220 protein-coding genes, 12 tRNA genes, 2 rRNA genes, 1 other RNA gene and 7 pseudogenes (2 of these 242 cut by a window edge) are annotated in these 230,686 nt (G+C 22.6%); 132 read left to right on the top strand and 110 right to left on the bottom strand.

Going from position 1 to position 230,686, the window contains the following annotated elements:
* The 14 genes from pgi to dut all read left to right on the top strand — a co-directional run.
* Positions 1-1,207 carry the 3' portion of a glucose-6-phosphate isomerase gene (gene pgi, locus AB4W67_RS02820; protein ID WP_367682513.1) on the top strand. It extends 455 nt beyond the left edge of the window, so only the last 1,207 of its 1,662 coding nucleotides appear in the window; its start codon lies beyond the left edge, outside the window; it ends in the stop codon at positions 1,205-1,207.
* Between the two features lie 129 nt (positions 1,208-1,336).
* On the top strand, positions 1,337-3,217 hold the full coding sequence (locus AB4W67_RS02815; protein ID WP_367682512.1) for a PTS mannitol transporter subunit IICBA: 1,881 nt from the start codon (positions 1,337-1,339) through the stop codon (positions 3,215-3,217).
* A 12-nt stretch (positions 3,218-3,229) separates the two neighbouring features.
* Complete coding sequence (locus AB4W67_RS02810; RefSeq protein ID WP_367682511.1) at positions 3,230-4,408, top strand: mannitol-1-phosphate 5-dehydrogenase; 1,179 nt, start codon at positions 3,230-3,232, stop codon at positions 4,406-4,408.
* 628 nt (positions 4,409-5,036) lie between these two features.
* A complete protein-coding gene (locus tag AB4W67_RS02805) occupies positions 5,037-5,330 on the top strand; it encodes a hypothetical protein (protein ID WP_367682811.1) in 294 nt (97 codons plus the stop codon).
* Positions 5,331-6,025: 695 nt separating this feature from the next.
* Complete coding sequence (gene miaA / locus AB4W67_RS02800) at positions 6,026-6,949, top strand: tRNA (adenosine(37)-N6)-dimethylallyltransferase MiaA (RefSeq protein ID WP_367682810.1); 924 nt, start codon at positions 6,026-6,028, stop codon at positions 6,947-6,949.
* A 152-nt stretch (positions 6,950-7,101) separates the two neighbouring features.
* A complete protein-coding gene (hflK, locus tag AB4W67_RS02795) occupies positions 7,102-8,334 on the top strand; it encodes an FtsH protease activity modulator HflK (RefSeq protein WP_367682510.1) in 1,233 nt (410 codons plus the stop codon).
* A 2-nt stretch (positions 8,335-8,336) separates the two neighbouring features.
* On the top strand, positions 8,337-9,260 hold the full coding sequence (gene hflC, locus AB4W67_RS02790) for a protease modulator HflC (RefSeq protein WP_367682509.1): 924 nt from the start codon (positions 8,337-8,339) through the stop codon (positions 9,258-9,260).
* A 28-nt stretch (positions 9,261-9,288) separates the two neighbouring features.
* Entirely contained in the window at positions 9,289-10,587 is a 1,299-nt protein-coding gene (locus AB4W67_RS02785) for an adenylosuccinate synthase (protein ID WP_367682508.1), read from the top strand.
* A gap of 58 nt (positions 10,588-10,645) precedes the next feature.
* Positions 10,646-12,847 (top strand): ribonuclease R, encoded by a 2,202-nt coding sequence (gene rnr, locus AB4W67_RS02780; protein WP_367682507.1) that lies wholly within the window; start codon positions 10,646-10,648, stop codon positions 12,845-12,847.
* A gap of 178 nt (positions 12,848-13,025) precedes the next feature.
* Entirely contained in the window at positions 13,026-13,370 is a 345-nt protein-coding gene (gene rpsF / locus AB4W67_RS02775; protein ID WP_367682506.1) for a 30S ribosomal protein S6, read from the top strand.
* Between the two features lie 89 nt (positions 13,371-13,459).
* On the top strand, positions 13,460-13,687 hold the full coding sequence (gene rpsR / locus AB4W67_RS02770; protein ID WP_367682505.1) for a 30S ribosomal protein S18: 228 nt from the start codon (positions 13,460-13,462) through the stop codon (positions 13,685-13,687).
* Positions 13,688-13,746: 59 nt separating this feature from the next.
* The gene (rplI, locus tag AB4W67_RS02765) at positions 13,747-14,199 is read left to right on the top strand and encodes a 50S ribosomal protein L9 (RefSeq protein WP_367682504.1); all 453 of its coding nucleotides are present in this window, start codon (positions 13,747-13,749) and stop codon (positions 14,197-14,199) included.
* 19 nt (positions 14,200-14,218) lie between these two features.
* On the top strand, positions 14,219-14,962 hold the full coding sequence (gene cysQ / locus AB4W67_RS02760; protein ID WP_367682503.1) for a 3'(2'),5'-bisphosphate nucleotidase CysQ: 744 nt from the start codon (positions 14,219-14,221) through the stop codon (positions 14,960-14,962).
* Positions 14,963-14,994: 32 nt separating this feature from the next.
* Positions 14,995-15,456: a dUTP diphosphatase gene (gene dut / locus AB4W67_RS02755; RefSeq protein WP_367682502.1), complete on the top strand. Its 462-nt coding sequence runs from the start codon at positions 14,995-14,997 to the stop codon at positions 15,454-15,456.
* Positions 15,457-15,471: 15 nt separating this feature from the next.
* Here the strand turns inward: dut and pyrE are convergent.
* Together pyrE and AB4W67_RS02745 are read right to left on the bottom strand one after the other, a co-directional pair.
* A pseudogene (pyrE, locus tag AB4W67_RS02750) lies at positions 15,472-16,115 on the bottom strand (orotate phosphoribosyltransferase).
* Positions 16,116-16,163: 48 nt separating this feature from the next.
* Positions 16,164-16,236 (bottom strand) — tRNA-Ile (locus AB4W67_RS02745).
* A gap of 137 nt (positions 16,237-16,373) precedes the next feature.
* Between AB4W67_RS02745 and AB4W67_RS02740 the strand changes: the two genes are divergently transcribed.
* Positions 16,374-16,446, top strand: a tRNA-Asn gene (locus AB4W67_RS02740).
* On the top strand, positions 16,417-17,946 hold the full coding sequence (gene sbcB, locus AB4W67_RS02735; RefSeq protein WP_367682501.1) for an exodeoxyribonuclease I: 1,530 nt from the start codon (positions 16,417-16,419) through the stop codon (positions 17,944-17,946). The genes AB4W67_RS02740 and sbcB overlap by 30 nt, the downstream gene beginning before the upstream one ends.
* On the opposite strand, the gene murI is transcribed toward sbcB, so the two are convergent.
* The 3 genes from murI to mutY all read right to left on the bottom strand — a co-directional run bounded on the left by murI (position 17,933) and on the right by mutY (position 20,075).
* Positions 17,933-18,715: a glutamate racemase gene (gene murI / locus AB4W67_RS02730; RefSeq protein ID WP_367682500.1), complete on the bottom strand. Its 783-nt coding sequence runs from the start codon at positions 18,713-18,715 to the stop codon at positions 17,933-17,935. The genes sbcB and murI overlap by 14 nt on opposite strands.
* A 61-nt stretch (positions 18,716-18,776) precedes the next feature.
* Complete coding sequence (locus AB4W67_RS02725; RefSeq protein ID WP_367682499.1) at positions 18,777-19,010, bottom strand: oxidative damage protection protein; 234 nt, start codon at positions 19,008-19,010, stop codon at positions 18,777-18,779.
* Between the two features lie 24 nt (positions 19,011-19,034).
* A complete protein-coding gene (gene mutY / locus AB4W67_RS02720; protein WP_367682498.1) occupies positions 19,035-20,075 on the bottom strand; it encodes an A/G-specific adenine glycosylase in 1,041 nt (346 codons plus the stop codon).
* Positions 20,076-20,185: 110 nt separating this feature from the next.
* Between mutY and trmB the strand changes: the two genes are divergently transcribed.
* Positions 20,186-20,902 carry a tRNA (guanosine(46)-N7)-methyltransferase TrmB gene (gene trmB / locus AB4W67_RS02715; RefSeq protein WP_367682497.1) on the top strand — a complete coding sequence of 239 codons (717 nt, stop codon included), beginning with the start codon at positions 20,186-20,188 and terminating at the stop codon, positions 20,900-20,902.
* Positions 20,903-20,910: 8 nt separating this feature from the next.
* On the opposite strand, the gene hemW is transcribed toward trmB, so the two are convergent.
* From hemW to dnaB, 5 genes are all read right to left on the bottom strand, one after another.
* Entirely contained in the window at positions 20,911-22,041 is a 1,131-nt protein-coding gene (gene hemW / locus AB4W67_RS02710; RefSeq protein ID WP_367682496.1) for a radical SAM family heme chaperone HemW, read from the bottom strand.
* Between the two features lie 44 nt (positions 22,042-22,085).
* The gene (locus AB4W67_RS02705; protein ID WP_367682495.1) at positions 22,086-22,757 is read right to left on the bottom strand and encodes a YggS family pyridoxal phosphate-dependent enzyme; all 672 of its coding nucleotides are present in this window, start codon (positions 22,755-22,757) and stop codon (positions 22,086-22,088) included.
* Positions 22,758-22,773: 16 nt separating this feature from the next.
* The gene (gene ruvX, locus AB4W67_RS02700) at positions 22,774-23,196 is read right to left on the bottom strand and encodes a Holliday junction resolvase RuvX (RefSeq protein ID WP_367682494.1); all 423 of its coding nucleotides are present in this window, start codon (positions 23,194-23,196) and stop codon (positions 22,774-22,776) included.
* A 4-nt stretch (positions 23,197-23,200) separates the two neighbouring features.
* Positions 23,201-24,157: a glutathione synthase gene (gshB, locus tag AB4W67_RS02695; RefSeq protein ID WP_367682493.1), complete on the bottom strand. Its 957-nt coding sequence runs from the start codon at positions 24,155-24,157 to the stop codon at positions 23,201-23,203.
* 102 nt (positions 24,158-24,259) lie between these two features.
* Positions 24,260-25,657 (bottom strand): replicative DNA helicase, encoded by a 1,398-nt coding sequence (gene dnaB, locus AB4W67_RS02690; protein ID WP_367682492.1) that lies wholly within the window; start codon positions 25,655-25,657, stop codon positions 24,260-24,262.
* 649 nt (positions 25,658-26,306) lie between these two features.
* Between dnaB and ssb the strand changes: the two genes are divergently transcribed.
* A complete protein-coding gene (gene ssb / locus AB4W67_RS02685) occupies positions 26,307-26,813 on the top strand; it encodes a single-stranded DNA-binding protein (protein ID WP_367682491.1) in 507 nt (168 codons plus the stop codon).
* Positions 26,814-26,867: 54 nt separating this feature from the next.
* Here ssb and bioH read toward each other — a convergent pair whose 3' ends face one another.
* On the bottom strand, positions 26,868-27,644 hold the full coding sequence (gene bioH / locus AB4W67_RS02680; RefSeq protein WP_367682490.1) for a pimeloyl-ACP methyl ester esterase BioH: 777 nt from the start codon (positions 27,642-27,644) through the stop codon (positions 26,868-26,870).
* A 104-nt stretch (positions 27,645-27,748) separates the two neighbouring features.
* On the opposite strand from bioH, the gene AB4W67_RS02675 reads away from it, so the two are divergent.
* The 4 genes from AB4W67_RS02675 (at position 27,749) to deoD (ending at position 32,403) form a co-directional block, all read left to right on the top strand.
* Positions 27,749-28,324 carry an NfuA family Fe-S biogenesis protein gene (locus tag AB4W67_RS02675; protein WP_367682809.1) on the top strand — a complete coding sequence of 192 codons (576 nt, stop codon included), beginning with the start codon at positions 27,749-27,751 and terminating at the stop codon, positions 28,322-28,324.
* A 480-nt stretch (positions 28,325-28,804) separates the two neighbouring features.
* Complete coding sequence (locus AB4W67_RS02670; protein ID WP_367682489.1) at positions 28,805-30,391, top strand: peptide chain release factor 3; 1,587 nt, start codon at positions 28,805-28,807, stop codon at positions 30,389-30,391.
* A 35-nt stretch (positions 30,392-30,426) separates the two neighbouring features.
* Positions 30,427-31,659: a phosphopentomutase gene (locus tag AB4W67_RS02665; protein ID WP_367682488.1), complete on the top strand. Its 1,233-nt coding sequence runs from the start codon at positions 30,427-30,429 to the stop codon at positions 31,657-31,659.
* A gap of 36 nt (positions 31,660-31,695) precedes the next feature.
* A complete protein-coding gene (gene deoD, locus AB4W67_RS02660; protein WP_367682487.1) occupies positions 31,696-32,403 on the top strand; it encodes a purine-nucleoside phosphorylase in 708 nt (235 codons plus the stop codon).
* Between the two features lie 7 nt (positions 32,404-32,410).
* Here the strand turns inward: deoD and AB4W67_RS02655 are convergent.
* A tRNA-Ser gene (locus AB4W67_RS02655) sits at positions 32,411-32,495 on the bottom strand.
* Between the two features lie 419 nt (positions 32,496-32,914).
* Here AB4W67_RS02655 and aroK point away from each other — a divergent pair.
* From aroK to trpS, 4 genes are all read left to right on the top strand, one after another.
* On the top strand, positions 32,915-33,436 hold the full coding sequence (gene aroK / locus AB4W67_RS02650; protein ID WP_367682486.1) for a shikimate kinase AroK: 522 nt from the start codon (positions 32,915-32,917) through the stop codon (positions 33,434-33,436).
* 36 nt (positions 33,437-33,472) lie between these two features.
* Positions 33,473-34,555, top strand: coding sequence for a 3-dehydroquinate synthase (aroB, locus tag AB4W67_RS02645; protein WP_367682485.1), 1,083 nt, complete (start codon positions 33,473-33,475; stop codon positions 34,553-34,555).
* A 201-nt stretch (positions 34,556-34,756) separates the two neighbouring features.
* Complete coding sequence (gene rpe / locus AB4W67_RS02640) at positions 34,757-35,443, top strand: ribulose-phosphate 3-epimerase (protein WP_367682484.1); 687 nt, start codon at positions 34,757-34,759, stop codon at positions 35,441-35,443.
* Between the two features lie 23 nt (positions 35,444-35,466).
* Positions 35,467-36,471 (top strand): tryptophan--tRNA ligase, encoded by a 1,005-nt coding sequence (gene trpS / locus AB4W67_RS02635; RefSeq protein ID WP_367682483.1) that lies wholly within the window; start codon positions 35,467-35,469, stop codon positions 36,469-36,471.
* A 113-nt stretch (positions 36,472-36,584) separates the two neighbouring features.
* Here trpS and tsgA read toward each other — a convergent pair whose 3' ends face one another.
* Positions 36,585-37,745, bottom strand: a complete 1,161-nt coding sequence (tsgA, locus tag AB4W67_RS02630; protein WP_367682482.1) for an MFS transporter TsgA — start codon at positions 37,743-37,745, stop codon at positions 36,585-36,587.
* Positions 37,746-38,362: 617 nt separating this feature from the next.
* On the opposite strand from tsgA, the gene fkpA reads away from it, so the two are divergent.
* The 36 genes from fkpA to rplQ all read left to right on the top strand — a co-directional run bounded on the left by fkpA (position 38,363) and on the right by rplQ (position 58,508).
* Entirely contained in the window at positions 38,363-39,121 is a 759-nt protein-coding gene (gene fkpA, locus AB4W67_RS02625) for an FKBP-type peptidyl-prolyl cis-trans isomerase (RefSeq protein WP_367682481.1), read from the top strand.
* A 7-nt stretch (positions 39,122-39,128) separates the two neighbouring features.
* The gene (gene tusD / locus AB4W67_RS02620; protein ID WP_367682808.1) at positions 39,129-39,512 is read left to right on the top strand and encodes a sulfurtransferase complex subunit TusD; all 384 of its coding nucleotides are present in this window, start codon (positions 39,129-39,131) and stop codon (positions 39,510-39,512) included.
* An 8-nt stretch (positions 39,513-39,520) separates the two neighbouring features.
* Complete coding sequence (gene tusC, locus AB4W67_RS02615) at positions 39,521-39,880, top strand: sulfurtransferase complex subunit TusC (protein ID WP_367682480.1); 360 nt, start codon at positions 39,521-39,523, stop codon at positions 39,878-39,880.
* A gap of 11 nt (positions 39,881-39,891) precedes the next feature.
* Positions 39,892-40,179 carry a sulfurtransferase complex subunit TusB gene (gene tusB / locus AB4W67_RS02610; protein ID WP_367682479.1) on the top strand — a complete coding sequence of 96 codons (288 nt, stop codon included), beginning with the start codon at positions 39,892-39,894 and terminating at the stop codon, positions 40,177-40,179.
* A gap of 112 nt (positions 40,180-40,291) precedes the next feature.
* A complete protein-coding gene (gene rpsL, locus AB4W67_RS02605; protein ID WP_367682478.1) occupies positions 40,292-40,666 on the top strand; it encodes a 30S ribosomal protein S12 in 375 nt (124 codons plus the stop codon).
* A 28-nt stretch (positions 40,667-40,694) separates the two neighbouring features.
* Positions 40,695-41,165 (top strand): 30S ribosomal protein S7, encoded by a 471-nt coding sequence (gene rpsG, locus AB4W67_RS02600; RefSeq protein WP_367682477.1) that lies wholly within the window; start codon positions 40,695-40,697, stop codon positions 41,163-41,165.
* A gap of 91 nt (positions 41,166-41,256) precedes the next feature.
* Entirely contained in the window at positions 41,257-43,365 is a 2,109-nt protein-coding gene (gene fusA / locus AB4W67_RS02595) for an elongation factor G (RefSeq protein ID WP_367682476.1), read from the top strand.
* A gap of 67 nt (positions 43,366-43,432) precedes the next feature.
* Positions 43,433-44,617 carry an elongation factor Tu gene (gene tuf / locus AB4W67_RS02590; protein ID WP_367682475.1) on the top strand — a complete coding sequence of 395 codons (1,185 nt, stop codon included), beginning with the start codon at positions 43,433-43,435 and terminating at the stop codon, positions 44,615-44,617.
* A 258-nt stretch (positions 44,618-44,875) separates the two neighbouring features.
* A complete protein-coding gene (gene rpsJ / locus AB4W67_RS02585; protein ID WP_053940444.1) occupies positions 44,876-45,187 on the top strand; it encodes a 30S ribosomal protein S10 in 312 nt (103 codons plus the stop codon).
* A 32-nt stretch (positions 45,188-45,219) separates the two neighbouring features.
* The gene (gene rplC / locus AB4W67_RS02580; RefSeq protein ID WP_367682807.1) at positions 45,220-45,849 is read left to right on the top strand and encodes a 50S ribosomal protein L3; all 630 of its coding nucleotides are present in this window, start codon (positions 45,220-45,222) and stop codon (positions 45,847-45,849) included.
* A 17-nt stretch (positions 45,850-45,866) separates the two neighbouring features.
* Positions 45,867-46,472: a 50S ribosomal protein L4 gene (gene rplD, locus AB4W67_RS02575; RefSeq protein ID WP_367682474.1), complete on the top strand. Its 606-nt coding sequence runs from the start codon at positions 45,867-45,869 to the stop codon at positions 46,470-46,472.
* Positions 46,469-46,771: a 50S ribosomal protein L23 gene (gene rplW, locus AB4W67_RS02570; protein WP_367682473.1), complete on the top strand. Its 303-nt coding sequence runs from the start codon at positions 46,469-46,471 to the stop codon at positions 46,769-46,771. The genes rplD and rplW overlap by 4 nt, the downstream gene beginning before the upstream one ends.
* Before the next feature lie 19 nt (positions 46,772-46,790).
* Positions 46,791-47,612, top strand: coding sequence for a 50S ribosomal protein L2 (gene rplB / locus AB4W67_RS02565; RefSeq protein ID WP_367682472.1), 822 nt, complete (start codon positions 46,791-46,793; stop codon positions 47,610-47,612).
* Between the two features lie 17 nt (positions 47,613-47,629).
* Positions 47,630-47,908 carry a 30S ribosomal protein S19 gene (rpsS, locus tag AB4W67_RS02560; RefSeq protein ID WP_367682471.1) on the top strand — a complete coding sequence of 93 codons (279 nt, stop codon included), beginning with the start codon at positions 47,630-47,632 and terminating at the stop codon, positions 47,906-47,908.
* A 16-nt stretch (positions 47,909-47,924) separates the two neighbouring features.
* A complete protein-coding gene (rplV, locus tag AB4W67_RS02555) occupies positions 47,925-48,257 on the top strand; it encodes a 50S ribosomal protein L22 (RefSeq protein WP_367682470.1) in 333 nt (110 codons plus the stop codon).
* 18 nt (positions 48,258-48,275) lie between these two features.
* Positions 48,276-48,980 (top strand): 30S ribosomal protein S3, encoded by a 705-nt coding sequence (gene rpsC, locus AB4W67_RS02550; protein WP_367682469.1) that lies wholly within the window; start codon positions 48,276-48,278, stop codon positions 48,978-48,980.
* A 12-nt stretch (positions 48,981-48,992) separates the two neighbouring features.
* Positions 48,993-49,403: a 50S ribosomal protein L16 gene (gene rplP / locus AB4W67_RS02545; RefSeq protein WP_367682468.1), complete on the top strand. Its 411-nt coding sequence runs from the start codon at positions 48,993-48,995 to the stop codon at positions 49,401-49,403.
* On the top strand, positions 49,403-49,600 hold the full coding sequence (gene rpmC / locus AB4W67_RS02540) for a 50S ribosomal protein L29 (protein ID WP_367682467.1): 198 nt from the start codon (positions 49,403-49,405) through the stop codon (positions 49,598-49,600). The genes rplP and rpmC overlap by 1 nt, the downstream gene beginning before the upstream one ends.
* Complete coding sequence (rpsQ, locus tag AB4W67_RS02535) at positions 49,600-49,851, top strand: 30S ribosomal protein S17 (RefSeq protein ID WP_367682466.1); 252 nt, start codon at positions 49,600-49,602, stop codon at positions 49,849-49,851. The genes rpmC and rpsQ overlap by 1 nt, the downstream gene beginning before the upstream one ends.
* A 131-nt stretch (positions 49,852-49,982) precedes the next feature.
* Complete coding sequence (rplN, locus tag AB4W67_RS02530) at positions 49,983-50,351, top strand: 50S ribosomal protein L14 (protein ID WP_367682465.1); 369 nt, start codon at positions 49,983-49,985, stop codon at positions 50,349-50,351.
* 39 nt (positions 50,352-50,390) lie between these two features.
* Complete coding sequence (gene rplX, locus AB4W67_RS02525) at positions 50,391-50,702, top strand: 50S ribosomal protein L24 (RefSeq protein WP_367682464.1); 312 nt, start codon at positions 50,391-50,393, stop codon at positions 50,700-50,702.
* A 28-nt stretch (positions 50,703-50,730) separates the two neighbouring features.
* Positions 50,731-51,270, top strand: coding sequence for a 50S ribosomal protein L5 (rplE, locus tag AB4W67_RS02520; protein WP_367682463.1), 540 nt, complete (start codon positions 50,731-50,733; stop codon positions 51,268-51,270).
* Positions 51,271-51,288: 18 nt separating this feature from the next.
* Complete coding sequence (gene rpsN / locus AB4W67_RS02515) at positions 51,289-51,594, top strand: 30S ribosomal protein S14 (protein WP_367682462.1); 306 nt, start codon at positions 51,289-51,291, stop codon at positions 51,592-51,594.
* A gap of 22 nt (positions 51,595-51,616) precedes the next feature.
* Entirely contained in the window at positions 51,617-52,006 is a 390-nt protein-coding gene (gene rpsH / locus AB4W67_RS02510) for a 30S ribosomal protein S8 (protein WP_367682461.1), read from the top strand.
* A 10-nt stretch (positions 52,007-52,016) separates the two neighbouring features.
* Positions 52,017-52,553 carry a 50S ribosomal protein L6 gene (gene rplF, locus AB4W67_RS02505; RefSeq protein WP_367682460.1) on the top strand — a complete coding sequence of 179 codons (537 nt, stop codon included), beginning with the start codon at positions 52,017-52,019 and terminating at the stop codon, positions 52,551-52,553.
* A gap of 1 nt (position 52,554) precedes the next feature.
* The gene (rplR, locus tag AB4W67_RS02500; RefSeq protein ID WP_367682459.1) at positions 52,555-52,920 is read left to right on the top strand and encodes a 50S ribosomal protein L18; all 366 of its coding nucleotides are present in this window, start codon (positions 52,555-52,557) and stop codon (positions 52,918-52,920) included.
* Positions 52,921-52,931: 11 nt separating this feature from the next.
* Entirely contained in the window at positions 52,932-53,435 is a 504-nt protein-coding gene (gene rpsE, locus AB4W67_RS02495; protein ID WP_367682458.1) for a 30S ribosomal protein S5, read from the top strand.
* Positions 53,436-53,450: 15 nt separating this feature from the next.
* Entirely contained in the window at positions 53,451-53,627 is a 177-nt protein-coding gene (gene rpmD / locus AB4W67_RS02490) for a 50S ribosomal protein L30 (protein ID WP_367682457.1), read from the top strand.
* A 6-nt stretch (positions 53,628-53,633) separates the two neighbouring features.
* Entirely contained in the window at positions 53,634-54,068 is a 435-nt protein-coding gene (rplO, locus tag AB4W67_RS02485; RefSeq protein WP_367682456.1) for a 50S ribosomal protein L15, read from the top strand.
* Positions 54,069-54,078: 10 nt separating this feature from the next.
* A complete protein-coding gene (secY, locus tag AB4W67_RS02480; protein ID WP_367682455.1) occupies positions 54,079-55,398 on the top strand; it encodes a preprotein translocase subunit SecY in 1,320 nt (439 codons plus the stop codon).
* A gap of 28 nt (positions 55,399-55,426) precedes the next feature.
* Positions 55,427-55,543, top strand: coding sequence for a 50S ribosomal protein L36 (gene rpmJ / locus AB4W67_RS02475; RefSeq protein WP_367682454.1), 117 nt, complete (start codon positions 55,427-55,429; stop codon positions 55,541-55,543).
* Positions 55,544-55,634: 91 nt separating this feature from the next.
* Positions 55,635-55,991, top strand: coding sequence for a 30S ribosomal protein S13 (gene rpsM / locus AB4W67_RS02470; RefSeq protein ID WP_367682453.1), 357 nt, complete (start codon positions 55,635-55,637; stop codon positions 55,989-55,991).
* A gap of 17 nt (positions 55,992-56,008) precedes the next feature.
* Positions 56,009-56,401, top strand: coding sequence for a 30S ribosomal protein S11 (gene rpsK / locus AB4W67_RS02465; protein WP_367682452.1), 393 nt, complete (start codon positions 56,009-56,011; stop codon positions 56,399-56,401).
* 29 nt (positions 56,402-56,430) lie between these two features.
* Positions 56,431-57,051, top strand: a complete 621-nt coding sequence (gene rpsD / locus AB4W67_RS02460) for a 30S ribosomal protein S4 (protein ID WP_367682451.1) — start codon at positions 56,431-56,433, stop codon at positions 57,049-57,051.
* A 31-nt stretch (positions 57,052-57,082) separates the two neighbouring features.
* Positions 57,083-58,072 (top strand): DNA-directed RNA polymerase subunit alpha, encoded by a 990-nt coding sequence (gene rpoA / locus AB4W67_RS02455; RefSeq protein WP_367682450.1) that lies wholly within the window; start codon positions 57,083-57,085, stop codon positions 58,070-58,072.
* 43 nt (positions 58,073-58,115) lie between these two features.
* The gene (gene rplQ, locus AB4W67_RS02450) at positions 58,116-58,508 is read left to right on the top strand and encodes a 50S ribosomal protein L17 (RefSeq protein ID WP_367682449.1); all 393 of its coding nucleotides are present in this window, start codon (positions 58,116-58,118) and stop codon (positions 58,506-58,508) included.
* Positions 58,509-58,580: 72 nt separating this feature from the next.
* Here the strand turns inward: rplQ and fmt are convergent, their stop codons facing one another.
* Positions 58,581-59,528 carry a methionyl-tRNA formyltransferase gene (fmt, locus tag AB4W67_RS02445; protein ID WP_367682448.1) on the bottom strand — a complete coding sequence of 316 codons (948 nt, stop codon included), beginning with the start codon at positions 59,526-59,528 and terminating at the stop codon, positions 58,581-58,583.
* A 1-nt stretch (position 59,529) separates the two neighbouring features.
* Complete coding sequence (gene def, locus AB4W67_RS02440) at positions 59,530-60,051, bottom strand: peptide deformylase (RefSeq protein WP_367682447.1); 522 nt, start codon at positions 60,049-60,051, stop codon at positions 59,530-59,532.
* 211 nt (positions 60,052-60,262) lie between these two features.
* Between def and AB4W67_RS02435 the strand changes: the two genes are divergently transcribed.
* The 7 genes from AB4W67_RS02435 (at position 60,263) to cspE (ending at position 66,113) form a co-directional block, all read left to right on the top strand.
* A complete protein-coding gene (locus tag AB4W67_RS02435; RefSeq protein WP_367682446.1) occupies positions 60,263-60,736 on the top strand; it encodes a DUF494 family protein in 474 nt (157 codons plus the stop codon).
* A 50-nt stretch (positions 60,737-60,786) separates the two neighbouring features.
* Entirely contained in the window at positions 60,787-61,359 is a 573-nt protein-coding gene (locus AB4W67_RS02430; RefSeq protein WP_367682445.1) for a Sua5/YciO/YrdC/YwlC family protein, read from the top strand.
* Positions 61,352-62,179, top strand: coding sequence for a shikimate dehydrogenase (gene aroE, locus AB4W67_RS02425; protein WP_367682444.1), 828 nt, complete (start codon positions 61,352-61,354; stop codon positions 62,177-62,179). The genes AB4W67_RS02430 and aroE overlap by 8 nt, the downstream gene beginning before the upstream one ends.
* Before the next feature lie 96 nt (positions 62,180-62,275).
* Positions 62,276-62,347, top strand: a tRNA-Glu gene (locus tag AB4W67_RS02420).
* Between the two features lie 152 nt (positions 62,348-62,499).
* Positions 62,500-65,418 (top strand): 23S ribosomal RNA (locus tag AB4W67_RS02415).
* Between the two features lie 105 nt (positions 65,419-65,523).
* Positions 65,524-65,639: ribosomal RNA gene (rrf, locus tag AB4W67_RS02410) — 5S ribosomal RNA — on the top strand.
* A 264-nt stretch (positions 65,640-65,903) separates the two neighbouring features.
* On the top strand, positions 65,904-66,113 hold the full coding sequence (gene cspE / locus AB4W67_RS02405; RefSeq protein ID WP_009874442.1) for a transcription antiterminator/RNA stability regulator CspE: 210 nt from the start codon (positions 65,904-65,906) through the stop codon (positions 66,111-66,113).
* Between the two features lie 95 nt (positions 66,114-66,208).
* On the opposite strand, the gene ybeD is transcribed toward cspE, so the two are convergent.
* Positions 66,209-66,472, bottom strand: a complete 264-nt coding sequence (ybeD, locus tag AB4W67_RS02400; RefSeq protein ID WP_367682443.1) for a DUF493 family protein YbeD — start codon at positions 66,470-66,472, stop codon at positions 66,209-66,211.
* Between the two features lie 182 nt (positions 66,473-66,654).
* Between ybeD and cysS the strand changes: the two genes are divergently transcribed.
* The gene (gene cysS / locus AB4W67_RS02395) at positions 66,655-68,046 is read left to right on the top strand and encodes a cysteine--tRNA ligase (RefSeq protein ID WP_367682442.1); all 1,392 of its coding nucleotides are present in this window, start codon (positions 66,655-66,657) and stop codon (positions 68,044-68,046) included.
* Between the two features lie 7 nt (positions 68,047-68,053).
* On the opposite strand, the gene folD is transcribed toward cysS, so the two are convergent.
* Entirely contained in the window at positions 68,054-68,914 is an 861-nt protein-coding gene (folD, locus tag AB4W67_RS02390; protein WP_367682441.1) for a bifunctional methylenetetrahydrofolate dehydrogenase/methenyltetrahydrofolate cyclohydrolase FolD, read from the bottom strand.
* Positions 68,915-69,049: 135 nt separating this feature from the next.
* Here folD and AB4W67_RS02385 point away from each other — a divergent pair.
* Positions 69,050-69,123 (top strand) — tRNA-Arg (locus AB4W67_RS02385).
* A 4-nt stretch (positions 69,124-69,127) separates the two neighbouring features.
* Here the strand turns inward: AB4W67_RS02385 and adk are convergent.
* The 4 genes from adk to dnaX form a co-directional block, all read right to left on the bottom strand.
* Positions 69,128-69,784 (bottom strand): adenylate kinase, encoded by a 657-nt coding sequence (gene adk, locus AB4W67_RS02380; protein ID WP_367682440.1) that lies wholly within the window; start codon positions 69,782-69,784, stop codon positions 69,128-69,130.
* Positions 69,785-69,862: 78 nt separating this feature from the next.
* A complete protein-coding gene (htpG, locus tag AB4W67_RS02375) occupies positions 69,863-71,743 on the bottom strand; it encodes a molecular chaperone HtpG (RefSeq protein ID WP_367682439.1) in 1,881 nt (626 codons plus the stop codon).
* A gap of 86 nt (positions 71,744-71,829) precedes the next feature.
* Complete coding sequence (locus tag AB4W67_RS02370) at positions 71,830-72,162, bottom strand: YbaB/EbfC family nucleoid-associated protein (RefSeq protein ID WP_367682438.1); 333 nt, start codon at positions 72,160-72,162, stop codon at positions 71,830-71,832.
* A gap of 42 nt (positions 72,163-72,204) precedes the next feature.
* Entirely contained in the window at positions 72,205-73,320 is a 1,116-nt protein-coding gene (gene dnaX / locus AB4W67_RS02365) for a DNA polymerase III subunit gamma/tau (RefSeq protein ID WP_367682437.1), read from the bottom strand.
* A gap of 125 nt (positions 73,321-73,445) precedes the next feature.
* On the opposite strand from dnaX, the gene ffs reads away from it, so the two are divergent.
* Positions 73,446-73,541: signal recognition particle sRNA small type (ffs, locus tag AB4W67_RS02360), an RNA gene on the top strand.
* Positions 73,542-73,554: 13 nt separating this feature from the next.
* Here ffs and AB4W67_RS02355 read toward each other — a convergent pair.
* Together AB4W67_RS02355 and AB4W67_RS02350 are read right to left on the bottom strand one after the other, a co-directional pair.
* Positions 73,555-75,297 (bottom strand): SmdB family multidrug efflux ABC transporter permease/ATP-binding protein, encoded by a 1,743-nt coding sequence (locus AB4W67_RS02355; protein WP_367682436.1) that lies wholly within the window; start codon positions 75,295-75,297, stop codon positions 73,555-73,557.
* Positions 75,298-75,318: 21 nt separating this feature from the next.
* On the bottom strand, positions 75,319-77,061 hold the full coding sequence (locus AB4W67_RS02350) for a SmdA family multidrug ABC transporter permease/ATP-binding protein (RefSeq protein WP_367682435.1): 1,743 nt from the start codon (positions 77,059-77,061) through the stop codon (positions 75,319-75,321).
* Positions 77,062-77,224: 163 nt separating this feature from the next.
* Here AB4W67_RS02350 and queC point away from each other — a divergent pair, with 163 nt between their 5' ends.
* The gene (queC, locus tag AB4W67_RS02345) at positions 77,225-77,935 is read left to right on the top strand and encodes a 7-cyano-7-deazaguanine synthase QueC (protein ID WP_367682434.1); all 711 of its coding nucleotides are present in this window, start codon (positions 77,225-77,227) and stop codon (positions 77,933-77,935) included.
* A gap of 72 nt (positions 77,936-78,007) precedes the next feature.
* Here the strand turns inward: queC and AB4W67_RS02340 are convergent, their stop codons facing one another.
* The 6 genes from AB4W67_RS02340 to AB4W67_RS02315 all read right to left on the bottom strand — a co-directional run bounded on the left by AB4W67_RS02340 (position 78,008) and on the right by AB4W67_RS02315 (position 86,428).
* Positions 78,008-79,843, bottom strand: a complete 1,836-nt coding sequence (locus AB4W67_RS02340; protein ID WP_367682433.1) for a SurA N-terminal domain-containing protein — start codon at positions 79,841-79,843, stop codon at positions 78,008-78,010.
* A 111-nt stretch (positions 79,844-79,954) separates the two neighbouring features.
* Positions 79,955-82,288 carry an endopeptidase La gene (gene lon / locus AB4W67_RS02335; protein ID WP_367682432.1) on the bottom strand — a complete coding sequence of 778 codons (2,334 nt, stop codon included), beginning with the start codon at positions 82,286-82,288 and terminating at the stop codon, positions 79,955-79,957.
* 156 nt (positions 82,289-82,444) lie between these two features.
* A complete protein-coding gene (gene clpX, locus AB4W67_RS02330) occupies positions 82,445-83,722 on the bottom strand; it encodes an ATP-dependent Clp protease ATP-binding subunit ClpX (protein WP_367682431.1) in 1,278 nt (425 codons plus the stop codon).
* A gap of 91 nt (positions 83,723-83,813) precedes the next feature.
* Positions 83,814-84,407 carry an ATP-dependent Clp endopeptidase proteolytic subunit ClpP gene (gene clpP / locus AB4W67_RS02325; protein WP_367682430.1) on the bottom strand — a complete coding sequence of 198 codons (594 nt, stop codon included), beginning with the start codon at positions 84,405-84,407 and terminating at the stop codon, positions 83,814-83,816.
* 132 nt (positions 84,408-84,539) lie between these two features.
* Complete coding sequence (gene tig / locus AB4W67_RS02320; RefSeq protein WP_367682429.1) at positions 84,540-85,847, bottom strand: trigger factor; 1,308 nt, start codon at positions 85,845-85,847, stop codon at positions 84,540-84,542.
* A 266-nt stretch (positions 85,848-86,113) separates the two neighbouring features.
* Positions 86,114-86,428, bottom strand: a complete 315-nt coding sequence (locus AB4W67_RS02315) for a BolA/IbaG family iron-sulfur metabolism protein (RefSeq protein ID WP_367682428.1) — start codon at positions 86,426-86,428, stop codon at positions 86,114-86,116.
* A gap of 267 nt (positions 86,429-86,695) precedes the next feature.
* On the opposite strand from AB4W67_RS02315, the gene cyoA reads away from it, so the two are divergent.
* From cyoA to cyoE, 5 genes are all read left to right on the top strand, one after another.
* A complete protein-coding gene (cyoA, locus tag AB4W67_RS02310) occupies positions 86,696-87,535 on the top strand; it encodes a ubiquinol oxidase subunit II (protein WP_367682427.1) in 840 nt (279 codons plus the stop codon).
* A 67-nt stretch (positions 87,536-87,602) separates the two neighbouring features.
* Positions 87,603-89,582: a cytochrome o ubiquinol oxidase subunit I gene (gene cyoB, locus AB4W67_RS02305; RefSeq protein WP_367682426.1), complete on the top strand. Its 1,980-nt coding sequence runs from the start codon at positions 87,603-87,605 to the stop codon at positions 89,580-89,582.
* On the top strand, positions 89,579-90,193 hold the full coding sequence (gene cyoC / locus AB4W67_RS02300; protein ID WP_367682425.1) for a cytochrome o ubiquinol oxidase subunit III: 615 nt from the start codon (positions 89,579-89,581) through the stop codon (positions 90,191-90,193). The genes cyoB and cyoC overlap by 4 nt, the downstream gene beginning before the upstream one ends.
* Positions 90,193-90,522, top strand: a complete 330-nt coding sequence (gene cyoD, locus AB4W67_RS02295) for a cytochrome o ubiquinol oxidase subunit IV (RefSeq protein WP_367682424.1) — start codon at positions 90,193-90,195, stop codon at positions 90,520-90,522. Before cyoC ends, cyoD begins: the two co-directional genes overlap by 1 nt.
* Before the next feature lie 12 nt (positions 90,523-90,534).
* Positions 90,535-91,389, top strand: a complete 855-nt coding sequence (gene cyoE / locus AB4W67_RS02290) for a heme o synthase (protein WP_367682423.1) — start codon at positions 90,535-90,537, stop codon at positions 91,387-91,389.
* Between the two features lie 5 nt (positions 91,390-91,394).
* On the opposite strand, the gene AB4W67_RS02285 is transcribed toward cyoE, so the two are convergent.
* Positions 91,395-91,742: a TusE/DsrC/DsvC family sulfur relay protein gene (locus AB4W67_RS02285; protein WP_367682422.1), complete on the bottom strand. Its 348-nt coding sequence runs from the start codon at positions 91,740-91,742 to the stop codon at positions 91,395-91,397.
* A gap of 40 nt (positions 91,743-91,782) precedes the next feature.
* On the opposite strand from AB4W67_RS02285, the gene AB4W67_RS02280 reads away from it, so the two are divergent.
* From AB4W67_RS02280 to dxs, 3 genes are all read left to right on the top strand, one after another.
* A complete protein-coding gene (locus AB4W67_RS02280) occupies positions 91,783-92,958 on the top strand; it encodes an MFS transporter (RefSeq protein ID WP_367682421.1) in 1,176 nt (391 codons plus the stop codon).
* Positions 92,959-93,021: 63 nt separating this feature from the next.
* Complete coding sequence (locus AB4W67_RS02275) at positions 93,022-93,918, top strand: polyprenyl synthetase family protein (protein WP_367682420.1); 897 nt, start codon at positions 93,022-93,024, stop codon at positions 93,916-93,918.
* 13 nt (positions 93,919-93,931) lie between these two features.
* Positions 93,932-95,692 carry a 1-deoxy-D-xylulose-5-phosphate synthase gene (dxs, locus tag AB4W67_RS02270; protein ID WP_367682419.1) on the top strand — a complete coding sequence of 587 codons (1,761 nt, stop codon included), beginning with the start codon at positions 93,932-93,934 and terminating at the stop codon, positions 95,690-95,692.
* A 12-nt stretch (positions 95,693-95,704) separates the two neighbouring features.
* Here dxs and nusB read toward each other — a convergent pair whose 3' ends face one another.
* The 5 genes and pseudogenes from nusB to ribE all read right to left on the bottom strand — a co-directional run bounded on the left by nusB (position 95,705) and on the right by ribE (position 98,717).
* Positions 95,705-96,118 carry a transcription antitermination factor NusB gene (gene nusB, locus AB4W67_RS02265; RefSeq protein WP_367682806.1) on the bottom strand — a complete coding sequence of 138 codons (414 nt, stop codon included), beginning with the start codon at positions 96,116-96,118 and terminating at the stop codon, positions 95,705-95,707.
* A 33-nt stretch (positions 96,119-96,151) separates the two neighbouring features.
* Positions 96,152-97,234 (bottom strand): annotated as a pseudogene (ribD, locus tag AB4W67_RS02260) (bifunctional diaminohydroxyphosphoribosylaminopyrimidine deaminase/5-amino-6-(5-phosphoribosylamino)uracil reductase RibD).
* Between the two features lie 31 nt (positions 97,235-97,265).
* The gene (locus AB4W67_RS02255; protein ID WP_367682805.1) at positions 97,266-97,586 is read right to left on the bottom strand and encodes a hypothetical protein; all 321 of its coding nucleotides are present in this window, start codon (positions 97,584-97,586) and stop codon (positions 97,266-97,268) included.
* A 119-nt stretch (positions 97,587-97,705) separates the two neighbouring features.
* On the bottom strand, positions 97,706-98,236 hold the full coding sequence (gene thiL / locus AB4W67_RS02250; RefSeq protein WP_367682418.1) for a thiamine-phosphate kinase: 531 nt from the start codon (positions 98,234-98,236) through the stop codon (positions 97,706-97,708).
* 10 nt (positions 98,237-98,246) lie between these two features.
* Positions 98,247-98,717: a 6,7-dimethyl-8-ribityllumazine synthase gene (gene ribE / locus AB4W67_RS02245; protein WP_367682417.1), complete on the bottom strand. Its 471-nt coding sequence runs from the start codon at positions 98,715-98,717 to the stop codon at positions 98,247-98,249.
* 403 nt (positions 98,718-99,120) lie between these two features.
* Here ribE and AB4W67_RS02240 point away from each other — a divergent pair.
* A tRNA-Met gene (locus AB4W67_RS02240) sits at positions 99,121-99,197 on the top strand.
* Between the two features lie 175 nt (positions 99,198-99,372).
* Here AB4W67_RS02240 and recD read toward each other — a convergent pair.
* From recD to AB4W67_RS02205, 7 genes are all read right to left on the bottom strand, one after another.
* Positions 99,373-101,181 carry an exodeoxyribonuclease V subunit alpha gene (recD, locus tag AB4W67_RS02235; RefSeq protein ID WP_367682804.1) on the bottom strand — a complete coding sequence of 603 codons (1,809 nt, stop codon included), beginning with the start codon at positions 101,179-101,181 and terminating at the stop codon, positions 99,373-99,375.
* 21 nt (positions 101,182-101,202) lie between these two features.
* The gene (gene recB, locus AB4W67_RS02230) at positions 101,203-104,703 is read right to left on the bottom strand and encodes an exodeoxyribonuclease V subunit beta (protein WP_367682416.1); all 3,501 of its coding nucleotides are present in this window, start codon (positions 104,701-104,703) and stop codon (positions 101,203-101,205) included.
* Positions 104,700-107,894, bottom strand: a complete 3,195-nt coding sequence (locus tag AB4W67_RS02225; RefSeq protein WP_367682415.1) for an exodeoxyribonuclease V subunit gamma — start codon at positions 107,892-107,894, stop codon at positions 104,700-104,702. The genes recB and AB4W67_RS02225 overlap by 4 nt, the downstream gene beginning before the upstream one ends.
* Before the next feature lie 48 nt (positions 107,895-107,942).
* Entirely contained in the window at positions 107,943-108,788 is an 846-nt protein-coding gene (mscS, locus tag AB4W67_RS02220; RefSeq protein WP_367682414.1) for a small-conductance mechanosensitive channel MscS, read from the bottom strand.
* A gap of 123 nt (positions 108,789-108,911) precedes the next feature.
* The gene (fbaA, locus tag AB4W67_RS02215) at positions 108,912-109,997 is read right to left on the bottom strand and encodes a class II fructose-bisphosphate aldolase (RefSeq protein ID WP_367682413.1); all 1,086 of its coding nucleotides are present in this window, start codon (positions 109,995-109,997) and stop codon (positions 108,912-108,914) included.
* A 48-nt stretch (positions 109,998-110,045) separates the two neighbouring features.
* Positions 110,046-111,218, bottom strand: coding sequence for a phosphoglycerate kinase (locus tag AB4W67_RS02210; RefSeq protein WP_367682412.1), 1,173 nt, complete (start codon positions 111,216-111,218; stop codon positions 110,046-110,048).
* A 130-nt stretch (positions 111,219-111,348) separates the two neighbouring features.
* Positions 111,349-111,936: a YhgN family NAAT transporter gene (locus AB4W67_RS02205; RefSeq protein ID WP_367682411.1), complete on the bottom strand. Its 588-nt coding sequence runs from the start codon at positions 111,934-111,936 to the stop codon at positions 111,349-111,351.
* Between the two features lie 305 nt (positions 111,937-112,241).
* Between AB4W67_RS02205 and asd the strand changes: the two genes are divergently transcribed.
* Complete coding sequence (gene asd, locus AB4W67_RS02200) at positions 112,242-113,357, top strand: aspartate-semialdehyde dehydrogenase (RefSeq protein ID WP_367682410.1); 1,116 nt, start codon at positions 112,242-112,244, stop codon at positions 113,355-113,357.
* A 132-nt stretch (positions 113,358-113,489) separates the two neighbouring features.
* On the opposite strand, the gene tusA is transcribed toward asd, so the two are convergent.
* From tusA to prfB, 12 genes and pseudogenes are all read right to left on the bottom strand, one after another.
* Positions 113,490-113,732: a sulfurtransferase TusA gene (gene tusA, locus AB4W67_RS02195; RefSeq protein ID WP_367682409.1), complete on the bottom strand. Its 243-nt coding sequence runs from the start codon at positions 113,730-113,732 to the stop codon at positions 113,490-113,492.
* 32 nt (positions 113,733-113,764) lie between these two features.
* A pseudogene (gene nadD / locus AB4W67_RS02190) lies at positions 113,765-114,392 on the bottom strand (nicotinate (nicotinamide) nucleotide adenylyltransferase).
* Positions 114,389-115,396: a DNA polymerase III subunit delta gene (gene holA, locus AB4W67_RS02185; RefSeq protein WP_367682408.1), complete on the bottom strand. Its 1,008-nt coding sequence runs from the start codon at positions 115,394-115,396 to the stop codon at positions 114,389-114,391. The pseudogene nadD and the gene holA overlap by 4 nt, the downstream one beginning before the upstream one ends.
* A 39-nt stretch (positions 115,397-115,435) precedes the next feature.
* Positions 115,436-118,015: a leucine--tRNA ligase gene (leuS, locus tag AB4W67_RS02180; RefSeq protein ID WP_367682407.1), complete on the bottom strand. Its 2,580-nt coding sequence runs from the start codon at positions 118,013-118,015 to the stop codon at positions 115,436-115,438.
* A gap of 167 nt (positions 118,016-118,182) precedes the next feature.
* The gene (gene corC / locus AB4W67_RS02175) at positions 118,183-119,058 is read right to left on the bottom strand and encodes a CNNM family magnesium/cobalt transport protein CorC (protein WP_367682406.1); all 876 of its coding nucleotides are present in this window, start codon (positions 119,056-119,058) and stop codon (positions 118,183-118,185) included.
* A gap of 80 nt (positions 119,059-119,138) precedes the next feature.
* A complete protein-coding gene (gene ybeY / locus AB4W67_RS02170; protein ID WP_367682803.1) occupies positions 119,139-119,429 on the bottom strand; it encodes an rRNA maturation RNase YbeY in 291 nt (96 codons plus the stop codon).
* 181 nt (positions 119,430-119,610) lie between these two features.
* Positions 119,611-120,930 carry a tRNA (N6-isopentenyl adenosine(37)-C2)-methylthiotransferase MiaB gene (gene miaB, locus AB4W67_RS02165; protein ID WP_367682405.1) on the bottom strand — a complete coding sequence of 440 codons (1,320 nt, stop codon included), beginning with the start codon at positions 120,928-120,930 and terminating at the stop codon, positions 119,611-119,613.
* 71 nt (positions 120,931-121,001) lie between these two features.
* Complete coding sequence (gene thyA / locus AB4W67_RS02160) at positions 121,002-121,796, bottom strand: thymidylate synthase (protein ID WP_367682404.1); 795 nt, start codon at positions 121,794-121,796, stop codon at positions 121,002-121,004.
* 3 nt (positions 121,797-121,799) lie between these two features.
* Positions 121,800-122,634: pseudogene (gene lgt, locus AB4W67_RS02155) on the bottom strand (prolipoprotein diacylglyceryl transferase).
* A 54-nt stretch (positions 122,635-122,688) separates the two neighbouring features.
* Entirely contained in the window at positions 122,689-123,939 is a 1,251-nt protein-coding gene (gene lysA, locus AB4W67_RS02150) for a diaminopimelate decarboxylase (RefSeq protein WP_367682403.1), read from the bottom strand.
* Between the two features lie 53 nt (positions 123,940-123,992).
* Positions 123,993-125,498: a lysine--tRNA ligase gene (lysS, locus tag AB4W67_RS02145; protein ID WP_367682402.1), complete on the bottom strand. Its 1,506-nt coding sequence runs from the start codon at positions 125,496-125,498 to the stop codon at positions 123,993-123,995.
* A gap of 8 nt (positions 125,499-125,506) precedes the next feature.
* A protein-coding gene (prfB, locus tag AB4W67_RS02140) for a peptide chain release factor 2 (RefSeq protein WP_367682401.1) occupies positions 125,507-126,608 on the bottom strand; the annotation gives its coding sequence in 2 pieces (ribosomal slippage) (positions 125,507-126,532 and positions 126,534-126,608; 1,101 coding nt in all).
* Positions 126,609-126,728: 120 nt separating this feature from the next.
* Here prfB and ygfZ point away from each other — a divergent pair.
* Together ygfZ and gmk are read left to right on the top strand one after the other, a co-directional pair.
* On the top strand, positions 126,729-127,688 hold the full coding sequence (ygfZ, locus tag AB4W67_RS02135; RefSeq protein WP_367682400.1) for a tRNA-modifying protein YgfZ: 960 nt from the start codon (positions 126,729-126,731) through the stop codon (positions 127,686-127,688).
* 93 nt (positions 127,689-127,781) lie between these two features.
* Entirely contained in the window at positions 127,782-128,405 is a 624-nt protein-coding gene (gene gmk / locus AB4W67_RS02130) for a guanylate kinase (protein ID WP_367682399.1), read from the top strand.
* 70 nt (positions 128,406-128,475) lie between these two features.
* On the opposite strand, the gene typA is transcribed toward gmk, so the two are convergent.
* Positions 128,476-130,299: a translational GTPase TypA gene (gene typA, locus AB4W67_RS02125; protein ID WP_367682398.1), complete on the bottom strand. Its 1,824-nt coding sequence runs from the start codon at positions 130,297-130,299 to the stop codon at positions 128,476-128,478.
* A gap of 164 nt (positions 130,300-130,463) precedes the next feature.
* Between typA and yihA the strand changes: the two genes are divergently transcribed.
* Positions 130,464-131,075 carry a ribosome biogenesis GTP-binding protein YihA/YsxC gene (gene yihA, locus AB4W67_RS02120; protein WP_367682397.1) on the top strand — a complete coding sequence of 204 codons (612 nt, stop codon included), beginning with the start codon at positions 130,464-130,466 and terminating at the stop codon, positions 131,073-131,075.
* Between the two features lies 1 nt (position 131,076).
* On the opposite strand, the gene AB4W67_RS02115 is transcribed toward yihA, so the two are convergent.
* The 3 genes from AB4W67_RS02115 to AB4W67_RS02105 all read right to left on the bottom strand — a co-directional run bounded on the left by AB4W67_RS02115 (position 131,077) and on the right by AB4W67_RS02105 (position 133,256).
* Entirely contained in the window at positions 131,077-131,946 is an 870-nt protein-coding gene (locus tag AB4W67_RS02115; RefSeq protein ID WP_367682396.1) for a 5'-3' exonuclease, read from the bottom strand.
* Positions 131,947-131,985: 39 nt separating this feature from the next.
* Positions 131,986-132,615, bottom strand: coding sequence for a DsbA family protein (locus AB4W67_RS02110; protein WP_367682395.1), 630 nt, complete (start codon positions 132,613-132,615; stop codon positions 131,986-131,988).
* A 419-nt stretch (positions 132,616-133,034) separates the two neighbouring features.
* The gene (locus AB4W67_RS02105) at positions 133,035-133,256 is read right to left on the bottom strand and encodes a hypothetical protein (RefSeq protein WP_367682394.1); all 222 of its coding nucleotides are present in this window, start codon (positions 133,254-133,256) and stop codon (positions 133,035-133,037) included.
* A 1,413-nt stretch (positions 133,257-134,669) separates the two neighbouring features.
* Between AB4W67_RS02105 and AB4W67_RS02100 the strand changes: the two are divergent.
* The 13 genes and pseudogenes from AB4W67_RS02100 to queD all read left to right on the top strand — a co-directional run bounded on the left by AB4W67_RS02100 (position 134,670) and on the right by queD (position 146,873).
* A pseudogene (locus AB4W67_RS02100) lies at positions 134,670-134,945 on the top strand (hypothetical protein).
* Positions 134,946-135,227: 282 nt separating this feature from the next.
* Positions 135,228-137,039 carry an assimilatory sulfite reductase (NADPH) flavoprotein subunit gene (locus AB4W67_RS02095; RefSeq protein WP_367682393.1) on the top strand — a complete coding sequence of 604 codons (1,812 nt, stop codon included), beginning with the start codon at positions 135,228-135,230 and terminating at the stop codon, positions 137,037-137,039.
* On the top strand, positions 137,039-138,745 hold the full coding sequence (gene cysI, locus AB4W67_RS02090; RefSeq protein WP_367682392.1) for an assimilatory sulfite reductase (NADPH) hemoprotein subunit: 1,707 nt from the start codon (positions 137,039-137,041) through the stop codon (positions 138,743-138,745). The genes AB4W67_RS02095 and cysI overlap by 1 nt, the downstream gene beginning before the upstream one ends.
* A gap of 12 nt (positions 138,746-138,757) precedes the next feature.
* A complete protein-coding gene (locus AB4W67_RS02085; protein WP_367682391.1) occupies positions 138,758-139,495 on the top strand; it encodes a phosphoadenylyl-sulfate reductase in 738 nt (245 codons plus the stop codon).
* Positions 139,496-139,572: 77 nt separating this feature from the next.
* Entirely contained in the window at positions 139,573-140,955 is a 1,383-nt protein-coding gene (cysG, locus tag AB4W67_RS02080; RefSeq protein WP_367682390.1) for a siroheme synthase CysG, read from the top strand.
* A 47-nt stretch (positions 140,956-141,002) separates the two neighbouring features.
* Entirely contained in the window at positions 141,003-141,911 is a 909-nt protein-coding gene (cysD, locus tag AB4W67_RS02075) for a sulfate adenylyltransferase subunit CysD (protein WP_367682389.1), read from the top strand.
* A gap of 33 nt (positions 141,912-141,944) precedes the next feature.
* Entirely contained in the window at positions 141,945-143,369 is a 1,425-nt protein-coding gene (gene cysN / locus AB4W67_RS02070) for a sulfate adenylyltransferase subunit CysN (protein ID WP_367682388.1), read from the top strand.
* A 12-nt stretch (positions 143,370-143,381) separates the two neighbouring features.
* The gene (cysC, locus tag AB4W67_RS02065) at positions 143,382-144,005 is read left to right on the top strand and encodes an adenylyl-sulfate kinase (RefSeq protein ID WP_367682387.1); all 624 of its coding nucleotides are present in this window, start codon (positions 143,382-143,384) and stop codon (positions 144,003-144,005) included.
* A 24-nt stretch (positions 144,006-144,029) separates the two neighbouring features.
* Positions 144,030-144,230: a septum formation initiator family protein gene (locus tag AB4W67_RS02060; RefSeq protein ID WP_367682386.1), complete on the top strand. Its 201-nt coding sequence runs from the start codon at positions 144,030-144,032 to the stop codon at positions 144,228-144,230.
* 58 nt (positions 144,231-144,288) lie between these two features.
* Positions 144,289-144,999, top strand: a complete 711-nt coding sequence (gene ispD / locus AB4W67_RS02055; protein WP_367682802.1) for a 2-C-methyl-D-erythritol 4-phosphate cytidylyltransferase — start codon at positions 144,289-144,291, stop codon at positions 144,997-144,999.
* Positions 145,000-145,015: 16 nt separating this feature from the next.
* Complete coding sequence (gene ispF, locus AB4W67_RS02050; RefSeq protein ID WP_367682385.1) at positions 145,016-145,495, top strand: 2-C-methyl-D-erythritol 2,4-cyclodiphosphate synthase; 480 nt, start codon at positions 145,016-145,018, stop codon at positions 145,493-145,495.
* A 118-nt stretch (positions 145,496-145,613) separates the two neighbouring features.
* Positions 145,614-146,498, top strand: coding sequence for a peptidoglycan DD-metalloendopeptidase family protein (locus AB4W67_RS02045; protein ID WP_367682384.1), 885 nt, complete (start codon positions 145,614-145,616; stop codon positions 146,496-146,498).
* Positions 146,499-146,507: 9 nt separating this feature from the next.
* Positions 146,508-146,873: a 6-carboxytetrahydropterin synthase QueD gene (gene queD, locus AB4W67_RS02040; protein ID WP_367682383.1), complete on the top strand. Its 366-nt coding sequence runs from the start codon at positions 146,508-146,510 to the stop codon at positions 146,871-146,873.
* 20 nt (positions 146,874-146,893) lie between these two features.
* Here the strand turns inward: queD and AB4W67_RS02035 are convergent, their stop codons facing one another.
* The 5 genes from AB4W67_RS02035 to glnS all read right to left on the bottom strand — a co-directional run bounded on the left by AB4W67_RS02035 (position 146,894) and on the right by glnS (position 152,402).
* Complete coding sequence (locus AB4W67_RS02035; RefSeq protein WP_367682382.1) at positions 146,894-147,286, bottom strand: hypothetical protein; 393 nt, start codon at positions 147,284-147,286, stop codon at positions 146,894-146,896.
* Positions 147,287-147,336: 50 nt separating this feature from the next.
* Positions 147,337-147,546, bottom strand: a complete 210-nt coding sequence (locus AB4W67_RS02030) for a hypothetical protein (RefSeq protein ID WP_367682381.1) — start codon at positions 147,544-147,546, stop codon at positions 147,337-147,339.
* A 111-nt stretch (positions 147,547-147,657) separates the two neighbouring features.
* Positions 147,658-148,947, bottom strand: a complete 1,290-nt coding sequence (eno, locus tag AB4W67_RS02025; protein ID WP_367682380.1) for a phosphopyruvate hydratase — start codon at positions 148,945-148,947, stop codon at positions 147,658-147,660.
* On the bottom strand, positions 148,940-150,601 hold the full coding sequence (locus AB4W67_RS02020) for a CTP synthase (RefSeq protein ID WP_367682379.1): 1,662 nt from the start codon (positions 150,599-150,601) through the stop codon (positions 148,940-148,942). The genes eno and AB4W67_RS02020 overlap by 8 nt, the downstream gene beginning before the upstream one ends.
* Before the next feature lie 121 nt (positions 150,602-150,722).
* Positions 150,723-152,402 carry a glutamine--tRNA ligase gene (gene glnS / locus AB4W67_RS02015; protein ID WP_367682378.1) on the bottom strand — a complete coding sequence of 560 codons (1,680 nt, stop codon included), beginning with the start codon at positions 152,400-152,402 and terminating at the stop codon, positions 150,723-150,725.
* A 158-nt stretch (positions 152,403-152,560) separates the two neighbouring features.
* Between glnS and AB4W67_RS02010 the strand changes: the two genes are divergently transcribed.
* The 4 genes from AB4W67_RS02010 to rpiA all read left to right on the top strand — a co-directional run bounded on the left by AB4W67_RS02010 (position 152,561) and on the right by rpiA (position 153,632).
* A tRNA-Met gene (locus tag AB4W67_RS02010) sits at positions 152,561-152,634 on the top strand.
* Positions 152,635-152,648: 14 nt separating this feature from the next.
* A tRNA-Leu gene (locus tag AB4W67_RS02005) sits at positions 152,649-152,730 on the top strand.
* A 24-nt stretch (positions 152,731-152,754) separates the two neighbouring features.
* Positions 152,755-152,829 (top strand) — tRNA-Gln (locus tag AB4W67_RS02000).
* Positions 152,830-152,969: 140 nt separating this feature from the next.
* Positions 152,970-153,632: a ribose-5-phosphate isomerase RpiA gene (rpiA, locus tag AB4W67_RS01995; protein WP_367682377.1), complete on the top strand. Its 663-nt coding sequence runs from the start codon at positions 152,970-152,972 to the stop codon at positions 153,630-153,632.
* 29 nt (positions 153,633-153,661) lie between these two features.
* Here the strand turns inward: rpiA and AB4W67_RS01990 are convergent, their stop codons facing one another.
* Both AB4W67_RS01990 and AB4W67_RS01985 read right to left on the bottom strand, forming a co-directional pair.
* Positions 153,662-154,399 carry a 16S rRNA (uracil(1498)-N(3))-methyltransferase gene (locus AB4W67_RS01990; protein ID WP_367682376.1) on the bottom strand — a complete coding sequence of 246 codons (738 nt, stop codon included), beginning with the start codon at positions 154,397-154,399 and terminating at the stop codon, positions 153,662-153,664.
* A 22-nt stretch (positions 154,400-154,421) separates the two neighbouring features.
* Positions 154,422-155,129 (bottom strand): endonuclease, encoded by a 708-nt coding sequence (locus tag AB4W67_RS01985; RefSeq protein WP_367682375.1) that lies wholly within the window; start codon positions 155,127-155,129, stop codon positions 154,422-154,424.
* A gap of 195 nt (positions 155,130-155,324) precedes the next feature.
* Here AB4W67_RS01985 and metK point away from each other — a divergent pair, with 195 nt between their 5' ends.
* Complete coding sequence (gene metK / locus AB4W67_RS01980; protein WP_367682374.1) at positions 155,325-156,464, top strand: methionine adenosyltransferase; 1,140 nt, start codon at positions 155,325-155,327, stop codon at positions 156,462-156,464.
* A gap of 85 nt (positions 156,465-156,549) precedes the next feature.
* On the opposite strand, the gene gshA is transcribed toward metK, so the two are convergent.
* The 6 genes from gshA to AB4W67_RS01950 all read right to left on the bottom strand — a co-directional run bounded on the left by gshA (position 156,550) and on the right by AB4W67_RS01950 (position 162,324).
* Positions 156,550-158,088, bottom strand: coding sequence for a glutamate--cysteine ligase (gene gshA / locus AB4W67_RS01975; RefSeq protein WP_367682373.1), 1,539 nt, complete (start codon positions 158,086-158,088; stop codon positions 156,550-156,552).
* 72 nt (positions 158,089-158,160) lie between these two features.
* A tRNA-Arg gene (locus AB4W67_RS01970) sits at positions 158,161-158,234 on the bottom strand.
* A gap of 13 nt (positions 158,235-158,247) precedes the next feature.
* A tRNA-Ser gene (locus AB4W67_RS01965) sits at positions 158,248-158,337 on the bottom strand.
* A 121-nt stretch (positions 158,338-158,458) separates the two neighbouring features.
* Positions 158,459-158,641, bottom strand: coding sequence for a carbon storage regulator CsrA (gene csrA, locus AB4W67_RS01960; RefSeq protein ID WP_367682372.1), 183 nt, complete (start codon positions 158,639-158,641; stop codon positions 158,459-158,461).
* Positions 158,642-158,822: 181 nt separating this feature from the next.
* Positions 158,823-161,474, bottom strand: coding sequence for an alanine--tRNA ligase (gene alaS / locus AB4W67_RS01955; protein WP_367682371.1), 2,652 nt, complete (start codon positions 161,472-161,474; stop codon positions 158,823-158,825).
* Between the two features lie 118 nt (positions 161,475-161,592).
* Entirely contained in the window at positions 161,593-162,324 is a 732-nt protein-coding gene (locus AB4W67_RS01950) for an outer membrane protein assembly factor BamD (RefSeq protein WP_367682370.1), read from the bottom strand.
* 122 nt (positions 162,325-162,446) lie between these two features.
* Here AB4W67_RS01950 and rluD point away from each other — a divergent pair, with 122 nt between their 5' ends.
* Both rluD and fis read left to right on the top strand, forming a co-directional pair.
* Positions 162,447-163,397: a 23S rRNA pseudouridine(1911/1915/1917) synthase RluD gene (gene rluD / locus AB4W67_RS01945; protein WP_367682369.1), complete on the top strand. Its 951-nt coding sequence runs from the start codon at positions 162,447-162,449 to the stop codon at positions 163,395-163,397.
* A 57-nt stretch (positions 163,398-163,454) separates the two neighbouring features.
* A complete protein-coding gene (gene fis / locus AB4W67_RS01940; RefSeq protein ID WP_367682368.1) occupies positions 163,455-163,754 on the top strand; it encodes a DNA-binding transcriptional regulator Fis in 300 nt (99 codons plus the stop codon).
* A gap of 67 nt (positions 163,755-163,821) precedes the next feature.
* On the opposite strand, the gene aroQ is transcribed toward fis, so the two are convergent.
* The gene (gene aroQ / locus AB4W67_RS01935) at positions 163,822-164,265 is read right to left on the bottom strand and encodes a type II 3-dehydroquinate dehydratase (RefSeq protein WP_367682367.1); all 444 of its coding nucleotides are present in this window, start codon (positions 164,263-164,265) and stop codon (positions 163,822-163,824) included.
* A 165-nt stretch (positions 164,266-164,430) separates the two neighbouring features.
* Between aroQ and tldD the strand changes: the two genes are divergently transcribed.
* On the top strand, positions 164,431-165,888 hold the full coding sequence (tldD, locus tag AB4W67_RS01930; RefSeq protein ID WP_367682366.1) for a metalloprotease TldD: 1,458 nt from the start codon (positions 164,431-164,433) through the stop codon (positions 165,886-165,888).
* A 74-nt stretch (positions 165,889-165,962) separates the two neighbouring features.
* On the opposite strand, the gene rplS is transcribed toward tldD, so the two are convergent.
* From rplS to AB4W67_RS01900, 6 genes and pseudogenes are all read right to left on the bottom strand, one after another.
* On the bottom strand, positions 165,963-166,310 hold the full coding sequence (gene rplS, locus AB4W67_RS01925) for a 50S ribosomal protein L19 (protein ID WP_367682365.1): 348 nt from the start codon (positions 166,308-166,310) through the stop codon (positions 165,963-165,965).
* 41 nt (positions 166,311-166,351) lie between these two features.
* Positions 166,352-167,109 (bottom strand): annotated as a pseudogene (trmD, locus tag AB4W67_RS01920) (tRNA (guanosine(37)-N1)-methyltransferase TrmD).
* Positions 167,110-167,598 (bottom strand): ribosome maturation factor RimM, encoded by a 489-nt coding sequence (rimM, locus tag AB4W67_RS01915; RefSeq protein WP_367682801.1) that lies wholly within the window; start codon positions 167,596-167,598, stop codon positions 167,110-167,112.
* 44 nt (positions 167,599-167,642) lie between these two features.
* A complete protein-coding gene (gene rpsP / locus AB4W67_RS01910; RefSeq protein ID WP_367682364.1) occupies positions 167,643-167,900 on the bottom strand; it encodes a 30S ribosomal protein S16 in 258 nt (85 codons plus the stop codon).
* A gap of 77 nt (positions 167,901-167,977) precedes the next feature.
* On the bottom strand, positions 167,978-169,324 hold the full coding sequence (ffh, locus tag AB4W67_RS01905) for a signal recognition particle protein (protein WP_367682363.1): 1,347 nt from the start codon (positions 169,322-169,324) through the stop codon (positions 167,978-167,980).
* Positions 169,325-169,421: 97 nt separating this feature from the next.
* Positions 169,422-170,549 carry a chorismate mutase gene (locus AB4W67_RS01900; protein ID WP_367682362.1) on the bottom strand — a complete coding sequence of 376 codons (1,128 nt, stop codon included), beginning with the start codon at positions 170,547-170,549 and terminating at the stop codon, positions 169,422-169,424.
* 328 nt (positions 170,550-170,877) lie between these two features.
* Here AB4W67_RS01900 and rplM point away from each other — a divergent pair, with 328 nt between their 5' ends.
* Positions 170,878-171,306 carry a 50S ribosomal protein L13 gene (gene rplM, locus AB4W67_RS01895; RefSeq protein ID WP_367682361.1) on the top strand — a complete coding sequence of 143 codons (429 nt, stop codon included), beginning with the start codon at positions 170,878-170,880 and terminating at the stop codon, positions 171,304-171,306.
* 21 nt (positions 171,307-171,327) lie between these two features.
* Positions 171,328-171,720: a 30S ribosomal protein S9 gene (rpsI, locus tag AB4W67_RS01890; RefSeq protein ID WP_367682800.1), complete on the top strand. Its 393-nt coding sequence runs from the start codon at positions 171,328-171,330 to the stop codon at positions 171,718-171,720.
* A 98-nt stretch (positions 171,721-171,818) separates the two neighbouring features.
* On the opposite strand, the gene cgtA is transcribed toward rpsI, so the two are convergent.
* The 5 genes from cgtA to AB4W67_RS01865 all read right to left on the bottom strand — a co-directional run bounded on the left by cgtA (position 171,819) and on the right by AB4W67_RS01865 (position 175,140).
* Entirely contained in the window at positions 171,819-172,832 is a 1,014-nt protein-coding gene (gene cgtA / locus AB4W67_RS01885) for an Obg family GTPase CgtA (protein ID WP_367682360.1), read from the bottom strand.
* 98 nt (positions 172,833-172,930) lie between these two features.
* Positions 172,931-173,185: a 50S ribosomal protein L27 gene (rpmA, locus tag AB4W67_RS01880; protein WP_367682359.1), complete on the bottom strand. Its 255-nt coding sequence runs from the start codon at positions 173,183-173,185 to the stop codon at positions 172,931-172,933.
* A gap of 2 nt (positions 173,186-173,187) precedes the next feature.
* On the bottom strand, positions 173,188-173,511 hold the full coding sequence (gene rplU / locus AB4W67_RS01875) for a 50S ribosomal protein L21 (protein WP_367682358.1): 324 nt from the start codon (positions 173,509-173,511) through the stop codon (positions 173,188-173,190).
* An 87-nt stretch (positions 173,512-173,598) separates the two neighbouring features.
* Positions 173,599-174,852 (bottom strand): UDP-N-acetylglucosamine 1-carboxyvinyltransferase, encoded by a 1,254-nt coding sequence (murA, locus tag AB4W67_RS01870; RefSeq protein ID WP_367682357.1) that lies wholly within the window; start codon positions 174,850-174,852, stop codon positions 173,599-173,601.
* 45 nt (positions 174,853-174,897) lie between these two features.
* The gene (locus AB4W67_RS01865) at positions 174,898-175,140 is read right to left on the bottom strand and encodes a BolA family protein (protein WP_367682356.1); all 243 of its coding nucleotides are present in this window, start codon (positions 175,138-175,140) and stop codon (positions 174,898-174,900) included.
* A gap of 447 nt (positions 175,141-175,587) precedes the next feature.
* On the opposite strand from AB4W67_RS01865, the gene greA reads away from it, so the two are divergent.
* From greA to AB4W67_RS01800, 13 genes and pseudogenes are all read left to right on the top strand, one after another.
* Entirely contained in the window at positions 175,588-176,067 is a 480-nt protein-coding gene (greA, locus tag AB4W67_RS01860; RefSeq protein ID WP_367682355.1) for a transcription elongation factor GreA, read from the top strand.
* Positions 176,068-176,134: 67 nt separating this feature from the next.
* Positions 176,135-176,755, top strand: a complete 621-nt coding sequence (gene rlmE, locus AB4W67_RS01855; RefSeq protein ID WP_367682354.1) for a 23S rRNA (uridine(2552)-2'-O)-methyltransferase RlmE — start codon at positions 176,135-176,137, stop codon at positions 176,753-176,755.
* A 73-nt stretch (positions 176,756-176,828) separates the two neighbouring features.
* Positions 176,829-178,670: an ATP-dependent zinc metalloprotease FtsH gene (gene ftsH / locus AB4W67_RS01850; RefSeq protein ID WP_367682353.1), complete on the top strand. Its 1,842-nt coding sequence runs from the start codon at positions 176,829-176,831 to the stop codon at positions 178,668-178,670.
* Positions 178,671-178,908: 238 nt separating this feature from the next.
* Positions 178,909-180,248: pseudogene (glmM, locus tag AB4W67_RS01845) on the top strand (phosphoglucosamine mutase).
* Between the two features lie 103 nt (positions 180,249-180,351).
* A complete protein-coding gene (secG, locus tag AB4W67_RS01840) occupies positions 180,352-180,633 on the top strand; it encodes a preprotein translocase subunit SecG (RefSeq protein WP_367682352.1) in 282 nt (93 codons plus the stop codon).
* Positions 180,634-180,727: 94 nt separating this feature from the next.
* Positions 180,728-180,809, top strand: a tRNA-Leu gene (locus AB4W67_RS01835).
* A gap of 140 nt (positions 180,810-180,949) precedes the next feature.
* Positions 180,950-182,437, top strand: a complete 1,488-nt coding sequence (gene nusA / locus AB4W67_RS01830) for a transcription termination factor NusA (protein WP_367682351.1) — start codon at positions 180,950-180,952, stop codon at positions 182,435-182,437.
* Between the two features lie 16 nt (positions 182,438-182,453).
* Positions 182,454-185,051 (top strand): translation initiation factor IF-2, encoded by a 2,598-nt coding sequence (gene infB, locus AB4W67_RS01825; protein ID WP_367682350.1) that lies wholly within the window; start codon positions 182,454-182,456, stop codon positions 185,049-185,051.
* 45 nt (positions 185,052-185,096) lie between these two features.
* Complete coding sequence (gene rbfA / locus AB4W67_RS01820; RefSeq protein ID WP_367682349.1) at positions 185,097-185,468, top strand: 30S ribosome-binding factor RbfA; 372 nt, start codon at positions 185,097-185,099, stop codon at positions 185,466-185,468.
* Between the two features lie 14 nt (positions 185,469-185,482).
* On the top strand, positions 185,483-186,421 hold the full coding sequence (gene truB / locus AB4W67_RS01815) for a tRNA pseudouridine(55) synthase TruB (protein ID WP_367682348.1): 939 nt from the start codon (positions 185,483-185,485) through the stop codon (positions 186,419-186,421).
* A gap of 99 nt (positions 186,422-186,520) precedes the next feature.
* A complete protein-coding gene (gene rpsO / locus AB4W67_RS01810) occupies positions 186,521-186,790 on the top strand; it encodes a 30S ribosomal protein S15 (RefSeq protein ID WP_367682347.1) in 270 nt (89 codons plus the stop codon).
* A 259-nt stretch (positions 186,791-187,049) separates the two neighbouring features.
* Positions 187,050-189,146, top strand: a complete 2,097-nt coding sequence (gene pnp, locus AB4W67_RS01805) for a polyribonucleotide nucleotidyltransferase (protein ID WP_367682346.1) — start codon at positions 187,050-187,052, stop codon at positions 189,144-189,146.
* 391 nt (positions 189,147-189,537) lie between these two features.
* Positions 189,538-191,334, top strand: a complete 1,797-nt coding sequence (locus tag AB4W67_RS01800; RefSeq protein WP_367682345.1) for a DEAD/DEAH box helicase — start codon at positions 189,538-189,540, stop codon at positions 191,332-191,334.
* A gap of 33 nt (positions 191,335-191,367) precedes the next feature.
* Here the strand turns inward: AB4W67_RS01800 and AB4W67_RS01795 are convergent, their stop codons facing one another.
* The 4 genes from AB4W67_RS01795 to argF all read right to left on the bottom strand — a co-directional run bounded on the left by AB4W67_RS01795 (position 191,368) and on the right by argF (position 194,379).
* Positions 191,368-191,772: a Rid family detoxifying hydrolase gene (locus AB4W67_RS01795; RefSeq protein ID WP_367682344.1), complete on the bottom strand. Its 405-nt coding sequence runs from the start codon at positions 191,770-191,772 to the stop codon at positions 191,368-191,370.
* 28 nt (positions 191,773-191,800) lie between these two features.
* Positions 191,801-192,262 (bottom strand): aspartate carbamoyltransferase regulatory subunit, encoded by a 462-nt coding sequence (pyrI, locus tag AB4W67_RS01790; RefSeq protein WP_367682343.1) that lies wholly within the window; start codon positions 192,260-192,262, stop codon positions 191,801-191,803.
* A gap of 8 nt (positions 192,263-192,270) precedes the next feature.
* A complete protein-coding gene (pyrB, locus tag AB4W67_RS01785; protein WP_367682342.1) occupies positions 192,271-193,206 on the bottom strand; it encodes an aspartate carbamoyltransferase in 936 nt (311 codons plus the stop codon).
* Positions 193,207-193,362: 156 nt separating this feature from the next.
* A complete protein-coding gene (gene argF, locus AB4W67_RS01780) occupies positions 193,363-194,379 on the bottom strand; it encodes an ornithine carbamoyltransferase (RefSeq protein WP_367682341.1) in 1,017 nt (338 codons plus the stop codon).
* A gap of 183 nt (positions 194,380-194,562) precedes the next feature.
* Between argF and AB4W67_RS01775 the strand changes: the two genes are divergently transcribed.
* Genes AB4W67_RS01775 through AB4W67_RS01765 form a run of 3 tightly spaced genes read left to right on the top strand, consistent with a single transcriptional unit; the run spans position 194,563 to position 199,948 of the window.
* Positions 194,563-196,056 (top strand): leucyl aminopeptidase, encoded by a 1,494-nt coding sequence (locus AB4W67_RS01775; protein WP_367682340.1) that lies wholly within the window; start codon positions 194,563-194,565, stop codon positions 196,054-196,056.
* Between the two features lie 50 nt (positions 196,057-196,106).
* The gene (locus AB4W67_RS01770; protein ID WP_367682339.1) at positions 196,107-198,971 is read left to right on the top strand and encodes a valine--tRNA ligase; all 2,865 of its coding nucleotides are present in this window, start codon (positions 196,107-196,109) and stop codon (positions 198,969-198,971) included.
* Between the two features lie 41 nt (positions 198,972-199,012).
* On the top strand, positions 199,013-199,948 hold the full coding sequence (locus AB4W67_RS01765) for a rhodanese-related sulfurtransferase (RefSeq protein ID WP_367682338.1): 936 nt from the start codon (positions 199,013-199,015) through the stop codon (positions 199,946-199,948).
* Positions 199,949-199,953: 5 nt separating this feature from the next.
* Here AB4W67_RS01765 and AB4W67_RS01760 read toward each other — a convergent pair whose 3' ends face one another.
* Entirely contained in the window at positions 199,954-201,750 is a 1,797-nt protein-coding gene (locus AB4W67_RS01760) for an ATP-binding cassette domain-containing protein (RefSeq protein WP_367682337.1), read from the bottom strand.
* A gap of 396 nt (positions 201,751-202,146) precedes the next feature.
* A complete protein-coding gene (pyrD, locus tag AB4W67_RS01755) occupies positions 202,147-203,157 on the bottom strand; it encodes a quinone-dependent dihydroorotate dehydrogenase (protein WP_367682336.1) in 1,011 nt (336 codons plus the stop codon).
* A gap of 255 nt (positions 203,158-203,412) precedes the next feature.
* On the opposite strand from pyrD, the gene pncB reads away from it, so the two are divergent.
* From pncB to AB4W67_RS01740, 3 genes are all read left to right on the top strand, one after another.
* Positions 203,413-204,621, top strand: coding sequence for a nicotinate phosphoribosyltransferase (pncB, locus tag AB4W67_RS01750; protein ID WP_367682335.1), 1,209 nt, complete (start codon positions 203,413-203,415; stop codon positions 204,619-204,621).
* 60 nt (positions 204,622-204,681) lie between these two features.
* Positions 204,682-206,082, top strand: coding sequence for an asparagine--tRNA ligase (gene asnS, locus AB4W67_RS01745; RefSeq protein WP_367682334.1), 1,401 nt, complete (start codon positions 204,682-204,684; stop codon positions 206,080-206,082).
* 71 nt (positions 206,083-206,153) lie between these two features.
* Complete coding sequence (locus AB4W67_RS01740; RefSeq protein ID WP_367682333.1) at positions 206,154-207,263, top strand: porin; 1,110 nt, start codon at positions 206,154-206,156, stop codon at positions 207,261-207,263.
* Positions 207,264-207,693: 430 nt separating this feature from the next.
* On the opposite strand, the gene AB4W67_RS01735 is transcribed toward AB4W67_RS01740, so the two are convergent.
* From AB4W67_RS01735 to rluC, 10 genes are all read right to left on the bottom strand, one after another.
* Positions 207,694-208,038, bottom strand: coding sequence for a histidine triad nucleotide-binding protein (locus AB4W67_RS01735; protein WP_367682332.1), 345 nt, complete (start codon positions 208,036-208,038; stop codon positions 207,694-207,696).
* Between the two features lie 74 nt (positions 208,039-208,112).
* The gene (gene ptsG, locus AB4W67_RS01730) at positions 208,113-209,546 is read right to left on the bottom strand and encodes a PTS glucose transporter subunit IIBC (RefSeq protein WP_367682331.1); all 1,434 of its coding nucleotides are present in this window, start codon (positions 209,544-209,546) and stop codon (positions 208,113-208,115) included.
* Between the two features lie 55 nt (positions 209,547-209,601).
* On the bottom strand, positions 209,602-210,375 hold the full coding sequence (locus AB4W67_RS01725; RefSeq protein ID WP_367682330.1) for a TatD family hydrolase: 774 nt from the start codon (positions 210,373-210,375) through the stop codon (positions 209,602-209,604).
* A gap of 42 nt (positions 210,376-210,417) precedes the next feature.
* Entirely contained in the window at positions 210,418-211,401 is a 984-nt protein-coding gene (locus AB4W67_RS01720) for a DNA polymerase III subunit delta' C-terminal domain-containing protein (RefSeq protein WP_367682329.1), read from the bottom strand.
* Positions 211,398-212,033, bottom strand: coding sequence for a dTMP kinase (tmk, locus tag AB4W67_RS01715; protein ID WP_367682328.1), 636 nt, complete (start codon positions 212,031-212,033; stop codon positions 211,398-211,400). The genes AB4W67_RS01720 and tmk overlap by 4 nt, the downstream gene beginning before the upstream one ends.
* Positions 212,034-212,083: 50 nt before the next feature.
* Positions 212,084-212,323, bottom strand: a complete 240-nt coding sequence (gene acpP / locus AB4W67_RS01710) for an acyl carrier protein (RefSeq protein ID WP_367682327.1) — start codon at positions 212,321-212,323, stop codon at positions 212,084-212,086.
* Positions 212,324-212,418: 95 nt separating this feature from the next.
* Positions 212,419-213,153 (bottom strand): 3-oxoacyl-[acyl-carrier-protein] reductase, encoded by a 735-nt coding sequence (gene fabG / locus AB4W67_RS01705; protein WP_367682326.1) that lies wholly within the window; start codon positions 213,151-213,153, stop codon positions 212,419-212,421.
* Complete coding sequence (fabD, locus tag AB4W67_RS01700) at positions 213,143-214,069, bottom strand: ACP S-malonyltransferase (RefSeq protein WP_367682325.1); 927 nt, start codon at positions 214,067-214,069, stop codon at positions 213,143-213,145. The genes fabG and fabD overlap by 11 nt, the downstream gene beginning before the upstream one ends.
* A 138-nt stretch (positions 214,070-214,207) precedes the next feature.
* Complete coding sequence (gene rpmF / locus AB4W67_RS01695) at positions 214,208-214,372, bottom strand: 50S ribosomal protein L32 (protein WP_367682324.1); 165 nt, start codon at positions 214,370-214,372, stop codon at positions 214,208-214,210.
* Between the two features lie 60 nt (positions 214,373-214,432).
* Positions 214,433-215,395 carry a 23S rRNA pseudouridine(955/2504/2580) synthase RluC gene (gene rluC / locus AB4W67_RS01690; protein WP_367682323.1) on the bottom strand — a complete coding sequence of 321 codons (963 nt, stop codon included), beginning with the start codon at positions 215,393-215,395 and terminating at the stop codon, positions 214,433-214,435.
* Between the two features lie 296 nt (positions 215,396-215,691).
* Here rluC and rne point away from each other — a divergent pair, with 296 nt between their 5' ends.
* A complete protein-coding gene (gene rne, locus AB4W67_RS01685) occupies positions 215,692-218,382 on the top strand; it encodes a ribonuclease E (RefSeq protein WP_367682322.1) in 2,691 nt (896 codons plus the stop codon).
* A 136-nt stretch (positions 218,383-218,518) separates the two neighbouring features.
* On the opposite strand, the gene AB4W67_RS01680 is transcribed toward rne, so the two are convergent.
* The 10 genes from AB4W67_RS01680 to flgB form a co-directional block, all read right to left on the bottom strand.
* Positions 218,519-220,150 (bottom strand): FlgK family flagellar hook-associated protein, encoded by a 1,632-nt coding sequence (locus tag AB4W67_RS01680; RefSeq protein WP_367682321.1) that lies wholly within the window; start codon positions 220,148-220,150, stop codon positions 218,519-218,521.
* Between the two features lie 25 nt (positions 220,151-220,175).
* A complete protein-coding gene (locus AB4W67_RS01675) occupies positions 220,176-220,493 on the bottom strand; it encodes a rod-binding protein (RefSeq protein WP_367682320.1) in 318 nt (105 codons plus the stop codon).
* Positions 220,493-221,602, bottom strand: coding sequence for a flagellar basal body P-ring protein FlgI (locus tag AB4W67_RS01670; protein ID WP_367682319.1), 1,110 nt, complete (start codon positions 221,600-221,602; stop codon positions 220,493-220,495). Before AB4W67_RS01670 ends, AB4W67_RS01675 begins: the two co-directional genes overlap by 1 nt.
* A 191-nt stretch (positions 221,603-221,793) precedes the next feature.
* Positions 221,794-222,513 (bottom strand): flagellar basal body L-ring protein FlgH, encoded by a 720-nt coding sequence (locus tag AB4W67_RS01665; protein WP_367682318.1) that lies wholly within the window; start codon positions 222,511-222,513, stop codon positions 221,794-221,796.
* Positions 222,514-222,585: 72 nt separating this feature from the next.
* The gene (gene flgG / locus AB4W67_RS01660) at positions 222,586-223,368 is read right to left on the bottom strand and encodes a flagellar basal-body rod protein FlgG (RefSeq protein WP_367682317.1); all 783 of its coding nucleotides are present in this window, start codon (positions 223,366-223,368) and stop codon (positions 222,586-222,588) included.
* Positions 223,369-223,380: 12 nt separating this feature from the next.
* Entirely contained in the window at positions 223,381-224,118 is a 738-nt protein-coding gene (gene flgF, locus AB4W67_RS01655; protein WP_367682316.1) for a flagellar basal-body rod protein FlgF, read from the bottom strand.
* A 26-nt stretch (positions 224,119-224,144) separates the two neighbouring features.
* Positions 224,145-225,347, bottom strand: a complete 1,203-nt coding sequence (locus AB4W67_RS01650; protein ID WP_367682315.1) for a flagellar hook protein FlgE — start codon at positions 225,345-225,347, stop codon at positions 224,145-224,147.
* Positions 225,348-225,404: 57 nt separating this feature from the next.
* Positions 225,405-226,085: a flagellar hook assembly protein FlgD gene (locus AB4W67_RS01645; protein WP_367682314.1), complete on the bottom strand. Its 681-nt coding sequence runs from the start codon at positions 226,083-226,085 to the stop codon at positions 225,405-225,407.
* A gap of 8 nt (positions 226,086-226,093) precedes the next feature.
* Entirely contained in the window at positions 226,094-226,504 is a 411-nt protein-coding gene (flgC, locus tag AB4W67_RS01640) for a flagellar basal body rod protein FlgC (RefSeq protein ID WP_367682313.1), read from the bottom strand.
* Positions 226,505-226,508: 4 nt separating this feature from the next.
* Positions 226,509-226,919, bottom strand: a complete 411-nt coding sequence (gene flgB, locus AB4W67_RS01635) for a flagellar basal body rod protein FlgB (protein ID WP_367682312.1) — start codon at positions 226,917-226,919, stop codon at positions 226,509-226,511.
* Positions 226,920-227,197: 278 nt separating this feature from the next.
* Here flgB and flgA point away from each other — a divergent pair, with 278 nt between their 5' ends.
* Together flgA and AB4W67_RS01625 are read left to right on the top strand one after the other, a co-directional pair.
* Positions 227,198-227,854, top strand: a complete 657-nt coding sequence (gene flgA, locus AB4W67_RS01630) for a flagellar basal body P-ring formation chaperone FlgA (RefSeq protein ID WP_367682311.1) — start codon at positions 227,198-227,200, stop codon at positions 227,852-227,854.
* 79 nt (positions 227,855-227,933) lie between these two features.
* Positions 227,934-228,323: a flagellar biosynthesis protein FlgN gene (locus tag AB4W67_RS01625; RefSeq protein WP_367682310.1), complete on the top strand. Its 390-nt coding sequence runs from the start codon at positions 227,934-227,936 to the stop codon at positions 228,321-228,323.
* A gap of 18 nt (positions 228,324-228,341) precedes the next feature.
* Here the strand turns inward: AB4W67_RS01625 and pyrC are convergent, their stop codons facing one another.
* Positions 228,342-229,388: a dihydroorotase gene (gene pyrC / locus AB4W67_RS01620; protein WP_367682309.1), complete on the bottom strand. Its 1,047-nt coding sequence runs from the start codon at positions 229,386-229,388 to the stop codon at positions 228,342-228,344.
* A 113-nt stretch (positions 229,389-229,501) separates the two neighbouring features.
* Between pyrC and murJ the strand changes: the two genes are divergently transcribed.
* Positions 229,502-230,686, top strand: partial view of a murein biosynthesis integral membrane protein MurJ gene (gene murJ / locus AB4W67_RS01615; RefSeq protein WP_367682308.1) — the 5' portion only. Its footprint extends 366 nt past the window's final position; the window shows 1,185 of its 1,551 coding nt (coding positions 1-1,185); it begins with the start codon at positions 229,502-229,504; the stop codon falls past the right edge of the window.

Raw genomic sequence — 230,686 nt, 5'->3', positions numbered from 1 at the left:
TATCGGTATTGGTGGATCTGATTTAGGGCCATATATGGTTACAGAAGCTTTACGTCCATATAAAAATCATTTAAATATACATTACGTTTCAAATATAGATGGCACTCATCTTGTTGAAGTTCTAAATAAAATAAATCCTGAGACAACAATTTTTTTAATATCTTCTAAAACATTTACTACAGATGAAACAATGACTAATGCATATAGCGCAAAAATGTGGTTTTTAAAGATTTCAAAAGAAAAAAATACTTTAGATCAACATTTTTTTGCATTAACAGTTGATGTTAAAAATGCATTAGAATTCGGTATTAATATTAAAAATATTTTTCAATTTTGGAACTGGGTTGGTGGTCGTTTTTCGTTATGGTCTTCTGTTGGTTTATCTATTATTTTGTCTATTGGATTTGATAATTTTAAAAAATTTTTAAATGGTGCTTGTGCTATGGATAATCATTTTTATCATACAGAACATAAAAAAAATATACCAATAATTTTGGCTTTAATTAGTATCTGGTATACTGTTTTTTTTGGTTCTGAAACAGAAGCTATATTTCCATACGATCAATATATGCATAAATTTCCTTCTTATTTACAACAATTGAATATGGAATCTAATGGTAAATCAATAAGTAAAACAGGTCAAAGAGTATCTTATCAAACTGGACCTATTATTTGGGGGGCTCCAGGAACTAATGGTCAACATGCATTTTTTCAATTAATACATCAAGGTACAAAATTGATACCATGTGATTTTATTGTTCCTATTTATTCACATAATAATCTAACAGATCATCATATTAAATTAATATCTAATTTTCTTGCACAAACTAAAACGCTAGCTTTTGGAACTATGGATGAATTTTATTTTAAAAAAACAATATTTTTTAAAAAAAATATCAAACATTATAAAGATAAAATAAAAACAGATTTTTTATTTAAACAATGTACAGGAAATCAACCAACTAATTCTATTTTAATACAAAAGATTACACCTTATAATTTAGGTCTTTTAATTGCTTTATATGAACATAAAATTTTTGTTCAAGGACATTTATTAAATATTTTTAGTTTTGATCAGTGGGGTGTAGAATTAGGAAAAAAAATAGCTGAAATTATTTATAGAAATTTTAATAATAGAGAAAAAATTAATTCTTTTGATTCTTCTACACAGGGATTAATAAGTTTTTATAAATCTTTTTACAAATAAGTTTTTTGAAATTGACTATAATTCTATATTAATTTTTAATATTAGATTTTAAATAATTAACTAAAATTTTTTACTTTAGGTAATGTTCTTATTTAGTACTAATACATTTTTTTTACATGAGTGATGAGTATGTTTAAATTAATTAAAATAAAAATACAAAATTTTGGTCAATTTTTAAGTAATATTATGATGCCCAATATAAGTATTTTTATAACATGGGGTGTTATGAATGCATTATTTCTTCCATTAGGTTGGCAACCTAATAAATTTTTGTCTCAGTTAATTTCACCTATGATTTTTTATCTTTTACCTATTTCTATTGGGTATACTGGAGGTCGTTTAATTGCAGGAGAAAGGGGTGGTATACTTGGTAGTATTAGTACTATTGGAATGATTTCTAGTACTAAAATACCTATGTTATTAGGTGGTATGATTTCTGGTATATTAAGTGGATGGATTATTAAGCATTTTGATAATTTAATAAAGGATCGAATAAAAAATGGTTTTGAAATGTTAGTTAATAATTTTTCTATTGCAATAATCGGAATATTATTAACAATTATTTCATTTATCTTTTTCGGACCATGTATTGAATGGATTTCAAATTTAATAAGTAATTTATTAAGTATTACTATTCATTATAATTTATTACCATTAATAGCTATTTTTATTGAACCTGCTAAAGTATTTTTTTTAAATAATGCTATTAATCATGGAATTTTTTCTACTTTAGGTCTTCAGGATATATTAGAAAATAAAATTTCTATATTTTTTTTAATAGAATCTAATCCTGGTCCAGGATTGGGAATATTGCTTGCATGTTTTTTTTTCGGAAAAAAAGATTGTTATAAATCAGCTGGAGGAGCTGCTATTGTTCAATTTTTAGGGGGTGTTCATGAAGTTTATTTTCCTTATGTTTTAATGCATTTAAAGTTATTATTACCTCTGATTTTAGGTAGTATGACAGGTATCTTTATTCTTATTTTTTTTAAAAGTGGTTTAATTGGAGCAGTTTCACCTGGATCTATTTTATCAATTTTAGCAATGACAAAAAAGGGTTTTTACTGTATAAATATATTATCTATTTTTTCTTCTTTTTTTGTTTCTTTTTTTACTGCTTATATATTATTTAAATTAATGCAATATAAAAATACAATATGTATTCAATCATCTAAAAATATTATTGACGATAATTTATTTAATGATAATAAATTAGATAATGTTTTTAAAAATGTTAAAAATATTGTAATTGCTTGTGATGCAGGTATGGGATCTAGTGCAATAGGAGCTAGTATTCTTAGAAGAAAAATTAAACAATCAAATTTGATGAATATATCGATATTTAATATTTCTATTCGTTCAATACCTAAAAATGCTGATATAGTCATTACACATAAAAATCTTACTTCTCTTGCTAAAAAATATGCTCCTTATGCTAAGCATATATCATTAGTTAATTTTCTCGATAATATATTTTATGATTCTTTAATTAAAAAATTAATTAAAAATAAAAATATTTCTCAAGATAAAAACATTAATGTAAAAGAAGATTATAAGGAAACAATTAAATTAAACAATTTATTTCAATTAAGTGAAAAAAATATTTTTCTTAATCAATATGCTAATAATAAAGAAGAAGCCATTAGAATAGTCGGTAAATATCTAGTTCAGCAGGGATATGTAAAAGAAGATTATATTCATGCAATGTTAGAAAGAGAAAAAATTACTTCAACTTGGTTAGGTGAACATATTGCTTTACCTCATGGTACCATTCAAGCAAAAGATTCTATTTTAAAAACTGGAATAATTTTTTGTCAATTTCCAAATGGTGTACATTTTGGAGATGATATTAATGATATTGCTTATATTGTGATTGGTGTTGCAGCTAAAAATAATGAACACGTTATGGTAGTTAGCAAAATTACAAGTGCGTTAGATAATAAAGAAGTTATTAATAAATTATCTAAAACAAAAAATATTCAAGAAGTTTTATTATATTTAAAAATTTGATTAGGATTGCATATGAAAGCTGTACATTTTGGATCTGGTAATATTGGTCGTGGTTTTATTGCTAAAATATTACTAAAATCTGGTTTTGATTTTACCTTTGTAGATGTAAATAAAAAAATAATAGATTCTTTAAATTATCATAAAGAATATAATATAAAATTAGTAGGATATAACTTTGAAAAAATTATTAATATAAAAAATTTTCATGCTATTTATATTGATCATCCAAATATTTTAAATGTTATATCTAATAGTAATTTAATAACGACTGCAATTGGTGTTAATTCTTTAAACAAAATTACATCTATTTTAATAGAAGGAATAAAGTTAAAAATTAAGTTAAAATCTAAAATTCCATTAAATATAATTGCTTGTGAAAATAAAATTAAAGCTAGTTCTTATTTAAAAGAAATAATCTTAAAGCATTTTCCTTTAAAATATCATGAATATTTTAATCAATATATTGGATTTGTAGATTGTAGTATTGATACTATTATACCATCTATGATATCTTTTGAAAAAAATAATTTATCTTTAATTGCTGAAAATTTTCAAGAATGGATTGTTGATAAAAGACAATTTAAAGGAATAATACCTAATATCACTAATATGACAATAAGTAATAATTTAAGAGTTTTTATAGATAGAAAATTTTTAACATTAAATACAGGTCATGCAATAGCTGCTTATTTAGGAGCAATAAAAAAATATAAAACTATATATGAAAGTATTAAAGATAATGAAATCGAAGATATTGTAAAAAATTCTATGAAGGAAAGCGGTTTAACACTAATTAAAAAATATCGGTTAAATAAAAAAAATCATTTTTTTTATATTGATAAAATTTTAACTCGTTTTAAAAACCCTTTCTTACTAGATAAAGTTAAACGTATTGCACGAAATCCATTGCAAAAATTAGGTAAAAATGAACGATTGATTACACCTTTATTATTAACGAAAAAATATAATTTACTTAATAGTAATTTAATTAAAGGTATTGCAGCAGCATTGCATTATAAAAATAAAGATGATTTAGAGTCTATAAAAATGTCAAATTTAATAAAAAAATTAGGTATCAAGTTTATATTAAATAAAATTTCTAATTTAGAATTAAATAGTAAAGAAATAGATTTAATTTTTCATGAATATAATAAAATATATAAAATTTTTTTTAAAGAATTATATAGTTAAATTTAATATGATTAAATTATAATTTACAAATTTAGTTTTGAAAGAGAATATACTAATGTCTATTTGTATATTACCAATTAATGTTTCTAGTTAAATTTCAACTAGAAAATCTATTGATCGAGTTTTTGTAATTAAAGAGTTAATAGAAAATAGTATTGGTTCTAAAACTAGAAATATCAATATTTTTTTGTTGAAAGAAGTGGTTTTAAATCAATTATTTTTCAAAATGATTGTTATAGTATTCATAGGAGTGAATTATTGCTTTGTATTTCTTTTGATATAACAAGTAAAATTATTACATGTTTTAATTTAAATAATATTAATACATTTAGTGTTAGAGGTAAGTATTATCAAGTGTTAAAGCGATATCAAAAATGACGTTAATATTTTTCTATGAAAAATAGTGATATTGTATAGGAAATACATTCTGATAGATTTAATTATAATACTATTCAACCTATTTTATATTTACTTGAAATAAGTATTATAGTAGAAAATTTATTCTATAATATTCCTGTTTGTCTTAAATGTTTAAATAAAAAATTAGAATATTTAAAAATTTATAAAATAATTAAAAAAATAGCATTATCTTATTTTAAAATATTTCATTTAAAAAAAATAAAAAAGAATTTTAATATATTATGCTGCATTTAATGCATATAATAATTTTATAAAAATGAAAACTAATCGATCATTTATTTTATATATTAATATACCTTTAAATGAGATTGGTATTAATATTCATCCTACTAAAAATCAAATTAAATTTTATAAACCTAGTGAAATTTATATTTTTGTATATAATACGATTTTAAATTTACTAAATAAAAATAAGTATAGTAAATTTATATATGATATTTCTTTGAAAAATCAAAAAAATATTATTTTAATAAATGTTTTTATAATTTCTTTGTTAAATTGATACAAAAATATTTTTTAAAAATACAACAAATATATTTGTTAAAACAAATTAAAAAAGATACTAATTTAAGAATTAATTTAAATATTTTTTCAAAAAAAATTTTTATTTTTTATAAAATTATTGATAGTTATTAAAAAATTTTATGGATTAATTTATGATTTTAATAATTTTTTTTGATTTCTTTTCTATTTGAAAAAAAATTATTGATCAACATAAGTTAAAATATTATATTGAGAATGATATTAAACCTCAATTTTATTTATTTAATTTTAAAATTTATATTACCGATTTACAATATAAATTTTTGTTTTTAAATAAATCTATATTTTATAAATTTAGATTTATTTTATAAATTCAGATTTTATTTTTAAAAGATAAATAGATTTATTTTAAAAAGCGCCTTTTATTTTAAAAAATATATTAATTTATTAATATTATTTTTTATTTATTTTTGAAAAAAAATAACTTATATATTACTAAAATTTTAAAAATGGTTTGAAATTAATATAATTTTTGAAAAAATTCTTGGAATACTATAGATAGTATTTTATTGTTATTAGAGATAGAATATTTTTGTCCATTCATCTTAGATAAACCTCCGCTACAATATTATATAAAATAAATATTAATAAAACGCTATGTACATTAAAAATATAAAAGACATCCAACTAAAAAAACCAATAGTTTTTTTTTTAATGGGTCCTACTGGATGTGGAAAAAGTAAAATTGCTATATATCTTAGAAAATATTTTCCAATAGAAATTATTAGTGTAGATTCTGCATTAATTTATCGAGGTATGGATATTGGTACTGATAAACCAAGTTATTTAGACTTAAAAACACATCCACATCGTTTATTAAATATTAAAGATCCTAGTGAATCTTATTCAGTTGCAGAATTTATAAAAGATGCTAATAAAGAAATTAAAAATATTTTAAAATCAGGTAATATACCATTACTTGTTGGAGGGACAATGTTTTATTATCATGCATTGTTACATGGATTATCTGAATTACCTGCTGCAAATTTTGAAATTCGACAATATTTATTAAACCAGGTTAAATATAATAAATATTTTTTATATGAAAAGTTAAAATTAATTGATCCTACATCTGCTAATAATATTCATAAAAATGATTCGCAAAGATTATTAAGAGCATTAGAAATATTTTATATTTCTGGAAAAACATTAACTTCTTTAAAGAAAAATACGATGATACAATCAGAATATAATATAATTCAATTTGCTATTTTACCTAAAAATAAAGAATGGTTATATCAAAAAATTGAATTTCGTATAAAAAAAATGTTACTGTTAGGTTTTGAAAAAGAAGTAGAATATCTTTTTTCCAGAGGAGATTTAAATAAATATTTACCATCAATTCGATGTATAGGATATCGACAAATGTGGGAGTATCTTGAAAAAAAAATTAATTATGAAGAAATGATTAAAAAAATAATTTTTGCAACAAGAAAGTTAGCTAAACATCAATTAACTTGGCTTAAGAAATGGAAAGATATTTATTCTTTAACTAGTTCTTCTCCGAATATTATTTTTACAGAAATATTAAATATTCTTAAAAAAAAATATAAGTTTATTTTTTTTAAATATGAGTAATAAATTATATTTTAATTAGAAAAATATTTTTTTATTTTAAAATATTAAAGATATTTTATAAATATATAAAAATATTACTTTTAAAACATAATTTTTTATATAGTTTTATATAATAAATAATGTGGCATCAAAACTAATCGATGAGGCATAAAATGGCCTGGAATAAAACTAATCAAAATGAACCAGAATTAGATCCTTGGAGAAAGAAAAATGATTCAGAAAAGGATGATTTTAAAAATAGAAAACAAAAGAAAAAAAATGAAAAAAAATCTGTAATTAATTTAAAAAAAATTTTTTTTACTATTAATAATATAATTTTTAATACAAATAATACTTTAAATCAATCAAATAAAAAAATTAATCCTATTTTCATTATAATTACTATTCTTTTTTTTATTTGGTGTGCTAGTGGTTTTTATACTATTAAAGAAGCTGAACGAGGAGTAGTTACTAATTTTGGTAAATTTAGTCATTTAGTTGATCCAGGATTAAATTGGAGACCAATTTTTATTAGCGATGTTCAAACTGTTAATGTTGAAACTGTACGGGAATTAGCCACTTCAGGTGTCATGCTTACTTCTGATGAAAATGTAGTACGTGTAGAAATGAATGTTCAATATAAAATTACTAATCCATCTAGTTATCTCTTTTCTGTTGTTTATCCTGATGATAGTTTAAGGCAAGCGACTGATAGTGCTTTACGAGGTATAATTGGACGCTCTACAATGGATAGAATATTAACTGAAGGTAGAACATTAGTAAGATACGATACTCAAAAAGAAATTGAAAAAACTATTAAACCATATAATATGGGAATAACTATATTAGATGTTAATTTTCAAACGGCCAGACCACCAGAAGAAGTAAAATCTGCTTTTGATGATGCTATTGCTGCTCGTGAGAATAAAGAACAATATGTACGTGAAGCAGAAGCTTATGCTAATGAAGTTCAACCTAAAGCTCATGGAAAAGCTCAGCGTATTTTAGAAGAAGCTAAAGCGTATTCTTCACGTATCATTTTAGAGGCACAAGGAGAAGTAATTCGTTTTTTAAAAATTTTACCTGAATATAAAAAAGCAAAACAAATAACTCTTAAAAGAATTTATATAGAATCTATGGAAAGATTATTTAGTAGTACAAATAAAATTTTCATTGATAAAAATAATAATCCAACGTTTTTTTTATCATTAAATAATTTAATTAATAATTCAAAAAAAAATAAAAATTTTTTTTTAAATTCAAAAAAATTACCTAAAAATAAATCTAGTTTTTTAAATAAAAATCAAAAAGTTAATAATTTATCTGATTTATCTCTTGATGATTTTCTAACAACAAGACGTGTTGATTCAATACGTAATAATTTTAAAAATATAGAGAGAAAATAAATATGAATAAATTATTGATTTGTTTATCAAGTATTTTACTTTTTTTAATTTCTTCTTCATTATTTATTGTAAGAGAAGGACAACGTGGTATTATTTTACAATTTGGTAAAGTTTTAAGAAATAAAAATCAAAATACATTAGTTTATGAACCTGGTTTACATTTTAAAATTCCATTTTTAGAAACTGTTAAAATATTAGATTCTCGTATTCATACTATGAATAATCAAGCAGATCGTTTTGTAACTAAAGAAAAAAAAGATCTAATTGTAGATTCTTATATAAAATGGCGTATTAGTGATTTTAGTCGTTATTATTTAGCTACCGGTGGTGGAGATATTTTTCAAGCTGAAGTTTTATTAAAAAGAAAATTTAGCGATAGATTACGTTCTGAAATAGGTTGTTTAAATGTTAAAGAAATCGTCACTGATTCTAGAGGAAGATTAACAATAGATGTACTTCAATCTTTAAATAAAGGAACAGTAAATTTAACAAATTCATCTAAAATTAATGTTAATAGTATGAATGCATTAGGAATTGAAGTAGTAGATGTTCGTATTAAACAAATTAATTTACCTATTGAAGTATCTGAAGCTATATATAATAGAATGAGAGCTGAAAGAGAAGCAGTAGCTAGAAGCCAGCGTTCTCAAGGTCAAGAAAAAGCAGAAAAATTACGAGCAATGGCAGATTATCAAGTATCAATGATTTTATCAGAAGCAAGAAAAAAAGCTTTAATATTAAAAGGAAAAGGAGAAGCTAAAGTAGCAAAATTATTTGCAGATAATTTTCAAAAAGATGCCTCTTTTTATTTGTTTATTAGAACTTTACATGCCTATGAAAAAAGTTTTAAAGGTAATAATAATATTATGTTTATTAATTCAGATAATCATTTTTTTCAATATATGAATGAAATCAATTTAAATTAAAATTTTTAGAATAGGTATTTTAAAATATATGAAAAAAAATATTGTAATTTTAGGAACTCAATGGGGTGATGAAGGAAAAGGAAAAATAGTTGATTATCTTTCTCAGTATAGTTCTTATGTAGTTAGATATCAAGGTGGAAATAATGCGGGTCATACTTTAGTAGTAGATGGTAAAAAAATTGTTCTTCATTTAATTCCATCAGGTGTTCTACATCCTAATGTAATTGGTGTTATTTCAAATGGTGTTGTAATTTCTCTTATTGATTTAGTTAAAGAAATTAAAATGTTAAAAGACTATAATTTTTTTATAAATAATCGTCTTTATATTTCTAATGCATCTTCTTTAATTTTACCATTTCATATAAAAATAGATTTATTACGAGAAAAAAAACTAGGATTAAATGCAATTGGTACAACTGGAAGAGGTATTGGTCCAGCTTATGAAGATAAAATTGCACGTCGATCTATACGTGTTGGAGATTTAAAAAACAAAAAAAATTTATCTAATAAATTAAAAAAAATAGTTAGTTATTATAACGATCAATTAGTATCTATTTATAAAAGTTCACCTTTTGATTATCAAGTGATTTTAGCTGATTTATTGCAAATAAAAAGTATAATTTATGATATGATTAAAGATACTACTTTACTATTACATCAAGCTATTAAAAATAAAAAAACTATTATTTTTGAAGGTGCTCAAGGTAGTTTATTAGATATTGATCATGGAACATATCCCTATGTGACTTCTTCTAATAGTACTATAGGTGGCGTAATTACTGGAACAGGTATTGGTTCAAAAAATTTAGATTATATTTTAGGAGTCACAAAAGCATATTCTACAAGAGTTGGAAATGGGCCTTTTCCTACGGAAGTTTTTAATGATATAGATTGTTATTTTTCTACAATAGGAAAAGAATTTGGTTCTACTACTGGTCGAAAAAGACGTACTGGATGGTTAGATGGTGTTGCTTTAAGATATTCTGTAGAATTAAATTCATTATCTGCTTTATGTATAACAAAACTGGATGTATTAGATAATTTAAAAGAAATAAAAATTTGTATAGCTTATCAAGATGTTTTTACATCAGAAATATATTCAAATTTTTCTTTTTGTATTTTAGAGCATGTAAAACCAATTTATAAAACATTTCCAGGTTGGATGAAAAAAACTTCAGGAATTAGAAACATAAAAGATTTACCTAATCCTGCATATTGTTATATAAAATATATTGAAAAAATTGCTGGTATACCAGTTCACATGATTTCTACTAGTCCAGATCGTAATGATATTATTATGATAAAACATCCTTTTTTAAAATTTTAAATTTATATTTTTTTTATTAATGAATATTTTAATTTAAAATGTTATTGGAGAAGTAAATATGGTAGTCGATACCTACCAAAAAAACAATTATAACAAATATGTACAACTTATTCCTAGTCGTGAATGTATTTTATTATTTTTAAAGAAATATAAAGATTTAATAAATCAAAAAAAAATAGAAAAAAAATTTAGCATTAAGAAACTTAGTGCAAAAAAAGCATTACGTAAAAGATTAAGGGCAATGGAGCGAGATAAGCAAATTATATATACTTATAATCGATATTATATTGCTCCAGAAAATCTTAATACAGTCGAAGGAAAAGTGATAGGACATAGAGATGGTTATGGTTTTTTAAGAAGTGAAAAATTAAAAGAAGATCTTTGGTTATCAACAGAACAAATGAAATTATGTATTCATGGTGACTTTGTTTTAGCACATATTGTTCAATCTAAAAAAAAAGGAAGAAGTTCTGCAAAAATATTAAAAATATTAAGACCAAATAATGTTTTGATCGTAGGAAGATATTATATTGAAAAAAAAATAAAATTTGTTATCCCAGATGATGGTCGATTTAATTTTAAAATATTCATTTTTTCATCAATTTTTACTAAAAGAATTCCAATAGGATCAGTAGTTGTTGTTAAATTAAAAAAAAATTTTTTAAATAAAAAAAGTAAGAATGAAGGAGTAATAGTTGAAGTCCTTGGTGGAAAAAAAATGCGAACTAATCTTGCTATAGATATTGCAATTCGTACACATTCTATTCCTTACTTATGGTCTAAAGAAATTAAAGATCAACTATATAAAATAGATAATAAAATTCATTTAAAAGAATTTAAAAATCGTATAGATTTAAGACATCTTCCATTTTTTACTATTGATGAAGAAGATGCATGTGACTTTGATGACGCCGTTTTTTGTAAAAAAAAAAATAATGAAGAAGGTTGGAATTTATGGGTAGCTATTGCAGATGTTAGCCATTATATTAAACCTAATACTCCTTTAGATCAAGAAGCTTTAAAAAGAGGTAATTCTATATATTTTCCATCATTAGTTGTTCCTATGTTACCAGAAAAAATATCTACAGATTTATGTTCTTTAAATCCTCATGTAGAACGTTTATGTTTAATATGTGAAATGAGTTTATCTAATCAAGGAGAACTAGTTAAATATAAGCATTATGAAGCTATTATATGTTCTCGTGGACGTTTTTCATATAACGAAATATTTAAAATATGGAATGGTGATACAATACTTTCTTTAAAATATAAAAAATTATTAAAAGATATTAATAATTTATTATTTTTACAAAAAATATTTAATAAATATAAAATTTCTAAAAAAGGTATTTATTTTGAAAATATTGAATCTAAATTTGTTTTAGATTCTAATCTTAAAATTAAAAATATTTATCAACATGTTAGAAATGATGCGCATAAATTTATTGAATCATGTATGATTTTAGCAAATATAGCTTCTGCTCAATTTATTAAAAAATACCAATATCCAGTTTTATTTCGTAATCATGATCGTCCAACTAAAGAAAGTATAATTAATTTTAGATCTATTTTAAAAGGATTAGGATTATATTTATTTGGAGGTGAAATACCTGAATCTATACATTATGCAGAATTATTAAAAAGTATTAAGCATCGTTCAGATTATGATATGATCCAAACAATATTATTAAGATCTATGAAACAAGCTGTATATTCTACAGAAAATCGTGGTCATTTTGGTTTATCTTTATCAAGTTACGTTCATTTTACATCTCCTATTAGAAGATATCCTGATCTTTTAGTACATAGAGTCATTAAATATACATTATTTAAGAAAAATGCTAAACAAACATACTTAAAAGAAAATAATGTTTATGAATATAATTTGTATAATGTTAGCAAAATGAGTAAAATAGGATTACATTGTTCTATGACTGAAAGACGTGCAGATGAGGCTACTCGAGATGTTATAGATTGGTTAAAATGTGATTTTATGGAAAAAAAAATTGGTATGATATATACTGGTGTCGTATCAAATGTAACTTCATTTGGTTTATTTGTTCGTTTAAATAAATATTTTATTGATGGTTTAATTCGAATAGAGAATTTATATGGTGACAATTATTATTTTGACTCTATTGGGGTTAAAATTATTGGTAAATCTACTAAAAATACTTTTTGTTTAGGGGATGTACTTAAAGTAAAAGTAGTTTCTGTTAATTTAAATTATAGAAAAATAGAATTATTTTTATGTAACTAATTATTTTTTTATATTTTTTATTAAATGAAATTTAATTGATTTTTTTTTAAAATTCAAATACCATGTATTTTAATAGAAATAGTTTTTATCAGAGTTCCTTGTTTCCTATTTATTATATTTTTTATTTTATTTTGTAATTTTAATTATAAGGAAACTAAAAACCCAAAAGGAGCATGTTATGCGTCATTATGAAGTTGTTTTTATGGTTCACCCGGACTATAGTGATAAAATTAATCAAATAATTGAAAAATATAAAAAAATAATTCTTGATAGTGAAGGTGTCATACACCGTTTAGAAGATTGGGGTAGAAGGCAACTTTCATATCCTATTAATAAGTTACATAAAGCTCATTACGTTTTAATGAATATAGAAGTTCATCCTAAAGTTATCAATATATTAGAAAAAGATTTTCGTTTTAATATAGAAGTTATTAGAAATATTATTATGTTGGTAAATAAAGCAATTCATAAACAATCTCCTATAATTAAATTAAAAGAAGATAAAAAAGAAAAAAATAGATAATTATTAAAAATAATTTTTTAAAAAAATTATTTTTTTAATATTAATTTATATTTTAAAAAAAATATATTTTTATTTTTAAGGATTTTTATATGGCACGTTATTTTCGTCGTCGAAAGTTTTGTCGTTTTACAGCAGAAAATATTGAAGAGATAGATTATAAAGATATTAGTATTTTAAAGAATTATATTACAGAAAATGGGAAAATTGTTCCAAGTCGTATTACAGGTACTCGAGCTAAATATCAACGTCAATTATCCAAAGCGATTAAAAAAGCTAGATATCTTGCTTTAATTCCATATACTGATCAACATCATTAAATATATAATTTAATGTATTTTTTTTAAAGTATTAATAAAAAAGGAGAGTATTAAAGATAATGGAAGTAATTCTTTTATTAAAAATTAATAAATTAGGTGATATTGGTTCAATTATTAAAGTAAAATCTGGTTATGCTAGAAATTATTTAATTCCTCAAGGAAAAGCAATCTTAGCAAATAAAAAAAATATTGAGTCTTTTAAAGCTCAAAAAGTTCAGCTAGAAAAAGAAGATATTAATAAATTACTCATTGCTAAAGATCGCGCAGAAAAAATAAAAAATATAAAATCTATTACAATTTACTCAAAAGTAAAAAAAGAAGGAAAAATATTTGGTTCTGTCGGTATTCGGAATATAATTAATAAACTGTCTCAAATAAATATAAAAATTAATAAAAAAGAGATCAAATTACCTAATGGTTTACTGCGTCATTTAGGAGAGCATACAGTAATTTTTCAACCACATAAAAAAATATGTGAACATTTCCTAGTTAATATAGTTGAAAAAAAGTAATTTTTTTAGATGGTGTTAAATGTTAACAAAAATTTGTAAATTAGCTCGAATTGCTGGTCGTTCTATTATGAAATTTTATTATACTAATAAAAAAATAAATTTTGTATATAAAATTGATCAAAGCCCTATAACAAATGCAGATAAAATATCTCATCAAATTATTAAAAGTGGATTAACCGATATTTCTCCAAATATTCCAATTTTATCTGAAGAAGATTCAAAGACTTATTGCAAAAGCTGGAATATTTATTGGTTAGTTGATCCTTTAGATGGAACGAAAGAGTTTTTAAAAAAAAATGGAGAGTTTACAGTTAATATTAGCTTAATTGAATATGGAAAACCTGTATTAGGTGTTATATATGCTCCATTTTTTAATATTTTATATTATGCATTTAATCAACAAGCTTGGAAAATTGATGAAAAAGGATATAAAAAAGAAATTTCTGTAGTTCATTCTAAACAACCATTATTTGTTATTAGTCGTTCGCATTTAAATTCAAAATTAAATATTTTTTTAGAAAAAATAAAATTTTATAAGCTTAAAGAACTTGGTTCATCTTTAAAGTTTTGTTATGTAGCTGATGGTCAAGCACAATTTTATCCGAGGTTTGGTAATACATATATTTGGGATACAGCAGCTGGGCATGCAATTGTGAATGCAGCTGGTGGTAGTGTAAAAATATACGGTACAAATATAGATTTAGATTATTCTTTATCTACTCGTAAATCTTTAATTAACCCATATTTTTTAGTATCATCATAAGTTTTAAAGTATAATATATATTATAAATAATTATGAAAAAATATAAAATCCAAATAAAATTTTTAAATTCTAAAATTTTAGAAAATAATAATTTTATTCCTAAATATGCTACTCCAGGATCTTCTGGTTTAGATCTTAAAGCTTGTATAAAAAAAAATATACTTTTATCTGCTAAAAATGTTGTTTTAATACCGACTGGTGTTGAAATATATATTGAAGATCCATTTATTACTGCTTTAATTTTGCCACGTTCAGGTTTAGGTCATAAAAATGGTATTGTTTTAGGTAATTTAGTTGGTTTAATTGATTCAGATTATCAAGGTGAATTAATGGTTTCTCTTTGGAATAGAAGTAAAGAAGATTTTTTGATTTATCCAAATGATCGAATTGCTCAAATAGTATTTGTTCCAATTATTCGTCCTGAATTTTATGTAGTAAAAAAATTTGAAAAAACTAGTCGTTTTAATAAAGGTTTTGGTCATTCTGGGGTATAAATAATATTTATTTCATTAAGAATTTCCATATTCTTTATAGTATTTTATTAATTTAAAAGCATATTTTTTTAATTTTTTTTGTTTTAAAAGATAAAAAATTAGATCATCTATTGTTATTATAGAATTTATTTTGTGTGTTTTATATTTTTTTTCATGATGTATGTTATTTAAGTTAATATTTCTTTTTTCTTTACGATCAAGTAAAACAAAAATTGCAGATATTTTTGATTTTTCTTTTTCAATAATTTGAATAGAATGATTTATTGATATTCCTGATGTAATTACGTCATCTAAGATAATAATATTTTTATTTTTTACATTTTTACCAATTAAAGTTCCTTGTTCTCCATATTTTTTTTCTTCTTTTCTATTAAAAGAATATGGAATATTTAAATTGTATTGATTTTTTAATGCAATTGAAGTAGAAACTACAATAGGAATACCTTTATAAGCTGGTCCAAATAACATATCAAATTCAATATTTAAATCCATTATTGCACGAGCATAAAATGATCCAATAATAGCAGTGTCTTGACCTGTGGATAATAATCCTGAATTAAAAAAATAAGGACTAACTCGACCAGATTTTAATATAAATTTTCCAAAATTTAAAACTTTTTTTTTAAAAGAAATTCAATAAATTCTTTTTTCCATTCCATCAAATTAAATCCTAATTAATGGTGAAAAATTCAAGTAAATTTTTTTAATGGCCCTTGCTGGACTTGAACCAGCGACCAAGCGATTATGAGTCGCCTGCTCTAACCACTGAGCTAAAGGGCCTAAATTATTTTTTTCACCTTTTACTATAAATGAATTTTTTATAATAATCTAGAGTTCTTTTAATTTTTTTTGCAGTTAATTTTAAATTAACATATATATTTGACAAATATATAAATTTTTGGTATAAGTATTATGATTCCTCTGTAGTTCAGTTGGTAGAACGGCGGACTGTTAATCCGTATGTCACTGGTTCGAGCCCAGTCGGAGGAGAAAAATATTAAATATTTTTATTTATTATTAAATTTAAATTTTATGATTTTCAAAAAAAAAATTTATCAAGAAAATATATCTACTTTTTTATTTTATGATTATGAAACTTTTGGTGTACATACAGCTTTAGATAAACCAGCTCAATTTGCGTCTATTAGAACAGATGAAAATTTAAATATTATTGAAGAATCAAAATGTTTTTATTGTTTCCCACCAGATGATTATTTACCTGATCCGTATTCTATTTTAATTACTAAAATTACCCCGCAATATACTTTTATACATGGAATGAATGAATATAATTTTTCTAAAAAAATTTATGATATTTTTAAAAAACCTAATACTTGTATTATAGGTTATAATAATATTAGTTTTGATGATGAAATTACTAGAAATTTATTTTATCGAAATTTTTTAGATCCTTATGAATGGAGTTGGAAAAATAACAATTCTCGTTGGGACTTATTAAATATTATGAGAATATGTTATCTTTTAAGACCCCTTGGTATAAAATGGCCAAAAAATAATCTTGGTTTTCCTATTTTTAAACTATCTCATTTAACTCAAGAAAATAATATATTTCATAATAATGTACATGATGCTATATCGGATGTTTATGCAACTATTAGTTTAGCAAAATTGGTACAAAAACATCAGCCTAAATTATTTAATTTTTTCTTCAAATATCGAAAAAAAAATGAATTATATAAATTAATTAATTTAAAAAATTTTCAACCATTACTTTATATTTCTAGTTGTTTTGGTTCTATTCGGAATAATATGAGTTTTGTATTGCCTTTATCATGGGATGAGAATAATCGAAATATTTTAATTACAATTGATTTATTTAAAAATATTGAAAATTTATTTGATTTTTTTAATAAGTATAACTATAACGAAATTAATATCAAGGACTTATTTGATTTAGGAATAATATTAATACATTTTAATCGATGTCCTGTATTTATTCCAATACAATTAATTCGAGAAGAAGATATTAAAAAATTAAAACTAAAAGAATTTTATATTCAAAAAAAAATTAATTTAATTAAAAAAAATTATTTTATAATAAATTATATAAAAAAAATTTTTAAAAAAACAAATATATTTCAAAAATCTTTAAATGTAGATTTGCAAATTTATAATAATTTTTTTAATTTTCATGATAAAAAATTAATAAAAAAAATAAGTAGTAGTAATCCATCAAATTTAATAAATATTCAGTTAAATTTTCAAGATAGTCGTTTGAATGAACTTTTTTTTCGTTATAAAGCTCGAAATTTTTTTTATTTATTAAATACTAATGAAAAAAAAATATGGTTAAATTATTGTCTTAAAGTTTTAAATAAAGATTTTTTAGAAGAATATATAAAAAAAATTGAGAATCTTATAAAGAATTTTTCTAATGATATAGATAAAATAAATTTACTTAATGAATTATTAAAATATACTTTTAAAAAATATAAAGGTTTATTTTATCAAAGATTTAATTTAAGTTAATTTTATGAATATAGTTAAATTTATATTGAGTTAAAATAGAAAGAAGTTGATTAATTTCTTTATTATATTTTGAATATAAAAAAATATTTTTTTTTATATTTTGATTATTTTTATGTTTTAAAAAATGGTGTTTAACGATGTTAATTACTGTATCATGAGAATCTAAAAAATTAATAGGTGTATAAAAAATTTTTTGAATTTCATTTTTTAAAAATAAGAAATGAGTACATCCTAAGTATATAATATTAGGTTGTATTGATAATCTTATCCAAGATTTAAAAATTTTTTTAAATTTTATAATAGAAATTGGTTGTTTTCTAATTTTTTTTTCAGCAAATTTAGCTAATTTATTTGTAGCTATTATATTTATATTTTTTTTGTAGAAATTTTTATATATTATATTCTTAATATATTTGCTATTTATTGTTGCTTTAGTTGCAATAAAACCAATATTACTATTTTTATTAATTTTTATTGATTTCTCTAAAAATGGCAACACTCCAATTATTGGAATATTAAAAGTTTTTTGTAATATTGATAAAGAGGTAGTACTTGCTGTATTACAAGCAATAATTACTATTTTAATTGGATAAATTTTTTGTATTGTATTAATTATTTTTATACTTCTATTTAGAATAAAAGATTCTTTTTTTTCTCCATAAGGAAATGCTGCATTATCTAGCATATATATATAATTAATATTAGGAAGAATTTTTTTAATTTTATTTAATATAGATATTCCACCTATTCCAGAATCAAATATAAGCATTTTTTTATAAAATAAAAATTGAAATGTAATTTAATATAAACTTTTTTAAAAAATATATTTTTTACTTTTTAAATAAAAATAATTTCATGTATTTTTCTATTTTTTTTCGATCTTTTTTATTAATCATATTTAGTTTTTTTTCATTTATTAATTTAGTTTGTTCTATTAACCATTGGTTCCATGCTTTTTTTGAGATTTGATCATATATTTTTTTTCCTAATTTTCCTGGATATGGAGGAGATTGGTGACCCTCAGATTCTTTATTTAAAAATATACAAAAAATTTTACGATCCATTTTTATTGCTTCCTTTAAAAATATTTATATTACGATTTTTAATATTTTTTCTACTAATTTTGGAATTCCTATTTTTTGAGGTTTTTCTAGATTATACCATATTCCTTGTTTTTTAATATTAAGAAAAGTTTCTTCTGAAGATAATTTTATGATAATTGGAGTAGCTTCTAATTTAAAATGACTAAATTCATGATCAAACGCGTTAATTATATTATATTTTTTTACATTTATATTATTTTTTATTAGCCATTTTATTGCTATTATTTTATTTTTAAAAATTGGGAAACAGAATAAATTATTCCAAAATTGTTTAGATGTATTTCTTTTCATCCAAACTTGATTTTTAAAATGAACTACAACAAACCAATATATTTTTTTTAATTTCATTTTTTGATTTTTTTTAAAGATATATTTTATCCAATTTTTTTCTATATAAGCAATACATTTTTTGTTTAATGGGCAAATATTACATTTCGGTGATTTTGGTGTGCAAATTAATGCTCCAATATCAATTATTCCTTGATTAAAATTACCAGTATTATGAATTGGTGTAATAGATTCTATTAGATTCCATAATTTTTTTTCTGTTTTGGTATTTTTTGAACATTCTGTAATTCCATAATATCGTATTAAAATTCTTTTTACATTTCCATCTAAAATAGGAAAGGAATAATTTAAAGTAAAAGATAATATACTGCCTGCTGTTGATTTTCCTATACCAGGTAATTTTATTAAATCTGAAATATTTTTTGGAAATTTTCCATTAAATTTTTTTTGAATAATTTTAGATGTTTCATAAATATTTTTTGCTCTTTTATAGTATCCTAGTCCACTCCATATATATAAAACATCATCTAACGAGCTGCAACTTAAAGAATTTAAATTTGGAAATTTTAATATAAATTTTTTAAAATATGGAATTACAGTTTTTACTTTAGTTTGTTGTAACATTACTTCAGATATCCAAACATTATACAATGTTTTATTTTTTTGCCATGGAAGATTTTTTCTTCCATATAAATGATACCAATTAAGAATAATTTGTGAAAAACTATATATAGTCATTTCTTTTAAATTATTTATTAGTTTTATAAAAATATATATATATTTTTTAACAAAAAATTATTAAAATTTCAATTAATAATTTTTATAATTATAAATTTTTTGCTTAAAATATGAAAAATAATATTATAACACCTAAATATAAAGATGGAGTTTTTTTAAGACAAAATCAAAGTTTTGTATGTCGAAAAGGTCGGATTACTAATTCTCAAATAAAATCAATTAAAAAATATTGGCACTTATTTGGTATTGATTACCAATTAAATTTTTTAAATTTTTTATCAGTTTTTAAATATAATTATCCAGTTATTTTAGATATTGGTTTTGGATCTGGAAATTATTTAGTAGAAATGGCAGTTAATAACACTGATAAAAATTTTTTAGGTATTGAAGTGTATTTATCAGGAATAGGTTCGTGTTTACGACTTGCATATCTTTCTAATATAAAAAATTTAAAAATAATTTATTTTAATGCAGTTGAAGTAATTGATAATATGATTCCAAATTATACAATATCAAAAATACAGATATTTTTTCCTGACCCATGGCCTAAAAAAAGACACCATAAGAGAAGAATGATACAAGATGTTTTTTTAAAAAAGATTAGAAAAAAATTAATTATTGGTGGAATTTTACATATTGCAACTGATTCAAGAGAATATGCATTTTATATATTAAATATAATAAAAAATATTAAATTTTATAAAAATTTATCTATAACAAATACTTTTATATCAAATTCTATGTTTTATATAAAGACAAAATTTGAAAAAAAAGCTAATATTAAAGGAAATAAAATTTTTCATTTAATGTTTACATCTCAATTATAAATATTTTTTTAATTTAAAAAAATTGTTAATAGTTCATTTAAAAAAAATTTTCCTTTTTTTGTAGTTTCCCAAGAATTTACATTTTCTAATATATATTTTTTTTTTATTGCTTTATTAATATTTTTTTTTATACTATCTAGGCTAATATTTGTATATTCTTGAAAATGTTTTTTATAAATAGGTTTATATAATCTAAAAGCATTCATAAAATATTCAAATGGTTTATCTTTTTCTAAAACTAGTTTTTTAGAATGCAAATATTTTCCATTTATAAAATCATTAATATTTTTATTTTTGATAGTTCTAATAATATCACCGTTAGTTTTTGTTATTTTACCATGGGCGCCACAACCTATTCCAATATAATCACCAAAATTCCAATAATTAAGATTATGCTTGCATTGATAGTTTAATTTCATATATGAAGATATTTCATATTTTATATAACCTGATTTTTTTAAGAATTTATCACCTTGATGAAACATTTTAAAGATGATATTTTCATTTTCTAATTTTATTTTTCTTGTATAAAAAGGAGTATTAGGTTCAATAGTAAATTGATACCATGAAATATGTGTTGGATTGTATTTAACAGCATTTTTTAAATCTGATAGAACATGTTTTAATGATTGATTTGGTAATCCATACATAATATCAATATTAAAATTTTTATTAATTTTTTTTATTTCTTTTATTGCTTCAATTGCTTCTTTTTTATTATATGTACGTTCTATTTTTTTTAATAAATATGAATTAAATGTCTGTATCCCTAAAGAGAATCGATTAATTCCATGTTTTTTATATTGTCTAAAACGTTTATATTCTATTGAATTTGGATTAGACTCTATACTAATTTCTGCGTATTTTGATATTTTTGCTCTTTTTTTTATTCCATATATTAAATTTTTAATAGAATTATGATGTAATAAACTAGGAGTTCCACCTCCAATAAAAATATTATTTATTTTTCTTTGATTTGTTAATTTTAAATCTTTTTCTAAATCTTTTAATAAACTTTTAATATATTTTTCTTCTGGAATAATATTTTTATTAACATATGAATAAAAATCACAATATCCACACTTTTTTGTACACCATGGAATGTGAATATATAAATTAATTGGAGGAAGTCTAAACATAATATTATATATTATTATTTTATAAGATTAATTTATTAGAATTTTTAATTATTAAAAATTTTTTTTCCAATTCTAATCATATTACTTTCATTAATAATCGATTCTTTTAGATCAAAACTTGTTCCTAATGATAAAGTGTCAACTGAATCATATTTATCTTTTAATGTATAAAAAATATTTTTAATATTTTCATAATCATAATATTTTGTTCTGTGTTTTTTAGGCATTGCCATGATTCCACGAAAATTTAAATTAGGCATTTGATTAATAAATTGAGCTAAAGATTTATAATTTTTTATATCAACGCCATTTTTATTTGTTTCTTGAGAAATATTAATTTGCATAAGTACATTCATTCGTAACTGTGTATTTTTTCTATTTTTATTTAATAGAAATGCTATTTTTTCTCGATCAATAGTTTGACACCAATCAAAATGTTGAGCAACTAATTTTGTTTTTTTTGATTGTAATTTTCCTATAAAATGCCAAATAATATTTTTATATTTTTTTAGTTTTTTAATTTTTTCTACTCCTTCTTTCACATAATTTTCTCCAAATTCATATATTCCATATGATATTGCTGTTTGAATTTTTTCAGTTGATTGATTTTTACTTGCTGCAATTATTTTAATTATTTTTGAATAAGAAAAATTTATTTTTAGTATTTTTTGTATTTTTTTTTTCAGATTTTTTATATTATTTTCAATATTTTTCATATTTTAAAAGTTAAATTTAATTTATAAAGACTTGATTTAACCAGCTTTCTAATATAAGAACAGCTGAGATAGAGTGTATTTTATCTTTGCTTAGTCCTTTAAATCCATGTTTATTAAATATCAAAGATCTAGCTTCTATTGTGCTTAAACGTTCATCATGTAATTCAACGGATGTGTGAAATTTATGTTTTAGTAAATTAGCAAATTTTTTTGCTTTTTTTGTAATATTTTGATGAGTTCCATCCATATTTAAAGGAAGTCCTACAATTGTATAATTAGGCTCCCATGTTTTAAATAAATATTTTACATCGTTCCAATTTGGATGACCATTATGTGCAGATAATTTTTTTAAAGCTTTTCCTTGTTTTAGGATATTTTCTCCTATAGCAACGCCGATATTTTTTATTCCAAAATCAAATGCTATTATTATATTTTTCATTTTTTTAATATATTTTATTTTCTATATAATTAATTAACATTCCACTAATAGATATATTTATATTAGATTCAATTTCACAAATACATGTTGGACTTGTAATATTAATTTCTGTTAATTTATCACCAATAATATCTATTCCAACAAAAATTAATCCTTTTTCTTTTAACATTGAAGATATATAATTTATTATTTCCCAATCTTTTTTTTCAAGTTTTTTAATTTTTACTGTTCCTCCGGCTGCTATATTTGCTCGATTTTCTTCTTTTTTCGGGATTCTAGCAACGCACCAAGGTACAGCTTCTCCATTAACAATTAATATTCTTTTATCACCATTTTTTATATCTGGTATATATTCTTGAATCATACAGTATTTTTTTTCATAATTAGTCATTTTTTCAATAATAGAGAAAAAATTTGCATCATTTTTTTTAATTCTAAAGATACCTGATCCTCCCATGTTATCTAATGGTTTAACAATAATATCTTTATTATTTTTCCAAAAATGATATATTTGAGAAAGATTTCTAGTTACTAAGGTATTTGGAACAAATTGATCAAACCACAAAGTAAAGATTTTTTCATTACAATCTCTTAGGCTTTTTGGTTTATTAATAACTAGTACACCCTTTTCTTCAGCTCTTTCAAGAATATATGTTGCATATATAAATTCCATATTAAATGGAGGATCTTTACGCATCAAAATAACATCTAATTTATGTAGTGGAATATTTTTTTCTTCAATAAAATTAAAATATTGAGTTTTTTGATTTTTTAATCTTAATATACGTGTTTTTGCATATGCAATTCCTTTTTTTAAGTATAAATCATTCATTTCCATATAATAAATATTATGCTGTCTTTTTTGAATATTTAGTAAAATAGCAAAACTTGAATCTTTTTCTATTTTAATTAGTTGAATTGGATCCATAACAATTCCAATTTTTAAAATTTTTTTATTCATATTTTTATGTTTATTTTTTTAAATATATAAAATATAAGATTTCTTTTTAATAAAATTTAACTATATTTTTTTAAAATAATATATTAATTTTTTATAATTAATTTAATCATATTTAGAATCACAATAATTGTCAAATCTAGACCAATGACCATTAAAAGTTAAACTTACGGTTCCAATTGGTCCATTTCTTTGTTTTCCAATAATAATTTCTGCTATACCTTTAAAGTCACTATTTTCATGGTATATTTCATCTCTATATATAAACATTATTAAATCTGCATCTTGTTCTAAAGAACCAGATTCTCTTAAATCTGAATTTACTGGTCTTTTATCTGCTCTTTGTTCTAACGAACGATTTAATTGAGACAAAGCAATAACTGGAACTTCGAGTTCTTTTGCTAACGCTTTAAGTGTTCTTGATATTTCAGCAATTTCAAGAGTTCGATTTTCCGAAAGAGATGGAACTCGCATTAATTGTAAATAATCTACCATAATTAAAGTTAACCCATTATTTTCTCGATAGATACGACGAGCTCTTGAACGTACTTCACTTGGTGTTAGTGCAGATGAATCATCTATATAAATATTCTTTTTTTTAAGTAATACATTAATAGTTCCAGATATTCTAGACCAATCTTCATTGTTTAACTTTCCTGTCCGAATACGTGCTTGATTAACTCTAGATAATGAGGCTAACATACGCATCATAATTTGTTCTCCAGGCATTTCTAAACTAAAAATTAATACTGGTTTATCGTATAACATAGCAGCATTTTCACATAAATTCATTGCAAAGGTTGTTTTTCCCATAGATGGTCTTGCTGCAATAATAATTAATTCAGAACGTTGTAATCCTGCTGTTTTTTTATTTAAATCTTGATATCCTGTATTTATACCTGTTACTCCATCATTAGGAGATAAAAATAATTTTTCAATACTAGTAATAGTTTCATCTAAAACTTTTTCAACATTTTTAGGTCCTGCATCTTTTTTAAAACGTTTTTCTGCAATTTTAAAAACACTAGATTCAGCATAATCTAAAAGTTCTTCACTTTTTCTACCTTGTGTATCATATCCGGCATTTGCTATTTTATTAGCAACTAATATCATTTCTCTTGTAATTGCACGTTCTCTAACTATATCTGCATATGCAGTAATATTTGCTATACTGGGTGTATTTTTTGATAATTCTGCTAAGTATGAAAATCTACCTACACTTTCTAATTTACCTTTTTGTTCTAAAGATTCAGATAATGTAATTAAATCAATTGGATGTCCTGCATTTAATAATTGTTGCATTTCTTTAAATATTAATTGATGTGGTTTACTAAAAAAATCATCAGCAACTACATGTTCTGAAACTGTATCCCATTGTTCGTTATCTAACATTAAACCACCTAATACTGATTGCTCTGCTTCTATTGAATGTGGAGGAATTTTAAGTTTATTAATTTTATTTAAATATAATTTATTTTTACCCATATATATTGCATGTACCATGATTAAGAAAATTAATTTGAAATTATATTCTAATGTTAAAATAACACACCATTTTCTAACAAATGTATTTGATATTTTTTATTAGTTTATTTTTAACTTATTTTTATAAAATATTAATATTATTTATAATAAAATTATTTTTTAAGTTATACTTTTATTGATGATTTAAAAGATATTTTATATGGGATATTTTATAAATATAAATAATACAAAAATTTTTTATTTTTTAATAAATTTTAAATATTTTATTTTATTTATTTTTTAAAAATTAAAAACTTATATAAGTTTTTTAATTGAAAATAAAATTGATTAAATTTATTTCAATATATTTTTACATATTTATTATTAAATTAATTAGATAAAATTATTTTTTGAAAAATTAAGATTAAATAAAAATAATTTTTTTATTAAAATTTTTATTTAATTTTGATTAAGATATATTTTAATTATAAAAAATTATAAATAAATTTAATTTTTTATAATTTATTTTTATTTCAATAGTATATCTTTAGATTATTAAAATATTTTACTACTAAATACATCTTTTATGTTTAATTTAATAAACTAAACATTTTCTATTTTATTATAAATCATGCAAAATTTTATTTAAAAATATATTTTATTATAATTTAAAAATGGAGTTTGTATTATGGCAAGTAGAGGTGTAAATAAAGTTATTTTAATTGGTCATTTAGGTCAAGATCCAGAAGTCAGATATATGCCAAATGGAAATGCAGTAGTGAATATGACTCTTGCAACTTCGGAAAATTGGAAAGATAAAAATACAGGTGAAAATAAAGAAAAAACAGAATGGCATAGAGTAGTATTATTTGGAAAATTAGCGGAAATAGCTGGAGAATATTTACATAAAGGATCTCAAGTATATATTGAAGGATCATTGCAAACAAGAAGATGGCAAGATCAGAATGGTTTTGAACGATATACTACTGAAGTAATAGTAAATATTGGTGGAACAATGCAAATGTTAGGAAATAGAAATTCTAATTCTAATAAACTTACTACTAATGAAAGTAATCTTTCAAAATCTAAAAAAATAGAGAATACTGATAAATCTCAAAATTTAGAAAAATATAAATTAGACAAAGAACAAGTTGATTCTTCAGAAATTGATTTTGATGATGAGATCCCATTTTAAATTATAAAAATATATTTTTTATAGCCCCATTATTTTTTGGGGCCAGATTAATTTTTATATTATTTTATTAAAATATTTAAATAAAATAGAGAAAAAATTTTTTTTATGTGAGATAAATGGAATATGTCTTGATTTTTCTATAATAATAGATTCACTATTAGGGCATATTATATCAATTAATTTTACAACTTCTTTAGGAACTAAATTATCTAAATCGCCATAAATACGTAAAAATGGTATTTTAATTTGAGATATTTTATGTCTTAAATCAACAGATAAAATCATTTTTAATCCATTTTTTAATATTTCTTGATTAGGTATATTTTTTTTTTGAAATAATATTTTTTTTAATATCGTTAAATCATTTAAATATTTTTCTGAATCTAATGTATGTAAAGATAGAAAATTATTTAATGTACTAAAATAATTATTTTTTAAATCATGGTAAAAATGATATATTTTCTTTTTCTCTATTCCTGGCCAATTATTTTTTTTTATAAAATATGGAGAAGAGCAAATATTGATCAGTCCTAAAATTTTTTTAGGGTATGATAATGCAAATTGAATAGCGATTAATCCTCCTAGAGACCATCCTAAATAAATAGAATTTTTAGGCATATAAAAATTTAATATTTGAATTATTGATTGAATATTAACAGGTCTTAATTTTTTATTTACACCTATCCCAGGAAAATCAATTAAATGTACCTTAAAATACATAGATAATTTTTGACTGATTAATAGCCATATATTAGAATCAAAACCCCATCCATTTAATATAATTAAATTAATATTTCCATGTCCTAAAGTTTTCCAATAAAAATTTTTCATTTATAATTAATATTTTAGAATTATCTTGTGTTTAATTTGATTAATTAGTAAAATTATTATTTTTATATTTAACAATTTTAATAACAAATATTATCTCAATGATTATGATTAAAATTTCTAATGAAGCTCAAAATTATTTATTATCTCTTTTATCTAAAGAACCGATTGGAACTCAAATACGAGTTTTTATTGTTAATCCTGGAATGAAAAATGCAGAGTGTAGATTATCTTATTGTTATTTAGAAGAAGTAGATAAATCTGATATTAAGTTATATTATAATAACTTTTATATTTATGTTAATCAATCTATTATTCATTTTTTAAAAGATTCTGAAATTGATTTATTAATAGATAATTTAGGTTCTCAACTTACTTTTAAAGCACCATATGCAAGAAAAAATATTATTCAAAAAAATCTTACTTTAAAAGATAAAATAAAAAATTTTTTAGACCAAGAAATCAATCCACAATTATTATCACATGGTGGTAAAGTGAATTTAATTAATCTTTCTAAAGATAAAGTAGTATTTATAAAATTTAGTGGTGGTTGTAATGGATGTTCAATGATTGAAGTTACTTTAAAAGAAATGATTGAGAAAAAAATATTATCTTTTTTTCCTGAAGTTAAACAAGTTATTGATAATACTCAACATTTACATGGAAGTCATTCTTTTTATTAATAAAAAATTTTTTAGACAATTTTATTATCATAATATTTTTTTTTTACTATCTATAAAATTTTAGTAATACATAATTTATTAGAAGATTTTTATTTTAATTAGATTGATTATAATAAATAAATTTTTAAAAATTTTTTATAGAATAAATTAGTATTTTATAAATTCATTATGTTAAATTCATAAGATTTTAATGATTTCTTCAATTTTTTATCATTCCTTTATATTTTTAAAAAACATTAATTAATAGATTGTATTTATTAAAAAAACCTAAATTTTAATAATTTTAGAACAATGTATATTTTATAATATTTAATTTAATAGTAAATATTATTTTTATTTTAAATAAACAATTTAAATTTTTACGTATTAAGTTTTTTATATATAAAACTTTTATAAAATATACAATAAATAATTTTTATTTAAAAGATTTCATATTAATTCTTAAAATCAGAATAAATAATTTTTTAATACAGAGTATATATGTCTAATTTAGATAATCAATCAGAAATAACTAAAAGACGTACTTTTGCTATTATTTCTCATCCTGACGCAGGTAAAACAACAATTACAGAAAAAATGTTGATTTTAGGTAAAATTCTTCGTTCTTCTGGTACTATAAAAGCTAGAGGAAGTGGAAAATATGCTAAATCAGATTGGATGAAAATTGAACAAGATCGTGGTATTTCGATTACAACGTCTATTATGCAATTTCAGTATAAAAATATTTTAATTAATTTATTAGATACACCTGGTCATGAAGACTTTTCAGAAGATACATATCGTATTCTTACTGCAGTAGATTGTTGTTTATTAGTGATTGATGCCGCTAAAGGAGTGGAAAAAAGAACAAAAAAATTAATGCATGTAAGTCGTATGCATAATACTCCTATTATTACATTTATTAATAAATTAGATCGTAATAGTCTAGATTCAATAGAAATTTTAGATCAAATTGAAAAAGAATTAAAATTAATTTGTATTCCTATTACATGGCCTATTAGTTGTGGAAGTAGTTTTAAAGGGGTATTTCATTTAGATAAAAAAATAATTTATTTATATAATAAAGATATAAAAAATCAATCGAAAAAAATTTTTTTAAATTGTTTTGATAGAAATATATTAAAAAAATATATTGGTTTAGATTTAACTTCTCAAATTTCTGAAGAATTAAAATTAATTTTACATATATATCCAAAATTTAATAAAAAAGAATTTTTAAAAAATATGATAACACCTGTTTTTTTTGGTAGTGCATTACATAATTTTGGTATTGATCATATATTAGAAAGTTTAATAAAATGGGCGCCTTGTCCTGCTTTTCGAAATACTAATAAACGTATAATAAAACCTGAAGAAAAATATTTTACGGGTTTTGTATTTAAAATTCAAGCTAATATGGATTTAAAACATCATGATCGTATTGCTTTTATTAGAATTGTATCTGGTACATATATTAAAGGAATGAAATTAAGACATGTAAGAATAAAAAAAAATATTATTATTTCTGATGCGTTTTATTTTTTAGCAGGAGATAGATTTTCTATAGAAAAAGCATATCCTGGTGATGTAATAGGAATACATAATCATGGAACAATAAAAATTGGAGATTCTTTCACAGAAGGTGAAGAAATTAGTTTTACTGGAATTCCAAGTTTTGCACCAGAAATATTTCGTCAAATTTTTTTAAAAAATCCTTTAAAGCAAAAACAATTAAAAAAAGGATTAACTCAACTTTCAGAAGAAGGAGCAATACAAGTTTTTTATCCTTTTAATAATAATAATTTAATTTTAGGTGCTATAGGAATATTGCAATTTGATGTTGTTATTCAAAGATTAAAAATTGAATATAAAATAGATGCAACATATAAAAAAATTAATATTATGTTTGCTAGATGGGTCAATTCAAATAATAAAAAAAGTATTTCTATATTCTTAGATCAAAATAAATCTAATTTAGCATTAGATAGTTTTAAAAATTTAATATATTTATCTCCTAGTAGAGCAAATTTAAATATTATAATGTCTCGATATACCAATATAAATTTTAATAAGACAAGAGAACAATAATATAAAATATTTTAGTTTATTTTTAGGTATTTATAATGAAACGTATTTTTTTAATGGTGTTAGATTCTCTTGGAATAGGATCTAGTATTGATTCTTATAAATTTAATGATTTAGGATCTGATACATTTGGACATATAGTTGAAAATTGTTTTCTAGGTAAAGCTAATAAAGGACGTAAAGGTGTTTTAAATATCCCTAATTTAATAAAATTAGGAATAATGGAATCATATAAAGCATCTACAGGAAAATATCCATTGGGTTTTCATCAAGTAAAAAATTTATCTAATATTATTGCTAGTTATGGTTTTGCTAGTGAAATTTCTTCAGGCAAAGACACAACTTCTGGACATTGGGAAATAGCAGGTGTCCCAATTTTAGATGATTGGTATTATTTTAAAAAATCAAACAATACATTTCCTAATATTCTTATTAATGAAATAATAAAAATATGTAAATTACCTGGTATTCTTGGAAATTGTCATGCATCTGGTACAGAAATTATTTCTATATTTGGTGAAGATCATATAAAAACAGGTAAGCCAATTTTATATACTTCATCTGATTCTGTTTTTCAAGTAGCATGTCATGAATTAACATTTGGTTTATCTAATTTATATCAATTATGTAATACTATTCGGTATTTATTAGATAAAAATAAATATAAAGTTGCACGTGTTATTGCTCGACCTTTTATTGGAGATAATAAATTTAATTTTCAAAGAACAGGTAATAGAATAGATTTATCGATAAAACCTTCTTCTATTACTGTTATGGAAAAATTAATACATGAAAAAAAAGGAAAAGTAATAGCTATAGGTAAAGTTTCTGATATTTATGCAGGTGTAGGTATTAGTAAAAGTATAAAATCCTATGGTTTAAAGGAATTATGTAAAACAACAATTAATCAAATGAAATTAGCTGACAATAATACTATATTGTTTACTAATTTTGTAGATTTTGATTCTATTTGGGGGCATCGTCGAGATGTTTCTGGATATGCTTGTGGTTTAGAATTTTTTGATACACAATTATTTAATATGATAAATTTAGTTAAAGAAAGAGATTTGTTAATTATTACTGCGGATCATGGATGCGATCCAACATGGTCAGGAACAGATCATACTAGGGAAAATGTTCCTATTCTTATTTATTCTCCTTTAAAAAAAGGAAATTTTTTAGGTCATAGACAAACTTTTTCTGATATAGGGCAAACAATTGCAAAATATTTTTCATTATCTAAAATGAAATATGGTAGACATATGTTATAAAAAAATATTATATTTTTTAAAATAAGGAAAAAATACGTGCCTACTTTTCATATTAGTAGTAAAAAGGGTGATTTTTCAGATACTATTTTAATGCCTGGAGATCCTATTCGAGCAAAATATATTGCGAAAAATTATTTAGATGATTTTAAAAAAATTAATGAAACACGATTAATGTTAGCTTATACAGGATATTATAAAAATAAAAAAATTTCTGTTATGAGTCATGGTATAGGTATACCATCTTCTGCTCTTTATGTAAAAGAATTAATCAGTTATTATAATGTAAAAAAAATTATTCGAATAGGAACTTGTGGCGCTATACGACATGATATAAAATTACGAGATATAGTTATTAGTTTAGGCGCATCTACAGATTCTAAATTTAATAGAATAAGATTTAATTTTCATGATTATGCTGCTATTGCTGATTTTGAAATGACTTATAATGCATTTTTAACAGCAAAAAAAAACAATATTAAAGTTCATATTGGTAACTTTTTTACTACAGATTCATTTTATACTGATGACTCTATGTTAAATATTTTAAATAAATATAATATTATTGGGATAGATATGGAAACGGCTGGGATATATTCCGTTGCTGCTGAATTTAAGGCGAAAGCATTATCTATTTGCACAGTTTCTGATCATATTTTTAAAAAAGAATTTATTTCTTCAAAAGATAGAGAATCTAGTTTTAATGATATGATTACTTTATCTTTGGAAACTGCTTTATTAGTTTAATTTTTTTTGGTGAGAAAGGGATTCGAACCCTTGATACGTTTCCATATACACGCTTTCCAGGCGTGCTCCTTAAGCCTCTCGGACATCTCACCATTATTTTAAATAATATTTAAAAATATTTTCTATTTAATATTAAAATTTAAATAACGTCAAGTGTTAAAAATTGAATCTTAAATATTTGTAATAAAAATCATAAATAATATAAATAATATAGAAAAAAAAATCTTTACTCTGATAGAATATATTTTATCTAATTTATTTAATAAAAATTTTTATATAAAAATTTTTTAAAAAATTTAAAATAAATAAGGAATAAATTTATGAAATTTTAAATTATTATAATTTTATTTTTTTTGAATACTTTACATACGTTAATATAGAATATTATTAAATATTTTTTATCAATTAAGAAATATTATTTAAATTTAATTATTCTATTTTTGGTGCTTATTTCTTGCTAGCTTAAATTGCAAGCATGATTTGTTTTAACAAATTATTTAATAATAAAAATATGGCAGAAAAACGAAATATTTTTTTAATTGGTCCTATGGGCGCTGGAAAAAGTACAATTGGGCGTCAGTTATCTCAACAACTAAATATGGATTTTTTTGATTCTGATCAAGAAATTGAAAAGCGTACTGGTGCTAGTATTAGCTGGGTTTTTGATGTTGAAGGTGAAAATGGTTTTCGAGAAAGAGAACTAAAAGTAATTAATGAAATTACAAAAAAACAAGGTATTGTTCTTGCTACTGGTGGTGGATCAATTAAATATCAAGAAAATAGAAATATACTATCTGCTCGAGGTATTGTTGTATATTTAGAAACAACAATTGAAAAGCAATTGATACGTACAAAAAGAGATAAAAAGCGACCTTTATTACAATCTAATATATCACATCGTACTATATTAGAAAATTTAGCTATTGAAAGAAATCCATTATATGAAAAAATTGCTGATTTTAAAATAAATACTGATAGTCAAAGTGCAAAATCTGTTGCATATAATATAGTTCGTTTATTAGAAAAATTATAGTATTTATTGAAATTATAATATTAGAGTAAAAACATTATGGAACAGTTAAAAGTTGTTTTAGGGAAACGTAGTTACCCTATTAGTATTGGTTCAGATACTATTGAAAAAGAGAATATTTTTTATCCTTTAAATCCAGGAAATCAAGCTATGTTAGTTACAAATAAAACATTAGCTAATCTTTTAAAAGATAAAGTATTTTTTAATTTAAGAAAATCAGGTATTAAAATAGATCAAGTAATTATTTCAGATGGCGAACAATTTAAAACTTTAAATGAAGTAGAAATGATAATTTCTGCATTATTAGAAAAAAAACATTCTCGTGATACTACATTAATTGCGTTAGGTGGTGGTGTAATTGGAGATTTAACTGGTTTTTCAGCATCTATTTATCAAAGAGGAGTTCCTTTTATTCAAATTCCAACTACTCTTTTATCTCAAGTAGATGCTTCTATTGGTGGTAAAACTGGAGTAAATCATGTCTTAGGAAAAAACATGATAGGCACTTTTTGGCAACCATCTTCAGTTATTATAGATATTAATTTTTTAAAAACATTACCTTATAATGAATTAATTTCAGGAATATCTGAAATTATTAAATATGCTATTATTTTTGATGAATCTTTTTTTAATTGGTTAGAAAGCAATATTGAAAAAATTTTAGTCTTAGATAATGATGCTATATGTTTTTGTATAAAAAAATGTTGTGAATTAAAGTCAAAAATAATTTCACTTGATGAACGAGAAAAAAATTTTAGAGCATTATTAAATTTTGGACATACATATGGACATGCAATTGAAGCACATTCTGGTTATGGAAATTGGTTGCATGGTGAAGCAATATCAGTCGGTATGATTATGGCGTCTAGAACATCAGAATTACTCGGTTATTTAAAAAAATCAGAGTATAATAGAATACTTTATTTATTTAAAAAAGTTGGACTACCTATTAAAGGACCTAAAAATATGTCTGCAGTTTCATATTTACCATATATGATGCGAGATAAAAAAGTCATATCAGGAGAAATGAGATTAGTACTTCCTATTTCTATAGGTAAAGCAAAAGTTTTTTCTGGAATAGATAAAAATATTATTTTAAGTGCTATTAAAGATGCTCAATAAGTTTTTAAAATAGATTTTTTTAAAAGATAAAATATTTTATTATAAGTCAATAATATATAAGTTAATATTTATATTATTACAATATTTTTAAATTTATATATTGTAAAAAATATGTAATATTTAAGTTATTTTATATATATTTTTTATATTTTTTTGTTTTAAAGTATTTTTTATGTCAAAAAATTAAATAGGAAATTTTATATGAAAAATTTTTTATTATCTTCTTCAATTTTATCTGCTGATTTTTCACGTTTAGGAGAAGATGTAAAAAAAGTTATTGACGCAGGTAGTGATTGGATACATTTTGATGTAATGGATAATCATTATGTTCCTAATTTAACTATGGGTCCAATGATTTTAAAGTCTCTTCGAGATTATAATATTAATGTACCTATTGATGTTCATTTAATGGCTAAACCTGTTGATGATTTAATTCCTAAATTTGCTAAAGCAGGAGCTGATTTTATTACATTTCATCCAGAATCTAGTAATCATATTGATCGTACGTTAAAATTAATTAAAGATAATGGATGTAAAGCAGGTTTAGCATTTAATCCGTCTACTTCATTAAATTTTTTAGATTATATTATAGATAAATTAGATTTAATTTTATTAATGTCAGTTAATCCAGGTTTTGGAAATCAATCATTTTTATCATCTACATTTAAAAAAATACGTGAAGTTAGAAAATGGATTAAATTGAATTCATTAGATATTTTATTAGAAGTTGATGGAGGTATTAAATTAGAAAATATTTCTGAAATAGCTTCTTACGGAGCAAACGTATTTGTTATTGGTTCTGGGATTTTTGATCATTCAGATTATTATAAAATTATTAAAGATATTCGTCGAAAATTAAAACTTTCTAGCTCTAAATTTCTTTATTAATATTTTATTTGGAATCTTAATTTATGTTTACTAATAATAAACCAATATTATTTAGCGCTGTACAACCTTCTGGTAATTTAACTATTGGTAATTATATTGGAACTATACGTCATTGGCCTAAAATGCAAGATAAATATGAATGTTTATATTGTATTGCAGATTTACATGCTTTAACTACAATAGATAAAAAAAAAATAAAAAAATCTGTACTAGATACCTTAGCATTATATTTAGCATGTGGTGTAGATCCTAATAAAAGTATTATTTTTGTTCAATCGCATGTTTATCAACATAGTCAATTAAATTGGATTTTAAGTTGTTTTAGTTATTTTGGTGAATTGTCTCGTATGAATCAGTTTAAAGTTAAAAAACATCAAAATTATATTCAATATACCAATGTTGGATTATTTAATTATCCTATTTTAATGGCTTCAGATATTTTATTATATCAAACCAGTTTTGTTCCAATAGGAAGTGATCAAAAGCAACATTTAGAATTAACATGTAATATAGCTAAGCGTTTTAACTCTTTATATACAGATATTTTTACTATACCTAAACCTATTATCAATAAAAATGGTTCGAAAATTATGTCTTTATTAGATCCTAAAAAAAAGATGTCTAAATCTGATATTAATAAAAATAATGTTATTTTTTTATTGGATGATATTTCTTCTATTTTTTTTAAAATAAAAAATGCTATTACAGATTCAGATATGCCTCCAAAAATATATTATGATATTTTTAAAAAATCTGGAATTTCAAATTTATTAGAAATTCTTTCTGCTTGTACTAATAAAGATATCAGTACTTTAGAAAAAGAATTAAATGGTGTTTTTTATGGTGAATTTAAGAATATTGTAGCTGATTATATATCTAAATTTTTATTTAAGTTACAAAAATCTTATATTAAATATCGTAATGATGAGAATTTTTTAAAAAAAATTATTACAAATGGGGCATTTGAAGCACGATTAAGATCTGAACAAACTTTAAAAAAAGTATTTTCTGTTATAGGAATTAATTAATTTTATATTTAGATAAATAAACCAGAAAATAGTTACATTCTAGTTTATTTATTATTATCTATTAATTCTTATAAGTAAATATAATTTTTATTTTTCTAGAAAATAGTTATATTTTAAGCCAGTTTATTTTTGTAGCTTTTTATAATCAATAAAGATAGAAAAAATACTATACTATATAATAAATTTGCACACATAAGAGTTTCATATAGTCCTTTTTTTTCTACAATAGGACTCGTTATAATAAATGTTAGTAATGTTCCTATTGTTCCAAAAAATAAAATAATGTTAATTAGTTTTGCAGATGGTTTTTTTGTCTGTAATGAAGCTAATGTTATAATAATTGTATAAATAGCACTAGAAAAAAATCCTAAGCTAATAATGGTATATTTCATTATTAAATAGTTTGAATTATGTATATATACATACATAAGTATAGTAGAAATTCCAGATAAAAAAATAAATATATGTTTTAAATTAAAAAATTTTATTATAAAGCTAAAGAACCACATGCCAATCATATAAGACATCCAAAAATCACTGACTAATCTTCCTGTTTTTTTTATATTAATATGCATATTTTCTGTAGCGTATTGAGGAACCCATGAAATAAAACTTAATTGTCCTAAAATATATAACAATGCACAAATAGATAATAATATTACATTTACATTCCATTTTTTAATTATACTAGTATGATATAATATTTTATTTGATTCTGGAAATTTTAAATTAATTGATAAAATAAAAATAAAAAAATAAATTATATCTATACATAAATATATCCAATACCATATAAATTTATTTTCTAATAAATATGCTGTAATAACAGGAAATATCATTCCAGACATACTAAAAAAAGAATCTGTGATTAAGAGTTTTGATCCTCTTATTGATCCTGAATACAATGCTGTAATAATAAAAGTACCAATTGACATTGTAATTCCACTAACTAATCCTAATATAAAAATATTAATAGAAAATAATAATATATTTTTAGAAAGAATGATTCCTAAAACAGAAATAATTGAAAGTATAAATCCAAATATTAGTTGTTTTTTTAGAGAGATAATATTAATTAACCAGGAATTAAGTAAAATAGATATTAAAATTCCTGCATTTAAGAAAGTAAATATGTTACTTATCCGAGATATAGATAAATTAAAATAATTTGCAATATCTCCCATAATCATTCCTGTAACAACTATTAATGCACCTGTGAAAGCATATGAAAAAAAACTAATCCATGTAAGTCCGATTTGGTTAATATTTTTCACTTTTTTTACCTATTTATTTTAAAATTTTTAAGATGTGAAAATTATTAAATTTTTTTGTAATATATTTTTGATTATAGTTTTGATTGTATTAAGATGTGTAAAATCTAAAATAATTTTTTAAAACTATATATAAAATTTATTTACTTATAATTTTGTAGTAAAATAAGTTTAAATTTAATTAAATATAATGTATATTTTAAATCTATAAATTTAATTTTTTTATTTATTAAAAGATTTAATATTGTTTCAATATATTATAAAAAAATAATTTTAATAATTTTATTTTAATAATATCTTTTCTTTTTTTTCAAGAGAGTAAAAATGTATTATTTTGATAAAAAAATTTAAAACGATTTTTTTAGTAGAAGAGTTTATTTTAAAATAAAAAAAATGTTTTAGTATATAGGTGTTATTTTTAAAAATAAATTATTTTATGATAAATTAAAAATTAGTTAAATTAATTTTTTTATTTTTTAAATTTTTTATTAAGTATAAATATATTTCAATTAACTTATTAATAAAAAGTATATAGTTAAAAAATTTTTATATTTAATTTTAAGATAAAAAATTATATTATTTATTTTAAAAATAAAATACAAAATAAATTGGGGAAATAAATGATTTTTCTTTTATTTAAAAGAATTATATTATTATATTTATTTTTTTTTGTTTCTATCACTTCATATGCAGAAATAAAATCGCCTTTTTATATGAAATCTAATGTATCAAATAAAATAAAATTCAAAAATGATCAAGAAAAAATAGGTTATGCATTAGGTGTTTCTTTAGGTAATTATGTAAATCAATCATTTGAAAAACAGAAAAAATTAGGTATTCAAATAGATAAATATACTCTTTTATCAGGAATTCAAGATGCACTTTTAAATCGTTTAAAATTATCAAATCAAGAAATTATTTCAATTCTTGAAAAATTAGAGAAAAAAATTAAAAGTGCTAGTAGAATTGAAATAAAAAAAAATGAAAAAGAAAATTTAATTCAAGGCCATTTATATATGCAAAATTTTTCTAAAATTAAAGGAGCACATAAAACTAAAAGTGGTTTGATGTATATTATAAAAAATTTAGGATCAGGTGAAAATATTAAAGAAGATTCAAAAATTACTGTTCATTATAAAGGAACTTTAATAAATGGAGTTGAGTTTGACAATTCATATAATCGAGGAAAACCTATAACATTTATATTAAAAGATGTAATCTTAGGTTGGCAAGAAGGATTAAAATATATAAAAAAAGGTGGTAAAATTATATTAGTTATACCTCCTCATTTAGGTTATGGAAAAAATAGATTTAATGGAATTCCAGGAAATTCTACTTTAATTTTTGATATAGAGTTAATTAATGTAAAACATGATTAATAAAAAAATAAATTATACAATTCTAGTAACAGGTTCAGCTTATGGAACACAAAACTCAAGTACAGCTTTTTTATTTTCTAAATCACTAATTACAATGGGTCATATATTAAACAGTGTATTTTTTTATTTTGATGGGGTATTAAATGCTAACTACATTAGTCAATCACCTATTGATGAATTTGATTTAATTAAAGGTTGGAGAAGTTTAAATAAAAAATATAATGTTCAATTATATGTATGTTCTAGTGCTGCTTTAAGAAGAGGTATAGTGGAGGATGATAATACATCTAATATTTTAAAAAAAGGTAATTTATCTCCTTGTTTTCAATTAAGTGGATTATTAGAGCTAGGTAATTCTATTAATCTTTCAGATCGTTTAATACAATTTTAAATTATTTTATGAAAAAAATTGCATTTATTTTTTCTCATGCACCACATGGAACTACTTTTGGTAAAGAAGGATTAGATGCTGTTTTAAGTACTTCTAGTGTATTAAATAAAATTAGTTTATTTTTTATTGGTGATGGTGTTTTTCAATTATTAAAAAATTATAAGACAGAGAAGATTTTATCTCGTAATTATACTAATCTATTTTCTATATTATCTCTATATGAAATAAAAAATTTTTATTGTTGTAAATTATCTTTAGTAGAAAGAGGATTAAATTTAAATACTAAATTTACATTAAAAGTAGATATATTAAATTTTCATTTGTTACGTTTAAAATTAGAAAATTTTGATGTAATTCTTAATTTTTAAGGTATTTTTTTATGTTACATACTTTAATGCAATCACCTTATCGAGCAAATATGCATTTAATTTTAAATATATTAAAAAAAAAAGATGATTTTTTGGCTTTACAGGATGGTGTTTTAATTGCTTTAAATAATAGTTTTTTTTTAGATAAAATTCTTTATACTTCAGCAAATTTATATTTAATAAAAGAAGATGTTTATGCTCGTGGTATTATAAATAATATATCTAGCGATTTTACATTGATTAGTTATATGCATTTTGTTTCGTTAACACTTAAAAATAAAACACAAATGATTTGGTAAATTATACTTAATTCCTTTGATTTATATTCCCAGTCTGAAAATTCTACATTATAATATAATCTCGATTTTTTATCTTTTAATTAATTATTAAATTAATTGTATAGGAATTTATATGTCCACAGTAAATCAATTGGTTCGAAAACCTCGTGTACGTAAAATAATTAAAACTAATGTACCTGCATTATCAAATAGTCCTCAAAAAAGAGGAGTGTGTACAAGAGTTTATACGACTACTCCTAAAAAACCTAATTCTGCATTACGTAAAGTATGCCGTGTTAGATTAACTAATGGATTTGAAGTAACAGCATATATCGGAGGAGAAGGTCATAATTTACAAGAACATTCTGTTATTTTAATACGTGGAGGTAGAGTAAAAGATTTGCCTGGAGTTCGATATCATGTTGTTAGAGGCGCTCTAGATTGCGCAGGTGTGAAGGATAGAAAAAAAAGTCGTTCTAAATATGGTGTAAAAAAAACTAAAGTTTAATTATTTAAATTATTAAGGAGTATAATCTATGCCTCGTCGTCGTGTGATTACTGCTCGAAAAATTTTACCAGATCCAAAATTTTCTTCAGAATTATTAGCTAAATTTATTAATATTTTAATGGTAGATGGTAAAAAATCTATTGCTGAAGTTATTGTTTATACTGCATTGAAAAACTTATCTAAACGTACAGAAAAAAAAGAGTTAGAAGCATTTGAAAATGCTTTAGAAAATGTTCGACCTGCTATAGAAGTTAAATCGCGTCGAGTAGGAGGTTCCACATATCAAGTTCCTGTTGAAGTACGTCCAGTTCGTAGAAATGCATTAGCTATGAGATGGATTGTAAATTCAGCACGAAAAAGATCGGATAAATCCATGTCATTACGCTTATCAAATGAATTATATGATGCAATAGATAATAAAGGAGCTGCAGTTAAAAAAAGAGAGGAAGTGCATCGTATGGCTGAAGCAAATAAAGCATTTGCTCATTATCGTTGGTAATTTTTTAAATTTTTTTAATTGATAATATATTAAATATTTTAATTTTATTTAATAATAACAACTTTCAAAAAACTAAAAGTAAAAATTTATTATGTCTCGTACAACACCTATTTCTCAATATCGAAACATTGGAATTAGTGCACATATAGATGCTGGAAAAACTACTACTACAGAAAGAATTCTTTTTTATACTGGGATTAATCATAAAATTGGAGAAGTACATGATGGAGCAGCAACAATGGACTGGATGGAACAGGAACAGGAAAGGGGTATTACTATTACATCTGCTGCTACTACTACTTTTTGGAGTGGAATGGGAAAACAATTTAAACCTCATAGAATTAACATTATTGATACCCCAGGACATGTGGATTTCACTATAGAAGTAGAACGTTCTATGCGTGTCTTAGATGGTGCTGTAATGGTATATTGTGCTGTTGGAGGTGTTCAACCTCAATCAGAAACTGTTTGGAGACAAGCAAATAAATATAATGTACCTCGTTTAGCTTTCATAAATAAAATGGATCGTATGGGAGCAAATTTTTTAAAAGTTGTTCAACAAATAAAAACACGTTTAGGAGGGAATCCTGTACCATTGCAATTAGCAATTGGTTCTGAGGAATGTTTTAAAGGAGTAATTGATTTAATTAAAATGAAAGCAATTGAGTGGCAAGATTTAGATCAAGGTATAACTTTTACTTATAAAGATATTCCATTAGATATGTTAAAAATATCAAATAAATGGCGCCAAAATTTAATTGAATCCGCTGTTGAATCTAATGAAGATCTTATGGAAAAATATTTAAATGGTATTGAATTGTCTGAACAAGAAATAAAATCGGCATTACGTCAGCGTTCTTTAAATAATGAAATTACACTTATTACTTGTGGATCTGCTTTTAAAAATAAGGGAGTTCAAGCATTATTGGATGCAATAATTGAATATTTACCTGCTCCTAATGATATTCAGGATGTAAAAGGCATTTTAAATAATTATAAAAATACTCCTGCCATTAGATCTTCTAATGATCATGCACCGTTTTCAGCTTTAGCATTTAAAATTGCAAGTGATCCATTTGTAGGAAATTTAACATTTTTTCGAGTTTATTCGGGGATAGTTCAATCAGGAGATACTGTATTTAATTCTATTAAATCTCAACGTGAGAGAATTGGTAGAATCGTTCAGATGCATGCTAATAAAAGGGAAGAAATTAAAGCAGTATATGCAGGTGATATTGCAGCTGCAATTGGTTTAAAGGATGTAACTACCGGGGATACGTTATGTGATTTAAATGAACCTATTATATTAGAACGTATGGAATTTCCAGAGCCAGTAATATCAATTTCTTTAGAACCTAAAACAAAAGCTGATCAAGAAAAAATGAGTTTAGCATTGAGTAGATTAGCTAAAGAAGATCCTTCTTTTAGAGTTCATACTGATCAAGAATCTAATCAAACAATTATTTCTGGTATGGGTGAGTTGCATTTAGAAATTATAGTTGATCGCATGAGACGAGAATTTAGTATTGAAGCAAATATTGGAAAACCTCAGGTTGCATATCGTGAGACTATTTTAAATAAAGTAAGTGATATTGAAGGAAAACATATTAAACAATCTGGAGGGAGAGGACAGTATGGGCATGTTGTTATTGAGTTATTTCCTTTAGAACCAGGAGGTCCTGGGTATTCTTTTATTAATGATATCAAAGGCGGTGTTATACCAAATGAATATATATCTGCAATTGATAAAGGTATTCAAGAACAATTAAGATACGGTCCATTAGCTGGATATCCAGTTGTAGATATAGGTGTTCGTCTTTATTTTGGATCTTATCATGATGTAGATTCTTCAGAATTAGCATTTAAACTTGCTGCTTCTATAGCGTTTAAAAATGGTTTTAAAAAAGCTCGACCTATCTTATTAGAACCTATTATGAAAGTTGAAGTTGAAACTCCAGATGATTATATGGGTGATGTTATCGGTGATTTAAATCGTCGACGAGGTATAATTGAAGGTATGAAAGATTTATCTGTTGGAAAAGTTATTAATGCTTGTGTTCCTTTGTCTGAAATGTTTGGATATGCTACTGATTTACGTTCTCAAACTCAAGGAAGAGCTTCTTATTCTATGGAGTTTTTAAAATATATAGAAGCACCATCTAGTGTATCTAATCTAATTATTGAAAAAAAAAATAAATAATTTTTAAAATATATTTTTTAAATATTTTTTAAACATTTTTAATTATTAAAATATATGGAATAAAATAATGTCTAAAGAAAAATTTCAGCGGTTAAAACCTCATATCAATGTAGGAACTATTGGTCATGTAGACCACGGAAAAACCACATTAACCGCAGCAATTACAACAGTCCTTTCAAAAAAATATGGGGGATCAGCTCGTGCTTTTGATCAAATAGATAATGCTCCTGAAGAAAAAGCAAGAGGTATTACAATTAATACTTCTCATGTAGAATATGATACTGAAACAAGACATTATGCACATGTTGATTGTCCTGGACATGCAGATTATATTAAAAATATGATTACTGGTGCAGCTCAAATGGATGGAGCGATTTTAGTAGTAGCAGCTACTGATGGACCAATGCCTCAAACACGTGAACATATTTTACTTGGTAGACAAGTAGGTGTTCCTTACATTATTGTTTTTTTAAATAAATGTGATATGGTGGATGATGAAGAACTGTTAGAATTAGTAGAAATGGAAGTTCGTGATTTATTAACTCAATATGATTTTCCTGGTGATGAAACCCCAATTATTCGTGGATCCGCATTAAAAGCATTGGAAGGAGATCCTATATGGGAATCTAAAATATTAGATTTATCTAATTTTTTAGATAGTTATATTCCTGAACCAAAAAGAGCAATTGATCAACCATTTTTATTACCTATAGAAGATGTTTTTTCTATTTCAGGAAGAGGAACAGTAGTTACTGGTAGAGTTGAAAAAGGAATTGTTAAAGTTGGTGAAGAAGTTGAAATTGTTGGGATTAAGAAAACAACTAAAACTACTTGTACTGGTGTAGAAATGTTTAGAAAATTATTAGATGAAGGTCGAGCTGGTGAAAATGTAGGTGTTTTACTTCGTGGTACTAAACGTGATGAAATTGAAAGAGGTCAAGTTTTAGCAAAACCAGGTAGTATTCATCCACATACTACTTTTGAGTCTGAAGTATATGTTTTATCTAAAGAAGAAGGTGGTAGACATACTCCATTTTTTAAAGGATATCGTCCTCAATTTTATTTTAGAACTACTGATGTTACAGGTTCTATTGAATTACCTAAAGATGTAGAAATGGTTATGCCAGGAGACAATATAAAAATGAAAGTTACTTTAATTCATCCTATTGCTATGGCAGATGGATTACGATTTGCTATACGTGAAGGTGGTCGTACTGTTGGAGCAGGTGTAGTATCTAAAGTGTTAGTTTAATTTTTTATCATTTTATAATTTATACTACACTAAGTTGAATTTATTAAGAAAAGAGTATACAATGCTCTTTTCTTGGTAATATTAATTATATACTTTAGGTTGATTTATTTTAGTAAAAAAAATTTTATAAAATTAAAAAAATGATCTTAAAATACTCCTAATATAGGAGTTATATAAATTTTTCATAAATTGCATCTAATCTCTAATTAGAGAGAAGATAAATTTTTTATTTTTTAATAAAATTGGAGTTCTGGTATAATGCAGAACCAAAGAATTCGTATTCGTTTAAAAGCATTTGATCATAGATTAATTGATCAATCTACTACAGAAATTGTTGAAACAGCTAAAAGAACTGGCGCACAAGTACGTGGTCCTATTCCACTTCCTACTCGTAAAGAACGGTTTACTATTTTAATCTCTCCACATGTTAATAAAGATGCACGTGATCAATATGAAATTCGCACGCATAAGCGTTTGATTGATATAGTAGAACCAACTGAAAAAACTGTTGATGCATTAATGCGATTAGATCTTGCTGCTGGTGTCGATGTTCAAATTAGCTTAGGTTAATTACATAGATATATATGATAAGGTTTTTAAACATGATGGGTTTAATTGGTAAAAAACTTGGTATGACTCGTATTTTTACTAAGGAAGGAAGTTCAATTCCTATTACTATAATTGAATTTAAAGAGAATAGAATTACACAAATAAAAAATATACAAACTGATGGATATTATGCTATTCAAATTACAACAGGTATAAAAAAATTAAATAAACTTAAAAAACCACAAGCTGGTCATTTTTTAAAAGCAGGTGTAGTACCTGGTTATGGTTTATGGGAATTTAAAATAGATAAAAATAAAAATTTTCAATTAGGTCAAAATATTGAAATTAATATTTTTAATAATATTAAGAAAGTAGATATTACAGGTATTTCTAAAGGAAAGGGTTTTTCTGGTACTGTTAAACGTTGGAATTTTCGTACTCAAGATGCTACGCATGGGAACTCTTTATCTCATAGAGCTCCAGGATCTATTGGTCAAAATCAAACTCCTGGTAGAGTTTTTAAAGGTAAAAAAATGGCAGGTCAATTAGGAAATAAACGTATTACAATTCAAAATTTAAATATCATGCGTATTGATAATAAGCGTAATTTACTTTTAGTTAAAGGTTCAGTTCCAGGATCTAGAGGTAGTAATTTGATTGTTAAACCAGCTATTAAGATTTGAGAAATAAGGAATTAAGCATGGAACTAGTAGTCAAAGACGTGCAAAACTCTCTTAGTGTTTCTGAAATCATTTTTTCTCGAGATTTTAATGAAGCTCTAATACATCAAGTGGTTGTTGCTTATTCAGCATCCGCTCGTCAAGGTACAAAAGCACAAAAAAGTCGTGCTGATGTTTCTGGTTCAGGTAGAAAACCATGGCGTCAAAAAGGAACAGGACGTGCTCGAGCAGGTTCTTTTAGAAGTCCAATTTGGCGATCTGGAGGAGTAACATTTGCTGAGAAACCTAAAAAATATTCTCAAAAAGTTAATAAAAAAATGTATCGAGGTGCTTTAAAAAGTATTTTTTCTGAATTAATAAGACAAAAAAGATTAATTATTTTTAAAGATTTTTCATTAAGTGCACCTAAAACTAAGTTATTAGTAGAAAAGTTGAAAGAAATAAATATAAATAATGTTTTTATTATTACTGAAAAATTAGATAATAATTTGTTTCTTGCTTCTAGAAATTTACATTTAGTTGATGTAAAAGATGTTTCTTCCATAGATCCAGTTAGTTTAATTGCTTTTGAAAATGTTCTAATTACTGTTGTTGCTTTAAAAAAAATTGAGGAAATACTTTCATGATTTCTGAAGAGCGTGTTTTCAAAATATTACTTGCTCCACATATTTCTGAAAAGTCTTCTATATTAACAGAAAAATTTAACACTGTTATCATAAAGGTTTTAAAGAATTCTACTAAAGGTGAAATTAAATATGCAATGCAAAAATTATTTAATATAGAAGTAGAAAGTATTAAAACAATATATGTAAAAGGCAAAAAGAAACGTCATTCTAATCGTATTATTTTTAAAAATGATTGGAAAAAAGCTTATATTAAAGTAAAAAAAGGTCAAAGTTTAGATTTCATAGGTAGTGTAGAGTAAGTAGTTAGAGGAAATAATAATGGCAATTATAAAATGTAAGCCAACATCTCCTGGTCGACGTCATGTTATTAAAGTTGTCAATAAGACGTTGTACAAGGGCAAACCAAACTCTTCTCTTATTATGAAAAAAAGTAAAACTGGTGGACGGAATAATAACGGAAGAATTACTACTCGTCATATTGGAGGAGGTCATAAAAGAGCATATCGTATTATAGATTTTAAGAGAAATAAAGATAATATAGATGCAGTTGTAGAGAGATTTGAATACGATCCTAATCGTTCTTCTCATATTGCTTTAATATTATACAAAGATGGTAAAAGAAGCTATATTTTAGCACCTAAAGGCTTAAAGGTCGGGGATACTATAAAATCAGGACTGCATGTTCCTATTCAAATAGGAAACACTTTGCCAATTAAAAATATTCCTGTTGGTTCATTTATTCACAATGTAGAAATAAAACCAGGTAAAGGAGGTCAAATTGCTCGTTCAGCAGGTAACTATGTACAATTAGTTGCATGTGATAAAAATTATGCAACTTTAAGATTAAGATCTGGTGAAATGAGAAGAACTGAATCTAATTGTCGTGGGACAATTGGAGAGGTAGGTAATTCTGAGCATATGTTAAAAGTTTTAGGAAAAGCTGGTGCTTCTCGTTGGATTGGAATTCGTCCTACTGTTCGAGGTACAGCTATGAATCCAGTTGACCATCCTCATGGTGGTGGTGAGGGTAGGAATTTTGGTAAACATCCAGTAACTCCCTGGGGTATTCAAACTAAAGGTAAAAAGACTCGAAAAAATAAACGTACTGAAAAATTTATTTTACGTCATCGTCATAAATAACTTTATAGGTGTATTTTATGCCACGTTCTTTAAAAAAAGGTCCTTTTATTGATCTTAGTTTATTTAAAAAAGTAGAGAAAGCAGTTAAATTAAATGATAAAAAACCTCTAAAAACTTGGTCTAGACGTTCAACAATTTTTCCAAATATGGTTGGTTTAACAATATCTGTACATAATGGACGCCAGCATATTCCAATTTTTATTACTGAAGAAATGGTTGGGCATAAACTAGGCGAATTTTCTTTAACACGTACTTATAGAGGACATACTGCAGATAAAAAAGTGAAAAAACGTTAGAAAATAAGAGGCATTCATGGAAATTTTAGCTCGATATCGAAAAGCCCGTTCTTCTGCTCAAAAAGTTCGTTTAATAGCAAATTTAATTCGTGGTAAAAAAGTATCAAAAGCATTAAATATATTAAAATTTAATAACAAAAAAGCATCAATTTTAGTTAAAAAAGTATTAGAATCAGCTATGGCAAATGCAGAACATAACAATGGTATTGATATAGATCAATTAAAAATAAAAAAAATATTTATTGACGAAGGATCAACAATGAAAAGAATGATGCCACGTGCTAAAGGAAGAGCAGATCGTATTCTAAAACGTACTAGTCATATTACTATCATTGTTTCTGATTGTTAATATTTTGGAGAATAAATAATGGGTCAAAAAGTCCATCCCAATGGTATGCGATTAGGAATAATAAAAAAATGGAATTCTGTATGGTTTTCAAATACTAAAGAATTTGCAGATAATTTAGATAGCGATTATAGAGTTCGTAAGTTTTTAATGAAAGAATTAATAAAAGCTTCAGTATCACGTATTACTATTGAAAGACCTGCAAAAAGTATTCGAGTTACTATTTATACAGCTAGACCAGGTATTGTTATAGGAAAAAAAGGAGAAGATGTAGAAAAATTAAGGATGATTATTTCTAAAATAACTGGTGTTCCAGCTCAAATTAATATTTCTGAAATTCGAAGACCAGAATTAGATGCAAAACTTGTCTCAGAAAGCATTACTTCTCAATTAGAACGAAGAGTAATGTTCAGAAGAGCTATGAAAAGATCTGTTCAAAATGCTATGAGACAAGGTGCTAAAGGTATTAAAATCGAAGTAAGTGGTAGATTAGGTGGTGCAGAAATTGCTCGTAGAGAATGGTATAGAGAAGGTAGAGTACCATTGCATACGCTTCGTGCAAATATTGATTATAGTGTTTCAGAAGCTCATACAACTTATGGTGTAATAGGAGTTAAAGTTTGGATTTTTAAAGGTGAAATATTAGGTGGGATGCCAGCTATTGAACAATTAGAAAAAAAATCTTCTATTCAACCAAAGAAGCAGCATCGCAAAAATCGAAAATAGGAGAATTTTCTTATGTTGCAACCAAAACGCACTAAATTTCGAAAAATGCATAAAGGTCGAAATCGTGGGCTCGCAATTGGTAGTAATATTAATTTTGGTATTTTTGGTTTAAAAGCAGTGGATCGAGGACGTTTAACAGCAAGACAAATTGAATCTGCACGTAGAACTATAACACGTTATATAAAAAGACAAGGAAAAGTTTGGATACGTATTTTTCCTGATAAACCCATTACACAAAAACCATTAGAAGTTAGAATGGGAAAAGGAAAAGGTAATGTTGAATATTGGGTCGCTCTAGTTCAACCAGGTAAAGTTCTCTATGAATTAGATGGTATATCTGAAGAGGAATGTCGTATTGCATTTAAATTAGCTTCAGCAAAATTACCTATAAGAACTACTTTTGTAACTAAAATGGTGATGTAATGAAGGTATTATTAAAACTTCGTGAAAAGAATTCAAATGATTTACATATAGAACTTATACAATTATTACGAGAACAATTTAATTTGCGTATGCAATCTGCTTCTGGGAAATTAAAGCAATCGCATTTATTACGACAAGTAAGACGTAATATCGCACAAGTAAAAACAATTTTATCTGAAAAAGGTCGCTTTAAATAATGGAAAAAATTCGTATTTTGCAAGGTCGTGTAATTAGCAATAAAATGCAAAAATCAGCTATTGTTTTAATTGAACGTTTTGTTAAACATAAAATTTATAAAAAATTTATTAAAAAAACAACAAAGTTAAACATTCATGATAAAAATAATGAATGTTCTGTAGGTGATTTAATAGATATTAAAGAATCTAAACCTATTTCTAAAACTAAATCCTGGATTTTATTTCGTATTGTTAAAAAGAATATTTTTTAAAACATGTTAAAACATGATCAAACTTATGTCTGTTCATGTTTTTAATTATTAAAATTATTAATTTTATTTATTTTTTTAGTTAATATTAAAGTTAATATTTAAATATATTTTTTATTTGGAATTTTATAAATATGATTCAAGAACAAACAATTTTAAATGTAGCTGATAATTCTGGTGCACGTTCAGCTATGTGTATAAAAGTATTAGGCGGATCGAGAATTCGTTATGCTAAAATCGGTGATATAATTAAAATTACAGTAAAGGAAGCAATACCTAGAGGAAAGGTAAAAAAAGGAGAAGTATTAAAAGCTGTAATTGTTAGAACTAAAAAAGGAGTAAGAAGATCAGACGGTTCTGTTATTCGATTTGATAATAACTCTTGTGTTATTTTAAATAATAATGAACAACCTATTGGAACACGTATTTTTGGACCTGTAACTCGAGAATTAAGAAATGATAAATTTATGAAAATTATTTCATTAGCGCCTGAAGTATTATGATATTTAGATAAATTAATGATAATACAAGGAATACATATAATGACATTAAAATTTCGTCAAAATGATCAAGTAGTTATTTTAACAGGAAAAGAAAAAGGAAAAAAAGGTATTATTAAAAACTTTGTCTCTCATGATAAAGTGATTATTGAAGGTTTAAATTTAGTGAAAAAACATCAAAAACCTATCCCTTCTCAAAATAAAAGTGGTGGTATTCTAAAAAAAGAAGCTCCTATACATATTTCAAATATTGCTATTTTAAATCCTGAATCTAAAAAATTAGATCGTATTGGTTTTAAATTTGAAAAAGGTAAAAAAGTTCGTTTTTTTAAATCAAATGGAAAAACGGTTTAGATATAGTTAATAGATTTTGGAGTAATTAATGACTGCATTATATAGTTATTATCAAAAAGAAATAGTTAAAAAACTCATGCTTAAATTAAATTATAATTCTGTTATGCAAGTTCCTAGAATTGATAAAATTACTTTAAATATGGGTGTTGGTTCAGCTTCTTCAGATAAAAAAGTTTTAGAAAATGCTGTATTAGATTTAACTTTGATATCTGGGCAAAAACCAATTATTACTAAAGCAAGAAAATCTGTGGCTGGATTTAAAATTAGAAAAGGTTATCCGATTGGTTGCAAGGTAACTTTACGTGGTAAAAGAAAATGGGATTTTTTTGAACGTTTAATTTTTATTTCAATTCCTCGTATTCGAGATTTTAGAGGTTTATCAATTAATTCTTTTGATGGTCAAGGAAATTATAGTTTAGGTATACGTGAACAAATTATTTTCCCTGAAATTGATTATGATAAAATCGATCGTATTCGTGGTTTAGATATTACTATTACCACTACTGCTAAATCTAATGAAGAAGGTTATTTGTTATTATCTTCGTTTAATTTTCCTTTTCGAAAATAGTATAAATAAGGTTATTTAATGGCTAAACAATCTATGAAAGCACGTGAATTAAAACGTATAAAATTATCTAATAAATTTTATGCTCAACGTAAAGCATTAAAAAATATTATAAAAAATATTAATTTATCCGAAGAAGAACGTTGGAATGCTGTACTGAAATTACAGCGATTCCCTCGTGATTCAAGCCCATCTCGACAAAGAAATAGATGTCGTCAAACAGGTCGTCCATATGCTTTTTTACGAAAATTTGGTCTTAGTCGTATTAAAGTTAGAGAAGCTGCAATGAAAGGTGAAATTCCTGGTTTAAAAAAAGCTAGTTGGTAAAAATTATTTAGGAGATATAAAAATGAGTATGCAAGATCCAATATCTGATATGTTAACACGTATTAGAAATGGACAGTCAGCTAATAAATATTCTGTTAAGTTACCTGCTTCTAAATTAAAAAATTCTATAATAAAATTATTAAAAAAAGAAGGTTATATTACTGATTACATAAAAAGTAAAAATAAATTAGAAGTAGAAATTGTTTTAAAATATTTTAAAGGTAAACCTGTAATAGAAATGATTAAAAGAGTTAGTCGACCAAGTTTACGTGTATATAAAAATAAGAATAATTTACCAAAAGTTATGGCTGGATTAGGAATAGCTATAATCTCTACTTCATATGGCATCATGACAGATCAAACTGCTCGAAAACTTGGTTTTGGTGGTGAAGTTATATGTTATATAGCTTAAAGGAGGAAAAATGTCTCGTATTGCTAAGCGTCCAATTTCTATTCCTGAAGATATTCAAATTATATTAAAAGAACAATTAATATCTATTCAAGGAAAATATGGTCATCTTTCACGTATAATTCATCCTTCAGTTGAGATGATACTTTTAAATAAACAAATTACTTTTAAAGCACGTTTAGGATTTTCTGATGGTTGGGCGCAAGCTGGAACATCTAGAGCACTAGTTTATTCAATGATAATAGGGGTTTCGAAGAAATTTAGTAAAAAATTACAATTTTCTGGAGTAGGGTACCGTGTATCAATAAAAAAAGATAATATTATTAGTATGTCAATAGGATATTCTCATTCAGTTATTTATTCTTTGCCTCCTGATATTGAAGCAGAAAACCCATCTTCTACAGAGATTATTATAAAAGGAATAGATAAACAATTAGTTGGTCAAGTTGCATCTAATTTAAGATCTTATCGAAAGCCAGAACCATATAAAGGTAAAGGTATTCGATACTTTAATGAGAATATACGTGTAAAAGAGGCTAAAAAAAAGTAAAATGATTATTTCTAAAAATTTTAAGATAAATGCACGTATACGTCGATTAAAAAAAACACGTTGCAAAATGAAATCATTAGGTGTTACGCGTTTAGTTGTTCATCGTACTTCACGTCATATATATGCTCAAATTATTTCTTCTGAATCAAAAGTTTTAGCTTATGCTTCAACTTTAGAAAGAAAAATTAAATCTAATTTAAAATATACGGGAAATAAAGAAGCTGCAAAAACTATCGGTAAAATTATTGCAAAGCGATCATTATCTTGTGGTATTTCAAATGTTTCTTTTGATCGTTCTGGGTTTAAATATCATGGACGTATAAAAGAATTAGCAGATTCTGCTAGAAATTTTGGATTAACGTTTTAAGGTATAAAAAAATGGTTAATATTGATAAAAAAAATAGTGGTGAATTACAAGAAAAGTTAATTACAGTAAATCGTGTTTCTAAAACAGTTAAAGGCGGTCGGGTTTTTTCGTTTACTGCTTTAACAGTTGTTGGAAATGGAAATGGACGTGTTGGTTTTGGATATGGAAAAGCTCGTGAAGTACCAGCTGCTATTCAAAAAGCAATGGAAAAAGCAAGACGTAATATGATTAGTATACCATTAATTAATAGAACTTTACAGCATCCTCTTAAAGGATCTCATACTGGTTCTAATATATTTATGAAGCCAGCATCAGATGGAACTGGGATTATTGCTGGAGGCGCTATGCGAGCAGTTTTAGAAGTCGCTGGTATACATAATGTATTGGCTAAAACATATGGTTCAACTAATCCTATTAATGTTGTTCGTGCAACTATGCATGGTTTAATTAATATGAAATCTCCTGAAATAGTAGCAGCTAAAAGAAATAAGACTATTAAAGAGATATATAAATAAGGTAGATATGAATTTATGAAAACTATTAAGATTACTCAGATTAAAAGTATAATAGGTAGAATTCCTATTCATAAAAAAACGTTATTTGGATTAGGATTAAGGTATATTGGTCATACTGTTACCCTGCAAGATACTCCATCAATTAGAGGTATGATTAAAAAAATATCTTATATTTTAAAAATACAGGAGTAAAAATGCATGTATTTAAATACTTTATCTCCATCAATTGGATCTAAAAAAATTAAAAAACGATTAGGTCGAGGGATTGGTTCTGGTTTTGGAAAAACTGCAGGTAGAGGGCATAAAGGGCAAAAATCTAGATCTGGTAGTCATATACGTCGTGGTTTTGAAGGTGGTCAAATGCCTTTATATAGAAGACTTCCTAAATTTGGATTTAATTCCAGAAAAAAAAATATCACTAAAGAAGTAAGATTATCTCAAATTTCAAAACTTGATACAAATATAATTGATTTAATAATTTTGAAAGAAAAAAATATTATTAATAAAAATATTAAATTTGTTAAAATTATTCTCTCAGGAGAGGTAAAAAAACCTTTAATATTACGTGGTTTACGTGTTACTCGAGGTGCTCGTTTAATAATTGAAAACAATGGTGGTAAAATTGAAGGATAATTAGTAAATAATGATTAGCAAATTAGGAATAAATTTTAAAAATTCTAAAAATAGTATTATTGAGTTAAAAAATAGAATTATTTTTTTAATAATTGCATTAGTAATTTTTCGTATTGGTTCTTTTATACCTATACCTGGAATTGATACTACAATTTTATCTAAGATATTAAATAATCAAAAAGGTACTATTTTTGAAATGTTTAATATGTTTTCTGGTGGTGCTCTTAATCGTGCATCTATTTTTGCTTTAGGTATTATGCCATATATATCAGCATCTATTATTGTTCAATTATTAACTCTGGTTATTCCTTTTTTATCTGAAATTAAAAAAGAAGGAGAAACAGGTAGATATAAAATTAATCAATACACAAGATATGCAACATTAATTTTATCATTTTTCCAATCATTTGGAATTATTACAAGTTTATCTAGTATATCTAGTGTACGTCCTATTATTATTCATGTAGATTTTTATTTTTATTTTACTTCTATTATAATATTAGTAACTGGCACTATGTTTTTAATGTGGTTAGGAGAATTAATTACAGAATGTGGAATTGGAAATGGAATTTCTATAATAATTTTTACAGGTATAATTGCTGGTCTTCCATCTGCTATTGTACATACAATTGAGCAAACTAGACAAGGGTATTTACATTTATTTTTATTTTTTTGTATTTTAATATTAATTTTTTTAGTTGTTTTTTTAGTTGTTTTTATTGAACGTAGTCAGAGAAAAATTATTGTTCATTATGCTCAACGTCAAAAAGGTCGTCGTATTTATTCTACACAAAGCACTCATTTACCTCTTAAAGTAAACATGTCTGGTGTAATACCTGCAATTTTTGCTTCTAGTATTGTTTTGTTTCCTGCAACTATTATATCCTGGTTTGGAATAGATAAAAAATGTGGTTTTTTAAAAACTATTTCAATTTATTTTCAACCTAATCAACCATTATATTTATTTTTATATATTGTATCTATTATCTTTTTTTGTTTTTTTTATACTGGACTAGTATTTAATCCTCGTGAAACAGCTGATAATTTAAAAAAATCTGGAGCTTTTATTTCTGGAATCAGACCAGGAGAGCAAACAGCTAAATATATTGATAAGATAATGCTGAGATTGACATTATTTGGTTCATTATATATCACATTTATTTGTTTAATACCAGAATTTATGAGAAGTGCGATGAATGTATCATTTTATTTTGGTGGGACTTCATTATTAATTGTAGTTGTTGTAATTATAGATTTTATTGCACAAGTACAGACTTTAATAATGTCTAGTCAATATGAATCTATATTAAAAAAATCTAAATTAAATTAAATTTTTTTAATAAAAAAGGACATGTTTAATGAAAGTTAAAGCTTCTGTTAAAATACTTTGTAGAAATTGTAAAATTATACGACGTAATAATGTTGTAAGAGTTATTTGTAAAAATGATCCTAAACATAAACAACGTCAAGGTTAAATTAAAATAAAATATTTAAAATAAAAAATATTTTATATTTTAAAAATTTTAATATATTAATTAGTTTTATAAAATTAAAGGATTATATAAGATGGCTCGTATTGCTGGTATTAATATTCCTGAGAATAAACATATTTTAATTGCATTAACAAAAATATACGGTATTGGTAAAAAGCGTTCTAAAATTATTTGTATGAATTCAAAGATTTCAGAGACTATAAAAGTTATTGATTTAAAAGAATCAGATATTGAACTTTTAAGAGAAAATATTTCTAAATATATTGTTGAAGGTGACTTAAGAAGAGAAAAAACTTTAAATATTAAACGTTTAATTGATCTTAATTGCTATCGAGGTACACGTCATCGAAAACATCTTCCTGTTCGAGGACAAAGAACTAAAACGAATGCTCGTACTTGCAAAGGCCCTAGAAAGGCAATAAAAAAATAATTCAGGTAATTTAAATTATGGTAAAAAATTCAGTTGTTAAAACAAAAAAACGTATAAAAAAACAAATAAACGATGGAATAGCACATATTCATGCTTCATTTAATAATACAATTGTGACTATTACTGATCGACAAGGAAACTCTCTAGGTTGGGCTACATCTGGAGGTTCTGGATTTAGAGGATCTCGAAAATCCACTCCTTTTGCAGCACAAGTTGCTGCTGAACGTTGTGCAAAAATGGTTAAAGGTTATGGTATAAAAAATTTAGAAGTTATGGTAAAAGGACCTGGTCCTGGAAGAGAATCAACTATTAGAGCATTAAATGCAGCTGGATTTCGTATTACAAATATTACTGATGTTACACCTATACCTCATAATGGTTGTCGTCCGCCTAAAAAACGTCGTGTTTAATTTTTTTTATAGATTATTAGGAGAATAAAATGGCAAAATACTTAGGTCCAAAATTAAAATTAAGTCGACGTGAAGGTACTGATTTATTTTTAAAATCTGGATTTCGTTCAATAGAATCAAAGTGCAAGTTAGAACATCCTCCTGGACAACATGGTACACGTAAACCTAGACTATCCGATTATGCTATTCAATTACGTGAAAAACAAAAAGTACGTCGTCTTTATGGTATTTTAGAGAAGCAATTTAGAATATATTATAAAAAAGCTTCTCGTTTAAAAGGTAATACTGGAGAAAATTTATTAAAAATTTTAGAAAGAAGACTTGATAATGTTGTTTATCGAATTGGTTTTGGATGCACTCGTTCTGAAGCGAGACAACTAATAAGTCATAAATCTGTTAAAGTTAACGATCATATTGTTAACATTGGATCATATCAAGTATCCCCTAACGATCGAATATCTATCAGGGAAAAATCTAAAAATCAATCTCGAATTAAAGCAGCTTTAGAGTTAACTGAACAACGAGAAAAACCAATTTGGATTGAGGTAAATACTGATAAAATGGAAGGTATTTTTAAAAGATTTCCTGAACGTTCAGATTTATCTGCAGAAATTAATGAGCATTTAATTGTAGAACTTTATTCTAAGTAATAAGTTTTTTTACTAGATATATAGGTTGATTATGCAGAATTCTATTATAGATTTTTTAAAACCACGTTTAGTTGATATTGAACAAATCACTCCAACTCATACTAAAGTAACATTAGAGCCTTTAGAACGAGGATTTGGGCACACACTTGGAAATGCATTACGTAGAATTTTGCTATCTTCTATGCCAGGATGTGCAGTTACTGAAGTTGAAATCGATGGTGTTCTACATGAATATAGTACTAAAGAAGGAGTTCAAGAAGATATTTTAGAAATTTTACTAAATTTAAAAGATTTAGCAGTTAAATTACATAAAAAAGATGAAGTTTATATGACTATTAATAAATCAGGTATTAGTTGTGTGACTGCATCAGATATTATACATGATAATGATGTTGAAATTATAAAACCAAACCATGTAATTTGTCATTTAACAGATCATCATGCTTCAATTAAAATGAAAATTAAAGTACAGCGTGGAAGAGGTTATATTCCAGCTTCCGCTCGGGTACATTCAGAAGAAGAATCAAGACCAATTGGTTGTTTATTAGTTGATGCATGTTATAGTCCTATAGATCGTATTGTTTATAATGTTGAAGCTGCAAGGGTGGAACAAAGAACTGATTTAGATAAACTCATTATTGAAATGAAAACTAATGGTACAATTGATCCTGAAGAAGCTATAAGACGTGCAGCTACTATTTTATCAGAACAGTTAGAAGCGTTTGTTGATTTAAGAGATGTAAAAGAGCCTGAAATAAAAGAAGAAAAACCTGAATTTGAACCTATTTTATTACGTCCTGTAGATGATTTAGAACTAACTGTTCGATCAGCTAATTGTTTAAAAGCTGAATCTATACATTATATAGGTGATTTAGTACAAAAAACTGAAGTAGAACTTTTAAAAACTCCTAATTTAGGTAAAAAATCATTAACTGAAATTAAAGATATATTAGCTTCTAGAAATTTATCTCTTGGGATGAAATTAGAAAAATGGCCTCCCTCAAATATTTTAGAAGAATAACTTTATTTAATGAAATAATATATTTTATTACATAGGTAAAATTATGCGACATCGTAAAATAGGCCGTAAATTAAATTGTAATAGTAGTCATCGTAATGCTATATTCAAAAATATGGCGTGTTCTTTTTTTCTTAATGAAATTATAAAAACTACATTATCTAAAGCAAAAGAGCTTCGTCGAATTGTTGAACCTATGATTACATTTTCAAAAATAGATAGTGTTTCAAGAAGAAGAATATTATTTGCAAAAACTAGAAATAATGAAGTTGTAACTAAATTATTTAAAAATTTAGGTCCTATGTTTTATAAAAGATGTGGTGGTTATACACGTATTTTAAAATGTGGTTTTCGTTCTGGTGATAAAGCTCCTATGGCTTATATTGAATTAGTTGATCGTGTTAAAAAAAATACAAAAAAAGATAATATTAGAAATTAATAGTTTTTAGATAAAATAAAATTATTTCATAGCAAACGGATTAGCCGTTTGCTTATAAAAATTATAATATTATTAAAATAATATTTTTCCAATTTTAAAATTATTTTTATTTGAAGTGATTATTTGTTGAATATTTAAAATATTTTTTCCAGGAAATTGTATTTTTTCAATATTTAAAATATCTTGTTTGGTTTCTATTTGAATTCCTTTTTTATTAATAGAAATAATTCTACCTGTTGTATTTTTGCAAGGTCCATTTTTTATTATACTTGCTTGCCAAACTTTAATATGTATATTATTTAAAACAAAATAACATATTGGCCAAGGATTAAACGCACGTATCAATCTTTCTAAAAATTTAGCATTTTTATTTGAATTTAATAATGCTTCTTTTTTTAAAATTTTTTTTGAAAAAGTAGCATATTGTTCATTTTGTTTTTTTGATGAATCTATATTATTATCTATTTTATATAATGCATCTAATAATGTTTGAATACCGAGTTTTGACAATTTATTAGATAATTTTTTTGTTGTATCAGTGATTTTTATTTCACATTCATTTGAAGTTATAATATCACCAGAATCAACTTTATCATTCATCTTAATTACACTAATTCCAGTTTTTTTATCTCCAAATAGAATTGCGGATTGTATTGGTGTTGGACCTCTCCATCTAGGTAGTAAAGAAGCGTGTACATTAATACATCCTTTTTTAAATATAGATAATATTATTTGAGGTATTATTTTTCCATATGCAACAACTATCATAATATCTGCTTGAAAATTTAATATAATTTTGTAAAATTTTTCATTATTTAAATTTAATGGTTGTAAAACTGGAAGATTATTTTTTATAGCTAATTGTTTCACAGGAGAAAAAATGATTTTTTGACCCCTTCCAAATGGTCGATCTGGTTGAGTAATTACAGCTATTATATTATAATTATATTTTATTAATGCAGATAAATGTTTTTCAGAAAAATTTGCTGTTCCGGCAAAAATAATTTTTAATTTTTTCAAATTAGTTTTTATCCTTTAACATAATTTTTTTATTTATTTTTCTAATTTTTTTCTTAATTCTTTCTTGTTTTAATAATGATAAATAATCTATAAATAATTTTCCTTTTAAATGATCGATTTCGTGTTGTATACAAACGGATAATATTGATTTAGCTTCTATTTCTATTAAATTTCCATATAAATTTATAGCTTTTACTTTAATGTATTTTGAACGTGGTATAAATGCACGATATTCTGGAATAGATAGGCATCCTTCTTCAATACTAATATTACCTTTTTTTTCAATGATTTCAGGATTAATAAGTATTAAATATGGTTTTTTATTATTATTATTACTTCTTACAACTATAATTTGTAATGGAATGTTAACTTGTGTAGCAGCTAATCCAATTCCTTCTTTTTTATACATAGTATCTAACATATCATATGATATTTTTTTTATTTCTTTTGTAATTTTATTAATGGGTTTTGCAATAATTTTTAATCTTGAATCTGGATATTGTAATATTTTTAAAACAGACATATATTTGTTATATTATTATAAAATTATTTAATTTTATAGTATAAACTTTTTTAGTATTTTTTAGAAATTTTTTCTTAAAAAAGATTATAGTTTTAATAATTTTAAATAAAAAATATATTGTTCATTTTATATATAGAATTTTTTATATATATAAAGTAAGAAAGAATATATTATTAAATATTTAAATTTATAATGTATAATTGAGGATATAATGTTTGAAATATTAATATATTTATTTGAAACTTATGTTCATAACAAATCAGAAATATCTATTAATTATGAAAGTCTTACAAATGATTTATCAAATATTGGTTTTCAAAAAAAAGATATTTATAATGCTTTACTTTGGCTAAAGAATTTATCTTGTTATAAAAAAAATAGTATTTCTCCTATTAATTTAGCTTCAGATCAAATTTCAACACGAATATATGATCCAGAAGAATTATTAAAATTTAATGTTGATTGTCGTGGTTTTATGCTTTTTCTAGAGCAATTAGAGATATTAACATTAGATATACGTGAAATGTTAATTGAAAAAATTATGGCTTTAGAAGATACTGAATTAAATCTTGAAGATTTAAAATGGATTATTTTAATTATATTATTTAATGTTCCAGGATATGAAGTTGTATATAAAAAACTTGAGAATTTATTATTTAATTTTAAAACAGAAATTATACATTAAAATTATATATTAAATAAAAAAATAAATAATATTTCTTAGGGAATTACTGTATGAGTAAAAATTTTCACTTGAATTCATTAATTTCTTGTATACAACATTTATATTCCAAAAAAGTAATTGCCTATCCTACAGAATCAATGTTTGGATTAGGTTGCGATCCAGATAGTAAAAAAGCTGTTAGAAATTTATTAATTCTAAAAAAAAGAAGCATAGAGAAAGGTTTTATATTAGTATCTTCTAACTACAAACAAATAAAAAAATATATTGATGAAACAAAAATATCAATTAATCAAAAAAAAATTATGTTTAAATTATGGCCAGGTCCAGTTACTTTTTTATTACCATCTAATCCTCTAGTACCGTATTGGTTGACTGGTCGGTTTAATACTATAGCAGTTCGTATTAGTAATCATTTTAGTATTATTAAATTATGTAATATTTTTGGAAAACCATTAATATCTACAAGTGCAAATTTTTCAAATATGCCTCCATGTCGTACAAAAAGGGATGTTTTGAAAAATTTTGGTGAAAAATTTCCATTACTTAATGGAAAAATAGGAAATGAAAAAAATCCTTCTAAGATAATTAATATTATTGATGGAAAATTAATTCGTTATGTATAAAGATCAAATTAAAAATTTTAATTATGCTTTATTTGGAAATCCTGTTAATCATAGTCAATCACCTAAAATTCATGATTATTTTTCAAAACAAACAGAAATTTTTCATATTTATAAGGCAATTAATATTCCATTAAATAAATTTTCTTTAATAGTATCAAATTTTTTTAAAAATAATATTAAAGGGGCCAATGTTACATCTCCATTTAAGAAGGAAGCATATTTTTTTTCTAATAAATTGACTAAGAGAGCTAAAATTGCTCAATCTGTTAATACATTAAAAAAATTAAATGATTCATGTATTTTAGGGGATAATACTGATGGGATTGGTTTGTTATCTGATTTAAATAGATTAAAATTTATAAAAAAAAATTTTTCTGTATTAATATTAGGTGCTGGAGGTGCAGTAAAAGGAGTTTTATTACCAATTTTATCATTAGGATGTAAAGTTTATATTTTAAATAGAACTTTTTCAAATGCTTTAAAATTAGTTAACCAATTTAATCAATATGGTAATATTCAAGTATTTAAAAAAAGTGATTTAAAAGATAGTTTTTTTGATTTAGTTATTAATGGAGTTTCTAGAAATATTCAATTTAATAGTGAGATTCCAATTCATTTATTTTCTTCTAAAACTTTTTTTTACGATATGAATTATAGTTCTAAAAATACATATTTTATTGATTATTGTATAAGGTTAGGAAGTAAATATATTTCTGACGGTACTGGAATGTTAGTTTTTCAAGCTGCTTATTCTTTTTTAAATTGGCATAATATATTACCTAAAACAGATTATATTATTAATATTTTAAATAAAAAATAATTTTTTATATATTTTATTTATATAAAAAATACTTGACTTTTTTTTTGATCTGTATTATTTATTATTATAATAAATATTATTTTTTAAATTAAAAAAGTCCCCTTCGTCTAGAGGTTAGGACATCGCCCTTTCACGGCGGCAACAGGGGTTCAAATCCCCTAGGGGACGAAATAAGATATTTTTTAAAATTAAGTATATACTAATTTAAATTATTATGTTATCCTTATATCCTTAAAAAAATCTTTAAAAAATTTTACATCAAAGCTCTTTAAAAATTCGGAAAACAAGCATTTTTATTAAAAAACACCTGTGGGTTGTAAGGTTAAGCAAATAAGCGTATATGGTGAATGCCTTGGCAGTCAGAGGCGATGAAGGACGTGCTAATCTGCGAAAAGCGTCGGTAAGCTGATATGAAGCGTTATAGCCGTCGGTATCCGAATGGGGAAACCCGATACATTTTTTGTATCATTATTAATTGAATCAAATAAATTAATAAAGCAAACCAAGGGAACTGAAACATCTAAGTACCTTGAGGAAAAGAAATCAACCGAGATTCCCTAAGTAGTGGCGAGCGAAAGGGGAAAAGCCCAGAACTATAATCAATATATTTTATAGTAGAATGATTTTGGAAAAGTCAGCAATATATGGTGATAGCCCAGTATACGAAATGAAATATATTGTGAGTTCGAAAAGTAGAGCGGGACACGAGAAATCCTGTTTGAATATGGGGGGACCATCCTCCAAGGCTAAATACTCCTGACTGACCGATAGTGAACTAGTACCGTAAGGGAAAGGCGAAAAGAACCCCGGCTAGGGGAGTGAAATAGAACCTGAAACCGTATACGTACAAGCAGTGGAAGCATTTGGAAATATTTAAATGTGACTGCGTACCTTTTGTATAATGGGTCAGCGACTTGTGCTCTGTAGCAAGGTTAACTGAATAAGGGAGCCGAAGGGAAACCGAGTCCTAAATAGGCGTTAAGTTGCAGGGTACAGACCCGAAACCCGGTGATCTAGCCATGGGCAGGTTGAAGGTTGGGTAAAACTAACTGGAGGACCGAACCGACTGATGTTGAAAAATCAGCGGATGACCTGTGGTTAGGGGTGAAAGGCCAATCAAACCGGGAGATAGCTGGTTCTCCCCGAAAGCTATTTAGGTAGCGCCTCGTGAATTCATCTTCGGGGGTAGAGCACTGTTTCGGTTAGGGGGTCATCCCGACTTACCAATCCGATGCAAACTCCGAATACCGTAGAATGTTATCACGGGAGACACACAGCGGGTGCTAACGTTCGTTGTGGAGAGGGAAACAACCCAGACCGCCAGCTAAGGTCCCAAAATTATAGTTAAGTGGGAAACGATGTGGGAAGGCATAAACAGCCAGGATGTTGGCTTAGAAGCAGCCATCATTTAAAGAAAGCGTAATAGCTCACTGGTCAAGTCGGCCTGCGCGGAAGATTTAACGGGGCTCAAACTATATACCGAAGCTGCGGCAGCTAAAAATTAATTTTTTTGTTGGGTAGGGGAGCGTTCTGTAAGCTGTAGAAGATATATTGTAAAATATATTGGAGGTATCAGAAGTGCGAATGCTGACATGAGTAACGATAAAGCAGGTGAAAAACCTGCTCGCCGAAAAACCAAGGTTTCCTGTCCAACGTTAATCGGGGCAGGGTGAGCCGACCCCTAAGGCGAGGCTGAAAAGCGTAGTCGATGGGAAACAGGTTAATATTCCTGTGCTTAGTTTTATTGCGAAGGGGGGACGGAGAAGGTTAGGTTATCCAGGTGACGGTTTATCCTGGTTTAAATGTGTAGGTATGATAATTAGGCAAATCCGGTTATCTTTAATCTGAGGCATGATGACGAATCATTACGGTGATGAAGTAACTAATACCATACTTCCAAGAAAAGCCTCTAAGCTTCAGATAAATCTAAATCGTACCCAAAACCGACACAGGTGGTTAGGTAGAGAATACTAAGGCGCTTGAGAGAACCCAGGTGAAGGAACTAGGCAAAATAGTGCCGTAACTTCGGGAGAAGGCACGCTAGTTTAAGTGATGGGATTTTACTTCCTGAGCTAAAGCTAGTCGAAGATACCAGCTGGCTGCAACTGTTTATTAAAAACACAGCACTGTGCAAACACGAAAGTGGAAGTATACGGTGTGACGCCTGCCCGGTGCCGGAAGGTTAATCGAAAGGGTTAAAGGAGACTTGAAGCTCTGGAATGAAGCCCCGGTAAACGGCGGCCGTAACTATAACGGTCCTAAGGTAGCGAAATTCCTTGTCGGGTAAGTTCCGACCTGCACGAATGGCGTAATGATGGCCAGGCTGTCTCCACCTGGGACTCAGTGAAATTGAAATTGCTGTGAAGATGCAGTATACCCGCGGCAAGACGGAAAGACCCCGTGAACCTTTACTATAGCTTGACACTGAATTCTGAATTTTAATGTGTAGGATAGGTGGGAGGCTATGAAGTTAAAACGCTAGTTTTAATGGAGCTGCACTTGAAATACCACCCTTTAGAATTCGGTATTCTAACCTAGTACCGTAATCCGGTATAGAGACAGTGTCTGGTGGGTAGTTTGACTGGGGCGGTCTCCTCCTAAAGAGTAACGGAGGAGTACGAAGATTGGCTAATCACGGTCGGACATCGTGAGTTTAGTGTAAAGGCATAAGCCAGTTTGACTGTGAGCATGATAATGCGAGCAGGTGCGAAAGCAGGTCTTAGTGATCCGGTGGTTCTGTATGGAAGGGCCATCGCTCAACGGATAAAAGGTACTCCGGGGATAACAGGCTGATACCGCCCAAGAGTTCATATCGACGGCGGTGTTTGGCACCTCGATGTCGGCTCATCACATCCTGGGGCTGAAGCAGGTCCCAAGGGTATGGCTGTTCGCCATTTAAAGTGGTACGCGAGCTGGGTTTAGAACGTCGTGAGACAGTTCGGTCCCTATCTGCCGTGGGCGTTGGAAGATTGAGGGGGGCTGCTTCTAGTACGAGAGGACCGAAGTGGACGCATCACTGGTGTTCGGGTTGTCATGCCAATGGCATTGCCCGGTAGCTATATGCGGGAAAGATAAGTGCTGAATGCATATAAGCACGAAACTTGCCCCAAGATTAATCTTCCCTGAAACAGAAATGTTTACTGAAGGGACGTTGAAGACTACAACGTTGATAGGCTAGATGTGTAAGCACAGCAATGTGTTGAGCTAACTAGTACTAATGACCCGAGAGGCTTGACCTTACAACACCAGAGGTGTTTTTTAAATAAATTTAATAAAAAGCTTGTTTTACTGAATTTATTGTTGTATTAATATATATATATATTATAATAATAAAAAATATAATACCTGGTAAAAATAGTGTAATGGTACCACCTGAAACCATCCCGAACTCAGAAGTGAAACGTTATATCGCCGATGGTAGTACGGGGTTTCCCTGTGTGAGAGTAGGTATATTCCAGGTAATAAAAAAAACCCGAAAAATTTTTTCGGGTTTTTTTATATTTGAAGTAAATGATTTTTTTATATAAATTATTAAAGAGTAATAAATATTATAAAAAAATATTTTTTTAATATATACTTTCTGGATAACAATAGATTTACATGTTAATCTATTAAGAATTTTATATTATTTTTGATTTTTTGTTTTTATTATAAAAATCATTTATAATTGTTTTAGTTTAGTTCGTTTTTTAATTTAGTATATTTTTATGTGAAGGTAATATAGATGTCCAAGATTAAAGGTAATGTTAAGTGGTTTAATGAGTCTAAAGGTTTTGGTTTTATTACTCCAGAAGACGGAAGTAAAGATGTTTTTGTTCACTTTTCAGCTATACAAAGTAACGGATTTAAAACTTTAGCAGAAGGTCAAAGTGTTGAGTTTGAAATTACTGAAGGAGCAAAGGGACCATCTGCTGCTAATGTGATTAGTTTATAGATTATTTATTTTTTAGATTTAAAAAATAATAAAATAAATATCTTTTTTAGTACGGCTCTTTATCGAGCTGTACTATATGCAAAAAAATTATTTTTTTATAATACTATTCTTACCATATTTATTTGACTGATATCATAGTATAATTTTTCGATTTGTTTAAAATTTTTAGCACATATTGTAATTGAAATAGAAATATAATTTCCTCTACTGCTAGATTTTATTTGAGGTATATAATCTCCAGGAATTTGAATTTGAATAACTTTTATTATTTGATCAATAAGCTCAGGTTTAGAAAGACCAATAATCTTATAAGTAAAAAAACAAGGGAATTTTAACATTTCTCTTAATTTTGTCTTCATTAATTAATCCTGGTTTATTTTTTATAAAATATTTTTTTTATTAATATCTATTTTTTAAATTAGATTAAATTTATTAGATTTTATTTAAGATATTAAAATTATAACTAATTTAGTTAATTTATTATACTGATATTATAGAAAATAATGTATTTTATTTTAAAAATATTTTTTATAGGAAGATTATGTTAAAAATTTTTAATACTTTAACTAGAAAAAAAGAACAATTTTTTTCTATCAAAGATAAGAAAGTTAATTTATATGTTTGCGGTGTGACTGTATATGATTTTTGTCATATTGGTCATGCTCGTACATTTGTTGTTTTTGATATGATAGTACGTTATTTAAGATTATTAGGTTTTCAAGTAAAGTATATTCGAAATATTACAGATATTGATGATAAAATTATTTCAAAATCATTAGAACAAAAAGTTAATGTTAATTTTTTTTCAAAAAAGATGATTAATATGATGCATGAAGATTTTAACCATTTAGGGATTGAACCTCCTAATAAAGAACCTCGTGTAACTGATTATATTAATGATATTATTTTAATAATAAAAAAATTAATTAAAAGTAAACATGCGTATATTAATTGTGAAGGAGATGTTCTTTTTTCAGTAGATAATGATCGATATTATGGAACTTTATCAAAACAATTATTAAATAGATTAGTATCCGGAACACGTGATACTCAAAATACAATAAAAAAGAATCCATTAGACTTTTTACTTTGGAAAAAATCCAATCAAAAGGATAATTATTATTGGAGTTCACCATGGGGGAATGGTCGTCCAGGATGGCATATTGAATGTACAACTATCACTAATATTTTTTTTAAAGATTCTATAGATATTCATGGAGGAGGATCAGATCTTTTATTTCCTCATCACGAAAATGAAATAGCTCAGTCTAGATGTTTAAATAAGGCATTTAAAATTAATTTTTGGATGCACTCTGGAATGGTGATAATTAATAATCAAAAAATGTCTAAATCTTTAGGTAATGTTTATTTTTTAAAAGATATTTTATTAAATTATCAATCCGAAGTATTGCGATATTTTTTTTTATCTACACATTATCGTCATCCTATTTATTATTCTGAAGGAAATTTAAAAAAATCTGAATCATCATTAAGATATTTATATAATACACTACATGATACAAATCCTATACCTAATTTTAAAATTGGATTAAGTTTAGAAAAATCATTTTATTCTGCTATGAATGATGATTTTAATACGCCTCAAGCATTATCTATTTTAATAAAGATAGCTAAAAAAGTTAATTATTTTAAAAAAAATGATATATATAAATCTAATTTATTTGCTTTTAGATTAAAAAAATTAGCTATGCATTTAAATTTTTTATCAGATGATCCTAAAGAATTTTTACAAAAAAAAGTATTTCTTAATAAAGAAAAAATTAAAAAAATCGAGATATTAGTAAAAAAAAGAAATTATTTAAGAAGTTTAAAACTATGGAAAGCATCTGATCAAGTACGTGATGAATTAATGAAATTGGGTATAATTCTAGAAGATACTTCTAATAAAACATTTTGGAAATATAAAAAATAATATAATTTTATATGTTATCATGGTATTTTTCACAAGCTTCTAATGTATTTTGAAGTAATGTTGCAACTGTCATAGGTCCTACTCCGCCTGGAACAGGAGTAATATATGATGCTTTGAGAAAAGCTGATTCAAAATCTACATCACCTACTATACATCCATTTTTTAATCGATTAATTCCTACATCTATAATAATTGAATTTTTTTTAATCCAGCTACCTTTTAAAAATTTTGGTTTTCCAACAGCAACAATTAATAAATCAGCATTATTTACATGATTTTTTAAATTTTTTGTAAATCTATGTGTAATAGTTGTTGTGCATCCAGCTAGTAATAATTCCATGCTCATAGGTCTTCCTACTATATTTGATGCTCCGACTACAACTGCATTTAATCCATGAGTTTTAATTTTCATATATTTTAACATTGTAATAATTCCTTTTGGAGTGCATGCTCGTAATGTTGGGTTTCTTTGACATAATAAACCTGTATTATATGGATGAAAACCATCTACATCTTTATCTGGTCTAATGCTAGTAAAAATTTTAAAGTAATTTATTTTTTTAGGAATAGGTAATTGAATTAAAATACCATCGATATTAATATCATTATTCAATTTTTCTATAAGGTATAATATTTTTTCTTCATTAATAGAATTAGGGAAATTCCAATATTTAGAAATTAATCCAACGTTTTTACAAGCTGTTATTTTGTTATGCACATAAACCTCAGAAGCAGGATTATTTCCTATTAAAATCATTGCTAATCCTGGAATTCTATTTCCATTTTTTTTTCTAATATTAATTTTTTTAGAAATATTTTTTTTTAAGTATCTTGCTATTTTTTTTCCATCTATGATTATTGCAGACATTATTTATAACTCTATAATTTTTAAAAATTTTATTAAAAAATTATTTAATACTTAATATATTTACAATACATATTATTAATTTAGTTGCATATATATTGTTTTAATGTTAAATTTTATAATATTATATTTTTAAATGCGTTCTTAGCTCAGCTGGATAGAGCAACGGCCTTCTAAGCCGTAGGTCACAGGTTCGAATCCTGTAGAACGCAGAATTTAATTTTTATTATTTTTTAATATAATTTTTATTTTATTTTGAATATTTTTAGGTGTTGTTGTTCCATCTATTTTAAAAAATTTTAAATTTTGATTTTTTTGTTCTTTTAAGTAATATTGATTTAGTTGATTAATTTCTTTTTTGTAATTTTTAAGTCTTTTTTTAACACTTTCAAGTTTATCATCTTCTCTAATAGTTAATTTTTCTTGGGTAATATCATCTACCCCTTGTTTTTTAGGCGGATTAAAATAAACATGATAGGTTCTACCTGATTTTATGTGTATTCTTCTACCTGATATTCTTTTTAATATTAATTCATCTGGTACAATAAATTCTAAAACAAAATTAATTTTAATACCTAAATATGATATATATTTAGCTTGTTGTATTGTTCTTGGAAAACCATCTAGTAAAAAACCTTTTGAGCAATCATCTTGTTTTATTCTTTTATAAACGAGACGGCATACAATATCATCTGAAACTAAATCTCCATTATTTAAAATATTAAATATTTTTTTTCCGATATTATTATTTTTTTTAATATTTTCTCGAAGTATATCTCCTGTTGATATTTGAGGGATTTTATATTTTTTTGTAATAAACTTAGATTGAGTACCTTTTCCAGATCCAGGTGCTCCTAATAAAATAATATACATAATTAATTTTTTTAATATTTTTTTAAAAGTGTTTTTTAAAATTGGGATTACTACTATATGTAAGTAGTAATCATATATTTAAAATTGTATAAATAGTTTGTTCATTCTAGCAATGAATTTATGTGGATTATCTAAATTTCCTTTTTCAGCAAATAGCGCTTGTTCTAATAATAATTTTATCCATTCTTCAAATATTTTTTGCTCATTAATTTTAGATATTTTTTTAATTAACGGATGTTTTGGGTTAATTTCAAATATATATTTTAGTTCTGGAACAGGTTGTCCTGCTGCACTAAAAAGTTTCGCCATTTGTGTACTCATTTCATTTGAGTCACTTAAAACAATGCATGGAGTTTCTGTTAATCTATTTGTTAATCTGACAGATTTAACTTTTTCACCTAATATTTTTTTAACTTTTTTTATAAAATCAGACATATCTGTTTTTATATTATTGTTATTGGTGATTTTTTCTTCTGTTAATTTATTTAATGATTCATCTTCTTTACTAATTGATTGAAATTTTTTACCTTCGAATTCTACAAGATAATTCATCATCCATTCATCAATTCTATCTGATAACAATAAAACATCAATATTTTTTTTATTAAATAATTCAAGATGAGGACTATTTTTTGCAGATATATAACTATCTGAAGTAATATAATATATTTTTTCTTGTTTTTCATTCATTTTAGATATATATTGTTTTAATGATATTGTTTGTTCTGAACTATTATTTTTAATAGATGTAAATCGTAAAAGATTAGCAATTAAATTTAGATTTTCATTATCTTCAGCAGGACCTTCTTTTAAAACTAATCCAAATTGATTCCAAAAAGATTGGTATTTTTTATTATCATTTTTTGATAATGTATCTAACATTTTTAGTGATCTTTTAGTTAATGCTTTTTTTAAATTTTTTGTAATAGAATTATTTTGTAATATTTCTCTAGAAATATTTAAAGGTAAATTATTTGAATCAATTACACCTCTAATAAATCTTAAATAATTTGGTAGAAATTCTTTTGAATTGTCCATAATATAAACACGTTTTACATATAGTTTTAAACCGTTTTTATTTTCTTTATTCCAAATATCCCATTCTGCTTTTTTTGGGATATATAATAAACTAATATATTCATGTGTACCTTCTACATGATTATGACTCCAAGTAATAGGATTATTTTGGTCATTAGTTAAATATTTATAAAATTCTTGATATTCTTTTTCACTAATAGAAGATTTATTTTTTGTCCATAATGCTTTAGCTTGATTTATTTGTTCCCATATATATGTTTTACTTTTTTCTTCATATGTTTGTATTTCTATTGGTGTAGTAATATGATCAGAATATTTACTTACAATATTTTTAATACGCCATGTTTCTAAAAATTCTTCTTCTTCTTTTTTTAAAAATAATATAATTTCAGTTCCCTTTGTTTTTTTTGCAATATTTGTTATATTATATTCACCTGTTCCTTGAGATTCCCATAAAATTCCTTCATTAGATTTGTTTCCAGCAAATTTTGTTCGTACTATAACTTTATCTGAAACTATAAAAGACGAATAAAAACCAACGCCAAATTGGCCAATTAATTCATTTTTTATATCATTTGTTTTATTTTCTAAAGATTTTAAAAATGATTTTGTTCCTGATTTTGCAATAGTACCTAAATTTTCAATAATATCTTTTTTTGTCATTCCAATTCCATTATCATTAATAATCAATGTTTTTTGTGCTTTATTAATAGAAATTTGAATTTTTGGAAGATTATTACTTTGATATAAACTTGGTGATGATATAGATTTAAATCTTAATTTATCTATAGCATCGGATGCATTAGATATTAATTCTCTTAAAAAAATTTCTTTATTTGAATATAAAGAATGTATCATTAAATGTAATAGTTGTTTTACTTCAGATTGAAATTTATATGTTTCTTTATTTTTAATATTCATAAAAAAGAATCCTTTTATTTATTAAAATATTGTATTATTAATTAAAAGTATTTATTAGGAATAATTTTTTAAATTTTTTAATTTATTTAAATTGGCATATTAAATCCTGATGGAAGTTGCATCCCTGTAGATATAGCCGACATTTTTTTCTTTTGCACTTCAGATATTCTTCTAGTAGCATCATTAAATGCAGCAGCTGCTAAATCTTCTAGCATATCTTTATCTTCATCTTTTAATAAACTTGAGTCAATTTCTATTCTTCTGCAGTTATGTGCACCATTAATAGTAACTTTGACCAATCCTGCTCCGGCTTCTCCTGTAACTTCCATTTTAGCTATTTCTTCTTGTATTTGAGCCATTTTTTCTTGCATTTGTTGCGCTTGTTTCATTAAATTTCCTAAACCACCTTTATTAAACATATTTTTCTCACTTATATTGTAAAATATTTTTAAAAAATAAATTTATTTATTATTTTTTTTATTATTTTCATATTTTATTTTTGTCATTGCTGATAATAAAGTCATTTTTACACCTATTTTATGATTCGGTGAAAAAATTAATTCTTTTCTTCCATTTAATAAAATTTTATAACATATTTGAATATTTTTTTTTGTATTTTCATATGCTATTTTTTGTATTTTTTTTTGATATTCTTTAGGAAAAACATTATTCCATTCTAAAGGATATAACTTTATCATAGCAAGATGATATAATATACGTAATATTTCTATTAAAATATTTTCCCATTCAATATTTAGTTTATTTATTTTATTTAATATACACATCATATTTTTATAATCTTGATTTAATAAAAATTTAGTTAATAGATAAATATTTTCTTTATTTGGTATACCTAACATTTTATTGATATTTTTTACATTTATATTATTATTGCTAAAGCTGATAGCATGTTCTAGTAAATTTAATGCGTCTCTCATACTTCCTTTTGAATAATTAGCTATTATTTTTAAAGCATCTTGATGAGCATTAATATTTTCTTTATTTAAAATAGATTCTAAAAAATTAAAAATATTATTTTCAGATAATATATTTAGTTGAAAATATAAACAACGAGATACGATAGTTTTAGGTATTTTTTCAATGTTAGTTGTTGCTAAAATAAATTTAATATGTTTCGGTGGTTCCTCAAGAGTTTTTAAAAGTGCATTAAAACTATGTTTAGAAAGCATATGCACTTCATCAATTAGATATATTTTAAATCTACTTTTAACTGGGGCATAATAAATATTGTCTAAAATTTCTTTTATTTCTTCTACCTTTGTTTTTGAAGCTGCATCTATTTCAATAAAATCTAAAGATATTCCTTTCTCTATTTCTTTACAAATCATACATATTCTGCAAGGCACAGAATTAATTTTAAGATTACAATTTAAACTTTTAGCTAATAATCGTGCAATAGTTGTTTTTCCTACACCTCTTGTACCAGATAATAACCATGCATGATGAATTCTACCAAGATCTATGCTATTACATATAGCAGTTATAATATTCTCTTGACCAATAATTTCTTTAAAAGATTGAGGGCGGTACTTTCTTGCTAGTATTTGGTAGTTCATTTTTTTAAAATTGTTATTTCAAATAAAAAATTAAAAAATTTTTTATATATTAGTTGTAAATTATATATTTCGTGTATAAAATAATGAAATTCCATTTTTTATAAAAAATGGAATTTAAAAGATCCTGTTAGTCCTGAACACTGTTAAGTTGAATAATGAGTCAGATCTGGAAAGAAGCAGCTAAATCAATTCATGCAGGTGTTTTGATACAACTAGCAGGATCTTTTTTTATGTTTAATATTTAGATAATTGATATTTATACATTTTTGAATAATATCCTTTTATGTTAAATAATTCTTTATGAGTACCACATTCAACAACTTTACCTCTTTCTAGAACAACAATTAAATCAGCATCAACTATTGTAGATAATCTATGTGCTATAATAATTAATGTGATATTTTTTTTTATAGAAGTTAAAGTTTTTTGAATTAATTGCTCTGTTCCAGAATCAATATTAGCAGTTGCCTCATCTAATATTAGTATTTTTGGTTTTTTTACGAGTATTCTAGCAATAGATAATAATTGTTTTTGCCCTACTGATAAAGTATTTCCTTCTTCCCCTAAAATTGAATATAAACCTTTTGGCATTGATTTAACTAAATCAAAAAGATTAACAATTTTTAATACTTTCCATACTTGATTTTCTGATATTTTTCTTCCTAAAGTGATGTTAGTAAAAAAAGTATCTGCCAATACGATTGGGTCTTGTTGTACCATTAAAATATTTTTTCTTAATACATCATGACTTATAGAATTAATAGGTTTATCATCAAGATATATTTCTCCATTTTTTATTGGATAATATCCCATTAATAAATTAGCTAAAGTACTTTTTCCACTACCTGTATGTCCTACAAATGCAACAAAACTTTTAGATGGAATTTTTATATTAATATTATCAAGTATATTTTTTTGATTGTTTAAATAATTAAATGTGAGGTTTTTAATATTTACTTTACCAGTTTTAAAAGTTTGTTTATTCCCTCCATATTCTTGTTTTTTTGAATCAACAAGAGAAAATATTCTTTCTCCAGCTACTATTGCTTGTTGCAATATAGATTGTTGAATAGTGATTGAAATTAACGGTTCATTAAGACGTCCAAGATATGTAATAAAAGCATATAATATACCTACTTCAAATATTTTATTTTGAAAATAGCTAAATGAAAAAATAAAACTACATAACATCAATGCTGATATTAAGCTTAATAGTGGTCTTAATAAAAAACCATCTAATTTTAATATTTTCATTCTTGCTAAATAGTGTAATTGACTAGTATTATAAATACTTTTTTGAAATCTTTTTTCTTGTCTAAATTGTTGAATTACATTAATTCCATTAATAATCTCATTAAATTTATTATTAATATTTGCTAAATAATATCTGACATCTCGAAGTAATGGAGTACTGTAATATTGGTATAATGACATAATTATTATAACTAAAGGTATAATAAAAACTGCGATTATCGCCATATGCCAATCGAGAGTAAACATTGCAAATAATATAACAAAAATTAATGTGATGTTGCGAAATAAAGTAGGAGCAACAGTATCATATAGTTCTCTGATTACCTCAGTATCGTTTGTGACTTTAGAAATTATTTGACCAATAGGTTGTGAATCAAATTGGCAAATAGGTTGTTGTATTGCTGAATTCATAACATCATGACGTAATTTATTAATCACTTCTACAGCTATTTTATTAAAATAAATACTTTGAAAATAGTTAAAAAAAACTGCTAATATTTGTAATATAATAAATGTAATTATAATAATAAATATTGATTGAAAATAAAATTGATGTTTAGATAAAATATTATTGATAAAATAACTAATTAAAACTGGACCTAAAACTTCTGAAATAGAACCGCCTATTAGTAAAAAAAATGCTAATATGATTTTTTTTTTCCATAATGCTGCATAATTTAATAAACGTTTTAAAATTGGCCAAAATTCTATTAAATGATCCATATGATAAATTTCTCATTTTTTTTAAATATTTTCAACATTTTTAGATTGTTGATAATTATACATAGATTGATACCAATTTTTTTCTTTAATTAATTTTTTATGGTGTCCTTTTTGAATAATTACACCTTTATTAATAACGAGAATTTTATCTGAAAAAATCAAACTTGATAAACGATGAGAAACAATTATCAATGAATTTTCTTTTTTTTTCCATATTTTTAAATTATTTAAAATATTATTTTCAGTATTGCCATCCACTGCAGATAAAGCATCATCTAAAATTAATATCTCTGTGTTTAATAATAGCGCTCTAGCTATAGAAATACGTTGTTTTTGACCACCAGATAACATTACACCTCGTTCACCTACTTGAGTTTTATAACCATTAGGTAAGTATACAATATCTTTATGTATATCTGCTAATTTTGCTACTCTTTTTATTTCATTAAAAGATGCATTAGGTTTTCCTAAAGCGATATTATTATATATATTATCTGAAAATAAAAATGAAGTTTGATTTACAACAGCAATTTTACTTCTCCAATAATTAATTTTAAATTTTAATAATGAAATTGAATCATAAATTATTTCACCATTAGTAATTTTAAATTGTCGTTGAATTAATTTAAGTAATGTACTTTTTCCGGATCCAGTAGGACCACAAATTCCTAGGATTTGTCCAGGATAAAGATTAAATTTAATATTTTTTAAAGATGGAGTATTATTATTTGGATAAAAAAATGTATTAATATTTACATATATATTTTTTGCAATATTTGATATTTTTTTTTGACCATCTTCTATATATAGTTTTTTATTAACAATAGAATAAATTCTTTCCCATGCAGCACTTCCTCTTTCAACAATATTAAACATCCATGCTAATGCTAACATTGGCCAAATCATTAATCCTAGATACATAATAAAACTTGTTAATTGACCTATAGTAATAATATTATTCCATACTAAATATCCACCTACTGTAATAGATAATAAATTAGAAAATGCTACTGATAAATAAATTACTGGATCAAAACGAGCATCTATTTTAGCAACTTTCATATTATTTTTACCAGCATTTTGAACAATATTGTTAAATTTTTTTAATTGATTCTCTTCAAGTCCAAATGATCGAATCATTCGAATACTAGTTAATATTTCTTGTGTTTGATTATTTAACAAAGAAAATGAATGTTGTGCATTTCTAAATTTGTTATGAAGCTCTTGACCATATTTTTTAATTAAAAAAGCCATAATAGGCATAGGTATGAGTGCAATTATTGTTAATACAAAACTAATTTGAGTAATCATGATTATTAATACAGATAATCCCATAATAGATGAATCTACTAGTGTTAATACACCTTCTCCGGCTGCAAAAACAACACGATCAACATCATTAGTAGCTCTAGCAATTAAATCACCAGTACGATATTTTAAAAAAAATATTTGACTTTGATTGCTTAAATATGAATAAAATTTTACACGTAGTTCAGTTGCAAGATTATAAGAGGCTCCAAATAAAAGAATCCTCCATATACATCTTAAAATATATACAATAACTGCAATTAATAAAATAATCAAAACCCATGGTAATATTCTAATACTATTTGTTTTTTCTTTAATAATTAGATCTATTAAAATTCCAATTATTTTAGGTGGTATTAATTGTAAAATTGCTATTGTTATTAATAAAATAATAGATCCTAAATAGCGTTTCCATTCTTGTATAAAATACCATTTTAATTGATTAAATAATCTCACGGAATAATCCTAAATTTTTTAAAATATTAAAAAAAAGCATATATTTAATATTATATTTTTTTAATATGTTTTATCTTTTTAAAATTATAAATATAAAATATTTTTTATATAATTTAATATATAATATTGATTATAATATTTTCAAAAAAATTAAGTGTAAAAGATGACTAAAAAATCAAAAAAAATATTAATAGTTTTTAGCGGTGGACAAGATTCAACAACTTGTTTAATACATTATTCTAATTTATATAAAAATATTTACTGTCTTACTTTTAATTATAATCAATTACATAAATCTGAATTAAATTCTTCTCGTTTTATATCAAAATATTTTAAAGTAAAAAAACATAAATTTATTGATATTAAATGTTTAAGTAACCTCTTTAAAAGTAGTTTAACAGATAAAAGTATTTCTATACATAATAATCATCCATTAAATTCTTTATTGCCTAGTACTTTTGTTCCAGGAAGAAATATTTTATTTTTAACTTTATCTTCTATCTATGCTTTCAATCATAAAATTAATTCTATTATTTTAGGTATAAATTCAGTTGATTTTTCTGGTTATCCAGATTGTAAAAACGAGTTTATTAATAAGATAAATAATGCTATTAAAATTGGTATGAATTATCAAATTAATTTTAAAACTCCTTTAATGTATTTAAGTAAAGCGGAAATCTGGGCGTTATCAGATTATTGGAATTCTACTAAATTTATTATTGATCATACAGTCACTTGTTATAAAGGTATAAAAGGCAATGGATGCGGAAAATGTAAATCATGTTTTATTCGTTATGAAGGACTAAATAAATGGAAATCTAATCCTTCATATTATATGAAAACATTAAAAGAAAAATTTGATTTTTTTAATTAATTTTTTCATCAAATTTATAATTTATATTTTATACTGATTTTTCAAAAAATATTATAAATATTTATATATTTTTTATTTTTTATATATTATTTTTGATTTTTTATGAAGATTTTTAATAATACAATTTAATATATTTTCAATATTATTTTTTTCTAAGTATTTAATAATAATTTCTTCTTCTTTTTCTGAAAATTTCTCGTGATATACTTTTGATATAAATGCAATAATAAAATCATTATTTTTATCTTGATAGAAAGTGTAAATATTTTTTTGATTTATTCTATATGGTATAGAAAAAATTTTAGATTTAATAGGATTGCTATCATATCGAGATAATATTTCGGAATCATTAAAAAATAAATGTTCTTGATTTATTATTTTTTTATTTCCATTATTTAATTGAAATACAATTTTTTTTGCTTTTTCTGTTGTTTGTTTAAGAGCTTTTTTATATTTTAAAATATTAATAATATTATTTTTTATATCTTGAAGTTTTTTAAATTTTTTATCTTTAAATTTTTTTAAAGTAAAAATAAAGAATTGATGATTATTTAATTCAAAAACGTATATTTTTTTATTATCATAAAATTCTTTATTTAAAATTATTTTTTTTAAAGTAGTATTTTTAAATGCTTCTGGAATAGAATTAATATTAAACCAATCTGTTTCTATAGATTTTATTTTAGATTTTTCCTCAATTAGATCAAAATTATTTTTATATTTTTTAGATAAAAATAAAATTTTATTTTTTAAATTTAGAAATTTAGATATAGCTTTTTTATATTTTATTTCAGATTTAATTATATCAAATACTTCAGAGATTTTTTTTGTTTTTTTTAATAAAATTTTATTTAATTTAATAATTAGGAATTCATTATTAAATTCAATAATATTAGATATTTGATTTTCTTGATTTAAATTTGCTTTTTTTATTTCTTTAGGAAGTAAATTAACTGATATCCATCCAATGTCTCCTCCTTTTTTAGAAGATATTGGTTCTATAGATATTTGTTTTGCTATTTTTTCAAAATTTTCTCCTTTTTGTAATTTAGATAGTATTATATCAGCTTCTTGTTTAGTTTTTACTTGAATAATACTATATCTTCTTTTTTCTTTAGTTGAATATTTATCTATATTTTTTATATACCAATTTTTAATTTCATTATTGTTACATATTACGTTTGATATGTTTGGTTTTATATGAATATAACTAATTTTAAATTCTTCTGGAAAGTAAAATTTATTTTTATTTTTTTTAAAATAATTTAAAATTTCTGTTTGATTTATTTTTTGATCTTTTATAGAATTAATTTTTAAAATCGATTTTTTAATTATTCTTTTTTCTGATAATAATTTTATTATATCTTTTTTTTCATTATCTAATATAAAATTTGTTTCAGCAATAGTTTGAATTAAATTAATTGTATTTATTTTTTTTTTAATAAAATCTACATATTCATTATTTGTTAAATTATTTAATTTTAAATAATTTAAATATTTATTGTAATTAAATTTATTATTTTCTTGAAACATTTCAGAGTTTAATATAATTTTTTTAATTTCATTTTGATCTATATTAAATCCAATTTCTTTCGTATATTGTTCTAATAAAATATTATTTATTAATTGTGATAAAACATAATTATATATATTTTTTTTAAATGTTTTATTCTTACTGACTGTATCAAAATTTTTTCCTAGAATTTTTTTTTGTTTATCTAATTCAATATCGAACATATTTTTTATTGTTTCAAAATTAATTTTTTCTTCATTAACTTTTGCTATGTATTGTGTTGTATCTTTTTGTAAATAATTATTTAAAGTACTTAATATTATTGATATAATAATTATCCCTAAAATACATTTAACTATAATATTTTTTGATCGTAGTTTAGAAAATTTAATCATAATATAAAAATCCTAAATATTTTAAATTTTACATCAAAATTTTATAATATTTTATTATAAAGGCTGACAACCTTTTGCCAGCCTAATTTATTATATAAATATATTGTATATTTATATATATGGTGTTTTTTCTAGTGCTAATTTTAAAACTTCTTTGATATGTTTTACTGGGTATATTTTTAATCCAAAAAGAATATTTTTTGGGATTTCTTCTAAATGACGTTTATTTTCATATGGTATTAAAACTACTTTTATACCTCCTCGATGTGCTGCAAGAAGTTTTTCTTTTAATCCTCCAATAGTTAATATTTTTCCTTGTAATGTAATTTCACCAGTCATAGCAACATTAGATTTCACAGGATTTTTAGTTAAAGAGGAAACTATAGCAGTACACATTGCAATTCCTGCGCTAGGTCCGTCTTTTGGAGTAGCACCTTCTGGAACATGAACATGAATATCATGTTTTTCATAAAAATCTTTTTCAATTCCTAGTTTATTTGCTTGAGAACGTACTACTGTTAATGCTGCTTGAATAGATTCCTGCATAACTTCACCTAAAGAACCAGTATAAGTAAGTTTTCCTTTACCTGAAACACATGCAGTTTCAATTGTTAATAATTCCCCACCAACTTCTGTCCAAGCTAATCCTATTACTTGTCCAATTTGATTTAAATGATTTGTTCTACCATAATCAAATCTTTTTACACCTAAGAAATTATTTATATTATTTTTATTTACTTCAATATGTTTTAAAGATTTATTTAAAATTAATTTTTTAACTACTTTTCTACATATTTTAGATATTTCACGTTCTAAACTACGAACTCCGGCTTCTCTTGTATAGTAGTGAATAATATGCATAATAGCACAATCAGTGATCTTAAGTTCTGTTAATTTTAAAGAATTTCGTTCAAGTTGTTTAGGATACAAATAACGTTTAGCTATATTTAATTTTTCATTTTCTGTATATCCAGATAAACGAATAATTTCCATTCTATCAAGCAGTGGATAAGGTATATTCATAGAATTTGAAGTTGCTACAAACATAACGTTAGAAAGATCATAATCTACTTCTAAATAATGATCATTAAAATTAACATTTTGCTCTGGATCAAGCACTTCTAATAACGCAGATGCTGGATCAGCTCTAACGTCAAAAAACATTTTATCAATTTCGTCTAATAAAAATAATGGATTTTTTACTTTTGCTTTAATCATTTTTTGAATTAACTTTCCAGGCATTGATCCTATATATGTTCGACGATGACCTCTAATTTCTGCTTCATCTCTAATGCCTCCTAATGACATTCTTACATATTTTCTACCTGTTGACTTTGCAATAGATTTTCCTAGTGATGTTTTACCTACTCCAGGTGGCCCAATTAAACATAAAATAGGACCTTTAACTTTGTTTGTCCTGCTTTGTACTGCTAAGTATTCTAATATTCTTTCTTTAACTTTTTCTAATCCAAAGTGATCAATATCAAGAATTTTTTTTGCTGTTTTAATGTCTTTTTTAATTTTTGTTTTTGCATTCCATGGAACTTGTATCATCCAATCAATATAACTTCTTACTACTGTTGCTTCTGCAGACATTGGTGACATCATTTTTAATTTTTGTAATTCTGATTCTGTTTTTTCTTTAGCTTCTTTAGGCATTTTTAAAGATTTAATTTTACGTTGTAACATTTTATTTTCATCAGGTGTTTCATCCATATCGCCTAGTTCTTTTTGAATAGCTTTTATTTGCTCATTTAAATAATATTCTCTTTGGCTTTTTTCCATTTGTTTTTTAACACGATTTCTAATTCTTTTTTCTATTTGTAATAAATCTATTTCTGATTCCATCATTACCATTAAAAATTCTAATTTTTTATTTATATCATTGATTTCAAGTATCGATTGTTTATCAGCTAATTTTAATGGCATATGTGCTGCAATTGTATTAGCTAATTTTTCAGAATTTTTTATATTATTGAGAGTATTTAATATTTCTGTTGGTATTTTTTTATTAAGTTGAATATATGATTCAAATTGATTAATTGTTGTTCTAATTAATACTTTTTGTTCTTTATTTAAAGTATTATCAGTATTAATTAATTCTATTTCAGCAATATAATGTTCTCCATTATTAATTAAATTTTTAATATAGGCGCGTTGTAAACCTTCAACTAGTACTTTTACAGTACCATCTGGAAGCTTTAACATTTGTAAAATTGAACTAATAGTTCCTACATTAAATAAATCATTTATATTTGGTTCATCTTTTGATGCTTCTTTTTGCGCAATTAACATAATTTTTTTATCATTATTCATAGATGTTTCGATACATTTAATTGATTTTTTTCGACCTACAAATAATGGAATAACCATGTTAGGATATACTACAACATCTCTTAATGGTAAAACGGGAATTTTAATGCGTTCAGAACGCTCAGAATTCATAGAGCTCTCTCTTAGTTGAATTTCCGCTATATAAATTTGAAAACTGCAAGATAAAAAATATACAGTTATATTTATGATTGATCTAATTTATATTAGAATGGTTTTTGCTTTATATTTGATATTTATCATTTTAAAAAAAATTTTTAGTTAATTTTTCTATTTAGATGCTTTTTTTGATTTATTATTTTCATATATTATTTTAGGTGGTGATTTTAAATAAATAACTGATTCAGTAATTAATACTTTTTTTACATTTTTCATTGATGGTAATTCATACATAGTATTTAATAAAATTTTCTCAAGAATAGATCTTAATCCTCTTGCTCCTGTTTTTTTTAAAATAGCTTTTTTTGCAATAGCTTTAATGGCTTTTTTATCAAATTCTAATTTTACTTTTTCTAAATAAAATAGTTTTTGATATTGTTTAATTAGAGCATTTTTAGGTTTATATAATATTCTTGAAAGCGCGCTTTCTGTTAATTCATTAACTATTGTAATTATAGGTAAACGTCCAATAAATTCTGGAATTAATCCAAATTTTATTAAATCTTTTGATTCAACTTGTTTTAATAAATTTTCATCTGATTTTTTTTTACTTTCTTTATTTAATTGAGCATTAAAACCAATTTCTGTTCTTATATTTATTCTTTTTGAAATAATATTAGGTAATTCTGAAAATGCACCAGCACATATAAATAAAATATTAGAAGTATTAATTTGTAAAAATTCTTGTTGTGGATGTTTTCTCCCACCTTGAGGTGGAATAGATGCTAAAGTACCTTCTATTAATTTTAGTAATGCTTGTTGAACTCCTTCTCCTGATACATCTCTAGTAATGGAGGGATTATCAGATTTTCTTGAAATTTTATCAATTTCATCTATATATATAATCCCTAATTCTGCTTGTTTAATATTATATTTACATTTTTGTAGTAATTTTTGTATTATATTTTCTACATCTTCTCCTACATATCCTGCTTCAGTTAATGTAGTTGCATCTGCAATACTAAATGGAACATTTAGTAGTTTAGCTAATGTTTCTGCTAATAAAGTTTTTCCACTTCCAGTAGGTCCAATAAGTAATATATTGCTTTTTCCAATTTTAGTAGAATCTGAATTTTTATCAATATTTCGAATTCTTTGATAATGATTATATACAGCTACAGATAAAACTTTTTTTGTATGATCTTGACCAATAACATAAGTATCAAGATATTTTTTTATTTCATATGGTTTAGGTAAATTTTTCAATTCAGTATTTTGAATATCTTCTGATTTTTTTGTTTCATTAATAATATTATTACATAATTTTATACATTCATTACATATATAAACTTCTGGACCAGCAATTAATTTTTGAACTTCTTTTTGATTTTTCCCACAAAAGGAACAATTAAGTAATGTTTTAGAATCATCTTTACTCTTATCTGTCATATTTTTAACCTTTTTTTAATATTTATTGATTTTTTGAGTAAATAGATTCTATTTTATCTTTAACTTAAAATAGAATATTTTTTAAAATATTTTATTTTCGATTAGTTAAAATTAAATCAATTAAACCATATTGGATTGATTCATTTGCAGATAAAAAACAATCTCTTTCTGTATCTTTATTAATTTTTTTTACAGTTTGACCAGTATGTAAAGAAAATAATGTATTTATTTTCTTTTTCATTTTAATAATTTCTTTTGCATGAATTTCAATATCTGAAGCTTGTCCTTGAACTCCACCTAATGGTTGATGAATCATAATTCTTGAATTTGATAAAGAAGATCTTTTTCCCTTAGCTCCAGATGCTAATAAAAAAGCAGCCATAGAACATGCTTGTCCTATACAAATTGTTCTAATATCTGGAGATATAAATTGCATAGTATCATAAATAGACATACCTGATGTAATAACACCGCCTGGTGAATTAATATATAAAAATATATCTTTTTCTGGATTTTCAGATTCTAAAAAAAGCATTTGAGCAATAATATTATTAGCCATTTTATCTTCAATAGTTCCACTCATGAAAATAATACGTTCTTTTAATAATCTTGAATATATATCATATGATCGTTCTCCTCTTGCATGTTGTTCAATAACCATTGGAATCAATATTGAATTAGACATTGTATAATATTCTCTTAATAAAAGTTAAATTTAAAAAAGAAATGTTAAAGATTTTTATAATTTTATAGTTTTATTGATTCATTAGAAAAAATATAAAGTATTTTTTTTAAAATTAAAGTTTTCTAAAAATTTTTATATTAAATTTAAGTTATAATTTAAAAATTCGTTAAAATTATAATATTTTTTTATAATTTTGATATTTTTTATTAGAAAATCTAATACTTGTTTTTCTAATTCTAAATCTTTTATTGCATTTCTAAATATTTTATTTTTTTTGTACATATTAATAATATCTGATGGTTTATTGTATTTTTTGGAAATATTTTGAATTGTTTTTTCTACTCTTTTATTATCTAACGTAATATTATTATCTTTAATAATTTTTTCAAAAATTAACTTAATAGTTAATATTTTTTTAGCTTGTTTTTTAAAGTCAATTTGATATTTCTTATCTAAAATATTTTTTACTTTTTTATATTCTTGTATAGATTGATCATGTAATTTTTTTACTTCTTCTTGTAATAATTTTTTAGGTATTGCAATTGGGTTTTCTTCAATTAATTTTTTTATAATATTATTTTTTAAATTATTATATGTAAATTTTTCTACATCTTTAATTATTTTTGTTTTTATAGATTGAAAATTTAATTCAATAAATTTATTTGAAAAAAGTTTTTCTTTTTTTTGATCTACTTGTTTTTCTTCAATTTTTATAATTTTAATTTTAAATGTTATATTTTTTTGATTTAGATCTTTTTCCGGATGGAAAGAAGAAAAAAATATGTTAAAAAAAATAATATCATTTGTATAATGGTTTATTATTTTATGATTTAATTCAGATAATAAATTATTTTTAGATACAATAAACTTCATATTTGTTATATCAAATTTTTCTATTTTTTTATTATTTTTATAAATTGAGCAATTAATTGTTACTCGATCATTAATTTTAATAGCTCGATTAACTTGATACCAAGTAATTACTTCATTCTTTTTTTGAATAATTTTTGTTTTTATATCTTCATCATTAATATTTACAATCATTCTTTCTACTTGAATTAAATTCAAATTTTTAATTTTAATATCAGGATAGACTTCATATGTTACAAAATATTGAAAGTTTGAATTATTTTTTGTTGTATCGATAAAATTTTGGCTAATATGATATTTTGGAAATCCAATAATATTAATTTTTTCTTTTTCAATAAATTTATAAAAAAATTGTTTCATAAGTTTATTAAATACATCATAATAAACACTATCTCCATATTTTTGTTGTATTATTTTTATAGGCGCTTTTCCTTTTCTAAAACCATTAATATTTGTTTTTTGATTGATTTTATAAAATTCTTGGATAAGAACATTATCTATTATTATTTTTGGAATATTAATTGTAACGCGATAGCTTTCATCTTTATTTTTTTCCAGAAAAAATTTCATCTTATTACCTTAAATTAATTATTATCGATTAATTTTTTAGATATCTATTTCATATAAAAATATTTTAATTTTTTATAAAAATTTTTAGATGAATTATATTGATCAAAATATTTTAAATTTTTTTAAGATTAAAAATTTTTTAATATTTTATTAGAATAATTTAAAAGATTGTAAGAAATTTAATTTATGGTATTTAGATAATTTTTTATCAAAAACAATTGTCTTAAAAAATAAATTGTTTTATTAAAAAACAATACTTTTTATAATCAAGTATTATGATTATTAAAGCATTTTAAAAAATTTATTTTTTTATGTTTTTTATATTCCCATTCGTATATAGTATAAGTGAATAATGTAATTGAATAAATTTGTTTATTACATATTTCAATTAATTTTTTAAAAATTAAGCGGTGTCTATTAATCGTAGTTTTATTAATAAAATCATCACTAATAATAATTATTTTTAAATGTGTAATAAAATTTTTATTATTATAATTGTGATATTTACTATTATTTAATATTTTAATGTAAAAAATATTTATTTGAGATATTAAATATTTTCTTATTTTTTCTAAATACATAAAATTAATTTACATCCTAATTAAAATTATCATTTCATATCCAAAAAATAATATAAATTTTTTATTTAATTTATATTAAAATTAAATTTTTTAAAATATTTTTAAATTTTATTATATCAATATTAGATAAAATAAAAAAAATACATATTTTCATTTTAAATTTTATCAATTTTTAAAAAATAATTCAATTATTTCCAAGATTATTAGTTTTTTGATATAAATAAACTGCATATATAAATACAATTTAAAAAATATTGGAGTTTTGAAATGATATATATAAATTTTAATAAATTTTTTAAGATATTATTATTAGTTATAACTACTTTTATGCTAAACGGATGTAATAGTGTTTTTTTAACTTCTCATGGAGCTATTGCAAAACAAGAATCTTCTTTGATTTTAATATCTTTTATTATGATGTTAATTGTTGTTATTCCTGTAATTTTTATGACAATATATTTTTCATTTAAATATCGATCTTCTAATATAGGACAAATTTATAAGCCAAATTGGTCAGAATCTAAAATTATTGAAATAATAGTATGGTTTGTGCCTATTTTGATTATTTCTTTTTTAGCATTTTTAACATGGAATTATTGTCATCAATTAGATCCTAGAAAAAAAATCATTTCTAAATATAAACCTATAAGAATTGATGTTATTGCATTAGATTGGAGATGGTTGTTTGTTTATCCAGATTATCGAATAGCAAGTATTAATGAAATTGTTTTTCCTGTAAATAGACCAGTAGTATTCCATATTACTTCAAATTCTGTTATGAATTCTTTTTTTATTCCATCTCTTGGTAGTCAAGTATATGCTATGCCTGGAATGATAACAAAATTAAATTTAATTTCTAATGATATTGGAAAATATAAAGGAATATCTTCTAATTATAGTGGAAGAGGTTTTTCTAATATGAAATTTACTGTTATATCAGTAAGAAATAAAAAAATATTTATTGATTGGATTGAAAAAGTAAAAAAATCACCAAAGAAGATAAATACAATTACAATGTTTAATAAAGTATTTTTGCCTAATGAGAATCATTATGTAGAATATTTTTCTGATGTTAATGAAAAAATTTTTAATAAAATATTACATTAGTTTTTTTAAATAAATATTTAATATATTATATCATAATTCTTTAATATTTATTGGAGATATAAAGATAATGTTTGGCAAGTTAACATTAAGCGCTATACCTTATAATGAACCTATTATAATGATTACATATTTTTTTATTATATTAATCGGGTTATTTTTAATTTCAGGTATCACTTATTATAAAAAATGGAAATATTTATGGTCAGAATGGTTTACTACTGTAGATCACAAAAAAATAGCTATTATGTATGGAATATTAGCTTTTATTATGTTATTTAGAGGTTTCGCTGATGCTTTATTAATGCGTGCTCAACAAGTCTTTGCTTCATCTGGAAATCAAGGATTTTTACCAGCTCATCATTATGATCAAATATTTACAGCGCATGGTGTAATTATGATTTTTTTTGTCGCTATGCCTCTTGTAATTGGATTAATGAATTTAGTAATTCCATTGCAAATTGGTGCACGAGATGTAGCTTTTCCTTTTCTAAATAGTTTAAGTTTTTGGTTAAATGTTAGTAGTGTAGTACTATTGACAATTTCTTTAGGGGTAGGAGAATTTGCTCAAACTGGATGGTTAGCTTATCCGCCTTTATCCGAAATAAAATATAGCCCTGGCGTAGGAGTAGATTATTGGATTTGGAGCCTTCAAATTTCTGGAGTTGGAACTACTTTAACAGGTATCAATTTTCTAGTAACTATTTTAAAAATGCGAGCTCCTGGTATGAATTTATTTAAGATGCCTGTATTCACATGGGCATCTTTATGTGCGAATATATTAATTGTCATTTCATTTCCTGTATTAACTATTACTATTTTTTTATTAACATTAGATCGTTATTTTAATTTTCATTTTTTTACTAACGATCTTGGTGGAAATGCCATGATGTATATTAATTTAATATGGATATGGGGGCATCCAGAAGTATATATTTTAATACTTCCAGTATTTGGTATTTTTTCTGAAATAGTAGCTACTTTTTCAAAAAAGCGTTTATTTGGATATACTTCATTAATATGGGCAACACTAGCTATTACTATTTTATCTTTTATTGTTTGGTTACATCATTTTTTTACTATGGGTGCAGGAGCAAATGTTAATTCCTTTTTTGGAATTACTACCATGATTATAGCTATTCCTACTGGAGTAAAAATTTTTAATTGGTTATTTACTATGTATCAAGGTCGTATTCATTTTCATTCTTCAATACTATGGACTATTGGATTTTTATTAACTTTTTCTATTGGTGGAATGACTGGTGTATTATTATCTATACCACCAGCTGATTTTATTTTACATAATAGTTTATTTTTAGTTGCTCATTTTCATAATGTAATAATTGGTGGTGTTGTTTTTGGTTGTTTTGCAGGAATTAATTATTGGTTTCCAAAATTATTTGGTTTCATTTTAAATGAAACTTGGGGTAAACGTGCTTTTTGGTTTTGGATTGTAGGTTTTTTTACTGCTTTTATACCTTTATATTTTTTAGGTTTTATGGGAATGACTCGTCGTTTAAGTCAGAATATTGATATAGAGTTTCATTTTTTATTATCTATTGCTGCTATTGGTGCTATTTGTATTGGTATAGGAATTATATGCCAAATAATTCAATTTTATGTTTCAATAAAAAATCGTCATAACAATTTAGATACAACTGGTGATCCATGGGATGGAAGGACTTTAGAATGGTCTGTTTCTTCTCCTGCTCCTTTTTATAATTTTGCTATTATACCTCATATTAAAAATAAAGATGATTTTTGGGAAACGAAAAAACAAAAAAAATATATAAAAAATATTAGTTATAATGATATTCATATGCCAAAAAATACAGGGTTAGGATTTTTTATTGGTTTATTATCTTTAGTATTTGGTTTTTCTGCAGTATGGTATATTGTTTGGTTATGTATATTATCTATATTAATGATTATTATTAGTCTTTTTATTAAAAGTTTTAATGAAAATTATGATTATATTATTTCTAAAAAAGAAATTAAGATAATTGAGGATAAACATTTTTTAAATATTAAACAAGAAGGTTTAAAATGATAATTAAACTAAAAAACAACATATTAGATTCTTCTTTTAAAAACCACAGTGAAAATATACAAAATAATAAATTATTTGGTTTGTGGATATATTTAATGAGTGATTGTATTATTTTTGCTATTTTGTTTGCTGTATATACAGTTATTTTTAATAATTTACCAATTAATTTTATTAATCATAAAATTTTTAATTTATCATCTGTTTTTTTTGAAACATTTATTTTACTATTAAGTTCATTGACATGTTCTATGTTAACTGTAGAACAATATAAAAAAAATATTAAAATGATATATTTTTATTCTATATTAACTTTTTTTTTAGGTGTAATATTTATCATTATAGAAATTAATGAATTTCATAATTTATTTATAGAAAATTATCTTCCTAATAAACATGCTTTTTTTTCTATTTTTTTTACAATTATTGGAACTCATGGTTTACATATTTTTTTTGGTTTGATTTTAATATTTTCAATTATTTGCCAAATTTTTAAATTAGGTTTAACAAAGACTATTCAAACTCGATTATTATGTTTTAGTTTATTTTGGCATTTTTTAGATATTATATGGGTTTGTATTTTTACTTTTATTTATTTAAACGGAGTAATTTAATGCATAAATATTTTAAGTTGAAATGTAATTTAAATAAAAAAGTAAAATATTATGTATGTGGTTTTTTTTTATCTATATTATTGACTATAATTCCATTTATAATTACTAAAAATGGATATTTTTCTTATTTTATTCATCGTTTTACAATTATATTTTGTGCTATTTTTCAGATTATTGTACATTTCATTTGTTTTTTACATTTAAATAATATTAAAAAAAATTTTTGGTACTTGATATCTTTACTTTTTGTTTTAGTTATTATTTTTATTGTTGTTTTTGGTTCGATATGGATTATGTTTAATTTAAATCATCATGTTTTAATAAAATAAAAGTTATTTTATATGTTTAAATATTATTTAGAAATTATTAAACCTCGTATTATTATTGGAAATATTATTTTATTAATCGGTGGTTTTTTTTGTTTTTTAGGTGATTTTTTTAATTTCTTTTTATTTTTATATACTATTTTAGGGACTTCTTTAGTTATTGCATCTAGCTGTATTTTTAATAATTTAATTGATAGAGAAATAGATGCAAGGATGTGTAGAACAAGAAATAGAGTATTAGTAAAAAAGTTAATTAAACCTATATATGTATACATTTTAGGTTTTTTTTTAGGAATTGTAGGAATTTTTATTTTAGGTATATTAGTAAATTTTTTATCTATGTTATTATCAATAATTGGATTTATTATCTATGTTTGTCTTTATACAATTTTTTTAAAAAGAAAATCTATATATTCTACATTTTTCGGAAGTTTTTCTGGATCTCTTCCATCTTTAATTGGTTATACTGCAATTCATAATACTATTGATATAGTTTGTTTTTTATTATTTATTATTTTAGTGTTTTGGCAAATGTCTCATTTTTATGCTATTTCTCTTATGTATTTAGAAGATTATAAAAATGCGAATTTACCTTTATTTCCTATATTAAAAGGAGTAAAAAAAACAAAAAAACATATTTTTTATTATATAATACTTTATATATTTTTTAGTTTTTTTTTAATGTTGTTTATAAATTTTAATTATATTTTTATTTTTTTTATTTCTATTTTTAATTTTTATTGGCTATATTTATCATATTTAAATATAAAATCAAATAACTACTATAAATTTTCTAAAAAAATTTTTTATTTTTCTATCTTAATAATTGTATTATTTAATATTTTTATTTGCATTAACTCTAAATTTTAATATTTTTATAAACATTTTGAAGGTTTCGGTATTCCGGCTATTTTACTAGCTTGTTTTGCTGGACCTTTAGGAAATAGTATAAATAAATCAATACTACAAATTTTTTTATTTGTTTCTTTTTCAAAACCTTTAATTAATAGTCGCATTGAAGGTGTAATATTGTATTTTAAATAAAATTTCCTTATAAAAAATACAATTTTCCAGTGTTTATTTGTTAATTGAATTTTTTCTTTTAATGCAATTTCTTTTGCTAATTGGATATTCCAATCTTTATAGTTATTTAAATATCCTTCTGAATCTTTTTTTATTTCTTGATAATTTATATATTTCTTATTACTTTTTATTAATAACATAACTTTTAATAAATAAATCTTATAAAGTATTGAGTTGAATATGAAAAATTATAAAATGAATTTTTTAGAATTACAAGTAACACTAGGTTTATGTATTGTTTTTTTATTACGTATGTTAGGTGTTTTTTCTATTCTTCCAATATTAAGTAAATATGGATTAAATTTAAATTATGGAAATAAATTTTTAGTTGGATTATCTGCAAGTATATATGCTATTACTCAAATGATATTTCAAATTCCATTTGGAATTTTATCTGATAAATTTAATCGAAAACAAATCATTATATTTGGTCTTTTTATTTTTTTCATCGGCAGTATAATAGCTGCAAATTCTAATTCTATTTGGGGATTGATTATTGGAAGAGGAGTTCAAGGTTCTGGAGCTATTTCTGGTGTTTCTATGGCTTTATTATCTGATTTTGTAAGAAAAGAAAATCGTACTAAATCTATTTCTGCTATTGGTGCAAGTTTTGCTTTTTCTTTTTTAATCTCAATTGTTTTTGGTGCTTTTATTATTAAGAAGTTTAGTTTTTCTTTTATTTTTTGGTTTTCTAGTATATTTTCAGTGATTTGTATATTAATTATTTTTTTTATTATTCCAAAATCTAAAATTAATCGATGTCAAAAAAAAATACAATTTTTTTGTTTTAAAAATATTATATATTTTTTAAATATGAAATTTTGTAGGTTTTATTTTAGTATATTTTGTTTGCATTTTTTATTAACAATGCATTTTTTAATTATACCTCACGAATTAGAAATTAATGGTTTAATGATTAATTATCATTGGATTATTTACTTAATTACAATAATATTTTCTTTTTTTGTTTTATATTTTATATTATTTTATATTAAATTTTCTTCATATTTTAAAAATATTATTGAAATATGTATTTTATTTATTTTTTTATCCTCTTTAATTTTATTATTTTTGAATAAAAATTTATTTTATTTAATATTATCTTTACAAATATTTTTTATTGCTTTTAATATATTAGAAGTAATTTTACCTTCTTATTTAAGCAAAGAAATATCTACTAATAGTTATAAAGGTAGTATTATGAGTATTTATTCTACAAGTCAATATTTAGGAATATCTTTAGGAGGTATTATAAATGGTTGGTTATGTACTTTCTTAGATATTTTATATATTTTTATTTTTGAATTATGTTTAATTTTTTTATGGTTTATATTTAATTATTTTTGTAAAAAATAATATTTTTATAGTATAATTAAAAAAATTTATATTAATAATTTTTTTGTTTTTAGGCATATAAATGTGAATTTTTTAAATTTTTATAATAGTTATCAAAATCGTATTAATAAAAAATTATATGATACTTTAAATAATTTACCTTTTCAGCATTCAATTTTAATAAAAGCAATGAAATATGCAACTTTAGTAGGAGGAAAAAGGTTACGTTCATATTTAATTTATACTATTGGAGAAATATTCAAAACTAATATTATTACACTTGATGCAATTTCTATAAGTGTTGAGTTAATACATGCTTATTCTTTAATTCATGATGATTTACCATCTATTGATAATGATAATTATCGTAGAGGTCGTTTTTCTTGTCATATAAAATATGGAGAAAGTTTTGCTATTCTTGCTGGTGATGCATTACAAAGTTTAGCCTTTAATATTTTATCTACCTATAATATGCCAGGTGTATCTAATAAAACACGTTTAAAACTTATTTCTGAATTATCTAATGCTATTGGATCATCTGGAATGTGTCTTGGTCAAACATTAGATTTAAAAAAAAATAATAAAAATTCGTTAGATATATCTGAATTAGAAAAAATTAATTTATATAAAACTGCATTTTTAATTAGATCTTCTGTTCGGTTATCATATTTATCTTCTCCTATTTTTTCTAAAAAAATTCAATTATTATTAGATCGTTTTTCTATTTTTATTGGTTTAGCTTTTCAAATTCAAGATGATATTTTCGATTTTAAAAATGATATTAAAAAATTAAAAAATAAAAATAGCAAAATACAAAATATTCATCCTAGTTTAATTGGAATTAAGGAGTCTCAAAAAAAAATACAAACTTTATATAAAAAAGCATTATCTATTTTAAAAATTTTAGAAAAAAAATGTTTTGTTATTAATAAATTAGAGTTTTTAACTAATTTAATCATTAAATCTTCTATGTCAATTTAATCATGAGTTTCTAATGAATTTTGATATTAAAAAATATCCAATTTTATCCTTGGCTAATTCAGTAAAAAAATTACGATGTTTAGATATTTCACAATTACCACAATTATGTATAGAATTAAGAAAGTATTTATTAGATATAATTTTTTTTACTGAAGGACATTGTGCATCTGGATTAGGTGTGATTGAAATAACAGTAGCCTTGCATTATGTTTATGATACTCCATTTGATAATTTATTATGGGATGTAGGGCATCAGTCTTATCCACATAAAATATTAACTGGAAGATCTGAAAAAATAATTACTATTAGAAAAAAAAATGGATTACATCCATTTCCATTTCGAGAAGAAAGTAAATATGATATATTTGGTGTAGGTCATTCTTCTACTTCAATCAGTGCAGGTCTTGGCTTATCAATAGCAGCTCAAAAAGAAGGAAAAAATAGAAAAACTGTTTGTGTGGTAGGTGATGGAGCAATTACTGCTGGAATGGCATTTGAAGCTATAAATCATTCAGGAGAAGTTCAATCTGACTTATTAATTATTTTAAATGATAACGGAATGTCAATTTCAAAAAATACAGGTGGTTTAAATAAACACTTAAAAATATTAAGAAATTTTAAATATAAAAATATTTTAAAAAATTCATTTTTTGAGAATTTATCTTTAAAATATTTTGGACCATTTGATGGGCATAATGTTATTAATTTAATTCAGATTTTAAAAAATATAAAAAATAAAAAAAGCACTTGCTTACTACATTTAATTACAAAAAAAGGTAAAGGATATTTTCCTGCAGAATTTAATCCTATTAAATGGCATTCATTTTCAAAATATAACTTTACATCTTCTACTAAGATTTTAACTTATTCAGAAGTATTTGGATCTTGGCTTTGCGAAATGGCAAAAATTGATGAAAAGTTAATAGCTATTACACCTGCTATGTGTGAAGGTTCAGGTATGTTAAATTTTTCTCGTTTATTTCCTAATCGATATTTTGACGTTGCTATTTCTGAACAACATGCAGTAACTTTTGCAGCAGGTTTAGCTGTCGCTGGATATAAACCAGTTGTTTCAATTTATTCTACTTTTTTACAGCGTGCATATGATCAAATTATACATGATGTTGCACTTCAAAAGTTACCAGTATTATTTGCTATTGATAGAGGTGGAATAGTTGGTCATGATGGACCTACACATCAAGGTCTTTTTGATTTATCTTATTTAAGATGTATTCCTGGAATTATTATTATGACTCCAAGTAATGAAGATGAATGTAGGCAAATGTTATATACTGGTTATATGAATAACAAAGGTCCATCTGTCGTTAGATATCCTAAGGGAATAGGAACTGGCACTCCTCTTATGCCGATGCATATACTTCCTTTAGGTAAATCTGTTACAAAAAGAATAGGTTCTAAAATAGCTATTTTAAATTTTGGAACTTTATTAGAAGATGCTTTATTAGCAGCAAATGAGTTAAATGCTACATTAGTTGATATGCGATTTGTTAAACCCTTAGATACAAATATTATTTTAAAGTTATCTACTGAATGTAAATTTTTAGTAACTATTGAAGAAGGAATAATTTCAGGTGGAGCAGGTAGTTTTATAAATGAGTTTATTATGTTAAAAAAAATTTTAATCCCAGTATTAAATATCGGATTACCAGATGAATTTATTTTTCAAGGTAATCAGCAAGAAATTAAACATGAATATGAATTAGATGCAGTTGGGATCAAAAAAAAAATTTTTTCTTGGATTTCAGATATTTAGTATTTAAATGTATTATTTATGTATTATTTTACATGCAGCTTTATCTAACACTCCATTAATAAATTTATGGCTATCTTCTGATCCAAATAATTTAGCTAATTCAATACCTTCATTAATAGATACTTTATAAGGTATATCTTTTCTTTTATGTAATTCATAAAATGAAATTCTAAGAATAGCTTTTTCTACTTGACCTAATTCTTTAAGTGAACGGGATAAATATGGTTCCATTAATTTATCTATATTATTACAATGATAGGGAATTTCAGTAATTAAATCATAAAAATATTCTAAATCAATATTTCTTTTATTTTTTTCTTTTAAAAATTGAATTATATTATCTTTTATATTATCTTTTGAAATTTCCCAGCAATATAGCATTTGTAATGCGCAAATACGAGCTTTTCTTCGAAAATTTGGATTTATCATATTTAAAGTTTTCTCTAGTTATTTATATTTTTAAGTTGATAATTTTAATCTTATATCTTTTCCTATTTTTTTGAAATCTAAAAATTTATATTGAATGCATTCGATTAATTTATTATTATTTTGAAATTTAAATAATGGTTTTGCTTCATGTCCTAATATTTTAGGTGCTATATATATAATAATCTCGTCAATTAATTTCATTTTTAGTAATATTCCAGATAAATTACTACCAGCTTCTATCCATATATTATTCATTTCTATATCTCCTAAAAATTTAAACATAGATATAATATTAATATTATTTTTATATGGTTCAATTATTACTTGTTTAATGTTTTTTGGCCAAATTTCTTGATCTGGTTTTAATCGAAGTAAAAAAATTTTTTCTTTTGTATTCATTATTTGATGTGTTTTTTTTATTCTATTTTTACTATCTATAATTATTCTTATGGGATGTCTAAAATCTTTTTTTGGAAATTTAGATAATATTTTTTGACTAAATTCATTTATACGAACAGTTAATTTTGAATTATCAATTAAAATACTTTTACTAGTACTTAGTATTCCAGAACTTTTTGCTCGAAATATTTGTACATCTTGTCGAGCTTTTTTTGAAGTGATCCATTTACTTTCACCATTTTTTAATGCTGTTCTACCATCTATTGACATAGCTAATTTTAATTGTATTCATGGTATACCAGTTTTCATACGTTTAAAAAAACCTCGATTATATTGTTTAGATTTTTTTGATAATAAACCTATTTCTACAGAAATACCATTTTTTCTAAGTTGTTCAACTCCTTTTCCAGATATATGTGGATTAGGATCTAGATTTGATATTACAACATGAATAATTCCAGATTTTATTAATGCATCACAGCATGGAGGAGTTTTCCCAAAATGATTACATGGTTCTAATGTAATATATGCAGTTGCTCCTTTTGATTTGCTTCCTGCCATTTCTAATGCATTTATTTCAGCATGGTTAGATCCATATTTTTTATGCCATCCTTCTCCAACAATATTATTTTGATTAACAATAACACATCCTACATTAGGATTGGGTGTTGTTGTAAATTCCCCTAATTTACTAAGTTTTATTGCTCGTTCCATATAAAATATATTTTTCATATTTTTTTATTTTTTAATTAAAATGATTAAAACCTGACTTTTTAAAGTTTATTTTTTTATTATTTAAGAACAAATTAAAACCATTTTTTTTTGAAGTTATATATCCAATATGCTTACATTTAATTAATTTTTTTTTCATTGCTAGTTTTAATTTGTTAATATTTTTTTTAGAAATTGTAAAACATAATTCATAATCTTCTCCACAGCATAACGCCCAATTTAGATAATCAGTTTTTTTAAAATTATTTATTAAATTTTTAGAAATAGGTAATTGATTTAAATTTATATTTGCTCCGCAATGACTTTTATTTAATATATGCCCTAAATCAGAAATTAATCCATCTGATATATCTATTGCTGAATTAGCAAAATTTTTTATTGCTATACCTTCACAAATTCGTGGGATTGGATGTAAGTGCTTATAAATTAAATATTGACGTATTTTTATATTTGTTAAATAGTTTTTTTTTTAAGTAAATATAATCCTGCTGCACTTTCTCCTAAATATCCTGTAACATATATTAAATCTCCATTTTTAGCATTTTTTCTTAAAAGTGCTTTTTTCCCTTTAATTAATCCATAAATATTTATTGTAATACTTAAAGGTCCAGAATTAGTATCTCCACCTATTAGTATAATTTTATATTTATTTAAAGTTTTAAATAAACCATTACTAAAATATTTTAGCCATTGTGTATTAGATATTGGAATAGTAATAGATATTGTTATCCATTTAGGGAGTGCTCCCATAGCAGCTAAATCACTAAGATTTACAGCAACTGCTTTATATGCTAAGTTTTTAGGATGTATATTTTTAAAAAAATGAACACCTTCTATTAAAGTATCAGTACTAGTGACAAGAATATTATTTTTAGGTATTTTAATTAATGCACTATCATCTCCGATGCCTTGTATAATATTTTGATCTAATTTTTGATTTTTATTAAAAAATTTAGAGATTATTTCAAATTCTGTATATTTCATGACTAAATATTTATTTTTTTATTTTTTCCATAATATTGATCATTTCTAATGCAGCTAATGCTGCTTCAGAACCTTTATTACCCATTTTTAAACCAGATCTTTCAATAGATTCTTTTAAATTATTTGTTGTCAATATTCCTAATGTTATCGGAATAGAATATTTTATGCTTATTTTTGAAAGATTTTGATAAGTATTACTTGAAATATATTTAAAATGATCTGTTTTTCCTTTAATTACTGTGCCTATTGCAATAATTGCTTGGTATTTTTTATTTTTTGCAATATAGTTTGCTACTATAGGTATTTCATATATACCAGGAACGTATATTTGAAAAATTCTGTCTTCTTTTATTTGACCAATGCGAATTAATGTATCTAATGCTCCAGATAGTAAATGATTATTAATAAATTGATTAAATCTAGAAATAATTATTGCAATAGATGCTTTTTTATTTATAATTTCTGATTGAATAATATTCATATTTTTTAATTATTTTATTACACATAAAGTTGATTGTAAGTATTTATTCATCTATAAAATAAAATTCTATTTTTTAATATATAATTTTTTAAAATTTTTATAAAGAAATATTATTTATTAGACTATTTAATTCTTAATATTTATTTTTTATAGTTAAATTTTTTTAAAATGATTATTATATATATTTTATATTTTTTAGGAAGTATTATTATTACATAAAATTAAAAAAATAAGTATAATATTAAATATTGTTTTTATATTTGTATCTTATATTAATTTTAAAAAAGTTAAAATTAATTATATTAAATAAAGCGAATTTTTTATAATAATATATTTTTAAGAATATATTTAAAAAAAGGTTGCATTTTTTTTATTAAAGATGTATTCTTTATAAACTAAAAGAAGCGGGGTGGAGCAGTCTGGTAGCTCGTCGGGCTCATAACCCGAAGGTCGTTGGTTCAAATCCAGCCCCCGCAACCAAATATCAAATTCATTAAAATTCACTTCAAATTTATTAACACATTAATTCTTAATGATCGATAATTTTTTATATTCATATTATAAAATTTTTAATAAATAATATTTTTTTATGAATTTTATGTTCATTATGAATTATTTAAATGAAATTAAGAATTTTGAATGGTATTTAAAAATATTAATAAAAATTTTTATTTTTATTAATTGATGCTATTAATATTTTTTTATTTGAAAAAATAGTTATTTTTTTTTTCGATCTTGTAATGGCAGTATATAAGGTTTCTTGATTTAATATTTCTAAGTTTTTATTAGGAAGAATTAATATAGTATGATTAAATTCAGAGCCTTGTGATTTATGGACTGTAATACACCAAGCAGTATTATAATTTTCTAATAATTCAATGGGTATACATTTCACTTTATTATTATTTTTTAAAAAACATACTTGTAATTTTTTATTATTATTTAAATTAGTTATTCCTATATCACCATTAGATAAATTTAAATATTTATTATTTTTTGTTATTATAATAGGCTTTCCGATATACCATATTTGTTTTTTTATATAAAAATATTTTTTAATAATATTTTTTGTATGCATAAATTGTTCTAAAATATTATTGATATTATTTATTCCAAATAAACCATTTTTAATAACGCAAAGTATTTGATTTTTTTGAAATATTTTAATTATTTTTTTTATATCATCTTTTTTTTCAATACTATTCCAATATTCTTCATTATAAAAGATAATTTTATTTATCATATTAATATATTGAATTGTATTATTTATTTCATAAAAAAATACATTATCTATTAAATTATTAAATAATTTATTTAAGATTTTTTGATTATTTTTAAAAATTTCATTTGATAAAATATAAATTCCTGAGGTTTTTTTAAATCTATAATTTTTTCTTAGGATATATATTTTATCACTAATTAAAATATTATTATTTTTATTTATTTTAATATTTAAATTAGAACATTGTATAATTTTTTCTAAAATAGAAATAGTTTTTGAACTATATCCAAAATATGAATAATTATAAATATTTTTTAAAATAGAGCCTATTCCTATAGGAGATAATTGATTATAATCTCCGATAAAAATAATTTTTGTATTTTTTTTTACAGAAGAAAATATATTATCCATCATTAAAATATCTATCATAGATACTTCATCAATAATTAATATATCTATATTTAAAGGGTTATTTTTATTAAAAAATATCTTATTAGATGTTTTTGAAATACCTAGTAATTGATGTAAAGTAATTGGATTCAATATAAATATATTATTTTTTTCTAGATCAACATCATTCATATAAAATATTTGATTATTATTTAATATTTCTATTAAACGTGATGTAGCTTTTCCCGTTGGTGCTGATAATTGTATTTTAATATTTTTTTTTTTGTATTGGATTAATATAAGAAGAATTTTAATTATGATAGTGGTTTTTCCTGTTCCTGGACCACCTAAAATAAATACTATATCATTTATTAAAGTTAATGCTATAGCAATTTTTTGAGGATAATATTCTTCTTTATTTGGAAATAAATTTTTTAATGCTTGACTAGCTTTTATAATTTCGATTTCACTAAAATATGTTTTTTTATTTAAATATTTGAAAATATTTTTTTCAGCTTTCCATATCTTATAAAGATATATTTTTTCTTTATCTAATACTAAAGGAGTAATAATATTTCCATTTCCGATAGAAGAATGATTTTTTAATTCTAACAACCAGTTAATTTTTTTATTATTTAAAATTAGTAATATTTTTTTAATAATTTTTTTATTATTAATTGAAAAAAAATTATTTTTTTTAAAATATTCAATAGGTAAAAAAATATGACCATTATTACTTTCAAAACTAACACATGCCGCTACTAGCATAATAATATAATTTTTTTTTGATATAAATTGTGAAAAGTATAAATCTATTGAATGAATAATTTTTTTTTTTCTAAATATTTTAATAAATTTTTCATATGAGTAATATTATTCAATTTTTAATTTTTTTATTGAAAATAAATTAATTAATTTTTTAATTAAAATATACTTTGGAACTGTATAAAAGACGCTTTGATTTTTTTTTGATTTATTTAGACCTCTTAAGAATATATAAAATATTCCACCAAAATGTTTTTTATATTTATATCCGTTAACTTTTTTTTTTAAAAATTGATGCAATGCAATTGTATATATTTGATATTGTAAATCATATCTATTTTTAATAATTTCTTTTTTTATATTTTCAGAAGAATATGAATTTTTATTATTACCTAAATAATTAGATTTATAATCTATTATATAATATTTTTCATTATAAGTTAAAATTAAATCAATCGCTCCTTTTATTATGCCTAAAAATGGATCAAAAGAGATTTTAGGGGAAATAGAGGAAATAGGATCAAAAGATTGAATAATATTATTAAAATCTGTACTATTTAATATATTTTTTATGGGTAAAAAAAATTTCATTTCTTTTATATATTGATTTTTTTTTAACATAGATAAATTTAAATTTATATTTTTAATTTTAATATTAATAATATTATGTACCCAAGATATTAATGATGGAGCTAATTGTTCTGAAAAATCATATTTTTTTAAAGTTTTATAAAAAAAATTATGATTTAATTTTTTTGAAAAATCAATTTTTTTTAATATGTGATGTATTAGAATACCTGTTTTTTTTCCTTTTGGGAAATTATTATCTTCTATTTTATTTGTATTTAATATTTCTTGATTTAAAATATTTTTTATATCGTAATAATTTTGATTATAATATGAAAGAGTTGTTTTTTTTAGCTCAGTAAAGCTTGTTATTTGAAAATAAGTTTTTATACTATTTTTTAAATTAATAGGTTTGGATAGTAAGTATATTTCTTCTTTAATATAAGGAAGTTTTATATTTATACTATCATATTTAATTTTAATATATTTTTTTTGATTTAATTGATTTAATTCATTTATTAAATCTTTATATTTTATATTATATCCGCGTTGTATAATATATCCTAAAGAACTTTTATGTATATTGCTTTTTTTTTGAGTTTTTTTATATAAAATATGTCCTATTCCTAAACTACAGTGATAAATAGATCTAGTAATAGCTACATATAAAAAACGTAAGTCTTCTGATAATCTTTCTTCTTCTGATATTTTTTGTGTAGTTTTTTTATGTTCAAGATCATAAAATATTTTAAAATTTTTTTGATTATGGTATAAATATGATTTTGATTCTTTATAAATTGAAGCAAAAGGTATCCAAACAATAGGGTATTCTAAACCTTTAGATTTATGTATAGTAATAATTTGAATTATATTAGATTGTTTAAATTTTCTAATATTTTCATTTTTTAAAATATTTTGTTTTTCTAATATTTGTCTTTCAAACCATTTTAATAAAGAAGATTTCTGATAAAAAATTTGAGATTTTTTTTCTAATAACTCAGCTATATGTAAAAAATTTATATTTTTTTGATAATTTTTGCACTTATCTAAATGATTTGAATATTTTTGAAAATCTAGTATTATTTTTTTAATCGTGTAATAAATACCTATATTTTCCCATATATCTCGATATTTATATAGTTTTTTTATTAAAAAATATGATTTTTCAATATTATTTTTCTTGTCTTCTTGTAATAAAATTTGATAAAAAATATGTGTAAAAATTGATTGTTTTAGTAAATTTATATTATTTGGATCTAATATACTTTCAAGTATTATAAGTAATTCTTGAGCATCATTAGTATGAAATATATTTTCATTAGAAGATGAATAAATAGATTTAATATTCAATTTTTTTAATGCTTCTTTAATAATATTAGCTTCATTTTTATTTCTTACTAATACAACAATATCACTCGGTTGTAACACTCTTTCTTGATTTTTTTTGTCTATTAAAGTAGCTTCTCCTTTTTTAGCATAAATTAACCAATAACTAATTTCATTTGCACATTGTTTTGAAATCCATTCTTGATAATCGATAAGATTTATATTTTCTTGTTTTTTAAAAAATAAGTTAATAGAATTTTGAACTTTCCCTTTTATTTTAAATTTCATATTTTTATTTTTCATTGGAAAATGAATATTTGTATATGAAATATTTTTAAAAAAAAATGGTTTTTTATTAGATGAAAATAAATAGTTTATAGCTTGACATATTTCTTTTGAAGACCTCCAATTAGTGTTTAAATAATAATAATTTTTTATTGTAGATTTAGCGTATAAATATGAAAAAATATCTGCGCCTCGAAAGCTATATATTGATTGTTTTGGATCGCCTATAAGGAATAATGCAGTTTTTTTAATATTAATATTATATAAAAGATTAAAAATTTGATATTGTTGAATATCAGTATCTTGAAATTCATCAATGAATGCAACTGGATATTTATTTATTATTAATTGTCTTAATTTTTTTTCTTTTTTAATATACTTAAGTAAAATATTTAATAAATCATTAAATCCTAATAAAGATTTTTTCTTTTTTTCTTTTTTTAAAAATTGAGGTACTTTTTTTATAGCTTGAAATAATATGATATCTTTAAGAGAAAAATTTTTTTTTAATATATTATCAATATCATTAAAAAAAAAATGAAATGGAATTGATTCATTTTTAATATTTTTACTTATTTTTTCTTGTGAAAAATATTTTAAAAAATCTGGAATTTCATAATTTTCAGTTTTAGATTTCGCCCATATTGTAATATTATTTATCCATCTAGAAATATTATATTGATTATATATTTTTTTATTAATTTTTAGTGTTTGAATAATATTAAATATATATAAATTATAATTTAACCATTTTTTTTTAAAAATATTAATTATATTAATATTATTTTTATGACACTTTAAAATATTATCATTTTTATTAAATTTTTTATCAAAATAAATTTTTTTAAAATTAAATACAGGCTGTAGTTCTATTAATAGAGATTCTGGATTTTTATAATATTGAGAAATAATATAAATTATTTTTTTTGGTAAATTATAAAAAGTATCTCTCCAAAAATCTTGAATTGCTTGTAAATATAAGAAGTTTTCATTTTCGATGATTTTTTCATGTATATCAATAAAGTTCAGTTGTAAAATATCTTTACAAAATCCGTGTATTGTATAAATAGAAATATTTTTTATATTTTTTTGAGCTTTCTCTAAAGTATAAACAGCTTCTTTTAAATTTTTTATTCTTCCTAAAAATGGTTTTAAAATAAGATTATTAGTTTTTTTAGTAATAAAATATAAATATAATTCTTCAATATGTTTTTTAATTCTTGTATATATTTCTTCTTTTGCAGCATTGGTAAATGTTACTATTAATATTTCTTTTATTGTTAATTTTTTATTGTTTTTTTGATCTCCTATTCCAAGTAATAGTCTTAAATACATTAATATAATTGAACTAGTTTTACCAGTACCAGCAGATGCTTCAATTAAATTAATTCCATGTAAAGGTATATTGAATATATTTAATTTTTGTTTCATTGATTTTTTTTATGTCTAAATATTGGAGTTAACCATTTTTGAGAAATATTACAAATTTTTTTGATATTTAAATTTTTAATAATTTTTTTTATATAAATATCTTCTTTTTCTCCTTGAATATAAGAATTACCTATCCATGTTTTATATAATATTTTATATGCTTTTTTTTTAAGATCATAATTTTTATAGATACAATGATTTTTAGTATCATAGACTATGTTAAACCATTCAATACCTGATTTTGTTAATAATAAAGGATGTTTTATGCCTTCTATATATCCTTTAATGTATTGATAAAGATAATGATATGCTATATCATATGGTATATAAGAATATGAAAAAATTTTATTTTTATATCCTATTATTTTACTTTCACCTATACCTCCTGATATACAATAAACTAAGTGTTCTAACCATAATGCTATTTTATCATAATTATTAATTGTACCTGTTTTCCATCTTAATAAACCTGTTTCTTGTATTTCTTTTAAGTTTCCATTTATATGGTATTTTTTTATTTTTAAATTAATATTTTTTTCAGTCGGAAATATTCTATATTTATTTATTATTTTTAATATTTCTTTTATTTCTTTATATTTTTTTTCTAAAGCTATTTCTCCAAAACTACCATATGGTAATTTTCCTGAAAGGATTATATATTTAAATATATTATTTTTATCTTCTTTATTAATTAGTTTTTTTAATAAAAACTTGCCAATTGTAAAATTATCTATTTGATTAATAATAAAAGGTTCTGTTATAGATAGTTTTTTTCTTATTTTAAATTTTGTTTGTAATGTAAAATTAAAAAAATATCGTATAGGATTTTTCCAAAAAGTAATTAAGTTATTTAAATTAATCACAATAGGTTTTTGATTAATGTTTTGTATATTAATAATTTTTTTAAAAAATATTTTATTAATATTATTAATTATTTTTTCAGAATTTTTAATTTTATTTTTTTTTATACATATTTTTTTATAAAGATGTTCTTTTTTATGTATTTTAAAAATATTTTTTGATATTTTTTTAATATTTTCTTCAAATTTTATGTTTATATTTTCTTTAAAATAAAAGTTTAATGCGATATGTTTTATTAATTGATCAATTATTATTGATGGAGGTATCTTATTTTCATCATTCAATGAATATCCAATATAACTGATATAAAAATATTTTTGAGCTGAAATAAAATTTTGTAAAAATAGGTAATATTTTACATTATTAACGTTTATATCACTGATGTTTGAATATTTTTTTAAAAAGTTAAAATGGTCAATATTATTTTCTTTGGATTGTTCTTTATCATTTAATCCAATAATATATATTAATTTAAATGGAATATAGCATATTAAAGAAGGATGGCAAAAGTTTACATGTCCTATTTTAAATTTTTTTTTATTTATAGAATTGATTATATATGAAAAATTTTTTTTTAGTATATAAATTGGTATTTTTTTTAGATATTTTGATAATAAAATTTGATCAATCATTTTCTCCCAATGTTTATTAATAACTTCAAGTATATTATTATATTCTTTTATATTATAAAAAAAATCTTTGATAAAAGATTGAAATAATAGACGCCAATTTTTTGGGTATTTTGATGTAGTTAATTTATATTGCCATTTTTTAAGTATATTAATTAAATGTATTAATTTACCTATTAATTCTGGTTTAGAAAAATCTATAGATATTAATGATAAAATATTATTCCAAATTTTATTTTTTTCATTAATTGCATAATTTAATAATAATTTTTTAATACCATAAAACCAAGTGTTTTGATAAATCTTTAAAGAATATAAATAATTATTATACTTTTTATCTATTCCCCATCTAATATTTGTTTCTTCAATCCAACGATATAAAATAATTATTTCTTCTTTTGAAATATTAAAATTTTTTGCAAAAATTGGAATATTCAATAATTCTAAAATTTCTTCATTATTAAATCTAATATTAGATAAGTCTAATATTTTATTAAAAATATATAATATTTTTTCTATTTTTTTTGAATTTTGACTTGAAATATAAAAAGGTATTTTTTCTTTATTATTTTTTAATTTAAATATACAATTAATATCTTTTATATAATCATTTAATGAAAATGATGTAATAACAATATCACTTGGTTTTATATTTGTGTCTTTATTTAGAATTTTTATTAATGTTTTATATAAAACTTCAATTTCATGACGTTTATTATAGCAAATATTTATAGATATTGAGTGATCTTTAGGGTTTAAAATTTGTTTTATTACTGTTTGATTTTGTTTAAAGTTTAAAATATTATTTTTAATTTTATTTAATAAATTATTTTTAGAATATTCTTTAAAATAATTAATAGTTTTAATATTTTTAAAATTTTTTATTAAAGATAAGTAAATATATGCATATTTTCCCCATAATATTTCTAATGTATTATTTAAATAATTATTGGATAATTTTTTATTTGAATTATATGTATAATAATTTATATTATTTTTATAAGAAGTTAAATATAAAAAATATATATCAGTATGTATACTTATTTTTTGAAATATTTTTATATATGATGGGTTTATTGATATTGACCATATAATAAAAATACGTTTTGGAAGTAATATTTTTTTTTTAATTAAATTTTTAAAATTACTAAATAAATTCGAAAAATTTAAATAAGATTGATTAAGTTTTTTATTATCATTTATTATTTTATTCCATAATTTTATTTGCCATGTTTCTTTAAAATTAATTTTGAATATTTTTTTTTCTTTTTTTTCCCATTCATTAATCCATATAGGTCGATATAAAATATATTGTTGAAATAAATTTTCTATAAGTAATGAAAATTCAAATTTTTTTATTTTATTTGTATTTACTATAATATTTTTAAGAAAATTATTTTTTTCAATAAGTTTAAATATTTTCCAAATATTAGTTGTTTTTTTTAAAATTTTTTCTTTTTTTATTTCAGGTTTAATTTGTTTAAATATATTCCATATAAACTTTTTTGGATGAATTAGTTTAAAATCTGACGAAATACCGGTATAATTTGCATTAAATATATTTAAGTATTCAAATAAAATGTTATTATCATGAATAATAGTTTCTTGTTCAAAAATATTCGGAAGTGGATTATTTTTAATAATTTTGCATATTTTAAGAAACATTGTATTTAATTGATTAAATTTATATAAGAACAACATAAATACCTTGTATATATATTTTTTATATAGACTATTAAGAAAAAATATTTATTTTTTTCTGTAAAGATGTACGTCTATTTGTGGATATGGAATATTAATATTATTTTTATCTAATGCTTTTTTAAATTCTGCCATTAAATCCCAATATACTGAATTTAATTCATGTGTATTACTCCAGCATCGAACAATAAAATTCAAAGAAGATGGTGCTAATTCACTTAACCCAATTATAATATCTTTATCTTTTATTACTCGGTTTTCATTTTCTATTACTTGACGTAAGACTTTAACAACTAAATCAATATCTGTGTTATATGCAACACTAATAGAGAATTCGTTTCTTCTGGCAGGTTCTCTTGAGTAATTTATTATATTTCCAGAAATAATTTTATTATTTGGAACTACTACAATTTTTCCATCTAAAGTACGCAATGTTGTGTAAAAAATATGAATATTTAAAACAGTTCCTGCTACACTTCCTAAATTTACATATTCTCCTGTTTTTAAAGGTCTTAATGTAACTAATAAAACACCTGCTGCAAAGTTAGATAAAGATCCTTGAAGTGCTAATCCAATAGCCATTCCTGCAGCTCCTAATATAGCAATAACTGAGGTAGTTTGAACGCCAATCCTTCCTAATGCAGCAATTAATGTAAAAGTAATAATAATATATCGCATTAGTGCAGAAAGAAATCCTGCAATAGTAGCATCAATTTTTCGTGTAATTAATATTTTATTTATTCCATTAGATATTATTTTTGCAATAAACATACCAGCAATTAAAATAAGAATAGATGATGTTAAATTAATAATATATCCAAATAATAATTCTTGATTTCTTATTAACCAATTACCTGCATGATTAATATCATTTACTACATTTAGCCGATCCATCTTACTCTCTTTTTTATATAATATAATTTTAAAAAATCAATATGTAATTTCAAAAATATCTTTTTATATAAAATTATCGGAGAATATTTTTGATTTATCCCCCGTAAATTTATATAATATTTATTATTTTTTCAAAATATTAAATGCATTTAATTCTTGAAATGTTTTTTCTAATCTTATAGACATTGATTCTTGAGATTTTTTTATCCATGACCTTGGATCATAATATTTTTTATTTGGTTTATTTTTTCCAGTTTTATTTCCTAATTGACATTGTAAAAAATCTTTATTTTTTTTATAGAAATCTAATATACCTTTCCATGCAGCCCATTGTATATCAGTATCAATGTTCATTTTAACTACACCATAATTAATAGATTTTTGGATTTCTTTTAAAGAAGATCCAGATCCACCATGAAATACTAGATTTAATGGAAATTTATTTAGTTTATGTTTTTTACTAATATATTCTTGTGATTCTTTTAAAATACTTGGTTTCAATTTAATATTACCAGATTTATATACACCATGTACATTTCCAAATGCTGCAGCTATAGTAAAATTTTTACTAATTTTAATTAATTTTTCGTAAGCAAAATTTACATCTTTAGGTTTTGTATATAGTAATTTTTTATTTATTTTACTATTATCAACACCATCTTCTTCTCCACCTGTACATCCAAGTTCAATTTCCAATATCATATTAATTTTTTTTATTTTTTTTAAATATGAGCTACAAATTGAAATATTTTCTTCAATTGATTCTTTAGATAAATCAATCATATGGGATGTAAAAAGAGGTTTTTTATATATTTTATAATACTTTTCACCTTCTTTAATTAGTCCATCAATCCATGGTAATATTTCTTTATGACAGTGATCTGTATGTAATATAACTGGAATGTTATAGTTTTTTGCTATTAAATGGATATGATTTGCACCTGATATTGCTCCATTTATTGCTTGTTCTATATTTTTTTTAAATGTTGTTTGATTATATCCAGCAATAAAAGAAGCTCCACCATATGAAAATTGTATAATAACAGGTGAATTTACTCGAGATGCAGTTTTTAATACAGCATTAATTGAATCAGTATTTATACAATTTACCGCTGGTATTGCAAATTTATTTTCTTTAGCTAGTTTAAATATTTTTTGACATTCATCACCTGTAACGACACCAGGTTGTATAGATTTAAAATTATTCAAATTCTTTCCTATTATATACAATTTATTTAATTTTTTTTAAGTATATTATTATATGTTTATTTTTAGATTTTCTTCTAACATTTGTATTGCTGGTAATTTTTTACCTTCTATAAACTCTAAAAATGCACCGCCTCCTGTTGAAATATAAGAAATTTTGTTTTTAATACAAAACATGTCAATAACAGATAATGTATCACCACCTCCAGCTATTGAAAATCCAGGATTATTTGCTATTGCTTTAGCAATTGATTCTGTTCCTTTTCTAAAATTAGGAAATTCAAATACTCCGACAGGACCATTCCAAATAATTGTATTAGATTTTTTAATAACATTGACAAATTTTTTAATAGTTTTATCACCAAAATCCATAATTTCTTCATTCTTATTAATATCTGATGGTATTTTAACTATGTCTTTTTCACTGCAAGAAAAATTTCTTCCTACACGAGAATCAATTGGTATTAATAAATTATTATTTTTTTTAAGTAGTTTTTTTGCTTCTGATATATATTCTGGTTCATATAATGATTTTCCAATATTATAATCAATAGCTAAAAAAGTATTTGCAATACCACCTCCGACTATTACAAAATCTGCAATATTAACAAGCTTATTTAATATATTAAATTTAGTTGATACCTTTGCTCCACCAACTATAGCAACCATAGGTCGTTTTGGATTTTTTAATATTTTTTTTAAATTAGTAATTTCAGATATCAAAAGAAATCCAGCACATGCAATATTTGAAAATTTTCCAACTCCATATGTAGATGCTTGTTTTCTATGAGAACTTCCAAAAGCGTCCATAACAAAAATATCACATAATTCAGAATATTTTTTAGATAATTTTTTATTGTTTTTTAATTCTCCTAAATTAAAACGAACATTTTCAAGAATTAATATTTCTCCTGAATTAATTTCATTAATATTTGAATAATCATGACAAAAATATATTTTGGTATAATGAAATATTTTTTTAAAATATTCAAATATAGGTAACAATGAATATTTTTTTTCATATATTCCTTCTTTTGGACGTCCTAAATGTGACATGATAATAACTTTTGCTTTTTTTTGAAGTGCATATTTAATTGTAGGTAAAGAAGCTAGTATTCTTGCATCAGATTGAATAATACCGTCTTTTATTGGTACATTTAGATCGCATCTTATTAAAACTTTTTTTCCTGTTATATTTAATTCATTTAAATTTCTTATTTTCATATTAAAATCTCTTTAATATAAATTTTTTAACTAATATTAATATCATTATAATTTATTTTATATGATAAATAATATAAAAATATATGATGTTTGTATTTAGTTAAAAAATTAATTTTTTTAAAAAAAATATTTAATTTTGAAACCATATTTTTATTCCATCAAGAAACATTTGAGTAGAAAGTATAATTAATATTAAACCCATTAATCTTTCTAAAGCATTTACACCTTTAGAACCAAATAGTTTTAAAAAAAAACTAGATAGTAATAATATTATTGTTGTAAAAAACCATGCAATTAGTAATGATGCTACTAAATATGACATATAATGTAAATATTGATGTGACAATAACATAAGTGTAGCTAGTAAAGATGGACCTGCAACTAATGGTATAGCTAACGGAACTAAAAAAGGTTCTTCTTTTGGGGTGGCTTCATTATTTTTTTCTGATGGAAAAATCATTTTTATTGCAATTAAAAACAAAATAATTCCACCGGATATTGAAACTGTTTCAGTTTTTAAATTAAAAATATTTAGTATTTTTTCTCCAATAAATAAAAATATAAGCATAACAATTAAAGCGATAATCATTTCTCGTATAACTATTATCTTTCTTCTTTTAGTGTTTAAATTTTTTAATATAGTCATAAAAACAGGAAGATTTCCTAAAGGATCCATGATTAAAATTAATAATATAGTTGTGGAAATTATTTTAGTCATTTTAATTTATTATATCCTCGTAAAAATATAAAATTTTAACTATATAAAGTGTTTTTGAAATAATAGCAATTTTTTATATGATATTATTAATATTTTTATATTATGTATTTAATATAAAAGATATTGTTATTAAGATAAATTTAAAAATTTCTAGTATATTAGAAAAATTTAATATATTTTTATGATTATTTTAAATTATATAATAATTATACTTATTTTAGGAGATCGGTAAGTTTTTATTAAAAATTTTTTTATATTAATTTGAAAAAGATTTTTTATTTATTAAAAACTCCGTACATTTATTTATGATGAAATCTGTTGGTTTTATTGGATGGCGTGGTATGGTAGGATCAGTTTTATTAGAACGGATGATACAAGAAAATGATTTTATTAAAATTCACCCCCATTTTTTTTCAACTTCTCAACCTGGTCAAGATGGTCCAATTATAAATAATATATTATTTAAAAATCTTAAAGATGCTTATAATATTAATTTATTAAAAGAAATGGATATTATTTTAACATGTCAAGGTGGGTTTTATACTAATGCTGTTTACTCAAAATTACGAAAGGAAAATTGGAGAGGATATTGGATAGATGCATCTTCTACTTTAAGAATGTCAGATGATTCAATTATTGTATTAGATCCTATTAATTTAAAAATTATTCAAGAAGGCTTAGATAATGGTATTAAAACTTTTGTAGGTAGCAATTGTACTGTTAGTTTAATGTTAATGGCTTTAGGCGGGTTATTTTCAAAAAATTTAATAGAATGGATATCTGTATCTACTTATCAAGCAGCATCTGGTGCAGGTGCTAAATATATTATAGAATTATTAAAACAAATGGGTGCTTTATATAACGTTGTATCTAAAGATTTATTAAACAAATCATATTCTATTTTAGATATTGAAAAAAAAGTAACTAAAGAAATTGAAAATAATCAATTTCCATTAAAATATTTTCCTATACCATTGGCAGGAAATTTAATACCATGGATAGATATTGATATGAATAATGGACAAAGTCGAGAAGAATGGAAAGGGCAATTTGAAACAAATAAAATCTTAGGTTTTAAAAATAAAGTTATAATAGATGGAATATGTGTACGTATTAGTTCAATTAGATGTCATAGTCAATCATTTACAATAAAATTAAATAAAAATTTATCATTAAAAAATATAGAAGAAATTATTGTTAGTCATAACAATTGGGTTAGTTTTGTTCCTAATAGTATTGAAGAAACAATATCTAAGTTAACACCATCTTCCGTAACAGGTACATTAAATATACCTATTGGTAGATTAAGAAAAATGAATATAGGAGAAAAATATTTTTCAGCTTTTACTGTAGGAGATCAATTATTATGGGGTGCTGCAGAACCTTTAAGAAGAATGTTAAATTTATTAATTAATATTTAATTTTTTTAATATTAGAATAATATATTAAAGCATCTTAAAATAATATACACACTTTGTGTGTATATTAAGAGTATTTAAAAATAAAAGATTATATTAAAATAAATATTTTTAAAAGATATTTTTTAAAATATTTTATTTAGTAAAATTTCCTTTCTTTAATAAATAACGATAAGGTTTTATATCAGTAAAATATTCTATTAATTCGTGTTCCATAAAGGTGCAAAAATATGGAATATCTCTTTTAGTAGATGGATCATCTGCTAAAATTAATATAGTTTTATTTGTTTTAATTTCTCTTATTTTTTTTCTAAGAATCATAATTGGTTCTGGACATTTTAAACCAACTAAATTTAATATGATATCGCTTTTTTTCATTTTTTTTATATTTTATGTATAATAAATTATTATTAATTTGAATATAAATTTTTTGAAATAATGTATTTTTCTATTTCTTTAGGAATTAATCCAGATGATGTTTTTCCATTAGAAAAATTTTTTCTTATTTGTGTTGAAGAAATATTTTTAATGGATATAGATGAAAAAAAAATATATCCACATGGTTTATTATATAAATAACTTTTATTTTTTGAAGTATTAGAAATAATCCATTTTTCTAATTTATAATTTTTCTTAGTTTTTCTAGGAAGAATTAATAAATGTGTATATGACAATATTTTTTTCCAGTTTTTCCAAAGATTCAAACTATATAAGTTATCTTCTCCTATAATGAAAGATAAAGATTCTAAAAATCCAATTTTTAATCTTATTTTTTTTAGTGTATCAATTGTATAAAATTTTTTTTTTTGTTTCTAATAAACTTATTTCAAATAATGTATCTTTTTTAGTTACATATTTAATCATTTTTAATTTATCTTCAAGAGATGTTTGAGTTTTAGATCGATGAGGAGGATTATGATTAGGTAATAATATTATTTTATCTATTAAAAATTCTTTTGCTAATTCTTTTGCAGAAAGAATATGTCCATAATGAATGGGATCAAAATTACCTCCAAATATAACATATATTTTTTTCATTTTTTTATTGAAGTGCATAATAGTAATGTTAATGTTTTTAATTCTAACCAAGGATTATTATTATACTCTGATTTTATTTTAATATCTATTTGTAATAAAATTCTAATTACTTTTAAAAAGTTAGAAAAATTAATTGATTTAATAGCAATAAAAAAGAAATGAAATCTATTTAAAAAGATATTATTTTTCTTTAAAAACATATTTATATTTATTTTTTTTTCACGTTTTATATGTAGTAATATTAATAAATCTTTTTGTAATGAACGTATTAAAATAAGAGGATTATATTTTTGTTGATATAAAGTATCTAATATATAACAAGCTTCTTTTTTTTTATTTTGAAAAATTGCATTGATCCAATCTGATGCATTTAAATTTGAAAAGTTATTAATAATATTTTTTATTTTTTTAGAGGTAGTTATTTTATTTTTCCATACAAGCGATATCATATTTAATATATGATATGCAAATATAGTATTACCTTCGTAATATTTATATAATAATAATAAAGCGTTTTTAGTAATTTTTATTTTTCTTGATTCTATTTCATAATTTATCCATTTTTTAAAATTTAAACCATTTGGTGTAAAACACCAAATAATGTTAATTTTTGATATTTTTTCTTTAATTAATATAAATTTTTTGAAGCTCATGGACAACTGATTAAATTTTAGTATTACTAATATATTTAAATTTTGAAAATAAAATAATTTATTTATGTTTTTTATTAATACAGTATTTAAATTTTTTAAAATAAAATTTACAATTAAAATTCTTTTTTTAAAAAATAAATTATTTAGTTTGTAAAAATAAATAATTTTTTCCCAATCTTCATGTTTTTCTATATCAATAATATTTTTTTCTATAAAATCTTTTTTTTTAGCAAAATTTAATATTATTTGTATATTTTTATTTATTAAAATTAAATCCTGACCTAAAAAAATATAAAATAAACTTAATTTATTTATTATTTTTTTTAGTTCATATGTATGTATAAATTTCATTTTTAATAAGGATATCCTAATTTAGTATATTGATATTTTTTATATTACAAAGTTAATTATTTTATTAGGAATATAAATTATTTTATTTATATTATTATTTTTTATTTTTTTTTGAATTAATAATTTTTTTTTCACATATGAAAAAATTTCTTCTTTTTTTAAATTATCTAAAATTTTTATAGTAAATTGTTTTTTTCCATTAATTTGAACAACTAATATATTATTAGTTTTTAATAAAAATTTTTTTTCAAAAACTGGCCATTTTTCATTATCAATAAGGCAATTATTATTTAAAGATTTCCATAATATAAAACATAAATGGGGTGTAAATGGATAAAGCATTTTTATAATACATAGTAATGCATCTCTCATAATGCATTTATCTTTTTCTTCTTTTAATTTAAATTTTTTTAATTTATTAACTAACTCCATAATTTTAGAAATCGCAGTATTAAATGATTTTCTACGGCTGATATCATCGGATACTTTAGCAATTGTTTCATGTAAAAAACAATATATAGTTTTTTGTTTTTGATTTAAAGAAGAAAATTGTATATTTTTATATACATGTTTTATTTGTATATAATCAAAAGATAATTTCCATAATTTTTTTAAAAATCTATAAATTCCTTTAATTCCATATTCATTCCATTCTAATGATGATTCTATAGGAGCAGCAAACATAATAAACAATCGAATTGTATCAGCTCCATATTTATTAATCATTAATTCTGGTTGAATACCGTTGTTTTTAGATTTAGACATTTTAATCATTCCAGCATATATAACTTCTTTACCTTTTTGATCATATGCTTTAATAATTTTTCCTTTTATATCTTTTTTAGTATATACATTAGATGGATTTATCCAGTAGCGTTGATTATTTTTTCTAATTTGATAAAAAGCTTCTGATAAAACCATACCTTGACATATTAGATTTTTAACTGGTTCATCAAATTGTACAAATTTAAAATCACGTAATAATTTGTGATAAAATCTAAAATACATAAGATGCATAATAGCATGTTCTATTCCACCAATATATTGATCTACAGGTAACCAGTATTTTGATGCAACAGGATCAATAATTCCTTTTTTAAAATTAGGGCAAGTATATCTAGCATAATACCAAGAAGATTCCATAAATGTATCAAAAGTATCTAATTCTCTAGTAGCAGGTTGATTATTGATTTTTATTTTTGACCAATAAAATTGTTTTTTTTTAAGGTTTTTTAAAAAATTATGATCATTTTCAATTTTAGGTAATATAACAGGCAGTTCTTTTTCTGATATTGGAACAATCTCTCCATTATCTAAAGTAGCCATTGGAATTGGTGCGCCCCAATATCTTTGTCTAGATACACACCAATCTTGTAATTTATAAGTAGTTTTTATTTTTAAATTATTTTTTTTAATTAATTTTTTTGTTATTTCGTGAACAGCATCTTCATAATTAAGTTTATTAAATTCTCTAGAGTTGATTAATATACCTTTTTCCAATATAAATTTTTTTTGTAATAATTTTTTACTTTGATGTTGAATAACATATTTAATTTTTAAATTATTTTTAATCGCAAAATTCCAATCATTTTCATTATGACCAGGAACTGACATAACTGCACCAGTACCATATTCATTAAGTACAAAATTTGCTATCCAAATAGGGATTTTTTTATTTGTAATTGGATGAATGGCAAATATATTAGTATTTATTCCACAAAATTTCATTTTTTCTAATTTTTCTTTAGAAAGAGAGTTTTGATTTTGTTTTTGAATAAATTCATTTAGTATGTTATTTTTTTTTGAAAGATTAATAGAAAATTGATGAAAAGGAGATATTGAAATATATGTTACTCCCATTATAGTATCTATTCGAGTAGTAAATATTTTAATTTTATTTATACTATTTTCAATATTAAAAGAAATTTGAAATCCTTTTGATTTTCCAATCCAATTTCTTTGCATATTTTTAACTTTTTTAGGCCAATTTTTTAATTGATCTAAATCATCATATAAAGATTCAGCATAATTTCTAGTTTTTATAAACCATTGTGGTATTTTTTTTATTTTTATTATATTCTGACATCTCCAACAACAACCATTTATTACTTGTTCATTAGCTAAGACAGTTTTATCATATTCACACCAATTAACAAAACTATTTTTTTTATAAACTAATTTTTTTTTATATAATTGAATAAAAAACCATTGTTCCCATTTATAATATTCTGGTTTGCATGTAGTAATTTCTCGATTCCAATCGTAACTAAATCCTAGTGATTGTAATTGTTTTTTCATATATTGAATATTTTTATATGTCCAAGATGAAGGTGCTGTTTTATTTTTTATAGCTGCTTCTTCTGCAGGTAACCCAAAAGCATCCCAGCCAATAGGTTGTAAAACATTTTTTCCTAACATTCTCTGATATCTTGAAATAACATCACTAATAGTATAATTTCTAACATGACCCATATGTAACTTTCCAGATGGATAAGGTAACATTGGTAGGCAATAATATTTTTCTTTGTTAGGGTCTTCGTGAACTTCAAATATTTTATTTTTTTCCCAATATTTTTGTACATATATTTCAATATTTTTTGGATAATATTCTTTTTCCATATTGTACTCTATAATAAATTTTTTGATATTTTAAAAAATCAATGATTTTTTGAAAATATTTAATATTTTTAATTTTTATTTTTTATAATAAAAAACTTAAAATTAATTTAGATTATAATATTTTTTTTAATAATATTTTAAATAAAAAATTATATAATCTAACTTTTTTATTGTTCTTTTATTTTTGGAATTTTGTTTTCAGGAGTAGTAACATGTATTTGTATAATTTTTCTGCTATCTGTTGAAGATATTTTAAAATGATATCCATTGATATTAATATTGTCACCACATCTAGGTAGATGTCCAAATGCTTTCATTACCAGCCCTCCAATAGTGTCTACTTCTTCATCATTAAAATTTGTTTTAAAGATGTTATTAAATTTTTTTATTTCTGTTAGAGCGCCAATAGAAAATGTACGTTCTTTTAATTTTCGAATATTTGATTTTTCTTCTTCATCATATTCATCTTGAATTTCTCCAACTATTAATTCAAGAATATCTTCTATAGTAACTAATCCAGATACTGCTCCAAATTCATCTATTACTATTGCCATATGAGTTCTTTTTAAACGAAATTCCTTTAACATTCTATCTACATATTTACTTTCAGGAACAACAAATGCTGGTCTTATTACATTTTTAATATGAAAATCTATTTTTGAATTTTTCATAAATGGTAATAAATCTTTAGCAATTAAGAATCCTTCTACATAATTCTTATCACTATTCATTACTGGAAAACGAGAATGTGCTGATTCTAAAATAATATCTAAACATTTATTTAAATTATAATTTAATTTTAAAATGATCATTTGTGTTCTAGGAATCATTATTTCTTTAATTTTTTTCTTTGCAATATGTATAACTCCTTCTAACATATCACATGTATCTTGATCAATTAGTGCATTTTGTTCTGAGTCTCGAATTAATGTAAGTAATTCTTCTCGATTTTTAGGTTCATCATGAAAAATATGATTCAATAAAATAGAAAAAAAACCTTTTTTATTAATTTTTTCTGAACTATTTGCATCTGTTTCACTCATAATATTTATTTTTCTGTTTTTAAAACATATTTTATTATTTAGGTTAAAGTAATTTTTTTATATAAATAATTATTATTTTTTTAAAGATATGGTTTTTCATAATTTAGAGATAACATGATTTTGTTTTCTATTTTTTCCATTTTTTTTTGTTCTTCGTTATTTTTATGATCATATCCTATTAGATGAAGCATTCCATGTATAACCATATGTGCCCAACGTGATTCTAATTTTTTATTATATTTTAATGATTCTTTTTCTATAATATTTTTACATATAACTAAATCTCCTAGTATATTTATATTTTTTTTTATAAAAAAATTTAGTTGAAAAGATAAAATATTTGTTGGATAGTTTTTTTTTCTATATTTTATATTTAAATTTTTTATTTCTATTTCATCTACAATTTTAATTGTAATAATTTGAATAGTTTTTTTTTATATAAAATTTTTCTTATCCATCTTTTAAACATTATTTTTTTTGGAATTTTTTCTTTATTAAAACAGTTTATTTGAATATTTAAAATAAAGTTTTCTTTTTTTCTTATTCGATTTTTTATATTAATATTCCTTCTAATGAATGTGTATGTATTTTATTTATTTTAACTTGAACAAATTGACCAATTTTTTTGGATGATCCATAAAAACTTACAATTCTATTATTTTCTGTTTTACCATATAATTGATTTAAATTTTTTTTTGATATACCTTCTACTAAAATAGATTGTATACTTCCTAACATTTTTCTACTCCAAGACATAGTTTGTCGATTAATACAATCTTGTAATTGATATAAACGTTCTTTTTTTTCATTAATATCAGTTTCATCTTTCATTTTTGAAGCAGGAGTCCCTGGTCGATTAGAATATATGAAACTATAGCTCATATCAAAATTTATTTTTTTTATAAAATTAATTGTTTTTTTAAAATCCTCTCTTGATTCACCTGGAAAACCTACAATAAAATCAGAGCTAATTTGAATATTTGGACGTACGATTAAAAGTTTTTCAATAATTTTTTCATATTCTTCTGTAGTATATAGTCTTTTCATACGTTTTAATATTTTGTTAGAACCACTTTGAACAGGTAGATGTAAAAAACTTACTAATTTAGGTGTATCTTTATATACTTCAATAATATCATCAGTAAATGAAAATGGGTGACTTGTAGTAAAACGAATTCTTTCAATGCCATTGATCTCTGAAACTAATCTTAATAATTGAGAAAAAGAACAGCTTTTTCCTTTATGATTAAAACTTTGATATGAATTTACATTTTGTCCTAATAGATTAATTTCTTTTACACCATTTTTAGATAAATTTTCTATTTCAAATAAAATATCATCAGATATTCGACTAATTTCTCTTCCTCTTGTATATGGTACTATACAAAATGAGCAAAATTTATTACATCCTTCCATAATTGATACAAATGCTGTATATCCATTGTTTTTTATTGGTAAAGATTTTTGAAATTTTTCTAATTTTGGAAAACTAATATCAATTACAAACTTATTATATTTTTCCACTTCGTCAATCATTTTGGGTAATTTATGTAAACTTTGAGTTCCAAATATTATATCTACATATTTAGATCTTTGAAAGATTGACTTACCTTCTTGTGTTGCTACACATCCGCCTACTGCAATAATAATATTGGGGTTTTTATTTTTTAATTTTCTCCATCTTCCTAATTGATGGAAAACTTTTTCTTGAGCTTTTTCTCTTATTGAACAAGTATTTAATATTAAAATATCTGCTTCTTTAGAGTTTTTAGTGATTGTATATTGATTAGTTTTTTCTAAATATTTTGCTATCATTGAAGAATCATATTCATTCATTTGACAGCCCCATGTTTTAATATATATATATTTCATATTTAATAGCATTAATCCTAATAAGTATTTTAAAATAATTTTTAATTAAAAAATATTTTTTTCAAAATATTTTATATAGATATTTTTCCTTGAATTATAGGATGTGGATGATAATTAATAATTTTAAAGTCTTTAAAAGAATAATCAAATATTGATTTAGGTTTATTTAAAATTATTAATTTTGGTAGTTCCCGAGGTTTACGAAGAAGTTGTTTTTTTGCTAATTTAATATGATTATTATATAAATGAACATCACCACCTGTCCATAAAAATTCATCTACTTGTAAATTACATTGTTGTGCTATCATATGTATAAGAATAGAATAGCTTGCTATATTAAATGGTAATCCAAGAAAAACATCACAAGAACGTTGATATAGTTGACAACTTAATCTATTTTTAAATACATAAAATTGAAATAATACATGGCAAGGAGGTAATGACATTTGATCAAGTTCTGATACGTTCCAACTAGATACTAGTATTCTACGAGAATTTGGATTTTCTTTTAGTTGTTTTAATATATTTTTTATTTGGTCAATTTTTTTTCCATTTTTTGCATTCCAACTTCTCCATTGTTTTCCATAAATAGGTCCAAGATTTCCAAATTTATCAGCCCATTCATTCCAAATAGATATTTTGTTTTCATTAAGATATTTAATATTAGTATCACCTTTAAGAAACCATAAAAGTTCATGAATAATAGAAGGAATATGACATTTTTTTGTAGTAACAAGTGGTAATCCTTTTTTTAAATCGAATCTTATTTGGTGCCCAAAAATAGATAATGTTCCTGTTCCAGTTCGATCTTTTTTAGATTTTCCATGTGTAAGTATTATTTTTATTAATTTTAAATATTCTTTCATTTTTTAAATACACTTTTTTTTATAAATTAAAATAAATATAATACATCCAAATATAATCATTGGAATAGATAATATTTGACCCATAGTAATAAAATTTTGAATTAATCCAATTTGAGGATCAGGTTCTCGAAATATTTCAGCAATTATTCTTAATATTCCATAACTTATTAAAAAAATACTACTTAAACTACCTATAGCTTTTTTTTTAAATAAGTAAATTATTAAAAATAATAGAATACCTTCTAAAATAAATTCATATATTTGAGAAGGATGACGTGGTAATGCTCCATATTTTTCTATAATAGGTTGTAACTCAGGATTATTTAATGCTAATTTTAAATCATAAAATTTTGTATTAGAAGAAATTACAGCATAAGGAAAATTAATTGCAACTCGTCCCCATAATTCTCCATTAATCAAATTTCCTAGTCTTCCAGCAGCTAAACAAAATGGGATTATTGGAACTAAAAAATCTGAAATAATTAAAAATTTTATTTTATTTTTAATCGAAATATAATATATACTAATGATAGCTCCTATTAATCCTCCATGAAACGACATACCTCCTTCCCATATATGAAATATACATAAAATATTTTGAGTAAAATATGAAAAATTATAAAAAAGTATATATCCTATTCTTCCACCAATACATGAACTAAAAAAAATAGTATATAGAAATTGATCTATCTGAATTTTATTATTTTTTTTTTAAATATTTTTTTCCATAAAAAAAAGCAAAAATAAAACTGATAACATACATTAATCCATACCAACGTATAGAAAGAGGACCAATAGAAAAAATAATAGGATTTAATTTAGGAAAGGTGATATACATAATTTATTTTTCTCTTTTCAACTTATCATTTTATTTATTAATAGATATTTGTTTTTAATATTTTGTTATTTTTTCTAGGTTTAATAATTCTTGAATTGTTTGTCGTCTTCTAATTATTTTAAAAATATTATTTTCTATTAATATTTCTGGAATAAGTGGTCTAGTATTGTAGTTAGATGACATTGATGCACCATATGCTCCGGTATCATGAAATATTAAATAATCTCCTATTTCTATATTGGGTAATTTTCTCGTTTTTATATCTCCTCCTTCTTTTTGTGTAAATATATCTCCTGATTCACATAATGGACCTCCTACAACTGTATCAATTAGTTTATTTGATTGTTTATTATTATTAATTACAGATATATGATGATAACTTCCATACATAGTCGGTCGCATTAAATCATTAAAACCTGCGTCAATTAAGACAAAATTTTTATTACCTACTTTTTTAATTGCTCTTGCTTGTGAAATTAATATTCCTGATTCTGCTACTAAAAATCTGCCTGGTTCAATTTCTAATGTAATTGGTTTTTTTAAAAAATTAGATATTTTTTTTCTTGCTTCATCCCATAAATTAAAATATTTTTTTATATCGATAGGTTTTTCGTTAAATTTGTATGGTATTGGAAGTCCTCCTCCTGCAGAAATAAAGTCAATTTTTTCATTTATTTGAATTGCATTTTCTACCATAGAATGACAGACTTTTTTTAAATGATTATAATTTACACCTGAACCAATATGCATATGTAAACCTATTAATTTAAGTTTATATTTTTTAATAATAGGTATAGCAAATTTTGGTTCCCATATCCCATGTTTACTATTTTCTCCTCCTGTATTTGTTTTTTTGCTATGTCCATATCCAAATTTAGGATTAATACGCAACCAAATATTATGTCCTGGTGAGATTTCTCCTAATTGTTTTAACATATCTAATGATCCTATATTGACTGGAATATTATATTTAACAATTTTAGATAATGTTTCTATATCAAATAAATCTGCAGTAAAAATAATATCATTGCTATTTTTTTGAAATCCTGAAATTATAGCTCTTTCTATTTCTCCTAATGATACAGCATCAACTTTTAAATTATTTTTTTTCATTAAATTTAATATATGAATATTAGAACAAGCTTTTTGAGCAAATCTAATAATATCAAATTGTCTTAATAATTGAATTTTATTATAAATTATATTTGCATCATAAACCCAAAATGGAGATTTATATTGTTTTATTAGTAATTTAATATTTTTAATATTAAGATTACTTTGAGTTTTATTAATTAATTCAGGCATTATTTTCTCTATTAAATTTTTTAAGTTATTCAATATTATTAAATAATATATTTTTATTTTAAAAATTTTCGTAAAGTTGGGAATAAAATAACTTCTCTAATGCTTTTTTGATTAGTAAGTATCATAATTAAGCGATCAATACCAATACCGAGACCAGAAGTCGGAGGAAGACCATATTTTAAAGCTTCTATGTAATTTGAATCATATAAGATATCTTTATTTTTTTCTTTTTCTGTTTTTTTTATTTGATTTAAAAATCTATTTTTTTGATCATCTACATCATTTAATTCTGAAAATCCATTACCTATTTCATATCCTGCTATAAATAATTCAAATCGGTCAGTAGTATTATTATTTATATCATTCCTTCTTGCTAATGGAGATACTTCAACTGGATATTCTGTTATGAAAGTAGGTTGAATTAAATTTTTTTCTACTGTTTTTTCAAATATTTCATTATTAATTTCACCTATATTCGATGTTTTATTTTTTAATCCAATATTATTTGCAATTATTTTAATTTTTTTTAAATTTTTTAAATCAGAAATGCAAATATTAGGATTAAATTTTAAAATAGCTTCTTGCATAGTTAGTTTGCAAAATGGTTGATTAAAATTTAAGATATGTTCTTTATATTTAATTATTTTTTTATCAAATAAATATTTTATTATACTTATTAATAAATTTTCTGTAAATTTCATCATATATTGATAATCAGAATATGCAATATATGCTTCCATCATAGTAAATTCTGGATTATGTCTTGTAGAAACTCCTTCGTTTCTAAAATTTCTATTTAATTCAAAAACACGTTCAAATCCACCAATAATTAATTGCTTTAAATATAATTCTGGTGCTATTCTTAAATACATTTCTTGATCTATTTCATTATGATAAGTTTTAAATGGACGTGCACTAGCTCCACCAGGAATACTATGTAACATAGGAGTTTCTACTTCTAAAAATTTATTTTTTATCATAAATTTTCTAATAAACTGAATAATTTTTGATCTATTTTTAAAAATATTATATAATTTTTCGTTAGTAATAAAATCTAAATATCTTTTTCTATAACGTTTTTCTTGATTAGATAATCCATGGAATTTATCAGGTAAGTTTTTTAAACATTTATTTAGTATTATAATATTTGTAGCATGGATAGATAATTCTTTTGTTTTTGTTTTGAATAAATAACCATAAATACCTAAAATATCTCCAATATCTAATTTTTTAAATTGATTATGATAAAATTCAGTTGTAATTGATGTTTCTTTTATATATATTTGTATTCTTCCCTCTATATCTTTTAATATAAAGAAAGAAGCTTTGCCCATAATTCTTCTTTGTATCATACGACCAGAAATAGTAATATTTATTTTATTTTTTTTTAATTCATTTGTTGTTTTATTTTTATATAGTTTGTAAATTTCTTTAGAATTTATAGTTTTTTTAAAATTATTTGGAAAAGAGAATCCATATTTTTTCATTTCAATTAATTTTTTTTTTCTTATTTGATTTTCATTATTTATATCATTATATATATTTTTTTTTTTAAACATTTTTACCTCTACAATCCTGATATTAAACTTTGCTCGATAAAATCATCTAAATCACCATTTAATACAGCTTCAATATCATGTTTTTCTACTCCAGTTCTAAGGTCTTTTATTTTTGAATGATCTAATATATAAGAACGAATTTGATTCCCCCAACTAATATCTAATTTATTATTTTCTATTTTTTTTTGTTTTTTTCTTTTTTTTTGCATTTGTAATTCATATAATTTTGATTTCATTTGTTTTATAGCTTGTTCTTTATTTTTATGTTGTGATCTATTACTTTGGCATTGAGTAACAAGATTAGTAGGGATATGTGTAATTCGAACAGCAGATTCAGTTCTATTTACATGTTGACCTCCTGCACCAGAAGCTTTATATACATCTATTCTTAAATCAGATAAACAAAGATCAATATCAAGTTGTTTTTCGATATCTGGATATATAAAAATTGAACTAAATGATGTATGTCTTTTTTTAGAAGAATCAAATGGACTTTTTCTAATAAGTCGATGAATACCTGTTTCAGTTCTGAGCCATCCAAAAGCATATTCTCCTATTACTTGGATTGTAGCAGATTTAATACCAACTGCGTCACCTCCATTAGATTCATCAATAATTTTTGTTTTAAATCCTTTTTTATTAGACCATTTTAAATACATTTTTAACAATATTTTTGACCAATCTTGTGCATCTATTCCCCCAGATCCAGATTGTATATCAATATAGCAATTACAATTATCATGTTTTTTTGAAAACATACGATAAAATTCTAATTTTTTTATTTTATTTTCTATTTTTTTTATTTCTATAATTATATCTTCTATAATTTTACTATCTTTAGTTTCTTTAGCTAATTCTAAAAAAATATATACATCATTTATTTTTTTTTCGATATCATCAATATTATCAACTATTAAATTTAATAAGTTTTTTTCTTTATAAAGTTTATGTATAGATGCTTTTATTTTCCATATATTAGGTTTTAATAATTCTGAATTAATTTCTAAAATTCTAATTTTTTTTATATTATAGTCAAAGATACCTCTTTAATTCATGTTTTCTTTGATTTAATATTTTTATTTTGTTAATTATTATATTAATATCTATCATAATTTTATTATTCTTTAATTTTTAAAAAATTTTAATATTACTTATTTTTTTTTAATGTAAGATTTTTTTTAATGTAAAATAGTTTTATTTATATTCGATATATTTTACTAAGGAAAATTAATGTCATTATTTTGTTTTTCAGAAAATCTTGTTTATTCTTCATCTCAGTTACCTTTAACATTAATTTCTCTTGAAGAATGGTCTATATTTTATGTAGATGGCATTGATAGTAAAAAATTTCTTCAAAATCAATTAACAATTGATATGAATAAATTAGAGAAGAAAAAATATAAAATATGTGCTTCTTGTAATTTAAATGGAAAAGTATATAGTACTATGCTTTTATTTCATTATAGAAAGGGATATGCTTGTATTATAAGAAAAAGTTTATTTAATTTGCAAATTAAAATATTTAAAAAATATACTATTTTTTTAAAAGTTACAATACATTATTTAGAGGATATTTATTTATTAGGTTTATCTGGAAAAAATTCTAGATTATTTTTATCTAATAAATTTTTAGAAGCACCTTTTGATAGTACTCCTGTAATTTATAAAAAAGATACAACAATACTTTATTTTAATATACCATGTGAACGATTTTTATTAGTTTTAAATTTAAGAAATTTTTTATTTTTAAAACAAAAAATTAATAAGAATATTTTATTAAATAACAGTAAGCAGTGGATATCTTTAGATATGGAATCTGGTTTTCCAATTATTAATAAGAAAACATCTCAAAAATTTTTACCACAAGCAATTAATTTAGACAAACTTCAAGGAATAAGTTTTAATAAAGGATGTTATTATGGACAAGAAATAATAACTCAAGTTTTTTATAAAAACACAAATAAGTATAGATTATTTTTACTATATAGTGATGGTAAAATACAACCTGAAATTGGTGAAATTATAGAAACTAAAATATCAAATAAGTGGTTTAGAGTCGGTTTTATATTATCAATAGTACATGTTTTTCATAATATAACTTGGATTCAAGCTGTATTAAAAAAATCTATAGATTTTGAAAATTATTTTAAAGTAAATGGTTTTAAAAACATCTTTTTAATTAAAAATTAGTATTATTTTAATTTTTTATTTAATCTATATATAATATTTTTATGTCTATAAAAACATTTTTATAAAATTTAGAAAAAATACTTTTAAAATATTATGTCACAAGGTATTCTTTTTATTATTTCAGCTCCTAGTGGAACAGGGAAATCAAGTTTAATTAAGGGATTATTAAAAAAGAAATTATTGTATAATGTTCAAGTTTCTATTTCTCATACTACTAGAATTATGAGACCAGGTGAATCTCATGGAAAGCATTATTATTTTATATCAAAGAAAGAATTTAGGGTAATGATTAAGAATCAGTCTTTTTTAGAATATGCAAAAGTATTTAATAATTATTATGGTACTTCACGTCAATTTATTGAAAAAATGTTATTATCTGGAATAGATGTTTTTCTTGATATCGATTGGCAAGGAGCTAATCAAATTAGATATAAAATACCGAGTGCAAAAAGTATTTTTTTATTACCTCCTTCTAAAGATATATTATATAAAAGATTAAGAGAAAGGGGTCAAGATAGTGATACAGTAATTTCAAAAAGAATGGAAAAAGCTGTAGATGAAATGAATCATTATTCAGAATATGATTATTTAATTATTAATGATAATTTTGAAAAAGCTATTAATGATTTGAAGACTATTATTATTGCTGAACATTTATGTTTATTTCATCAAAAAAAAAAACATAATGTATTAATTACTAAATTACTAAGTAATTAAAACATAAATAAATTATTTTATATAATTCTATTAATCTAATAGAATTATATAATAATAAATTTTTAATTTATTAAACTATTTTATTTCTTTTTGATTTTTTTCTTTCGTTTTCTTTTAAAATTTTTTTTCTTAAACGTATTGAGTTAGGTGTGATCTCTACTAATTCATCATCATTAATAAAAGATAATGCTTCTTCTAATGTAAATTTTTTAAAAGTTGTTAAAACTATTGCTTCATCTGTTCCTGAAGCTCTCATATTAGTAAGTTTTTTACCTGTTAAACAGTTCACAGTTAAATCATTGGAACGATTGTGAAGTCCAATAATTTGACCTTCATATACTTCTGTTCCATGCCCTATAAATAGTTTACCTCGTTCTTGAAGATTAAATAAAGCAAATCCTACAGAAGTTCCGCTTTTATTAGAAATTAAAACACCATTGGTTCTTTGTCCAAGATTATTTTTTATTTGATTTTCTTCATAATGACTAAAAGATGTATGATATACTCCAGTACCTGAAGTAATATTCATAAATTCTGAACGAAAGCCTATTAAAGCTCGACTTGATAAAATATATTCAAGACGTACTCTATTATTTGCATTAATTATCATATTTTTTAATTCACCTTTTCTTTCTCCTATAAATTTCATAATATTACCTTGTTGTTTTTCTTCGATATCTAAAGTAAGAAACTCATAAGGTTCTTTTATAATTCCATCAATTTTCTGAAAAATAATTTTTGGTCGAGATACTTCTAATTCAAATCCTTCTCGACGCATATTTTCAATTAATATAGATAAATGTAATTCACCACGTCCTGATACAGAAAAAATATTAGTATCTTGTGTTTCTTGAATTTTTAAAGCAACATTATGCATAGTTTCTTTTTTCAGTCTTTTTAAAATTTGACGAGATGTAATATATTTACCTTCTCGACCAGAAAAAGGTGATGTATTAACTGAAAAAAACATATTTACTGTAGGTTGATCAATATTTAGTATTGGCAACGGTTTTAAATTATCTGGATGACAAATTGTATCAGAAATATTTAACTTATTAATACCTGTAATTGCAATTATATCACCTGCTTCACCTTTATCTACTTCTATTCGATTCATTCCAAAATAATTTAATATTTTATTAATTTTTCCATTTATATGTTGACCTGAGCAATTAATTATAGTTACTGATTGATTATTTTTTATATAACCTTGTTTTATCCTACCAACACCTATTAATCCTAAGTAATTATCATAATCTAGTTGTGAAATTTGCATTTGAAATTTTGCATTAGGATTTACATTGGGAGCAGGTACATATTTAATTATTGCTTCATAAAGTGGAATCATATTATTTTTTAATTTTAGATAGTCATTACCAGAAGTTCCCAAAATGGCAGATGTGTATATAATTGGAAAATCAAGTTGTTTATCATTAGCATTGAGTTCAATAAATAAATCAAATACTTGATCTACTACCCAATTAGGACGAGCATTTTTACGATCAATTTTATTAACAACTAAAATAGGATTTAAATTATATTTAAAAGCTTTTTGAGTAACAAATCTTGTTTGCGGCATTGGCCCATCTAATGCATCTACTACTAATAATACTGAATCTACCATAGAAAGAATTCGTTCTACCTCACCACCAAAATCTGCATGTCCAGGTGTATCTACAATATTTATTTTATATTTTTTCCATCTAATAGATGTATTTTTAGATAATATTGTGATCCCTCTTTCTTTTTCTAATTCATTAGAATCCATAATACGTTCAGTTTTTTCTTCATGTTCTTTAAAAGTTCCTGATTGTTGCAGTAATTGATCAACTAATGTTGTTTTTCCATGATCAACATGTGCTATAATAGCAATGTTTCTTATATTTTGATGCATTGTGTATTCCTTTATTGTAAAAAATAGATATGATTTTGATATATGACAAATAGTTTTAGAAAAGTGTAAATTTTGAGGATATTTTATAATTAAGTATAATAATTATATTTTAATATTTTAAAGTGTATATTAGATATATTTTATTTTTTTAATAAGGTTGAATTTTGTATATTATAAATTATAATAAAACTTTTTTTTTAAAAAGTGCAGCTAAAATATCAGAAATAAATATTAAACATGGAATTGAAATTGCTTTTATTGGTTATTCTAATACAGGGAAATCAAGTGCTATTAATTTTTTAACAAATCAGAAAAAATTAGCTAAATGTAGTAAAACACCTGGTCGTACTCAGTTAATTAATTTTTTTCAAGTATTACAAGATTTTAGAATAGTAGATCTTCCTGGTTATGGTTATTCTAAATGTCCAGTATCAATAAAATTAAAATGGGAAAATTTAATATATAACTATTTAAATAAAAGAAAACCTTTGAGAGGTTTAATTTTTTTAATGGATATTAGAAATCCTTTAAAATTACATGATAAAAATATTATTAATATAATTTTAAAAAATAAATTACCTGTTTTAGTATTATTAACTAAATGTGACAAGCTTACATTAGGTCAACAGAAAATTCAATTTCAAATTGTATATAATAAATTAAAATATTTGTTGAATAATTTTGATATTGAGTTATTTTCATCATTTAAAAAAGTGGGTATTTCAAAATTAAAGTATCAGTTAAATTTTTGGTATAAAAAATATTATAATAGTTAAATTATATTTTTTTTTGTTTGATATTATATATTTTAATTAAATTAGATAATTTTTTAAAACTCATTGTTTTTAAAATAATATCTTTAGAATTTATATAAATAGGAATATCTAATTTTATTTTTGCTAATTGATATGATAAAAAAGCAGTATCTTTATAAATTTTTAATTGTTTTACAACAATTTTAGAATTTCGTAAAGATAAATCTTTTATTTTTTCAAGGTTATTATAAATATTTTCAATATTTGAAAATTTTTGCAATAAAAATAAAGCAGTTTTTATACCTATTTTAGGAACTCCTGGAATATTATCTGAAACATCTCCCATAAGTGCTAAAAGATCAATAAATTCTTTAGGATCAATTCCATATTTTTCTTTTATTTTTTTTGGAGTAATAGTTTCATTTTTAGTTATATTGAAAATATGAATATTTTTTGTTAAAAGTTGTATCATATCTTTATCATGACTTACAATTAAAACATTTTCTCCAGATTGCTCAACTTTATGGGCAAAACTACCAATAAGATCATCTGCTTCTATACCAGGTATACTTAAAGTTTGAATTCCAATTTCTTCTAAAATTTTAAACAGAGGTTTTATTTGTATATACAGTGAATTTGGCATTGATGGTCTATTTTTTTTATATTCAGTAAAGATTTTGCTTCTAAAAGTTTTTTTAGATGAATCAAATATAATAATAATTTTTTTTGAATAATAATATTTCATTAAAATATTTTTTATTGTTTTTAACATACCATATATTGCTCCATATGGATTTTCTTGATTATAGTTAAAATATTGAAAGGTAAAATAAGATCGATATAAATATAAATTTCCATCTATTATAATTATTGGTTGTTTTTTTATATGCATTTTTTTTATCTTATAAAGTTATTTTTTATATTTTAATATTTACTTGTTTTTTAATAAAAAATTTATTAATTTAATATATTTTTTTGAAAAATTGTTTTTAAATAATACTTCTAATTTAGAAAATTCAATTATATATTTTCCATTTATTAACATTGTAGGGATAAAATTTAATTTTGCTTTTTTAATATCATCATTATGTTTTTGAATTAGTATTTTAATAAAAAAACTATTCCAAAATTGATTATATTTTTTAATACTAATTGAAGTATTTTTTAAGAATATTTTTTTAATATTATCAACATTTTGAATAGTATGAGTTTCTTGAATTCCTTGAAAAATAGGTATTATTATTTTATCTTCAACACCCATTTGTTCTGCTACTATCCATGCTTTTGTTAGGATTTTTCCTAATTTTCCTCCTAAAAAATTCACGTGGTACGTTTTTATATTTATATTTTTATTTTTCTTTTTTTTTATTAATTTATAAATATTATAATTTTTTTCAATTTCATAACAATATGGGCAAAAAAAAGAAAAAAAATTCATTATTTCTGGAACATCAGAAATATTTTTTTTTCTTATATTATATTCTTTTTTATTACTAAATTCGCAACTTAAAGAATTATAAGAAAATAATATACTAAATAAAAAAATTAATAGTTGTTTCATAATTTTATCCAAATTTAAATATTTTAAAAAACGAATATAATTTATAATTTATTTCAATAAAATATTTTTTATATAATAATAAACAGTTTAATTTAATATTTTTTATAAATAAGTTTATATTTTCAACTAGATATCAAATAATAAAAAATAATTTTATTTTTAAAGAAATTAATCATACTTATATGATAAAATAATATTTATCTTTAAAATCAAAATACCTTGATATGTTACTTTTTATCATATGGGTGATTTTTATGAATTATCTTTTGATGATGAAAATATATTTCTAGTATATTAAAAATTATATAAAAAAGGATATTAAAATAATAACGTTGTACCAATGGTTTGTTTTTCATGTCACACATCAGACTATTATATTTTTTAAATTAATTAAATTAGGTGAACCTATTGTAATATAATTAGATTAAAGATGAATATTCTAAAAATAAATTAACTACCTGAAAAGTAGTTTGTATAATTACTCTAGTTATTATTATAGATAAAGTTTTTCTTGAAGATACTAAAGATAATTTTATTGGGTTAATTTGGAAAGAAAATAATAAATTTGCATATACTATTTTAGATCTTTCTTTAGATTTTTTGGTTTTTATTAATACTGTTCTAAAATTCTTTAATTTCATAGATTAAACATACAAATTCTAAATAATTATTATATCCTGATAATTTGAAAGATGTTGAATTAATTAAAAAAATAAATTTTTTAGTAATCGTTATTCTTTATTGGATTTTGATTTAGATTCTTCTTATAAATTATTAAATTCAAAATTTAAAACTTGTAATTTAGATGGATTTTATATTAAAAAGAATCATTTTGTTATATGTTTTTCTAGTTGTTTATTGAAATATTCTAAATAAATATATATAAGTTGTTTATCTCATATTTTTGAAATGAATTTAACTATATGAAAATAGTATTTTTATAAATAAAAGTATTTATAAAAGTTTTGAAATTACTGAAAGCATTTCAAAAAAAAAAAAAAAAAAAAAAAAAAAAAAAAATTATTTTTATATTAAATAAAAAAAAAAATTTTGGGTAGTAAATTATTGAATAGATGGTTAAAATCTCCTTTAAAAGATTATAGATTAGTTAGAAAAAGACAAAAATGATTAATTTTTTAAAAATTTTTTATTAAGAAATACAAAGTATTTTTTGTCAAGTTAGTGATTTAAAAAAATATGTTCTAGAATTTCCTTAACGATAGCTCACCTCGTGATTTTATAAGAATGTGTTTTACATTAGAAATACTATTTTGTTTACATTTTATACTAAAACAAGTTAATTGTAATGATATAAAAACAGATAAATATTAGAATTGGAAATTTTAAAATAATAAAATCTTTACTAAAAAAATTTATTAAAAAAAAGTGTTCTTATATCTACTCGAGATAGAAATGTAATTATTTTACATTATAGTTAAAAACTTGATGATTTAAGAGCTTTAAAAAAATAATTCTTAAGAATATTTACAAAATTTGAAATCAAAGAAAAAAATTGATGATTGATTCATTTTAAATTAGATATAATACAATTAATTATTATTTTCAAATTAGACAATGTCATACATCAATTATTCCAAAATATTATATAAAGATAGAAGTTTTTAAAAAATACTGAGCGTTATACTATACTATTATTAAAAGAATATAAAAAAGTTAATAATATAAAAATTTCAGGTATTAATTTTAGATTAGAAAGAGTTTTGAATTGTTTGATATTATAGATCTGTTTTAAACAAAATTAAAAGATAGTTCTATAGTATTATCAGAATTAGATGTTTTAGTAAATTCATATGAATGTGTTATTTTTTTAAATTATATATATTCTAAATAACTAAAAAATACGATATTTTTTAATAAAATAAATAGTCAATATCCAGTTGTTAAATTTCATTTAGATAATCTATTTATCAGTAATTTTATTTTGTTAAATTAAAAAATTGATCATTACTTATCAAAAGATTTAATATAGCTGAAAAAAGTAAATATATGAGATAAATTAATTTAATTCTTATAATAGTTTATAAGGTAGTTTTATAATTGAAAAATATGCTTGTATTAGCCCTATTGATAAAATTTTTACGCATATTAATACATTAGATAGTTTAAGTAATGGTAAATCTATATTTATAGTAGAAACAAAAGAAATATTTAATATTTGAAATTATGCTACTTTACATAGTTTAGTATTAGTAGATGAATTAGATAAAGGTGTATCTACTAATGATGGATTATCCTTGGCTTGGTTATGTTCTGAGTATCTTATTTTAAAAAACAAAATCAATATTTTTATTTTCCACTTATTTTGTTAAATTAATAAAATTAGAATTAATTTATGAATATATAAAAACATGTTTATTGAAAAAAAATTACGGAATATCAATAACTTCATTATCTAGTATACCTAATATAATAATTGAAAATGCTAAATCTAAATTAATTAAATTAGAAAACAAGTAAACTTTTTATATTTAATATTATAATTATAAATAATTTCAATGTTTTTATTAGTAGATAAAAATTAATAATTTATGTAAATTATATTAAATTAATTATATTAATTTTATTTTTATAAAATTTAGGTATTTAGTATAATGAAAAATAAAAATTTTTTTAATTCTATCTTTCCATTAGATTCAAATCAAATAGAACTTTTAAAAGATTTTGAAAAAAATTGCTCTAATGTTCAGCTTGCTTGGATTTCTGGTTATTTTTGGAATTTAGCTAATCAAAATTCTTTTAATGATAAAAATAATATCAATGTACTTGATTTAGAAAAAAAAAATATAAATGACCATATAATTACAATTGTATCTGCTTCTCAAACAGGTAATGCTAGATTACTTTCAAAGCGTCTTAATGCATATTTAAATAAAAATAATAAAAAAACTTATTTAATTAAAGCTTCTGATTATAATTTTAAAAATATAAAAAATGAAAAATTTTTAATTTTAATTATCTCAACTCAGGGTGAGGGAGAACCTCCTGAAGAAGCTTTATCTTTATACAAATTTATTATGTCGAAAAGGGCTCCTAAATTAAATCATCTAAAATATAGTATATTTTCATTGGGAGATAGTTCTTATAATTTATTTTGCCAAGCAGGAAAAGATTTTGATAAGAGATTAAATGAATTAGGAGCTTCTAAACTGATAGATCGATTAGATAATGATATTGAATATGAAGATAATTATATAAAATGGTCAAAAGAATTATTATTAGTATTAAATAAGGTTAATATTTTATCATCGTCTAGTACGATATCATTAGAAAAAAATTCTAATACAATAAAAAATTATACAAAATATAGTCCTGCTGTAGCAAATATTATAAATAATCAGAAAATCACCGGTAGAAATTCTACTAAAGATATTCGTCATATTGAAATAGATATTAGTAATTTAAATATTAAATATAAACCTGGTGATGCATTAGGAGTGTGGTATAAAAATGATATTAATTTAGTAAAAAAGATATTAAAAACTTTATCTATAAAAAAATCTAGTTTAATAAAGTTTAAAAATAAAAAAATAAATATATTTGAAGCGTTAAAAAATCATTTTGAATTAACTAAAAATACTAAAAATATTGTAAAAAAATATGCTGATATTACAGAAAATAAATTTTTAAAAAATATAGTATCAAATGATCAATATTTAGAAAAATATGTTGAAAATACCCCATTAATTAATATGATTAAAGATCATCCTTATCATATTTCCTGCCAAGATTTTATTAATATTTTACGTCCTTTAACACCGCGATTATATTCAATTTCTTCATCACAAGCTGAAAATATTGATGAAATTCATATTACAGTAAGTGTAGTGAAAAAAAATATATCTGGAGAAATACATTTAGGAGGTGCTTCAGGTTATTTATCAGTGTTATTAAAAATTGATGATCCTTTAGAAATTTTTATTGAAGAAAATAATAATTTTAGATTGCCTGATGATCAAACAAAACCTATTATTATGATTGGTTCAGGAACAGGTATAGCTCCTTATAGAGCATTTATGCAACAAAGAGATAATGATAAATCAACTGGTAAAAATTGGATTTTTTTTGGAAATCCTAATTTTACTGAAGATTTTTTATATCAAATAGAATGGCAAAGGTATTTAAAAAAAGGATTGCTTACAAATATCACTCTAGCATGGTCGAGAGATCAAGAAAAAAAAATATATATACAGGATAAAATGAAGGAATGTGGAAAAGAAATATGGAATTGGATAGAAGATCAATCATATATATATGTATGCGGTTCTGCTTCTAATATGGCGAAAGATGTTCATCAAGCATTATTAGATATTATTAGCTATTATGGAAATATGAATATAGAAAGTGCAAATAAATTTTTAGATAATTTACGTTTAACTCGTCGTTATCAAAGAGATATATATTAATGATAAAAAATTTTAAAAAAGAAAAATCTTCAAATCTTACAAAAGAAGAGCATATTAAAAAAAATAGTAATTATCTTAGAGGTACTATTATTAATGATTTAAAAAATGAGATTACTAATGGTTTTACTGGAGATAATTTTTCATTAATTCGATTTCACGGTATGTATCAACAAGATGATCGTGATCTTCGTTTAGAACGTAATGAACAAAAATTAGAACCTCGTTATGCTATGATGTTACGTTGTAGATTACCCGGTGGGGTAATTTCATCTAAACAATGGTTAAAAATTGATTCATTTGCTACTAAACATACATTATATGGTACTATTCGATTAACTAACCGGCAAACTTTTCAATTGCATGGTATTTTAAAAAAAAATTTAAAAAATATTCATCAATTATTAAATCAAATAGGTTTAGACTCTATTGGAACTGCAAATGATGTTAATAGAAATGTACTTTGTACCTCTGATCCTATGGAATCTAAATTACATAAAGAATGTTATCAATGGTCTAAAAAAATTTCTAATTTTTTACTACCTCAAACAAAAGCATATGCAGAAATCTGGTTGGATCATAAAAAAGTTTTTAGTACTGATAATGAACCTATTTTAGGTGAAACATATTTACCAAGAAAATTTAAGACGACAGTAGTTATTCCTCCCTATAATGATGTAGATTTATATGCAAATGATATGAATTTTATAGCTATTACAAAAAATGATAAAATTATTGGATTTAATGTATTAATAGGCGGGGGGTTATCAATTACTCATGGAAATAAAAAAACTTGGCCTGCTCTTGCAGTTGAATTAGGGTATATTAATATTAATGATACTTTATCTATAGCTCAGGCTATAGTTACAACGCAACGAGATTGGGGTAATCGAACTGATCGTAAAAATGCAAAAACTAGATATACTATAGAAAATGTAGGATTAAATATTTTCAAGAAAGAAGTTGAAAAAAGAGCAAATGTTATTTTTAAACCAATTCAACCTTATTTTTTTACAACTCGAGGAGATCAAATAGGCTGGAAAAAAGATATTAATAATAATTGGAGTTTAACAATATTTATACAAAATGGACGTATATGTGATAATAAGAATCAATTGTTAAAATCAGGATTATTAAAAATTTCAACTATTCATAAAGGAAATTTTAGATTAACATCTAATCAAAATATTATTATTTCAGAAATATCAAATTCAAATAAAAATAATATTGAAAAAATTGCTATATCTCATGGATTAATTAAAAAAAATAGTAAATTGCGCGAGAATTCTATGGCTTGTGTATCTTTTCCAACTTGCCCATTAGCTATGGCAGAGGCAGAGCGAATATTATCATTTTTTATTCATGAAATAGAATGTATTATGTTAAAATACGGTGTAGAAAAAGAAATAATTATTTTTCGTATTTCTGGATGTCCTAATGGTTGTGGTAGATCTTTATTATCTGAAATTGGTTTAATTGGAAAATCAATGGGAAGATATAATTTATATATTGGTGGAAATAGAATAGGTACTAGAATTCCAAAAATATATAAAGAAAATATTACAGAAAAAGAAATTTTAATTCATTTAAAGTTTTTAATAAAAAATTGGTCAATTTATCGTAATGAAAATGAAGATTTTGGTGATTTTGTGATTCGAAAAAATATTGTTAAAGCAGTAATTAATCCTATCTACGATTTTTGGAATTAATAGTGAGAAAAAATGCCGTACTTTAATTATGAAAACATAAATACATTAGATTTTTCAAAAAAAAAAGAATTATTATCTGAATGTAATATGTTACTATCAAAATATTCAGTTGAAAAACGTATATCTTGGGCTTTAAGTAAATTACCTAGCGTGCATATTATATCTTCTAGTTTTGGTATTCAATCTATTGTATTATTACATCTTTTAATTAAACAAAAATCTAATATTCCTGTTGTATTAATTGATACAGGATATTTATTTCCTCAAACATATCGTTTTATTGATATGATAGAAAAAAAATTTCAATTAAACTTGAAAGTTTTTCGATCAAATATTTCTCCAGCATGGCAGGAAGCACGATATGGAAAATTATGGAAACAAGGAATTCGTGGAATTGATCTATATAATAAAATTAACAAAATAGAACCAATGAATATAGCTTTAAAAAAGTTATCTGTAAAGACATGGTTTGCAGGATTACGTCGTCAACAATCTAATAGTAGAAATAATTTACCATATATTTCTATTCAACAAGGAGTTTTTAAAATTCTTCCAATTGTAGATTGGTCTAATGACCATATTTATAAATATATTAAAGATAATAGTTTAGATAATCATCCATTATTAAAAGATGGTTATGTTTCCGTTGGAGACGTACATACTACTAAAAAATATAAACCAGGTATGTTAGAAGAGGAAACTCGATTTTTTGGTTTAAAAAGAGAATGCGGATTACACAATAATAATTAAATTTAAAATATTTAAAATTTACATTTTAATAGTTTTAAATTTTATATAATTTTTTTATTGTATTTTATAGGTTTAATATGGATTATTTACCTGTTTTTTTAGATTTAAAATCAAAAAATATACTTATTATAGGTGCTGGTGATATTGCACTAAATAAAATAAAAATATTATTAAGTTGTAAAGCTATCATTAATATTATTTCTCAAGATGTATCTTTAGAAATTCAAGATTTAATTAAAAATAAAAAAATATTTTGGATTTCTAAAGAATTTAAAATATCTTTTTTAGAAAATATGTTTTTAGTTATAGCAGCTACTAATAATACTAAATTAAATAAAAAAATTTTTGAAATATGTAATAAAAATAGAATATTAGTTAACGTGGTTGATGATAAATCAAGATGTTCTTTTATTTTTCCATCTATTATTAATCGGTCTCCTATAATCGTAGCTATTTCTTCAGCAGGAAAAGCGCCAGTTTTACTCCGTTTATTGCGTAAAAAAATTGAATCAATGTTACCTATAAAATTTGGAAATATTGCTAAAATTGCTGGAAAATGGAGAGAGATAGTTAAAAATAATTTTTCTAATATATTAGAAAGAAAAAATTTCTGGGAAAAGTTATTTAACAGTATTTTTATTCAATATGTAATTAATGGACAAGAAAAAAAAGCTATTTCTATTTTAAAAAATATGATTAAAAGACCCAATACATTAATTGGAGAAGTTATTTTAGTTGGAGCTGGACCTGGGAATAGTGATTTATTAACTTTAAGAGCTGTACAAGTAATGCAAGACGCAGATGTAGTATTATATGATAACTTAATTTCTAAAGATATATTAAATTTTATTCGTAGAGATGCAAAATGCATTTATGTTGGAAAGAAAGCTGGAATTAAAAGTATTACACAGAAAAAAATTATAAAATTATTAATTTTTTTAGCTAAAGAAGGAAAAAAAGTAGTACGTTTAAAAGGGGGAGATCCTTTTATATTTGGTCGTGGAGGGGAAGAGTTGGAAGCTTTAAAAAATGCTAATATTAATGTTCAAGTAGTTCCTGGAATCACAGCTGGAATTGGAATATCTGCTTATTCTGGGATACCATTAACACATCGTGATTATGCACAAGGAGTGATATTTATTACAGGTCATAAATGTTTTAATAATGTTTTAAATAATTGGTCTGTTTTATCTGATTCTTCTTATACTTTAGTGATATATATGGCTTCCTTAAAAGCTTCTGAAATTTCTAAACAGCTTATTTTAAATGGTCGTTTACAATCTACTCCAGTAGCTATTATTAGTCAGGGTACTACCATAAAACAAAAAGTTACTATAGGACGTCTAGATGAAATTGATAAAATATTTAAATTAACTATTAGCCCTTCTTTATTAATTATTGGAGATGTAGTTTCATTACATAAAAAATTAACATGGTTTAAAGATTCGACTTTATTTTAATAAAATAGTAGTACTAGATCTCTATAATAAAGATTTAAGGAAATATAATGTTTAAAAAAAATACTACTTATTTACGTCAGTTAGAATCAGAAAGTATTTATATTATGAGAGAGGTTGTAGCAGAATTTGAAAATCCTGTAATGCTTTATTCTATTGGAAAAGATTCTTCTGTTATGTTACATCTCGCAAAAAAATCGTTTTACCCAGGTCGTATACCATTTCCATTATTACATGTAGATACTGGATGGAAATTTAAAGAAATGTATACTTTTAGAGATCGTATTGTGAAAAATTCTAATTTAGAATTAATTATACATCATAATATGAAAGGTAAATTACTAGGTCTTAATCCATTTAATAGTAATATTTCTAAATATACTGATGTCATGAAAACAGAGGGGTTAAAGGAGGCAATAAATAAATATCAATTTGATGCTGCATTTGGTGGTGCTAGAAGAGATGAAGAAAAATCCCGTGCTAAAGAGCGTATTTATTCTTTTCGTGATAAATTTCATCAATGGGACCCAAAAAAACAACGACCGGAATTATGGTGGAATTATAATAGTCAAATTAATAAAGGTGAAAATATTCGTGTTTTTCCGTTATCTAATTGGACTGAATTAGATATTTGGCAATATATTTTTTTAGAAAAAATTGAAATTGTTCCTTTATATTTTTCTGCTATGCGTCCAGTTATAGAAAGAAATGGAATTCTTTTAGTAATTAACGATGAACGTATGAAAATTAATAAAAATGAAAAAGTGATGCATAAAATGGTAAGGTTTAGAACTTTAGGTTGCTGGCCTTTAACCAGTGCAATTGAGTCGAATGCTATTAATCTTGAAGATATTATTAAAGAGACACTAATAACTAAAACTAGTGAAAGAATGGGTCGATCTATTGATTATGATCAAAAAAATTCAATGGAATTTAAAAAAAGACAGGGTTATTTTTAAAAATATATTAAATATAGGTGAAATTTAACTAAAATGAACACTCATTTTAATACAAAAAACATAAATTTTTTCGATCATTTTTATAATTGGATAGATTTAGACAAGAAAAAAACATTATTAAAATTTTTAACATGTGGTAGTGTAGATGATGGTAAAAGTACTCTAATTGGTCGTTTATTACATGACACTAAGCAAATTTATGATGATCAATTATCTTCTTTAAAAAAAGATAGTAAATATCATGGTACTCAAGGAAAAAATCTTGATCTTGCATTAATAGTAGATGGTTTGCAATCTGAACGTGAACAAGGTATTACAATTGATGTAGCATATCGTTATTTTTCTACTGATAAAAGAAAATTTATAATTGCTGATACACCAGGTCATGAGCAATATACACGTAATATGGTTACAGGTGCTTCTACTTGTGATTTATCTGTTATTTTAGTTGATGTAAAAAAAGGATTATCTGAACAAACTTATCGACATAGTTTTATATCTACATTATTAGGAATAAAATATTTAATTGTAGCAGTAAATAAAATGGATTTAGTAGATTATAATGAAAAAATTTTTTTAAAAATAAAAAAAAATTTTTTATTATTTTCTCAAAAACTTCCTCAAAATTTAAAAATTTTTTTTGTTCCTATATCAGCTTTAATAGGTGAAAATATTGTATTTTCTAGTAATTATATGCCTTGGTATAAAGGTTATACATTATTAAAACTTTTAGAAACAATAGAAATAAATAATAATATTTATTCAAAAGAGATTCGATTTCCAGTACAATATGTAAATCGTCCTAATTCTAATTTTAGAGGATATTCAGGGACGTTATTTTCTGGTGAAATTTATGTAGGTCAATCAATTAAAATATTACCTGTTAATATTATTTCATCTGTTACTCGTATTTTAACATTTAATCAAGATTTAAAAATTGCGCACTGTGGTGAACCAATTACAATAGTATTAAAAGATGAAATTGATATTAGTCGAGGTGATTTTTTTGTTAATGTTGATTCTGTTATTCAACCTTCTCAGGAAGCTATAATTAATATTGTCTGGATGTCTAATGATTCTTTAGAAGTTGGAAAATCATATAATGCTAAATTATCAGGTAAAAAAATACGTGTTTATATTAAAGAAATCTTATTTCAAATTAATGTTAATACTTTAGTAAAAAATGAATCTAATTCATTACAATTAAATAGCATTGGTAGAATAAAAGTTATATTTAGTGAACCTGTTTTATTTGATGATTATAGAATAAATAAATTTACAGGTAATATGATTTTTATTGATGTTCTAAAGAATGATACAGTGGGTGCAGGTATGATTCAAAAATATAAAAAAGATAAATCAATTATTATTAAAAATAAAATGAAAGGTTTTGAATTAGATTTATATAATTTAATTTTAAAATATTTTCCACATTGGAATATAAAGAATAAATTATAGGTTTATATTAAAATGAATAATCAATTCAAAAAAAATATTATTTTTCAAAAATATGAAGTTACTCGTATAAAACGAGAGAAAAATAATATTCATAAATCTATTGTTATATGGTTTACAGGGTTATCAGGTTCTGGAAAATCTACTATTGCTAATATATTAGAGAATGTTTTATTTAAAAATAGTATTCATACTTATGTTTTAGATGGTGATAATATTCGATGTGGATTATGTTCAGATTTAAATTTTTCTCTTGAAGATCGAAATGAAAATATTCGACGTATTGCGGAAGTATCTAAATTAATGTTAGATGCAGGTTTGATAGTTTTAGTTGCAGTTATTTCTCCATATAGAAAACAAAGATTTATGGTTGCTAATATTTTAGGAAAAAATAATTTTTTAGAAGTTTTTGTTGATACTCCTATAAAAATATGTGAAGAACGTGATCCTAAAGGATTATATAAAAAATCTCGTCAAAAAAAAATTATTGATTTTACTGGAATTAATTCATTATACGAAGAACCAGAAAAACCAGATATTTATTTAGATGGAACTGTTTCTTTTAAAAAAAATATTAAAAAAATAATTAAAGTTTTATATCAAAAAAATATTATATGTTTTTCTAATATTTTAAAATAACAAAAAATTATTTCGAGCAATTATATGAAAATATTAAAAATATTTTTATTTTTATTATTTATTTGGTTACAATATTCACTTTGGATTGGTAAAAATGGTGTTTTAGATTATATTAAAATATATAAAAAAATTATTGTCCAAAAAAAAAAAAATAAAGAACTTGAGATAAAAAATAATAAATTAAAATCAGAAATTGAACAACTAAATAGTCATATTAAAGATTAAAAATTTTTTAAATTTATATTAAATAAAATTATATTTTAAATATAAAAATTAGGTATAAATTATGTTTAAGCATTGTTTTCAACCTAAAATTGTCGCTATTGTTCCAGCTGCAGGGGTAGGTAAAAGAATGTTATCTGGTATTCCAAAACAATATATCAAAATTAAAAATAGAACAATTCTTGAATATACCTTAATTGCGTTATTATCACATCCTAATATAGTTCGAGTTATTGTAAGTTTAAATAAACAAGATAATTATTTTAAAAAATTATCTATTTCATCTGATATACGAGTTGTTTCTGTTATAGGTGGTAATAAAAGAATTAATTCAGTTTTATCAGGTTTAGTTTTACCAATACATGAAAAATGGGTTATAGTACATGATGCTGTTCGACCATGTATAAGTTATCAAGATTTAGAAAAATTAATTTCTATTACTAAAAAGAGTAAAATAGGTGGTATTCTAGCAAGACCTATATCTGATACTATAAAATATGTTAGTCATAATACTAAAAAGATATCATACACTATTGAAAGAAAAAATATTTGGCATGCTTTAACTCCTCAATTATTTCCAATTAATTTATTACGATTTTGTTTAAAAAAAATAATTCAAAATAACATTGATATTACAGATGAATCATCAGCTTTAGAATATTGTGGATATAATCCATTAATTGTTCTAGGTAGTTATAAAAATATTAAAATCACTTTTCCTGAAGATCTTATTTTTGCTAAATTTTATCTTGAAGAATTATATAATATTTAAAAGGATATATATAATTATGAAAATTGGATATGGATTTGATTTGCATGCATTTGGAAGTTCAAATCCTTTAGTTATTGGTGGAGTAGAAATTCCTAATCACCAAGGTTTAATTGCTTATTCTAATGGCGATGTATTAATACACTCTATTATTGATGCATTATTAGGATCTCTTGCAATGGGTGATATTGGTACTTTTTTCCCAAGTAGAAAAAAAAAATATAAAAATATTGATAGCAGAATTTTATTAAAAAATATTTGGCAAAAAATTAAATTAAAAAATTATTACATATCTAATTTAGATAGTACTATAATTACAGAAACTCCAAAAATATTATCTTATGTTTTTTCTATGAGATCTAATTTGGCATGTGATTTAAATACTAAAATAAATCATATTAGTATAAAAGCAACTAGTGCTAATAAAGTAGGTTGTATTGGAAGGAAGGAAGGTATTTCCTGTCAATCAATTGTTATGTTGTTAAAGCGTACAAAGTAGTTTTATTAAAAATAATTGTATAAATAATAAAAGATAATATATATTATATCTATTTTAAATATTTTATAAAAATATATTTTATTAATATTTTTTATTTATAATAAAATGGTATAACTTGATGCAAATAAATATTTTTAAAAAAAAAATATTTTTATTAATATTGATATTGTTTTTTTATAATAATTATATATTTTGTAATAATTTTTTTAGAGAAAAAAATATTTTTTTAAATTGTAAGAAATTTAAAATATATTATTTTAAAAAAAAAGAATATTATAAATCTTTAAAAAAAAATTGTGAATTAATTAAAAAAAAAATAGATATTATTAATAGTAAAAATTATTTTAAATTTTTAAAAAAAAACATATTAAATGTTTTTTATATAGTAAAAAAGAAAGATACTTTATATTCTATTTCAAAAAATTTTCATTATAGTTTTGATCAATTAATAAGATATAATAATTTAAAAAAACCTAACAGAATATTAATTGGACAAAAATTGTTACTTAATCGTATATTAATTCATGATATTTTTAATCAAAATAAATCGATAATTACATTTTGTATTTTCTGTAATAAGAAAATTGGATTACAACATAAAATTTGTGAAAAAAAATGGAGTTGGCCTTTAAAGAATAAATATATGAGTTTTTTTTATAATTCTTCTAGTAATCAACAAGGTATTGAAATCAATGGTTTTGAAGGGCAATCTGTTTTTTCTATTTCTAAAGGAAGAGTAGTTTATGTTGGTGATTTTTTTAAAAATTATGGAAAACTTATTATTATTAAACATAATAGCGATTATTTAAGTATGTATGGATTTAATAAATATATTTTTGTTAAAATTAATCAAAAAGTAAATCAAGATCAAAAAATTTCTACTATTGGTTATTCAAAAAATAATTTATCAAAATTATATTTTGAAGTGCGATTTAAAGGTAGTCCTATTAATATATTCAATTTTTTTCCTAATATTCAATTAAAAAAAAATATAAATTTATAAAAATAAAATATGAAAATTACAACTATATTTCAAGATTTTAAATTTGAAGCAGCACATTTTTTACCTAATCTTCCTAAAGAACATAAATGTAGTAGATTACACGGTCATTCTTTTTATGTTCGTTTAGAAATTGAAGGAAAGATTAATGAAAATTTAGGTTGGATAATAGATTATAAAGATATAAAACTAATTTTTGAACCTATTTATAATCAACTTGATCATCATTTTTTAAATAATATTCATGGTTTAGAAAATCCTACTAGTGAAGTTTTAGCAAAATGGATCTGGGATCGTTTAAAACCGAAATTATCAATGTTAAAATCTGTTATGATTAAAGAAACGTGTACATCTAGATGCGTTTATAAAGAAATTTAAATGTTCTTAATTTAATTTATTTATGGAATATTTAAGTATTTATGTAATTGTATTGATAATTTCCAGTTATTTTTTTTGCATAAATTCAAACATATTTCTAATGCTTTTTTATCTTGATTAACCGGTTGTAAGTAAATCATTCGTTTCTTATTATCTTTTATACTTGATAATATTTCATATATATAAAAGATATCTTTTTTTTCAAGAATAGGAAATTTTATTTCATTAGAAACTATTATAGATTTTTCGGTAGGTTTTTTATTTTTTTTAGGAGATAAAGTAATCCAAGTATTCAAGGAGCATAAAATATTTTTAATTCCACTTGTTTCTATTTGACATTTATAACCATTATTTTCTAAAATTTTTGTTATATCTATAAGATTATATAAACATGGTTCTCCTCCAGTAATCACTACATGTTTAGAAGTCCATTTTTTTATAATTTTTAATATATCTTCAATATTTAATAAACTCCATTTTTTATTATTTTTTTTTTATTTACCATTTCATTAATAGAAATTTTTTCTTTTATAGAATGAGACCATGTATATTTAGTATCACACCATATACAACCTACTGGGCACCCTTGAAATCGAATAAAAATAGAAGGTGTGCCAATATAATAACCTTCACCTTGTATAGTTTCAAAAATTTCATTAATTGGGTATTTCATTATTTTTTCCATATATTTACGATTAAAATTAAGTTATATGAGAAACAGGTACATTTTTTTAAATACCTGATTCTCTTTATAAGATTTTTAATTATATAAAAAATAATTTAATTATTTTTTTAAACTATAAAATGGTGCTTTTTTTATACCTAATTGTTCTTCAATTCTAATTAATTGATTATATTTAGATATTCTATCAGAACGACTCATAGATCCTGTCTTAATCTGTCCTGATTCTGTTCCTACTGCTAAGTCTGCTATTGTAGTATCCTCTGTTTCACCTGATCGATGTGAAATAATAGTAGCATAATTTGCTTTTTTTGCTATTTTTATAGTTTCTATTGTTTCAGTTAATGTTCCAATTTGATTTAATTTAATTAAAATAGCATTTGCAACACCTTCTTTTATTCCTTTTTTTAAAAGTGTAATATTTGTAGCAAATAAATCATCTCCTACTAATTGTATATCATTTCCTAAAGTTTTTGTTTGATATAAGAATCCATTCCAATCAGATTCATTCTGACCATCTTCAATAGAAAAAATAGGATATTTTTTAGCTAATTTTTTAAAATAATGAGTTAACTCTTTTGAATTAAATTCTTTTTTTTCTCCTTTTAAGTTATATTTTTTATTATTTTTATTATATAATTCAGAAGCAGCACAATCTATAGCTAATGTGATATCTATACCTAACTTATATTTTGTGTGATTTATTGCATCTTGAATTATATTTAAAGCTTCTTCATTAGATTTTAAATTAGGAGCATATCCACCTTCATCTCCTACTGTTGTACTGATACCTTTTTTCTGAAGTAATTCTCCTAATTTATGAAATATTTCTGCCCCCATTTGTATTGCTTCTTTGATTGATTTTGCGCTAATAGGTTGTATCATAAATTCTTGGAGATCAATATTATTATTTGCATGTGCACCTCCATTAATAATATTAATCATTGGAAGTGGCATTGAAAAAATACCAGATGAGTTATTAAGTTCAGCAATATGTTCATATAAAGGTATTTTTTTTGAAGCTGCTGCGGCTTTTGCTACAGCTAAAGATACAGATAAAATTGAATTAGCACCTAATTTTTCTTTATTAGGAGTTCCATCTAAATCAATCATAATTTGATCAATATGATCTTGATAATTAGCATTTTGATTAATTAAAGCATGACAGATTTCGTTATTAATTAATTCGACTGATTTTAAAACACCTTTTCCCATAAAACGACTTATATCTTGATCTCTTAATTCTATAGCTTCAAATGATCCAGTAGAAGCCCCAGAAGGTACAGATGCTAAACCAATAAATCCGCCTTCAAGATGAACTTCTGCTTCTACTGTTGGATTACCTCTAGAATCTAATATTTCACGACCTTTTATTTTTTTTATTTTAGACATTTTTAACCTTTACATATTTAATATTTTTCTTTTTATATTGGGCAGCTGATTTTATAAATCCAATAAATAATGGATGACTATCACGTGGTGTAGATGTAAATTCAGGGTGGAATTGACAACCAAGAAACCATGGATGATTAGATATCTCTATAATTTCAACTATATTGTTATTTTTTGAACGTCCAGTAATTTTTAATCCAAATTTTTCTATTTTTTTTAATAAAATATTATTTACTTCGTAACGGTGTCTATGTCTTTCTAAGATAATATCTTTATTATATAATTTGCGAGATAAACTATTTAAGATTAGTTTACAAGGCTGACTTCCTAACCTCATAGTACCTCCTAAATTAGAATGACTTATTTTTTTATTAGTAATAATATTTTTTATATTATTTTGTTTTTTAATTAAATCAATTACAGGAAATTTACATGTAGGATCAAATTCTGTAGAATTTGCTTCTTTAATACCAATTACATTTTGTGCAAATTCTATAATTGCAATTTGCATTCCTAAACAAATACCAAAATATGGGATATTATTTTCTCTGGCATATTTAACTGATAATAATTTTCCTATTACACCTCTATCTCCGAAACCTCCAGGTATTAAAATACCATTAAGATTTTTTAAACATTGAGAATTTTTATTTTCTACTTCTTGTGAATTAATTAGTTTTATATTTACTTTAATTTTATTTTTTAAGCCTGCATGTTTTAATGCTTCTATTACAGATTTATAGGCATCAGGTAATTTTACATATTTTCCAATAATACCAATAACAATTGTACTATTAGAATTTTTTTCTTCATAAATAACTTTATCCCATTCTTTTAAATTAGCTTCAGGAGCTTTTAATTTAAAATATTCACAAATATAATTATCTAATTGTTGATCTTTTAACAATTTTGGTATTTTATATATTGAATTAACATCTTTTAATGAAATAACAGCATTTACAGGAACATTACAGAATAATGCTATTTTTTGTCGTTCATTTATTGGTATATTTTTTTCAGATCTACAAATTAAAATATCTGGTTGTATTCCAATAGATAATAGTTCTTTTACTGAATGTTGTGTAGGTTTAGTTTTAATTTCTCCAGCTGTTTTGATATAAGGTACTAATGTTAAATGTATATAGATTACATTTTTACGACCTAAGTCAACTGCAATTTGTCGGATAGCTTCTAAAAATGGTAAAGATTCAATATCTCCTACTGTTCCACCTATTTCTACAAGAATTATATCGCTATTTTTAGAACATAATATAATTCTTTTTTTAATAGCATCAGTAATATGTGGAATTACTTGAATAGTGGCTCCTAAATAATCTCCTCTTCTTTCTTTTTTTAATACTTCTGAATAAATGCTACCTGTTGTAAAATTATTTAAATATGTCATTTTAGTACGAATAAATCGTTCGTAATGTCCTAAGTCTAAATCAGTTTCTGCTCCATCTTCTGTAACAAATACCTCACCATGTTGTATAGGACTCATAGTTCCTGGATCTACATTTATATATGGATCTAATTTCATAATAGTTATTTTTAAATTTCTTGCTTCTAATATAGCTCCTAAACATGCTGCCGCAATACCTTTTCCTAAAGATGAAACTACTCCACCTGTAATAAAAATATAATTTTTAATCATGCTGAAATGTAAAAATATTAGTTAAAATAAAAAAGTAATTTAAAGACTATAATCTTTAATTGCATTATTTAATTGTATTAATTTAATTTTAAAAATTTTTAATATATAAAAATTATATTTTCTATTTCTTTATATTCCATGTGTCTTTTAAACTAACAGTTCTGTTAAAAATTAATTTATTTTTTTTTGATTCAACAGAGTCTATACAAAAATATCCAATTCTTTCAAATTGAAAAGATAATTTTTTATAATTTTGATTTTCTATAGTTTTATTTATATTTTTTTCAATAAATCCATTTTTAATAATTATTGAATTAGGGTTTAAAAAAGATAAAAAATTTTTTTCTTGATCTGGATTATCTATATTAAATAATTTTTCATATAATCTAAATTCTGATGGAAAAGAATTTTTTACTGAAATCCAATGTATTACTGCTGGATTTTTTTTATTTATTGGTTTTTTTCCTAATGTATTTAGATTACAATAACATATTATTTGTATAATTTTACCAGACAAATCTTTTTCTATTTTTTCTGCTTTAATAATATATGAATATCTTAAACGTACTTCTTCACCAATTTTTAATCTTTTATATTTTTTTTCATATTTTTCTTTAAAATCTTCTCTATCAATATATATTGTATTAGTAAAAATAATTTTATGTGTGCCTAATTCTGGTTTTTTTGGATGATTTGGAACAATAAACGTTTCTTCATAGTTATTATCAATATTGTATAAATATAATTTTATTGGATCTAAAACAGCCATAGTACGTATAGATTTTTCGTTTAATTCTTTTCTAATACAATATTCTAACATAGAAAATTCTATTAGATTATTTTGTTTAGTTACACCAATTTTTTCACAAAAATTTTTAATAGAAGAAGGTGTGTATCCCTTTCTTCTTAATCCAGAAATAGTTTGTATTCTAGGATCATCCCAGTTGTTAATAATTTTTTTTTCAATAAGTATACTAATTTTTCTTTTAGATAAAACTGAATATTTTAAATTTAATCGTGAGAATTCATATTGTTTTGGACGATTTTTAATACTTATATTTTCTAAAATCCAATTATATAAACGTTTATTATCTTGAAATTCTAAAGTACAGAAAGAATGTGTAATACCTTCAATCGCATCAGAAATACAATGTGCAAAATCATACATTGGATAAATACACCATTTATTTTTTGTTTGATGATGTTCTTGAAAAATAATTCGATATAAAACAGGATCTCGCATAATTATATATGTAGATTTCATATCAATTTTTGCTCGTAAACATACTTCTCCTTCTTTGAAATATCCATTTTTCATTTTTTTAAATAATGTTAAATTTTCTTCAATACTTCTATTTCTATATGGACTATCTTTTCCAGTTTGAGTTAATGTACCTCTATACTCACGTATTTCTTCTTTTGTTAATTCATCTACATATGCTAGTCCTTTTTTAATTAATTCTTTTGCATATATATATAATTTTGGAAAATACTCAGAAGAGTAATGAATTTTTTTATTCCATTTATAACCTAACCATTTAATATCATTTTTAATTGCGTTAATATATTTAATATTTTCTTTAAGCGGATTGGTATCATCAAAACGAAGATTACAGTGTCCATTATATAAATTTGCAAGTTCAAAATTTAAACATATTGATTTAGCATGTCCAATATGAAGATATCCATTTGGTTCTGGTGGAAAACGAGTTCGTAATAACAAATATTTATTTTTTTTAAAATCTTTTTTAATAATATTGTAAATAAAGTTATTATTATATTTTTTAATTTTAATATTCATTTTTTCCTATAATTTAATTTATCTTTAATATAATTGAAAATTTTAATGTTTAATTTTTTAAAAATTTTTTATCTTAATAATTATATTGATAATTTATTTTGTTTATTATAAAATAAAAAAATAAATTATTTAAAATATTAAATAAATATTTTTTATTTAGCTACGTAGCTCAGTTGGTTAGAGCACAGCACTCATAACGCTGGGGTCATGGGTTCAAATCCCGTCGTAGCTATTATTGTTTTATTTGCGGGAGTGGCGAAATTGGTAGACGCACCAGATTTAGGTTCTGGCGCCGAAAGGTGTGCGAGTTCAAATCTCGCCTCCCGTATATTTTATAGTTTTTCTTTATTTTTGGGGTATAGCCAAGTGGTTAAGGCACCGGTTTTTGATACCGGCATCCCTGGTTCGAATCCAGGTACCCCAGCCATCTAATATTTTATTTCTATAAAACAATATAAAATGAAATTATAAAAAATATTAATTTCAAATAAATAATTTTTTAGATTTAAAATCTATTATTTTTTTATTTTAGAATATTTATATAAAATAAAATAGGTTTTTTATACTATGTATTTAAATCAATTAAAAAAAAAAGCAGCATGGGCAGCATTAAATTATATTGTTCCTGGAACTGTTATTGGAATCGGAACAGGGAGTACTGTTTCTTATTTTATCGAAGCTTTAAGTACAATTCAAAATTCATTCTCTGGTGTAGTTTCTAGTTCAAATGCTTCTACAAGATTATTAAAAGAAAAAGGTATTAATAATATTTTAAATTTAAATATTTTTTCTTCATTAGAGATTTATATTGATAGTGCTGATGAAATAAATACTAATATGCAAATGATTAAAGGTGGAGGAGGTGCATTAACTAAAGAAAAAATTATTGCAGGTATGTCTAAAAAATTTATTTGTATTATAGATGAAACAAAAAAAGTAAATGTTTTAGGGAAGTTTCCCTTGCCTATTGAAATCATTCCGATTTCGATATCTTTTATTTCAAAAGAAATAATTAAAATAGGAGGTATTCCTAAGGTTAGAAAAAATGTTATTACAGATAATGGTAATATTATTTTAGATGTATACAACTTAAATATAGATGATCCTATATCAATAGAAAAAAAAATAAATTTATTACCAGGAGTGGTTACCGTAGGTTTATTCGCTTTAAGAGGTGCAGATATTGTATTAATAGGAAAAAAAAAAGGTGTTGAGATCATAGAAAAATAAAATTATTAAGAAAGTATTTTTAATTAAATTTATTTTAAATCACCAAATTTTACTTGTAGTGCTGTTACTGCTGAAATTGCAGCCGTTTCTGTACGTAATATTCTTGGGCCTAATTTAATTGAAATAAATTTATATTTATTCATATTTTGTATTTCTGATAATGAAAAACCACCTTCACAACCAATTAATAATCTTATATAATTATTATATGTTAATTGACTAATACTAATTTTAGATTTTTGATTTAAAACAATTTTGCTTTCATTTTCATATTTTTTTTGACACCATATATTCATTTCCATAGGGTAATTAATTATTGGTACAATATTACGTCTACATTGTTGACATGCAGAAATGATTATATTTTTCCAATAATTAACTTTTTTTAAGATGTGTTTTTTGTTTTTATTAATATTACAATATTTAGAAAATAATGGAGTAATTACATTAACACCTAGTTCAACACATTTTTGAATAGAAAAATTCATTTTTTCATGTTTTGAAATCACTAATCCTAAATGAATAAATAATGGAGATTCAATATTTTTTTTCTCTTTATTTAAAATTAAAATAGTTACTATTTTTTTTTGAATATGTATAATTTTAGATAAAAAAATATAATTTGTATTATTAAATATTTCTAATTTATCTTGTATATTCATACGTAATACTTTAATTATATAATGCGTATTAGATATATCTAATATTATTTTTTCATTAATCATTAAATTATTATCGATATAAATACGTGGAATTCTATTTTTCATATTTTTTTAATAAAAAAATTTTTTATTGTTTACATTTTTTGTAAACATAATTATTGTGATTACCCTGAATTTTAAATATTTTATTTTCTCTTATACATTCCCATTTAGTTACAGGAAAATTAATATTCCATTTTTTAAATAATTGTTTTTCTTTTATAGATAATGGAATATTATACATTTTACTCATATAAAAGTAAGTTCTAGCTATTATACCCTTAGCTCGTTTTGGAGGTTCTATTAATCTTTTTTTAAAATCTATTTTTACATTACATTTTCCATATTGTTGTATATTATTATTCAATTCACTATACATAAAATTGGACCTATCTGCATTAATTTCTCCAATAGAAGGTTGTAAATTGTGTAAATCAAATTCAATTTTCTGGTAATTATAATCTTGTTGACATTTTTTTCTACCTCCATATTTCCAACATTTTTTTTGATGCCCAAATTGCCATGCTGGAACAACGTGTTCCCATTCAATTCTTTTTGCTCGATTAAAATTTTTACGGATTTTATAACCACATGATGATAAATCAGGTACTCCTTTTTTATTATTCCAAATAATTTTACATCCACAATAAAATGTTCCAGGAGCATTTTGATGTATTCTTACTGCTAAGATTTTAATTTTTTGAAAATTATGTGTATTTTTTTGTTGTATATTATTTTTTTTAATTAAAATTAAAAAAAAAATAATAGTACAGATAATAAATATTTTTTTTATCATTTTTTAATTCTTATAAAATTGTATTAATTATTTTAATTTTTAAAATAGTTTATTTCAGTATTATTATTTAATAAAAATATTAAAATAATTTTTATATATCTTATTTAAAAGATTTTATATAAAATTGGATTTAATTAAACATATATTTTACTTGTTTTAATAAATTTTTCAATGAAAAAAGGAATATACAGTATAATGAATGAATATCTTTTTACATCAGAATCAGTTTCCGAAGGTCATCCAGATAAAATTGCTGACCAAATTTCTGATGCTTTATTAGATGCAATTATTCAGCAAGATATTAAAGCAAGAGTTGCTTGTGAAACTTATATAAAAACAGGAATGGTTTTAATTGGTGGTGAAATTACTACTAATGCCTGTGTTGATATGGAAGAAATTACTCGAAATACTATTAATAAAATTGGTTATATTAATTCAGAAACAGGTTTTGATGCAAATTCTTGCGCAATATTAAGCGCGATAGGAAAACAGTCGCCAGATATAACTCAAGGAGTAGATCGATTTAATCCATTTGATCAAGGTGCCGGAGATCAAGGTATTATTTTTGGATATGCTACTAATGAAACTGATGTTTTAATGCCAGCACCTATTACATATGCTCATTTATTAGTTAAAAGGCAATCTGAAATAAGAAAAAAAAAGATTTTATCTTGGTTAAGACCTGATGCAAAAAGTCAAGTAACATTTCAATATAAAAATAATAGTATAATAGGAATAGATACAGTTGTTTTTTCAACTCAGCACCAAGAAAATATTCATCAAAATTTATTAAAAGAGTGTGTTATGGAGGAAATTATAAAACCAGTTTTGCCAAAAAAGTGGATAACAAAAAATACTAAATTTCTAATTAATCCTACTGGTCGATTTGTAATTGGTGGTCCAATGGGAGATTGCGGTTTAACAGGTCGAAAAATTATTGTAGATACATATGGTGGAATGTCTAGACATGGTGGAGGTGCTTTTTCTGGAAAAGATCCATCTAAAGTAGACAGATCTGCTGCTTATGCTGCAAGATATGTAGCTAAAAATATTGTAGCTGCAGGTTTAGCAGATCGTTGTGAAATTCAATTATCGTATGCAATTGGTATATCTAATCCTACATCAATTATGATTGACACCTTTCAAACTGGAAAAATTAGTAATCAAGCTTTAATTAATTTAGTTCGAGATATTTTTGATTTACGACCATATGGTATAATTCAGATGTTGGGTTTGCTTAAACCTATTTATTTTGATACGTCTGTATATGGACATTTTGGAAGGGAAAAATTTCCATGGGAAAAATTAGATAAAGTAGATGCTTTATCTCAATAAGTTGTTTGAAATATTTAATTTTTTATAGATATTTTTATACTATTATAGATAGTTATATAAAATTATTAATAATTTTTTCCCCATGTTAATTTGGCATGGGAGAATTGATTATTTTTTTTAAATAATCTTTTAAAGATAAATTTTCATTCTTTTCTATTTTTATTTGTTGATTATGTGATCGAATAGCTTCATATTCAAATTTTTTTTTGTTTGTATTAAATTTAAATTTATCAATAAAATTTTTGTGATATTTATTAGCTAAATATAACCCTTTTTGTTTAATTTTATTTTTTTTAACGAATAATTTTAAAAATTGTTCTGAATAAGTTAGTTCTGGATATTGAAAAAAAAGTATTTTTTTATCACATACTTTTTGATATTCTGAATTTTTTAATTGATTATCGAAAATTTTAGCAATTTTTTTTAAATCTTGAAATATTCTTTGACCAATATATTTTAGTTCATATTTTTTTTCTTTATTAATATAAATTTTTTGATTAGGTTTTCTCCCTTCAAAAATAATTTTATTCCAATTTTTATTGATAATTAAAAAATCTGTTTTTTTTATTTTAGGAGCTTTAATTAAAGCACACCAAATTAAAAATAAGTCTAATAAAAGTATTTGATTTTTATTAATTCCTATTGATGAAAATGGGTTTATATCTAAAGAACGTATTTCTATATACTCAATTCCTTTTTTTTCTAATTCACTTAAAAGTGATTCACCATAATTTATTTTTCTTTTAGGTCTAATTTGTGTGTACAATTCATTTTCTAATTGTAATATATTTGTATTTAATTGTTGTAATTCACCAAATTTATTTTTTATACCTAAATTAGAAAATTTTTTTGAAGGTGTTTGCATTATTTTTTTTAAAGATTGAATATATGATTGTAAATCGTTTAACTCAATATTTAGATCGATATTAGAAATATTTGTATGTCCAAGATCACTAATTCTTAATGAAGTAGCCCATGGTAAATATAATATACCTTCTTTATTTTTTTTAAATTTGTATTTTTTATTATTTAAAAAATGTTTTGATATTGCAGGTGATGCTCCAAATAAATATGGAACAATCCAACCAAATTTATAGTAATTTCGGATTAAATTTAAATATCCATCTGATATATTTTTTTTACCCCAGAATGTTTTTGGCAATGAAAAATTATAATGAATACCTGAAATAGTATGTTTTAAATCACCATATCTTAATTTTAAACCTTTTCTATAAAGTGTTTTGAATTTTCCATAGTTAGAACTTCCATATTTTGCTATTTGAATTTTTGTTGATTTTTTGTAAGAATATGGAATACTAAAAGGCCACATTCTTTCTTTTTGGTTTTTATATGCTACAAAAGAATGCAAATCTTTTAAAAATTTTAATAGATAATTTATATTATTGGTAGTAGGTGTAATAAATTCTAATAAATTTTCAGAAAAATCAGTTGTAATCCATGTATTAGTTAAAGCTGATCCAATTTCATATGGATGATTTTTATTAGAAAAATTTCCATTTTTTTTAATTCTTAATGTTTCTCTTTCAAGGCCTCGATTAATATTTTTTAATATTGATGAGTTGTTTTCTAACCAAGTAATTTTTTTTGATATATCCTCTATCAATTTTTTCTCCTAATTTAAAATTTAAAAATTATTTTTTTCAGGATAATAATTTCTTGGTAGAACTTTTTTATCTGCATCCGGAAGGATTCGAACCTCCGACCGCTCGGTTCGTAGCCGAGTACTCTATCCAACTGAGCTACGGATGCAGTTTTAATAATTCGGTGAAAGAGGGATTCGAACCCTCGATGCAGAGTTTTTCTACATACTCCCTTAGCAGGGGAGCGCCTTCATCCTCTCGGCCATTTCACCTATTTTTTTATTAGTTTTAATTTTACTTTTTTTTAAATATAAGTCAATTTTTTTTTAAAAAAAAGTAAGAATAGTTACAATGCATCCTACTTAAAATACGTAAGATGCAATATTTATATAATTAATTTTTTTGTTGTTTTTTTTCAGTTTGAATACGTTGATATATTTCTTCACGATGGACAGAAATTTCTTTAGGGGCATTTACACCAATACGAACTTGGTTTCCCTTAACTCCTAGTACTGTTACAGTTATTTCATCGCCAATGATTAATGTTTCGCCAACTCGACGAGTTAAAATAAGCATTCTTTGTTCCTTGAAATAAAAAAGTTCATTCCATCTAATTCCTGGATTTTAAAATAATTAAAGACTAAATTATAGATGAGAAAAAATTAAAATAATATATTATTTTTTCTTTTAATATTATATACTAATGTAATTTTAATAGGTATATTAATGCTATAATTAATTTATATATTAAAATAATTTAAACAGATTTTTCTTTTATTTTTTTTATTTTTAAATTAATCCATATATTAATAATTTTTAAAACTTTAGATAAATTATTTTTATTTAAAATAATACCTTCAGCAATTTCTTTTTTCCCCCCTCCTTTTCCATGAGTGTATTTTATAAAAATATTAATAATTTCTAATGCATTGATATAATGAATTAGATTTTTTGTAACTCCTATAGTTATATAAAAATCAGTATTATTCTTGTTTATAAAGATAATTATTGCATTTTTTAAATCTTTTTTTAATTGTTTTATTATTGATTTTATTGATTTTTTATCATAATCTTGAAATATATGAATTAGAAGTTGAACTCCATGTATATTTTTAATATTTTTAGTTATTTTTTTAATTTGATATATATTTTCTTTTGTTTGAAATACATGAACTTTTTTTTCTAAATTTTTAACTTTAATTAAAAGTTTTTCTATTTTTTCTTTAATATTATTACTTTTAGTTTTTAAAGAAGTAGATATATTTTGAATATCATTTTCTCTAGTATGTAAAAATTTTATTGCGTTGATTCCTGTTGTTGCTTCTATTCTTTTAATTCCAGATGATATACTTAAATAATTTATTATTTTGAATAGTCCTATATTTCCAGTTCTAGAAGTATGTGTTCCACCACATAATTCTATAGAAAAGTTTTTTATGTTAACTATTCGTACAATAGAATTGTATTTTTTTTCAAATAATGCAATTGCTTTTTGCTTTTTTGCTTCTTCTAAAGTAGAATATTTAGTTGTAATTAAATTATTTTTACATATTTCTGTATTTATAGTATTTTCAATTTTTTGTAAATTAGATAAGCTAATATTTTTAGGATATGAAAAATCAAATCTTATATGTGTATTACTTACTAAAGAACCTTTTTGAGTAACTATATCACCTAATACTTTTCTTAATGCAGAATGAAGTAAATGAGTAGCAGAATGATTTATTTCAATCTGATTTCTATAAATTGTATTAATTTTAGTATATAAAAAATTATTAATTTTAAATTTTCCTGTAACTAATTGACCAATATGCCCTATTGTATCTCCATATTTTTTTGTATTTTCAACTAAAAATCGTGAATTTTTATAATATAATTCTCCTATATCTCCTATTTGTCCCCCAGATTCTGGATAAAAAGATGTTTTATCAAGAAAAATAATTCCATTTTCTCCTTCTGAAATACATGAAACTGATTTTTTATTTACATAAATATGTTTTATTAATGATTTAATTAAATGTTTTTTATATCCTTTAAAAATACAATTATCATTAATGTTGATTATCTGATTATAATTTTCATAAAATTTATTTTTTTTATTTGATTGTTTTTTTTGTTTTTCTTTTTCTAAATAATAGCTATCAAAATCTATTTCAATTTTTTTTTCACGACAAATATCAGATGCTAAATCAATAGGAAAACCGAAAGTATCATGTATATAAAACAAAGTTTTTCCAGAGATTTTTTGATTAGAAGTTTTATTAAGTTCTATATTTAATATTTTTATTCCTTTTTCAAGAGTTTCTGAAAATTGCATTTCTTCTATTTTAACTATTTCTTTGATTTTTAATTCTTGATCTTTCAAAAATTTAAAGTATTTACTCATATTTTGAATAAAATTAGGTATAATTTTATAAAAGGATTTTTTTTTAATTCCAATTTTATATGCATGTCTTAATGTTCTTCTGATAATTCTTCTTAAAATATATCCTCGATGTTCATTTGATGGAATTATATTTTCATAAATAAGAAAAACAAAAGCTCTAATATGATCAGAAATTATTTTTAAAGAAGTTTTATTTATTTGTTTAATATCGCTAAAATTATATATTATTTGAATTAATTCTTGGAATATATCAATTTTATAATTTGAATTTACATTTTGAAGAACTGAAGCAATTCTTTCTAACCCCATTCCTGTATCTATTGATTTATATTTTAGTGGAATGATTTTTTCTGAATTAATTCGATTGTATTCTATAAATACAATATTCCAAATTTCAATAAAATTTTGATTTTTGTTTTTTAAAAATTCTGAAAAATTATTAGAGTTTCCTGAAGTATAATTATAGAATATTTCAGTACATGGTCCACAAGGACCTGTATCACCCATTTGCCAAAAATTTTCAGATTTGTATTTACAATTTTTTTTATCTCCTATCTTTATAATATGTGTAGATGGTACTTTGATAATATCAATCCATATTTTATATGTTTCTTCATCATTTTTATATACTGAAATCCATAGTTTATTTTTATCAATATTAAACCATTTTTTACATGTTAATAATTCCCATGCATATATAATTGCTTCTTTTTTAAAATAATCATTAAAACTAAAATTTCCTAACATCTGAAAAAATGTATGATGTCTTTCAGTGTATCCAACATTTTCTAAATCATTATGTTTTCCTCCTGTTCTTAAACAATTTTGTATAGTAGCAATACGAGAGTATTTTTTTTTTTTGGGATTTAAAAAGTAACTTTTAAATTGATTCATGCCTGCATTAGTAAATAATAATGTTGAATCATATGTTGAAACTAAAGGACTACTAGGAATAATAGTATGTCCTTTTTTTTTAAAAAATTTTAAAAATTTATGTTGTATTTCATTAGTTGTGTTTTTCATATTTTTTAATTTTTGTTTAAAATAATTTAAATTATAAATATATTTTAAAATAAAACTGATTATTTAACTTTAAAGTAAAAATTTTTAATATAAAAAATATTTATTATTCTGAAATATTTTAAATATTATTAATTTGAATAATTTTATCTATTTTTTGAGCAGTATCGAATATTTTTAATTTAATAAAAGCTAGTTTCATGTATTTTAATGCTTTTATTGATGATATAGTTTCTGGAAAATTTTTTATTATTTCTTCACCTCGATTAATTACTGCTATATATTTTTTGTTTTTAAAATAATATTTCAATATTTGAAGATTATATTGCCCTAAACGTTGTTTTAAATTGAATAAATCTTTTTTTATATTTACAATATAAATACTTTTAGGATAACGAAATAAGAAATCTTTTAATTGAAAAAAAGCTCTTTTTGCATATATAGGATCACTTTTATAGTTTTGTATTAAAAAAGTTTTAAAAAAAATATTTTTATCTAATGCTATGTCTATTAAACTTTTAATATATAAAACATAATCTATGTTTAAATGTTTTGGATATAGTTGAATAAATTGATTTATATTTTTTTGAGCCATATTAAAATTTTCAATTTTATAATAAGCATAAATTAAATTAATTTGAATTTTATCAGAGTAAGAAGTATTAATATTATTTTTTTTCATACTTTCTAAATGTTGTATTGCCTGATAAAATTTTTTTTCTTTCAATTCATTTCTACAATATTTATAAAATATTTTTTCTTTAATCTTTTTATTTTGTTGTATATTTTCTGCATATCCTGAGAGATGTATTGATAATAATATAAAAATAATTAGGATGTTTTTTTTACACATAAGATATTTTTCTATAATTGAATAAAATTTTATATTAATAATATTAATTAATTATATAGAATATCATATTTTATACTAATTAAAGATTTAGATTAAATAAAAAAAATGATAAGGATTTTTTATTGAAAATAAAAGAATTAAATGTATTAGCGCCTTATACTAATACTAAAGGAAAAAGATTAGATCAAATAATTTCTAATATCTTTATACAATATTCTCGATCTTGTTTAAAAAATTGGATTCTTATGGATCATGTATATGTTAATGGAAAAATAGAAAACAAACCTAATAAAAAATTACTAGGCGGTGAAAAAATTACTATTTATCCAATTGATCAAAAAAAAACATTTGATTCGCCAGAAAATATTTTTTTAAATATTATTTATGAAGATAATCATTTACTAGTTATAAATAAATCTTCTGGTTTAATAGTTCATCCCGGAGCAGGAAATAATAATGGAACAGTTTTAAATGCATTATTATATCGTTATAAAAATAGTAAATATTTACCACGTTGTGGTATTGTTCATCGATTGGATAAAAATACAAGTGGATTGATGATTATTGCAAAAACAATTTTTTCGTATTATTTTTTAGTTAAATTATTAAAAAATAAAAAAATTATTCGTAAATATCAAGCTATTGTTAAGGGTAATATGATTTCTGGTGGTACTATTAATTATCCTATAATGCGACATCCTTGTAAAAGAATCCGTATGGTAGTTAATCCGTTAGGAAAACCTGCTATTACGCATTATAAAATTATTCATCGTTTTAAATTTTATACACATATTTTATTACAATTAGAAACAGGTCGTACACATCAAATTCGTGTTCATATGGAATATATTAAATATCCGTTATTAGGGGATCCTGTATATGGAGGAATTAATTATTCTAATAGATATTTTAAAAAAAAATGTTTTTATGAAAAAATAATTTTTTCTCGTCAGGCATTACATGCACATTATCTTGAATTTTTACATCCAATTACTAATAAATTAATGAGTTGGGAAATTGATTTACCTCTAGATATGAAGAGTCTTATTTTAAATTTAAATACAAAATTATAAAAAATTTTTATAAATTTATTTTAAATATATAAAAAAGTTTAAAGAGTTGATAATTTTATGTCAGAAAATTTTATAGATATGAAACTTTTACTTGATTATACTAAAGATAATCAAAATAAAATTATAAATAAACCAATAGGTTTATTAATTAAAAAATCTTTAGAGAACTATTTATCAGTTTTAGATAATACTAAAAATATTAATAATTTATACTCATTAGTATTATCTGAATTTGAAAAAATTTTATTAGATGTTATTATGCAGTATACGCGTGGAAATCAAACAAAAGCAGCTTTTATAATGGGTATAAATCGAAGTACTTTAAGAAAAAAATTAAAAAAATATAGTATGAATTAATTTTTTTTAATTGCACTTTCTATAAATTTTTTTTATCTACAAGAAGGTGCAAATAATTTATATATTTTTATAATCTTTTAGAAATAGTTTTTAATGCACAATAATATCCATATATTCCTAATCCTGAAATCACACCATTAGAAATATCAGAGAACCATGAATGAGAACGAAAGTCTTCTCTATTATAAATATTAGAAATATGAACTTCAATAAATGGTATAGAGACTGCAATTAAAGCATCTCTTATTGCTATACTAGTATGAGTAAAAGCTGCAGGATTTATTATAATATAATCAATATTGTTTTTTTTAGACAAATGTATTTTCTCAATTAATAAATATTCTGCATTAGATTGTATATGACTTAATGATATATTTAATTTTTTTGCTTTTTTTTTTAGTTTTTCAATTAAATCTGATAAATTGTTTTTTCCATATATATTTGGTTCTCTTAAGCCCAATAGATTTAAATTAGGTCCATTAATTAATAAAACATTTTTTTTATTTTCCATATTATTCTCAGTAATAAAAATTAAATAAAGAAATATTTAACTTTATTTTATAATAAATTAATAAAATTATAAATATTTTATAAAAAATATTTTTTATTTGTTATTTATATTTTATAATATTATTTTATAATATATATAATATTATTTTTTATTAAGTGAGTTCAAATGACATTGGAATTAGTTACTGAATCTTTATTAACTTCAAATAAAATAAATCGTGAAGATATTTTAACAATATTAGAAGAAGTTTCTGTTAATAATTTAGATTATGGAGATTTATATTTTCAATCACATATTTATGAATCCTGGTCTTTAGAAAAACGAATTATTAAAGAAGGTTCTTATCATTTAGATCAAGGAGTTGGTATTCGAGCGATTTCAGGTGAAAAAACTGGTTTTTCTTATACAGATCAAATATCAATCGATTCAATAAGAAAAAGTGCAAAAATAGCTAAAAGCATAATTGATTATCAAGATAAAAAAACAAAAAAAAAGAATTTTATAGAACAAAAGAAAAATAATTTTTATGATATTTTAAATCCATTAGAAAAATTTAGTTCTAGTGAAAAAATTGATTTACTTTATAGAGTAGATCATATTGCACGTAGTCTTGATCATCGTGTAGTTGAAGTTAGTGCTACTTTAAATGGGTCTTATGAAAAAGTTTTAATTGTATCTACTGATGGAAATTTTTCTACAGATATTAGACCTATGGTTGGTTTTTCAGTAAATGTTTTAGTAGAAGACAAAAATCATCGAGAATACGGGAAAAGCGGAGGTGGAGGTCGAACTAATTATAGTTTTTTTTTAAGTAAAGATGATTATTTTGAAGACATTAGAATTGATTATTGGACTAAAGAAGCTGTCCGAATAGCTTTATTAAATTTATCTGCAAAAGAAGCTCCTTCTGGAACTTTCCCTGTTGTTTTAGGATCAGGTGGACCTGGAGTTTTATTACATGAAGCTGTAGGACATGGTTTAGAAGGTGATTTTAATAGAAAAGGTACTTCAGTTTTTTCTAATATGATTGGTCAAAAGGTAGCTTCAGAGTTATGCACTATAATTGATGATGGGACAATAAAAAATCAACGTGGATCATTAAATATTGATGATGAAGGAGTTTCAGGACAATATAATATACTAATTGAAGATGGAATTTTAAAAAAATATATGCAAGATAAGCTTAATGCACGTCTTATGGGATATGAACCAACTGGAAATGGTCGTCGTCAATCTTATTCATATTTACCAATACCAAGAATGACAAATACATATATGTTATCTAGGAATTTTAAATTAGAAGATATTATTAAAAGTATTAATTATGGTATTTATGCTGTTAATTTTTCAGGAGGTCAAGTAGATATTACTTCTGGACAGTTTGTTTTTTCTACTTCTGAAGCATATTTAATAAAGAATGGTAAGATATCAACTCCAATTAAAAATACTACTTTAATAGGATCTGGATTAGAAGTTATGAAAAAAATTTCTATGGTAGGAAATGATTTAAAAATGGCTGAAGGAATGGGTATATGTGGTAAGGAAGGTCAAAATATTCCTGTTGGTATAGGTCAACCAACTATTAAAATAGATGAATTAACTGTAGGTGGAACAGATTATTAATTTTTAAAAATAATAAATATTAGTGCAGTCAAGAATAACGTCATGACTGCATATTAATTATTCTAAAAAAATATTTATTTAATTTTTTCTTTAATTCTTGCAGACTTTCCAGTACGTTTTCTTAAATAGTATAGCTTTGCTTTTCTAACTAGTCCTTTTCTTTTAATAATAATATTTTCAATATTATAAGAGTGAGTTTGAAAGACTCGTTCTACAGCTTCTCCGTTTGAAATTTTTCGGACAGTAAATGATGAATTTAAGGATCGGTTTTTTAATGCAATTACAGCTCCTTCAAAAGATTGTAAACGTTTTTTGGTACCTTCTATTACCCATACTTTTACTTCTATTGTATCTCCGGGTTGAAAATGAGGTATATTTTTTTTAAGTTGTTCTTTTTCAATTTCTTGAATTATATTATTCATTTTTAATCTCTATAAATTATTTATATATTTATAAAATATTTTTATTTTTTTAGTTTTTTAAGTTGATTTAAAATTTTTTTTTCTTCTTGATTTAAGTTTTTTTTTAATAATAAATCTGGTCTTTTTTCTAAAGTTTTTTCTATAGATTTTTTTAGACGCCATAAACGAATTTTTTCATGATCACCAGAAAGTAAAATTTTTGGAACTCTCATGTTATAAATATTTTTGGGTCTTGTGTAATTTGGATAATCAAGTAAATCATTATATAACGATTCTTCTTTTATTGATTTTTTTGTAATAACTCCAGGAATAAATCGAGCAATAGCATCTATTATTACCATTGCAGCTAATTCTCCGCCAGTAAGTATATAATCACCTATTGACCATTCTTCATTTATTAAGCAATCAATAATTCTTTGATCTATTCCTCTGTATCTACCACATATAAAAATAATTTTTTTCTTTTTAATTAATTCTAAAATTTTATTTTGTTTAAATTTTTTTCCTTGTGGCGATAAGTAGATCACTGTTGCATCTTTTAGTAAAGATTTTGCATGTTTAATTGCTAACCACAATGGTTCTAAACTTATTAACATTCCTGGTCCTCCTCCATAAGGACGATCATCTATAGATTTATATTTATTTTTAGAAAATTCTCTTAAATTTAAATATTTTAGATCAATTTTTTTTTTTGAATGGCTTTTCCAGTTATTCCATAATGATTAATTGCATTAAACATTTCTGGGAATATTGTAATAATACAACATGATATTATTATTTCATTATCTTTTTTTTTAATTTATGAATCATATTTTTCATTCCATTCTACTATGATTATTTTTTTTTGAGTGTCTATATGTTTAATTATTTTTTGAACAACAAATGGAATTAATATATTTTTTTTTTCTAAATTATTTTTTATTATAAGTACATCATTATATTTAGTTCGTATTAAATGAATAACTATACCTAAATATTTTTTTTTTGTATTAAATATTTTACATTGAATAATATCATTCCAATAGTATTCATTTTTTTTAAGTATAGGTAATGTACTTTGATCTATAAAAATATGTATATTAGTCCATTTACTTGCAGTAGTACGATCTATAATATTATTTATTTGAATAATAAAATTATTATTATGTGTTTTCCATTTATTTAAAAAAATAATTTCCCATGTTTTATTTTTTAAAATAAACCATGGAAAATAATTAAATATTTTTTTTTTATTTTCAGTAAAAGAAAAAAAATTTAACCAACCTAATATTCCATAAGCTTTTCCTATTTTTCCAGATAAAATAGGATTAATTGGTTTTTTTAATTTAATATTTATAATGTTTTCTCATTTTTTTTAAATGTTTTGATAAGTTTTTTCGAGCGTTCTGAAATTTGTGCTCCGTGTTTTTTCCAATACTCAATACGACTAATATTTAATTTTATAGAAGTAATTATATTTTTAGATGAAGGATCAAAATATCCTAATTGTTCAATAAAACGACCATCTCGAGGAAAACGGCTATCTGCTGCTACTATTTTATAAAACGGTCGTTTTTTATTTCCATATCGAGCTAATCTAATTTTTATCATATTATCCTCTTATTTAAAATAAAGAATTATTTTACAAATATAAACTTATTTACATAAATATATTATATATTTTAAAATTATCTAGGTAATATATTTTTTATATTACGAATTATTTTACTAATTCCTCCATTTTTAATTTTTTTCATAATTTTTTTTATATCATTAAAATTTTTTAATAATTTATTTATATCTTGAATTTTTGTTCCAGATCCTAATGCAATTCTTCGTTTTCTAGATCCTCTAATAATTATTGGATTTTTTCTTTCTTTAGGTGTCATGGAATATATTATTGCTTCAATTCTATTTAATGCGTTTTCATCATTTTCTAATAATGAATTATTAGATATTATTTTATTATTTGAAAATTTATCTATAAAATAATTTAATCCTCCTATTTTTTTCATTTCTTTTATTTGTATTAAAAAATCGTTTAAGTTAAAATCATATCCTTGTTTAAGTTTTTTGGTTAAATTTTTAACCTGAGATTGATTAATTTTTTCTTCAATATCTTTAATTATAGATATAGTTTTATTCATACCTAAAATTTGATCTGCTATTCTTTCTGGATGAAATTTTTCTAAATTTGTTAATTTTTCTCCTGTTCCTATAAATTTAATAGGTTTTCCTGTAATATAGCGCATAGATAGTGCAATTCCGCTTCTAGAATCACTATCAGTTTTTGTTAATATAATACCTGATATAGATAAATATTGATTAAATTTTTTCGCCATGTTTACAGCATCTTGTCCCATCATAGAATCTACAATTAATAATGTTTCAATCGCTTTAGATACATTTTGAATTTCTTTTATTTCATTCATCATGTTTTTATCAATATGTAAACGACCAGCTGTATCAATCAATAAGATATCATATAGTTTTAATTTAGCATGTTGAATTGCATTTTTTGTAATAATAATTGGTTTTTGATTTATATTGGATGAATAAAAATCAATATTAATTTGATTAGATAAAATTTCTAGTTGTTTTATGGCAGCAGCACGATATACATCAACAGATGTCATAAGTATTTTTTTTTTATATTTTTCTTTTATCCATTTTGCTATTTTTGCTATTGTAGTAGTTTTTCCAGTTCCTTGTAAACCAACTACTAATATTATAGCAGGTGGATATGTAGATAAATTTAAACAATGGTTTTTTTCACCCATAGCTAAAATAAGTTCATTTCTTACAATTTTTATAAATTCTTGACCAGGAGTTAAACTTTTATTAATTTTATATCCAATTGATTGCTCTGTAACATTTTTTATAAAATTTTTTATTACTGGTAATGCAACGTCAGCTTCTAATAATGATTTTCTTACTTCTCTTATTGTATCTTTAATATTTTCTTCTGTAAGTCTCCCTTTATTAATAATATTACGAAAACTTTTTGAAAGACGTTCTGCTAAGCTAATAAACATATTTTTACTCATTTTAACAAATATTAAAAGATATTAAATATTAAAATTGATTATTAAATTATAAAAATTTTTTGATATATATTAAGAAAATATATTATTAAGATATTTTTGTATTTTGAACAGGATAACAACCTAATATTTTTACAAAATTAGTTATTTTTTGAATTTTTTTAAAAGTTTTTTGTATAATATTTGATGATATATGTTCTTCAACATCAAAATAAAATATTTTTTCTGTTTTATTTTTAAAAACTAATATTTTTATAGAAATTTGTTTTTGTTTAAATTTTAAAATTATATCATCTATTTTTTTTGATTCTTTTTCTAAAATAAATAATAATGTTGTTTTTACTTTTATATTTGAAAGAATTTTGGAAGGTGTTTTAGATAAACAAATAAACCTTGTTATATTATTAATTTTATTTGATATATTTTCATGTAAAATTTTTAATCCATAAATTTTACTACCTATTTTACTTCCTATAGCTGCATTATTATTTTTGTTTTTTTTGATGACTGTTTTCATGGCTTCAGTAGTACTATTAATATATTTAATTTTCCAATGTGGGAATTTATTAATAAAGTTACTACATTGTTTAAATGGTTGTTGATGACTATATATTGTTTTTAATGTATTTAATTCAATTTTTTTTATACCTAATAAACAATGATTTATATGTATATTAATTTCTCCAACAATAAATAAATTTATATTTTTTAAAGTATAAAAAACTTCATTAATTGGTCCTGAACAATTATTTTCTATTGGTAAGATAGCATAATTTGATTTATTATTTTCTACAGATTTTACAACTTCTTGAAAGTTTAAACATGATTTTTCAGTAAATTTTTTTAAATTATATTTTGCATATTTGCATGTAGCTATATGGGAATAAGATCCTTGGGGACCAAGAAATGAAAAAATATTTTTATTATTTTTATTTTTTTTTAAAAATGTTTCTTGAGTCAATATAGATTCTTCAATAATTAAATAAAATATCCGTTTTATATAATCAGAATTTAAATTTTTCTTTTTTGCTAAATTAATTAGTTGAGATAATAATTTTTTTTCTCGATCTATATCACGTATAGGTTGATTATTTTTTATTTTAGACTCTGCAATATATAATACTAATTTTTTTCTTTGTGCTAATAATGTAACTATTTTATTATCAATATTATTAATTTCACTTCGAAAATGTAATAAATTTTTTTTAGACTGCATAATTTATCTTACCTATAAAATATTTGATATGTTAATTTCAAAATAGAATATTTTGCTTAATTAATATTAATTTTTAGATATAAAAATAATGATAAATTATATAACATACTTTTTTTATACTGAAATTTTTTGTTTTAAATAAAAAAATATTATTTATTAATATTTATTTAAATATATTGAAAAATAATCTTTTGTTCAATTAAAATTAAGTAATTTCTTTCAAAAAATATTTTTTTTATTAAGTATAACAAGTATAGTATTTACTGTATCTTATTAATTATAATAATAGTATTCTTTATATATACTATTTTAAAGAGAGTTATTTTTTATGAAAACTTTTTCAATAAAAGCAAAAAATATAAAACGTAATTGGTTTTATGTTGATGCTACTAATAAAATATTAGGAAGATTAGCTAGTGTTTTATCTTTATATTTAAGAGGTAAACATAAACCGGAATATACGCCTCATCTTGATACAGGGGATTATATTATAGTCTTAAATGCTTCTAAAATATTAGTTACGGGTACAAAAAAAAATAACAAACTGTACCATCATCATACAGGTTATATAGGTGGAATAAAAGAATTTAAGTTTAAAGAAATGATGATAAAAAATCCTAAAAGGATTATTGAAATTGCAGTCAAAGGAATGTTACCTAAAGGTCCATTAGGTCGTTTAATGTTTAAGAAATTAAAAGTTTTTTCTGATGAAAATCATGATCATATAGCACAATTTCCTAAATTTTTAAATATTTAAAAAAAGGTGTTTTAAAAATATATAATGAAAATTCAAAATTATGGAACTGGACGTCGTAAAAGTTCTTCTGCTAGAGTGTTTCTTAGACCTGGAAAAGGTAAAATTATAGTTAATAAACGTTTGTTAAATGAATATTTTGGACGAGAAACTTCTTGTATGATTGTTTGTCAACCTTTAGCTTTAACAAGTATGATAAATAATTTTGATATTTATATAACAGTAAAAGGAGGAGGTATTTCTGGACAAGCTGGTGCAATTCGTCAAGGTATTACTCGTGCTTTAATTGATTATAACCAATCTTTACGTAGTGAATTAAGAAAATCAGGATTTGTTACACGAGATTCAAGAAAAGTAGAACGTAAAAAAGTAGGTTTTCGAAAATCTAGAAAACGCATACAATTTTCTAAACGTTAAAAATGTAGTATGAAATTTTATCTAAAGAACTTGGTTTTTCTGATTAACCGAGTTCTTTTATAAATTGTTATATTATTCATAATTTAATTTTAAAAAAATTATGTAAAATGTGTACTTTTTAAATGATCTGTAATATCAGAACATAATTTTTTTATTCCTTTTTTTTCTAATGAAGAAATTAAATAGTATGGTTTTTTTATATTTAATTTACTTTTTATTTCTTTTGTAATTTTTTTTATTTTTTCAATATTTATTAAATCAATTTTATTTAAAATTAATAATTGTGGTTTTTTATATAAGTTTTTACTGTATTTTTTTAATTCGGATAATACAATTTTGATATTGTCTATTGGATTAGAATTATCTCTAGGATGTATATCTACTATATGAAGTAATATTTTACAACGTTCTAAATGTTTTAAAAAATGTATTCCTAATCCTATTCCTTTAGATGCGCCTAAAATTATACCTGGAATATCTGCTATAATAAATTTTTTATTTTTAATAGAAACACTACCTAAAATAGGATATAATGTAGTAAATGGATAATCTGATATTTTTGTTTTTGCATTAGATATATTTTGTACAAAAGTTGATTTACCAGCATTTGGCATACCTAATGTACCTACATCAGCAATTAATAAAAGTTCTAATTGTATTTTTCTTTTTTCACCTATTGATCCTAATGTTCTTTTTTTTGGTGTTCTGTTTGTTGAAGATTTAAATCGAGTATTTCCTAATCCATGCCATCCCCCTTTCGCGATAAGTACTTTTTGTTTATTTTTAATTAAATCACATATTAATTCACGTGTTTGATAGTTAATAACTTTAGTTCCAATAGGTACATATATTGTAATATCATCTCCTTTTTTTCCAGAACAATTTTTTTTAGATCCGTTTTCTCCATTTTTAGCTTTAAATATTTTTTTAAATCTAAAATCAACAAGAGTGTTTAAATTATTATTAGATTTTATCCAGACATTTCCACCATCTCCTCCGTCTCCTCCATCTGGACCTCCTTTAGGAATATATTTTTCTCTTCTAAAATTTACACATCCATCACCTCCATTACCTGCAATAACTTGAATAATAACTTGATCAATAAATTTCATTTTTTTGTTCCTTTATTTTTAAATATATTTATTTTAAATATTTTTTTAAAAGAAAATAATACCCCTAAAATAAGGGGTTTTTAGAAAATATTGATTTTTTAATTAATAATATTTATATATGTTCTTTTTTTTATACCTCTTTTTTTAAATTCTATTTTTCCTTTTTTAATTGCAAAAATTGTATGATCTTTTCCGCAACCTACATTTTTTCCAGGATGAAATTTAGTACCTCTTTGTCTTACAATAATGCTACCTGCTGATACTAATTCACCTCCAAAACGTTTTACGCCTAATCTTTGAGCATTAGAATCTCTTCCATTTCTTGTAGAACCACCAGCTTTTTTATGTGCCATTTTTATTTCTCTACATGGTTATAAATATCTACAATTTTTATATTTGTAAAATATTGACGATGACCTTGTTGTTTTTTATAATGTTTTCGACGATTAAATTTAATTATTTTAATTTTTTTTAATCTACCATGGTTTTTAATACAAGCTTTAATTGTACTTCCAATTACATAAGGATTTCCAATTTTTATTTCATTGTTATTAGAGATCATTAAAATATTTTTTAACTCAATTATTGAACCAGTAGGATAATTTAGTTTTTCTAATTGAATTATTTGATTTTTTTTTACCCGATATTGTTTTCCACCGCTTATGAAAACTGCATACATATAAAACTCCAACTATTTTAGTTGTTTTAAATATTAATATTTTTATCTAAATTAAATTTGGTTAAATAATACTAATATTATAAAATATTATAAGTATTGAATATTTGCACCTAATTTATTTAATTTTTTTTCAAAAGATGCATATCCTCTTTTAAGATGATAAATATTATTTACTATTGTGTTTCCTTTTGCAATACAACCAGCTAATACTAATGTTGCTGAACCTCTTAAATCTGTAGAAAAAATATTTTTTGAAAATAAGTTTGATACACCTTGACAGGTAATATAATTTTTTTTAATTTCTATTTGAGCTCCCATTTTAATTAATTCTTTAACATATCCAAATCGATTTTCGAATATATTTTCTATAACAATACTTTTACCTTGAGCTATACTATTAAGTAAAGTAAACTGTGGTTGCATATCAGTAGGGAATCCTGGATATGGAGATGTTGAAATATTTATAGATTTAGGTATTTTATTTCTCATATCTAGTTTAATCCAATTTTTTCCAGTTTTTATAATAGCTCCAGTTTGAGATAGTTTTTTTAATACATTTTTTAAATGCTTTGGTTCTGTATTTTGACATGTAATAAATCCTTTTGAGATAGCTGCAGCTATTAAAAATGTACCTGTTTCAATTCTATCTGGTATAATTTGATGCTCACCACCATTAAGCTTTAAAACGCCTTTAATGTATATCTTATTACTTCCAGCACCAATAATATTAGCACCTAGAGTATTTAAGAATTTTGCAATATCAATAATTTCTGGCTCTTTAGCAGCGTTTTCAATTGTAGTTATTCCTCTTGCTAAAGTTGCAGCACTCATAATGGTAATTGTTGCACCTACACTAATTTTTTCCATACAAATATATTGACCTCTAAGAGGTTTATCAATATAAGCAAGAATAGAATTTTCTTTCTTGATAATTTTAGCACCTAATTTTATTAATCCATTTAAATGAAGATTAATTGGTCTAGTACCTATTTTACATCCTCCTGGAAAAAACATTTTGGTTTTTCCAAAACGTATTAATAAAGGAGCTAGCATCCATATAGATGCTCTTATTTTTTTAATTAATTTATACGGAGGAGAATAAATATTAATTAAACCTGGATTAATATATAAAAATTTATTTTGATATATTATTTCTGCGCCTAATGATTTAAGTAATTTAATAGCTATTTTAATATCTGTTAATTTTGGTATATTACCAATTTTAATTTTTTCTTTTGTTAATATTGTCATAAATAAAATAGGTAATGCAGCATTTTTAGAGCCAGAAATTAAAACATTTCCAATTAATTTTTTATTACCTTCTATATATAATTTCTTCATTCATTATGGAGTCTCTTTTTTATTTAAAATAATTTATAAAATTTATTATTTTTTAATTTTTTCCCATTCTTTTAATGTATATGTTGTTATAGATATAGCATGAATTTTGTTCTCTTGAATCATAGAAATTAAAGGTGAATAAATTATTTGTTGTCTTTTAACCTGACTAGTATTTTTAAATATATCTCCTATAGCTATAATTTGTATATGGTTATTATCTCCTTTAACATATATTTTATTTAAATTTAATTGTTCATTTAATATTGATTTGATTTTTTTATTGTTCATTTTAATATACTTTAAATTAATTTTTTTTTAAAAATATAAAAGTTTCATTATTGAAATATTGAGTATATTTTAATATAAACTAAGAAATTTTAATTGATTAAATTGAAATTTTTGATAATTTTTTATTTTTACATTAAAATAGATAATCTGATTTTTTTAATTAATATTAAAATTAAAAAATTAATAAATTTTAAAATTTTATTTAGATGTATTATTTGAAGTATATCATTCAAGCTATTTAGATATATAATCTAAAATTTATATTTTTTATTTATTAGATTTTATCAATGATAGAGTAATATTACTATATTTTATTTTATTAAATATATTAGTAGCTTAACTATTGAAAATATTTAATTAAAAATTAAATTTTTTTCTTAAAAATATATTTTTTTAAATCAATAATTATTTATATTCTTTAGAAAACAATAGTGAGGTATATATTATATGGCTAATTTAATTCCAATGACTATTAGGGGTGTTGAAAAACTTCAAAAAGAACTTGAACAACTAAAAAATATTAAACGTCCTCAAATTATTATTGAAATAGCTAGAGCTAGATCACATGGTGATTTAAAAGAAAATGCTGAATATCATTCAGCTCGTGAAGAGCAAAGTTTTTGTGAAGGTCGAATCAAAGAAATAGAATTAAAATTATCTAATTGTCAAATTATAGATATTACTAAAATATTTAATGATGGAAGAGTCGTTTTTGGTTCAACAGTAACTATATCAAATATAAAAAATCATGAAATTTTTACATATCAAATTGTCGGTGATGATGAATCTGATTTTAAAAAAAATTTAATTTCTATTCATTCTCCAATGTCAAGAGGTTTAATTGGAAAAACTGTTAATAATATTGCTACTATATACACACCTTCTGGTAATTTTAAATATAAAATTTTAAAAGTAGATTATATTTAAGTTAATGATTTTTAATATTAAATCAAGAATAGATAAGATTAAATTATTTCTATCATAAGAAAATTATATGATTTCTAAAAATAAGTCAAACAGTTCTAAGCGTTGGTTATCGGAGCATTTTCAAGATCAATATGTACAAGCAGCAAAAAAATATAAAATTCGTTCTAGATCTTGGTTTAAATTAGAAGAAATTGATAAAAGTAATAAAATATTTAAACCTGGAATGAATGTTATTGATTTAGGTTGTTCTCCAGGAGGTTGGTCACAATATGCAATAAATAAAATTGGATATAATGGGAAAGTTATAGCATGTGATATCTTGCCTATGAAAAAAATAACAGGAGTAAAATTTTTTCAAGTAGATTTTTATGATATAAAAAAATTTAATTTTATATTAAATTCGTTATCCAATATTAATTTTCATGTAGTAATGTCTGATATGGCACCTAATATTACAGGTAATTGGTGTATTGATATGCCACGTATTATAAAAACATGTAAGATAGCTCTAAAACTATCTGAATACTTATTATCTAAACATGGTGTTTTTTTGGTAAAATCTTTTCAAGGAGAAGGTTTAAATGAATTTTTTAAAGAAATTAAAACATTGTTTTCAAAAATTAAAATCTGTAAACCAAAAACTTCTCGATCGAGATCACGAGAAATATTTATTTTAGCAACTAGATAAAAATATTATTTATAAAAAATTTAAATCTATATTTTTTAAATAGATGTAATGAGAGGTTGTTCCTTTGAGTGACATGGTGAAAAATCTGATATTTTGGTTGGTAATTACAGTAATTTTAATGTCTGTTTTTCAAAACTTTAACACCAGTGATACAAATAATCATAGGGTTGATTATTCTACTTTTTTATCGGAAGTCAATCAAGATCAGGTCCGTGAGGTATATATTAATGGACGTATGATTAATGTTATTAAAAAAGATAGTAATAAATATACTACTTATATTCCTATAAGTGATCCTAAATTATTAGATAATCTTATAACAAAAAATGTAAAAGTTATGGGAGAAGTACCAGAAGAGCCAAGTGTTTTATTTTCTATATTTATTTCTTGGTTTCCTATGTTATTACTAATTGGTGTTTGGGTTTTCTTTATGCGACAAATGCAGATGGGCGGTGGAAAAGGAGCCATGTCTTTTGGAAAAAGTAAAGCTCGTATGCTATCAGAAGATGAAATTAAAACAACTTTTGATGATGTAGCAGGATGCGATGAGGCAAAAGAAGAAGTTAGTGAGTTAGTAGAATATTTAAAAGAACCAAGTCGATTTCAAAAATTGGGTGGAAAGATCCCAAAGGGAATATTAATGGTTGGACCTCCTGGTACTGGTAAAACATTGCTTGCAAAAGCTATTGCAGGAGAAGCAAAAGTACCTTTTTTTACAATTTCTGGTTCTGATTTTGTTGAAATGTTTGTTGGAGTAGGTGCTTCTAGAGTAAGGGATATGTTTGAGCATGCTCGAAAATCTGCGCCATGTATAATATTTATTGATGAAATTGATGCGGTAGGTCGTCAAAGAGGTGCTGGATTAGGTGGAGGTCATGATGAAAGAGAACAAACACTTAATCAAATGTTAGTAGAAATGGATGGTTTTGATGGAAATGAAGGTATAATTTTAATAGCTGCAACTAATAGACCAGATGTTTTAGATCCTGCTTTACTACGTCCTGGTCGTTTTGATCGTCAAGTAATAGTAGCATTACCAGATATTCGAGGAAGAGAGCAAATTTTAAAAATTCACATGCGTAAGGTTCCTTTATCTAAGGATGTTGAACCCATGATTATTGCTCGAGGGACTCCAGGTTTTTCAGGTGCAGATTTAGCTAATTTAGTCAATGAAGCAGCACTTTTTGCAGCTCGTTTTAATCATCGTGTAGTTTCTATGATAGAATTTGAAAAAGCAAAAGATAAAATAATGATGGGATCGGAAAGAAAATCAATGGTTATGAGCGATTTTCAAAAAGAATCAACAGCATATCATGAAGCAGGTCATGTAATTGTTGGTCGATTAGTTCCAGATCATGATCCTGCACATAAAGTAACAATTATTCCAAGAGGTCAAGCTTTAGGTGTTACTTTTTTTTTACCAGAATCAGATACATTTAGCATTAGTCGACAAAAATTAGAAAGTCAAATATCTACACTATATGGTGGTCGTCTAGCAGAAGAAATTATTTATGGTACTGAAAAAGTTTCTACTGGAGCATTTAATGATATTAAAGTAGCTACAAATTTAGCAAAAAATATGGTAACACAATGGGGTTTTTCAGATAAACTTGGTCCTTTATTATATGCAGAAGAAGAAGGAGAAATATTTTTAGGTCGAACAGTAGCTAAGGCTAAAAATATGTCTGATGAAACAGCTAGAATTATTGATGAAGAAGTTAAATTATTAATAGAAGTAAATTATAATCGAGCTAGAAATATTTTAAATAATAATATTGATATCTTACATGCTATGAAAGATGCTTTAATAAAATATGAAACAATTGATTCTTTTCAAATAGATGATTTAATGAAAAGAAAAGATGTTCGAGTACCAAAAGGATGGTCTAAAAATAATCAAAATAAAAATATTTAATATATTTATTAAATAATATATTGCATAATAATAGGTTAAAAAAATAGGAAAACATAGGACTAATAACACTAAATATTATATATTAAATTGTATATAAAATTAATATAACTATATTTTCTTAATAAATAAGATGAAGTAATAAAATATTATAACTTCATCTTGTTTTTTTAAAGAAATTTTTTTAATAATAAAATATTATTTAATAACTTTATCATAACTTCAAGGTAAATAAATTAATATGAAAAATTTTAAGTATTTTAAAACAGATGGAATACGAGGGCAAGTAGGAAAATATCCAATTACTCCAAATTTTATGTTGAAATTAGGTCAAATTATTAGTACTGTATTAGGTGGTGATAAAAAAAAATTGTTATAGGAAGAGATACACGTATTTCAGGATGTATGTTACAATATGCATTAGAATTTGGAATTTTATCAAAAGGAGTATCGACTTATTTAGTAGGTTGTATACCTACACCTGCAATTGCTTATTTAACTAAATCTCTAAATGCTTCAGCTGGAATTATTATTTCTGCATCTCATAACCTTTTTCATGATAATGGAGTAAAAATTTTTTTTAAAAATGGTTCTAAAATAAATAGTGAAACAGAAATTTTAATTGAAAATATGTTGTGCGATCCTTTATATGATTCTTCTTATGTAAAAATTTTTGGTTATTCTCATAAAATAAATAATGCGGTAGAAAAATACATTAGTTTTTGCAAAAATACTATACCTAAAAATGTAAATTTATCTAAATTTACTATTGTCTTAGATTGTGCTAATGGATCAACTTATAATATAGCTCCTAAAATTTTTAAAGATTTAGGTGCTAATGTGATTACTGCATCTGTTTTTCCTAATGGTGTTAATATTAATAAAAATTCTGGATCAACTCATACTGTTCAATTAAAAAAATTAGTAATATTAAATCAAGCTGATCTTGGTTTAGCATTTGATGGAGATGGTGATCGTATTATTATGATAGATCATTTAGGAAATCAAGTTAATGGAGATCAAATTATTTATATTATTGCTAAACAATATTTAAAAAATAATAAATTAAATGGTGGAGTTGTAGGTACTTTAATGACAAATATGGGTGTTATTTTAGGTTTAAAAAAAATTGGAATACCATTTTTTGCTACCAATGTAGGTGATCGTTATATATATCAAACAATTAAAGAAAAAAATTGGATACTTGGAGCAGAACAATCAGGACATATTATTTTATTAGATAAACATTCTACTGGTGATGGCATTATAGCAAGTTTACAAATATTATTTATTATGATTAAAAATAATTTATCTTTATATTGTTTATCTAATCAAGTAACATTATTTCCTCAAATATTATTAAATATTTTTTTAAAAAAAAACAACAACTTTATAAATAATATAAAATTTCAATCACTTATTGAAAAATCAAAACATTTTTTAGGAAAAAGTAGTCGAATTTTAATACGGAAATCTGGCACCGAATCTTGTATAAGAATTATGATAGAAGGTAAAAATTATAGTAAAGTAAAAAAAATAGCATATAAAATTTTACATACAACTGATCTGATAAATATATAAAATTTCTAATTTTATATTATTTTGATTATTTATTTTTATATAAGCATTGTAAGTATAATATAAATTAGCTTGTTTTAAAATATTAAAATAAGGATACTTTTTTATGTATTTATTTTTTCTAATTTGTTTAATTTTTATTGCTTTTTGTTTAAATTTTTTAATTTTATTACAACCAGGTAAAAATATAAATGATACTATGCATATAAATGCATCTAATAATTTTAAATTATTTAATAATTTTCGAAATAATAATTTTATTACAAATATTATTGGATTATTTGCCTGTTTATTTTTAATTATCAGTTTAATTTTATGTAATATTAATGATAAAAAAATTAATTCTAATTTATTTGAAGATAATCATTTTTCTCATATTCTACATTAAAAATAAATACAAATTAAAATAAAATATTAAAAACTTAAATATTTTATTGTATTTAATTTTTTTATTTTGAAATTTTTTAATACATGATTATTATACCGAGGTGGTGAAATAGGTAAACACGCTATCTTGAGGAGGTAGTGCTTTATAGCATATGGGTTCAAATCCCATCCTCGGTATTATTGTTTGTTTTTAATAAAAATTTAAATAAAAAATATTACATTTTATTGTATAAATAGGGTAACATTACTTAAAACCCCGAATTTTTTCGGGGTTTTTTGTTAGAATATTTTAAATATTTATTCAGAGGTTTACTAAGATGAATAAAGAAATCTTAGCTGTTGTAGAGGCAGTTTCTAATGAAAAATCTTTGCCCCGTGAAAAAATTTTTGAAGCTTTAGAAGTTGCATTAGCAACAGCTACAAAAAAAAAGCATGAACAAGAAATTGATGTAAGAGTTAGTATTAATCGTAAAACTGGTAATTTTAGTACTTTTAGAAGATGGATGGTAGTTGACATTGTAAATCATCCTACAAAAGAAATTACTTTAGCAGCAGCATGTTTTGAAGGAGAAAAATTACAGATTAATGATTATATAGAAGATAAAATTGATTCTGTGAATTTTGATAGAATTACTACACAAACTGCTAAACAAGTAATTGTTCAGAAAGTACGTGAAGCAGAACGGGCTATGTTAGTAGATCAATTTCGAAAATATATTGGTCAAATTGTTACTGGTATTGTAAAAAAAATTAATAGAGATAATCTTACATTAGATTTAGGAAATAATGCTGAAGCTATTATTTTAAAAGAGGGTATGTTGCCTCGAGAGAATTTTCGTCCTGGAGATCGTATTCGTGGTATTTTATATGGAGTATATCCTGAAGCTAGAGGAGCCCAATTATTTATAAGTCGTTCAAAAATTGAAATGCTTATTGAATTATTTCGTATTGAAGTTCCTGAAATTGGTGAGGAAGTCATTGAAATTAAAGCAGCTGCACGAGATCCTGGTTCTCGAGCTAAAATTGCAGTAAAAACTAATGACAAAAGAATTGACCCAGTAGGTGCATGTGTGGGAATGCGTGGAGCAAGAGTACAAGCAGTATCTAGTGAATTATGTGGTGAACGTATCGATATTATTTTATGGGATGATAATCCAGCTCAATTTGTTATTAATTCAATGGCCCCTGCAGATGTAACTTCTATTATAGTTGATGAAGATCATCATACTATGGATATTGCTGTAGATACAAATAATTTAGCTCAAGCTATTGGTAGGAATGGTCAAAATGTTCGTTTAGCATCTCAAATTAGTGGTTGGGAATTAAATGTTATGACTACAGAAGATCTTCGTTTAAAACATAAAGAAGAAGTATCTACTGCTTTTAATATTTTTAAAAAATATTTAAATATTGATGAAAAAATTATTAAAATTTTAATTAAAGAAGGTTTTTATTCACTTGAAGAATTAGTATATATTCCAATTGATGAATTATTATCTATTAATCATTTAAATGAAAAAGAAATAAAATTAGTTCGAGAAAATGCAAAAAAAGGCTTGCATCTTTCCAAATTAGATCAAAATAAAATTATTCAGAATAAAAAAATAGATGAAAAACTTTTAAATATAGAAGGAATGAATGAAGTTTTAGCGTTACAGTTAGCTGAAAAAAATATATTTACTTTAGAAGAATTAGCCGACCAAGGTATTGATGATTTACTTGACATCAAAAACTTAAATTCTGAAAAAGCTGGTTCATTAATTATGGCTGCTAGAAATATTTGTTGGTTTAATAGAGAAATTTAATAATAGGAAATATAATATGAGTAATATGAGTTTAAAAGTTTTGTCTAATGAAATGAAAATCTCAGTTAAAGAACTAATAAAAAATTTTTCTGAAATTGGTATTTTAAAAAATGAAAATGATTTTATAAATATATCAGAAAAAAATTTTTTATTGAAGTATTTAAGAAAAAAAGAAAATATTTCTGAAAATACTTTTGTTTTTCAAAGAAAAACTCGAAGCACTTTAAATGTATCTATAGGTGGAGGTAAAAATAAATCTGTTCAAGTCGAGGTAAGAAAAAAAAGAATATATACTAAAAAAAACTTTAATGAAAATCAACCTTTGTTAAAAAATAAAATATTTTTTCAAAATAAAGAAACAAATAAAAAAGAACAAAATATTTTAAAATCTTTTAATAAAAATAATATAAAAGAAAAAATTTCTTTTTTAGATGTAAATAAGTTAAATAAAAATACTACTAACATAAATCAATTAAAAAAAATTAATATTATTAAAAAAAATGAAAAAAATAAAATTTTTAAAAAAAATATAGATTTAAATAAATCTTCTTTAAATATAAAAAAGATAAATAAAGAAAATTTAGAAAATAAAAAAATATATAAAAAGTCAATAAAAGATTATCATTTAAAAACATTTTTTGATTCTCAAAATCATGAAAATTTTAAACAAATTGAAATAAACAAGAAAAATTATAACAAAAATTTAAAAAATTATCGTCAAAAGAAAAATATAAAACAAAATATAGATATTAAAAATAAAAAAGAAGAAAATCGTATTTATAAAAATAAAAAAAGTATTAGAAATACTAATAAATCTATTTTATTACAACAAGTTTTTCAAAAACCTGAATCTTCTATTAATAGAGATGTAATTATTGGAAATGTTATTACAGTATCTGATTTAGCTAATAAAATGGCTGTAAAAAGTTCTGAAGTTATTAAAACAATGATGAATATTGGTATAATAGGTACAATTAATCATATTTTAGATCAAGATACTGCTCAATTAATTGCAGAAGAAATGGGTCATAAAGTTATTTTACATCGTGAAAATGAATTAGAAGAGTTAATTATGAAAGATCGTGATTTAGAAAAATATACTTCAATTACACGATCTCCAATAGTTACTATTATGGGTCATGTTGATCATGGTAAAACATCATTATTAGATTATATTCGTTCTACAAAAGTAGCACATAATGAAGCAGGTGGAATTACTCAAAATATTGGTGCTTATCATGTTACTACAAATTCTGGATCAATTACTTTTTTGGATACTCCGGGGCATTCAGCTTTTACTGGAATGCGATCTCGTGGAGTAAAAATTACTGATATTGTTATATTAGTTATTGCTGCTGATGATGGAGTAAAACCACAAACTATTGAAGCTATACAACATGCAAAAGAAGCAAATGTTCCTATTATTGTAGCTATTAATAAAATAGATAAAATAGATATAGATATTAATCAGATTAAAAATGATTTAGCAAAATATAATATTCTTTCAGAAGAATGGGGAGGTGAAAATATATTTGTTTCTATATCTGCTAAAACTGGAAAAAATATAGAAGAGCTTTTAAATGCAATTATTTTACAATCAGAAATGTTAGAGCTTAAAGCAATATCTAAAGGAATGGCTGAAGGTGTAGTTATAGAATCATTTCTAGATAAAGGTTGTGGTCCTGTTGCAACTGTATTAGTTCAAAAAGGAAAACTAAAAAAAGGAGATGTAATATTATGTGGATTAGAATATGGTCGAATTAAATCACTACGTAATGAAAATAGAAAATTATTAAAATATGCTGGCCCCTCTATCCCCGTTGAAGTTTTAGGTTTATCTAAAGTTCCTTGTGTTGGCGATAAAATAACTGTAGTTCGTGATGAAAAAAAAGCTAAGGAAGTTGCATTATATCGAAAAAATAAGTCACGTGAGTTAAAATTATCAAATCAAAATAGAATAAATTTAGAAAATATGTTTGATAATATTAAAAAATCTAATTTCTCAGAATTAAAAATTATTATTAAATCTGATGTCCAAGGTTCTTTAGAAGCAATTATTGGAGCTTTATTAAAATTATCTACTAACGATGTAAAAATTAATATAATAGGTTCAGGTATAGGAGGGATAACAGAAACAGATGCTTCATTAGCATTAGCATCTAATGCTATTATTTTAGGTTTTAATGTTCGAGCAGACGTTTCTGCTAAAAAAATAATTGATACAGAACATTTAGATTTACGTTATTATTCTGTTATTTATGATTTAATTAATGAAGTAAAGTCGGCTATGACAGGTTTATTATTACCTGAATATAAACAGAATATTATTGGATTAGCAGAAGTTAGAAATATATTTAAATCTCCTAAATTTGGTTTAATTGCAGGATGCATGGTAGTTACTGGTGTTATTAAAAAAAATAATCCAGTTCGTATAGTAAGAAATAATATAGTTATATATGAAGGAGAATTGGAATCATTACGTCGCTTTAAAGAAGATGTAAATGAAATACGAAACGGTATGGAATGTGGAATTGGTATAAAAAATTATAATGATGTAAAAATTGGAGATAATATAGAAGTTTTTGAAATAAAAGAAATTAAAAGAATTTTATAAATAAATTTATATTTTTAAATATATTAAAAATATTGGTAAGATAATATGGAAAAATTATTTAGTAGATCTTCTAGAATTGCTCGAGAGTTGAAAAAAAATATTGCAATTATTATACAGTATTTTCTTAAAGATCCACGTTTTAAAATAATAATTACAGTATCTGACGTAATTTTATCTAAGGATTTATCTTATGCTCAAGTATTTATTAGTTTTTTAGAAATTAAACATAATTTAAGTATAAAAAAGTTATTAATTTTATTAAATAAATCTTCAGGTTATATTCGTAAGTTGTTGTGTAAAAAAATGAAATTAAGAATTATACCAAATATTGTTTTTTATTATGATGATTCTTTTAATAAAGGTAATAAAATTTCATTATTGTTAAATAAAATAATAACAAAAGAAAAGATTATTTAATAAAGGCTAAATTAATGTTTTTTTATAAAAAACGTAATGTTAATGGATTTTTATTAATTGATAAACCTAAAGGAATATCTTCTAATAATACTTTACAACAAATAAAAACTATCTTTCGTGCGAAAAAAGCAGGTTATGTTGGCACTTTAGACCCACTTGCTACAGGTATATTACCGATTTGTTTCGGTGAAAGTACAAAATTTTCAGATTATTTAAATAATTCTGATAAAGAATATTATGTTATTGCTAAATTAGGTGAAAGTACATCTACTTTTGATTCTGATGGGGTAATTATAAAGAAAAGAATAATTTCATTTAAATCTATTCAATTAGATAATGCTTTAAAAAAATTTACTGGTGTAATTAATCAAGTTCCATCAATGTATTCGGCAATTAAACATAATGGTATACCATTATATAGATATGCAAGACAAGGTATTACACTTTCTCGTCAAATAAGATATATTACAATATATAAATTAGAATTAATTAAATTTCAAGGTGATTTTATTGAATTTAATATACATTGTTCGAAAGGAACATATATTAGAACATTAATTCATGATTTAGGAGAATATTTAGGTTGTGGTGCTCATGTTGTGTCATTGCGTCGAACACAAGTTGGTATATTTACTTCTTCTAAATTAGTTACAATATCTTATTTAAATACATTTTTAAATAAAGAAAATATTAAAAAATTAATTTGTTTTAAAGAATTAGATTCTTTATTAATGCCTATTGATACACCTGTTAATTTTTTACCAAAAATATATATTTCTAAAAGTCAATCATGTAATTTTAAATTAGGTCAAAAAATTATTTTAAAATCTAATATCAAAAATAGTTTAGTACGTGTTTTAGAAAAAGAAAAAAAAATATTTTTGGGATTAGGAAAAATTAATACTGAGGATGTATTAAATCCATATCGATTAGTTTCTATATTTACTAATTAAGTTAATTTCTATTCAATTAAATAATAGCATGATATTATTTTTTAAATAATTTTTATAAAAATATCAGTTTAATATAATTTAAATTATATGAGGTATTAAATGTCTATTGCTATTACATCTTTACAATCAATAATTTTAAAATATGGAAAGAATAATAAAGATACTGGAAATACAAAAGTTCAAATTGTATTATTAACCAATCAAATTAATCATTTACAATTACATTTTAATAAACATAAAAAAGATCATTCAGGTCGTAGAGGTTTATTAAATATGGTTTCAAGACGTCGTAGATTATTAAATTATTTAAAGAAAAAAAATATATCTTATTATACGACATTAATTGAAAATTTAAATTTAAGACGGTAGATAATATTTTATATATTAAAAGATTATTTAGTCATGTGAAAATTTTTAGATATGAAATCTTTTTAAAGGGCTTTATCAGCCCTTTTTTTACAATCATATTAAAATATTGTTTATTAATACAATGATAAAAAGTTCATTTTTTATTACTTAAATAATTAATTTATAAAGATTTTGTATATAAAATATTGATATTTTTTATTTTAAATTTAATTAATTTATATATTAATAAAAAAATTAATTTTATATTAAGGATATTATTTTGCTTAATCCAATCGTTCGAAAGTTTCAATATGGTCAACATACAATTACATTAGAAACAGGTATAATGGCTCGACAAGCAACGGCGGCTGTCATGGCGAGCATGGATGATACTGCTGTTTTTGTTACAGTAGTTGGTGAAAAAAAAATTCATCCTGGTCAAAAATTTTTTCCTCTTACAGTAAATTATCAAGAAAGAACATATGCTGCTGGTCGAATACCTGGAGGGTTTTTTCGAAGAGAAGGACGACCAAGTGAAAGTGAAATATTAACTGCAAGATTGATTGATAGACCAATTCGACCATTATTTCCTAAAGGATTTTTTAATGAAATTCAAATTATTGCAACAGTGGTTTCAGTTAATCCACAAATTAATCCAGATATAATTTCAATTATTGGGGCTTCTGCTGCATTAAGTTTATCTGGGATACCTTTTTATGGACCCATAGGGGCATCTAGAGTCGGTTTAATTAATAATCAATATATACTTAATCCTACTACTGATGATATGAAATCTAGTGTTTTAGATTTAGTTATATCAGGAACTCAAAATGCTGTATTAATGGTTGAAGCAGAATCAAAAATATTAAGTGAAGAAAAAATGCTTGGAGCTATTATTTTCGGTCATCAACAACAGCAAGTAGTTATTAATAATATCCGTTCTTTATCTAATGAAGCAAGTAAACTACCATGGACTATATCTTATTCAGAAATTAATTCTTTATTAGAATCTAAAGTTATGAAATTAGTTGGAAAAGATATAAGTAATGCTTATTTAATTTTTGATAAACAAGAACGATATGAAAAATTAAATTTTCTTAAAGAAGATGTAATTAAATTACTTATTAATGAAAATTCTAATATTGATATCAGTGAGATTGATGAAATTTTTCAAAAAATTGAAAAAAATATTGTACGAAAACGTATATTAAATAATGAAAATCGAATTGATGGTAGAGAAAAAGATATGATTCGTGCATTAGATATTAGAACAGGTATTTTACCTCGAACACATGGTTCTGCTCTATTTACACGTGGAGAAACACAGTCTTTAGTTGCTGTAACACTTGGAACGTCTCGAGATGCTCAAAACTTAGATGAATTATTAGGTGATAAAACAGATAATTTTTTATTTCATTATAATTTTCCACCTTATTCAGTTGGTGAAATAGGCATAGTAGGATCACCAAAAAGAAGAGAAATTGGGCATGGTCGTCTTGCTAAAAGAAGTCTTTTAGCAGTTATGCCTAAAATTGATAAATTTCCATACACCATTAGAATTGTTTCTGAAATAACTGAATCAAATGGATCATCTTCTATGGCATCTGTTTGTGGTGCATCATTAGCTTTAATGGATGCTGGAGTTCCAATTAAGTCTGCTGTAGCTGGCATATCTATGGGTTTAGTAAAAGAAGGTGATAATTATATATTACTTTCAGATATTTTAGGAGATGAAGATCATTTAGGTGATATGGATTTTAAAGTTGCAGGTACTAAAGAAGGTATTACAGCATTACAAATGGATATTAAAATAGAAGGAATAACCAAGGAAATTATGAAAATTGCTTTAAATAAAGCTAAAGCTGCTCGATTACATATTTTAAATGTTATGCAAAAAGCATTAAGCAAACCTAGAAATGAAATTTCTGAATTTGCTCCTAGGATACATACAATTAAAATTAATCCTGAAAAAATTAAAGATGTAATAGGAAAAGGTGGATCTGTTATTCGAATGTTGACTGAAGAAACTGGAACAATAATTGAAATTGAAGATGATGGAACTATAAAAATATCTGCTACTATTAGTGAAAAAGCAAAAAATGCAATTCGTAGAATTGAAGAAATAACAGAAGAAATTGAAGTAGGTCGAATATATTCTGGAAGAGTTACTAAAATTGTTGATTTTGGTGCTTTTATCGCAATAGGTTTTGGAAAAGAAGGATTAGTTCATATTTCTCAAATTTCTAGTAAAAGAATAGAAAGAGTTTCAGATTATTTAAAATTAGATCAAATTATACCTGTAAAGGTATTAGAAATAGATCGTCAAGGTCGTTTAAGATTAAGTATTAAAGAAGTAAAAGATTCTATATATATTTAATAAATCTATAAATAATATTTTTATCTGATATAATTGTTTTAAAAATAAATAACATTAATAATTATTAAGCAAAAAAATTTCTAAATTAAATAGATTTATATTTTTTTTAAAATGATTAAATATATTAAACAATAATAGTAATATTATTATTTTTATTTAATTTTTTCTTATCTAATAAATATTTATTTTTTTAAATTTTCAATTATTTAGTAAATTTATTTCTTATTAATTAAGAAATTATTTAACAATAAATATTGTTAATTTTATATTATATTTATTAGATTACTTAATTGGAGCCGGTTCACACTTTTCAATGAGAATAAATAATATATATATTTTCATAATGAGCTATGTAGACTGGCCACTGTAACTTAAAAGGCATATCTATTGCATGACTCATACTGAAAAAAAATTTTCTTTTCGTAGTTTAAATCCTTTTATTATTAAATCCCTAGATGAAATGGGATATATTAAACCGTCACCTATTCAATCATCTTGCATTCCGTTACTTTTACAAGGCCAAGATGTATTAGGTATGGCTCAAACTGGAAGTGGTAAAACAGCTGCTTTTTCTTTACCATTATTACATAATTTAAAAGTTAGTTTAAAGGCACCTCAAATTTTAGTATTAGCTCCTACAAGAGAATTAGCTGTTCAAGTAGCTGAGGCTTTTTCTGTATTTTCTAAATATATGGAAGGTGTTAATGTATTACCATTATATGGAGGACAACGATATGAGTTGCAATTACGTGCATTAAAAACTGGGCCTCAAATTGTTGTTGGAACACCAGGTCGTTTATTAGATCATTTAAAACGAGGTACTTTAAATTTATCTAATTTACATGCATTAGTTTTAGATGAAGCAGATGAAATGTTAAGAATGGGATTTATAGAAGATGTAGAAACGATTATGTCAAAAATCCCTAAAAAACATCAGACTGCTTTATTTTCAGCAACAATGCCAGAAATAATACGTCGTATTTCAAAACGTTTTATGAAAAACCCTAAAGAAATTAAAATTAAATCTAATATCACTACACGACCAGATATTAAACAGAGTTATTGGTTAGTATATGGTAAAAAAACAGATGCTTTAATTCGTTTTTTAGAAGTAGAAGAATTTTCTGCTACAATTATTTTTGTAAAAACGAAAAGTGCTACTTTAGAAGTCTCCGAAGCTTTAGAGAAACATGGGTATAATAGTGCTGCATTGAATGGTGATATGAATCAAGCTTTACGTGAACAAACGTTGGAACGTTTAAAAAATGGTCGATTAGATATTTTAATTGCCACGGATGTTGCAGCAAGAGGTTTAGATGTAGATAGAATTAGTTTTGTAATTAATTATGATATTCCTATGGATTCTGAATCTTATATACATCGTATTGGGCGTACAGGTCGAGCGGGTCGAGCAGGTCGAGCATTATTATTTGTTGAGCATCGTGAACGTCGATTATTACGTAATATTGAACGTATAATTAATCAATCTATTCCGGAAGTACAATTACCAAAAATTGAATTATTATGTGAAAAGCGTCTTCAACAATTTTCAAAAAAAATACAACAACAATTAGAAAGTAAAGATTTAGATGAATATAGTGCATTATTAGATAAATTATATTCTCCAAACGATTTAGATATTAAAACGCTTGCTGCAGCTTTATTAAAAATGGCTCAAGGTGGTCGTCCATTAATTATTAAAAAAGATATATTAAAACGTCCTGATAAAGAAAAATTTTATAAAGATGATCGTAGAAAAGAAGAATATAAAAACTATCGAAATCGTTATTATGATCGAAAAGATATTGATTTATATCGTATTGATGTTGGTCGAAATGATGGAATTGAAGTTCGTCATATAGTTGGTGCAATTGCGAATGAAGGAAATATAAATAGTCGAAATATTGGAAATATAAAATTATTTACTTCACATGCTACTATTGAACTACCGAAAGGTTTATCTAAAGAATTATTAAAAAATCTTATGAAAACTAAGATTTTAAATAAATCTATAAATATAAAATTATTACGAGATACAAGATATTATCAAAATAGAATTTATAATCGAAATAATTTTAATAAAGATATAAATAATAATCGTCGTATTTTTGAAAAACGTTTACATAATAAATCGAATATTGTTAAAAATGAAAAAAAATCATTTTTTTCACGTCGTAAAAATATTTAATTTTTTATGCCGCTTTGCGGCATATGAAGATTTTTAAGAAAATGTTTTATTATTTTTTTTATATGCAATAGTATCCATTTCAATTTGAACATTTCTTGGTAATGCTTTTACTTCTACACAAGATCTAGTAGGAAAAGTTGATTTATGTTTTAAAAAAAAATTTTTATATATTTCATTAATTATTTGAATTTTTTTTAAATTTGTAGTGTAGATAGTTATTTTAATAATATTATTAATTTTATATCCAGATTCTATAAGAATAGATTTTATATTATTTAATACTATGTCTGTTTGTTCATCAATATTTTTTGGTATATATTCAGATTTTATATTAATAGGTATTTGTCCGGATACAATTAGAAAATTATCAAATTTTATAGCTTGTGAGTATGGACCTATAGGTTGAGGAGATTTTTTTGTATTTATAATAATATTCATATAATACCATTTAATAATATTTTCATAATTAGTTATAAGATAAAACTATATTTTTAGAAAATTCTTTTTCACAATATTTACATTTTAAATTTATATCATTATTAATTTTCTTAATAAAAATAAAACTAGAAGTTATACAGTTACTATGACTAATACAATTACTATTAGGACAAACTAAACGATTAATTTTTTTAGGTAAAGTCGGGAGTATTTTACCTACTAAATTATATTCATCAATATAATTAACTGTAGCACATGGTGAATAAATAGCTAGCTGATTAATTTGATCTGCACTTAAAAATGTATTTTCAATTTTAATAATATCTTTTTTTCCTAATTTTTTTGAAGGTAAGTTAAATCCTATAGTAATTCTTTCATCTGTTTCTGTAAATCTAAATAAAGATAATAATTTAAATCCAATTTGGGAAGGAATATGATCAATAACACTACCGCATTTTATAGCCTCTACTTGAAGTTTATTTATTTGCATATTTTTTCTTATTTAAAATGATTTTTTATTAAAACTAATGATAATATTGCTTGACGTGCATAAATACCATTTGCTGCTTGTTTAAAATACCAAGCATATGGCGTTTTATCTACATCATAATCAATTTCATCTATACGAGGTAGAGGGTGTAATATTTTTAAATTATTACGAGCATTTTTTAAAGTTTTAGCATGCAATACACATTTTGATTTTTCACTTGCATATTCAGTAGATTCAAGTCTTTCTTTTTGAATACGTGTCATATAAAGAATATCAATTTCAGATATAATTTCTTCTATATTTTGATATCTTTCCCATCTAATTCCTTTTTCTAAAAGCATATCATTAATATGATTTGGCATAATCAAAGCATCAGGTGAAATAAAAAAAAATTTATTTTTTTCATATTTTGCCAATGCTTGAGTTAACGAATGAACAGTTCTTCCATATTTTAAGTCACCTACTATTGCAATATTTAAATAATTTAATCGCATTTGTGTTTCTTGAATAGTAAATAAATCTAAAAGTGTTTGAGTCGGATGTTGATTAGATCCATCTCCAGCATTAAATATTGGAATTCCATTAGAAAATTCTACAGCTAACCGAGCTGATCCCTCCTGAGGGTGTCTAATAATGATAGCATCTACATATGAGCTAATTACTGAAATAGTATCAGCTAAAGTCTCCCCCTTTTTTCTTAAAGATATATTATTTCCGTCAGAAAATCCGATTATTGAAGCGCCTAATCGATAAATTGCTGTTTCAAAAGATAGTCTTGTTCGTGTTGAAGCTTCAAAAAAACAACTAGCAATAATTTTATTTTTTAGTAAATTTGGTTCTTGTTTTTTTTTTAAAAGAGAAGATTTTTTTAATACTAATTCTAATTCATTGCGTTTAAGATCGTTTATTGAAATTATATTTTTTTTATATAGAGTATTTCTCAATTTTTAATTCTCTTAATAATAGATAAAAAAATTAATAGATATTATTTTTTCTTAATAAAATTAAACATTATTTTATAAATAATATATTTTTATTTAAATAAATTTATTTAATTAAGATTTATTTAATTAATTTAATAATAATATTAAAATTTTTTATTAAAGCGTAATTATTTTAATTAAACTAGATATAATAATAGCTTTTATAGTATGCAATCTATTTTCAGCTTGTTTAAAAATTATATTTTGATATTTTTGAAAAATATTATCTGTAATTTCTATACCATTTTTTAAATTATATTTATCAAGTATAGACTTTACTAAATTATTTTTTTTATCATGTAAAGCTGGAAGACAATGTAATACTTTGACATTAGGATTATTAGTCATATTTATAGTATTTTGATTAACTTGATATTTTTTTAATAATTTGATTCTTTCTTCCCATATATTTTCAGGCTCACCCATAGATACCCAGACATCAGTATAGATAAAATCCACACTATTTAAACCTTTTTTAAGATTGTCAGTACATATAATATGATTTTTATTTTTTTTTGCTTTTTCTTGACAAATATTAAAGATTTCTTTTTCAGGCCAATATTTTTTTGGTGATATTAAACGTAAATCTATATCTAAAATAGTTGCAGCTTCTAACAATGTATTTGCTATATTATTGCTCGAATCTCCAATATATGCGCATTTAATTTCAAAAAATTCTTTTTCGGGTAGAACTTCCCTTATTGTTAATAAATCTGCAATTATTTGAGTAGGGTGAAATTTTTTAGTTAATCCGTTCCATACTGGAACATTAGCATATTTTGCCAAAATTTCTATTGTTTTATGGTTATGCCCTCGATATTCAATTCCATCATACATAAGACCTAATACTTTTGCTGTATCTTCAATTGATTCTTTTGTTCCAAGATGAGTACTTCCTGGACCGAGATAAGTAACATGAGCACCTTGATCAAATGCTGCTACTTCAAATGAGCATCGTGTACGAGTTGATTCTTTTTCAAAAATTAAAGCAATATTTTTTTTTTTTAATAATTGTATTTCTTTGTTATTTTTTTTTACTTTTTTTAATTTTTTGGATAATTTAATAATATAGTTTAATTCTAAATTAGAAAAATCTAATAATCTCAAAAAATTACGTTGATAAAGATAGTTCATGAGTTAATTTCCCTTTAAATCAAAGTAAAATATATTTTAAAATATATATAATAAAAATAATATTAAATATATAAAAGTATTAATAATATTAATATTATAGTATATAATAACTTAAATTTTTTTATTTTTTATAAAATTTACTATAAAAATTTTAAAATATTAAAATATCATAGAGACAATGTTATGAAGTTTGTTATAAAAAATTTTTCTTTAAATCAGAAAGAAACAGATTGTATTATTGTTGGTATTTTTAAATCTTGTGAATTAACAATAACTGCTGATAATTTAAATCAATTAAGTAATAATTATATTAAGAATATATTAAAAACAGGAGATTTTAGAGCTTCAATAGGTACAAGTTTATTATTATATAATATTCCCAATATTTTATCTAAAAGAGTTTTATTAGTTGGATGTGGAGAAAAAAAAATTTTTAATATATTTTCTATTGTGAAAATTATTAAAAATATTATAAAAACATTAAATAAATATTCGATTAAACATGTTATTTTTGCTTTAACTGAATTGAACATATATACTAATAATATATATTGGTTTATTCGTAAAATAGTTAATTCTATTAAAAATGAAATTTTTAAAATAAATACATTTTTAAAAAAAGAAAACTATTTAGAATTAGTTGTATTTCATGTAGAAAAACAATTTCTTTTACTATCTAAATTAGCTTTAAAGCATGCATTAGCAATTAATTTAGGATTAATTGAAGCAAAAAAGTTAAGTAATTTACCATCTAATATATGCAATCCTTTATATTTATCATTAAAAGCAAAAGATCTATCTAAAAAATATAAAAATAAATTTACTATTACATGTTTAGATAAAAATAAAATGTATGATTTAGGTATGCATGCATATTTAGCAGTAAGTAGTGGTTCTAATAATCCTCCATATATGTCTATAATTAAATATTTAAATGCTAAAAATATTAATAATAAACCGATTGTACTAATTGGAAAAGGAGTTACTTTTGACTCTGGAGGAATTTCTATAAAACCTTCAAAAAATATGCATGAGATGAAATATGATATGTCTGGAGCGGCTGTTGTTTATGGAATATTAATTATGGCTGCTGAATTAAATTTACCTTTAAATATTATAGGAATTTTAGCTGGTTGTGAAAATATGTTGGATGGAAAATCATTTAGACCTGGAGATATTATCACTACTATGTCTGGAAAAACAGTAGAAATATTAAATACTGATGCTGAAGGACGTTTAATATTATGTGATGTTTTAACATATGTAAAACGTTTTTCTCCTAATATAGTTATTGATATTGCTACTTTAACAGGAGCATGTGTTATTGCATTAGGAAATGATATTACTGGATTATTTTCAAATAATGAAGATTTATCTAAAAATTTAGAAAAAGCTAGTTATCAAACAAATGATCAAGTTTGGAGATTACCTTTATTTAAAAAATATGAAAAACATTTATATTCAAATGTTGCAGATTTTTCTAATATTGGAAGTCAAGGAGCAGGTGCGATAACAGCAGCTTGTTTTTTATCTAAATTTGCAAAAAAATATAATTGGGCACATTTAGATATAGCTGGTACTGCTTGGAATTCTTTTAATAATACAGGATCTACAGGACGTCCTGTTGAACTGTTATCTCAATTTTTATTAAATATGTGTCAAATTAAAAAAAATTAATATATTTTACTTTTAGTTATTATCAATCACTTTAAAAAAGATTAAATACCATGGAAAAAATTTATAACCCTAAAGATATTGAAGAACCTATATATAATTTTTGGGAAAAAAATGGATACTTTAAACCTAATAATAATTTAAAAAAATCATCATTTTGCATTATTATGCCACCTCCTAATATCACTGGAAATTTACATATGGGGCATGCATTTCAGCAAACCATTATGGATGTATTAATTCGTTATCATCGGATGCAAGGAGATAATACTTTTTGGCAAGTTGGAACAGATCATGCTGGAATAGCTACTCAAGTTTTAGTAGAACGTGAAATATTTTTAAAAGAAAAAAAAACCAAAAAAGATTATCATCGAGATGATTTTATTAAAAAAATATGGTTATGGAAAAATAAATACCATTCTATTGTTACCCAACAAATGAGGCGTTTAGGAAATTCTGTAGATTGGGATCGTGAAAAGTTTACTTTAGATTCTGATATTTGTCATTCTGTTAAAAAAGCATTTATTACTTTTTATAAAAATAATTTAATATATCAAAAGAAAAAATTGGTACATTGGGATTCTAAATTAGAAACTGTTATTTCAGATTTAGAAGTTGAACATCGTTTAATTAAAGGTTCGAAATGGTTTATTCGATATCCAATTTTATTTAATAAAAAAAAAAATAATTTTAAGATAGAATATTTAATAGTTTCAACAACTAGACCTGAAACTTTATTAGGAGATACGGCTTTAGCAGTTAATCCAAAAGATATTAAATATAATAAATTAATTGGACAATTCGCTATATGTCCATTAGTTAATAGAATTATTCCAATCATTGGGGATAATTATGCAGATATAAGCCAAGGAACAGGTTGTGTAAAAATTACACCAGCACATGATTTTAATGATTATCAAGTAGGATTAAGACATAAATTACCAATGATTAATATTTTTACTAATGATGGAAGAATTAAAATTAATTTTGATATTTACAATTATAAAGGCGAGATATCTAAAATTTATAGCTCATTAGTTCCAACTAAATTTAAAAATTTAGATATTATATCTGCACGTAATGCAATTGTAGAAGAAATAAAAAAATTAGGATATTTAGAAAAAGTTGAAATATGTGAAATTCTTACTCCTCATAGCGATAGAAGTGGTTCAATTATTCAACCCATGCTCACTAATCAATGGTACTTAAAAACATCAAAATTAGCTAGATTAGCTATTACTGCAGTTAAAGAAAAGAAAATTAATTTTATTCCTATACAATATGAAAAAATGTATTTATCTTGGATGAATAGTATTGAAGATTGGTGTATTTCTCGTCAGTTGTGGTGGGGTCATCGTATTCCAGTTTGGTATGATTATGAAAGAAATATATATGTTGGATATAATGAAGATGATATACGTAAAAAATATAAATTATTAAATCATATTGTATTATTTCAAGATGAAGATGTTTTAGATACTTGGTTTTCTTCAGGATTATGGACTTTTTCAACATTAGGATGGCCTAAAAAAACAGAATTTTTAAAAATATTTCATCCAACTAATGTATTAGTAAGTGGTTTTGATATTATTTTTTTTTGGATAGCTAGAATGATTATGTTAACTATGTATCTTATTAAGGATGATTTTGGAATATCTGAAGTTCCTTTCAAAAATGTTTATATAACAGGTTTAATACGTGATGATAAAGGCAGTAAAATGTCAAAATCAAAAGGTAATGTGATTGATCCGTTAGATATGATAGATGGTATTTCTTTAGATGATTTAATTCAAAAAAGAACAAGTAATTTATTTCAACCTAAACTGTCCAATCAAATTAAACAACGCACTATAAAACAGTTTCCTAATGGAATTCCTCCTACAGGTACAGATGCATTACGTTTTACTTTTTGTGCTTTAGCATCAAATACACGTGATATAAAATGGGATATGAATAGATTAAAAGGATATCGAAATTTTTGTAATAAACTTTGGAACGCTAGTCGATTTGTTTTTATAAATACTAAAAATCATGATTTTTTAAATTTTAAAATAAATAATACAATATTATTTATAAATAAATGGATTTTAATAGAATTTAATAATACAGTAAAATTATACAGAAACGCATTAGATAATTATCGATTTGATATTTCAGCAAATATTTTATATGATTTTACATGGAATATTTTTTGTGATTGGTATTTAGAATTTGTTAAGTTGATTATAAAATTTGGTTCATCTCAAGATGTTTTTAATACAAAAAATATTTTAATTGATATCTTAGAAAAACTTATTAAATTACTACATCCTATGATTCCATTTATAACTGAATCAATTTGGCAAAGAATCAAAAAAATAAAAAACATTAAAGAAAGATCAATTATGCTACAATCTTTTCCAAAATATAAAAATTTGTTATTTGATCAAAAAATTATACTTCATATGAATTTTATAAGAAAGATAATTACCTTTTTAAGAAATATTCGATCTGAAATGAATATTAATTCTAAAAAATTATTATCATTATTTTTAAAAAATACAAATTTTGAACAAGAAAAAATTATTAAAGAAAATTTATTATTTTTAAAGAATATGGCTTATTTAGATATAGTTAAAGTTGTTTCTAAGAATTATAGAGAACCATTATTATCTATAAAAAAAATCATTGAAAATGTAGAAATTATAATTCCTATGCTTAAAATAATAGATAAAAAAATTGAATTAAATAGACTAAATAAAGAAATAAAAAAAATAAAATTAAAAATTTTATTAATTCAAAAAAAAATTTTAAATAAAAATTTTATATGTTACGCACCTAAACACATTATTAATAAGGAAAAAGAAGAATTAAATAATTTAAATAAAGTTTATTTAAAGTTATCTCATCAAATAAAAATTTTTAATAATATATTATAGAAAAAAATTATTTTTACTTTTTAATTTAAATAAGGTTTACTATGGCAGTATTATACAATCGTATTTCTAGAAAAGAGCTAAAAAAAAATATATTTTTAAATAAAAAATCTTATTTTATTCTTTCATTTTACAAATATTTTTATATAAAAACACCTCAAGATTTTAGAGATGAAATTTATAAAAATTTTTTAAAATATAATATATTAGGTAGAATATATATTTCTCATGAAGGAATAAATGCACAAATAAGTATTCCTATTAATAAATATTTAAATTTTAAAAATTTTTTGTTTAATTTTCATCCGGAATTAAATAATATATTTATTAATAAAACATATCATAATGGTTTTAATGTATTTTTTTTACTTTCTGTAAAAATAAAAAAATATATTATTAATGATGGTATTAAAAATACTTTATTTAATTTTAAAAATATAGGTATATATATTGAAGCAAAACAAGTAAATAAAATGTTATATGATAAAAATACAATATTTATTGATATGCGAAATTCTTATGAATATGAAATAGGTCACTTTCCTAATGCTATTCAAATTAATAGTAAAACTTTTAGAGATCAATTAAAACATGTAATAAAAATTATGGATTTTGCTAAAAATAAAAAAATAGTAATGTATTGTACAGGTGGAATTCGTTGTGAAAAAGCAACATCATGGATGATTTTTCATGGTTTTAAATATGTATATCATATAAAAAATGGAATAATTGGATATGTAAATGATGCTAAAAAAAATAAATTACCTATATATTTTAAAGGTAGTAATTTTGTATTTGATGCTCGAATGAGTCAAAGAATATCTAAAGATATAATATCATTTTGTAAACAATGTAAGAAACCATCAGCAAATTATGTTAACTGTGCTTTTAATTTATGTCATTTATTATTTATTCAGTGTTCTAATTGTGCTATAAAATTTAAAAATTGTTGTTCTTTAAATTGTATACAAAATATATAAAAACACTATTCAATTTTTTGATTAAAAATTTTTTCTAAGTATTCCCAATGTATTATTTTTTTTTCTAATTTTTTTTCTTCTATATTTAATTGATTTAATATAGGTAATTGATTAGAAATATCTTGTTTAAAAAAATCAACAGAGTTTATTTGATTTTGCAATATTTTAATACTATTTTCTATATTTTCAATTTCATTTAATATATTTTTTAACTTATTCTTAGTTTTTCTTTTATTTTTTAATAAATTGAATTTTTTATTGATATTTAAATTATTTTCTTGATTATTTATTTTATCATTTATAATTTTTTTTTCAATTAAACTATTTTTAAAATTTAAATGTGTAGTAATTATTCCATCACCTTGAAAAAACCAATATTTTTTTACAGTTTTTTCAAGAAAATTTCTATCATGACTAACTATTAAAACAGTTCCAGAATATTGATTTATAATATTTTTTAATAAATTTAGTGTATCTAAGTCTAAATCATTTGTCGGTTCATCAAAAATTAATATATTATTTGGTTTTAAAAATATTTTAGCTAAAAGCAATCTATTAGATTCTCCTCCAGATAAATTTTTTACTAAGCATTTTAATTCTTCTGATTTAAATAAAAATTTTTTTAAATATCCTATTAAATTTTGTTCGTTGTTATTAATAATTATTTTATCTCTACCTTCATTTATATTATCTAAAATAGATTTTTGTTGATTTAATATTGATCGATTTTGATCAAAATATGCTATTTTTAATTTATTTGACGTATAAAAATCTCCTTTTTGAATTTGATTTTCACCTATAAGTATTTTAATCATGGTGCTTTTTCCAGATCCATTGCTTCCAATTAATCCAATTTTATCACCATATTCTATTGTTTCAGAAAAATTTTTAATAATAGTTTTGTTTTTTACTGCATAATATATATTTTTTAATTTAAAAATTATTTTTCCAGCATAATCTTTAATTTCATTAATTGTAATATTTTGAAAGTTTTCTATTTTTTTATAATCTTTATTTTCTTTTCTTAATTTTTCTAAATTTTTTATCCTTCCTTCATTTCTTGTAGTACGTGCTTTAACACTTTTTCTAATCCAAATTTCTTCTTTTTTTAATTTTTGATTAAATAATTTTTTATTTATTTTTTCAATATAATTGTTTTTATCTTTTAATTGAATAAATTGATTATAATTTCCTGGAAAAAATATTAATTTTCCTCGATCAATATAAATAATTTTTGTAGATATATTTTCAATAAATGACACATCATGTGATGTAAATACTATACTTCCATGAAAATTTTTTAAAAATATTTCTAACCATTTAATTGTATATATATCTAAATGATTAGTAGGTTCATCAAGTAATAATATATCAGGTTTATTAATTAAAATTGCACTTAATGCAACTTTTCTCAAAATTCCACCAGATACTTCTGATAAAAGACTATTTTGATTTAATTTTAAAATTTCAGTAATCTTTTTTATTTCTACAATATCATTAATTTTAATTTTTTCTTTTTTTGTTATTTCAATTTGTTTTTTAATAAATTCAAAAATAGAAATATTTGATTGACTTAGGTTGTTTTGTTGTAAATATTGTATTTTAATATTTTTTTTGTAAACAACTAATCCGTGGTCTAAATCTTGTTGTTTGTTAATTACTTTTAATAAGGTTGATTTTCCAGATCCATTTTTACCAGCTAAACAAATACGTTCTTTTGAATTAATATAAAATGAAACATTTTTTAAGATTTCTAAGTTATTAAATGATAAGTAAGCATTTTTTATACTAATTAAATTCATATTTTTCTCATTTAAAAAATTTATTATAAGTTAAAAAATAACATAATTTTTATATTTTATTTTTGTTAAATTATTTATTAAGTTGATATTGTTTTTAAATTTGAATATTTTTTTAGAAGTAACTTAGGTAAGTTTAAATATTAAATTAATTTTTTAATTTTAATAATTTATTTTTTAAAAAATATATTTATTTCTATTGATAAAATATTTATTTTTATTATATAAATTTTAGTTATTTTTTATATGATTATATTAAATTTAATAAATAATTTTTACAATTTATATATATTAAATATGGTATTAAAAATAATGTATTTTTAAAAGTTCATTTAAAAATATTTTTACACTTAAATTATTTGAAATATAAAAATAATATATTTTTTAAAAATAAATATATTATAAATTTTTAATTATATCTCTAATCAATTTTGGACCATGGTATATTAATCCAGAGTATATTTGTATTAATTCTGAACCTAATATAATTTTTTCTTTTGCAGTATTTAACGAATATATACCTCCTACTCCAATTATAGGAATCTTTTTTTGCAGTTGTTGATATAATATTTTTATTGTATTATTGCTTTTATTTTTTAAAGGAATGCCACTTAATCCTCCTTTAATTTGATTTTTTTTTATTTTATATATTGAAGAATGATCTAAAGTACTATTGGTTGCAATAACAGCATCTATTTCAAATTTAATTAATTGATTCGAAATATAAAGTATTTCATCTTTTGATAGATCTGGTGAAATTTTAATTGCTATTGGAACATATTTTTTATATTTTTTACTCATTTCCTTTTGTTTAATTTTAATATTTTTTAATAAATTTTTTAGTAATAATCCAAATTGTAAATTTCTTAAATTTTTTGTATTAGGAGATGAAATATTAATAGTAATATAATTAGTGTAACAATATATTTTTTCTATACATGTTAAATACTCATCTGTAGCATTTTCAATAGAAGTACATTTATTTTTACCTATATTTACTCCAATAATTCCTTCAAATTTAGATTGTTTAAGATTATTAATTAAATTATCTATACCAAGGTTATTAAACCCCATTCTATTAATAATAGCTTCTAATTTAGGTATTCGAAATATTCTTGGTTTTGGATTTCCTTTTTGCGGTAATAATGTAACAGTTCCTAATTCAATAAACCCAAAACCTATTTTGGAAAAAATATCTATATATTCTCCATTTTTATCTATTCCAGCAGCTAAACCAATTTTATTAGGAAAAATTAATCCCATACATTTTACCGGTTTGGATATAATAGGTTGAAAAAATAATTTCATTAATTGTTGAATAATTTTAGTATTCATATTCTTTAATACTAATTTATGTGCTTTTTCAGGATCTATTAAAAATAAAATTTTACGAATTAAATAATATAACATTATAATTTTCTCTTATGTTAAATAAAATATATAATTTAAAAAAATTTTTTTATATATTTTATAATGCATTTATTTTAAAATTTTAATAAAAATTAAAAAATTTAATACTATTATTAAGTTATAATAATTATTAAATTTTTTTAAAATTGATAAATTTTTTATTATATTATATTTTTTATATAAAATTTATGCATAATTTTATATATAAAATTATATATTAATTATCATAATAAGGAATATTATTATAAAAATAATATGAAAAAATATAATTATCCAATAGTAAAAACATTACTTGATACTGATGCATACAAATTACATATGCAACAAGCTGTATTTTTTTGTTATAAAAATGTTCGTGTTGTTTCAGAATTTATTTGTAGAGGATCAAATTTTTTAGGAACTTATTCTAATATTTTGTTAGATCAAATTAATATGATGCAATCACTATGTCTTAGTAATGAAGAATATATTTATATGAATTCTTTTCCATTTTTTAAAAAAGAATATTTACATTGGTTGAAAAGTTTTCGTTATAATATTACGCAAGTAAATGTTAATAATTATCATGGAGAGTTACATATTCGTATTACTGGGTTATGGAAAGAGGTTATTTTATGGGAAGTTCCTATTTTATCATTAATTAGTGAAATTTTTCATAAAAGTCACTATCCTAATATTACCCCTAATATAGCAGTAAATTATTTAAATTTAAAATTAAAAAAATTTTTTCAATATACTCAAAATTTAGATTTATCTCGATTAAAAATTGTCGATTTTGGAACAAGAAGAAGATTTTCATATGATGTTCAATATTCAATTATTAAAAGATTAAAAGAAAAATTTCCTTTTTTAGTAGGATCAAGTAATTATCATATTTCTCGTCTTTTAAAAATGCCTCCAATAGGTACTCAGGCTCATGAATGGTTTCAAGCTCATCAACAAATTAGTTCTAATTTAAAATATAGTCAATCTTTAGCTTTAAAAATATGGTTATGTCAATATAAAAAATATTTAAATATTGCTTTAACAGATTGTATTACAATGGATGCATTTTTGCGTGATTTTAATTTATCTTTATCTCAATCCTACCAAGGTATTAGACATGATTCAGGTGATCCTATAAAATGGGCAGAAAAAGCTTTAAAACATTATCAAAAATTAGGTATTGATCCTTCTACAAAAACATTATTATTTTCAGATAATTTAAATTTTTCTAAAATTATAAATTTATATAAAAAATTTAATCATAAAATTAATGTGATATTTGGTATTGGAACTAAGTTAACTTGTGATATTCCAAATGTAAAACCATTAAATATTGTTATTAAATTAGTTAAATGTAATGGAAAACCAGTTGCTAAATTATCTGATAGTCCTGGAAAAACATTTTGTTTAGATAAAGATTTTATTAAATCTTTATACAAAGCATTTGATTTGCCTTTAAGAAATAAAAATCTAAAATAATTAATTTTAGTAAAAGCATGTCTTTATGCTATTTTAAAAATAAAAAAGTATAAAAATAATATGAATATAATATCAATATCAGAAATATATAAAAATGATACTATTATAAAAAATTTTGTCACTATATACGGATGGGTTCGAAGTTGTCGTAATTCAAAATCTGGTTTTTCTTTTATTACAGTATATGATGGATCATGTTTTCATACTATACAAGTTATTGCTAATAATAATTTATCTAATTATTATAAAGAAATACTTCGATTAACTATAGGATGTTCTGTATTAATTCAGGGTAATCTAATTTTATCATTAGGTTCAAAACAAAAATATGAAATACAAGCTAAAAAAGTTAAAATTTTAGGGTGGGTTGAAAATCCTCAGAATTATCCTATTTCTGCAAAAAAACATAGTTTAGAATATTTAAGAGAAGTAGCACATTTAAGAAGTAGAACAAATTTAGTTGGAGTAATCGTAAGAATACGAAATTACGTTTTTCAATTATTACATAGATTTTTACATAAAAAAGGCTATTATTGGATACCTACACCTATTATTACTGGACTTAACGCTGAAGGTGCTGGTGAAATGTTTCATGTTTCTACATTAAATATGAAAAATATTCCTAAAAAGGATAATAATTCCGTTGATTTTAAAAAAGATTTTTTTGGAAAAGAATCTTTCTTAACTGTTTCGGGACAACTTAATTTAGAAACATATGCTTGTGCTTTATCAAAAGTTTATACCTTTGGGCCAACTTTTAGAGCTGAAAATTCAAATACAACCCGTCATTTAGCAGAATTTTGGATGTTAGAAGTTGAAGCGTCTTTTTTAAATTTAGATCAAATATCTAAATTTGCTGAAGAAATGTTAAAATATATTTTCAAAGATCTTTTAAAAAACTTTATTACAGATATTAAATTTCTTAAAAATTATATTGATAGTGATATAATTAATCGTCTTGAAAATTTTATTTTATTAGATTTTATACGTATAAAATATATTGATGCTATAAATATTTTAATAAATTATCAAAATAAATTTGATAAAATTATTTTTCCAGGTGTTGATTTAAATTCTGAACATGAGCGTTTTCTTGTTGAAGAATATTTTAAAAAACCTGTAATTATCACTGATTATCCTAAAGAATTAAAAGCATTTTATATGAGATTGAATGACGATAAAAAAACTGTTGCAGCTATGGATATTATCGTTCCAAATATTGGTGAATTAATCGGTGGATCACAACGTGAAGAACGTATTGAAATTTTAGATTTACGTTTATCTGAATTTGGTTTGAAAAAAGAAAAATATTGGTGGTATCGAGATCTTAGACGTTATGGTACCGTGCATCATTCAGGTTTTGGTATGGGTTTTGAAAGGTTGATTTCTTATATTACTGGAATGTCAAATATAAGAGATGTTATACCTTTTCCTCGTACTGTAAGAAATTCTCATTTTTAATTGCATGTTGTAAAATTATTTATAATTGTTTAATTTATATTATATTTATTAATTAAAGGTAATTTAAAATTATGAGTAGAAAAAAATCTTTATCAATTTTAATACCAATATTATTTGCTACTAGTAGTACAGTAACAGCAACAGAAATTTTTAATAAACATGGTAGTAAATTAGAATTATATGGTAGTATTAACCCTCATCATGATTTTTATAATGGTTTTTTATCAACAAAAATCACTTCTAAAGATGATCATACCAATGCTATTTTAGGGCTTTCAGGAAAAATTAATATTACTAATAAGCTTTCTAGTTATGCAAAAATTGAATATAAGACTAATTTTTTTATACCGGAAGATTTAATAGATCAACAACAATCTAATTCTGTTCGTCTAGGATATGCTGGTTTAAAATATGGAAACTTAGGGTCTATAGATTATGGTCGTAATTATGGTGTAATTAATGATGTTGAATCTTTAACAAATCATATTCCTTATATTACTAATAATAGTGTATTTGGATATAGTGATAATTATATGTTAGGTAGAAATAGCAGTTTATTAACTTATAGAAATAATAATACTTTTGGTTTAGTCAATGGACTTAGTTTTGCATTACAATATCAAGATGAAACTAAAAATAGACATCCACGTCAAAAAAATCATGCAGGTTGGGGTGCATCTGTAAAATATGAAACCGGTTCAGGATTAACAGCAATTGGTTCTTGTTTTACATCTAAAAGATTATCTGAATCTAAAGTTAATAAAAGTTTAAATAACGAATCTGTAAATGCATATGGACTGGGTTTTAAATATGATACTAATGATGTATATATTGCTGCTTTTTATGGAGCTGCAAGAAATTTAACTCCATATGATCTTCGTAGTAATAGCTATATTAATGAAACACATAATATTGAAGCAATTGCAGAATATAAATTTAAATCTGGTTTTCGTCCTGCTTTAAGTTATATAGATTCAAAGGGATATAATATAAATGGAACTGTAAAAGATGAACTAGGTTTAGCAAAACAAATTAATATTTCTAGTCGTTATGAATTTAATAAAAATATTTCAACTTATATGAATTATAAAATTAATTTGTTAAAAGAAAATAATTTTATCAAAACAAATAAAATTTCTACAGATAATATTATTGACGCTGGATTAGTTTATCAATTTTAATTTTTTAAAGTAAATTATTTTTTTAATTAATTTTTTAAAAAAATATTGAATATTAAGGGTAAGATCTTTCTAATGATTTATATTTATAAAATATATTAATAACTTTTAAATATATATTAATAAATATGAAAGTTTCATAGAAAGATCTGCTCTATTTAATGAATTGATAATCATTTTATATAAATATTTATTATATGATAAAATTTTTTTATTTATAAAGATATTATTTGTATATAGTAATAAAAAAATTTATTTTTTCTTATTTAAAATAGTATTACATTAATTTTTTATTTTATGGTTGTTTATAATTCATTATTATTTTATTTATATTTAAAAAATATTATTTTTATTTTTTTAGTAATTATTTCTACAATATGTTGAATTTATTATTTATTAATTAATTTTTTATATAATAAAATAAAAAATATATTTAATATAACGTTTTTAATTTAGCACCACCTAATAAATGCATATGTAAATAATTTATTTCTTGTCCTCCATGTTTATTACAATTAATAATTATTTTATATCCATCTTGACTAATTTTTTTTTCTTTTGCAGTTTGAACCGCAATATAAAACATATGAGCAATAATATCTTTATTTTTTTTATTAATATCATTGGCTGTTTTAATTAAATTATTTGGTATGATTAATATATGTATAGGGGCTTTTGGTTTAATATCATCAAAAACAGTTACAATTTTATCTTGATATAAAATATTAGCTGATATTTCTTTTTTTATAATTTTTTGAAAAATTGAATAATTATTCATAATAATTTACTCTTATTTTGATAGAAAAATATTTTTAATCACTGGGCGAGTGCTTTTTTTACTCACCCTATTTTTTATGTATTTTTTATATATTCATCTATAGCAATTTTAATATTTTCAGATTTAGTACCAAATACAGCTTGTATACCTGCTCCTGATATAAATATACCTGCTGCTCCTAAATTTTTTAAATCATACTGATTAACTTCTGAAATTTTTAATACTGTAATACGTAGTCTAGTAATACATGCATCTAAATGTTTGATATTGTTTTTTCCACCTAAAGCTTTAACAATACAAACTGCTATTTCATTATTATTTTTTATAATAGTATTATTTTTATTGTTTTCTCTTCCTGGTGTTTGTAAATTAAATGTAATTATTAAAAAATAAAATATTATATAATATAAAATACCATATAAAATCCCAACAATTGGAAAAAGAAACAATTGATTGCTATGTCCACTTAATACTATAAAATCTATAAAACCATGTGAAAAACTTGTTCCAGCACGCATATTTAAAAAAATACATAATGGAAATGACAAACCTGCTAATATTGCATGAATAATATATAATATTGGAGCAACTAAAATAAATGAAAATTCGATTGGTTCTGTAATTCCAGTTAGAAATGCTGTTAACGCTGCAGAAATCATAATACTTCCAATTTTATTCTTATTTTCCTTTTTTGATGTATGCCAAATTGCTAATGCAGCACCTGGTAATCCATACATTTTAAAAATAAAACCACCTGATAAATTTCCAGCAGTTATATCTCCAGCTATATATCTTGCAATATCTCCATGAAAAACTTGACCAACAGAATTAGTATATTCTCCAATTTGCATTTGAAATGGAACATTCCATATATGATGCAATCCAAACGGTATTAATGCTCTTTCTACAATTCCATATAAAGAAAAAGCAAAAATAGGATTTTGATAAGCTGCCCATTGTGAAAATATTTGAATTTTTGATGCTATCGAAGGCCAAATAAAGGATAATATTAAACCTATAAATATTGCACATAAGCCTGAAATAATTGGAACAAATCTTTTTCCTGCAAAAAACCCTAAATATTCAGGCAGTTGGATTTTGTAAAATTTATTAAACATATATGCTGCAATCCCTCCTGCTATAATTCCTCCTAATATTCCTATATCAGCAATATTTTTATTTTTTATTAAATTAATATTAGTGTTTAATATTCCTGGTTCAACAACATACAATGTTTTAATTAAAATACTATATGCTACAACTGCTGCTAATGCTGCTACGCCATCATTATTGCTAAATCCTAAAGCTACTCCAATAGCAAAAATTAACGGCATATTTGAAAAAACTGAGCCTCCTGTTTGTGCCATAATTTCAGATATAGTATTTGGTATTATATTAAAATGAGCAGAACCAATACCTAATAATATACCTGCAATTGGTAATACTGATACAGGTAACATCAGTGATTTTCCAACTTTTTGAAGACTTGCAAATACATTTTTAAACATATTAAAACTCCTAAATATATATAAAACATATAATTTATAAAAAAATATATCTTTTTTATAATTTAAATAATGTATAAAAATTATTTTTTATAATATCAGCAAATTCTTCTAAATATATTTTTTTTATTAGACAAATATGTTTTGCTATATCAAGTAAATATGCTGGTTGATTTTCTTTTCCTCTATTCGGAGTTGGTGATAAATATGGAGAATCTGTTTCTATAAGTAAACTACTTAATGGTATTTTTTTTAGTGTATTTTGTAATTGAATTGCATTTTTAAAAGTTACTATACCTGAAAAAGAAATATAAAACCCTAAATCTATTAATTTAAATGCAATATCATAATTTTCAGTAAATGAATGTAAAATCCCTCCGCATTTTTCTGCATTTTCTTCTTTTAAAATTTTTATTGTATCTTTTATAGAATTTCTTGTATGTACTATAATTGGTTTTTTTAATTTTATTGCAACTCGTATATGTTCTCTAAAAAAATTTTGTTGTATTTTTTTTGTTTCAGATGAATAATAATAATCTAAACCTGTTTCTCCTAGAGCAATAACATTTTGATGTTTTGATAAAGTTTCTAGTTTATCGAGATTTTGTTTTTCTTTTTGACAATGTAAAGGATGTATACCACAAGAGTAGAAAATATAATTATATTGATTAAATAATCTTTTTATATTATTAAAATTACTAATAGAAGTAGATACTGTTAAAAATTTTTTCACATAATTTTTATATGATTTTTTTAACATATCTTCGATATTATTATGTAATGAATGATAATTTAATCGGTCGAGGTGGCAATGAGAGTCAATTAAAAGCATAATTTTATCTCTTTCATTTAAAAAATAATATATAAATTATAATTAATTAGTGAACTTTAAAATATTTTCCCATCGTAATAATTGTTCTAATATTAATAATTCATTATTAATACCAGATATATTTAACAATCTATACCTGCATTTTATCCAAGTAGTAATACTTTTTTTTAGAGTAAAATAATTATAATTACGAGAAAAAAATTGAATTATTTGAAATTCATCAAAATTAGTTAATTTTTTTTTTTGATTAAAATGGATTTGAATAGAATCAAATAATAATAAACATATCCAATCAATTTTTAATATAGTGTTATTTATAGATAATATTGGAAATATCTTGATAAGATTTTTCTTTTTAATAGAATTTAAAAAATATATACATAATTTTTTTCTTTCCTCCCAAAGTCCATTATTAATAAATTCTTTAGCAAGTATTGGTGAACCTTGGTTAATTCGTAATGAAATTACATTAAATATTTTATTTTTTAAATTTTTATTTTTTAACCAATGTAAACTATGTTTTTCTCGTGGGGGAAATAATGTATATATTAAACAACGACTGTGTAATGTAGAATATATTTTTAAGTTGTTATAATCTACTAAAAAAAACCAAGTATTTTTAGGTGGTTCTTCTAAAATTTTTAATAATGAATTAATTGCGGATTCTGTTAATTTTTCAATATTTGATAAAAGTATAATTTTATTTTTTCCTTGTTTTGGGTATTGAAATATTTTTTCACGTATCATTCGAATATAATTAATAGTTATAATTTTATTATTATTATCTTTATAATAATAAAAATCTGGGTGATTTTTTGATATAATTAATTTACAATTATGACATGTATTACAATATTTTATTTCATTTTTATTATCACATAAAATCCACTGACTAATATTTTTAATTAATTGTAATACTCCTAATCCTTTAGTTGTTTTTATTAATATTGTATGATGTGCTTTTTTATTTTGATGTTGTTTAATAATTTCTTTATATGTATTAATAAGCCAAGGATAACATTTCATATAAATTGTTTTTTAAGCCACCTTAATAGTTGTTGTTTAATATTTATAGTCACATTTCGAATATTAAGATTAGCATTAATTTTAATAATTTTTTTATTAAATTTTATATTTTTTAAATACATATTTCTTGTTTTATTAAAAAATAATAATGATCTATTTTCAATACGATCTAAAGCACCTCTTTTTAATATTCTTTTTAAACCAATTTCAGGTTTAACATCTAAATATAAAGTTAAGTCTGGAAAAAAATCTCCTAATAATAAATGTTGAATTTGATTAATAATATTTTTATTTATACCTAATCCACCACCTTGATAAGCTAAAGAAGATAAATAATGACGATCCGAAATTACCCAATCTCCTCGTTTTAATGCTGGTTTAATAATTTTTTCAACTAATTGCATTCTTGCTGCATATATTAATAACAATTCTGTTTCTTTTATAATATCTTCAGTATGAAATGTTTTAATTATTTTTCTGATTTTTTCTGCAATTGGTGTGCTCCCTGGCTGTCTAACTAATATAATATTTTTAATATTATATTCTTCTAAAATTTTTTTTATATAAATACATGCACTAGTTTTTCCAGAACCTTCTAGTCCTTCAATTACAATAAATTTACTTTTTATCATTATTTTTTTAATATATATAATATTTTAATTTTAAGATAAAATTTAATTATTTAAATTTTAATTTTACTATAAATAAAATCGATAGCATTTTGTACTGTTTTAATTTTTTCTACTTCTTCATCAGAAATTTCTATATTGAAATTTTCTTCTAAACTCATAATCAATTCAATAATATCTAATGAATCAGCTCCAAGATCTTCTAAAAATAAAGATGTATTTTTAATTTTATCTATTTGTATTTCTAATTTTTTTGAGATAATATTTTTTATTTTATTTTCAATATTTTTCATTTTAATTTTCTCATTTTTTATGTTAAATTTTTATTAAATTAAACTTTTATATTTATGATATTATTATAATATATTATTAAATTTTAATTTTATTTTTAAGACATATACATACCACCATTAACATGTAATGTTTGACCAGTAATATAAGATGACTTTTCAGAAGATAAAAACATCACAACATTTGCAATTTCTTCAGCTGTTCCTAATCTTTTCATTGGAATATTAGATAAGTATTTTTTATATTGAAATATATTTAAATCTTTAATAAAATTAGTTTTAATTAATCCTGGAGCAACTATATTAACAGTAATATTTTTTGAAGCTAATTCTAATGCTAATGATTTATGAAATCCTATAAGACCTGCTTTTGAAGTACTATAATTAACTTGTCCTTTATTTCCTGTATAACCAATCATGGAACTGATTGTGATAATACGTCCTTCTTTTTTTTTAATCATTGAACGAATAATTTCTTTTGAAATATAAAATATTGATGTTAAATTAACTTTAATAATATCTTCCCATTCTTTATTATTCATATAAATAAGTAATTTATCTGATTTTATTCCAGCATTGTTTATTAATATATCGATAAAATATACTTTTTTATAAATTTCTTTAATTTTTTCTGAAATAGAATTAGTATTTTTTAAATCTAAAATTAAACCAAATCCATTATTTTTTAAATATTTATTAATTTTATTTACACCATTTTGAGTAGTTGATGTACCAATAACTCTTATTCCTTTATTTAAAAACTTTAAAGCTATTGCTTTTCCAATACCTTGACTTGCACCTGTTATTAAAGCAGTTTTTTTTTTATTTTTCATAATTTTTATTAATTTTTTTAAAAGCATATAAAAAATTTTTTTTATTATTAGTACTAAGAGAGACTAGATTTTTATTTTTTTTATTTAAATTAGTTAAGATATTATTAGGACCAATTTCAAGCATAGTAAAAATTTTTTTTGATTTTATAAAGTCTATTATTTCTTTCCATCTTACAGTTTTATATACTTGTTTAATTAAAGCTGTTTTAATATTTTTACTATGATTTTCACATTTTACATTAACATTATTAATTACTGGTATTATAGGTTTTTTAATTTTAATATTATTTAATATATACTTAATTTTTTTAGCAACTGGTTTCATTAAATAATTGTGTACTGGAATATTAATATTAAGATTCAATATAAATTTTGCTCCCTTTTTTCTACAATCTAAACTTACTTGATGTACGTCTAATGTCTCTCCAGAAATAATTATTTGGTTTTTAGAGTTTATACTTGCAATTGATACTGTTTTATTTACGTATTTTTTTAAAATTTTTTTAATAATTTTTTTATCTAAACCAATTATAGCTTGTACTAAAAAAGATCTATTTAAAATTATTTTTTGCATAAATTGACCGCGTAAATAAACAACTTTCAATGCATCTTTAAAATTCATTGCATTAGAACAAACTAATGCAGAATATTCTCCTAAACTATGACCTGACATAAATGCTGGATTTTTTCCATTATATTTTTTCCAAAGTCTATAAATTGCAATTGATGAAGTTAATATTAAAGTTTGTATATATTCGTTATTAATTTTTTCTATTGAATCGTTTTTCATTAAATTTAGTAAATTAAAATTTATATATTCTGATGCTTCTTGAAAAGTATTTTTAAAAATATTTTCTCGATTTAAAAAAGAGGATAACATATTATTATATTGAATTCCTTGGCCTGGAAATAGCATAGAAAATAAGCACATTAGAATAACCTTTTTAAATATAATATATTTAAAAAAATAATGAATTGATTTTTTGTTAATATTAAAAATTAAGATTCATTTTTAGTATAAAACGGTACTTTTTTATAATACCGTTTTATATATTTAAATAACTTTTTTACCTTTATAAAAACCATCTGGTGTTATATGATGCCGAATATGTATTTCTTTAGAGCATTTATCTGTAGATAGTGTTTCTTGTTTTAATATATCATGTAAACGTCGCATTCCTCTTTTAGATCGAGTTGGTTTGTTTTTTTGTACAGCCATAATAATTTTTCTCTTAAGATATTTTTATATTAATAAAGATTTATTTTATTTAAACTAAAATTAATTTGATTTATATTTTTTATCAAGTATATTTAAAAAATTTTTAATTTTTAAATCTAACGGTGCTTTTATATGTAATATATTACCATATTTAGGATGTATAAATTTTATTGAATTAGCATGTAAAAAAAGTCTATTAAAATTTATTTTATTTTTTACTATTTTATCTAAATTTGTATCTCCATAAAGTTTATCAAATAATATTGGATGACCTGAATAACAAGTATGGGCTCGAATTTGATGTGTTCTTCCTGTCTTAGGAAAAATTGAAAGTAATGTTGTAGTAGTATATTGTTTTTTTATTTTAAAATAAGTTAATGAAGGTTTTCCAGTTTTATGAATAAACATTTTTTTTTGTTTATTTTTTAAATTAATTTGTAATAGAGGTTTTGATACTTTTTTTAAAGTATATGGCCAAAGTCCATGTACTAATGCAATATATTCTTTTTTTATTTTATTATTTCTTATTTGTTCATGCATTGAAATAAGAGAAGAACGTTTTTTTGCTAAAATTAATATTCCGGATGTATCTCGATCAATACGATGAACAAGATCAAGACATTTTTCTAATGGTCGAATTTTTCGAAAATATTCTATAATCCCAAAATTTAAACCACTTCCACCATGAACTGCAAGGCCAGAAGGTTTATTTATTATTAATAAATAATTATCTTCATAAAGTATGTTATTTAATTTTTTTTTTTGATTATTTTTAATATGAAAATTTTTTTTTTCTTTAAATGCGATTTTAATTGGTGGAATTTTTATATAATCTCCGATTTTAAGTTTATAATTTGGTTTAATTCTTTTTTTATTTATTCGAACTTGACCTATTCTAATAATACGATAAATCATACTTTTAGGTATATTATTAAATTTTTTTTTCAAAAAATTATCAATACGTTGATTTATCATATTTTCATTAATATATATAATAGATGTAGATAATTGTTTATATGTCATTAAAAAAATCTCTATTAATAAAGTAATTTTTTTAATTTTTATTAATTATAATATAATTAAATATATAAATATATTACTATCAATAATTAAATTTTTTTATAATTTTTAAATTATAAAAAGTAAATAATATTATTAATTAATTTTTAAATTATTTCATTAGTATTTTAAAATAATTTATTTTATATATATTTTAAATAAAACTCATAATGAATTAATAAAATATTAATTTTTTTAAAAATATATATTTCCTGTTGATGTATTTACTTATTTGTAAAAATAAGAGAGAAAAAGTTATAATGAAAAGAATGTTAATTAATGCAACTCAACAGGAAGAGTTGCGTGTAGCTCTTGTTGATGGTCAACGTTTATATGATCTTGATATAGAAAATACTGGATCGGAACAAAAAAAATCGAATATATACAAAGGAAGAATTACTCGAATAGAACCAAGTTTAAATGCTGTTTTTGTAGATTATGGTATGGAAAAACATGGTTTTTTACCTTTCAAGGAAATTTCTAAAAAATACTTTCTTAAAAAATATGATAATTTGAATTCAGAAATTAAAGATGTTTTGAAAGAAGGGCAAGAACTTATTGTTCAAATAAATAAAGAAGAAAGAGGAAAAAAAGGTGCAGCTTTAACAACTTTTATTAGTTTGGCAGGAAGTTATTTAGTATTAATGCCAAATAGTCCTAATATTACTGGTGTATCTAGAAGAATTGAAGGACATGATAGAAGCGAATTAAAAATGCTATTTTTATCTTTAAAATTTCCTAAAAATATGGGTTTAATTATTAGAACTGCAGGTTTTGGAAAATCTATAAAATCATTACAATGGGATTTATATCTGAGATTAAAGCATTGGGATGCTATTCAAAAAGCTGCATTAAAAAAATCTGCTCCATTTTTAATTCATCAGGAAAGTAATGTAATTTTTCGTGCATTTAGAGATTATTTACGGCAAGATATTGGTGAAATTTTAATTGATAATCCTAGAATATTTAATATAGCTCTTGAGCATATTTCAGCTTTAGGACGTCCAGATTTTATTAATAAAATAAAACTTTATACTGGAAATATTCCATTATTTAGTTATTACCAAATCGAATCTCAAATTAATTCTGCTTTTCAAAGAAAGGTACAATTACCATCAGGTGGTTCAATTATGGTAGATAGTACTGAAGCACTAACAGCTATTGATATTAATTCAGCTCGTTCTACCCAAGGTATAGATATTGAATCTACAGCTTTTAATACAAATTTAGAAGCGGTAGAAGAAATTTCAAGACAATTAAGACTTCGAGATTTAGGTGGATTAATAGTAATAGATTTTATAGATATGACACCTCTAAGTCATCAAAAAGCTGTTGAAAATAAATTACGTGAAATTGTACGTAAAGATAGAGCTCGAGTTCAAATTGGCAATATTTCTAGGTTTGGTTTATTAGAAATGTCAAGGCAAAGAGTTAGTACTTCTTTAGGTGATTCTAGTCATCATATTTGTCCTCGGTGTACTGGAACAGGTACCATTAGAGATAATGAATCTTTATCTTTATCAATTTTACGTTTAATCGAAGAAGAAGCATTAAAAGAAAATACATATGAAGTACACGCCATTGTACCTATAGAAATTGCTTGTTATTTATTAAATGAGAAGAGAGATGCAGTATACGCGATTGAAAAACGACAAGCAGGTGGAAAAACGATAATAGTACCTAATAAAAATATGAAAACTCCACATTATTTTGTTTCTAGAATCAGAAAAGGTGAAGAAATACCATCTATAAATGATTATTTTTATAGTATTAAGAAAAATAAAAATATAAAAAATATTAAACAAGATATTAAAGAAAAGAAAGTTCATTATAAACCATTTTTAAAAAATAAAAAATTATTTAATAATTATATTAATATTAATAATATACGTCAAAAAACTATTTTTAAAAAAAATCTTTATAATAATTTTTTTATTAAACTAATATCTTGGATAAAAAGAATATTTTTTTTAAAAAATACTTTTTTTAAGAAAAAAAAATTTTTTTTTAATAGAAATAAATTTAATCAAAAAAAATATCAGAATAATATTAATCAAAATAATATACCAATATCATCAATTCAAATTCAAGAAAAAAATAATATAATAAATAGATACAATTCAAATAATAAATTTAATTTATTTAATAAAAAAAAAGTTATTTTATTTAATTATTTGGAGATAATGAATGTTATTTATTATATTGAATTTTTGAAATTTTTTCAGTTAGATATATATAATCTAAGAAATAAATTTTTTTTAAAAAAAAAAATACCTTACAAAAATATTATTTTAAGTAAAAATTATATTTTTAAAAAGAGAAATAAAAATATTAAATCAAGTAAAAATAAAGATTCTTTTTTTATCTTTAATAAAATATTTAATATTTATAAATTAAAACACATTCAATTTTGCAAATTAATGATAAATCATATGATTTACTTAAAAAAAATAGAATTTAAAAAATTTAATTTTCAAAATTCTTTAAAAAAAATTAATGTTTTAAAAAAATATCATTATTTGTATAGAAAGAATAAAATAAGTAATTTTTATCCTAATAAAAATAATATAATTATTAAAAATAATGCATCAAAATATAATAAAACTAATATCATTAAAAAAAATATAAAAATTTTTGTTAATCAAGTGAAAAAAAAAATTAAACATAAAAATATTATTGAAGAAAGAAAAAAAAATAAATTAATTTTTAAAAATTGTTATATCTTACAATGTAATCAAAATAAACTTTTAAATAATTTAAAAAAAGAAAAACAAAACCAAATTTTTGAACCAATTACAAAAATTTATTCTAAGAATTTTCCTAATAAATACAAAAAAAAAGTAAAAAAAACTATTTTTACAATTCAACCAAATACAAAAAAAGTTTCTGCTGGAGCGCATTCTGCAAAAAATTATTCTTCTTCACCAGTTACTAAAATTAAAGAATTTTAAAAAAATTATGAATTATATATTTCATGTTATCTAAAAACATTTTTAATTTTTTTATATTAAGATATTATAGAAAAAATAAAAACTTACTTATTAAGTAAGTTTTTATTTTAGAAAATATTAATATATTAATTTTAAATTAACTATAACAATCTACAATATCATCAAAAATTTTTTCAGCCATTTTTAAGACTTTTACATTTGCAATATAACATTTTTGTTCATAACTTAAATTTTTATAATCTTCATTTATATCATCAGATATTGATAATTTTTTATTTTCTAATATTCTAATCATATTACGTTTAAAAGGCAGCCTTTCTTCAAGATCATTACATTTATAGGATATAGATTTTAAAAATTTTAAATAAGCTTGACTTAATGTATCTTTTTTATTTACTAATTTATCTTTATTTAAATTATATATAATAATTGCATTGTTTTTATTTTTTTGATCTTTATCATTTGTTGAAGACATCGCAAATGGAACATGTTCTATAATTAATAATTTTAATTCATTGAATATATCAGCATATGGTTGAATCATATAAACATTATTTTCATTCTCATTGCCTTCAATTTTAAATTCTATCCCATCAAAAGTAAGATATGTATTATTGTCTTTTTGGTATATATCTGGATCAACTATTGTTTGATCACGTAATCTTTTAACAATCCAATGGTTGTCCTTCATAGATATTATATAGTTAGTATCTTGTGCATCAGAAGTAGATACCCATTTAACAGATGTATATGGATGTGATGTATTTTTTGAACTAGATATAATTTTAGGTTGACTAATATAAAATATTTTTTTTCCAACACCACCTAATATATCATACCCTAAAGTATGATTTTCATTAATGCTATCAGCAAAATTTATAGTAAGTTGGCCAAGTTTATTTTTTGCATCTTTTAAATCTTTTTTTAGAAAATGAAAAAGTGCTCCTAGAGATGCACTAGGAACCATGTGTTCTATTTTTTTTATTATTTTTTCGTCATCATTCCAATATCCAATACTTATGTATTTATCATTTGTTTTTGATGTTAAAGCAATTAAATTTATTTTTCTATTATTATTTATTAGGTATATTCCATTTTTCAAATATACTTTAAAATTATTACTATCTTTTTCTACTGTAACACCTAGAATATTATTTAGTTCATCAACTAATCTATCTCTTTCATCAATGTATTTATATATACCATCAGGTATTTGTGCAACTGGAAAAAATTGAACATTGATATTTAAATCATAAATTTTATTAATTAAAATATTTGCTTGTTTTATTTTTTCTGATATACTATATTTAATATCATTTTCTAAAAAATTTAATTTTTCATCAAACATTTTTAATTCATATATAACTTTTTTTAAATTTTTTTCAATTTTTGCATCAAATATATGTATATTGTTTTTAACAATACTATCTTCTATAGAAGAATATAATTCATTTATTATATCATTAAAAACATGTACTTTTTCAACAAATAACTTTTCTAATTTTGAATATTCTTCAATTCGAGTTTCATCTTCTTGTATTCGTTCATTAGTTTTTCTTTTTTCTTCTTGAATAAAATTATTATATTCATCATATATACTTTCTACTTTTACTCCTGGATTAGCATTAGACTGATCTACATTGTTCTCAATTGCGATACGTTCTGATAGATCTTTATATTTTGGATGTAGAATTTTTTTTGTTCGATTATCAATTAATATTTTAATCGCATCAATATTAGCAATAGTAGAAGTTAATATAGAACTCATATAGATTTCCTTATGTAGAAAATTATTATTTATATATTTTATTATTTTGATCAATTTGTTGCAAAATAATATTTGATAAACCAAACCCTTTTTTAGATAATTCTTGTGAAATTTGTTCATCATATACTTCGGTATATAAATGACTTTGATTATTATCTAATAAACTATCATTATTTAATGATTTTCTCATACTTTTTAATAATATGTGAATAAAAATACTTTCAAATGCTTTAGCTGTTTCTAGTGCATATTTTCTAGAATTATTTTTTACTTGGTATTTTAATTCATTAATAAATTTTACATTATAGTTTTGTATATCTTTTAAATATAACTTATATTGCATTAAATAATCTCCAATTTAGCATGTAAGCAACCTGCATTTTTCATTGATTGAAGAATAGAGATCAATTCATCAGGTTGTGTTCCTAAAACATTTAATGTTTGTACAATATTATTTAAATTTTTATTATTAAGTGTTTCACTATTAATATAATTTTTATTATGAATATCCTTTAATAAATTTTTTTGATTATTTAAATTCGGATCTAAAATATTTAAATAATTTTTTTGATCTATTATTTTATGTATTATAATAGATAAGTTACGATGAGCAATTATACATGTTCCTAATTTTACTTCTTTATTAATAACAATAGAACCAGTTCGAGGATTAACTACTACTTTTGCTTCTTGAGAGGGTATAGAAATATCTATATCTTGAATATTAGAAAGCATATGAACTTGTATAGTATTATCAGGATAAGTATTTAATTGTACTGTTTTAGAGTTTATTGCTGTAGCTGTATCTGGATATCTCATATTAATCATATCACTAATTTTTTGTGCAGTGCTAAAATTTTCTTCATTTAGTTGAAGATTAATTATTTTTTGCTTTCCAAAATTAGTATTTATTTCTTTTTCAATTGTTGCACCATGATTAATCCGACCTGAATTAGTTTGATTAATTTTAAAAAAATTGCTTGTTTTTCCAAAATTGTTTCTTTCAGATATTAATACATTTCCTTGAGCAATTGCATAAATTTGATTATCAGTTCCTTTTAAAGGAGTCATTAATAATGTACCTCCTTTTAAACTTTTAGCATTGCCCATAGATGAAACTACTACATCTATTTGCTCTCCTGCATGACTAAATGGAGGTAGTTTTGCGGTAACTATTACTGCTGCTACATTTTTTAGATGCATATTAGTATTTGGCAACATAGTTACACCTAATTGAGATAACATATTATGTAATGATTGATTTGTAAATGGAGCTTGAGCAGATTGATCACCAGTTCCATCTAAACCCACTATCAAACCATAACCAATTAATTGATTATCTCTGATACCTTCAATACTAGTTAAGTCACGTATTTTTTCTGCATATGCAAAAGAACAAAAACTCATTAAAATATAAATAATAAATTTTAATAATGATATTATCTTTGACATAAAATACCTTATATATTTATTTTATTAATTTTATTTTAATATATTATATAAAAAATATATAATATTTTATTAATTAATCTTTTTAAGTTAATAAGTTTTAATTTTTATATTCAATTTGTCTCATAAGGGTTTTTTCTTGAATCCCTTATGAGTTTAAATGATATTTAGAATTAAAATTTTAATTATTAATATTAAATAGGGGAAATTTTTAGTAATAATCTTTGTAACCAACCAATTTTATGAGTTTCATTAATACGATTATTACTAATATATTCAATGCGTGTATCTGCAATTTGAGTTGATGCAATTAAATTATTTTTATTAATATTATGAGGATTTACTACTCCTGAAAAACGAATAAATTCTACCCCTTCATTAATAGCAACTTGTTTTTCACCAACTACTTGTAAATTACCATTTGGTAGTACTTTTTTAACAGTAACAGTCATTAATCCAGTAAATGTATTTTTAGCTGAATTACTTCCTTTTCCGTAGAAATCATTTTTTCCTAAACTATCGAATCCTGTTTTGCTATCATTAACATTAAATCCTAATATAGGATTTAATTGACCTGGCGTTATTGACATACCTAAACTAGATATACTGTTTCGACTCATATTAGAAAAAGAACTATTACTTGCGCTTATGTTTTCTTGTAATACAATAGTTATTATATCTCCAATATTATGAGATCGATGATCTTCAAACAATGGTTGATATCCATAGTTGATAGGTATATTTTCTTGGAATAAAGAACCATTTATAATTTTTGGGGAAACATCTGGTGCTATAGCTGTTGTTATTCCATTGATTAAAGGTGGATGATTTTCAATAGATGCACAACTTTGAATAGTTAATAAAGCAAGAATAGTTAAATAATATTTAATTTTATAACTAAATAACTTTACCACGGAAAAATAATCCTTAATAAAAAACTTTAGTATGTAAATTTTAAATTTATTTTTTCATATAAAGATAAATTTTTATAGTTGAGATAATTTTTGTAACATTTGATCTGAGGTATTTATAGATTTACTATTAATTTCATAAGCTCGTTGTGTTTGAATCATATTTACTAATTCCTCAGCTACATTAACATTCGATGTTTCTACATATCCTTGATATAATAATCCTGTACCATTTAAACCAGGTGTAGTTTCTATAGGAATACCAGAGGATTGAGTTTCTTCATATAAATTTTCACCTAAACTTGCTAATCCAGACTCATTAATAAATCCTGTTAAATTCAATTGTCCTATAGAAATTGGTTGTGTTTGACCTTGTATAATAACACTTATAACGCCATCTCGTGCTATATTAATGTTAGTTGAATTAGGTGGAATATTTATTTCAGGCATGACTATATATCCACTATTTGTTACTAGTTGTCCATTTTGATCTAATTGGAATGATCCATCTCTTGTATATACTGATTTTCCATTAGGTAATTTAACTTGAAAAAAACCTGATCCATTTATAGCTACATCTTTTGAAGAATCAGTTTTAGATAAATTTCCCTGACTATGAATTCTTTCTGTTGTTACTGGTCGAACTCCTGTTCCTATTTGTAATCCTGATGGAAGAATTGTATCAGCAGATGAATTTGTCCCAGCATCTCGTATTGTTTGATACATTAAATCTTCAAAAACTGCTTTAGATCGTTTAAAACCATTTGTGCTCACGTTAGCTAAATTATTAGAAATCACATTCATATTAATTTGTTGAGCATCTAGACCTGTTTTAGAAATCCATAAAGAAGGAATCATATTTTTGCTCCTTTAATTATTATTAATATTAAATAACTGATTTGCACGTTCAATATTCTGATCTTCTATAGATATCATTTTCATATTCATTTCAAATTGTCTTGCATTTGATATCATATCAACCATATTTTTAGATGCATTTACATTACTTATTTCTAGCATTTCTGGTTCGATACAAACGTCATTTTTATATGTTTGTATTATTTTGTTTTTTAAAAATTTTTTATTATTTTTTAAATAAAATAATCCATTTTTTTTTATAAAATCTTTTTTTGGAAAACGTACTAATTTTATCGACCCTATTTCTACTTCAGAAATTTTATTTGATTGATTTTTTATTACTTTAATAACACCGTTTGGTGATATTTTTATATTATCTTTATTAGATACTTTAATATCACTTTGATTACTTATAATCTTATAATTTTGAACAGTAAGTTCGCCTTTTTCGTTAATTTTTAGATGTCCATTTTTTGTATATGCTTCATCTCCATTATGATCATATATTGCTAGCCAACCATCATTTTTTATAATAAAATCTAATTTTCTTTGTGTATTAATTAGAAGTCCTGGTTCAAAATTATAATATTGTTTTATTTTAACTTTTTTTAAATTTTTATCTTTAATTATAAGATTAAATGTTTCTTTAAAACCAGTTGTGGATATATTTGATAAATTATTTGCAATTACATTTTGATTTTCTAATAGCTGAATTGCAGCTTGCATTGATTGATATATGGAATTTTCCATTACAATACCTAAAGTAATATTTTAAGTTATTTTAAATTAACTAATGTATTAATAATTTTATCTTCAGTTTTTAAAGCTTGCGCATTAGATTGATAGTTTCTCTGTGCTACAATCATATTAATTAATTCTTTATTTAAATCGACATTTGAAGATTCTAAAGTTTTTGAAATTAATACGCCAAATCCTTTGTCTCCTGCAATTCCAATATTTTCATTTCCAGATTCCTGAGTAGCTGACCAAACATTTCCACTTTCTGGTTTTAATTTTTCTGGATTAATAAATTTAGATAAAAATATCTGTCCAATTTTCTCTACTTGTTGATTTGTATATTGACCAATAATTTCACCATTATTAGAAATTTCAAAAGATTTTAAAAGACCTTTTTCATATCCATCTTGAGAAAGATGTATTGAATTGATATTATTTTTTGCTTTTTTAAGAACACATTCTATATTTAAAGTAATATTTTTCAGATCTTTTGATGTTAATTTTATATTTGAGTTCGAGATCAACATACCTTCTTTATTAAACTTTAGTGGAATTTTTTCATTTATATCTTCATTATTAGGGTTTCTTGATTTAATATTTAATTCCCAATCATTTTTATTTTGATTGATGGAAAAACTTATATTTTTAGGTTTTCCATATTTATCATAAATAAGAATATGATTATTTTCTTCATTTGGTATTTCATCATCAGAATCTGTTATACTATTGGTAGATTCAGAATTTTCAAATATATCTGCATTTAATTTTATCACATTTGTTGATTTAGGTTGAAGAATTTCAGCTTTTTTTAAGTTAATTGGTTCTAATTTAGATATATTATTTAAATTATTTTTTAAATCAAATTGATTTTGACCAGTTAAATACATGCCTTCCATATTAATAATATTTTTATCTTTATCTAAAATAAATTGCCCATTTCTTGTGTAGTAAACTTGTCCTTTTGGATTTAATATTCTAAAAAAACCATCTTGTACAATTCCTAAATCTAAATCTCTCCCAGTTTGTATTAAAACTCCATTGTTAAAATTTTGTCTTGTATTAGAAACACCAACACCTGATCTAATCAGTTGATTAGAATATAGTGAACTTGATATTATATCAAAAAATAAAACACTACTAGATTTAAATCCAATAGTAGAAGCATTTGCTATATTATTAGATACAACATCTATATTATGACTATTGGACATTAATCCATTGATTGCTTCCACTGTTGACATATTTTTTATTCCTTAGTAGTAAAATATCTTAAAATTATTTTTTATAAATAAATTTTTTTATTTTAAAATTTTACGAATTTTTGATAATGTTGTAGTCCCCATAGCGCCTAGATCTATTATAGGATCTCTACTATAAGATGTAATAATACTATGTACTTTTGCTGTGCATAAAACTTGAACAGGAACATTCATATCTTTATTTTTAGCTGTTACACTAACATTATATTTTCCAGTTAAAACTTTATTTTCATCTAAATCTAAACCATTCCATACAAAACTATATACTCCAGGTTTTGAGTTTTTCATATTTTTTACATATATAACTCTATCATTTTCGTCTAATATTTTAATTTCAACTGATGTTGCGTGACTGATTAAATCTATACCAAATTCTGTTTTTGTATCTTTAGTATGTACAATTTGTGAACTAGGTATCATAACTCGATGCCCAATTAATGAAGATATTTGTATACTTTGATTTTGATTAATTTTATTTGAAAAATTTCCTACTGTATTATTTAATTTTTCAATTCCAGTTGCTGTATTAATTTGAGCTAATTGTGATGTTAATTCAGTATTCTTGATCGGATCAGTAGGATCTTGGTTTTTAATTTGTGCTATTAAAAGACTTAAAAAATTATTTTGTAAATCTAATGGATTTTCAACATTATTTAAATTACTGATATTCTGATTAATAATATTATTATTTATAGAAGAATTAATATCAATATTACTCATTTTATATTTTATTCTCCAATTGATAATGTTTTAATAATCATATTTTTGGCAGTTTTTAATACTTCTATATTAGCCTGATAAGCTCTTGATGCAGAAATATGATTTATTGTTTCTGTAATTGGATTTACATTTGATTTTAAAATATATCCGCTTGAATTAGATAAAGGATTATTAGGTTCAAATACCATTTGCATTGGAGTTTTATCATTACTTATGAAAGCAACTTTTACACCTCCTATTCCTGTTTTATTTGAATTACATGATTTTAAAATTACTCTTTTTGCGATATATGGATAATATTTTCCATTTTTATATATTATACTTTCTGAATTAGCTAAATTTGTAGCAATAATATTTATTTTTTCTGCCTGTGCGCTCATAGCTGAACCAGAAATATCAATTATATTAAATAATGACATAATTTTATCCTTTAATTACACGTATTATATTTTTAATTTCATTTTTTATGAAGACTAAGTTTTCTTCATATTTTAAAGTATTTTTTAAAAATTCTATTCGTTCACGATTCATATCTACTGTATTTCCATTTTCTTTAATAATATTGGTGTTAACAGGTTTTACTTTCAATTGAAAAAAATTTTTTTCCTTTGGTGTTAAATGATTTTTTGAAGTTTTTTGTAAAAAAATTTTAGAAAAATGAGAATTATTTTTTTTTAATATTTTTTTAAATATATCTTTAAATTTAATATCCATAGCTTTATATTTAGGTGTTTCAGAATTAGCTATATTAGAAGATAAAACTTCTTGTCTCTTGGAGTATAAATTTAATAAATTTTGATGTAAATTAAACATTTTATTTATTTTATTAAACATATATATATCCTTTTATTATAAAAATCAATCTTGATGTATTTTAATTTTTTTTAATTATAGAAAAGTTTTTAATTTTAAAAAATTATTTTTTATATTATTAAAAAGATAAATGTTATTCAAAAAATTCATTATAAAGTATTTTCAGATTAAATATTTAATAGTTTTGAAATAATTAAAAATTAAATATATTTAAAATATTATTTAAAATTATATATTATATTTTATTGATATGAAAAAATTTTTTAATTTATTATTATTTTTTTAATTTAAGGAAAAAAATGAAGTTAATAAAAATATTTTTTATTTCATTATTATTTTTTTCTTTTAATATTTATGCTGATGATTTAATTAATCGTTTAAATAAGTTATTTAAAGAAGAATATACTCTTAATATAAATAATTTTGAAATAATACTTAGAACTCCATTAATAAAAAATAAAACTTGTAAAAATCCAAATTTTTTATTACCAGGAAATTTTAATCATTTTGGTTTATTTGATATTTTATACATTTGCGGAGAACAACATCAACATTTAAAAGTAGAGTTACAAATGAAAGGGGAATATATTGTAGCATGTAAAAAAATTCCTAGAGGTACAAAAATTAGTGATTCAGATTTAAAAGTTATTACAGGTCGGTTAGATAATTTACCAAATGGTACTTATTTACATAAAAAAGATGTTATAAATAAAGTAAATATACGTGATATTTTACCTTTTCAACCAATTACTTCTTTTATGACACATGTTTTTTGGTTAGTTAAAGCCAATGATCAAGTTACAGTGAAAATTAAAGGAAAAAATTTTGAAATTATTACTTTTGGAAAAGCTTTAAGTAATGGAGGTGCTCAAGAAAATATACGTGTTCAAATTAAAAGTGGAAAAATTATTACTGGAAAAATTAATAAAAATAGAGAAGTAATTATGGAAAGGTAACATCTATTATTTAAACTTAATATTATTTAATATTAAATTTTTAAAACAAATTTAATGATATTTTAAGGTAATAAAAAAAATGAAAGAATTAATTAATGTTTTAATAGAGATAAATGATATATTAGTTTTATTAGAAAAAATAATTGATGAAGAATATTTGAATTTATTAAAAGAAAAAAATATAAAACAACTTCTTTTAATTACAAAACAGAAAAAAAAATTATTGAATAAATTAGCTTATTTAAAAGAAAAGAAAATATGTTTTGAAAATAAATATAATATTTATCAACCTTATTTAAAGTTTTTTCATTTAAATTCTTATCATAATAAAATATTAAAAAAATGTATTATTTTAAACCAGAAAAATCTAAAAAATAAAAAAATTACAAAGAATAAATTTTATTTAAATCAAAAATTTTTAAATCTTTACAAATATTATAAAAAAGATAACATTTACAATGTTAAATAATTTTTAAATAACTAAAATTTATAAAATAGACCACTGTAATACTTTATTAGATAAAAATGGAATAATAAAATTTTTACCAATAGTGATTTTTGATGGAACTTTAAAAGGTTTTTTTACTAATGTTATAATTTCTTTATTAATTGGTAAATTATAAAAATTTGGCCCATTTTTCGAACAAAAATCTTCGAAATATTTTAATGCATTCATTTCTTCAAAAACAGAAACATAACATAATAAAGATGATGGTGCATTAAATATTCCAGCACATCCAATTGAATTAATTTTATTTTTATAAAAATGAGGGGCGCTATCACTTCCTAAAAAAAAATTTTTATTTCCATTAGATATAGCTTTTCTTAAAGCAATTTGATGCGTATTTCTTTTTAAAATTGGTAAACAATATAAATTTGGATGAATACCACCAAAAAACATATTATTTCGATTTAACATTAAATGATGAGGAGTAATAGTTCCTGCTAAATATGGTGAATTGTTTTCTTCAATATAAGATACTGATTCTTTTGTGGTAATGTGTTCTAGTATTATTTTTAATTCTGGAAATTTTTTACGTAATGGTTCTAATATATTATCAATAAATTTAGATTCTCTATCATAAATATCAATATTGGGATTATTTTCTTCTCCATGAATTAATAACGGCATTTTTATTTTTTGCATAAATTCTAATATATGAAAAATATCATTAATTTTATTAATACCAGTATTTGCATTAGTTGTTGAATTATTTAAATATAATTTTGACCCTATAAATATTTTTTTTAAAAAACCATATTTTAGTTCTTTTAAAGAAGTCTCTTTTGTCAAATAACAAATCATTAATGGCTGAAATTTTTTATTTAATTTGCATGATTGTATAATTTTTGATCTATAAGAGAGTGCTTTTTTACAATCTATAATAGGTTCTTTTAGGTTAGGCATAATTATAGCACGTTGATAAAACATTTCAGTATATGGTAAAACTTTTTTTAAAATCTTATTTTCTCTTATATGAACATGCCAATCATCAGGTTTAATAATTTTTATTTTTTTAAAATTTGACATCATTTATATATTTTATTTTTATAAATTTAATAAATATTTTATAATAATTTATAGCATATTAAATATTTTGCAAGCAAAAAAATTTTTAATATTTAATTTTTTTAAGTTAATTTAAGATGAATTTTTTAAAAACTTTTTTTTCTTTAAGTTTTACAACATTAATATCACGCATATTAGGTTTTTTAAGAGATTTAACAATTGCTCATATTTTTGGAGTATCTATTTATACCGATGCTTTTTTTATAGCTTTTAAAATACCAAATTTATTGCGTCGATTGTTTTTTGAAGGAGCTTTTTATCAAGCTTTTATTCCTATTTTAATATATTATAAATCAAATAAAAAAACAAAAAAAATACAAGATTTTATTTCGTCTATATCAGGTTTAATTTTTATTATATTATTTATTTTAATAATATTAGGTATAATATTTTCAGATTATTTAATTAAAATTAGCGCTCCGGGTTTTATTAAAATATCTGATCAATTTGAATTGTCTTGTATTTTATTAAAAATCATGTTTCCTTATCTTTTATTAGTTTCTTTATCTTCATTATATTCTTCTATTTTAAATAGTTGGAACTATTTTTCTATTCCTGCATTTTCTTCAAGTATTTTAAATTGTACTATAATTTTTTTTTCCATTTGTTTTAATGATTATTTTCAACCTTCAATTATTATATTAGCTTGGGCAGTTATTATAAGTGGTTTACTTCAATTAATATATCAGTTTCCATATTTATTAAAAATAAATATGTTAGTTTTTCCTCGTATTAATTTAAAAAATTCTGGTCTTATAAAAGTTATAAAAAAAATAGGTCCATCTCTTTTAGGATCTACTGCAAATCAAATATCTTTAATTTTAAATAGTATATTTAGTTCATTATTGAATACAGGTTCTATATCTTGGATGTATTATGCTGATAGATTAGTTGAGTTTCCGATTGGTATATTAGGAGTTTCTTTAAGTACAATTTTATTTACATCATTATCAAAAAGTTATTCTAAAAATAATATGATAGAATTTAATAAATTAATTAATTTAGGTTTTAAAATTGGATTAATTATATCTTTACCTATTTCGGTAATTTTATTTATTCTTTCTAAACCATTAATTGAAATTTTATTTAAATATGGAAAATTTACAAATTTTGATGTGTTAATGACGCAAAAAGCATTAGAATTATATTCTATTGGATTAGTTTCTTTTATTTTAATTAAAATTTTATCTTCAGCTTTTTATGCATCTCAAAAAGTAAATATTCCAATGAAAATTTCACTTTTTACTTTATTAATATTACAA

This window comes from Buchnera aphidicola (Protaphis terricola), assembly GCF_964059145.1.
In the GTDB taxonomy this organism is placed as follows: Bacteria; Pseudomonadota; Gammaproteobacteria; order Enterobacterales; family Enterobacteriaceae; genus Buchnera; species Buchnera aphidicola_BP.
This window is presented reverse-complemented; position numbering and strand designations above follow the sequence as displayed.

Excerpts from the sequence above, each read along its gene's own strand:
- AB4W67_RS01740 (WP_367682333.1), top strand. The coding sequence starts at position 206,154 with ATGAGTAGAAAAAAATCTTTATCAATTTTAATACCAATATTATTTGCT.
- rplF (WP_367682460.1), top strand. The coding sequence starts at position 52,017 with ATGTCTCGTATTGCTAAGCGTCCAATTTCTATTCCTGAAGATATTCAA.
- flgC (WP_367682313.1), bottom strand. The coding sequence starts at position 226,504 with ATGTCATTATTTAATATAATTGATATTTCTGGTTCAGCTATGAGCGCA.
- rpsS (WP_367682471.1), top strand. The coding sequence starts at position 47,630 with ATGCCACGTTCTTTAAAAAAAGGTCCTTTTATTGATCTTAGTTTATTT.
- AB4W67_RS02430 (WP_367682445.1), top strand. The coding sequence starts at position 60,787 with ATGAGTAAAAATTTTCACTTGAATTCATTAATTTCTTGTATACAACAT.
- tusB (WP_367682479.1), top strand. The coding sequence starts at position 39,892 with ATGTTACATACTTTAATGCAATCACCTTATCGAGCAAATATGCATTTA.
- rplE (WP_367682463.1), top strand. The coding sequence starts at position 50,731 with ATGACTGCATTATATAGTTATTATCAAAAAGAAATAGTTAAAAAACTC.
- rplO (WP_367682456.1), top strand. The coding sequence starts at position 53,634 with ATGTATTTAAATACTTTATCTCCATCAATTGGATCTAAAAAAATTAAA.
- AB4W67_RS02785 (WP_367682508.1), top strand. The coding sequence starts at position 9,289 with ATGAAAAAAAATATTGTAATTTTAGGAACTCAATGGGGTGATGAAGGA.
- folD (WP_367682441.1), bottom strand. The coding sequence starts at position 68,914 with ATGTCTGCAATAATCATAGATGGAAAAAAAATAGCAAGATACTTAAAA.
- fabG (WP_367682326.1), bottom strand. The coding sequence starts at position 213,153 with ATGAAAAATAAAAAAAAAACTGCTTTAATAACAGGTGCAAGTCAAGGT.
- asd (WP_367682410.1), top strand. The coding sequence starts at position 112,242 with ATGATGAAATCTGTTGGTTTTATTGGATGGCGTGGTATGGTAGGATCA.
- rplW (WP_367682473.1), top strand. The coding sequence starts at position 46,469 with ATGATTTCTGAAGAGCGTGTTTTCAAAATATTACTTGCTCCACATATT.
- AB4W67_RS02030 (WP_367682381.1), bottom strand. The coding sequence starts at position 147,546 with ATGAAATACCCAATTAATGAAATTTTTGAAACTATACAAGGTGAAGGT.
- rpsQ (WP_367682466.1), top strand. The coding sequence starts at position 49,600 with ATGGAAAAAATTCGTATTTTGCAAGGTCGTGTAATTAGCAATAAAATG.
- AB4W67_RS02435 (WP_367682446.1), top strand. The coding sequence starts at position 60,263 with ATGTTTGAAATATTAATATATTTATTTGAAACTTATGTTCATAACAAA.
- AB4W67_RS01775 (WP_367682340.1), top strand. The coding sequence starts at position 194,563 with ATGAAGTTTGTTATAAAAAATTTTTCTTTAAATCAGAAAGAAACAGAT.
- cyoA (WP_367682427.1), top strand. The coding sequence starts at position 86,696 with ATGATATATATAAATTTTAATAAATTTTTTAAGATATTATTATTAGTT.
- AB4W67_RS02045 (WP_367682384.1), top strand. The coding sequence starts at position 145,614 with ATGCAAATAAATATTTTTAAAAAAAAAATATTTTTATTAATATTGATA.
- dnaB (WP_367682492.1), bottom strand. The coding sequence starts at position 25,657 with ATGGTACATGCAATATATATGGGTAAAAATAAATTATATTTAAATAAA.
- nusA (WP_367682351.1), top strand. The coding sequence starts at position 180,950 with ATGAATAAAGAAATCTTAGCTGTTGTAGAGGCAGTTTCTAATGAAAAA.
- rpsM (WP_367682453.1), top strand. The coding sequence starts at position 55,635 with ATGGCTCGTATTGCTGGTATTAATATTCCTGAGAATAAACATATTTTA.
- csrA (WP_367682372.1), bottom strand. The coding sequence starts at position 158,641 with ATGCTTATTTTAACTCGTCGAGTTGGCGAAACATTAATCATTGGCGAT.
- tuf (WP_367682475.1), top strand. The coding sequence starts at position 43,433 with ATGTCTAAAGAAAAATTTCAGCGGTTAAAACCTCATATCAATGTAGGA.
- rpoA (WP_367682450.1), top strand. The coding sequence starts at position 57,083 with ATGCAGAATTCTATTATAGATTTTTTAAAACCACGTTTAGTTGATATT.
- rpsN (WP_367682462.1), top strand. The coding sequence starts at position 51,289 with ATGGCTAAACAATCTATGAAAGCACGTGAATTAAAACGTATAAAATTA.
- truB (WP_367682348.1), top strand. The coding sequence starts at position 185,483 with ATGTTTTTTTATAAAAAACGTAATGTTAATGGATTTTTATTAATTGAT.
- pncB (WP_367682335.1), top strand. The coding sequence starts at position 203,413 with ATGAAAAAATATAATTATCCAATAGTAAAAACATTACTTGATACTGAT.
- AB4W67_RS02060 (WP_367682386.1), top strand. The coding sequence starts at position 144,030 with ATGAAAATATTAAAAATATTTTTATTTTTATTATTTATTTGGTTACAA.
- AB4W67_RS01900 (WP_367682362.1), bottom strand. The coding sequence starts at position 170,549 with ATGCAGTCTAAAAAAAATTTATTACATTTTCGAAGTGAAATTAATAAT.
- ybeD (WP_367682443.1), bottom strand. The coding sequence starts at position 66,472 with ATGAAGACAAAATTAAGAGAAATGTTAAAATTCCCTTGTTTTTTTACT.
- cysD (WP_367682389.1), top strand. The coding sequence starts at position 141,003 with ATGTTTAAAAAAAATACTACTTATTTACGTCAGTTAGAATCAGAAAGT.
- rplV (WP_367682470.1), top strand. The coding sequence starts at position 47,925 with ATGGAAATTTTAGCTCGATATCGAAAAGCCCGTTCTTCTGCTCAAAAA.
- pyrD (WP_367682336.1), bottom strand. The coding sequence starts at position 203,157 with ATGTTATATTATTTAATTCGTAAAATTTTATTTTTAATAGATCCTGAA.
- cysQ (WP_367682503.1), top strand. The coding sequence starts at position 14,219 with ATGTTAACAAAAATTTGTAAATTAGCTCGAATTGCTGGTCGTTCTATT.
- rpmF (WP_367682324.1), bottom strand. The coding sequence starts at position 214,372 with ATGGCTGTACAAAAAAACAAACCAACTCGATCTAAAAGAGGAATGCGA.
- rplX (WP_367682464.1), top strand. The coding sequence starts at position 50,391 with ATGACATTAAAATTTCGTCAAAATGATCAAGTAGTTATTTTAACAGGA.
- miaA (WP_367682810.1), top strand. The coding sequence starts at position 6,026 with ATGGGTCCTACTGGATGTGGAAAAAGTAAAATTGCTATATATCTTAGA.
- dnaX (WP_367682437.1), bottom strand. The coding sequence starts at position 73,320 with ATGAACTACCAAATACTAGCAAGAAAGTACCGCCCTCAATCTTTTAAA.
- AB4W67_RS01760 (WP_367682337.1), bottom strand. The coding sequence starts at position 201,750 with ATGAATTTAATTAGTATAAAAAATGCTTACTTATCATTTAATAACTTA.
- AB4W67_RS02370 (WP_367682438.1), bottom strand. The coding sequence starts at position 72,162 with ATGTTTAATAAAGGTGGTTTAGGAAATTTAATGAAACAAGCGCAACAA.
- lon (WP_367682432.1), bottom strand. The coding sequence starts at position 82,288 with ATGAATTCTGAGCGTTCTGAACGCATTAAAATTCCCGTTTTACCATTA.
- dxs (WP_367682419.1), top strand. The coding sequence starts at position 93,932 with ATGAATTTTGATATTAAAAAATATCCAATTTTATCCTTGGCTAATTCA.
- flgG (WP_367682317.1), bottom strand. The coding sequence starts at position 223,368 with ATGATTCCTTCTTTATGGATTTCTAAAACAGGTCTAGATGCTCAACAA.
- secG (WP_367682352.1), top strand. The coding sequence starts at position 180,352 with ATGTATTTATTTTTTCTAATTTGTTTAATTTTTATTGCTTTTTGTTTA.
- gshB (WP_367682493.1), bottom strand. The coding sequence starts at position 24,157 with ATGAATAAAAAAATTTTAAAAATTGGAATTGTTATGGATCCAATTCAA.
- AB4W67_RS02315 (WP_367682428.1), bottom strand. The coding sequence starts at position 86,428 with ATGTATTTAGAAAAAATAAGAAAATATTTAATATCTCAAATAAATATT.
- AB4W67_RS02210 (WP_367682412.1), bottom strand. The coding sequence starts at position 111,218 with ATGAAAATAAGAAATTTAAATGAATTAAATATAACAGGAAAAAAAGTT.
- rpmD (WP_367682457.1), top strand. The coding sequence starts at position 53,451 with ATGAAAACTATTAAGATTACTCAGATTAAAAGTATAATAGGTAGAATT.
- AB4W67_RS01800 (WP_367682345.1), top strand. The coding sequence starts at position 189,538 with ATGACTCATACTGAAAAAAAATTTTCTTTTCGTAGTTTAAATCCTTTT.
- AB4W67_RS02205 (WP_367682411.1), bottom strand. The coding sequence starts at position 111,936 with ATGACTAAAATAATTTCCACAACTATATTATTAATTTTAATCATGGAT.
- cgtA (WP_367682360.1), bottom strand. The coding sequence starts at position 172,832 with ATGAAATTTATTGATCAAGTTATTATTCAAGTTATTGCAGGTAATGGA.
- AB4W67_RS01990 (WP_367682376.1), bottom strand. The coding sequence starts at position 154,399 with ATGAAAAATAGAATTCCACGTATTTATATCGATAATAATTTAATGATT.
- adk (WP_367682440.1), bottom strand. The coding sequence starts at position 69,784 with ATGTATATTATTTTATTAGGAGCACCTGGATCTGGAAAAGGTACTCAA.
- secY (WP_367682455.1), top strand. The coding sequence starts at position 54,079 with ATGATTAGCAAATTAGGAATAAATTTTAAAAATTCTAAAAATAGTATT.
- recB (WP_367682416.1), bottom strand. The coding sequence starts at position 104,703 with ATGAAACAAAAATTAAATATATTCAATATACCTTTACATGGAATTAAT.
- cysC (WP_367682387.1), top strand. The coding sequence starts at position 143,382 with ATGAATAATCAATTCAAAAAAAATATTATTTTTCAAAAATATGAAGTT.
- ygfZ (WP_367682400.1), top strand. The coding sequence starts at position 126,729 with ATGTCATTATTTTGTTTTTCAGAAAATCTTGTTTATTCTTCATCTCAG.
- AB4W67_RS02355 (WP_367682436.1), bottom strand. The coding sequence starts at position 75,297 with ATGGATCATTTAATAGAATTTTGGCCAATTTTAAAACGTTTATTAAAT.
- rluC (WP_367682323.1), bottom strand. The coding sequence starts at position 215,395 with ATGACATATAAACAATTATCTACATCTATTATATATATTAATGAAAAT.
- rpsD (WP_367682451.1), top strand. The coding sequence starts at position 56,431 with ATGGCAAAATACTTAGGTCCAAAATTAAAATTAAGTCGACGTGAAGGT.
- AB4W67_RS01720 (WP_367682329.1), bottom strand. The coding sequence starts at position 211,401 with ATGAAATGTTATCCTTGGCTTATTAATACATATAAAGAAATTATTAAA.
- AB4W67_RS02285 (WP_367682422.1), bottom strand. The coding sequence starts at position 91,742 with ATGTTATTAATAAAAAGTAATAAGAAATATATAAATTATCAAGAAATA.
- fis (WP_367682368.1), top strand. The coding sequence starts at position 163,455 with ATGTCAGAAAATTTTATAGATATGAAACTTTTACTTGATTATACTAAA.
- AB4W67_RS01645 (WP_367682314.1), bottom strand. The coding sequence starts at position 226,085 with ATGAGTAATATTGATATTAATTCTTCTATAAATAATAATATTATTAAT.
- aroE (WP_367682444.1), top strand. The coding sequence starts at position 61,352 with ATGTATAAAGATCAAATTAAAAATTTTAATTATGCTTTATTTGGAAAT.
- cyoD (WP_367682424.1), top strand. The coding sequence starts at position 90,193 with ATGCATAAATATTTTAAGTTGAAATGTAATTTAAATAAAAAAGTAAAA.
- rbfA (WP_367682349.1), top strand. The coding sequence starts at position 185,097 with ATGGAAAAATTATTTAGTAGATCTTCTAGAATTGCTCGAGAGTTGAAA.
- rplB (WP_367682472.1), top strand. The coding sequence starts at position 46,791 with ATGGCAATTATAAAATGTAAGCCAACATCTCCTGGTCGACGTCATGTT.
- rplC (WP_367682807.1), top strand. The coding sequence starts at position 45,220 with ATGATGGGTTTAATTGGTAAAAAACTTGGTATGACTCGTATTTTTACT.
- tmk (WP_367682328.1), bottom strand. The coding sequence starts at position 212,033 with ATGATAAAAAGTAAATTTATTGTAATTGAAGGACTAGAAGGTTCTGGA.
- flgB (WP_367682312.1), bottom strand. The coding sequence starts at position 226,919 with ATGTTTAATAAAATAAATAAAATGTTTAATTTACATCAAAATTTATTA.
- mscS (WP_367682414.1), bottom strand. The coding sequence starts at position 108,788 with ATGGATCGGCTAAATGTAGTAAATGATATTAATCATGCAGGTAATTGG.
- rpe (WP_367682484.1), top strand. The coding sequence starts at position 34,757 with ATGAAAAATTTTTTATTATCTTCTTCAATTTTATCTGCTGATTTTTCA.
- tusA (WP_367682409.1), bottom strand. The coding sequence starts at position 113,732 with ATGAAAAAAAGCGATATCATATTAAATTTAGTTGGTTTAAAATGTCCA.
- clpX (WP_367682431.1), bottom strand. The coding sequence starts at position 83,722 with ATGACAGATAAGAGTAAAGATGATTCTAAAACATTACTTAATTGTTCC.
- AB4W67_RS02340 (WP_367682433.1), bottom strand. The coding sequence starts at position 79,843 with ATGATTAAATTTTCTAAACTACGATCAAAAAATATTATAGTTAAATGT.
- rplN (WP_367682465.1), top strand. The coding sequence starts at position 49,983 with ATGATTCAAGAACAAACAATTTTAAATGTAGCTGATAATTCTGGTGCA.
- AB4W67_RS02815 (WP_367682512.1), top strand. The coding sequence starts at position 1,337 with ATGTTTAAATTAATTAAAATAAAAATACAAAATTTTGGTCAATTTTTA.
- typA (WP_367682398.1), bottom strand. The coding sequence starts at position 130,299 with ATGCATCAAAATATAAGAAACATTGCTATTATAGCACATGTTGATCAT.
- AB4W67_RS01735 (WP_367682332.1), bottom strand. The coding sequence starts at position 208,038 with ATGAATAATTATTCAATTTTTCAAAAAATTATAAAAAAAGAAATATCA.
- AB4W67_RS01795 (WP_367682344.1), bottom strand. The coding sequence starts at position 191,772 with ATGAATATTATTATAAATACAAAAAAATCTCCTCAACCTATAGGTCCA.
- rpsE (WP_367682458.1), top strand. The coding sequence starts at position 52,932 with ATGGTTAATATTGATAAAAAAAATAGTGGTGAATTACAAGAAAAGTTA.
- queC (WP_367682434.1), top strand. The coding sequence starts at position 77,225 with ATGACTAAAAAATCAAAAAAAATATTAATAGTTTTTAGCGGTGGACAA.
- ssb (WP_367682491.1), top strand. The coding sequence starts at position 26,307 with ATGGCAAGTAGAGGTGTAAATAAAGTTATTTTAATTGGTCATTTAGGT.
- rplS (WP_367682365.1), bottom strand. The coding sequence starts at position 166,310 with ATGAATAATATAATTCAAGAAATTGAAAAAGAACAACTTAAAAAAAAT.
- cysG (WP_367682390.1), top strand. The coding sequence starts at position 139,573 with ATGGATTATTTACCTGTTTTTTTAGATTTAAAATCAAAAAATATACTT.
- leuS (WP_367682407.1), bottom strand. The coding sequence starts at position 118,015 with ATGGAAAAAGAATATTATCCAAAAAATATTGAAATATATGTACAAAAA.
- asnS (WP_367682334.1), top strand. The coding sequence starts at position 204,682 with ATGAATATAATATCAATATCAGAAATATATAAAAATGATACTATTATA.
- glnS (WP_367682378.1), bottom strand. The coding sequence starts at position 152,402 with ATGAATATTAAAATTAAAAAATATAATAATAACTTTATTTACAATATT.
- flgF (WP_367682316.1), bottom strand. The coding sequence starts at position 224,118 with ATGGAAAATTCCATATATCAATCAATGCAAGCTGCAATTCAGCTATTA.
- AB4W67_RS02670 (WP_367682489.1), top strand. The coding sequence starts at position 28,805 with ATGTCTAATTTAGATAATCAATCAGAAATAACTAAAAGACGTACTTTT.
- AB4W67_RS01770 (WP_367682339.1), top strand. The coding sequence starts at position 196,107 with ATGGAAAAAATTTATAACCCTAAAGATATTGAAGAACCTATATATAAT.
- rpsC (WP_367682469.1), top strand. The coding sequence starts at position 48,276 with ATGGGTCAAAAAGTCCATCCCAATGGTATGCGATTAGGAATAATAAAA.
- aroK (WP_367682486.1), top strand. The coding sequence starts at position 32,915 with ATGGCAGAAAAACGAAATATTTTTTTAATTGGTCCTATGGGCGCTGGA.
- AB4W67_RS01865 (WP_367682356.1), bottom strand. The coding sequence starts at position 175,140 with ATGAACAATAAAAAAATCAAATCAATATTAAATGAACAATTAAATTTA.
- tusC (WP_367682480.1), top strand. The coding sequence starts at position 39,521 with ATGAAAAAAATTGCATTTATTTTTTCTCATGCACCACATGGAACTACT.
- AB4W67_RS01725 (WP_367682330.1), bottom strand. The coding sequence starts at position 210,375 with ATGCTTTTAATTGACTCTCATTGCCACCTCGACCGATTAAATTATCAT.
- pyrI (WP_367682343.1), bottom strand. The coding sequence starts at position 192,262 with ATGCAAATAAATAAACTTCAAGTAGAGGCTATAAAATGCGGTAGTGTT.
- mutY (WP_367682498.1), bottom strand. The coding sequence starts at position 20,075 with ATGACTATATATAGTTTTTCACAAATTATTCTTAATTGGTATCATTTA.
- acpP (WP_367682327.1), bottom strand. The coding sequence starts at position 212,323 with ATGAAAAATATTGAAAATAAAATAAAAAATATTATCTCAAAAAAATTA.
- rplM (WP_367682361.1), top strand. The coding sequence starts at position 170,878 with ATGAAAACTTTTTCAATAAAAGCAAAAAATATAAAACGTAATTGGTTT.
- thiL (WP_367682418.1), bottom strand. The coding sequence starts at position 98,236 with ATGAAATATACAGAATTTGAAATAATCTCTAAATTTTTTAATAAAAAT.
- rpmJ (WP_367682454.1), top strand. The coding sequence starts at position 55,427 with ATGAAAGTTAAAGCTTCTGTTAAAATACTTTGTAGAAATTGTAAAATT.
- trpS (WP_367682483.1), top strand. The coding sequence starts at position 35,467 with ATGTTTACTAATAATAAACCAATATTATTTAGCGCTGTACAACCTTCT.
- AB4W67_RS01985 (WP_367682375.1), bottom strand. The coding sequence starts at position 155,129 with ATGATAAAAAAAATATTTATTATCTGTACTATTATTTTTTTTTTAATT.
- cyoC (WP_367682425.1), top strand. The coding sequence starts at position 89,579 with ATGATAATTAAACTAAAAAACAACATATTAGATTCTTCTTTTAAAAAC.
- hflC (WP_367682509.1), top strand. The coding sequence starts at position 8,337 with ATGAATAAATTATTGATTTGTTTATCAAGTATTTTACTTTTTTTAATT.
- murI (WP_367682500.1), bottom strand. The coding sequence starts at position 18,715 with ATGCTTATATTTGATTCTGGAATAGGTGGAATATCTATATTAAATAAA.
- AB4W67_RS02665 (WP_367682488.1), top strand. The coding sequence starts at position 30,427 with ATGAAACGTATTTTTTTAATGGTGTTAGATTCTCTTGGAATAGGATCT.
- dut (WP_367682502.1), top strand. The coding sequence starts at position 14,995 with ATGAAAAAATATAAAATCCAAATAAAATTTTTAAATTCTAAAATTTTA.
- AB4W67_RS02115 (WP_367682396.1), bottom strand. The coding sequence starts at position 131,946 with ATGCATATAAAAAAACAACCAATAATTATAATAGATGGAAATTTATAT.
- rplI (WP_367682504.1), top strand. The coding sequence starts at position 13,747 with ATGGAAGTAATTCTTTTATTAAAAATTAATAAATTAGGTGATATTGGT.
- AB4W67_RS02095 (WP_367682393.1), top strand. The coding sequence starts at position 135,228 with ATGAAAAATAAAAATTTTTTTAATTCTATCTTTCCATTAGATTCAAAT.
- eno (WP_367682380.1), bottom strand. The coding sequence starts at position 148,947 with ATGTCTAAAATAAAAAAAATAAAAGGTCGTGAAATATTAGATTCTAGA.
- ftsH (WP_367682353.1), top strand. The coding sequence starts at position 176,829 with ATGGTGAAAAATCTGATATTTTGGTTGGTAATTACAGTAATTTTAATG.
- lysA (WP_367682403.1), bottom strand. The coding sequence starts at position 123,939 with ATGCCTGAATTAATTAATAAAACTCAAAGTAATCTTAATATTAAAAAT.
- htpG (WP_367682439.1), bottom strand. The coding sequence starts at position 71,743 with ATGAATATTAAAAATAAAGAAACATATAAATTTCAATCTGAAGTAAAA.
- cyoE (WP_367682423.1), top strand. The coding sequence starts at position 90,535 with ATGTTTAAATATTATTTAGAAATTATTAAACCTCGTATTATTATTGGA.
- rne (WP_367682322.1), top strand. The coding sequence starts at position 215,692 with ATGAAAAGAATGTTAATTAATGCAACTCAACAGGAAGAGTTGCGTGTA.
- pyrC (WP_367682309.1), bottom strand. The coding sequence starts at position 229,388 with ATGATGTCAAATTTTAAAAAAATAAAAATTATTAAACCTGATGATTGG.
- AB4W67_RS01950 (WP_367682370.1), bottom strand. The coding sequence starts at position 162,324 with ATGTGTAAAAAAAACATCCTAATTATTTTTATATTATTATCAATACAT.
- rplR (WP_367682459.1), top strand. The coding sequence starts at position 52,555 with ATGATTATTTCTAAAAATTTTAAGATAAATGCACGTATACGTCGATTA.
- rpmA (WP_367682359.1), bottom strand. The coding sequence starts at position 173,185 with ATGGCACATAAAAAAGCTGGTGGTTCTACAAGAAATGGAAGAGATTCT.
- AB4W67_RS01680 (WP_367682321.1), bottom strand. The coding sequence starts at position 220,150 with ATGAGTTCTATATTAACTTCTACTATTGCTAATATTGATGCGATTAAA.
- AB4W67_RS02725 (WP_367682499.1), bottom strand. The coding sequence starts at position 19,010 with ATGGATCGTAAAATTTTTTGTATATTTTTAAATAAAGAATCTGAGGGT.
- fabD (WP_367682325.1), bottom strand. The coding sequence starts at position 214,069 with ATGCTATTTCCAGGCCAAGGAATTCAATATAATAATATGTTATCCTCT.
- ribE (WP_367682417.1), bottom strand. The coding sequence starts at position 98,717 with ATGAATATTATTCAATCAGAAATTATAAATAAAAAAGCATCTATTGCA.
- queD (WP_367682383.1), top strand. The coding sequence starts at position 146,508 with ATGAAAATTACAACTATATTTCAAGATTTTAAATTTGAAGCAGCACAT.
- lysS (WP_367682402.1), bottom strand. The coding sequence starts at position 125,498 with ATGTTTAAAAAAAAAAATATATATAATGATATAAATAATGAAAATCAA.
- hflK (WP_367682510.1), top strand. The coding sequence starts at position 7,102 with ATGGCCTGGAATAAAACTAATCAAAATGAACCAGAATTAGATCCTTGG.
- argF (WP_367682341.1), bottom strand. The coding sequence starts at position 194,379 with ATGAACTATCTTTATCAACGTAATTTTTTGAGATTATTAGATTTTTCT.
- rpsJ (WP_053940444.1), top strand. The coding sequence starts at position 44,876 with ATGCAGAACCAAAGAATTCGTATTCGTTTAAAAGCATTTGATCATAGA.
- rpsL (WP_367682478.1), top strand. The coding sequence starts at position 40,292 with ATGTCCACAGTAAATCAATTGGTTCGAAAACCTCGTGTACGTAAAATA.
- AB4W67_RS02705 (WP_367682495.1), bottom strand. The coding sequence starts at position 22,757 with ATGAAAAATATTGAAAATAATATAAAAAATCTGAAAAAAAAAATACAA.
- cysI (WP_367682392.1), top strand. The coding sequence starts at position 137,039 with ATGATAAAAAATTTTAAAAAAGAAAAATCTTCAAATCTTACAAAAGAA.
- rnr (WP_367682507.1), top strand. The coding sequence starts at position 10,646 with ATGGTAGTCGATACCTACCAAAAAAACAATTATAACAAATATGTACAA.
- rpsH (WP_367682461.1), top strand. The coding sequence starts at position 51,617 with ATGAGTATGCAAGATCCAATATCTGATATGTTAACACGTATTAGAAAT.
- AB4W67_RS02280 (WP_367682421.1), top strand. The coding sequence starts at position 91,783 with ATGAAAAATTATAAAATGAATTTTTTAGAATTACAAGTAACACTAGGT.
- miaB (WP_367682405.1), bottom strand. The coding sequence starts at position 120,930 with ATGAAATATATATATATTAAAACATGGGGCTGTCAAATGAATGAATAT.
- alaS (WP_367682371.1), bottom strand. The coding sequence starts at position 161,474 with ATGAAAAACACAACTAATGAAATACAACATAAATTTTTAAAATTTTTT.
- AB4W67_RS01765 (WP_367682338.1), top strand. The coding sequence starts at position 199,013 with ATGGCAGTATTATACAATCGTATTTCTAGAAAAGAGCTAAAAAAAAAT.
- ffh (WP_367682363.1), bottom strand. The coding sequence starts at position 169,324 with ATGTTTATTAGCTTAGCAGAACGTCTTTCAAAAAGTTTTCGTAATATT.
- AB4W67_RS02225 (WP_367682415.1), bottom strand. The coding sequence starts at position 107,894 with ATGTTGTTCTTATATAAATTTAATCAATTAAATACAATGTTTCTTAAA.
- AB4W67_RS02085 (WP_367682391.1), top strand. The coding sequence starts at position 138,758 with ATGCCGTACTTTAATTATGAAAACATAAATACATTAGATTTTTCAAAA.
- fusA (WP_367682476.1), top strand. The coding sequence starts at position 41,257 with ATGTCTCGTACAACACCTATTTCTCAATATCGAAACATTGGAATTAGT.
- rpsO (WP_367682347.1), top strand. The coding sequence starts at position 186,521 with ATGTCTATTGCTATTACATCTTTACAATCAATAATTTTAAAATATGGA.
- AB4W67_RS02105 (WP_367682394.1), bottom strand. The coding sequence starts at position 133,256 with ATGAAATTAAAGAATTTTAGAACAGTATTAATAAAAACCAAAAAATCT.
- rplD (WP_367682474.1), top strand. The coding sequence starts at position 45,867 with ATGGAACTAGTAGTCAAAGACGTGCAAAACTCTCTTAGTGTTTCTGAA.
- ispF (WP_367682385.1), top strand. The coding sequence starts at position 145,016 with ATGAAAATTGGATATGGATTTGATTTGCATGCATTTGGAAGTTCAAAT.
- fkpA (WP_367682481.1), top strand. The coding sequence starts at position 38,363 with ATGATTTTTCTTTTATTTAAAAGAATTATATTATTATATTTATTTTTT.
- thyA (WP_367682404.1), bottom strand. The coding sequence starts at position 121,796 with ATGAAAGAATATTTAAAATTAATAAAAATAATACTTACACATGGAAAA.
- aroQ (WP_367682367.1), bottom strand. The coding sequence starts at position 164,265 with ATGGAAAATAAAAAAAATGTTTTATTAATTAATGGACCTAATTTAAAT.
- AB4W67_RS02110 (WP_367682395.1), bottom strand. The coding sequence starts at position 132,615 with ATGAAACAACTATTAATTTTTTTATTTAGTATATTATTTTCTTATAAT.
- rpmC (WP_367682467.1), top strand. The coding sequence starts at position 49,403 with ATGAAGGTATTATTAAAACTTCGTGAAAAGAATTCAAATGATTTACAT.
- AB4W67_RS02810 (WP_367682511.1), top strand. The coding sequence starts at position 3,230 with ATGAAAGCTGTACATTTTGGATCTGGTAATATTGGTCGTGGTTTTATT.
- rplU (WP_367682358.1), bottom strand. The coding sequence starts at position 173,511 with ATGTATGCAGTTTTCATAAGCGGTGGAAAACAATATCGGGTAAAAAAA.
- ptsG (WP_367682331.1), bottom strand. The coding sequence starts at position 209,546 with ATGTTTAAAAATGTATTTGCAAGTCTTCAAAAAGTTGGAAAATCACTG.
- rpiA (WP_367682377.1), top strand. The coding sequence starts at position 152,970 with ATGTATTTAAATCAATTAAAAAAAAAAGCAGCATGGGCAGCATTAAAT.
- AB4W67_RS02675 (WP_367682809.1), top strand. The coding sequence starts at position 27,749 with ATGATTAAAATTTCTAATGAAGCTCAAAATTATTTATTATCTCTTTTA.
- sbcB (WP_367682501.1), top strand. The coding sequence starts at position 16,417 with ATGTCACTGGTTCGAGCCCAGTCGGAGGAGAAAAATATTAAATATTTT.
- cspE (WP_009874442.1), top strand. The coding sequence starts at position 65,904 with ATGTCCAAGATTAAAGGTAATGTTAAGTGGTTTAATGAGTCTAAAGGT.
- AB4W67_RS01670 (WP_367682319.1), bottom strand. The coding sequence starts at position 221,602 with ATGTCAAAGATAATATCATTATTAAAATTTATTATTTATATTTTAATG.
- rpsP (WP_367682364.1), bottom strand. The coding sequence starts at position 167,900 with ATGATAAAAATTAGATTAGCTCGATATGGAAATAAAAAACGACCGTTT.
- aroB (WP_367682485.1), top strand. The coding sequence starts at position 33,473 with ATGGAACAGTTAAAAGTTGTTTTAGGGAAACGTAGTTACCCTATTAGT.
- cysS (WP_367682442.1), top strand. The coding sequence starts at position 66,655 with ATGTTAAAAATTTTTAATACTTTAACTAGAAAAAAAGAACAATTTTTT.
- corC (WP_367682406.1), bottom strand. The coding sequence starts at position 119,058 with ATGAGTGAAACAGATGCAAATAGTTCAGAAAAAATTAATAAAAAAGGT.
- trmB (WP_367682497.1), top strand. The coding sequence starts at position 20,186 with ATGAAAAATAATATTATAACACCTAAATATAAAGATGGAGTTTTTTTA.
- rlmE (WP_367682354.1), top strand. The coding sequence starts at position 176,135 with ATGATTTCTAAAAATAAGTCAAACAGTTCTAAGCGTTGGTTATCGGAG.
- rpsK (WP_367682452.1), top strand. The coding sequence starts at position 56,009 with ATGGTAAAAAATTCAGTTGTTAAAACAAAAAAACGTATAAAAAAACAA.
- cyoB (WP_367682426.1), top strand. The coding sequence starts at position 87,603 with ATGTTTGGCAAGTTAACATTAAGCGCTATACCTTATAATGAACCTATT.
- ruvX (WP_367682494.1), bottom strand. The coding sequence starts at position 23,196 with ATGAAAAATATAATAATAGCATTTGATTTTGGAATAAAAAATATCGGC.
- greA (WP_367682355.1), top strand. The coding sequence starts at position 175,588 with ATGGCTAATTTAATTCCAATGACTATTAGGGGTGTTGAAAAACTTCAA.
- gmk (WP_367682399.1), top strand. The coding sequence starts at position 127,782 with ATGTCACAAGGTATTCTTTTTATTATTTCAGCTCCTAGTGGAACAGGG.
- rpsR (WP_367682505.1), top strand. The coding sequence starts at position 13,460 with ATGGCACGTTATTTTCGTCGTCGAAAGTTTTGTCGTTTTACAGCAGAA.
- rpsG (WP_367682477.1), top strand. The coding sequence starts at position 40,695 with ATGCCTCGTCGTCGTGTGATTACTGCTCGAAAAATTTTACCAGATCCA.
- holA (WP_367682408.1), bottom strand. The coding sequence starts at position 115,396 with ATGAAATTTATACATACATATGAACTAAAAAAAATAATAAATAAATTA.
- cysN (WP_367682388.1), top strand. The coding sequence starts at position 141,945 with ATGAACACTCATTTTAATACAAAAAACATAAATTTTTTCGATCATTTT.
- def (WP_367682447.1), bottom strand. The coding sequence starts at position 60,051 with ATGTCTGTTTTAAAAATATTACAATATCCAGATTCAAGATTAAAAATT.
- tig (WP_367682429.1), bottom strand. The coding sequence starts at position 85,847 with ATGAAATTTTTTCTGGAAAAAAATAAAGATGAAAGCTATCGCGTTACA.
- AB4W67_RS01650 (WP_367682315.1), bottom strand. The coding sequence starts at position 225,347 with ATGTCAACAGTGGAAGCAATCAATGGATTAATGTCCAATAGTCATAAT.
- metK (WP_367682374.1), top strand. The coding sequence starts at position 155,325 with ATGAATGAATATCTTTTTACATCAGAATCAGTTTCCGAAGGTCATCCA.
- bioH (WP_367682490.1), bottom strand. The coding sequence starts at position 27,644 with ATGAAAAATTTTTATTGGAAAACTTTAGGACATGGAAATATTAATTTA.
- tldD (WP_367682366.1), top strand. The coding sequence starts at position 164,431 with ATGACATTGGAATTAGTTACTGAATCTTTATTAACTTCAAATAAAATA.
- flgA (WP_367682311.1), top strand. The coding sequence starts at position 227,198 with ATGAAGTTAATAAAAATATTTTTTATTTCATTATTATTTTTTTCTTTT.
- murA (WP_367682357.1), bottom strand. The coding sequence starts at position 174,852 with ATGAAGAAATTATATATAGAAGGTAATAAAAAATTAATTGGAAATGTT.
- hemW (WP_367682496.1), bottom strand. The coding sequence starts at position 22,041 with ATGTTTAGACTTCCTCCAATTAATTTATATATTCACATTCCATGGTGT.
- infB (WP_367682350.1), top strand. The coding sequence starts at position 182,454 with ATGAGTAATATGAGTTTAAAAGTTTTGTCTAATGAAATGAAAATCTCA.
- clpP (WP_367682430.1), bottom strand. The coding sequence starts at position 84,407 with ATGTCTAATTCAATATTGATTCCAATGGTTATTGAACAACATGCAAGA.
- rpsF (WP_367682506.1), top strand. The coding sequence starts at position 13,026 with ATGCGTCATTATGAAGTTGTTTTTATGGTTCACCCGGACTATAGTGAT.
- rplP (WP_367682468.1), top strand. The coding sequence starts at position 48,993 with ATGTTGCAACCAAAACGCACTAAATTTCGAAAAATGCATAAAGGTCGA.
- AB4W67_RS02020 (WP_367682379.1), bottom strand. The coding sequence starts at position 150,601 with ATGATTAAAAATTATATTTTTATTACAGGTGGAGTAGTTTCATCTTTA.
- AB4W67_RS01675 (WP_367682320.1), bottom strand. The coding sequence starts at position 220,493 with ATGCAATATAAGTTATATTTAAAAGATATACAAAACTATAATGTAAAA.
- AB4W67_RS01625 (WP_367682310.1), top strand. The coding sequence starts at position 227,934 with ATGAAAGAATTAATTAATGTTTTAATAGAGATAAATGATATATTAGTT.
- rplQ (WP_367682449.1), top strand. The coding sequence starts at position 58,116 with ATGCGACATCGTAAAATAGGCCGTAAATTAAATTGTAATAGTAGTCAT.